Source organism: Dyadobacter sp. SRI_021 (genome assembly GCF_057586235.1).
The window spans coordinates 461,372-692,057 of the sequence record NZ_JBYCZM010000001.1; the positions used below are offsets into that span (position 1 = coordinate 461,372).

Below are 230,686 nucleotides of genomic sequence, written 5' to 3' on the forward strand. Positions count from 1 at the left end.
ACAAGGCAATTCCAACACCATGAATGCCTCAGGCTTCCCGAACGACGCGACGAAAAACGAAGCCATGCAACTCGCATTGACCCGCACCATCAGCAGCGGCAGGAGCAGCCAGCGGCTCGATTCGTATATGGCGCGAGTAAATTATGGTTTCAAAGACAAGTTTTTCCTTGACATTACTGCCCGCGCCGATGGTTCGAGCAAGTTTGGGGCCAATCATAAATACGGGGTATTTCCAGCAGTATCAGCCGCGTACCGGATCATCGAGGAGCCATTCATGAAGGATATCAGTTGGCTTTCGGATTTCAAACTGCGCGGTAGTTACGGTATCACAGGGAACGCAGGGGGGATCGATCCTTACCAATCGCTGTCCACTGTGGCTTCCGGCAACAGCTACATGATTAACCACACCTATGTTACAGGCATTGAACCCACAGGCATCGCCAACCCGGACCTGCGCTGGGAACGGTCCAAACAGGCCAACATCGGGATCGATATCAGCCTGCTGAACAACCGCATCAGCGTTATCGCCGATGTGTACCACAAGAAAACGGATGACTTGCTCTATGTAAAAACGCTTCCATTGAGCTCCGGTTATGGCGCTATTACCGGGAACTTCGCCGCACTGCAAAACAAAGGGCTCGAACTGGCTGTCAACGCGCGTATCCTGGACGGCAAACTGAAATGGGATGTTTCAGCCAATACGACAATCAACCGCAACAAGGTGCTGGGTCTCGATGGCGGCATTACCACCGAGCGCTTCATGACAACCTACACCATTCTCAAAGTGGGACAGCCGCTGGGTATGTTCAAAACCTATGTTTTCGATGGGGTTAATCAAACCGGCGAAACCATTTTACCGGGATACGATGGTCGCGTGGGTGGTCATAAAGTAAAAGACGTAACCGGCGACGGCCAGATCACGGCAGCAGACCAGGTTATCGTGGGCAATCCGAATCCGAAATTCATCTATGGTTTTTCCACCAATTTATCCTACGCCGGATTCGACTTTGCGGCATTTATCTCAGGCTCGCAGGGCAACGATATCTACAACGCCAGCCGCCTGTCGTTTGAAAATCCGCTGGGACAGCGCAACCTGTTGGCGGGAGTGGCCAATCGCTGGTCACCTACCAATCCCAGCAATCAGTATGTCAGCGGCTTCCAGGGAGGCCGACTGCCTATCAGTAACTACGTGGTGGAAAACGGCTCCTACCTCCGCTGCAAAAACATTACGCTGGGCTACACGGTGCCGCGGTTCAAGGGTGTACAAGGCATTCGCCTGTACGTGAGTGCAAATAATCTTTTCACAATTACCAAATACAGCGGCTATGATCCAGAAGTGAATACCTACGCAGGTTCGAACACGATCATCGGGGTCGACAACTTCGTGTACCCGCAGTCCAAATCGTTCCTGGGCGGTATCCAGGTTACATTCTGATTCATGCAAAATCCTCTTGCCGACTTCGAGTCCCATTTGATATGAAAAAGCTACTGAAAATAACGACATACCTCAGCGCTGCCGGCGTAGCGCTGCTCACTCCTTCCTGCCAGCTGGACGAAACAATTTACTCAGCCATTTACACGGAAGATTTCTATAAAACCGCTGCCGACGCCGAAAAAGGGCTCGTTTCCGTTTACGGCGCATTGGGCGGCCTGGGAGGCGGCCCAGCGCTGACACTGGTTGCGGATTTCAGTGACGATCAGACCTACCCGCGCGGGGTTGTAGGCCGCAACACGTTGACGCTATTCACCTATGATGTGAATTATACGACGCAGAAAAGTAATGCCCGGACCAACGAATCACCCCAGCAGATCTGGGCATCGTGCTACAATGGCATTGAAAAGGCCAACTGGGTAATTGCCAAAGTACCGGGCGCGAATATGGACGAAATCCGTAAGAAACAGATCCTCGGCGAGGCGTACTTCCTGAGAGCGTTTTACCATTGGCTCCTGAGTAAGAATTTCGGGGATGTTCCGGTTAAAATCACCCCGAGCTACACCGAAGAGGAAGCTTTAACCGCCAAAGGCCCGAAGGCTGACGTATACAAACAGATTTACGCCGATCTCGACCAGGCGTTGGCGGCAGGGTTGCCGTCGTACCCCAATGTCGATAAAGGTCGTGTTGCGAAGGAGGTCGTGAACGCATTGTACGCGAAAGCCGCACTTTATAATGAGGACTGGGCGAAGGCCTTGGAAAAGGCCAAAGAAGTGATCAACTCCGGCAAATATTCGCTGATGCCGGATGTTCGGGATGTTTACAAATATGACAAGGAAGATGCCGCACGCGTGGAAAATATGTGGGCGTACGAGGCCGATCCGGTCTCTCCCGGTCTCGGCCATCAATTGACAGGCCTCTGCGGCCCTCCGGGAAGTGCCGGGCCCGAGTTTGCCCGCACTTCCTTCGGTTCCATGTTCGCGTACCAGGCTTTTTTCAACTCGTTTGATCCCACGGATAAACGTCGCACGTTGCTGGATACGAACTATGTAAACAAAGCAGGCGCTATTGTACCGCAAAAAAGCATTACGCCCATTACTACCAAAGGTGTGCTGATCAAGAAATATCAGGATCCGGTTTCGACTGTCGGTCTGATCCCAAACATTCCGATCTTCCGGCTCCCCGACATGTACCTCATTGCCGCCGAAGCAGAGGCAAGACTGAACGGCGCTACGACGGTTGCGTATGACTTCATCAATCCGGTCAGGAAACGTGCAGGCCTGGCTGACTTGAAAACCGGCCTCACCAAAGACGCATTCATTGAAGCAGTCTTACAGGAACGCGCCTGGGAATTCTTCGCTGAGGGCGACCGCTGGTACGACCTCACGCGCACTGGCAAGTTCCTGACGGTGATTCCGAAAGCGGTGAACGATGTTTACCCGACCCGTAACGTCACTGCTAAAAACAAATATTTCCCTATTCCGCAGGACGAAATCAACGCCAATCCCAAGCTGGAACAAAATCCGGATTGGAAATAGCAAGGGTGCAAAAGGAGGCTCGTCCGGAGCCGAAATAGGCTGAACGAACATGATTGCTATAAACAGGTTATCCCTACGGAATTTGGGAGTTCTGAAAAGATCAGGCGATACCCTATAAGGCATTGCAATGTCCCGACGGGACGTCCTGTTTATAGCAAACAGTTATTCATCTGATTAAACGAGCCCCGGAGGGGCCTCCTTCGGATAGCAAAAGGAATGTAAACGATGATTCAAGTAATGCTTTTGTTCTCGCTATGCTGTACTTCTCCGAACCGGGAAGAGCGCATTCGTGAATACAAAATCACCGAAAACGACACGCTCAGCTACACCCTGAAATTAGCATTTGACGAAAAAGGACAACCACAATACTTTTTCAGAAACATCTTCACACCGGTTTGCTACACCAACGAATGCAAACCGGTGTATATCAACTTCTATTGGGATTTGCTGGGCAACTATCAGCGCTACGACCTGCCCGAAGGCAAAGTGCTCACGAAAGTCGATCATGACGAGTTCAAAGAGGAGGATTACCAGAAATTACAAGACATCCTCGCCCAGAATAACTCCATTTTCGCAGACCTCAAAATGGAAGACCTGATCACGAAAGGCACTGATAACCTGACGGACTCCGTCGATGCGAAAGCCGGCGCGACGCTGAAAACCATTAAAAACCAGGTGATCGACGGAGCGGTTTATACCTGCTACACCCTCTGGCATATTGCATACGGCAAGGCGGTACCCGAAATGAAGAAAATCATCGAAACCTATTCGAGCGACGCATTGCTGCACCGGTTTCTGAAAAGCCAAAACCATCATTATCAATATTGGGCGATGGCAAAGGTGATGGACGAAAACGGAGGAATTAAAAAGCCTTTCGAAAAGGACATTGAGGCGATCATTGCGGGAAAGAACGGCTTCATCGCCAAATATGCCTTGCAGCAGGTTGGAAATGATTTTTTCAAAACGGAACAGCGACAAGACTGGCTTTGGGATACCTACCGGAAAACCGGTTATACCATGCAGATAGCCATATTGAAAAAGCTCGGTACAGGTACAATAAGCATCTCCAACGCCCTGGCTTCAAACCTGCAATCCAGCCTGTCCAATGCCAATGAAGAACAAACTCTATTAATCCAAAAAATCCTGCAAAAACAATGAACATCCTCCCCAACCCAAGGCTTAAGCCTTGGGCTCCCGACGCCAGGGGCACAGACATCCTGGCCACAGACGCCCGGGGCACGATCGCCCGGGGCTCGATGGCTCGGGGCACGATCGCCCGGAACCTCGCCATCTGGGCCAGCGCCATTCTGGTCATAGCGCTCCTCGCCTTCCCTGCCATGGCTCAGAACCACCTCCTGATCGAGACAGAATCTTTCGAGGACAAGGGCGGCTGGGTGATCGACCAGCAATCTTTCGTGGTCATGAATTCGTCCTACATCATGGCGCATGGTATGGGCAGGCCTGTGAAGGATGCTACCACAACCGTCAAATTTCCGAAAACCGGCAAGTATCATTTATGGGTACGTACCAAAGACTGGGCGCCTTTTCCGAAAGGGCCGGGCAAATTTCAGGTGCTCGTCGATGGCAAATCCGTTGGTCAGACCTTCGGGGAAAGCGGCTCCGACACCTGGAAATGGTACGATGGCGGTGTGATCGACATTAAGAATGCGACCGCCAAACTAGCATTGAAAGACCTTACCGGGTTCAACGGCCGCTGCGACGCATTGCTTTTCACCGACGACCTGAAATTCAGCCCGCCGAATGAGCTGGAAGCGTTGACCACCTTCCGCAGGAAACTCCTGAACCTGACCGATAAACCCCAGGACGCTGGCCGGTATGACCTGGTGGTGGTAGGCGGCGGCATTGCGGGCACCTGCGCGGCCATTTCTGCGGCGCGAATGGGCCTTACCGTGGCATTAATCCAGGACCGTCCCGTGCTCGGCGGTAACAACAGCTCGGAAGTACGGGTGCATTTGATGGGTGATGTGGATAAAAACCATTATCCCAAACTCGGCCGCATCGTGCGTGAAATGGACAATGGCGACCCTGGCAACGGTAACCCGGACGCGAAAGAATATGGTGATGCCCGAAAAATCTCCATCGTGAAAGCCGAAAAGAACATTTCACTATTCCTGAACACCCACGTTTTTAAAGTAGAGAAAGAGAATGACATCATCACGGCGGTAGTCGGCCGTGACATTGCTACCAATCAGGAGCGCCGCTTTTCCGGCTCGTTCTTCTCGGATTGCACCGGCGATGGAACAGTTGGTTTCCTCGCGGGCGCGGAGTTCCGCATGGGCCGTGAGAGCAAAGCCGAAACCGGCGAATCGCTGGCGGCAGACAAGAGCGACGATTTTACATTGGGTACCTCTAACCTTTGGGCTTCCGTGGACCGCGACACCGTTTCGTCTTTCCCGGAAACGCCCTGGGCAATGCAATTTTCGGATGAATACCACATCGACGAGCCGAAGTCGGACTGGCAATGGGAAACCGGTTTCGGCAATTTCAACACCATTACCCAGGCCGAACAGATCCGCGACCATAACCTGCGCGCGATTTACGGCAACTGGTCGTATTTGAAGAAGAACAAAGCGGCCAAATACGGCAAGAAAGAACTCGCCTGGGTGGCTTACATTGGTGGTAAACGGGAATCGCGCCGCATTATCGGTGATTATGTTTTAAATCAAATGGATATTCAGAAAGGCAAGTTCTACCCCGACGGTTCCGTGACCGCCACCTGGACAATCGACCTGCATTTCCCCGATGCCAAGAACAGCAAGTATTTTGAAGGCCAGGAGTTTTTCGCGGGTACGAAGCACATCAAAGTGGCGCCCTACACGATTCCATACCGCTGCCTTTATTCTAAAAATATCCAAAACCTGTTCATGGCCGGCCGCAATATCAGCACCACTCACGTGGCGTTCGGGAGCACCCGCGTAATGCGCACGTGCGGGATGATGGGCGAGGTCGTGGGGTTTGCCTCGTACATCGCAAACAAATACAAAACCACCCCGCGCGGCGTGTACAAAGACCATTTGCCCGAGCTGACCAGTATCCTCAAAGGCGAAACACTTGCCCCACAACCCTGATTTTCATTGAATAAGCTTGTGACACATATTGCCGGAGTAATATCCACCCTCTTCTGCATGCTGCCGTTGGTAACAATGGCAGCAGCCGTCGAGAGGGATACGGCTATGATTTCAATCAGCGGAGAGGCACAGGGCACTACGTATCACATCCGCTATTTCGATGCTCAAAACCGTAATTTCAAGCATTCTATCGATTCCATACTCGTTGAATTCGACAAATGCCTGTCGCTCTATCGAACCGATTCGGAGTTGTCGGCATTCAATCGTACTTCGCGTCACACATTCCGGTCACAATGGTTTTACGATGTTTTAGCTAAATCAAAGGAAATCTATACAGCGACGGGCGGAGCTTTTGATCCTACCATCATGCCGCTTACGGAGGCTTATGGTTTTGGGAATAAAAAGAATGTGGATCCGGAAAATGTAAACGCGGATTCGCTGATACAATTTATTGGTTTTGAACAGATTGAATTCAATAATAAAGAAATTAAAACCCGTCCCGGCGTGAAATTGGATTTCAATGGAATCGCCCAGGGCTATTCCGTGGACATTGTCGGAGCGCTTCTGAAAAGCCGCGGCATTCATCGCTTTATGGTAGAAATCGGTGGCGAAGTCATTTGCTCGGGCACTAAAAACGGTGGTATCGCCTGGGTAACCGGCATTGAAAACCCATTGAAACCACAAGCACTGGCCGCCACGGTAGCACTCACCAACCGCGCCATGACCACCGCAGGCAATTACCATAACCACATTACCCGCAACGGCATTACCTATAACCATATCATAGACCCACGTACCGGCGGCCGGCGTACCGGCGACCGGCGTTCCGGCGGCCGGCGCACCGGGTCCATGGATCAGGCCCCGCTTCTGAGCGTGACCGTATTTGCCAAGGACGCCATCACCGCCGACGGCTACGATACTGCGTTCTTCGTAATGGGCCTCGAAGCGACCAAAACCTTTTTGAAAAACCGGAAAGATATCGACGTGTACATGCTTTACACCAATGAAGAAGGGCATTTAATGTCCTTCGCCACCGACGGTATCAAAGACCTTATCCAGGAAAAATGAAACGAATAACCTTTTTACTACCGATTTTACTCAGCGCTCTGACCGTTTTACAGACCCGCGCCCAGCGAACTGTTGTGAAGTCGCTAAGTAACAACGCAATCCGCATTCAATGGCGCCAGGTCGACAGTGCATTAAAAATCGAAGAAGTATCCTTGAAGCAAAACGACCGCTGGACGAAGACCATTCCGCCTTCCGGCGAGTACACATTGCTGTATTCCGAAACCAGGCCTTCGACCGAATCGGCCGAAACGTTCGAAAAAATCACCGGCGGCAAATTCCCCGAGGACGCTTACCACTACCAGCAGACCCAATGGAAGGAGAGCACAACCGGCGTGGCGCTCAATACGGCCGGGCAAGCCTTTCACTTCTACCCGCAAACAGGTGAAGCAAAAAATCAGGGATTGGAATTTAAATCTGAAACCGATGTAGCTACCGTCACTTCGCATTGGAAGATCGATCCCCGCTTCCCGACTGATATCCTGGTGACGATGACCCTGAATGCCAAGAAAAAGGGCTTTTTCTCGCTTGCTACACCTACATTGGCCGCATTGCCGGTAGAGCAAATGAGCTGGGTATCGGTACCGGGGTATTTCCAGGGGAATTTTATGCAAAAGAACTTTGCGCTGGCCTATGCTTACGGCCACGGTATCCCCAACCGCCCGGTGGTGTACCGCGAGCGGTGCGCCTCTACCCTGAGCCCGCTGATGAGCAGCAAGGATGGATTTACGCTGTCGGTCGTTCCCGAGCCCGGCCTCGCGCGTGACCCGTGGGCGAAAGACCAGATCACGCAGGTCGACTGGCATTTGGGCCTTTCGCACATGAACCGCAAGGCCCAGCTCTCGCCTACCCTGTATTATCCGGTACTGGGCGAAGAAAAATCGGAAATGGAAGCCGGACAGTCGGTTTCCTATTCTTTCCGTTACAGCCTCATCGCAGGCGACTGGTTCCAGGCGACCAAACATGCGGCTATCGACATTTACAAATTCCGCGAGACACTGGCACTGCGCCAGAGCAAGCAGGCATTGACCGACCGGATCGAAAAGATGCACCATTACCTCACCGACCCGAAGACCTCGCTCTGGAACATCGAAGAGTACAAAGGCAAGCAAATCGGGGCGCAGTCGTACCTCGGCGGTGTAGTGGGCTCGGATAAGGATGCGATGAAGAACTCGGATTACGGCGCCATGTGGATGCTCGCGAATGCCACCAAAGACCCCGAACTGACCCAAAAAGTGCTCCCGCCAGCCGAAAACTTCAAACTCGTACAGCAGCAAACCGACGAAGGGTTCTTCAAAGGAGCCGTCGAAGGCCAGTATTATTTAGCCAAAAAGAAGAAGTTCGTCGAAGAATGGGGCGAGGTGGTGGAACCTATTGCATTGACCTACTATGTGATGCTCGACATAGGTAATATGCTGCTCTTCGAACCGGATAATGCGGAACTGAAAGAGCGGCTGCGGATAGGAGCCGAAAAACTGTTGAGCTGGCAGCGCAAAGACGGCAGCTTTGCTGTGGCTTACGACCGTAAGACGGAGCAGGAGATTTTCAAGGATATTCAGGATGTGCGGCCTACATTCTACGGCCTCATTGTCGCGCACCGCATTCTTAAAGACGAGAAATACCTGAAAGCCGCTGAAAAAGGGGCCGAATGGTTCCTCAAAAACGCCGTGGAGACAGGCGCCTTCCTGGGAGTATGCGGAGACGCACGCTACGCACCCGACTTCGCTACCGGCCAATCGGCACAGGCGCTGCTGGATTTATTTGATTTAACCCAAAATAAAAAGTACCAGAATGCCGCCATCACCTGCGCGAAAATTTATACCTCGTCCATTTACACACACCCTATTGCAGATCACAAACTCAAAACCGTGAATGGCACTGCCCGCGAGGATTGGGAGATCAGCCAAACCGGCCTCAGCTTCGAGCATGGCGGCATTTTCGGTTCGGCTACACGGCATGGGCCTATCCAGCTGGCGAGCCATGCAGGGATGTTTATCCGCATTTATCAGCTGACCGGCGAGCAGCTTTTCGCGGATATGGCACGCGCGGCGGCCATTGGTCGCGATGCATTTGTGGACAGCAAAACCAGTGTCGCTTCTTATTACTGGAATGCGATGAACCGCGGAGCCGGGCCGTACCCGCACCACGCCTGGTGGCAGATCGGCTGGATCACCGACTACCTGCTTTCGGAAGCCGCATTGCGCTCCAATGGCAAGGTCAATTTCCCCCGGGGATTCGTGACGCCGAAAGTAGGCCCGCACCAGACTTACGGCTTTGCGCCAGGCGATGTTTTCGGCGACAAAGCTAACCTGATTATCAAAGAAGGTTTTGCGGTCGCGGACAGCCCGTCCATCGACCCTATTATCTCGAAATCCACCACCCAAAACACCTATTATGTGACGCTGCTGAATAACAGCCCGCAGCCCACCGCATTCAACCTGAAAATCGACAACAGCAAAATATCCGAAACCAACGCACCAGCTACCATGAAATGGGCCGAAACGAATCAGAAAGCGGCCATTACCAACATCAAACTGCCCGCATTCGGAAGTAGAACATTGGCTATAAGCTATAAGCCGTAGGCTTTAGGCTACAAACACCATAGAATCAAAAACACTAATCACCAAGCACATAGCTTAAAGCTTATAGCCTAAAGCTTACAGCATTTTATGAACAATACCACCGACACCATCGTCATTCTCGTATTCTCCGCATTCGTGATGGGCATTGGGATGTTATTTGCCCGAACGGGGCGCAACCTTAAATCGTTTTTCGCGGGTGGCGAGGCCGTGCCCTGGTTTATCGGCGGACTCTCGCTGTTCATGAGCTTTTTCTCGGCCGGTACGTTCGTCGCATGGGGCTCCATTGCCTATAAACACGGTTGGGTAGCCATCACCATTCAATGGACGATGTGCATAGGTGCACTCATCACCGCCGTTTACCTCGCCCCGCGCTGGAAACGCACCGGCGCATTGACGGCCGCCGAGTTCATCCGCGAGCGGCTTGGACTAACAGTACAGAAAACCTATATATTCATTTTTACGCTGGTTTCGGTATTTATCAAAGGTTCGGTCCTGTATCCGGTGGCTAAGTTGGTGAGTGCATCTTTGGACTTGCCGCTGGTCCCCTGTACAATTGGCCTCGGGCTTTTCATGATCGCCTACACGGCCGTTGGCGGTCTTTGGGCGGTGATGGTGACCGATATCCTGCAATTTGTCGTGCTGTCGGCCGCGGTGTTCATTCTGCTGCCGCTTTCCTTCGGCAAAGTCGGAGGTTGGGAAGGGTTTAGGAACAACATTCCCGATGATTTTTTCAATCTGCTGAATGGGGAATATACCCTCGGCTTCGTAGCTGCATTCGTGATTTACCACATTTGCTACATTGGCGGCAACTGGACGATGGTGCAGCGCTACACGAGTGTCGACAGCGAGAAGTCTGCCAAAAAGGTAGCGTTCCTTTTTGCGGGTTTGTACCTGATCAGCCCGGTGATATGGATGTTCCCGCCGATGATTTACAAGGCTATTAACCCTGCACTTACCGGTCTGGATACCGAAAACGCCTACCTCATGATCTGCAAGCTCGTGTTACCTCCCGGCTTGCTCGGACTGATGCTCACGGGCATGTATTTCTCCACCTCCGCCAGCGCCAACACGGCATTGAACGTGGTCTCGGCCGTTTTTACCAATGACATTTATAAAGGGATGGTCAACCCGGCGGCCTCCGATAAGCAACTGATCCGCGTTGCGCGAGGCTCGTCGTGGTTTTTCGGGTTGGGTATGATCGGCATTGCGTTGCTCGTGCCGGCAGCGGGAGGCATTGTGGAGGTGGTACTCAGCATCTCGGCCATTTCCGGCGGCCCATTACTCGCACCCCCGCTTTGGGCATTGTTTTCCAAGAGACTGAATGGCAAAACAACACTTTGGATTACCGGTATCGGGCTGTGTGTCAATCTGTTTTTCAAGACACTCGCCCCGCCTCTGCTCGGCTTCAAGCTCTCGCGCGGCATGGAAACGATCGTCGGTGTGGGCCTGCCGTTGCTGCTTTTGCTCGCTTATGAGCTCTGGGCTCGTTCCAGGAATGTCATTGCCGATGAATACAACATTTACATGCTTTCAAAAGACCAGCGCAAGCAAGTTGCTGAGAATGTAGATACGGAAGAAGCATTCGAAATCAAAAAGCAAAACCGTTTTGGCCTGCAGGTGATCGCCGGGGCACTGCTGTTTACCGCTGTGATGCTCTACATTCTGAGTGTTTTGACGACCGATGGGTCGCTGGTAACGGCCGGGGTGGCTACCGTGGTGTTGATTTCGGCGGCGATACCATTTTCCGCGGCGAGGAAGGTAGTGTTGGTGAAGGACGAGCCACGGGTTGCAGCGTAGGTAGGCATCAGCATTGTTGTTACATGCCTACGGCATTTTCGAACAGTCCGTTTGATCTGCCAATGTTACATTCCTGACGGGATTTTATGAAAGTAAATAACTGAATACAATCGTATTAACAGCAAAAACAAGTCCCGCCAGGGACGCAATATTGGTAGCAATATGGAATATATGAATAGGGTACAAATGCCGTCAGGCATGAAATCGCAAAGCGAAAGACAATCCTGATCGCAAGCAAAAATCAACCTCCCAAAAACAAAACCGCAACTGAACGACATCACATAATGAAACGCTTAACCCTATTAGCTTCCTCCATATTACTGTCATTAACCTGCTTGCAACTCGTTGCCCAGCCGGGTGCGGCCCAGCCGGGTGCGGCCCAGCCGGGTGCGGCCCAGCCGGGTTCGGCCTCTTATCACATCCGGCAGCCGAATGCGATTCCACTGCATGGCGAATGGTGGTTCCTACTCGATCCGGCGGGAGCGGGCATTGCCAGCCAGTGGTACAGGGAAGATTATGCGAAAGAGAACCGCCAGGACAAGGTTACCGTACCGCATTGTTTTTCAACAGACCCGCGTTACGAGTTTTATACCGGTACTGCCTGGTACCGCAAGACTTTCGCCTGGAAAAAAAGCACCGACAAGCGCGTGATCCTGCATTTCGATGCAGTTTTTTACAAAACCGATTTGTGGTTAAACGGCCAGAAGATCGGGCAACATGAGGGCGGGTACACCCCGTTCAGCTTCGATGTGACGGGGCAGTTGCGGGACGGCAACAACCTGCTGGTAGTAGCCGTGAATAACGATACCTGGAAAACAAATACGATTCCCGGCCTCAAAGACGGCGGCAATATCAACGACGGCTACCCTGCCTGGGTGAATTACGGCGGCATTATCCGGCCGGTTTACCTGACGATCGAACCGGAGGTTTACACTGAAAATGTCAAAATCGAGGCCGTGCCTGACCTTTCGAAGGGTACCGCGGTAGTGAAGGCGAAAATCAGGGTGCGGAATGCTTCGGCCAATGCTGCTACCCCGAAAATCGATATGGCTGTTACGCAGGATAAAAAGCCTTTGGCTTTGAAATGGAAAACCAATAACACAAGCATTCCTGCCGGACAAACAGCGACAGTCGAAGCAGAGGCGGCATTGACAGCAGTACAAGTGAAGCTTTGGGACCTGGACCAGCCTAATTTGTATGAACTGAAAACGATTGTCGGCACCGACACGCTGGCTTCGAATTTCGGGATCAGGAAAGTTGAAGTGAGCGGCGCGCAGATTCTATTGAACGGGAAACCAGTTAAAGCCGGTGGCGGCAACCGGGTAATCGATTATCCCGGCATGGGCTCGCTGGAACCGGATTGGCTGGTTGAGAAGGACTTCCGCTTGATGAAAGAAGCCGGGATGGAGTTTCAACGTCTCACGCATTACACGCCTTCCGAATACTTTTATGACCTCGCCGACCGCTATGGCATGCTCATTATCACCGAAGCCGGTAACTGGCAGCTCACACCCAGGCAAATGGACAATGATTCCATGCGCGTGAAGTTCCGCTCGCAGTTTCGCGAAATGGCCGAACGCGACTGGAACCACCCGAGCGTGATCGCATACAGTGTAGGGAATGAATACGGATCGACCACGGCCAGCGGCCAGCGTTGGACCAAAGATATGATCACCTACGCACGTGAGCTCGATCCTACCCGCTTGTACACGTTCGCGACCATGCTATTGAATACCCTACCCGAGAAACCGGAGGACGAAGCCAGCCAGTATGTCGATTTTGTTTCAACCAATACCTATGGCGGCCATGCCAAATCACTGGACCATATTCACAAGCTGTACCCTAACAAGCCTGTATTTATCAGCGAATGGGGCACGCGTTCCGACGGGAAGGGTGGTGAGGCCGGACAAGCACAACATTTGAGTGATGTGATGGCTGAAATACGCAAACGGCCGTTCGTGGTCGGTGCTTCATGGTGGACTTATAATGATTACCGCAGCAAACTATTCGGTACCAACGTGAATGGCTTCCGGCCATGGGGCATCGTCGGCCCGGACAGGTCACCGCGGCTGGCTTACCCGGTTCACCAAAAAGAGTTTTCGCCGGTTATTGTTGAAAAAACAGGCTTCAAAACCGGAGAGCAGGGTGTCCATCAGTTAACGCTCAAAATTACCTCCCGCGGCGACTTCCCGGCCCGGTCCCTTAAAGGCTACATTCTCAAAGCAGGCGATGCGAACATCGCATTACCCGACCTGAACCCGGGAGAGAGCAAGGATATGGTAATCCCGATCCTCGGGTTTGACAAACAAATCCACATCACGGTGGTCAAACCGACCGGTTTCATCACTACTCAAATTGACATCGACCTTAAATAACTACCTGCGGGGCCACGACAAGCCTTACCAACCACGACATTTAAAGACCTGACAAGATGATAATCGGAGAATCAACACACAAAAGAGAACCAAAAACCATTGCACTGGCAGCGGACCTTGTGATTACAGGAGGCGGATTGACCGGCACCTGCGCAGCCATTACCGCGGCGAGATCCGGGGTAAAAGTAATATTGGTACAAGACCGGCCGGTACTGGGCGGTAACTGTTCGAGCGAAGTCCGGCTATGGATCCTGGGCGCGACCTCGCATATGGGTAACAACAACCGCTGGGCACGCGAGGGCGGCGTGATCGATGAAATCATGCTTGAAAACGCCTACCGCAACCCCGACGGCAACCCGCTGATCTTCGATACCGTCTTACTGGAAAAGGTTACCCAAGAAACGAACATAACCCTGCTGCTGAACACGGCGGTTTACGATCTTGATAAAACACAAAATGGCGATAAGATCGAGACATTGCACGCGTTTTGCAGCCAGAACAGTACCAAATACACCCTGAGCGCGCCGCTGTTCTGTGACTCCTCGGGCGACGGGATCGTCGGGTTTCTGGCCGGTGCTGCATTCCGGATGGGCGCGGAGTCCATGGAGGAATTCGGGGAGAAATTTGCGCCGGACAAAGCTTATGGTGAGCTATTGGGGCATTCTATGTATTTCTACTCCAAAGATATGGGACGCCCCGTGAAATTTGTACCGCCTTCATTTGCTTTGCAGGATATTACGGAAATTCCGCGGTACAAAACGTTCAATCCCAAAGATTTCGGCTGCCGGTTGTGGTGGCTGGAATATGGCGGCAGAATGGACACCGTACACGACACCGAACAAATCAAATGGGAGCTTTGGAAAGTGGTCTACGGAGCCTGGAACTACATTAAAAACTCCGGCGAATTTCCGGAGGCCGAAAATATGACGCTCGAATGGGTGGGTACTATCCCCGGAAAACGTGAAAGCCGTCGTTTTGAAGGGGATTACCTGCTGAAACAGCAGGATGTTGTCGAACAAAAAGTCTTTCACGATACTGTGGCATTCGGCGGCTGGAGCCTCGACCTCCACCCGGCCGACGGCGTGTATTCCGATCAGGCTGGTTGCAACCAGTGGCACAGCAAGGGCGTTTACGGCATCCCCTATCGCTGCTTTTACAGCAAAAACATCGACAACCTGTTCATAGCAGGCCGCATTATCAGCGCTACGCACGTCGCGTTCGCGTCTACACGCGTGATGGCCACGAGCGCAACAGGCGGGCAGGCAGTTGCCGTTGCCGCCGCGGTCGCAAAAAAGTACAATTGCTCGCCACGGGAAGTCGGTGAGAAACATTTGACCGAACTGCAACTGGAGCTGTGGCGCTCGGGCCAGTACTTGCCGCAAACGGCGATTGTCGATCCCGAAAATCTGGTTAACAGCGCCAAAATCTGCGCCTCTACGACATTGGAATTGACAGCGCTCAGTGGCTCCGACCAATGGAAACCCATCGAGCATTCCGTGGCGCAAATGCTGCCCATCAAAGGCGATATGCCCTGGGTAACTGTTTGGGTGGAGGCAACCCGGGACACAGAACTGGTTGCAGAACTCCGCAAAAGCAGCAAGCCGTTCAATCATACGCCTGATGTGAATCTGGAAACCCGAAACTATCGTCTGATAGCCGGAAAACACGAACTGACGCTGGAATGGGGCAGCCATTTCCCCGAGGAATGTTATGCATTTGTATGCTTCCTGAAAAATGAGCACGTCAAAATCCAGTATAGCGAGCAACGCGTTACCGGACTGGTGACCGTTTTCAATGCGACCAATCCTGCTGTTTCCAATTACGGAAAACAGGAACCTACGGAAGATCTGGGCGTGGACACTTTCGAGTTCTGGTGTCCGCAGCGCCGCCCGGCCGGGTTGAACCTTGCATTTTCGTTAAACAAGCCCATTGCACTTTTTGAAACAGAAAACCTGAAAAACGGCTGGCACCGTCCGATTGCCGGGCCTAATGCCTGGATAGCGGCACCGGACGATCGCACTCCCGAGCTCCAACTGCAATGGAACGAAGATCAAAACATTTCCAAAATCGATTTCGTGTTCGATACCGATTTCGACCACCCGATGGAGAACGTGATTTACGTCCATCCGGAAACGGTAATGCCTTTTTGCGCACAGGATATCGAAGTACTGGACGATACAAACCAGGTAATCGGAACAATAACTGACAACCACCTGACTAAAAGAACTTTGGCGCTCACCAAACCGGTAACGACGCGTTCGTTGAAGATCAAGCTGCAAAACAGTCATGCGCATGTGCCGGTATCGCTTATAGAGGTACGTGTTTATTAACGCGGCTTCCGTTTTTATTCTTTGAAAACTAATAAATTGATCTTAAATTTGCCGTCCTGAAATAGCAAACGTTTGTTTGCTATTTTCTTGAAAGTTTACTCTATAATTATAGTATACTACATAGACTTTGAAGGAAGCCGCGGATTTTACACCCTCAACTGAAAGCAACGAGCAAAACTGGGAATCATTACAGGTTGCGTACATCGCAAGTGGTGATCCTGAGGAAGATCGGCGTTTAGCTGCGCTTGCGCGCGAGCAGGGAAAAGCGGTTTTTCTCCGCGATTTGCCGGAAGAATCCGACGAAATCTTCCAAATGGCGCCGGTTGCTGCCATAAATAACTCTTCGGGCAGCGCCGTTTCCAGAAATAATCCAAAAACACCGCTCACCTGGGAGACCATCCAGCAGAAGCTCTGGGCCGCTACGGTGCGTAAGCGAAGCCGCACTGAAATCGCGGTTAACATCTTCTCTGCGATTGCATTAATGGTGATCGGGCATCTGCTTTTCACCTTTTTCACCTACGACCGTCTGACACTCCTCTGGAACGAGCTCGAAGTGAGCGAAGGCTTTTTTTACTATATACTCGGCGGCTTTGTGGCCCAGATGATCGACGGCGCATTGGGCATGGCCTACGGCGTAACCGCTTCGACATTCCTGCTCACGGTGGGCGTGCCCCCTTCGGCCGTAAGCGCGAGCGTCCACACTTCGGAGATCTTTACCAGCGGCGTTTCGGGTTATATGCACCTGAAATTCGGGAATGTGAACAGCAAATTGTTCAAGAAGATCCTCTTTCCCGGCGTGCTGGGGGCCATCGTGGGCGCCTATGCGCTGTCGTCTCTTGAAAAGTACATTTACATCATTAAGCCATTGGTGGCAATTTATACGCTGATCCTGGGAATCCTTATTATTCAGAAAGCGTTAAAGAAACGAGTTGAAAAAAGGCCGATCAAGAAGATCGGCTGGCTGGCGATGGCAGGTGGAACGCTGGATTCCATTGGCGGTGGCGGCTGGGGGCCGATCGTAACTTCGACGCTCATTGCGCGCGGAAGGCATCCCAAGTATACCATCGGGTCCGTGAACCTCGCTGAATTTTTCGTATCGCTGGCAAGCTCCGTTACCTTCATCAGCATTATCGGATTTTCACACTGGCAAGTGGTGTTGGGCCTTATCCTTGGTGGTATGGTGTCCGCGCCCATCGCCGCCACACTATCCCGCCGCTTGCCGATCAAGACCATGATGATTATGGTAGGCACCATCGTCATCATCGTAAGCGTGAGGATTATTTATATGGTTTTGAGTACGTTGTAGGCCTTAGGCTATAAGCTTTAAGCCATAGGCAATAAGCTGAATTGAAATGAGCCATTTTAATTGATTTATAATATATTATACAAAGGGCTTAAAGCCTAAAGCTTATAGCCTAAAGCTTCATATGAAAAAACAAACCAAAGCGATACGCACCCAGACCAGTAAAACCAAATATCGCGAACATTCGACTCCCCTCTTCCTGACCAGCAGCTTCACATTCGAGAGCGCGGAACAAGGAAAAGCACTTTTTGAGGAAACCGAGGAAGGTAACATTTACAGCCGCTTCTCCAACCCGAGCGTACAGGAGTTTGTGGATAAGGTTTGCATGCTGGAAGGTCTGGAAGACGGAGTGGCAACCGCAACCGGTATGGCGGCGGTATTTGCGAGCATGGCGGCATTGCTGAAAAGCGGTGACCACATTCTGGCCTGTCGTGCATTGTTCGGCTCAGCGCATCAGATCATCACGCAGATATTGCCGAAATGGGGCATTACCCACACCTACCTGGATGCCGACGCGAGCGAGGCGGAATGGGAAGCAGCAGTGCAGCCCAATACCCGCATGATCTACCTCGAAACGCCTTCTAACCCCGGACTGGACCTGGTGGACCTCGCGATGATCGGCCGCATTACCAAGAAACACAACATTATTTTCAACGTAGATAACTGCTTTGCTTCACCCGCATTGCAAACCCCGGCCGATTTTGGTGCCGACCTGGTGTTGCATTCGGCCACCAAGTTCATGGATGGCCAGGGCCGCGTGCTGGGTGGTATCGTGGTAGGTAAAAAAGAATATATCAAGGAGTTGCGCTTTTTCTGCCGCCAGACAGGTCCGTCAATGTCGCCATTCAATGCCTGGGTATTAAGCAAAAGCCTTGAAACATTGAACCTTAGAATGGAGAAACATGCTTCCAACGCATTGGCACTGGCTACCGCATTGGAGAAGCACCCGGATGTAAAATCGGTGAAATACCCGTTCCTGGAATCACATCCGCAATACGAGCTGGCAAAACGGCAAATGAGCGCGGGCGGTTCAATCGTCACCATCGACCTCGAAGGCGGCTTCGAACGTGTAGCGGCATTTATGGATGCATTGGAGATCGCATCGCTGTCGTCCAACCTGGGCGACACGCGCACCATCGTTACCAATCCGAACACGACTACCCATGCCAAATTGAAACCAGAGGAGAAGGCAGCGCTGGGCATTACCGAAGGTTTAATCCGCATTTCAGTCGGCTTGGAAGATATTGAGGACCTGATTGAGGACTTCACCCACGCCGTGGAAGTGTCGGTGAAAAGTGATATATTGGAGTAGGATAAAAATTTCAATATGATGTCGATATGAAAGCGCTGACCATCAACTTACCGGAGTCTCTGGATTCAGAAGAATTTGAAATCAAAATGCTTCTGGCCGGTCAGCTTTACGAGCGCGGCAAGGTGAGTGCAGGACAAGCTGCCGATATTGTCGGTATCAGCAAAAGGGCTTTCATCGAGATCATGGGAAGGTTTGGATTCACCCTGTTCGGCGAATCCGTGGAAGATTTGAAAAGTGATGTAGCCAATGCGTGATGCGCTTGTTATTGCGGATTCCAGTTGCCTGATTTTGTTAGCCAAAATCGAAGAGCTGGGAATCCTTAAAAGCATTTACAAGCAGATTTTTATAACGAAATAAATTGCAGGAGAATTTGGCAACGATCTGCCCGAGTGGGTCGAAGTTAGAGAAGTCGAAAACAAAACCCTGCAATCGCTGTTTGAAGAGATACTGGATCTCGGAGAAGCATGTGCATTAACCCTTGCATTTGAGACGCGGGACTGCACGGTAATTCTTGACGATCTGAAAGCCCGGAAAACGGCAGCAAAAATGAATATTAGGGTAACCGGTACGATCGGGGTGATTGTGAAAGCCAAAACGGAAAACAAGATCCCATCGGCCAAAGCGGTTTTTGAAAAAATACTGGAAACTGATTTCCGGATCAGCGACCGCATATTAAAAGAGGCTATCCAATTAGCCGGAGAACAACCATGAACGAAACATTAGCATCTTTAAACTCCGCCATCGAGGGCAAAAGTGAGGTTGAATCGCTCGCGATTCTGGCGGATCTTTTTCCCGGGGAAGTCGTTTTTTCAACCAGCCTCGGATATGAGGATCAGGTGATTACCGACCTCATTTTAAAGAATAATATCAATATCGGCATCTTCACGCTCGATACGGGAAGGCTTTTCGCGGAGACTTATATGACTTTGCAAAAGACCAACAACCGCTACGACACGAAAATAAAGGTATACTACCCGCAAACTGACGCGGTGGAGAACCTGGTGAGCACGAAAGGACCGCTGAGCTTCTACGAATCGATCGAAAACAGGAAGGAATGCTGCTTCATCCGCAAGGTCGAGCCGCTGAACCGCGCATTGAAAGGTGCGAAAGTCTGGGTGACGGGTATCCGGGCAGAACAGTCGGGGAACCGTCATGATATGCCGAGGCTGGAATGGGACGAGGCACACCAGCTTTTCAAGTTCCACCCTATCCTGGACTGGACATTTGAAGAAGTAAAACAATATGTAAAATCAAACGGCATTCCCTATAACCCATTGCACGACAAGGGCTTCGTGAGCATCGGCTGCGCACCTTGCACCCGTGCGATCCAGGAAGGTGAGGATTTCCGCGCCGGCCGCTGGTGGTGGGAAGACGAGTCAAAAAAAGAATGCGGGCTGCATGCGAAGTAGCTTTAAGCAGTAGGCTATAAGCTGTAAGCCTTATACTTGCAGTTAAGCCGCCGACCAGAGCTTACAGCATATAGCTTACAGCCTAAGGCCTTTAACTTTTAAATCAATAACCAATAATATGTCAATTTCAGTGAACGAGGCCTCCGAGATCCAACGGGAGATTAGTGAACGCAGCGCTCCGGATTACCTGGATCAGCTGGAAGCAGAGGCCATTTACATTATGCGTGAAGTAGCCGGCCAGTTTGAGCGCCCTGCCCTGTTGTTTTCAGGAGGTAAGGATTCGATCACATTGGTTCATTTGGCGAAAAAGGCATTCGCACCCGGCAAAATCCCCTTCCCGCTGGTGCACGTCGATACCGGTCACAACTTCATCGAGGCGATCCAGTACCGCGACGAGCTGGCTGAAAAAATCAATGCGAAACTGATCGTTCGCTATGTCGAGGATACTATCAAGGCGAAAGGATTGAAGGAGCAAACCGGCAAGAATGCAAGCCGCAACTGGTTGCAGACTTTCACTTTGCTGGATACCATCGAAGAATTTGAATTTGACGCATGCATTGGGGGCGCACGCCGCGACGAAGAGAAAGCACGCGCAAAAGAGCGAATCTTCTCGTTCCGCGACGAGTTTGGTCAGTGGGACCCTAAACGCCAGCGCCCGGAGCTTTGGAATTTGTTCAACGGCCGTATTCAGAAAGGCGAAAACGTACGCGTGTTCCCGATCTCAAACTGGACCGAGCTCGATGTTTGGGCTTACCTGAAAAGAGAAAATATTGCATTGCCTTCGATCTACTTCGCACACGAGCGCGAGCTGATCCTCCGTGACGGCAAACTACTGAACAATACGCCGGTAATCGAACCCGATCCGGAAGACCAGATCGTAACCCGCCAGGTGCGTTTCCGTACCGTGGGCGACATGACTTGTACCGCGGCAGTAGAATCATCCGCAGCAACCCTGGACGAAGTAATCGCGGAAATCACCATTTCACGCATCAGCGAACGCGGCGAAACCCGGATTGACGACCAGCAGACTGAGGCGGCGATGGAAGACCGGAAGAAAGGCGGATATTTTTAAGGAGTTTAAAGTTCATGAGTTTATGAGTTCAATTAAGACAACTCATAAACTGAACTCATAAACTCTAAACTCATAGACTTAAATTATTACCAGTGGATTTACTAAGATTTATAACAGCAGGCTCTGTAGATGACGGCAAAAGCACATTGATCGGGCGCTTGCTTTACGATACAAAAAACATCCTGGCCGATCAGATGGAGGCTATCGAGCGCGCCAGCAAAACCCGTAATGCCGGTGAAATCGACCTTGCATTACTGACGGACGGCCTTCGTTCCGAACGCGAGCAGGGCATTACCATCGACGTGGCCTACAAATACTTTCAGACGCCCAACCGCAAATTTATCAGCATCGATGCACCGGGGCACATCCAGTATACCCGCAACATGGTGACCGGCGCATCCAATGCGGATTTGGCCATTATCCTGGTTGATGCACGTCATGGCGTGGTGGAACAAACCCGTCGTCACTCGCTGATCGCTTCCATGCTGGGTATCCCCCACGTGATTGTGGCGGTAAACAAAATGGACTTGGTAGGAAATTCCGAGGATGCATTCCTTCAAATTGCCAAAAGTTATAAAGAGCTGGCTGAGAAACTTTCCATTAAGGACCTGACCATCATTCCCGTAAGCGCTTTGAACGGCGATAATATCGTGGAGCGTTCGGAAAGCATGAGCTGGTACACCGGCGAAACATTGCTTTCGGTACTGGAAAATGTGAATGTACTGAAAGACCAAAACGTGGAAGACGGCCGTTTCGCGGTACAATATGTGATCCGTCCTCAGACTGAGGAGCTACACGATTACCGTGGTTATGCTGGTCGTGTGCAAAGCGGTACTTTCAAAAAGGGGGATGCCATTAAGGTATTGCCTTCTGAAAGAGAGTCTAAAATCGCTAAAATCGAATTCGGCGGAAACGAAATAGCGCAAGCCTCTGTTCTTGAATCTGTAACGATATTACTCGAAGACGATATCGATATCAGCCGCGGCGATACGATCGTAACCGTGGACAACTCACCGATCGTGAGCCAGGATATCGAAGCACTGGTGTGTTGGATGGACGATAAGAAGACGTTGAAACCAGGTAACAAATACATTTTGCAACACGGCACGGCACGTTCACGTTGTTCGATCCGTGACATCGAATACCAAATCGACATCAACTCTTATGAAAAACTGGATGAGGTGGAGGCCTTAAAACTGAATGACGTGGCAAGAATCGTCCTTCGAACAGCCCAGCCCATCGCATACGACCCCTATCAGAAGAACCGCGCAAACGGCGCAGCGATCCTGATCGACGAAACGTCCAATGTGACGGTTGGGGCTTGTATGATTGAGTAGCGTTGGCCCTTCGACTGCGCTCAGGGTGACATTTCGTTTGTCAGGCTGAGCGAAGTCGAAGCCGGGCTAGACGGCACTAGCGTCACCGCACTATTGAATAAAAATATACTATCCCGATAGACGATTAGAATATCATCATGAGCGATTTAATCATTTCTGACAGAGTATCCGCCGTTGCAAAGCGCGATATCATTGACCTGCAACAAAAGATCGGTGCATTCAACTCCGGTGAAACGCCGGAGGAGGCGTTCCGCAAATTCCGTCTGACACGCGGTGTGTATGGTCAGCGTCAGCCCGGCGTGCAGATGATCCGCATCAAATTGCCTTACGGCCGCATTACAGCTGATCAGCTGGTCCGTATTGCCGATACTTCCGACAAATATGCAACGGGAAACCTGCACGCGACCACGCGCCAGGACATTCAGCTGCACTTTGTAAAGCTTTCAGACTCGCCGCAATTGTGGGCCGACCTGGAAGATGCGGGCATCACGTTGAAAGAAGCTTGTGGTAATACTATCCGTAACGTTACGGCTTCGTCTGTCGCGGGTATCGATCCGGATGAACCGTTCGACGTAACGCCGATCACCCATTCGATTTTCTCCTACTTCCTCCGCAACCCGATCAATCAGGATATGGGCCGGAAGTTTAAAATCGCCGTTTCTTCTTCTGAAAAGGACAGCGCATTGGCATTCATCCACGATGTGGGCCTGATCGCGAAAATGGGCCAGAACGAAGCCGGTGAAACCGTTCGCGGTTTTAAAGTACTCATAGGCGGCGGCCTTGGAGCGCAGCCATTTTCCGCACAGACTGCATTTGAATTCCTGGAAGAAGAGAAAGTAATTCCATTCATCGAAGCATTGCTTCGCGTGTTCGACCGCTATGGCGAACGCGTACGTCGTCATAAGGCGCGTATGAAGTTCCTGCTCAATGATCTCGGCCTGGAAGGTATGATGGAGAAAGTGGAGGAAGAACGTAAAGCGGTTAAAAACAAGATATTCCAGATTCCGGAAGACCTTTTCGGTACCAACGAGTACGAGGCGATCAACCATGCTCCGCGTCCTTCGTTGTCCGAAGCGGAAATCCTGAAAATCGCTGCCGAAAGCATCGACACCGACAAGCTCGACATTTTCACCAAATGGCTGCGTACCAATACATTTGAACAAAAACAAAAAGGCTGGTATGCCGTGCAGCTGCGTGTTCTGCTGGGTGATATGAGCTCCGACACCGCCCGTAGTCTGGCCGATGTGGTGCGTAAATATGCAGCAGACGATATTCGCGTGACCGTGAACCAGGGCTATATCCTGCGCTTTGTGAAAGGCGAAGACCTCGTAGCTATTTACCACGAACTCGCGAAACTCGGCCTTGCTTCTCCCGGCTTCGACAGCACGATGGACATTACCACCTGTCCCGGAACCGATACTTGTAATCTCGCGATTTCGAGCAGCTATGGTATCACCCGTGTGCTGGAAGACGTCATGCGCGACGAATATCCTGAAATGATCTATAACCAGGATATTAAAATCAAGATCAGCGGCTGTATGAACGGCTGCGGCCAGCACAATGCGGCCAATATCGGTTTCCATGGCAGCTCGATCAAAAACGGCAAATTGGTATTGCCGGCATTGCAGGTATTGCTCGGTGGTGGTTTCTCCGGCGATGGTATCGGCCTGATCGGCGATAAGGTAATCAAAGTTCCTACCAAACGCGGACCGGAAGTGCTGCGTCTGCTTTTGAATGACTATGAAGCAAATGCAATGGATGGAGAATATTTCAACCAATACTATCTCCGCCAGACTAAAAACTACTTCTTCCAATTACTGAAACCGCTTGCAGACCTGACAACGGTACAAGACGACGACTACCGCGACTGGGATCACGACGAACTGTTCAAAACTGAAATCGGAGTCGGCGAATGTGCTTCCGTACTGGTTGACCTCGTGGCGACTACCATCATCGAAGGCCAGGAGAAGTTGAATCTTGCAAAAGAATCTTTCCAATCGGGTGTTTGGGCGGATGCGATTTACCACGCTTACAACGTGTTCATCACCGGCGCGAAAGGTTTGCTGATGTCGAAAGACGTGACTACCAACACGCAATACGGCATTGTCAACGATTTCGAAACACATTTCGGACAGGATTTCAAATATGACGTTCCTGCTGAGTTCGCAGTAGAAAATCAGACTGAAACGCCATTCAAATCACTGGTATTCAGCATCAATAAATTCGAACCAAGCGAAGCATTCGCAGAATATTTCATCAGCACCTCGGAGCGATTCCTGAACTTCGTTCGCGAGACCCGCGAGGCGCAATTAGTCGAAACCGGAGAGCCTGCATTGCAGGAGCTTTCGTTCGGAAAGGATAGTTAAATTGGCTGTCGGCTTTCGGCAATCGGCTGTCGGCTTTTTATTACTGATATTTTCAGAAATTAAAAAAAGCCGACAGCTGAAAGCCGAAAGCCGAAGTACTCTTCACCATGAAACTGACACTGATCGGTGCAGGCCCGGGGGATCCCGACCTGATCACCCTTAAAGGAATCAAGGCCCTGCAAAAAGCGCGGGTTGTGTTATATGATTCCCTTGCCCACCCCTCATTGCTGGATTACTGCCCGGAAGATTGCATCAAGATCCTCGTCGGCAAGCGCTTCGGCAAAACAAGCTGCGGCCAGGACGAGATCAACGACTTAATCGTTGAAAAGGCGCGTCAATATGGCGAAGTAGTGCGGCTGAAAGGCGGCGACTCCTTCATATTCGGCCGCGGGTATGAGGAAATCCTCTTTGCGGCTGAGCACGGTATTGAATCCGAAGTAATCCCTGGCATATCGAGTAGCTATGCGGCACCTGCATTAGCGGGCATTCCGCTTACTTCACGCGGCATGAGCGAGAGCTTTTGGGTCATTACCGGTACAACCAAAAATCACGCGCTTTCAAACGATGTACGGCTCGCTGCGCAGTCGACTGCTACGGTGGTCATTTTAATGGGTCTTCACAAATTGCAGGAGATCGTCTCCATTTACTCCGAACTGGGCAAATTCGACGAACCCGTTTCTATTATCCAAAACGGCACGCTGGAAAACCAGAAGGTAGTTACGGGCAAAATCGGTAATATCGTGCCGCTTGCGCAGGTTGCCGAAATGGCTTCTCCGGCGATCATCGTGATCGGGAAAGTAGCGGCATTACCGGATCTTTCTTATGGAAAAGTGCGGGAAATGATGCAGAATTCTCAATCGGTAGCCGATTAAAGCAGGCCCAGCAGCCAGTCGAGATTGAAGCTGTTTTCGTGCCCTCTGAATTCGACGAAATAGATAATCCCTGCCAGAATTACATAGCTGATAAACAGCCATTTCTTCTTCACTTCATACTGGTCGCGGTGGTGGAAATAGTCGTACACCATCGACGCGCTGAAACCGAAAATCATCAGTACAAAACAGAGCATACCGCAATCCTGGCGGTAATGCCTATACACATGCAGCGCGGGCGCGCCGAGCACAAGATACATCAGCCACATGCCGAAACCGGCACGGTACAGGTAGACGCTCAGTCTGCGATCATTCTTGATATCAAATAATCCTTCCAGCATAGCATTAGTTCTACTGTTTGAAACAGTGAATATAAACAAAACGAAAGTCTGATCCTAGGTTCAGCGAACAGTTGTTGCCCCGCAACCACCTAATTTACAATGCTTCTAAGCGTCCGACCGCTGCCGTTCAGCGGGTTATTTCAGGTAAAATACAATCAAAGTATTAACTTTGCAGCCTAATTACCGTTTTAGTACAAGATGTTCCTTCCATGAAAGCGTTCCCGACCCATTTGTTTCTGATGCTGCTCAATGCAGTTTCGAAGCTGTCCTGGGGAGCGCTCTACAAGCTTTCCGACATCGTTCGTTTCCTGATCTTCGACATTGGCCAGTACCGTAAAAAAGTGGTGTTGCAAAATATGCGCAACAGCTTTCCTGAGTTCAGTGAAACGAAAATTCACGAAATAGCTGCCAAATTTTACCGCAATTTCACAGACATTATCTTCGAAACCATTAAAATGAAGTCGGTTTCAAAGGAAGATCTGTTACAGCGCTTCGATCTGGAAACGCCTTTGCTGATGCATTATTTTGAAAAAAAGCAAAACGCTGTGGTGGTAGCAGGGCATTTGGGCAACTGGGAAATGCTCAATCTGTTCGCGTCGGCCAAATTGCCGCATCAAATTGTGGTCGTGTATCATGAGTTGCAGAACGATATTTTTGAAGACTGGTTCAAAAACGTGCGTACGCGCTTCGGTACTGAGATGGTGACAATGAAGGAGGCCATTTCCAAAGCATTTGAGCCGCGCGACAGGCCGTTTTTGTTTGTATTGATCAACGACCAGTCGGCCGTGCCGGAAAAGGCATTCTGGACCAGATTCCTGAACCAGGACACGGGTGTGTACCGCGGCGTGGAATTGATCGCCCGCCGGTTAAATGCACCGGTGCTTTATATGGGTATTCTCAAAAACGAGCTGCGCCGCGGTTTTTACAAAGCATATTTCCGCCCGATCACCGAAACGCCCAAGCAAGAACCTACCAACAGCATTTTGCAAAAGCAGATCGGCTTTCTGGAAGAAGATATCCGTCGCCAGCCCGACAACTGGCTCTGGACGCACAAACGCTGGAAGCACCCCCGCCCGGCGCATTTAAACCCGCTGCAACTTTTACAGGAGATCCCAAGTGAATAGACCGGTCAAATTCCTCATTCTGCGCTTTTCCTCTATCGGCGACATCGTACTCACGACGCCCGTAGTGCGCTGCCTGAAAAAGCAGATGCCGGAGGCCGAAATCCACTATTTTACTAAAAGCAAGTTCGAATTCCTGCTGCGTGACAACCCCTATATCGACAAAGTGTGGCTTCTTGAAAAAGGTAATGCAAAAGAATTACTGGCATTGCTGAAAAAAGAAAAGTTCGACTACATCATCGATCTCCACCGCAACGTCCGCACGCTTCGCATTAAATGGACACTCGGCGTACCTGCATTCAGTTTCGAGAAGCTGAATGTGCAAAAGTGGCTTATGACGCAGTTTAAGGTCAATTACCTGCCGTCAGTACACATTGTGGACCGGTGTTTGGATACCTTAAAAACATTTAACATCCAAAACGACGGCGAAGGACTCGATTATTTCATTCCCTATAAAGACCAGGTAGAACTCGAATGGCTGCCGGAAACGCACCGCAAGAGCTATGTCGCGTACGCGATCGGTGGCCAGCATTTCACGAAGAAAATGCCTGCGCCAAGAATGATCGAGCTTTGCAGCAAAATCAACCATCCCGTCATTCTGCTAGGCGGACCAGAGGACTTTGAAGCGGGCGAAGCGATCCGCATTGCACTAGGCGACGCGCAGATTTTCAATGCCTGCGGCGAGTACAATTTCAACCAGTCGGCTTCCTTAATCCAAAAGGCATTGATCGTCTTCACGCACGACACCGGACTGATGCACGTGGCAGCCGCATTCCGCAAGAAAGTGTATTCGATTTGGAGCAATACCATTCCCGAATTCGGGATGTATCCTTACCGCACGGCATTTGAGAAACTGGAAGTGAAAGGTCTCGGTTGCCGTCCCTGCTCGAAGATCGGTTATAGCAAATGTCCGAAAGGCCATTTCAAATGCATGAACGATATTTCGTTCGATTTCCCGATTCCCGAACTCCCGCAGCATAAATAGTGTTGCATTTCCGTCCGTTATTCATCCACACAAACATCCAAAATGGCAAAAAAAGTAAACATTGGTCTGGTGCAAATGAGCTGCACTTCGGACGTTGATGCTAACTTTCAGAAGGCTACCGAAAAAATCCGTGAAGCTGCGCAAAAAGGCGCGAATATTATCTGTTTGCAAGAGCTCTTCAAATCGCTCTATTTCTGCGACGTCGAAGACCATGGCAATTTCAGCCTGGCCGAAGCAATCCCCGGCCCGTCTACCGAATCGCTGGGGGCATTGGCGAAGGAATTGGGCGTGGTGATCATCGCCTCACTGTTCGAGAAACGCGCGCACGGTTTGTACCACAACACCACAGCCGTACTCGATGCCGACGGTGCTTACCTGGGCAAATACCGCAAAATGCATATTCCCGACGATCCGGGTTATTACGAGAAATTTTATTTCACACCGGGCGACGCCTCGCCGGGCGACGCTCCGGTAACCGAGCAGGATACCGACGGCTACCGGATATTCAATACCCAATTTGCCAAAATAGGTGTGCTCATTTGCTGGGACCAGTGGTACCCCGAAGCGGCCCGCATTACCAGCCTCATGGGCGCAGAGATTCTTTTCTACCCTACTGCTATCGGCTGGGATGTGAACGAAAAGGATCCGATTATCAATGAAGAACAATACGGAGCCTGGCAAACGGTACAGCGGGGGCATGCCGTCGCGAATGGTGTATATGTTGTATCCGTAAACCGCGTGGGCCGCGAAGCCGACCAGCAGTTCTGGGGCGGCTCGTTCATCGCTAACCCCCAGGGAAGGCTGCTCTACCTCGCGCCGCACGATGGTGAGGTGACGCACGTAGAAGAGCTAGACCTCGAAAAGCTCGATTTTTACCGTACAACCTGGCCCTTCCTCCGCGACCGTCGCGTGGACTCCTACCGTCCTATTTTGAAGCGGTTTATTGACCAGTCGTAATTCAAAAATATAATTATTTTAATATACACGAAAAGAGCGCCTTCTAACCCGGGGTGCTCTTTTTTGTTGCTTCACACGCTTGCAAATGCGCACGCGCGAAAAACACCTAGTAACCCAATGTTGCAATTTTACAAGAATTAAATTCTGCTAAACGTCTATATTTTAGACAATTACGGACACAAAATTGGCACATTAATCTACAAAACCGATAGGAAGCGCTAAAAATCAGATTAGTAAAATTTATTATCAAATTATTACAATAATAGTCTGTAATAATTTTAAATGACCAATTTTTATTGCAAAAAACTTCAATTTTTAAATCTAATCTCTTGCATTATTTGACATTGTCAGTATATTTGAAAAGTCATTAAACGAATGACAGAACTTCTAAACCGAAGATATATTCCGGCCGCACATGAATATATCTGACCGTGTTGAGAGGGGCTTGCTGAAAGCCGGACGTACCGGAACACGGTCACCGGGCGAGTTACGCTCCAACACAATATAATTTTTTTAATAAAGGATTTTTAACACCGTGGACAAACACAACTTGTCGACGTCAGGCTCTTCTATGGCCTTTCTGAAACTGTTCAACCTGTTTGTCCTCGATTAAAGAGGGTATTGCTTTCCGGAAAAGCAGTGTTGCAAGCTTATGGCTGTGTTGTTCTGTCCACGCGAAAGTGTGTGCGGCGCACGGAAGTGTGGACGCCACACAGCCATAACTTTTTTCTCCTCCTACTACTACACCTAACAATTTTAACCCCTGATTCCCATGCGTAAAGTTCTACTCTTATTTATATGGGTTTGTCTGTGTTCCCCGGTAGCTTTCGCACAAGTGCGCCAGCTCACCGGAAAGGTAACAGCGGCCGAAGATGGTCTCGGACTTGCAGGCGCGTCAATCATTTACAAAGGCACCAATGTGGGTACAAATGCCGATGCTGACGGTAATTTCAGTTTTTCAGTTCCGGGTGACGGCGTGCTCGTCATCTCATATGTAGGTTTCCTGATCAAAGAAATGCCGATCGGCAACCAAACCAAATTTGACATCAAGCTGGACGCCGATACGCGACAGCTGGCCGAGGTGGTAGTAACCGCATTCGGTATCGAGCGTGAAAAAAAGGCGTTGGGATATACAGTACAAGAAGTGAAAGGCAGCGCGTTAACTGAGTCCCGTTCAACAAACGTGGCGAATGCGCTTTCAGGTAAAATCGCAGGCGTTCGCGTGCAATCGAACGGCGGGCCGGGTAGCGGCTCTACGATCCAGATTCGTGGCTCTTCGTCCGTCTCAGGTAATAACCAACCCCTGATCGTCATCGACGGCGTGCCGATGGAGCAAACTGCTAGCAAAACCTGGGGCGGTGGTATTTCGGAGATCAACCCTGACAATATCAAGGAAATGTCCGTGCTCAAAGGACCCAATGCGGCTGCATTGTACGGTTCTCGTGCTGCCAACGGCGTTATCCTCATTACGACCAAAAACGGCCAGGGCACTAAAGGGCTTGGGGTAGACATTAACTCCAACATCAGCTTCGAACGCCCGTGGATCAAACCGAATTTCCAGAACACTTATGGAGGTGGTAATGGCTACCGCACCTGGTATACCGACGGTTGGAGCGGCAACATCACCGATCCGGCAGAAATTGCGCAATACCGCGCCGTTTACGACGCAAGATATCCGCTCGTGGGATCAGAAGGGACAGACGAAAGCTGGGGAGCTCCGATGGACGGGCGCCTGGTGAGACAGTGGTGGACTGGTGACGATGTTGCACCACTGACTCCTCAGCCCAACAACTGGGACGAGTACTGGAATACCGGTCGCACGGTGACGAACAGCATCGCGCTGAACGGCGGTAACGACAAAGGTTACTTCCGCCTCGGCCTGAGCCGCGTGGACCAGACGGGCATTATGTACTACAACGATTTCCACCGGAACAATTTCCGCATTAACTCGGGCTATAACCTGACCAAAAACCTGAGCATTACATTGTCGGGTGAGTACATCAAATCGGGTTCGGACAACAAGAGCTACGGCAGCGGACAGGAATTTATATGGTCGCACCGCCACGTGTCCTGGGAGCAGCTGCGGGATTATGAGAGCTATATCGGCGTGCACAACCAGCGCGGCAACGACACCGACCCGCCGAACTGGCAGCATACATTTTTTACTAATCCGTATTTCATGCAAAAGAAGCTTCCGCAAAGCAATGAGAAGGACCGCTTGCTGGGCAACATTGCATTGAACTACAAGATATTGCCTTCGCTGAGCCTGATGATTCGCAGCGGCACCGATTACTGGACCGACACGCGCATTAACGTATCCAACTTCCTGCGTGTACGTAATGGCGTACGCACGCCGGGACGCTACTCAGAGGAAGTACTCCGCAGCCAGGAAACCAACTCGGATTTCATGCTGACTTACAACAAGAATATCAATGCGGACTTCGGATTGAACGTGCAGTTCGGCGGCATTAAGCGTACCAATTATTACAAAAGGAACTATTTCTATGTAGGCGAGCTCGTGGTGGACGGCCTTTACAATGCAGGCAACTCGGTACCGAGCCAGAATACGATCGAATCGGAAATCCGCAAGTCGGAAACGCAGAGCTTGTTCGGAACGGCTAACCTTTCGTGGAAGGACGCATTGTTCCTCGACCTGACTGCCCGTAACGACTGGTCGAGCACCCTGCCTGCCAATGCCCGTTCGTATTTCTATCCTTCGGCTTCATTGAGTGCCGTACTAACGGAGTTGTTCGATGTAAAAAGCAATGTGTTCACGTTCGGGAAGGTACGGGCAAGCTATGCCCAGGTGGGTAATGATGCCACGCCTTATCAACTGGCGCAAACCTACCTCGCGAGCGGCTCATGGAATGGTGCAGTGCCAAAATTCTCAGAAAACACGCAGATCGCCAACAGCGGCCTGAAACCTGAGATCACCACCGGCCTTGAATTGGGTGCAGACTTGCGGTTTTTGAAAGGCAAAATCGGTTTGGACGTGACTTACTATAACCAGACTACGAAAGACCAGATTCTGGGCGTGGAAATTTCCAAAACGAGCGGCTATAACACCCGCATTCTGAACGCCGGTAAGATCACCAACAAAGGGGTGGAAATTTCAATCTCAGGAACGCCGGTAAAACTTCCGGGCGGATTCAGCTGGGACGTTTCGCTCAACTGGGCTCGCAACCGCAACAAAGTGGTGGAACTGGCCGAAGGTTTGACGACCTACACACTCGCAACACAGCGCGGTATGTCGTCGGAAGCACGCGTAGGCCAGCCTTACGGGACATTCTATGGTGTAGGTTTCCAGAAATACAATGGACAAATCATTTATGGCGCGAATGGTTTACCATTGACTGCGGCGGGACAAAAACTGGGCAACATCCAGCCCGACTGGATCGGCGGTATGCTGAACACGTTCAACTACAAAGGCTGGTCGCTGAGCGCCTTGGTAGACGTTCGCATGGGCGGCGACATTTATGACGAAGGCACAGGAACAGCCCGCTGGACAGGCCAGTATGCCGAAACCGCATTGGGCCGCGAAGAAGGTGTGATCGGCCAGGGTGTACGTGAGGTGACCGCTGCGGATGGTTCGAAATCCTACGTTCCAAACGACATTATCGTCACAGCCAATCAGCTCTACGGCTATTCCAACCCTCGTAACTACCACGAGTCGGCGATCTTCGATGCGAGCTATGTAAAACTACGCGAAGTATCGCTCGGCTACTCTTTCAGCCCTGCATTGTTGAAAAAGGTTAAAATCCAGTCGGCCAAGATCTCGCTTGTAGGCCGGAACGTATGGATGATCTTCAAAAATACCCCGCATATCGATCCGGAGATCGATGCCAAAGGGGGTAACCAGCAAGGATTCGGTTATGGCGAGCTTCCTAGCTCCCGCAGCATTGGCGCAAACCTCTCGCTGTCATTCTGATTCCCTCCAAACTATTTGAAGACCTAAAAGCATTACGAGATGAAAAGCATATTGACCCATAAAAACATCTGGATGACCGCCCTGGCAGGCGCTATGAGCATCACCAGCTGCACCAAGGATTTCGACAGCATGAACGTAAGCCCTAACAGCCCTACGGCTATCGGGCCACAATACCTGCTCCCTACCGGCATCGAAACATCTGTAGACCGCTACTGGGGCCACCGCGACCGCTTCGAGCGCATCAATATCGATGCGGCCGAATTGTACGTCCAGCATCTGACCCGTAATATTTACAGCAACGAGGGCGACGACTACACCGTTTCGCCCGCATTGCTGGCCAATAACTGGAAAGGGTTCTTCAACGACGGCCTGCTCAACTTCCAGCGGATCATTAACCAAACCAACGCCGAATCGGCCTCGCCTAACGCTAATTATGAGGGAGTTGCGCTGGTGATGCGCACCTGGGTATTCTCTCTCCTTACCGACATGTACGGATCGATTCCGTACACCGACGCCATCAAAGGCACTGCCAGCGAGGCGGTTTACACGCCGAAATACGATTCGATGGAAACCATTTACGCAGGCTTGCTGAATGACCTGAAAATGGCTAATGAAAAGCTGTCGGTAAGCGGCCCGGCTATCGCAGGCGATATTTTGTATGCAGGGGATATTTTGAAATGGAAAAAATTCGCCAACTCGCTCCGTCTGCGTCTGGCTAACCGTCAGGCTGCCAAGAAACCGGCGGAGTCGAAAGCGATTTTCGCGGAAATCCTCGGCGACGCAGCGAAATTCCCGATTTTCACCAGCAATGCAGATAATGCGGCATTAAAATGCACTGCTGTTCTCCCGAGCAACAATGAATGGAACCAGATCCTGATCCAGGGGGGACGTACCGACTGGAACATCAGCAAAACTCTGGCCGACAAGATGAATGCCCTGGGCGACACCCGCATTACGGTATATGCTAATCCAAACAAGGACGGGCTTTACCAGGGACATGCCAACGGTCTGCCCGACGCGATCGCCACCGGCTACCTTGCCACCAGCTCGACCATCGGAAAAGCATTCACCGACGCAGCTGCTCCCGAGGTAATCATGACCTACGCGGACCTGAACTTCATCCTCGCGGAAGCAGCCCTGGATGGCGACATTACGGGCGATGCGAAGAAGTATTTCGAGGAAGGCATTACCGCATCTTTCAGTCAATACGGCTTGACGCCTCCTGCGGGTTACATGACCAAGGCCGGACCGGTGAGCAAGGAAAAAGTGCTCGAACAAAAATGGATCTCCCTCTTCGGGCAAGGCGTCGAAGCATGGATCGAATGGCGCAGAACGGGCTTCCCGGTATTTCCCGCGCCGGACCCGCGGGCGGTGCTGAACAACGGCGGGATACTCCCTACCCGCTTCAACTATCCGGCATCCGAATATTCGCTCAATGCAACGTCGGTAGGTGACGGCGTGAAGCTTAACGGTGGTGCCGACGACATGAAAACCAAACTGTGGTGGGCTGAAAAATAACGGTTTATTCCCAATTCCAAGACTTTGAAAATAATGAAAAATATCAAATCGCTTTTCCCTTCCGCGCTGGTTCTGCTGGCAGTCACCTTTGGCTTTGTATCGTGCAAAGAAGAGGATCCCTTCCTCGACCGCGATGTAGCTCCGGTGCTCGTTGACATCGTGGGAGCTCCATTCGGCGCACCCACTGCCAGCGAACCGACCGTAACTTACTCTGCTACCGCCGAAAAGCTGACGCTCTCCGCAAGACTGCTGGAACTCGACAAGACCAACATTCTTGACCATACCAAAGGCATTGACTCGATTCCCGTGCCAAACCTGGCGATCAAAATCACCCTTCGCACCGGCGCAGTGCTGGGTGAGGTCACTTCCGACGCTCAGGGTTTGGTTAAACTCGAAAAAACCTGGGCCGACCTGGGTGTGACAGCACCAAAAGCCGGCAGTATTACCAAGATATCCTGGTCGGGCAGCCACAAGGGGATCGCATTTACAAGATTTTCACAAATACAGGCTAACTAATTGAAAAACAAGGAACATACGATTCGCAGTTAACCTCCTGATTTTGTAACTTGAATTAAGATTTTTACTCCTAATATTTATCGTCACGTACTTAAACATTTGAACAATGAACCAAAAAATTGACCGTCGGAACCTGTTAAAATCCGGTTTAATGGCATTGGGCGGCATCGCCGTAGCACCACATCTTACTGCCGGCGCATTCGAAAACACACCATTGTCACTGGATCCTGAAAACCGCATTTACCGCAGCCCTATGGTGAGAGAACACTTCTTGCCAAATGATTTCAAGGCGCCAAAGATCGTTGCCAAACTAAGTGCGAACGAAAACCCTTACGGACCACCAATGTCGGCCCAGAAAGCGGTAGCAGAATCCGTGAAAAACGGTAACCGTTACGCATGGAAAGAAATGTACGACCTGGTGGATAAAATCGCCAAGAAAGAGGGCGTTACTTCCGATTATATTATGATGGGCCCCGGCTCTTCCGACCTGCTCGAAAAGGTAGCCCTGGTGACTTTCATGAAAGGCGGCAATATCGTTTCGGCCGACCCTTGCTATATGTCACTCGTGAGCGTAGCGAAATCAGTAGGCGCTACCTGGAAACCCGTCCCATGTACAGCCGACTGGTCACACGACCTGAAAGCCATGGAAGCGGCGATCGACAAGGATACCAAACTCGTTTACATTTGCAATCCGAACAACCCGACCGGCGCTATCACCAAAGGCCAGGACCTGCTCGACTTCTGCTCGCGCGTGTCCGAAAAAGTACCGGTGTTCGTGGATGAAGCTTATATCGAGCTCGCGGTAGGTGCCGATACCCAAAGCATGGTTTCGCTGCTGGCTCAGAAGAAAAACGTGATCATCGCACGTACCTTCTCCAAAATCATGGGTATGGCGGGTATCCGCGTGGGTTACATTGCTGCACAGCCGGAGTTCCTCGAAAGCATCAACAAGATTACCCGCGGCGGAATGGGCATTTCCTACACGTCGATCTTCGCGGCATCTGCCAGCCTCGACGACAAGGATTTCCAGGGCAATACCCGTAAACTGAACCACGAGGCCAAAACATATCTCTACGAAAACCTCGACAAGATGGGTTACAAATACATCCCGTCGTATACCAATTTCGTGCTCTTCCCGATCTCGATCCCAGGCAAAGAGCTGCTCACCAAGATGACCGCCAAAGGCATCGCCGTCCGTTCCTTCGACGTCATGAACAAACCATGGTGCCGCGTAAGCATCGGTACGATGGACGAGATGAAAGCGTTTGTGGGGGCATTGGGGGCGCTGAGCTAACATCTTGCATTTATCCTTCGACTTCGCTCAGGATGACATTTTGCAATTCGCTCAGGATGACATTTTTGCAATTTGTCAGTCTGAGCGCAGTCGAAGGCAGTCCCTACCAGATTTTCACTCCCGTTACCATACCTTATTACAACGTCCCGCGAAGGCAATACCCTCTTTAATCTTCGATACTCCTATTACTTAAATATTCCTGACCATGAGTGACGCATTGCAAAAAACCATCACGCTATTGTTACTAATTGCCTTGGGACTGTTGCTCAAAAGCAAGTTCAAGAACAAAGATCAAACTAACGGCATCAAGGAGATCATCCTCTCCGTGGCGCTGCCCTCAACGATATTTATCTCATTAATGAAGATCGACATCGACTCGTCGATGTTCGTGATTCCGCTCGTCACACTGGTTTTTAACTTCCTGATGTTCTTTTCCGCGCCGCTCGCATTTGCTTTGTTTGGAATAGAAAAGAATAGCCCTACCGGCCGTACGCTGATGATGCTCATTCCTTCACTGGCGCCGGGCTTGTCGTGCTTCCCGTTCATTGCCGAGTTTCTGGGAGAAAAAAGCCTTGCGATCGCCGCATTGGCCGATGTGGGCAACAAGTTTTTCGTGCTCATCTCGCTATACATTCTCGCGATGAATATGTTTTTGAAAAACAGCGAAGATAAGGAGATGAAAATGGGCGGCAAGCTGAAAAGCCTCTTCGCAAGCATGTTCCAGGAACCCATCAACCTGCTGATCTTCATTGCCATCATCCTGTTGAGCCTCGGAATCAATTATAACTCGCTACCGCCGCTGGTAGTGGATATTTTTGATAAAACCAGCGCGATGATGACACCGCTCGTATTGCTTTTTATCGGTCTGGCCGTGCAACTAAAAGAGGGTAAGAAGCGTATCGTTGCAAGTATATTGTCCTTCCGCGCGGGCATTACGATGCTCATCAGCGCGGGAATGATCTACGTCCTGAACATTACCGACCAGAATATGGTATTACTGTCGATTGTAATCCCATTGAGTGCCGCCAGTTTCTGGCCGCTCGCCCACATTTCCGCGTTCAACCTGCGGGAGGACGCGAAAGGCATGGCCAAAGAGAAAAGAACATTTGATCTGGAACTGGCTGTGTTGTTACTTGCATTTTCTTTACCATTCTCAACGATATTAATTTTATCCATTTTGTCTTCCGGTTCATTCTTTGCACATACGTCCACGCTCATTACTTCCGGGCTGATCCTGATCTGCCTGGGTGCCGTACCGAATGTGCTTAGCAAGGTATTTGTCAAAATGTCGAAGGCATCTTCCTAATTTAAACACCGCATGAAATTTCTGACCACCAGTATTTTTTCACTCCTGTCACTCACCATCTTTGCCCAAACCGAAATAGCCGCCGTCAGCAGCATCCAGTCGCAGGCGACGATCCGGATTTCGAAAAGTACCAAGCGGTGCAAGTATTTCTCGGCGAATGCGCCGGTGACCATGGCGGATGGCAGCATCAAATCCATCGCGGAGGTACGCGTGGGCGAGCATGTGAAGACGTGTAAAGACGGCAAAACGACGATCACGCAGGTGAAGCAGATCGACGTTTTCAACCAGCCTACTTCGCCTTTGACCGCGGTGTACCTGCGGCCCGCGGAAGAAAATACGTCCGGATCGCCGATCGTACCCGCATTGCTGCTGGAAGCCACGCCACACCACTACGTGCAGACCAACCATGGAAGAAAACGGATGAAAAGGCTCTCGAAAAAGGATATTCTCTATCATTACGAGCCTTCCACCGGCATTGTGTCATCATGGAAAGTGGGCGCGGTACAGGAAAATGCGCGGCGCGTGAGCAAAGCATACAACCTGAAAACAGTGGAAGGAACTTACCTGGTCGACAATGTGATGGTCGCCAACAACTGATCTTATTATTTACTCGACAATCCGGTAAGGCCCCGTTCGCGGGGCTTTATTTTTTGGTCTGCTTCAAAACCTTTTACGACCTTTGCACTTCATTTTTGAGCAGAACCAATACATTTAAGATACTTTGGCAGCAAATACCGCTTCATCGACACCCCGCGAACTGGGTTTCACTTTTCCGGCCGAATGGGCCCCGCACCGCGCTACCTGGCTTACTTTCCCCCATAACGGGGCCTCCTGGCAGGGCGACAAGCTGGCCAAAATGCGGCCGCAATACCTGGCATTCATCAAAGCGATCAGCAAGGGAGAGAACGTCGGCATTATCGCCCACGACGAAGCATTGAAGCAGTTCATCATCAGCGAACTCACGAAAACGGGGGTCGATCTCACCAAAATCGAATTTATAGTAAAACCCACCAATGATGCCTGGTGCCGCGATCATGGCCCCTCTTTTGTCGTAAATCCTGAAACGGGCGAGAAAATGATCGTCGACTGGGGCCACAATGCCTGGGGCGGCAAATATCCGCCTTACGACGACGATAACCGCACTCCGCGCGCCGTGGCCGAATACCTGAACCTCCCGGTTGTAAATCCGGGGATCATTATGGAAGGCGGCTCGGTGGAATTCAATGGCGCCGGCAGCTTGCTGACCAGCAAATCATGCCTGCTGAACCCAAACCGCAACCCGCATTTGAACCAGGGGCAAATCGAACAGATATTATGTGATTACTACGGCATCGAGCAGGTTCTTTGGGTAGAAGACGGCATTGTAGGTGACGATACTGACGGCCACATCGACGATACCACGCGCTTTGTGAATGAAGACACCATTGTTGCCTGCGTAGAAACCGATCGCAACGACGAGAATTTCGCGGTGTTGAATACCAACTTACAAATGCTGAAAGAAATGCGACTGCTGAACGGGAAGCAGCCGAATATCATCGAACTGCCTATGCCGAAAGCCGTCATTATCGACGATTTCCGAACGCCCGGCTCCTACGCCAATTTCCTGATCTGCAATGCGGGTGTGATTGTACCGGTATTCAATAACCCGCACGACCAGATTGCGATTGATATTCTGGAAAAAGCATTCAATGGAAAGAAAATTATCCCGCTTTTAGCTACGGAGATCATCTGGGGACAAGGCAGTTTCCATTGCCTGAGCCAGCAGGAACCTCTGGTTTGATGTGCAATGCCGGAAAGTAGTCAAAATTACTTTCCGGCATATTCACTATTCCGGACTGGTTACGCCCTCCCGGTCATTGCTTGATGAATGGAATCGCATCACTTGCGAAACCAGTGTCAATTTTGTAGAAATCGCTGGTTACGAAAAGCTTGCCCTGATACAGTGTACCTTCAACATCTATCGGGTAACTTTTATCCTTTTGCAAAGAGAATTTCAGCAAATGCGTGCTGACTATTTTAACATCTGCCACAGAATCTTGCGAAACTAACTTCGTTCCCTGGCGCCATGGCGTATCAATACGAGTCATACGCACTTTAACTGTATTTACCGACTTTTTCTCTACGACCCATTCATAATTTCTTTCATCGCCCAGATTCGTAACGTATTGCAGGCGATAGGTTCCGACAAGGAATCGGGTCATGTCTTCGGGTGCGGGTTCCGTCTTACTGCAAGCCATCACGATGAGCAGCATTGGCAATATAAAAATTCCCTTCATAGCCGATTTACATTTATAGGTGTGAAAACATAGCTTATACTATTGTTTGTCAAATTCGTACCATGCTACATGGGTAGCGTCATCTCCCTGCAAAGCCGAACTCGTCATTGTCAGTTTCTTTGGAGCTGCCAGCAAAGTGACCTGTACTAACCGGCGGTTTTTATCGGTGTATGAAAAATGAAGCCTTTTTTCATCTTTAACCTCGATTTCCGTCGCCGTGTCGCGACTGGAAATCTCTAACCCATCCCCTCTCACAACGACTTTCTGCATATCGAAGTCCAGTACATTGGCCGAGCGCCGCGTAACTACCCAGGTATATTTGGAAACAAAGCCCAGTGGCGAAGCAATAGCATATTTATAAGTACCCGTAAAATTTCCTGTGGCATCTCCACGCACGGGATCGTGCTGGGAGCATCGGGTAAAAAACAACACAGTCAGGACGAGGATAACGTTTTTCATAGCAATAGGTCAGTTAAGGATGTAACTGATACTAATACGTAAGTCACTCAGAATAAATTATTCAGCCTCCGCCAAATTTTCCCAGTCGGTGCGTTCGTGCAGGAATACATTGTAATCCACGAAACCCCGGATGCCGTCTACCCAACCTTTTTCGCTGTGCTGCCAGAATAACACATGGGCATCGGCAGCAAGGTCGTTCAGGTGCGTGCGCGAGTAGCCTGCAAGCCAGAGCGGATAATCGTCGAAGTTTCCGGCGATGTATTTTTTGTAATAATGCTCATTGACGTAAATGATGGGCTTCACGCCATAATGCGCCTCGATAAGCGTAAGCCAGTTGCGTACGCCTTTAATGATAATATCGTCCGGCTTGCCGCCATTCACTTCCAGGTCCAGCACGGGCGGCAAATCCCCCGCTTCCATTCTCACCTGACCAATGAAATTATCGACTTGGCGATCGGACATGACCCGCGGGTTGTAAAAATGATATGCGCCGCGCTTCATCCCTACCCTTTTCGCTTCGGCCCAGTTTCGTTTAAACTGCCGGTCGAGGTGCGTGGCGCCCTCGGTCGCTTTGATGTACACGAAATCGATGCTGACATTTTCGGAACGGGCGTTCTTGAGCTTGTCCCAGTTGATTTTCGCATTATGGTGGGAAACGTCGATCCCATGGACCGCGTAACGCAGCGGCAGCTTAATCCCGAATTTACTGATGAACTCCCACTGGTTTTCGTCCGTCCGGTCGTTCCACCAGACCAGCCCGCCAATCACCACCACAATGGCCCCGATAATAGCCCAACCCTTCGCCGGGAGCGGTTTCAGGTATTTTACTTTATTGAACGAGGTGCGGGTCTTCTTCTTTGCCATACTGTGCAAAATTAAGAAAGATCGCTATTCCCGGCATATCGCCATTCATTTTCCATAATTACCACTCGTGTACTATGTAATGCATAGTACCTGACATAGCCCATATATTTGAATCAACAAAACGGAATTATTAGCCATCACTTAAAAGAACATAGCCATGAAACCTTCAATTAAATCCATCGCATTGACAATGGTAATCGCTGCCACCTTCGCATTCAATGCCTTCGCCGAAGATAAAGAAAGCAAAAAAGCAGCAACGTTCGGAACCGGTATTTTCGCTTCCAACAGCGGTAAGATCCACGTCAACGTCGACAAGTACACCGACAGCAGGGCAGTGGTATTGATCACCAACAAAAGCGGACAGATCATGTACCGCGAAACGATAGACCGCGACACCGATAAGTTCAGAAAGACCTTTAATGTGAATGAATTGCCAGCCGGCACTTACAGCATCGAGGTTTCCGCCAACGGTCAGAAAACCGAAAAGAGCTTCGAAGTGTCCGAGATCCGCACCGAACGCCAGGTTTCCATCAAGTAACCAGCCCTATCTGCAAACAAAATGGCCAGTTCCGACACCGGGCTGGCCATTTTGCATTTGTATTTCAATCGCGGGATCAGATCACCACGTTCACGATGCGCTTTGGCACGACGACTACCTTCTTCGCCGGCTTGCCCTCCATCCATTTTTGAACGGTTGCGTCCGCCAAAACTTCCTTCTCGATTTCAGCAGAAGGCGTATCCAGCGGGAAAGTCAGCGAAGCGCGAACTTTTCCATTGATCTGCACGGGATATTCGAATACCGATTCCTTCACATATTTCGCTTCAAATACGGGAAATGCGGCTTTGGAAACACCACCTGCTTCGTTACCCAATGCTGCCCACAATTCTTCTGAGATATGCGGCGCATAAGGCGAAAGCAGAATTACCAGTTGTTCCAAAACTTCCTTGCTCTGGCACTTCTGGCTGCCCAGTTCATTCACACACACCATGAATGCACTCACAGCCGTGTTGAATGAGAAGTTTTCGATATCCTCCCCGATCTTTTTAATCGTTTTATGTAAAATCTTCAACTCCTCAGGCTTCGCTGGAACGTCTTTCACCTGCCACTGGCCGGTTTCGGTGTAAAACAAGCGCCACAGCTTACGGATGAAGCGGTAAGTTCCGTCGATGCCGTTGGTATTCCACGGTTTCGCCTGATCCAATGGTCCCAGGAACATTTCGTACAAACGCAGGGTATCCGCCCCGTAACGCTCCACGATGTCGTCCGGGTTCACGACGTTGAATTTCGACTTCGACATTTTTTCCACTTCCACGCCGCAAATGTATTTGCCGTCTTCGAGGATGAATTCCGCATTTTCGCCCGCGATGTCCGGGCGCGTAACTTTAAATTTCTCCACATCCAGCACGTCGTTTTCGACGATATTCACATCCACATGCAATGCGGAAACCTCATATTGTGATTTCAAACCTGCACTCACGAATACCGGCCTGCTGTAATCTTCACCCTTAACCCGGTACACAAAATTGCTGCGTCCCTGGATCATCCCCTGGTTGATCAGCTTCTTGAACGGCTCTTCTTCCTGCACAAAGCCGCGGTCTTTCATGAATTTGTTCCAGAAACGGCTGTACAGCAAGTGGCCGGTCGCGTGCTCGGTTCCACCGATGTACAAATCCACATCTTTCCAATAGCTGATCGCTTCTTTCGATGCAAATTCGTTTTCGTTTTTCGGGTCCATGTAGCGGTACCAGTACCAGCTGCTGCCCGCCCAACCCGGCATAGTGCTCAGCTCGTAGCCATTGCCCGAGCCGTGTTCCCAGCCTTGCGCGCGGCCCAGCGGCGGCTCACCATTTTCCGTCGGCAGGTATTTGTCCACCTCCGGCAGGTTCAACGGCAGCTCGCTCAGGTCTAGCAAATAGGGTACCGGCTGGCCTTCGCTGTCATTTTTGTAATATACAGGAACCGGCTCGCCCCAGTAACGCTGGCGGCTGAACACGGCATCCCGGAGACGATAGTTGATCTTGCCTTTACCTAATCCTTTTTCTTCCAGCCAGCTGATCAGCTTGTCGGTCGCTTCCTTATAGCTCAACCCATTGATAATACCTGAATTGATGTATTTCCCTTCCTTCGTCGCGTCGGCCTGTATTTCGATGTCCTTTTGTGCATCGAGGATGGGGATAATGGGTAAATTGAAATGCTTCGCGAAGTTCCAGTCGCGCTGATCGCCGGATGGCACGGCCATTACCGCGCCGGTTCCGTAGCCTGCCAATACATAGTCGGCAATGTAAACCGGCACTTTCTCTCCATTCAACGGATTGAGCACATACGCACCCGTGAATGCGCCCGAAACAGTTTTCACGTCCGACATCCGGTCGCGCTCCGACTTCTTCTGCGTCATGACAATGTACGCGTCGATTTCCGCACGCTGCTCCGGTGTCGTGATCACATCCACCAACTCATGCTCCGGCGCGATTACCATGAAGGTAACGCCGTAAATCGTATCGACACGGGTCGTAAATACCTCAATATTAGCATCAACATCGTCCACTGCAAACTTCACCAACGCGCCGACCGACCGTCCGATCCAGTTGCGCTGCTGCTCTTTCAGTGACTCCGTCCAATCCACCGTATCCAACCCGTCGATCAAACGTTGTGCATATGCGGTGATCCGCATCATCCACTGGCGCATCAGTTTCTGGATCACGGGGAAGCCGCCGCGTTCCGAAACACCGTCTTTTACTTCGTCGTTCGACAATACCGATCCCAACCCCGGGCACCAGTTTACAGTGGCATCGGCGACATAGGTCAGGCGGTATTTCAATGTCATCTTATATTGTGCTTCTTCCGACCATGCATTCCACTCCTCGGCAGTGAATGCGGGGGTATCTTCGTCGCAAGGCGCGTTTACTTTGGCATTACCTTCCTGCGCAAACTTCGCGGTCAGTGTTTCGATAGGCTCAGCCTTGTCGGTATCGTTGTTGTACCAGCTATTGAACAGTTCGGAGAAAATCCACTGCGTCCATTTGTAATAGCCCGGATCGGAAGTCCGCACTTCGCGGTTCCAGTCATAGCTCAATCCCAGGTTCTTCAGCTGTTCGATGTAACGGGTAATGTTCTGCTCCGTCGTAATCGCCGGGTGCTGGCCGGTTTGGATCGCATATTGTTCGGCCGGTAAACCGAAGCTATCGAACCCCATCGGGTGCAGCACATTGAAGCCTTTCAGCCTTTTGTAGCGGGAATAGATGTCCGAGGCAATATACCCCAGCGGATGACCCACATGCAAGCCCGCTCCCGAAGGATAGGGAAACATGTCCAACACATAATACTTAGGCAGCTCCGACGTGTTCGACACGCTGAACGTACCGTTTTGCTGCCAGTAGTCCTGCCATTTTTTTTCTATTTCCCGATGACTGTACTCACTCATATCCTGTTAGTTGTTATGCTTTTCCCGGGTTCTCGGTGTGTATACCCGCCCAAAATGCTGATTATCAGAAGGTAAAGCTTTTGTTTGTTTTCTATTTTCTCAAATAAACCGCAAAAATAGCGTTTTTTGATCGGATTCAGGTGGTCCGGTATATTATTACGCCATCATCATGCGGACAGGCACGACGGTGGCGCAGGAGGGCCCTCCGGAGCTATGCAATCCGGCACAAGATTTTACCGTTATGCAGCAGTTATTCATCTTACCCCAATTTTCAAATGCTATGAGAAACGTGACGATTGCACTGTTTGCATTATTGATCAGCTACTCCGCCTCCGCTCAGTACGACCCCGGTTTCCGCTTCGGTATCAAGGCAGGTGCCAATTTATCGAACATCAATGGCAGCAATGACCTCACCCTCGCGCCGGGCGGCAATGCATTCAACTTTAAAGACAATTCGAACCGTTCGCTGGGGTTTGCCGGCGGGGTTTTCTTCCGTTTTGGAAAAACGTTCTACATACAACCTGAGTTACTGTTGTCCCAGAAAGGGGGTAAATTCAACGTTTATAAAGACGGCCTGACTAATTCGGAAGGAAAAGTCGATATACGGTTCAGCAACTTGGATGTTCCTGTGCTCTTCGGTTTCCGTGTCGCGAAATTTTTTCGGGTCAATGTAGGACCGATGGCCTCGTTGCGATTATCCAGCAACGGCAAGCTTGGGGATTCATTCGATGATTTCACCGGCGACAATTCGGATGTGACCTTCAAAAACCGGCTGGCTTATGGTTATCAGGCCGGCGTCGGTTTCGATTTCGGACGCATGAGCCTCGATGTACGTTACGAAGGCAACTTCACGGAGATTGTGAAAGTGAATTTCAACAATGCAACTACCGCTTCCCAGTTTGGCAAAAAGGGTAACCTTTTCCAGGCCACGCTCGGTTTCGCGATTTTTTAAAAGTGGGTAAAATCAGAGCCAAAACCTGAAACGGAATCTGTGTAAACGGTTCCGTTTTTTTTATTGCTCATGAAGGCCGAATGCGGGGCTATTTCTACTTTTGTGTTTCATTCGTTAAATTGCCTGTAAGCGAAATCGCACAAAATCAGGCCCATATATCGGTACAGTGGCTATTAATCAAGATAATGTAAGACTGGTTTTCGGACTCAAACTCAAACAGCTCCGGCTCGACAAAGGAATGTCGCTCAGCGAACTTTCCCAGAAATCGGGGTTGTCGATTTCCTATATCAATGAAATTGAAAAAGGGAAAAAGTATCCGAAATCCGACAAAATCCTTGCATTGGCGAGTGCCATTGAGGTCGATTACGACACGCTGGTTTCATTAAAACTGAGCAAAAGGCTGGAACCGATTTCTGACTTGCTCAGCTCGAATATCCTCACAGAGCTTCCCCTCGAACTGTTCGGTATCGACCCGGCCAACCTCCTCGAAATCCTTTCCGACGCGCCCACCAAGATCAGTGCGTTCGTAGGAACGCTCATCGAAATCGCCCGGAATTACAACATGTCGATCGAGAAGTTTTATTTCTCGGCATTACGGACGTACCAGGAAATGCACGACAATTATTTCGAAGATATCGAAGAGGAAGCCGAGCGCTTTCTGGCGGAGCAAAATGTGGAGGCATCACGCCTCCTGGACGAGCAGCAGCTCGAAAGCATTCTGAAAGACCAGTACGGCTATACGATCGAGCCTATTAACGAACGCAACAATCCCGAGTTTGCGACGGTCCGGTCGCTTACGATCCCCAATGCAGCCGGTACGCGTCTTTTGATCAATGCGCATTTATCCTCCGTGCAGCGGGCGTTTATCTATGGGCGGGAAATCGGGTATTTGTATTTAAACCTGAAAAACCGCCTGCATACGACCGCATTAGTCGAAGCGGAGTCGTTCGAGCAATTGCTCAACAACTTCAAGGCATCCTATTTTGCCAGTGCTATTATCATCAAAAGAAGTTTGCTGGTACCGGCCATTGCCGATTTTTTTGCACAAAAAACCTGGCAGCCCGAGAAGCTGATCCAGCTCATCCACGATTTTAATACCACGCCGGAATCGTTTTGTTACCGGCTCAGCAATATCCTGCCGCGGTATTTCGGCATTAACCAGATCTTCTTTTCGCGTTTCAATAACTTCGTCGGGCAGAACCTGTTCCATATGACGAAGGAAATGCACATTTCAAGAAAGCATTACCCGCATACCGTTCGCGACGAGCATTACTGCCGCCGCTGGGTGGCGCTCACCATCCTGAACGATCTGGGCGATATTATCCAGGCCAAGCAGCCGCCCCGCATTTTATGCAAAGCCCAGAAATCGACGTATATCGATACACAGGATCAATATCTCGTAGTGAGTTTCGCCCAACCGATGTCGCCCACTCCCAACCTGAACGTGAGCGTGTCGATGGGCATTTACCTCGACGAGCAAACACGGGAGAAACTGGCATTCCTGGACGACCCTTCCCTGGCGGCCAGGGACGTGAACCAAACCTGCGAGCGCTGTTCGCTGTTCGACTGCCGGGAGCGCATTGCGGCGCCGGTAATCCTGCAAAAACGGCACAAAAACGAGGAATTAAGGAAAGCACTGAAACGGATGATTAACTGATCATTTCCGGTTACTTAGTATATTTAAAACGTAAACCCGGGAAATTTGAACCTTGAATGGGGGTTTCCTGTCAAATAAATGTCTGATAAGTACCCTGTCGGTTGCTATTAAAAAAATCTTAGAAATAGGCAGGCCAAAACTTACAGTTCTCTTCTCAACTATCTTTGTTTATTATTTGAAGAAATTGCTATGCCCGGCACTTATGATTTTGAGGATCTCATTCTAAAACTATCGACTCCTTTTTATATCTGTCTGATCGGTCTTGAGATCTTTTTAACATACAATACACCACACGAGGAACTGGCCAGACGTCCGGCCTATTCTGTGAAAGATACATTGATGAACGCGGTGCTGATGCTGCTCAATGGCGGCATCGATTTGCTGTTCCGCGCGGCTTACGTAAGCGTACTGATCTGGTTTTACAATTTCTCCTTCTTTGAACCGATCGCTAATCCTTACTGGTACTGGCTTGCATTGTTCCTCGCCGAGGACCTGGCGTTCTATACGCTGCATTATGTCGATCATCACTGCCGGCTGTTCTGGGCCGTGCATGTGACGCACCATTCCTCGGAGCATTTCAACCTGACTACCGGCTTCCGGTCATCGGTATTCCAGCCGCTCTACCGGTTCATTTACTTCATTCCGCTTGCATTGGTAGGATTCAACCCGGCTGATATCATCGTGATGTATTCCATTACGCAGATTTACGGCATTATCGTCCACACCGAATACGTAGGTAAGCTCGGCTGGCTGGAATACATTTTCGTAACCCCTTCGCACCACCGCGTCCACCATGCAAGCAACATCCAGTACCTGGATAAAAACATGGGTATGTGCCTGATCATCTGGGACCGCCTTTTTGGCACCTTTCAGGAAGAACTGCCCAGTGAGCCCCCGCGCTACGGACTCACCAAATCCCTCGAACAACAGGGATTAGCCCAAACCGTATTCCACGAATGGAAGGCGATCGGAGAAGATTTCGCACAGCCGATCGACTTTAAAACGAAGTTGAAATATCTCTTCAAAGCACCGGGATGGTCTCCCGACGGCTCGCGCGAGACGAGTAAGGACTTACAGCGAAAACTGGCGAATGCAACTTCGGCCATCGGCTATCAGCCATCGGACGAAGTAACAAGCAAATTTGACAGCCGACAGCCGACAGCCGACAGCCGAAGTACTATTATTTAAACGCCTGCATCCCCGTAATCTCCGCACCAAGGATCAGCAAATGGATATCATGCGTCCCCTCGTACGTAATCACCGATTCCAGGTTCATCATGTGGCGCATAATGGGGTATTCGCCGGTAATGCCCATTGCGCCGAGGATCTGGCGGGCTTCACGGGCGGTATGCAATGCCATTTCTACATTATTTCTTTTCGCCATGGAGATCTGAACGGTGGTAGCTTCGCCTGCGTCCATTAATTTGCCCAGGCGCCACGCGAGTAGTTGTGCCTTCGTTATCTCAGTCAGCATTTCGGCCAGTTTCTTTTGCGTTAGCTGGAAAGCGCCGATCGGTTTATCAAACTGTATACGCTCCGCAGAATACTTGACAGCTGTTTCGTAGCAATCGATCGCCGCACCTACCGCTCCCCAGGCAATGCCATACCTCGCTTTATCGAGGCATTGCAATGGAGCTTTCAGCCCCTCTGCACGCGGAAGGATATGGGTGTCAGGAATAAATACATTGTCGAAGACCAGTTCGCCCGTCGCACTCGCACGCAACGACCATTTGTGATGGATTTCAGGTGTTGAAAAACCCTCCATTCCTCGTTCCACAATCACGCCCTGCACCCGCCCCGCTTCATTCCGGGCCCATACCACGCCTACGTGCGCAAAGGGTGCGTTGGAAATCCACATTTTGGAGCCGTTAAGCACATAACCACCCTCGGCTTTCGTCAAATGCGTCTTCATTCCACCAGGGTTGGAACCGTAGTCGGGCTCGGTGAGACCGAAACATCCCAGCCATTCGCCGGTCGCGAGCTTGGGCAGGTATTTACGTTTTTGCTCTTCCGAACCGAATGCAAAGATCGGCCACATCACGAGCGAGCTCTGCACCGAAACCGTCGACCGCATACCCGAATCGCCTCTTTCGATCTCCTGGCACATTAGCCCGTAACTGGTATAATCCAGCCCGCCCCCGCCATATTCCGCCGGAATCGTCGGTCCGAAAACGCCCAGCTCCCCGAACTTGGGTATCAAATGCAATGGAAACTCGGCCTTTTGCGCACAATCTTCGATAATGGGTTTGATTTCCCTGTCTGAAAAATCGCGCACCGCCTGCTGAATGAGGCGTTGCTCTTCGGTCAGAAGGTCGGAGATGTTGAAGAAGTCTGTTTGAGTCATTGTGGAATCAGGCGTACATCAGTTTGCCCTTAGCTTTGGGGATCTCCCGACCCAGTTCTTTTGCCGTCGAAATCCATTCGTCGATCACTTTTTGGGCGTTCGCTAATGCCTCGCTTTGCGTCGCGCCATCTGCCATACATCCCGGGAGTTCGGGGACTTCAACAATAAGGGATTGATCTTCCTCGCTCCAATACATGATCAATTCATATTTGCTATTCATAGCTGAATAATTTGTATTTAAGTACAATCACCCTCACCTGCTTAATCTGATAGGGTCTTGCCTTGCTACCGAGCGGCTGGATATTTACAATTTCGGAAATATTCTCCTTATAAAAAATTCTGTGACTGCCCCCGCCTATTTTCTCGATGAACCCGAGATTCAATAAAATCATACGTAATTCTTCAAAACTAAAATTGTTATCTGAAGAACCTGACAACAATTTCATCATCAATTTTTCAAATTTGTGCCAATGTGTTGACTGTTGGATTTCCGTATTTTCTTAAACCCCAAACACCTCCTTCACATAAACCAAATCCTCCTTATGTGCTTGAACCCCATCCATGGTCTTCGGAGAGGTTTTTTCGAGGCATTGTTCCAAAACCAAATGCGGCTTTACACCCAGGTTATCCAGCGCATGAGCCAGTCTGGGGTAATCAATATCCCCTTCGGTGAATGTTTCCTGCCAAATGCCTCCTTTCGATTGCCGCAAATGCAGCTCGGCAATGCGTTTGCCATACAATTTCACGATGTCAAACAACGCGACTTGCGAGTTGCCCGACCCGCGGTAAACCCAATGCACGTCCAGGCAGAGCGATACGTTTTTCGGGTCGGTAGCGAGCAGCATGTGATGAAACTCCCGCGCGGCGGCACGAAGCTCCACGTCATGCGTATGGTATGCAAGGGTCATATTCCGTTTTTTGAGCTCGGCACCGAGTTTATCGAGGTTTTGAGCCTGCCGGGTTAGTTGTTCGTCGGATTTGTTCTTGTCGCTTCCCCATTGAATAGGGCTGGGATTTGTCACAATGATTTTAGTATCCACCGGTTTGAGTGCGTCGGCAATGGAAAGCACGGATTTAATGGATTTGAGCCCTTCCTCCACCTCGTGTAATGCAGTATTGACGTAAACGGAGGGCATTGCCAGCCGGTGTTTTTTGAGTACAGGAAGTAGCTTCGACACCTCGCCGGCATTGTTGAACGCTGGCTCGTAGGCCTTCAAACCCGTGGAAGCAAACTCGGCCAGCGAGGCGTCCGGATCCTTGCCCCAATCTTTCCCGTCGCGGGCGTAGAAGGTTATCCAGGAATATTGATTGCAGGATAATGGAAATGGCGCGGCGCTTTGTTCGGCCCGGGCAACTTCCGAAAGTACTGCTACTCCGGCCGAAACAGCCAGGGTGTTCAGGAATTGGCGGCGGTTTTGCGACATGATTTGATCGGTTTGGATGGTGTTTGATGATCGTCATGCATTAAAGTAATGCCGCACGGTTTGCTACCCGGGTGTGCGGCCAGGCGTAGTCGGTTGTGGTCATGTATTGTCACGAATGGTCGGGGATGGTCATGTGTAGTCAGGAGTTGTCAAGGATTGTCAGGAATTGTGCGGGGTTGCGTGCTGTGAAAGTATCCGTACCTTTGTGGCATTAAAGGATAAATCCCTTTCCAAAATAATATGCAGCATACGCTCCAATTAACGCTGGCGCCCGAGGTCGCACTGGACGAAGACAATTTTCGTCGCTTTGTAATTCAAAAACTTCGCCTCCGCGAAAGCGACAACCCATTTATCCGCAAGACACGCCAATCGATCGATGCCCGCAGCCGGCAGGTGAAAATCAATGTGCAGGCCGAAGTTTACGTGGGCGAAACGCCGCCCGCATTGGCAGGTACGCGCATTGTATACCCGGATGTGAGCAAGCGCCCGCAGGCGTTGATCGTCGGTTGCGGACCGGCGGGCATGTTTGCCGCATTGCGGTTGATCGAACTGGGGGTTAAGCCGGTTTTGTTTGAAAGAGGTAAGGATGTACGCACCAGACGGCGTGATCTGGCGGCTATTAATAAGGACCACCACGTCAACCCCGAATCCAATTATTGCTTCGGAGAAGGCGGTGCCGGGACCTATTCGGACGGCAAATTGTACACACGTTCCAACAAGCGGGGCGATATTCGCAGGGTACTTGAAATATTCGTCGCACACAGCGCCAGCGAACAAATTCTGATCGATAGCCATCCCCATATTGGCACCAACAAACTGCCGGTAGTAGTTGCGGAAATGCGCGAGAGCATTCTCAAAGCCGGCGGTGAGATCCATTTTGATACCAAGGTCACAGACCTCATAGTTCGCGACGGCCGCATGACCGGCGTGGTCACCAATGACAAAGACGAGCACACCGGAATCGGCGTGATACTCGCAACAGGCCATTCTGCCAGAGATATTTATGAATTGCTTCATACCAAAAACATCCTGATCGAAAGCAAGTCCTTCGCGATGGGCGTTCGGATTGAACATCCGCAGAATACGATTGACAAGATACAATACCACTGTGAAATCGATCGCGGCCCTTACCTGCCCGCCGCTTCTTACAGCCTGGTCACCCAAACCCGCTATAAAGGCGTGCAACGGGGCGTTTTCTCTTTTTGCATGTGCCCGGGAGGCTTTATCGTGCCGGCAGCGACGGCCTCCGGCGAAGTGGTCGTCAACGGCATGTCGCCTTCACGGCGCGATTCGCCCTATGCCAATTCGGGCATGGTGGTAACCATCGAAGAGGCTGATCTGGCCCCCTACAAAGAATTCGGTCCGATGGCTGGTCTCCAATTGCAACGGGAACTGGAACAGGCCGCCTGCCGACTCGCAGGAGCTACCCAAACGGCACCCGCGCAACTCGCGGTGGATTTTATTAAAGGCCGCACCTCTGCCCATTTGCGGGATACGTCTTACCAGCCTGGTTTACAATCGGTTGACCTGTACGATGTGCTTCCGGGCCACATCGCATTCCCATTACGCGATGCATTGTCGGATTTTGGCCGCAAAATGCGGGGTTACCTCTCCAACGACGCCCAGTTGATCGGCGTCGAGAGCCGCACCTCCTCGCCCGTACGCATCCCTCGCGAGCGCGAGACCTGCGAGCATCCTGAAATAAAGGGTTTGTTCCCTTGCGGCGAAGGGGCTGGTTATGCAGGGGGCATTATGTCCGCTGCCATGGATGGAGAAAGATGTGCAGAGCAACTGGCGAAGTTGTATGCCGGAGCGCTGGCTTAGCGCATTTACAATCGGTATAAGTAATTGTTATATTTGTGTATATCGATTGTAAACATTTATCACACACTAGTTATGCCTGAAATTTTCCGGATGTTCGGGATGAAATTTTTCTTTTACAGTCTTGAACATTTACCCATTCACATCCACGTCAGAAATGCCGATGGCACGGCCAAGTTTGAAGTAAATCCGGTAAGATTGGTGGAAAGTCATGGAATCAAACCGAAAGACCTGATGCTCGCCGAGGCGTTGGTTGAACAGCATTCGGAGCTGATCATTAAAAAATGGCACGAATTTCATGGTGAATGATTTTAATACACAAAAAGCAGAAGCAATGAAGATCAACAAAGTTTGGTTTGACGAAACCAATATATACCTGGTGCTCGACAGTGGCCACACTATCGGTAATCCGCTGTCTTGGTTTAAACGGCTGGAAAACGCCACTGCGGAACAGCGGCTTCTATTTGAACTCGGCCCTTTAGGCGACAGCATTCACTGGGAAGAATTGGACGAAGATTTGAGTCTCGAGAGCTTTTTTGACTTCAAAAGAGAGCTCAACTACGCGAAGATTTAGGTTTCCTCCATTAACTTAGGCGTAATCTTCTGCCACCTAACGCTTCAACAACTCAGCCAACATGGCCGCATTGGAATCATTTTCCGCTTTTACCGAACAACTTGCACATAAACTGAAATCCCCGCTCCCCGGCGAGACGGCCCACCGGGTAATGCAGGCTTCTTCCCGGCTCCGCCTGACTTTCAAACCCAATCACCGCACGCGCCGGAGTGCCGTGCTGATCCTTTTTTATCCTTACCAGGACGAAATCTATTTCCCGTTGATCCTGCGCCCCGCTTACGACGGCGTCCATAGCGGGCAGGTTGCATTTCCGGGCGGGCGATACGAACTGAGCGATGAGAACCTGATCCGCACCGCTTTACGCGAGGCGCAGGAAGAAATCGGGCTGCGGCTGACGGATGTCAAAATCCTGGGGGCATTAACGGAGCTTTTCATCCCCGCGAGCAATTTCCACGTGCTGCCTGTCGTAGCTGCCATGCCCTTTCGCCCCGACTTCTACCCCGACCCGCGGGAGGTGGAAGATATTTTCGAGATCAAACTGATAGAGATTTCCGATATTAATATTATCGGATCAAGTGATATACAAGTGCGTGGAGAACAGGTACATGCGCCACATTACATGGTCCAGGGCTATAAAATATGGGGGGCCACGGCTATGATGATCAGCGAACTGCTGGCCGTGCTGAATGCACCAGACAACTGAGTTTTATCGCTTATTTTGCTATATTAGCAGTTAATTCAACCTGATCTTCCGGTAAACTTCACCCTGTTTCTTTCTTTTTGAATGAGCCAGTCCCCTATGAAGACCGGGAAGCGGATGGCTGATCAACTATTTCTGAATACTTAAAACCTGGTTCCTCCTGCATTTATGGACGAAAACGGAGCTGCGCCCGACGCAGAAGATAGCGGATTGCATGATAAACTGCCCATTTCGGGCTTATATGAAAACTGGTTTCTTGATTATGCCTCTTATGTAATTCTGGAACGTGCCGTTCCGGCGATTGAAGACGGTCTGAAACCCGTTCAGCGGCGCATTATGCATGCGCTCAACGAAATGGACGACGGCCGCTTCAACAAGGTGGCCAACGTGGTCGGCTCTTCCATGCAGTACCACCCGCATGGCGACGCGTCCATCTATGACGCGATCGTCAACATCGGCCAAAAAGAGCTGCTATTCGATACACAGGGTAACTGGGGCGATATCCGTACAGGCGACGGCGCTGCAGCGGCACGTTACATCGAGGTGCGGCTTTCTCGGTTTGGGAAAGATGTCGTTTTCAACGACGACACCACCGAATGGCAGCTCTCCTACGATGGCCGCAAGCGCGAACCGATCACATTGCCTGTCAAATTCCCGTTGCTGCTCACGCTGGGTGTGGAGGGGATTGCAGTAGGTTTGTCGACCAAAATACTTCCGCACAACTTCTGCGAGCTCATCGAGGCGTCGATCGGCATCCTGCAAGGTAAGGAAGTCACGATTTACCCGGATTTTCTCACGGGCGGCCTGGTGGACGTCTCCAACTACAACGACGGCCAGCGGGGCGGCAAAGTACGGGTACGTGCCAAAATCGAGGAAGAGGATAAAAAGATGCTCGTTATCCGCGATATTCCCTTTGGCACCACCACTACCTCCCTCATCGAATCAATCATTAAGGCCAACGATGCGGGTAAGATCAAGATCAAAAAGGTCGTAGATAATACCGCCGCGGATGTGGAAATTCAGGTGCATCTGGCACCCGGTGTTTCGCCCGACATTACCATGGACGCTTTGTACGCGTTCACGGAATGCGAGGTGTCCATTTCACCGAACGCGTGTATCATCATTGCTGAAAAACCGCATTTTGTCGGCGTAACCGACATTTTAAAATACAATACCCAGCAAACCGTCCACCTCTTACAACGGGAGCTGGAAATCAAGCGGCTGGCTTTGCTGGAAAAGATCCTGTACGGCTCGCTCGAAAAGATATTCATCGAAAACCGCATTTACCGCGACATCGAGGAATGCGAGACTTTCGAGGCCGTGATCCGCACGATCGACAAAGGCCTGGAACCCTACAAACCGCAATTTTACCGCGAAATCACCGACGACGACATTGTCGAACTGACCGAAATCCGTATTAAACGCATCTCGAAATACGACAGTTTCAAAGCCGACGAGCTGATGCGCAAATGGGAAGAAGACCTCGCGGAAACCGAGGATAACCTGGCGCACATCACACGTTTCGCTATCGAGTATTTCAGGGAACTGTTGAAAAAATATGGCAAAGGAAGAGGAAGAAGGACCGAAATCCGCGCATTCAACCAGATCGCCGCAAATATCGTGGCTGCCAATAACCAGAAGCTCTATGTTAACCGGGCGGAGGGTTTCATTGGTTATGGTTTGAAAAAAGATGAATACGTGATGGACTGCTCGGATATCGACGACATTATCGTATTTCGTGCCGACGGCCGCTGCGTGGTGACTAAGGTGCAGGATAAGGTGTTTGTTGGCAAAGACATTATCCACTGCGCCGTTTTCGTTAAAAACGATGAGCGGAAGGTCTACAACCTGGTATATGTCGATGGCAAAACCGGCGTTTCCTACGCGAAGCGCTTCCAGGTGACGGCGGTCACGCGCGACCGCGAGTACGACCTTACGCAAGGCACCCCCAAATCGAAGATTACTTATTTCACGGCGAACGACAATGGCGAGGCCGAGATCATTACGGTGAACCTTCAAGCCCAGAGCAAGGCCAAAGTCAAGCAGTTTGACTACAACTTTGCCGAACTCCTGATCAAAAACCGGAGCGCAATGGGGAATATCCTCACGAAATATCCGGTCCGGAAAATTACGTTGAAATCCGCCGGACGCTCTACGCTCGGTGGTGTGGATATGTGGTTCGACCCGATTATCGGCCGCCTCAACCGCGACGAGCGCGGCGAGTACCTGGGTAACTTCGGCCCGAGCGACAATATCGTGGTCATTTACAAAGACGGTAGCTACGAGCTCACCAACTTCGACCTGACCAATCATTACGAGCCTCACGAAGTATTGCTGGTCAAAAAATTCGATACCAAGCTCCCTATTACCGCCATTTATTTTGATGGCGGCCAGAAGCAGCATTTTATCAAAAGGTTCAACATCGAGACGTCTTCGCTCGACAAGAAATTCCTTTTCATCAGTGACGCTAAAAACAGCAAGCTGATCCTTGCCAGCACGGATATCCGCCCGAGGCTGGAAATCGTTTATCCTAAAACGGCACAGAAAGAACAGACTACCGAGGAATACCTCGTCGAAGATATGGTCGATATCCGCGGGTGGCGCGCACAGGGCAACCGCATCCCGAACGACAAGTTCAAGGACATCCGCTGGCTCGAACCGCTCCCGGTGCCTGTGGAAGAACCTGTCGGGGAAGTTACCGACGAACCCGTGACCGACGAAGCAGGTGAAGAAGTCGACGGAACTACTGCCGGATCGGAGGCCGACGACGACCGGGAGAATGCTTTAATCGAAAATTCTGTTAATCGGGAAGATGACGGAGATAGCGGGGAAGATGACGGCAGTGCTGGGGAAGCGGATAGCAGCGACCAGCCAAAAAACGAGTCAAAACCGAAAAAAGAAAGCAAAAAAGGCTCGGATCCCAGGAGTCAGCTAGGGTTATTTGAATAGGCCCGGCAACAAAAACGCCCGTCGATCGCGTATATCAGCTTTAAACGCCGATATACGCGATCCGGCAGAATTTCCAGGAACTGAAAATTCAACAGGCAACGTGTGCACAGGTGAAAAAATTGATCAAAATCATATTAGCCTTATTATTTGCCTGCATGGTTTTCATCTTGCTTTGTAATTTCTGGGTGGTTTACTGTACACGCCAGTATTCCTATTTTTCGATCGAAAGCCTGCCGCCTAACGACGTGGCACTGGTGCTTGGTACCAGTAAGAAGTCGGAAAAAGGTACCGAAAACCTGTTTTTCAAATACCGGATGGAGGCCACTGCACGGCTCTTCAAAGAGGGAAAGATCAAATACATCATCCTCAGCGGCAACAACGATTCGCAGTATTACAATGAACCGCTGGATATGCAGCGGGCGCTGCTAAACCTCGGCGTCCCCGAGAATGTGATGACGCTTGATTACGCAGGCTTCCGCACATTCGATTCGGTCGTTCGTTGCAAGAAGGTTTTCAATCAGGACAATTTCACGATCATTTCGCAGAACTTTCACAACGCCAGGGCATTATATATCGCTCATAACGAGGGACTTAATGCCATCTCATTCGCCGCACAGGACGTCCCCAATGGCTATTCGTTCCGGACCCTCGTGCGCGAGTATCTTGCCCGCCCGAAGGCCGTGCTCGACGTCCATATCCTGCGCCCGGCAGCGGACGTGACTTCCAATATTCAAATTGGTAAAAATGAGCATGACGAATGAAGCTGCGACGGAACATTACCGCCCTGCTTCTGCTTGTTAGCCTTATTGGTACAAAAGGCTTTTCGCAAACCAGTTATATCATCAAAGGCCGCATTACCGACGCCACCACGGGCGATCCCATTCCTTTTGCCAACATCGGCATCCGTGGGCAGCTCGGCGGCACCACTACCAATTTCGATGGTATTTATGAGCTCAGATTCAACCCGCCGGCCGACTCGGTCACTGTAACGTACGTCGGATACACGAGCCGGAGTAAGGTCATAGTCCCCAATCGGAGCGAACAGGTCATCGACGTCCAGCTTTCGCCCGGCACTACCCAGCTCCGTGAGGTGAAAATACTAGCGGGTGAAAACCCTGCCTATGCGATAATACGCAAGATTGTGGCCCACAAGAAAGCTAACAATGCCGACGAGCTCTCAGCTTATGAATATGAGGCGTATAACAAAATCCAGATCGACATTGACAATCTTTCGAACGGGTTCAGGGATCGGAAAGTGGTCAGGAAAATGACCCACGTGCTCGAAAAGTTCGATAAAGTAAAAGGCGAAAATGGCGAAACGATCATCCCGATATTCATTTCCGAGTCGGTTTCAGATGTTTTCTACCGGCGTGATCCCCAGAAAAAGAAGGAGGTCATCAACAAAACAAAAATGTCCGGCGTAGGCCTTACCGACGGCAGCGTGGTTTCGCAGTTGATCGGCTCTACATTCCAGCAATATAATTTTTACAACAACTGGCTGAATATCCTCCAAAAGGACTTCGTATCGCCCATTTCCGATAGCTGGAAACTCTACTACGAGTACTATCTGGCCGACAGTGTGTACAATGGTACCAGTTACGATTACCACATCGATTTCGAGCCAAGGCAGAAGCAGGATCTCGCATTTGCGGGAACAATGTGGGTCGACGGACAGACATTTGCATTGACACAAATTGACGTGAGCGTAGGCAAGCAGGCCAACCTTAACTACATTGACCGCATTAAAATCCAGCAATCGTATGAGTTGTCGGACGATGAAAAGACCTGGCTTCCGCGTAAAACGCGTGTATTGATCGACGTCGATGAACCTACCCCTCAGGCTGCGGGAATGCTTCTGAAATTCTATTCAGCCCAGTCCAAATACCAACTCAATGCACCGCGCGAACCCCGCTTTTACGACACCGCCATTGAGCTGGCAGAAGACTACCGCGACCATGACTCCACTTTCTGGGCCCAAAGCCGCCCCGAAGATCTCAGCCCTACAGAAAAACTGACTTTCGAACTAATCGACTCGCTGAAAGCCCTACCGGTAGTGAAAACCTATACCGAGTTGCTCAATATCTTTGTAAACGGCTACAAAAGGATCGATAAATGGAACATCGACCTGGGGCCTTACCTGTTTTTGTATGCCAACAATAAAGTAGAAGGGCACCGGTTCCGCCTCGGCTTCCGGACTGATCCGGGTTTCAGCAAAAAATGGATTTTCAGCGGTTATGGCGCATATGGCACCCGAGACCAGGAGTTCAAGTACGGCGGCGGGCTCGACTATATCATCAGCCGGAAACCCTGGACAATGGCTGGGATCTCCTATTCCAAAGACCTTGAAAGGCTGGGGCTTTCCCCCGAGGCCATCGGCCCCAGCACTATTTTCGGCGCATTGTCGCGGTTCGGGGCATTCCGGCGACCTTATTGGCAACAGGACGTTTCGGCCTATTTCAAAAGGGAGGTCGTGAAAGGCCTTACCGGCAGCGTGCAGGTCCGGCACCGTACCTTCGATCCGTTGTTTGACTTCACTTACCGCACCAAGCCGGCCGCGGGTGAGAATTCTCCTGTAAAGCGTGCATTCGACATTACGGAAGTCAATTTCGAGGCGCGGCTGGCACAAAAAGAGACATTCCTGTTGAACGACAACGAACGTATCAGCATGGGTAATGGCAACTCACCGGCATTCACGCTGCGCTATACGCATGGTTTCAAGCACTTGCTGGGCGGGGATTTCAACTACAACAAGTTTTCTTTCAACATCCGGCAGAGTTTTCGCGCGGGCGTGATCGGGCGCACCTATTATCATGTTACGCTCGGCTATATTCCTTCCACCCTGCCCTACCCGCTACTCTACACGCCGCTAGGCAACGAATCATTCTTTTATGTAGAGAATGCATTTAACCTGATGCGTTATTTCGAGTTTATCAGCGACCGTTATTTCGCATTGCGTATGGAGCACAATTTTGAAGGATTTATACTAAACCGCATTCCCGCGATCCGGCGGCTGAAACTGCGGATGCTGGCTACGGGAAGATTGTTCTATGGCAATATCAGCGAAGCCAACGAGAAGCTTACCACTACTACTAATGAATCGGGCAAACAGGTTCTTGCATTCAGCCAGCTGAATGCAAAGCCTTACATCGAACTCGGCTACGGAATCGATAACATTTTCCGCACGGGCCGCGTCGATTTTATTCACCGGCTCACCTATTTGGACAGCCCGAACGTGACACCTTTTGCGGTGAAGATTTCCTTCTGGTTTAAATTGTAGGGATTACTAAATGCTTTTGAGGTCTTTGGAAGCGTAGGTCAAATGCACTTCCTGTCCGATTTCAAGATCCGGTTTGTTCCGGTAAAAGGATAGCTGCTCCTTTCCCTTCACACAACGGATTTCCCAATGGTTGCCATGAAAACGCATGGCTTCTACCTTGCCTATCCAACGGCTTTTCTCCGGGTTACGCGTCGGCTTGATCTTTTCAGGCCGGATGTAGAACTGCTTTTTGTGCTTGTCCCCGGCCATCCAGTTAATATCACCCGTCAGCTCGGCTACATAGCTGTTTGCGGGGTTGTTGTACACCTCCTGCGGGGTGCCAATCTGGATAATCCGTCCGTCGCGCAGCACCGCAATCCTGTCCGACCACGCCAATGCGTCAGCGGCTTCGTGCGTGACGAATATGCAGCTCATTTTCTGTTGCTTGCGCAGGCGTTCGATCGCGTCTGCGAGCACGCGACGGTTATGGTTATCCAAATGCGCGAACGGTTCGTCGAGCAAAAGTACGTCCGGGAGTTCCGCAATCGCTTTGGCAATAGCCGTACGTTGTTTTTCGCCACCGGAAAGCAATTTGGCCTTGCGGTCTTTGACATTTTTCAATGCGGTCGTTTCCAAAAGCTCGGCCACTTTTTCGAGCCGGTAATCGGGCTCGTAAAAGCGCAACGAATAAGCGATATTCTCCTCGACCGTCTGGTTAGGAAACAACTCGAACTCCTGGTGAATGAGCCGTATCGCCTCGTGGCCGGGCATGAGCTCGCTCGCCACGGGTTTCAGTAATTGTCCTTTGAAAAAAACATCACCTTGCTCCGCATCCAGGAAGCGCCCCAGAATGCGCAGCAAGGTGCTTTTCCCCGACCCGCTTTCGCCCAGGATACCCAGCCATTCGCCCGGCGCAAGGTCAATATCAACGCCGGTAAGGACCGTGTCGGTGCCAAATGTCTTGGTGATCTGCTGCGCACGCAGAGTCGGTCGGGACTGTTTCATGCTCAGGCCCAGGTAATTTTTTCTTCGATGGTGCTATTACGGCGTACCGGCGTTTCGGGTGCGTTGTGGTAGCCGAGGTAATAGAGGCCGAGGCATTTCTGTCCTTCGGGCAGGCCAAGGTACTCGCCCAACTCTTTCAATACCGCGGGGCTGCTCCAATACGAGCCGATACCATAAGCCGTGGCTGTAAGCCACATATTTTGTACTGCGCAAGCCACCGCTGCGGTTTCTTCCCATTCGGGCAGGTCGTTCGGGTGGAGCTGCGCATTGATCGCGATCACGCAGGCCGATTTCAGGATCTTTTCGCCAGCAGCCTCGTAACGCGCCTGCGAGAAAGATTCCGCGGGCGTATTGTTGCGGTAACGCTCCATGAAAAAGCTGGCCAGATGCTGCAATTTTTCCTGTCCTCTGAACACGATGAAACGCCACGGCTCGGTACGCTTGTGGGTAGGCGCATAGTTGGCGTTTTCAAGAATATTCTCAATGATCTCCTGCGGAATCTCTTTCTGGATGTAGTTCGGTGGGAAAATAGCCCGGCGTGTGCGGATGATATGGTTAATGGTTTCTACTGTCTGTTCCATTACTGATTGTTTTACTACTCGGATTTGGTCAAGCAGCAAAACTAACGATTATACCCAAAATTTACCCAGAACTCGTGCTACTTTGCCGTTAAACCATTATTTTCAGCCTCCTCTTTGGCAAAACCCGTAATTTGGCCGGCCAAAATCAACACCAATCAAACCTGAAATCGCATGCTTGTTACTACTACCCCGAATATCGAAGGTAAAAGAATCACTAAGTATATCGGACTGGTGAATGGTGAAGCCATTATCGGGGCCAACTTCTTCAAAGACTTTCTTGCAGGCGTACGCGACGTTGTAGGCGGGCGCTCGGGCTCGTACGAGCAAGGGTTGCGCGAGGCCAAAAGCATTGCCATCCGTGAAATGATGGAGCAGGCCCAGCGACTGGGTGCCAATGCGGTGATCGGCGTAGATATTGACCTCGAAACGATTGGAAACAGCAGCTCGATGCTCATGGTGAGCGCCAACGGCACTGCGGTGTGCTATGAGTAATGGCTGAGGCCGCTTGCTATGCACCGCGCCCATAGCAAGCGGCAAGCGGTTCTTAGAATACGCCGCGAGCGATCTGTGACACGTTGTCGGATTTGCCCATCGTATAAAAATGCAACACAGGCACGCCGTAAGCCAGCAGCTCCTTGCATTGCTGAATGCCCCATTCGATACCTACCTGGCGCACTTCCTTGTCGTTGGCGCATTTTTCCACTTCTTTTACCAGATCCTGCGGGAATTCCAGGTGGAAAATGTCCGCCAGGACGGTCAGTTGTTTCCGGGTCGATAGTGGTTTCAAACCAGGAATGATGGGAACAGTAATTCCTTCGGCCCGGCAGCGTTCTACAAAACTGAAATACTTCTGGTTATCGAAGAACATTTGCGTTACGATATAATTAGCGCCCAGCTCGATCTTCTTTTTCAAGGCCGCGAAATCCGAATCGAACGATGCCGCATCGAAATGCTTTTCGGGGTAGCCGGCTACGCCAATGCAGAAGTCGGTAGGCGACATTTCAGTCTCCGCGTGGAGCAGGATTCCCTTGTTCATATTATCTACCTGTGTAACGAGCTCCGAAGCGTAGGTATGCCCACCAGGCTTCGGCCGGAAAACACCCGCCGACTTCTCGGGGTCGCCACGGAGCACCAGTACGTTATCGATGCCCAGGTAATGCAGGTCGATGAGCACATCTTCGGTCTCGTCTTTCGTGAAGCCTCCGCAAATCACATGGGGCACTGCATCTACCTTGAAGCGTTCCATCAGGCGGGCACAAATGCCGACGGTGCCAGGGCGTTTGCGGATCGGGATTCGCTCGATGCTGCCGTCCGGACCCACCCTGTCGATCAGCTCTTCTCGATGATACGTCACATCTACAAATGGAGGATTGAACTCCATTAAAGGTTCAATAGAATTCAGCAGCTCATTGATATTCTGACCTTTCAGCGGGGGAATGATTTCGATAGAAAATAGGGTCTTTCCCTCCGCGCGGCGAATGTACTCGGTAACTTTGGTCATCTGGAAATGATGTGGTGTGTTGTAAACGAGTACAAAGAAAGCAAAAAAAATGGCCTACCGCATTACAGTAGGCCATTCCACGTAAACCCTCCTCTATCAGTGTTCGTCAAAAATGTTAATTGGGTTGCTGACAGGGCGTCAGTCCCAAAGCAACAATTTGCTTGACTGAATACTAATAACTAAAATTCTGTGCCAAATTAGGAAAGAAAGCGTTTACGAACAATTTATATCAAACTTTTTTTATGCAAATGTAGATTAGTTACTACAATTTTCTCCAAATATCCTGTTTCAACCCGGTTTTAACACATTTTGCGGTTACATGCAGTGTTTACTATTTCAACACTTTTGGGAAACGATTCCCCAAAAGGTTACACATTTTGTAACTTCTACTGATTTGGCCTCGTCATTTCAATATGTTCGATCTCATCTTCGAGGTAGACCTCTCCTGACTGCCTGAAACCGAACGATTCATAGAACCTTTTGAGGTACAGCTGCGCGCCGATCCGGATCGGGACGTTGCCATACAACGCTTCCAGTTTTTGAATTGAAACATTGAGCAACTCCACACCGTACCCTGCCCCGCGTCCCTTCCGGGAGACGACGATCCGCCCGATCGCCGGATATTCGTACGACAGACCGGGTGGAACTATGCGCGAGAAGGCCATGAGCTCGCCGTCGCGGTAACCTGAAAGGTGATGGCTGCGCTGATCTTTGTTGTCCGCATCGAGATAACAGCAACGTTGTTCGAGTACGAAAACCTCGCTGCGTAGTCGTAGTATGCCGTAGAGCTCGGTTGTAGTCAGTTCGTCGAATGTTTGAAAGCGCCAGTCGAGTTGATAATCCATGAAAATTGGGGATGAAAGAATTTATTTTACCTGATATTGACCGTTTTTATAAATTTGCGGCACAATTGACAATACCAAGGTACCAACATTAAAATAACTAATAATACATTATAAGTATGGGAAGGGCTTTTGAATACAGAAAGGCGCGGATGTTCAAGCGGTGGGACAAGATGGCCAAGACTTTCACCCGGATTGGCAAGGAAATCGTTCTTGCGGTGAAAAACGGGACTGCCGATCCGGCCACCAATTCTAAACTCCGGGTGCTGCTGCAAAACGCCAAAGCGGTGAACATGCCCAAAGAAACAGTTGAAAGGGCAATTAAACGTGCCACCTCGAAGGATCAGGAGGATTACAAAGAAATGGTGTACGAAGGTTATGGCCCGCACGGGATTGCGATCCTCGTGGAAAGTACCACCGACAACCCCACCCGCACCGTTGCGAACGTAAGGAGCTACTTCAACAAACTGGGAGGCAGCCTTGGCACCATGGGCATGCTCGACTTCATCTTCGACCGCAAATGCATCTTCAAAATCAAGAACACCGGCAAGGATATCGAAGAGCTCGAATTTGAACTGATCGACGTAGGCGGAGAAGAGGTGTTCCTTGACGAAGAGACCAATCTGATCAACGTTTATGGAGAGTTCCCTGCTTTCGGTGCATTACAGCACTATTTCGAGGAAAATGGCTACGAAATCGTCGAAGCGGACTTCGAGCGCATTCCGAATGATACCAAGACATTGAGCGACGAGCAGGTTGCAGAAGTCGAGAAATTGATCGAGAAAATTGAAGAGGATGACGATGTAGTGCGCGTTTACCACAATATGGCTTAATGCAGCGCCACGATCCGGTGTTGCGTCTTCATAAATTCAAAAAAAGTCCCGGGCTCTTTGCCTAACAGCGAAGCGCCAACGGGCGACGAAGATGAGACTGCTATCACGGTCTCATTTTCTATTTTAACAGCCCCGAGGCTCACCGCGATAAAGAACCAGCCGGCAGTCGTTTCTAACAGCGATCCCAAAGCGCTGCCGGTAGGCGCCTCACCTTCACCGATCTTTTCGAGGATCAGCCGTTCCTGTCGCGCCTGCTCGTACTGGCGCGCGTGCATGTTGCGATCGAGCTGGCCCATCGAGCGCGAGGTTTCATATTTATCCCCCATCGAGCTTTTCCCCTGATCGTTCGCCGATTCCTGCGCCGCTTCCATCGCAGCCCACGCTACCTGCATGCGCTCATCGAGGAGTGATTTCACATGAGCGATCACCTTTGCTTTATCCATTTCCAAAAAGTAGTTGCGGCCGGCGAAAGTTGCCGGAAGATTGCAAATATAATGAGGTACCGGGCTATTTCCCCTGTTCATCGCTCCGGCTCCAGTTTTGAATCCGACAAAATTGCGCCCGGATTTTCGCATTGACCGCTTCCTTATTATCTTTGCCAAACTTTCTTGAATACAAACAATGACACAACTTTCGGTCCGGCACTTACTTGGAATCAAAAACCTGAACGAGAACGACATTCAAACTATCTTAGATACAGCGACTCAGTTCAAAGAAGTCATTAACCGGCCCATCAAGAAAGTCCCCTCCCTTCGCGACATTACCATTGCCAACGTTTTTTTCGAAAATTCCACCCGCACCAGGCTTTCTTTTGAGTTGGCGGAAAAAAGGCTTTCTGCCGATGTGGTCAATTTTTCGGCTTCCGGCAGTTCTGTTAAAAAAGGAGAAACATTGCTCGACACGGTCAATAATATCCTCGCCATGAAGGTGGATATGATCGTAATGCGTCACAGCAGTCCGGGCGCACCGCATTACCTCTCGACTCGCATCCCTGCGAACGTCGTGAACGCAGGCGACGGAACGCACGAGCACCCGACACAGGCATTGCTCGATGCGTTTTCAATGCGTGAAAAACTGGGTGACCTGGCCGGCAAAAAAATTGCGATCATCGGCGACATTACGCACTCGCGCGTAGCATTGTCAAACATATTCTGTCTGCAAAAGCTGGGCGCAGAAGTAATGGTATGCGGCCCTTCAACCTTGATACCTAAGCATTTGGGAGAGCTGGGCGTGAAGATCGGGCATAATGTAAAAGAGGCACTGCAGTGGTGCGACGTGGCCAACGTGCTGCGTATACAGCTGGAACGGCAGCAGATCAAATACTTCCCGTCGCTGCGTGAGTATTCGTTGTATTACGGCATTAATAAAGCCATGCTCGATGAACTGGGCAAGGAAATCGTGCTCATGCACCCCGGCCCTATTAATCGCGGCGTAGAACTTTCTTCCGATGCGGCGGATTCACAACATTCCATTATTCTGAACCAGGTAGAAAACGGGGTGGCTGTGAGAATGGCCGTACTTTACCTGCTGGCGCAGCAATAATCAGCACCTTACTTCTTTTCGTTTCCGTCCAAGAAGACCTTTGTCCCACACTTTCTGAATATAATCGGGCGAATAAGGGACTTTGCATTCGGTATTGCCCATATTGACTTTCACTTTCCCAATCCTTTTGCCCACTTCCATTGCTTTCTCCGCCAAGGGCGCGTAATACGAACCCACAGCGATCACGAAGCCATTCATAACGTACCGAACCTGGTTTAGTGCCGTGTGTATTTCTCGCTCCACGCGATCGAGCAGCTGGTCAATTTCTTGTTGATCGAGCTGATCGTCCGGTGTCAATGCCAGAATATATCCCCAGGTCGCCCATCCGGCATCCGCGGTGAGCTCACGGTCGGATTCGATCCATTTTCGGGCCATTTCAAATTTGTAGGGGCTTTCAGCGGCATTCCAGGCCACGGTGTACTCGCTGATCATATGCCATGAAGCACCTTTGATCCATTCGTCGAGCACCTCCGGGGTCATCAATGCAGGTTTCGACATCAGTCCTGCTAGGTACATCGCCTCGGAATTACCAGTCTTGAACAATTCAAGCGCCAGTTCGTGGTTATTTTTATGCCTTTTAAGGATGGGTTTCATGTCTCCTATCCGCACACCGTAGATGGGCTCTGCCGCGCCATGGTTCCGCATCGTTTTGAGTGTTTGCTCCGTGGCCAGCATGGCTAGCTCGTTCATGATTTCCTTCACCTGCTCCATTTCCCGGCGATTTGTTTTTCATTCAAAATATAATGTTTTTAAAGAAAAATTTACTTTTCATCCCATTCTAAAAATACATCCATCATGACTTACAACGAAGGCATGCTGCGCGACGGCGCGCTCGAAAACAGGACAATCATCGTCACCGGAGGCGGCACCGGGCTCGGAAAATCGATGGCAGCTTACTTCCTCCGCCTCGGCGCAAATGTGGTCATTTGCAGCAGGAAAGAAGACGTTCTCCAAAAAACAGCATCAGAACTTGGCCAGAGCATAGGCGGCAAGATTCTATACGTTGCATGCGATGTAAGAAAGACCGAGCAAATCGAAAATGTTATCTCGAAAGCCGTTGAAGCATTCGGGCAGGTAAATGGATTAGTTAATAACTCCGCAGGGAATTTCATTAGCCCCACGGAACGACTCTCCTACAAAGCCGTCGACACGGTCGTCGACATTGTACTGCGCGGCACCTACTACTTCACCCTGGCTTTGGGCAAGTACTGGATTCAAAACCATACCAAAGGCTCGGTCCTCAATATCGTAACCACCTACGCCACTACCGGCTCGGGCTGGGTAGTCCCCTCGGCCATGGCCAAGGCAGGCGTACTCACAATGACCAAGTCGCTCGCATTCGAATGGGGACGGCATGGCATACGCCTCAATGCGATCGCGCCCGGCCCGTTTCCGACAAAGGGAGCCTGGGACCGCCTGTTTCCGGAGGAACTCGCCACGAAATTCGCATTCGAAAACCGCATTCCCCTCGCGCGCACGGGCGAACACCAGGAACTGGCTAATCTCGCCGCCTATCTGATTTCGGATTTTTCAGCCTATATGACCGGCGAAGTCATCACACTCGACGGCGGCGAAGTACTCACCGGCGGCCAATTCAATTTCTTGAAAGAAATCACTGACAGTCAATGGGATGCCATTGAGGAACAGATCAAATCGGCCACCCGCGGCAGTAAGAGTCCGGAATAAAAATTTTATTACCGTTTTATTGGGTAATTTTGCCCGTTCATTCGTTATTTGACAAACGATGAATACACGTACATGAGAACAAATCTTCGCTTTTGTATCCATATAATGTCTGTTTTGGTGATGGCTGGTTGCGCATCATCGAATAAGCCTATGAAGCAGATTCCCGAGGCGCAGGTACGGCCGACGGAGCAACAGCAGGCACCGGCACCGGTGAACGAGGAACTCACCCTGGTGGCCATTCAAAGCAAATATTTGTTGAAAGACACGACGCAGGCGTCTGTTTTCCTGTATGTGGATGCTTTCAAAGGGAAAAATCCGATCAGCGTCGCAGATTTTGTAAAGCTGTATAATCTCAATTACGTCATTTATTCCGATTACGGAACACGCGAACGGCTTGGCTATGGCAATGTGAAACTCGATTCGACGAACGTTTCCCGCATGGGCGACAAGATCGTGATTTCCTATGAACTTAAAAGCCCCAACCGCGACTACGGCGTATTGCTTAGCGAAATCAGTCAGACCGGGACGCTGAAAAAGGTACTGAACGACCTCACGATCCGCTTCAAAAAGCTGGCCGTAAACCAGACATATGGCGTCTACCTGGGCAACTCCACTCAGCCACTGCAAAGGCACTATGTAAGTTCCAATGAACAGTTTACGATCAGGAAAGCAGGAGAAAGTGCCGATCAGCTGCACGTTTATTACTACAATCACGAGTTCGAGCCGGCGGGGTCACCGATGAATATCGCGCCGAAAACCGGCAACAAATCACTCGAAGTGGACAGTACCTTCACGATCCTTGCCAATCAGCCCTTGCAATTCGCGAAGGAAGGTCTTTACAATATTTTCGCAGACACCACCCAGTCGGAAGGCCTTGGTATCCTGGTGGTAAATGAGCGTTTTCCGAAGATTACCCGCCCTCAGTTGCTCCTTGGCCCATTACTTTATATGAGTACCAATAACGAGATCAACGAGATCAAGAAGGCGGAGGATTACAAAAAGGCTTTGGATAAATACTGGCTGACGCTCATGAATGGTAACGCACCGCTTGCTCAGCAATCGATCCGCTCGTTCTATGGGCGCGTCGAAGAAGCCAACCAGCTTTTCACCACCTACAAAGAAGGCTGGAAAACCGATAAAGGAATGATTTACATCATATTGGGCCCGCCGGACAAAGTGCAGCGCAGTAAAGACCGGGAGGTGTGGACGTACGATCACAGAGGCAATGCGCAAAACGTCAATTTTACATTTAACAGAAGAAACAATCAATTTGTGGATGATCATTATGAACTGGTTCGCTATGCCGAATACCAGCCGATTTGGTATCCAGTAGTAGAAGCATGGAGAAACGGAAGTATACGGTAAGAAAACCAGCCCCCAGACAGTCCCAGGCCGATATGGTTTTTGGTACGCAGTCGGTACTTGAAACCCTTCGCTCGGGCAAAGAAATCGAACGGTTATTTATTCAGCGCGAATTCGGGCTCGCGGAGATTGAAAAACTCGCCAAAGAACTAGGTGTTCCCTACCAGCGTGTGCCGGTTGAAAAATTGAACCGGGTAACCCGCAAAAACCACCAGGGTGTCATCGCATTTGTGTCACCCATTCAATACATGCCGTTGCACAATGTGCTTACGCAAGTGTATGAGGATGGCAAAACCCCGCTCCTGCTCCTGCTCGACCGCGTTACCGACGTCCGCAACTTTGGTGCGATCGCGCGTACAGCGGAATGTGCAGGTGTGCAGGCGATCATCGTTCCCACCAAAGGCGGTGCGCAAATCAATGCGGATGCGATGAAAACATCCTCCGGTGCATTGAACTTCCTGCCCATTTGCCGCGAGCCTAATCTCTACGAAACGCTGACTTACCTTCGCAACAGCGGTTTACAGATCATCGCTTGTACGGAAAAAACAGACAAATCGCTCTACGATATCGATTTCACCGTTCCTACGGTAATCATCATGGGCTCGGAGGAAGATGGTATTTCCAAAGAGTTCATCGACCTCGCCGATAGCGGTGCGAGAATCCCGCTTGCCGGACAGGTAGAGTCGCTGAACGTGTCCGTTGCGAGTTCTATCATTCTCTATGAAGCTGTGAGGCAACGGATAAAATAATATGGAAAAAAGGCAAGTCTCGCGACTTGCCTTTTTTAGTGCTCCTGCTTAAAACTCTTCATAATCCAGCCGCCACCGACCACATCATCGCCTTCATAAAAAACAGCGGCTTGTCCAGGGGCTATACCATTCACGCCATCGTGAAAGCGGGCCACTATTTGATCCGGGCCGGTCTGTTCGATGATTGCCGGCGTACCGTCATGTTTGTAGCGTACTTTGGTGACGGTTTCCAGCGGTTTTTCGATCGACGCGTATTTTTGCAAGTTTAATTTACTCACATTCATACCGTCGCGGAAAAGATCGGGCATGTCGCCGAGCACTACTTCGTTGGTGTCTTTTCTAATTTCAGTCACAAAAACGGGGCGACCTAACGCGATACCAAGCCCTTTGCGTTGACCGACGGTGTAGAATGGGTAACCTTCGTGTTTACCTACCACGGTACCATCCGCGTAGATGAAATTACCACCTGCCACTTCGGCTTCCAGCCCGGGAATGCGCCTTTTCAGGAAACCGCGGTAGTCGTTATCCGGAACGAAGCAGATTTCATAGCTTTCAGATTTATTCACCAGATCAATAAACCCTCTTTCGCGCGCCATCTCACGGATTTCAGTTTTATGCAAATAGCCTAACGGCAGCTTGGTACGGGCAAGGCTTTCCTGCGACACGCCCCAAAGCACATAGCTCTGATCTTTCCAGGCATCAATACCTTTGGACACATAATGGCGACCGTTGTTGAACTGCATATTGGCATAATGCCCGGTAGCAATGAACTCGCAATCGAGCCTGTCGGCGCGACGCAGCAATGCATCCCATTTGATGTGCGTATTGCAAAGCACGCACGGGTTGGGTGTACGGCCTTCGAGGTATTCACCTGTGAAATGGTCGATCACATAATCGCCAAACTCGGCGCGGATATCGAGAATATAATGCGGGAAACCCAGTTCCACTGCGATATTGCGCGCGTCGTTGATGGAATCCAGCGAACAACAGCCGGTTTCTTTCTTGGTACCGCCACTGCTGGCATAGTCCCAGGTTTTCATGGTCATACCAATGACCTCATAACCTTGTTCGTGGAGAAGGACAGCTGCGAGCGAGCTGTCGATGCCGCCGCTCATAGCGACAAGAATGCGTCCGTGTTTACTCATGGTAGTAACCTGGCGAAGGTTGAATGCCTTCCGATTTTAATAGTTTTGAAAAGGGAGCAACAGAACTATTCGGCCAATTGTTCCAAAATGCAAAGATAAGACATAAAACGGATCATCCCGATCTATTTGTTCTTTACAACGACTTTAAAGGATTCCTCGCCAACTTTCAGCATGTAAAGGTCGTCGGGCAGATGACTTACGTCTAACTTCTCCAATGGCAACACCGCCGATTCCATTACCACAAATCCGTGCCTGTTAATCAAGGCAAAATTCCTGTTGAGACCTTTCTGGTCGATATGCAAATATCCCCGGGCAGGATTAGGATAGACCTTCGTCAAGTTGGAAGCAGACTTAACCACGATTATTTTAGAATAATGAGAAGCACCGTCCCAATCGATCTGTTTCAGGCGGTAGTAGGCCGTTCCCTGGGTACCCATGTCCGTAAAAATGTAATCCTTGTTGCTCTTCGAATCTCCCGAGCCAGCTACGAAACCGATCTCCTCGAAAGCAATTGCATTGATGCTGCGTTCGATAGCAAAGCCCTTATTACCGGCTTCCCAGCTTGTACGCCACAGCAACTTGTTCCCCTCCGGCGAAACCATTCCAGTGAAAGAAATTAACTCCACCGGAAATACAACCAAACACCCTGGCGACGACAAAATCGCTTGCCTAGTATTACAGGCTGCCGCATTGTTTTGCAGGTTGGCCGCTCCGTTTTGACTCAGCCACATACAAACACTTTTTACGCCACAATTTTGCAGCGCACCAGAACCCGTGATAGCTATTCCTTTGGATAATTTTACATTTTCAAGTCCTTCCAAACTAGTCATCACCGACATATTCAGCAAATTGAGTGTACCCAGTTTCTTGACTTTCTCCAACCCCTTAAAATTTTCAACTGACGGAGTATTCAACTCAATTGTGCCGATGCTATCCAGCGAATCGAATCCGTCGAAGGAAGTATTGTATGCATACGGAGCAGGATAATTACCTTGCATGAAGATTTTGCCGATCACTTTGACGGACCCCAAACCCCTGAAATCGTGCAGGGGAGTCCTGATGTACAACGTATGTCCGATTGTATCGAGAGCCGTCAGACCTAGCAGGCTTTTGACCCCTCCGTCCGTCACTTGAAGGGTTTCGACCTTTTTTAATGCACTTAAACCGGTAAGATCTTGCAGTTGCGGGTTATTGCTCATGGCTATCCGCCCGATGTAGGTAATATGCGAAAGCCCGTTCAGATTTGTGACGTTCGTGCCATGCATGTCGATTCCGTTCAACTCGGTGCATCCCGGGTATTTGGCTGCCAGATTATCAACATCCGCCTGGCTGGTCAGGCTCACGCTAGGATACCCGCATGGCTGAGCAAATAGCCAACGAGCTGGCAAAAGCACTAATAGCACAAAGAGGAAACGTGTTTTCATCAGTTCAGGATTTAGGTGGCAACACTTTTACTCTAAGTTACAAACTTATCCTAAAACAAGAGCTATTTGTAACTTTCACGCAATCACCATCCTGATCACATTCTTAATATTCAATTCAATAATCTCCGTCATGGTCTCGCATTTGTGGTAATGGGCATCGGAATAATGCGCTGCAAGACTTTCGCGTAGCTGATGAATGTTATCAGCGGTTGATATTTTGTCCTTGATACACACGTCGCGCAGATCGCGAAGACGATAACGCTCTGCTTTGGCCTGGTACATGATCGACGACTGCTCTTCCTGCTGATATTGCACCACCGTTTTGTCGGTCAGGTGTTCCATAGCGAGTTGCACATAGGGCAGATTTTCTTTAAAAAACTGCGGCATATATACTTTCAGATTGCCTTCGTAAAACTGCTGGTCGAAGTCGATAGCGCGCAGGCGGAACTGGAAATCGTCGAAGTCCGGGGTAATCTGCATGACAAAGTTGTAGGAGCGCATATCGCCCAGCAGCGTGATTTTGCAGCGCTCATTGAACTTCACAAATTCCTTCGCGATCCGGATCGGGTTGTAGTCGGGATCGCGCATACGCGTACGGGCAAATTCGTCGCCTGGAATACCCGCAATATGCTCCTCGATCAGCGTCTCGCCGTCGACGATGTAGTTAACCTGGTTGGGGGAGAAGATTTCTTCCAGTTCCAGCCCGTAGATGCGGGAAGAATCGGCTTTTTTGACGTAGAAATAATCGTAAATATCATTCAGCCGGTTCACGATTTTAATGCGGAACGGGTTGGAGTTGCCAAACTTGCAATAATCGATGCGATCGATGTATTTGTGTTCTACAATGCGCAAGTTGCCCGAAGCTTTGAGCATTGCATACACCTTTTTCAGCCCGGCATGCAAGCGTTCTAGTTCGTGCGGCGGATACAGCGGGCTTTCCCAAAGCGTATCCTTCCCGTTTTTATCGATGACCGGAAACGATTCGTAGAAATTCAGCAGATCGTGGTAAGCCACCGGCAGCCGGGCGTCGCGCTGGTAAAAACGCAGGTATTTGCGCAGCTCGGAACTCACCGGATAAATCGGTTTTTTCTTTAATATTTTAACATCACCCATTTCCATACAAGGAAGTTACGCATATTTGACCGATTAAAACCATTGACCTGACCCAATGAGCTTATATGGATTGGTAATTTGCGGCGGTGAAAGCACGAGGATGGGGACGGACAAAAGTCTGCTGGTGTATTATAAAAAGCCTCAGCACGAACACGTTGCCGATTTGCTCGCATCCCTATGTGAGCGCGTGATCCTCTGCTGCAATACGGAACAATACAAAACATTCCGAACTTCCTACCCAAAACTGTCTGACCTTCCGAAATACGGTGGCGCCGGCCCCATGAGCGGATTGCTCACAGCATTTGAGACATTTCCGGGAAATGACTTCCTCGTGGCAGGCTGCGACTATCCTTACCTGACGACCGACGAGCTGGCCAATTTTCTGCATAATACTGATAAGGATTTGCCCGCCGCGGCCTTTTATAATGCAAGCGGATTTTACGAGCCGCTGCTCGGATGGTACTCGCGATCGGCTGGCAATGCATTGCGTGAGACTTTTGAAAACGGCTCGCGCTCGTTGCAGCATTTTCTAATAGCGGAAAATGCAGGGAAATACCGGCCATTGTCGGAAAAAACAATGCTAAGCGTAGACACGACGGCTGATTTCCAAGCCATAAAACGGGCACTCGAAGCGGAAAATGACTTTTAAAATGGAGACCAGTTCAATAACCAGCCATAAAATCGTCCGCATAAACGGACATACCGCCGAAGAGCTCGACGACCAGCTCGCCGTGGAAGAGCCGCTTGAAATACAGATTGCCTTTCAGTCGGAAGGGCGAAAAGAGCGCAAAAACATTTCGGTAACAATGCGGACACCAGGAAACGATCCTGAACTTGCGGCCGGATTTCTGTTCACGGAGGGCATTATCCATTCCAAAAGCCAGATCGACGGCATTGCGCATTCACCTTTCGACGAAAATCGGGTGGTAGTAACTTTCTCCGCCGGTTTCGAGCCAAAATTAGGTTCACTGGAACGTAACTTCTACACGACGTCCAGCTGCGGCGTTTGCGGCAAGGCGAGTATCGATGCGATCAAAACACGTTCGGCTTACGTGAATGCAAATGAAGGTTTGATTGTGAAAAAAGAGCTGCTATACCGGCTCGTGGAGCAGATCGTTCAGCATCAGAATACATTTGAAACCACCGGCGGGTTGCATGCTTCGGCGCTTTTCGATATTTCAGGGCAATTTTTGATGCTGCGCGAAGACGTAGGGAGACATAATGCACTGGATAAACTCATCGGCGCAGCATTACTGGCGGAGCAACTTGCACTCGACAAACACATTCTCCTTCTCAGCGGCCGGGCGAGTTTTGAACTTATTCAAAAAGCCGCCATGGCGGGAATTCAAATGGCGGCGGCGATAGGAGCCCCTTCGAGCCTGGCTGTGCAATTGGCAGAAGAAAGTGGCATTACGCTGGTAGGGTTTCTGAAAAAAGACAAATTCAACATTTACACCGGCCATCACCGGATCCAATGACTATGAAAATCCGCATTCACGGAAACTCCGTACGTTTCAGGCTTTCGAAAACGGAAGTTGCCAGACTTGAAAATGAAGGGTACCTCCAAGAAACGACCGACTTCGGCCCGGCGCAATTTAGTTATGCCGTGCAAAAATCGGCGATAAGCGAGCTGCAAGCGCGATTTGAAGATAACAAAATCACCCTGGAAGTGCCGGAGAAGCTCCTTACCGGCTGGGCTGCGAACAATACCGTCGGGTTTGAGGGGAATAAGCCGCTGGCCGATGGCAGTTCCTTACTCATGCTGATTGAAAAAGATTTCAAATGCCTGGACAACGTCAATGAAGACCAGTCCGACAACTACGACAATCCCAAAACTTGCTGAAAAATGTCCGAAAACCCACTTCCGATACCGGGCGCTGAAAACCCGGAAAAACTGACCGGTTTGAAACAAGGCCCGATCAAAAAAGTGGCCGCAGGCATTCCCGCGGTGGTTTCCGCATTGGAAATGACCATTAGCGAAGCCGGTTTTGAACGAGGGATGAAAGCGCTTTTCAATCTCAATCAGAAAGGCGGCTTCGATTGCCCCAGTTGCGCCTGGCCCGACCCCGACGACGAGCGCTCCGGCATTGCCGAATATTGCGAGAATGGCGCCAGGGCCGTAGCAGAAGAAGCTACCGCTAAAAAACTGACCGCGGAGTTCTTCTCGCAGCATTCCGTGCAGGAGTTGGGTAAACTTTCGGACTACGAGATAGGCGGCAAAGGCCGCATTGCCGAGCCGATGTTCCTGCCCCCAGGCGGCACGCATTACCAGCCCATCACCTGGAATGCTGCATTTGAAAAAATAGGAACCGAACTGAACCGCCTCGCCTCGCCCGACGAAGCGGTATTTTACACCTCCGGCCGTACCAGCAATGAAGCCGCATTCCTGTACCAGCTTTTTGTACGGGAGTACGGCACCAATAACCTGCCCGATTGCAGCAATATGTGCCACGAGAGCAGTGGCACGGCATTAGGCGAGTCGCTGGGCATCGGTAAAGGCTCCGTGACCCTGAACGACTTTTACCAGGCCGAGGTGATCATGATCCTCGGGCAGAACCCGGGTACCAATCACCCGCGGATGCTCACCGCATTGCAAAAAGCCAAGGCCAACGGCGCGAAGATCATCTCCATTAATCCGTTGCCCGAAACCGGCCTGATGGGTTTCAACAATCCGCAAACTGTGGTGGGTGTGCTGGGTTACAAACCGGGGCTGACCGATATTTTCCTTCAAGTGAAGATCAATGGCGACATGGCCTTGCTCAAAGCCATTGAAGTACTTTTGCTGGAAGCGGAACAAAAGGCCCCAGGCAGCGTTTTTGACCAGCATTTTATCCACGAAAACACACAGGGCTACGCCGATTTCCTGCAAGACTTGAAACAGTATGACGCTGCAGAACTCGCCGCGCAGGCGGGCGTACCTTATACACAGGTGCAGGAGGTTGCGCGCGTGCTCGCAGGAAAAAGCAAGATCATCGCCTGCTGGGCAATGGGGCTGACGCAGCATAAGAATGCAGTGGCGACTATTAAGGAAGTCGTGAATTTATTGTTGCTGAAAGGCAGCATCGGTAAACCCGGCGCAGGGACATGCCCAGTGCGCGGGCATAGTAATGTACAGGGTGACCGTACGATGGGCATTTTCGAGCGCCCTGGCGCCAAGCTGCTGGATGCGATCGAGCACAACTTCCATTTCGCTCCGCCTCGGAAACACGGTTATGATGTGGTGGAATGCATTAAGGCCATGCATGCCGGCGAAGCGAAAGTGTTTTTTGCGATGGGCGGCAATTTCCTCTCTGCCACGCCCGACACGCGTTTCACCGCAGAAGCCTTGCAGAAATGCAAACTGACTGTCCACGTATCTACCAAACTGAACCGTAGCCACCTCGTTCACGGTCAGGAAGCATTGATACTACCTTGTCTCGGCCGGAGCGACAAGGATATGCGTAACGGAGAGAACCGCTTTGTATCGTGCGAAAATTCGATGGGCGTGATCCAATCGTCGCGGGGCGTGCTTCAACCTGTTTCGGAACATCTCCTGAGTGAGCCGGAAATCGTGTGCAGGCTTGCGAAAGCCACACTGGGCGAGCGCAGCAAAGTAAGCTGGGATAAATATATAGAAGACTACGACCTCATCCGCACCGACATTGAGCGTACCATTCCGGGTTTTGCGGATTATAACGAACGGGTACGGCAACCCGGCGGCTTCTATTTGCCCAACTGCAACCGCGCCGGTGACTTCGACACCCCTAGCCGCAAAGCGCATTTCCACATTGCGGCGCCAGAAAAACAGCATTTGAAAGAAGGCGAGCTCATGATGATGACCATTCGCAGCCACGACCAGTTCAATACCACCGTGTACGGCCTGAACGACCGCTACCGGGGCATTTATAACGAGCGGCGTGTGATCCTGATGAATGCAAAGGATATGCGGGACCGCAACCTGAAAAACGGCGATCTGGTGGATTTGCACAACGATCATGGCGGCGTAGCGCGAGTAGCTCATAAATTTGTGGTCGTGGAATACCCGATTCCCGAGCAGTGCACAGCCACATACTTCCCCGAAACGAACGTACTGGTACCCATCACGAGCGTCGCGGAAAAGAGCAATACGCCTACGTCTAAAATGGTGGTTCTAACGGTTACACCGCACCAGGGTTTTTAGGATAACTTAATATTGACCTAACAGACACCCGCCCAAGTTGCCGTAATTTCGCCGCTGTTTGACCGAATGGGGGTAAAATGCGCGAAAAAGTGTCTTTTTAAAGAAGTTTAAATTGAATACAATGAAAAAAGGATTTTTAATGCTTGCAATCGGGCTGATGAGCCTGGTGTCGATGGATGGTATGTCTCAAAAGAAAAACAAGGTGATCGCACACCGCGGTGCCTGGAAAAATACCGGTGCTACTGAAAACTCGATCGGCGCATTGGAACACGCGATTAAGCTGGGCTGCTATGGCAGCGAGTTCGATGTGCATATGTCGGCTGACTCGGTTCTGTACGTGCTGCACGACCATTCCATTCAGGGAACCAATATCGAAACGACTAATTCGGCCGAGCTTTCGAAGATCAAACTGGCTAACGGCGAGTCGCTGCCGACTCTGGAGGCCTATCTGAAGGCGGGTGGCAAGCAGAAAAAGACGCGTTTGATCCTGGAAATCAAAACTTCCAAAATCAGCAAGGAACGCTCATTGGCATTAGCTGCGAAATGCGTGGAATTGGTAAAGAAAATGAAGGTGGAGAAAATCACCGACTACATTGCATTCGACTGGGATGTGTGCCTGAAGGTGAAGCAACTCGCCCCGAAAGCACACGTGGAATACCTGAACGGCGACAAAACGCCTGACGAAATCCAGGCTGCCGGCCTCGACGGGATCGACTACCATTTCAGCGTTTTGAAAAAACATGAGGATTACATTCCCGCCATGCGCCAGAAAAAACTTACTACCAACGTGTGGACAGTCAATAGCGAAGCAGATTTGAAGTACTTCCTCGAAAAAGATGCTGATTACATCACTACCAACGAGCCTGAGCTGTTGCTAAGCCTTTCGAAGTAATTTTTGAAATATATTAAAAGCGAAACTCCCGATCGGTAACCGGTCGGGAGTTTCGCTTTTTGTATTTATATATAATGCTTGAAATCCTGAATGCCTCAACGAATGCGCGCCATTTGCAACTGCCCGTTGGTTTCCTGCCATGCGCGGATCACTTGTGTAAGCTGCTTATATTCGATCAGGAAGCCGTCATGGCCATAAAGCGAATCGATCTCCTGAAATGCGGCGTCGGGAATATGCCGGGCCAGGAACTGCTGCTCCGAAAGCGGGAATAGTAAATCGGATTTGATACCCAGTACCAGCGTTTTCGCCTTCACGAGCCCGAGCGCATGTACGATCCCCCCGCGATTGCGGCCTACATTATGCGAGTCCATGATCTTGGATAGCGCCCAGTACGAGAATGCATTGAAACGTTTCACAAACTTGTCGCCCTGGTACTGCTGGTATGACGACGCCCTGAAATCATCTATCTGATCCGGATTATCGCGGGCTTGCGTAAAGTTGTAGGTATCATAATTGCGGTAAGAGAGCAATGCGATTGACCGGGCCGCACGCATACCCATAGCGCCGGCTTCCGGGCTATCTTCGGCATAGGTCGGATCCGCCTGGATCGCCATCCGCTGTGATTCGTTGAACGCGATACCCCACGGCGAATGCAATGCATTGGAAGCGATCAGGATCAGTTCTTCAAACAAATCCGGCTTTTCAACGGCCCATTCCAGTGCCTGCTGGCCGCCCAGCGAGCCCCCAATGCAGATCTTAATCTTGCTTATCGCCAGCTCCTGACGTAAAAGGTCAAGCGTTCCCACCACGTCCCGGACGGTAAGCGTGGGAAAACTATGGTAATAAGGCTGGTTTGTCCTCGGATTGATCGACAGCGGCCCCGTAGATCCGTAAGCTGACCCGATCACGTTCACACAAACAATGAAATGCTGGTCCGGATTGAAATATTTACCCTCTCCTACCAGTCCGTCCCACCAGTCGTGGGCATTGGAGCTGCCGGTGAGCGCGTGGCAAATCCAGACGATATTCGTGTCGTTGGCGTTTCGTTCTCCGTAAGTAGTGTATGCGAGTTCAAATCCTGGCAGTTCACCCCCCATTTCGAGGGCGTAGGGATAAGGGTACTTAAATGTCTTCTGGTCCGCTTGCATAAGAGCCACAGCACGTGGTTAAATTCAACACATGGTAAAATCGACATCCGAAATAATTCATTTCGGATGTAGCTGCGAGACTAAAGCCAATCGGCTTACGGAAATTTCTAACTGTAAGAGCACACGAATTGATTTTATATCTCCTAATAAACTTAGGTGGGAATTAGCACCTTTCTCCGTCGCGGTAGCAGGTTGCCAGAGGTTCATAGAGCCCATTCTCTCGCCTCTTCTTTATAAATCAACCGCCGCATAAGGGAAGCAATTGATTGATGGTGCAATATTAAGCCCGGATGCCTGAAAATACAAGCAAATACAAAAATTCTGTCCTTTCGCGAGGCCCGCTCGTGCCGCTGCGGCTTATCTTTGCCGGTCAACCATTTTTAGTAGAATGAGAATCTTTTTTCACAGTCTGCTGCTCGTTTTCGGCGCTGCACAGGCATTCGGACAATCTGTTTCACCCTCACCGGAAAACATCCGCAAACACATTTCGTACCTGGCCTCCGACAAAATGAAGGGCCGGGGCACAGGAAGTAAAGAGAATGAGAAAGCCGCGAAGTATGTGGCGAAACAATTCAAAAAATACCACCTTTTACCCAAAGGAACCGAAGGTTATTACCAGCCTTTTACAGCCAAAATCAGGCGCGTGGTGGTGCCCGACAGCATCCGCGAGGCAGGAAATGTGATTGGATTTCTCGACAACGGGGCTCCCTATACCATCGTCATAGGTGCTCATTTCGACCACCTCGGCCTGGGCCGCCAGGGAAGCTCCAAGGCCGAAAAGCCAGAAGGACAGATTCACAACGGAGCCGATGATAACGCATCGGGGGTGGCCGGACTGCTAGAACTGGCGCGGTATTTTTCGGGAAATGATAAAAAGGAACCCTATAACTTCCTTTTTATCGCATTCGGGGCAGAAGAACTGGGGCTTGTGGGCTCCCGTTTCTTTGTGAACAACCCGACATTGCCGTTGGCCGATATCAACTTCATGTCGAACATGGATATGATCGGTCGATACGACCCGAACCGGGGCGTCGGCATTGGCGGGTACGGCACCAGCGCCGAATGGCCTGCGATTTTCAAGGATGTGAAAAGCGATACAAAGTTTTTTACGGATAATGCGGGAAGCGGCGGCTCGGACCACGGTTCATTTTACGCCAAGCAAGTCCCGGTGTTGTTCTTCCATACCGGCGGCCACGACGATTATCACAAGCCGACCGATGATGCGGAAAAGATCGATGCCAATGCCGAAGCCGGTATTCTGGGTATTCAAATTAAACTCATTGAGAATGCGATGTTATTACCAAAACTTAAATTCACAGAAGTCAAGTAAGTTATTGTCCACCATTCGGGGGAGAACCCCTAAAATCAGTTTGTTTTGTACGGTTTTGTTGCTCCATCATTCACTTACGGCCAGGCACACATCTCTCCCGAAGAGTTGTACGGAACGCTATTCCGTGACGTGCAATGCAGCCACATTTTTTCCGATTCAAAAACTTTCGCCGATGCAATCCCGCTGGAAGACCCGGTACTGATCATAGAGCGGTACCACCAGGAAAAAGACCGCCCGGGCTTTGATATGGAAACATTCGTCCGGGGGTATTTCAGAATGCCGGCCCAAATTGCGTCGGGATTCGTTTCGGACAAGAATGACTCAGTTTCCGAACATGTTGATAAGCTCTGGTCGATACTTACGCGCCAGCCCGAAAACCAGGAACGGGGCGGGTCGCTCATCCCCCTGCCCCACCCTTACGTGGTGCCGGGGGGACGTTTCAGGGAAATATATTATTGGGACAGCTACTTTACGATGCTGGGGCTCAAAGAATCGGGACGCGTGGAGTTGATCCGGAATATGCTCAATAACTTCGCCTATCTGATCGACACGCTGGGTTTCATCCCCACCGCCAATCGGACCTATTACCTGAGCCGCTCCCAGCCCCCATTTTTTTCATTAATGGTGAAACTGTTTAGTGAAATGGAAGGCAAAAAGGTCTTGAAAAAGTACCTGCCACAGTTGCAAAAGGAGTACGACTACTGGATGGATGGCTGCTTGGAGCCTTGCGAGCCTTTCACAGCTCACCGGCGCCTCGTTTATCTCCCCGACGGCGTGCTACTGAACCGCTATTGGGACGACAAGGCCACTCCGCGCCCGGAATCGTACAGCGAAGACACAGAGCTGGCCCGGGAAGCGAACGAGAAGTACGGCACGCCCCCCGAAGAGCTCTACCGCCATATCCGGGCCGCCGCGGAATCGGGATGGGATTTCAGCAGCCGGTGGTTTGCCAACGAAACCGATTTTGCATCGATCCACACGACGGACATACTGCCCCTCGACCTGAACTGTCTGCTTTACCACCTCGAAAAAACCATCGCGGAAGCGTATTTGCTTTGTGACAACCGACGAATGCACTTGCTCTACGAGGAAAAGGCACGGCAGCGGAGCATCGCTATTCAGACCTATTTCTGGGATGAATCCAGGAATTACTACATGGATTATGATTTCCGGAAAAGGGATTTCTCTAAAGCTATCACCATTGCGGGCGCATTCCCCCTGTTTTTCAAGCTCGCGCCTAAGCCGCACTCCCATTATGTGCGTGCATACATAAGGCTCAATTTCCTCAAATCGGGCGGATTGCTGACTACTATGGTGCGAACAGGGCAGCAATGGGACGCCCCCAATGGCTGGGCCCCGCTGCAATGGATCGTCTACAAGGGATTGCGCAATTACAATTTTCACCGGACCGCCAACGAGCTCAGCGACGAATGGCTGGGACTGATCGAGAAGGAGTTCAGGCATTCGGGTAAGATGCTCGAAAAGTACAATGTATCGGACACCAACCTGATCGCCGGAGGAGGTGAATATGAAATTCAGGAAGGGTTTGGCTGGACCAACGCCGTCTATCTCCGAATGAAAAACCGTAAGTGATAGTCGTATTTTCGACGAAATACGCTTTGATTTCTTATCCGTTTCCAATAAATTATATTAAAAATTGGGAAGAAAATCTTCCCGTAGCGGATATTTTTAATACCTTGCTGTTATCAAGCCCATTTGACTTCATGAAACTTCCTATATACCAAATCGATGCTTTTACTGACAAGTTGTTTGGTGGAAACCCTGCCGCAGTAGTTCCTCTGGAGCAATGGCTGCCGGAAGAAACGATGCTCGCCATCGCCGCCGAAAACAACCTCGCCGAAACCGCGTTCTATGTCCCGACTGAAAATGGCTTCCATATCCGCTGGTTCACACCGACGGTGGAAGTGGATCTCTGCGGACACGCAACACTCGCCGCAGCATACGTCATTTTCAATGTCCAGAAATACGAAGGGCAATCCATCAGCTTTGATTCGCGAAGCGGCGTACTGACCGTCGATTGCAAGGAAGATTGGCTTACATTGAATTTCCCTGTGGACCAATACCACATTGCCGTACCGCCTCCGGGACTCGTTGAAAGCCTGAAAAACACGACGCTACTGGAAGTTTACAAAGGCAAAACTGACTACCTGGTTGTGCTCGAATCGGAAGCCGTGGTAAGAGATCTTGATTTTGACATTATCATCCTGTCGACCATCCCGGCACGCGGCGTCATCGTAACTGCCGCTGGCGACGAGGTGGACTTCGTCTCCCGGTTCTTCGCACCGCAATCGGGCATTGACGAGGATCCTGTAACCGGTTCCGCGCATACCACTTTGATTCCCTACTGGGCCGACAAGCTTTCCAAAACACAACTGAATGCGCGCCAGCTATCGCGCCGGGGCGGCTTTCTGAAATGTGAATTGCAGGGCGAACGCGTTTACATCGGCGGCCAGGCGAAGTTGTATCTCAAAGGTGAAATTCTGGTAGACTAGGCGTCCCCGACTAGGCGCCCCCGACTGGGCGTCCCCACTAGCTCCTTTTATTTCCCGCAAATTTCGTGCGTTGCCCGGCATACAAGCCAGTAACCACCAGCACCGTACCAACAACGGTGTATAGCGTCACTGGCTCGCCCATAAGCCACCAGGCGAAGAAAAACCCGAAAAGCGGGCAAAGGAATAACCAGAGCGAGGCTTTCACAGTATCGATCCGGAGCAGGTAAAACCAGCATATCAATCCCACGATTGAAACTGCAAGGCTAAGCCACAGTACCGAGCCCCAAAAGACGGGGTCCCACCGGGTAGCACCAAAATCGGCCATACCCAATGTGAATGGTGATAGGAAAACTCCACCGAGAAAAACCTGCCAGCCATTAATGAGTAAATTAGGCAACTCCCATTTTACAGTGGCGTAGTAAACGCTCGCAGCCGATACAGCCACCATGCTGATAAGCAGCAATGTGATGCCTCCGATGGTGGTGTAACTATCGGCCAGCAACGGGTAAGTTGCTACCGCCACGCCTCCCATTCCCAAAATTATCCCCGCCCATTCTTCCGCTTTCGGCTTTCTCTTCAACCACCACGACGATAACAGCACGATAATCAGCGGATTCGTAGACACGGCCAGACTGCCGATACCCGCTGCGGTATACTTCATCGCATACACGTACAGGCCCAGGTAAAGCGTTGTATTCAGGAACCCAAACAGTGCAAGTTGCTGCCATTCTTTTTTCGTGGGCAGCCGGTAGGCTTTATCTTTGATGAACACGTAGGAAAATGATAGCAGCAAGATACCAGCTATAAAGAACCGAACGTTTGCCAGTATCAAAGGAGCCGCCGATTGCACACCAAACTTCGTTGCCACGGAGGCCGACGACCAGAGAATGGAAAAGAGAAGACCGATACCGATGTTTTTCACACGCAGGAATAATAACGATCCAAAATTACAAGTTGTACTTCGGCTTCCGCCCCCACTTTTTATATTTTTGGGTATGATTAACAAAAAAAATGCGCTGCGGGCGGTGCTGATGGTCCTGCTTTGTGCCCCGGCGCTGCATGTTCACGCCCAGAACCAGTGGACTTACGACTTCAACAACGGCTTCCTGCCCATTGAAAATGGTGGCCCGGCATTAAAACCGCTGGGGCGTCCCGGGCAAATCATCAAAGAACAGATTCCCGGCTCCGATGACCTTTCAAGGTCTATTTATGTTTTTGAGAAAAACAGTGGCCTCCAATTCAACAGCGGGGAAGCGAAGGGATTTCTGAATAAATCATTCACGGTAGAGATCTATTTCAAACTCGATTCGCTCGATATCTGGAAACGCGTACTCGATTTCAAGAACCGCAAGAGCGACTATGGCACCTATATTTATCATGGCAAACTCAATTTTTTCAATTTTGCCATGAGTGAAAAGGCCGCGGTACGCGCGAAGCAGTGGGTACATTATGTGTACTCGCGCGACTATGAGACGAAAGTTATCCGAATGTATATCAATGGCATTCTTAAACTGGATTTCAAGGATCCGGGTACCGAAGGAGTGCTCGACGCCGACCAGGTACTGAATATCTTCCAGGACGACCTCATCGCCGGCAACGAATCCAGCTCAGGAACCGTGGCGCTGATCCGCATTTACGACCGGGTGATGACACCGGTATTTGTGCGCAGGAGTTACCAGTCGATCGCCAAAACATTTAAAGAGCCGGTCGCGAAAAAAGAGGAACCTAAAGAAGAACCCAAACCGACGCAAGAAAAGCCCGAACCCATCCGAAACAAGAATCTCGCAATGGTGACAGGGCGCGTTTACGACGGCGGCAATCTGAAACCCGTCAACGACGCGGAGGTACACGTGCGCAAATCGGCCAACGATTCCCTGGTGGCGCATACCAGAACCGTCGACGGCGTTTACAACGTGGAATTACCCCCGCACCAGACATACCGCATTACCGCACAGGCCGACGGTTTTCAGTCTAAAAGTGTGATCATCCGCACCAACAACCGATTCGAGGAAGTGAAGGCGCTGATGAATATGACCCCAGAGACGCACTCCACGCCACTTTCGACACTCTATTTCAGCCAGGGAACCGAGGTCCTGGAAGACAGCGCCCTCGCCGATCTCGACTCTATCGTAAACTATTTCCAAAAGCGGCAGGATTTGCGGCTGGTACTGAAAGGGCATACCGACAACACGGGAAGTTTCGAAAAGAACCTCGAACTCTCCAACAAGCGCGTGGAAACCGTGAAAGCCTATCTGATCGGCAAGGGTATTATCGCCAGCAGGATCGAGGGTTCGGGCTATGGGTCGGCGCAACCGAACCAGGTCAATCGGACCGAGGCAACGAAAAAATCAAACAGAAGGGTGGAAGTTTGGGCAGAGCCGGTAAAAAGATAAAGCCATCTCATGGAGATGGCTTTATACTGACTATTCCTAAACCCTTAACCTTTTCTTATCTTTTATATCTTTTATATCTTTTAGCTTCTCAGCTGTTTGTCCTTTTCTTGTTAACGTCGGGTTCCCCGATCGCTCCATTGTTTTTGTAAAGCAAGAAATACTATCAATAATACTCCAATTTTTCTTCTTTACAAAATTCAGAGAACTTAACCAATATACGCTATTAATTATTCTCCAGATCTGACGAAATCTTGCTGTTTCGCCCTTTTTATTCCTCTTCGGCACACCTTATTTCGCCGGATTGCTACCCTGAAATTCCATTGTTATGCAAAGATAACAGCATTTCAATTGGCTTCCTTGATTTATTCTATTTCACTTCCGCCTTATTGCACTACAAATGTCGGGATTAATTTTGAAATTACAAATTGAATAAAAACCGCCAATCAAAATATTCTTTGGAATTTTATCGCAATCTCGACACTTCAAAACCTATTTTATATTAACAATCAGCAATTAACTTTTATTAAATTTTGAAAAAACAACCAAAAACCAAATAAATACAATTCTTGAAATATTTATATTTTCTTTAAAAAGTACAATCATTGGTTATAATTGTTCATTGTCGATTGTATCCCCAAAGTGCAAAACGATGTAACCATATCGCCTGCTCTGTCCAAAATGATCGGTAGCTCCGCCATTTCCTCATTGGAAAAAGGTTTTAACACGTAATCTACTTGCCTACCACGCGGAAAATTATTTCCGATCCCGAAACGCAGTCTGGGGTATTCTGTGGTGCCCAATAATTCCTCAATATTCTTCAAACCGTTGTGCCCACCGTGACTGCCTTTAGGCTTGATCCGCAAAGTACCGAAGGGCAATTGCAGCTCATCCACAATGGTTAACGTATTTTCCGCAGCCACTTTGTACTGGTCCATATAATACCGGATCGACTTTCCACTTAAATTCATATAAGTAGTAGGCTTTATAAAATAAATATGCCTGCCCTTGTATTTCCATTCTGCCACGAAAGCCAGTTTTTCAAAAGAAAACTTAAAACCGTGCTGTGCGGCGAGGCGGTCGAGCACCATAAAACCGGCATTATGCCGGGTAAAAGCATACTCCGGACCAATATTCCCCAGCCCGGCAATCAGATATTTCATTGAATAAAAGTTTTAATTTCGTCTTAGAGCACTTTAATTTAGGCTAAAATTCAGGGAAATTTTATGATACCCCAAAAACGATTAGTACTTAGCAGCCCCCTTCTGGAAATAATGATCAGCCGGCTTTGTCAGCAACTGATTGAAAATCACCAGGATTTTTCGAACACGGTTGTCATGGGTTTGCAGCCCAGGGGAATACACTTTGCCGAACGCATTGTGAAGGAGCTCCGCGAAATCACCGGACAGAATATCCTCCTCGGACATTTGGATGCTACCTTCTATCGTGACGACTTCCGCCGCCGCGAGTCTCCACTCGTGCCGAATAAAACCAATGTACCGTTCCTGATCGAAGGTAAGAAAGTGATCCTGATCGACGACGTCCTCGCCAGCGGGCGTATGGTACGCGCGGCGCTCGATGCTATGACTGCATTCGGCCGCCCCAAAGTGGTGGAATTGCTGGTACTGATCGACCGCCGCTATAACCGCGAACTACCCATCGATCCCGATTACGTGGGAATGCAGGTAAGCACGGTGGAAACACAGCGGGTGCAGGTGGAATGGACAGAGCAGGGCTTTGACGCCGACCACATCTGGCTCGTCGACTAGCCCTGTGCTAAATAATGTGTTAAGGCTGATGACCGGGTCGGGAAGCTTCTTCCTTGGCCTCCATTTTACCAATATCGTCGGTCTTGTAAGTCAGCTTGTTAACGTAAAACACTTCGCGCCCCTGCACAATCGAAGAAGTACCAATCCGCTGCATGCCGTAAGCGAGGAAATATTGACCGTACCATGGTGAAAGATAGCCGTCTTCATTGTTCAGTACCTTTTCTTTCTCCGATTTGGGATTGATTTTAAATTTCTCCGTTTCTACCACCACTTTATTACGACTGATCACTTCGGTGTGGATTTCTCCTTCCTGCGGATAAGCCAGCACAAAATAGTCGTCGACGGGTGTTACCTGTACCATTTCCTGCAAATCGAAGCTTGTGAGGTCTTTAATCGTAATGGTATTGTCCCACATGAGCTTGCCGCTACGGTCGAACCCGCACACGATCGCGTGCGTGTACCGGTAGCCTTCGAGTGCACGCGCTACGTATGGGCGCGAAATCCCGCCGGAAATGATTGGACTCGTGGAGCGCTGATTGGGATAATACACTTCCGCTACCAGCACAATTTCCTTCTCCGTCTGAATCAGCTGATGTACCAGCAGCCGATAACGAAACCGGTTTTCCTTACCCAGGCTCTTCCGCTTGCCGATCTTTTCCAACACCCGGGCGCGCCGCTTGGGCTTCATGTAATTGAAGAAATTCTGCAATTCCGAAAACTCGATAAACTGTGGCTCTTCCGGCGTATCGTCGGAAACATGCGTCACGTAAAGGCCTTGCGAATATTGGGTACAACCTACAGAATAGTTGCCGATCAGGTAGGAATCATCCGCATTGAGCGGCACAATCTGCCCTGAAATGAAGCTGTAACGCGGGTCACTCAAACTGGTCCTTTTCAATAGCTTGCCATCGTAATTGTAAGTTTTTATTTCAAAAACACAATTTTTCTTACGGTAAGCATAGGTGATCACATTAATGTATCCGTCGATCTCGTTGATATCGACATTATTCAGCTCGGTATTCTTTTCAAAAAGGCCGGGTAGTACGCGGGTTGTGTGATCGAAAAACGAATGCACGATCACGATCGGCCGTGACCGGTAATAGCCCGACACCAATGCCTTGCTGCCGATCACCTTGAAATGCTGGACATCGACGCCCGAAAGCAGATTACCTTTATAGGTATCAATGGAACCGTCCTGGAAATTCAGTTGCAGGAACAGGAATTTGTCGGTATCAGGCTCAGCAAACAGCCAGTATCCGCTTTCTTCAGCTTTGTAAGCCATCACCGGAATGTACCGGAAATCGAGTTTATAGGAAGTCCGCCAGAGCGCTTTCAGGGTTGTGTCGTATTTTACAAACTCCCATTGCTCGTTGCGGTTTGAAAATTCATTCCCCCGTATTACAGACAAAATCCCCTTCTCACCCAGACTAAAAACCTCGAATTGCTCGGAAGAAGATGAACTGGTCGGGATTTCGAGGCGATCGGATTGCTGCAACTGTGCCAGCACCCCGCAAAGCGGCGCGAAGATCAATAGCAGCATTAATTTCAACCCGGAATAGTTTATAGAACGGTTATGCATAACTTCTTCCTTCAGGGGTGTGACACAGATCAATAATTAGCCTAATTTTGCATCCTGCAAGGCTCACATTGCTATTAATATTAGAAATAATTTCATTTAAATAAAAACTTGCGGGAATGTAATCCCCGATTTTTCATGACAATTGAAGCAATACTCAAGGAGGATATTCAAAAAGCCGTCCAAAAACATTTTCAGCTGGACAACCAGGAAATCATCCTGCAACCTACCAAGAAAGAATTTGAAGGATTTTACACATTTGTCACTTTTCCTTTGACCAAAGCGGCTCGCAAGGCACCAGCCGAGATCGGGCAGATCATTGGCGATGAGCTAATTATGTCGTCATCGCTTGTTGCAGGCTTTAATGTCGTGCAAGGTTTCCTCAACATCAGCCTGAAAGACAGCACCTGGCTGGATTTGTTCGGCAAGATTGCTTCCGACGAGACATTCGGTTCGCTGCCTTCTAACGGGAAGTCGGTGATGGTCGAATTTTCCTCCCCTAACACCAATAAACCGCTTCACCTGGGGCATTTGCGCAACAACTTCCTGGGCGATTCACTTTCGAAAATCCTGAAAGCGAGTGGCTATGACGTGGTAAAAACGTGCCTGGTCAACGACCGCGGTATCCACATTTGCAAATCCATGCTGGCCTATCGGGAACTGGGCAATGGCGAAACGCCCGAATCGAGCGGCATCAAGGGCGACCACCTGGCAGGCAAATATTACGTTCTGTTTGATATTGAGTACAAAAAGCAGATCAAAGCACTGGTAGAACAGGGCCTGAGCGAGGAAGAAGCTGCTAAAAAGGCCCCGTGGATCATGGAAGCGCAGCAATTGCTCCTGCTTTGGGAAAATAACGATCCTGAAACGGTAGCGCTCTGGCAAAAAATGAACAACTGGGTTTATGAAGGATTTGCAGAAACTTACCAAAAAATCGGTGTAAGCTTCGACAAAACCTATTATGAATCAAATACATACCTACTAGGAAAGGATATCATCGAAGAGGGTCTTCAAAAAGGTATATTCTTCAAAAAGCCGGATAATTCGGTCTGGATCGACCTGACCGAAGAAGGACTTGATGAAAAGCTGGTACTTCGCGGTGACGGAACATCCGTGTACATCACTCAGGACCTGGGCACGACCGAATTGAAAAACAGCGATTTCGGCAACGACCGCTATCTATGGGTAGTGGGTAATGAGCAGGATTACCATTTTAAAGTACTGTTCGCGATCCTGAAACGCCTTGGCCGCACCTACGCCGACGGCTGTTATCACATCAGCTATGGTATGGTGGATTTGCCTTCGGGTAAAATGAAGTCGCGCGAAGGTACTGTCGTCGATGCGGACGATCTTGTAGGCCAGATGGTGCAGACGGCATCCGACCGCACGCAGGAGCTGGGCAAAATCGATGATTTTAACAGCGAGGAAGCCAAACAGCTTTATAACCAGCTGGCATTGGGCGCATTGAAATACTTCCTGCTGAAAGTAGATCCTAAAAAGCGAATGCTCTTCAATCCCGAGGAATCCATTGACTTCCAGGGACATACAGGGCCATTCATTCAATACACCTACGCACGTATCCGTTCGATCATGCGCAAGGCCGAGCAGGCAGGCATTCCGGCAGAAATACCGGGCGACAGCTATGCCATGCACCAGGCCGAACGCGAGTTGGTGTTTGCACTGTCGCAATACCCTGTGAAGGTTCTGGCGGCTGCCAACGAGTTCGCACCGTCGCTCATTTCGCAGTACGCATTTGACCTTGCAAAGGTTTATAACCAGTTCTATGCGGAGGTTTCCATCTTCTCCGATCCGGATCCGGAAGCAGTGAAATTGCGCGTCGCATTATCCGGCGCCGTTGCGGAAACGATTCGCAAGGCTTTGGGGTTATTGGGCATAGATGTCCCCGAACGGATGTAAGCAACTTTTTTGAAAATCGGGCCGTATAGTGTTTTGGAGAGTTAACCCGATGATCCCTGCATGCAAATCACTTTCTAACTATATGTAATAACCATAACCAAAACCTATTATGAGCTTAATAAAGACACTTTTCATTATGATTACTTCATTGATTACCGGACTTTTCGTTGACAAATCCGAAATAGCGACCCGTCCGGAGAATGCTCCTGTTGCCAAACAAACGCTTTATGACTTCAAGGTAAAATCGCTGGTAGGCGGCAAAACCGTTGATTTGAGCAAATACAAAGGTAAAAAGGTCGTGATCCTGAATGTGGCTTCCAAATGCGGTTATACCAAGCAATATGCCGACTGGGAGAAATTCTACAAAGATCATGGCGACAAAGTGGTGGTACTCGGATTTCCCGCTAACAACTTCGGCGGCCAGGAACCAGGCACCAGCGAAGAAATCGCGACTTTCTGTTCTGCAACCTATGGCGTAACGTTTCCGATGTTCGAGAAGGTATCTGTATTGGGCGACGACCAGGCGCCGATCTACAAATGGCTAAGCAACAAAGACCTGAACGGCTGGAATGACAAAGTTCCTACCTGGAACTTCTGCAAATACGTAATCAATGAAAAAGGCGAACTGACGCACTTCTTCGCTTCGAAAGTATTGCCTACTGACGAAGAGTTTACGAAGGCGGTAGGAATTTAAGTATATTCACTGTCGGAGGCAGCCCTTGGTATTCCGAAGGCTCTTCCGACAGTTTTTTAATACATCAACTATACGCAACTATGAAAAACATCAGTACTATTGAAGAAGCACGTCGTTACCTCTCCAATGCCAAACAAATTCTTCGCGAAAAGGCAATCAAAGAAGATGAGTTGTATAAAGACAGAAAGTATGTAAAAATGGCCGGACATACCGCCTACATAGGTGTTCTGGAAGCATTGGATGTTGTTTTTGGAGATAAGAAAAAAGGGAGGAAGAGTGTCGACTGGTATAGGGAAGAATTATCCGCGGTAGACAAAAAGATGCTCGCATTATTCATAGAAGCCTACAATACGCTTCATCTTGCAATGAGCTATGATGGAAATCGTATTGTGTCGGTTTCCAACGGAGGCCTCGATGTCGCTGAAAAAATCTTAAACTGGGCTGAGCAAAAAACAGCAGCCTGAAATACCCGAATTAACAATACCCAACAATGAATCCCTGGATTGAAGCCGCACGTCCCCGCACATTACCTCTCGCATTGTCTTGTATTTTAATGGGCTGCTTTCTGGCTGCGGCTTCGGGGCAGTTCAGCTGGCCGGTGGCTGGTTTAAGCGTACTGACGACCATTCTCCTGCAAGTACTTTCCAACTTTGCCAATGACTATGGCGATGCGGTCAACGGCAAGGATACCGATCTGCGCGAAGGACCACGCCGGGCTGTGCATTCAGGACATATCACTGCTGCGAAAATGCTGCGGGCCATTATTCTTTTCTCGGTACTGGCATTGATTTCAGGCATTACCTTGCTTACGATCGCATTGAAAGATGCGCCAGCTAATACATTCTGGGTATTTCTCGGCATTGGTATTGCCTGCATTATCGCGGCCATTACCTACACTGCGGGTAAGCGGCCATACGGCTACGTAGGCCTGGGCGACCTTTCCGTACTGATCTTTTTCGGATGGGTGGGTGTGCTTGGCAGCAACTTTTTACACACCCACGTTTGGAACTGGGGTTTGCTCCTGCCAGCAACCAGTTGCGGCCTCTTTGCAGTAGGCGTATTGAATATCAACAACATCCGCGACATTGACTCCGACCGTGCAACCGGAAAGAACTCCATTCCCGTGCGAATCGGGCGCGAGAAAGCCATTGTCTATCACTGGTGCATTCTGCTCGTCGGTATGCTCTGCGTAACGGTTTATACGGCTCAGCACTTTTCCAGCTATACGAGCCTGATCTTTTTCCTCAGTTTCCCACTGTTTGTCAAAAACGGACTTGCTATTTCGCGGCTGACCAAAGCCAGCGAGCTTGATCCCTATCTGAAACAAATGGCGCTTTCTACCTTGCTTTTCGTGATCCTTTTTGGGATTGGTATTGTCCTTTAATGCCTATTTCACAAAGGGTTTGATTGCATTACCCAGCAAGCTGTAACCTTTTTCATTAGGATGCAGGCCGTCGGAAAATAGCGACTCATCGATCTTGCCATCGTCTTTCAGGAACACTTTTCCCGGGTTCACGAACAGCACATCGGCTTCACCTGTGATTTGCACCAGTTTATTATTTAATCCGGCCACACGTTGCTCCTGCTCGCGGCGCGGGTAAATTCCCATCATGACGATCTGTGCCAGCGGTTGCCGGTATTTAATCGCGTCAATAAGCTGTTTCCAACCCGCCACAATTTCCTCGTCGCTGTTCAAACCTAGATTATTCGTACCGATGTTGACAAAAATCTGTTTCGGCTTGAAACCGTCCAGTTCTCCGTGATAAATGCGCCACAGCACATTCTCGACGCGATCCCAGCCATAGCCGATATTCACGGAATTTTTCCCGAATGTGTTACTCCACGACGATTCACCAACTGCTCTCGGTCCTTTGGGCAAGCCGCCCCAGAAATGCGTGATGGAGTTGCCGATCACGACGACTGTCGGCGAGGTTTTCCGGTTGAGTTCGAGAATTTCCGAATGTCGTTTTTCCCAATCATAATTGTGCAACTCGCGCATCTGGGTTACCGGGCGGGTGGTTGAGAACTCGCCTGACGGCTCGTGAAAAATACTTCTTAAATGCTTTTCGTAGCCATCGGCATATTGCAGCATGCCCAGGTCCGTCTGGTGCGTGCCGTCCACCGTCGATTCGTAGGTTTGCCCGAAATCTTCTTTCGGGATCAGGTAAATGTTCTGAAAACCCTGCGTTTTTAATGTAGCGAACGCGTCTTTCAACACGCCGTTGATCTCTGCATAATAATGTTTACTTTGCGGGTTAATGTCCTCTTCGGCATATCCCGCATGTTCCGCAAGCGCTATCGGCACGTCGGGGCGCTTTTGGCGCAATGCCATTACGGTGTTGATTACCCGCTTCTTCACTTCTTCGGCCGTCAGTCCGAGCTTGGAATCGGGGCGAATGGTAAGGTTAGGGAGACAGTCGAGCACATAAATTTTCGCATCGATCTCGCCGATCAGATCCACCACTTCCTTTTCCAATCTCCCATTTCCCGAAAAACCCAGGTTGATGAGCGGCCGGTCCATTTTCCGGCTTAAGATCGATGTCCAGGCCATACCTGGCCGCGACGCACACGCCCCCTGTGCGATTGACGTACCATAAATAACGATCGGTTTATCAGGCCGCACGGCCAATGGAGTAAATTCCGTTCCCTGCGGCGTACCTATTTCCAACCATTTCACGCTGTTATAAAGCGGCAGGAACAGTCGGTATTCGCGTCCGTGCTTGTGGTAATTATCGTTCGGAGACAGGTTTTTAAAATCGTAGGTAATGGTGTCTCCAAACGCGTATTTACCTGCGCACCAGCGCCATTCCCCATCATTGCTTACCGCATATAAGTCCACGCCGCTCACGCCTGTTGCAGGCATATGCGGGAGCGCGTGCTTGCCGCCCACTGCGTAACGAATTTTTATATCGGAAGCATTGGCACGGAAACGGATCATCAGACCCGCGGATTGATTGGACAAGTTCCAAACCACGTCACGTACCTGCTTTTCGGCCCGCGCCGGCAGGCGGTCATACGGACTTTTCAATTCCTTCGTAGGCCAGGCCTGCCCTTCTACAACAGGAAAAGCAGCCGTTTGAGGATTCCACCAGACATACTGGCTACTTTGCGCTAAAACCTGAATGCTCAGCAACAGGCCTACGCACACATTTGAAATTGATCTGAAAAGCATAAAAAAGTAAAACGGACACCAATGTATCGCTACAAAAGTGCCCGTAAGGCTATTTCTCCCGTTTGGGAAAAGATTATTTCACAATCACGCCATCGGCAATAAATGTCAGTTCATCCTTCGGCTCAGTGATCTTCGCAATTTCCTCCTTGCTCTTGCCAGCATCCTGCGCATAATGCTTCAAATGCTCCACCGGAACCAGCGTCTTCCTGGCTTCTCCTTCGAAAACGACGGTTTTGCCTGCAATGTCTTTCGGTACGAAAAACGCATAGTCTCTGAAAACCACCCGCATGGTTTCGCCATTATCCAGGTTGACCTTCATCCAGCATCCCTTCGCCTGGCAAACGGATTCCACTGTACCCGTCACCTTGGCCTGTATTTCGTTTTTATCACCCATTTGCGCCGGAAGCGCCGTCGCCGCAATCGCCTCCTTATCATCAATTTGCTTGCCAAAGTTGCTTTGAGCTTTGGCGAAAGAGACGGTTAGTATAACCAGGAGTATTGAAAGATGTCTTTTCATGATTATAGTATTTAGAAGTGTGTTAAAAAATCTCTTGAATTTAAAATCGCTGTATTTTTAAACGAATTAAGTATCAGCAAATCTTCATCCCCCGTAATAATACATGTTGCATTGCTTAATGTGGCCAGTTCCAAAAACTTATTGTCTTTCGGGTCACGGCATATATTAATTCGCTCCTCGGGTTCCGGCCACATTTCGAGCTGGTCGTCCAAAAAATTCAAAACACGAACCCTCTTTTCGAAGGAAACATATCTATCGAATTTGCTTCTGAGAAAAACATCCGCTAACTCCCGCTGTATGGCGTGAGTTGTGATGACTTTCCCAATTTTCATCGCTTTAGTGAGCGCAAGGCTAGTAGTACTACCTTCAAGCAAAAATGCGCTGATAAGTGTGTTTGTGTCAAAAATGAATCTGCTAATCGCCATTCAAAAGACTTTCAAGTTTATCGTGTGTGAGTCCATTCTGCCGGGCTTCCTCCCGCACATCACCCAGAAGTTGAAAAAAATTTTCCAGTTCAGCCTGACGTATTTTCTCAAAAATCTGGTTTTCAAGATCCTTTTCAAGCCTTTCCCTGAATTGCCTGGGAGCATTGCGCCATGCGCGGGCTAACTCGTCATTTACTTCCAAAATAATCCGTTCCATATCGATAAGTGAATGATCAACATAAAGTTAACACCTCCCGCAATACAATCAAAACCACCCTACTCCAACACTTCAACCCATCCCTTACAATGGTTTCCCTGCGGGGTGTCGACGACGTAGAGGTACGTACCGTTGGCAATGCCCTTCCCCCAATTGTTTTTATAATCCGCTGACTTAAAGATGGATTTCCCCCATCGATTGAAGATTTCCAACGAGGATGAAGCGACGGGGACGATGAAAAAATCGTTCTTCCCGTCGCCGTTCGGGGTGATGACATTACTTAGTGTGAAGGCAGGCTCCGCGCTGATCTTTTTGGAGGCCGTAAGCGAGCAGCCTGCCGCATTGTAGGCCGTGAGCGTGACCGTATATTCGCCCGGAACTTCATAAACGTAGTTTTTCACTTCCGGGTCGGCCACCGGATTACCCGTACCCATATTCCATTCGTAGCGCTGCGCTTTGCCTGTTTTGTTGCTTAATGAGTAGGAAAATGGCTCATTACATGCCCCGCCCGATTGCACTATCTCAAAATCCGGCGTATAGGACTGGTCGATTTTCACCGTAATTTCACGAAGCGGGCGACAGCCGTCTTCATACAAACCTTCGATTACGTAAATTGTGGTCTGTGTCGGCTTCACAGTCACCAATTTCCCGATGGTTTCGTCCAGACCCGTTGTCGCATGCCATTTGTATTGCGGCGCACTACCTGAAACGGTCAGCGTTACGGTGGCGCCCTGGCATACTTCGGTGTCAGGCATATCTACGAAATCGGTCTTTTTCTCGACATCCAGTTTTACCTTTTCCGTTACTTTGCAGCCCAGATTGTTGCTGATTTCAACCGTGTATTCCGTCGTTTCTCTCACTGTAGCAACCGGCGTGGCACTATTCGCATTGTCCAGCCCCGTTGCGGGCGACCACTTATATTGGGTACCGCCGCTGGCGCTCAGTTTCACGATGCTGTTCTCGCAAACCGTGGTATCGCCCGTTACTTTTGTAGTTAATGTTTCAACAATAACCTTCTTCTCAGCCACGTCCATTCGCTTGCAACTCAACCGGTTGTAGGCCGTAAGTGTGACCGTGTATTCGCCCGGCTTGGTAAATGTATATTCCGATTGTCCTTCGTCCCTCGAAATCGTACTCCCGTTGACCTCCCATATGTAATCCACCCCGCCTTCACTGGTGTTCACGAATGTCAGTTCCAGGGGCGCGCAGCCGCGAAGTACGTCTTTGGTTTGGCCCTTATAGACGTCGAAATCCGCCTTCAATCGGTCGATATCAATCTTGAAAGCCGCGTTGTTGCAGTTATCGCTATTATTGGTTTCCGACCAGGCTTGGGGCGTTGTCGGGAAATGGCTGCCTCCGCAGGCGCAGGTCGCGTGGTAAATCATCCCATTTTTATCGAACCGGCTCGTTCCCCCATCCACGTGATCGCCTTGCAGGCGGGTGTCACGCGCGAGGCTCCCGAAAAATGTCGCGTAGAGCAGAGACTTTGCTCCCTGTTCCAGAATAGCGATGTAAAAGTTGTTTCCGTTGGTAGCGGACTGAATGGCGTCATCGGTAACTGGCAGGCCGGTAGTACTGCTGGCCGCGTTGTTATTGGTACCACTATTGACATTTCCTCCCCAGCCTGCCAGATAAATATTCCCGCATTCGCTTACCAGAAAGGCCGTAGGTGAAATATCCGGCGTACCACGGCCCGAACCGATAATGGTCGAGAACAAGGTTTGGGTTAAGGAGGCATTCAATGCGTGCACGAACTGGCCGCTTTTTGCATTATGATACACCCCCTGACTCACCGGATAATTGCCTGCCGTGAGTCCGTAGACATATACCCGATTGCTCGCGTCGAGATCCAGCAAGTAAGCCCCGTCCTCCTGGTCGGTCCCGAGGTAAGTCAGTGCCGATAGCTGGTCATTTGCAAAACGTGCCACGAAACCATCCTCCGTTCCTTTCAATGCCGATTGATAAACTCCCGCTTTGGTCTGCAAATTGCCGCTTTGGGATATTCCTGCGGCATATACTTCGCCATTGGCAGCGACTTTCAACGAATACGCTGCATCCCATTTATCGCCGCCCAGATAGGTTGACCACAGCAGTTGGTCCAGCCCCACTGAAAGTTTCAAAACCACACCGTCCTGGCCGCCCGCCAACTTGTTTTGCGCAGGATTTTTCAAGGGGAAATTCGTCGAATTAGTGGATGAAACCACATACACCTGGTCGTTTTTATCCACTCCTATTTCACCCCGGAAACTGTCTCCGTAGTTCCGGATCGTCACGTTATTGGTTACACTCACCCCATCATTACCACTCCCGCCAACGAATGTAGAACCCGTCAGATGGTTACCTGCAGTATTAAGTTTCGCTACAAAAAGGTCGCTGCCATTGGTCATCCCGATTCCCGAAATCGGCTCTATGCCCGTTCCGCCGCCAAAAGCGCGCTGAAATGCATTGTCTGTGGTTGGAAAATTTTTGGAAGACGTCGTCCCGAGAATCAGCAGCTCTTTCCGGCTGTTCACGATCAGGCTCGTGGGAACATCGCCATTGTTACCTCCGAGAAAAGTCGCATACAACAAGTCAGAACCATCGGGATTGAATTTCATGATCGAAACATCAACTAACCCACCAAATTTGACTTGAAAAGCCCCGGTTGACGCCGGAAAATTGGCCCCGAACACGGTACCACCGGAATAGAGGTTACCCTCATCATCATACGTCGCGGTATGGCCCCAATTATCGGCCACGGAACCCGAGTAAGTTGAAAAAATCAGTTCCGGGTCGATTGTGAGCGGCAATGATTTGTCGTAACCGGAAGGCAATTCAAAATGCGCGATATTCTCGCCCGAAATGCGGAATGCCGAAGGGACTTCAATCGCGCGTGCATTGCTGCCCGACTGAAACGAATACGGCTGTGCTTCCCTGATATCCCCCACCGAAGTCTTGATTACGATCTGCCCCGATTCATTTAAAGATACTTTCTCGGCACCTTTATACTGGAAACTGATCCGCGAAGCGTCCGCGCCGGGTTTAACCATGAATTCATATTTGAGCTTCGCCTGGCTGAGATAAATGCGGAGATCGATACCGGGGTAAATGTCCTCGTAAATTACCTCCTCAAAACCGTTCACGCCACTCGCCCAGGTGCTGGCGTCATTTCCCAGAAAGTAGTTGAAACGTCCTTTACCTACCTTCAATGGTTGATGTCGCAAAGTTGGAGACGCATTGAGAAACGTTACTTCCACGCCATGCGCGCGCAGGCCTGACGTACTCATGTCCTCTCGTGCGCCCGAGGCCTCTGTATGCCCCTTCGCATGCATGGCGGAGACTTTCGTGCCATCGTAAAGCACATAAAGCAGCGAATGCGACTTCAAAAACAGAAAACCGCCAGGGATAGCGGCGCGGAAGCGGACATCGCTGTCCCATTGCCCCTTGTTTTCGATGAAATAGGCCGACGCAGCCCGGGAATGGTCGGCTGTGCGGACAATAATCAGAAACGATATGAAGAGTAGCCGTAAAGTTTTCTGCATAGTCCGCGCGGCAAAGTTTTTCTATTTGAACGCAGAAACCGAGATGATATTTTTACAAAATTCGTATTCCTGCTGCACATTTGAACCCAGTAAAACCAACTGATTCTGTGTACTATCCATTACGTGATCGAGGTACCAATTGATGCCTTGCACATCCAGATTTGTTGTTGGCTCATCAAGAAAAACCACCGGCACATCCGATAAAAACGCCAGCCCCAATTTCACCCGTTGCTTCATCCCCGACGAAAAATGCCGGATAATTTTCCCGCTGGCATGCGGAAGCTGAATAAAATCCTCAAAATCCTTCGCCGAAACGCCATTTTTGAATGGTTTGAACTTACTATGAAACTCGATTTGCTCGCGCAACGTGAACTCCTCTATGAGTTCCAGGTACGGAGCGGCAATCACAATATGCTTATACCAATGGTCCGTTTCGATTTCCTTCCCGTTCCGGTCGGCGTAAGTGATTTTACCTTCGGAAACAGGTATCATACCCGTCAGCAGTTGCAGTAACGTCGATTTACCGCTGCCATTCGGCCCTACAAATACATACTTCTCTCCTGCTGCGAGTTCGAAGCTGGCATTTCTGACAATCCACTCTTTGATGAACTTCTTCCCTATTTTATCGACTGTAATCCGCACTGCTCTCTGTTAATGTAATCCTGATTATTGGCCGCTATAATAATCGGCAGCCGCCTTCGCGATCTGGGCGATCACCAGTTCGCGCGTATCTATTTTCGCAGTGGCGTCCGAAACGAACACTACCACGGCAATATCTCTTTTATTTTTTAACTTAATGATTCCCACATCATTCGTCGCAGCAGCCACTCCTTTATCATTGGTGCCAGAAGTACCTGTTTTATGTGCCACCACCGTACCTTCGGGCAACAACCCTTTGATCCTTTTCAAGCCCGTAGGACCTTCAACCAAAATTTTCCAAAGGAAATCGTGACTGGACTTAGAAAGCGTCTTTCCCTTATAAACAATGTCCAGCAATTGAAGATACGCCGAAGGGTGGGCAAAATTGGTGTATTGTACATGCCAGCCAGCCTTCATTTCTTTCTCCGTCGCCACAATCGCGATGTCTTTCACGCCCAGGGAATGAATGTAGTCATTCACTTTTTTAGTACCGCCCGCCAGTTCAAAAAGAATATCGCATGCATTGTTATCGCTTTCCGAAACCGAGTAGCTCAGCAATTCGCCAATCGTAATGTCAAAATCTTCCCTGGGGTGTTTATCGCGCATCGGACTGTGCGTCTTCTGATCAAGCTGTGCCTGGGTGACGTGTATTTTCTGATCCAGTTTCAATTTCCCTTTGTCCACCAGATCCAGAACGGCCATCGCCAGTGGAAATTTGAAGGTGCTTTGCATTGTAAACTTGTGATCCTGATTAATCAGCAAAGTTTCCTTTGTCTTCAAATCCATCACCCCCACGCCTACGATACCGTTTGCCTGTTTGCTGATGTTCTCAATTTCAGATTTGAGCTTCGCTTGTTGGGCAAATGCAATAATTGGGAATAGTACTATTAAAACTGAAATCCGGGCGAATCTGGTCATGGATGTTCTGAGGCTTGATAATCGTGGTCTAACTATGGCCGTTCCGCTCTGCTTTCCGGTCTTCTATGGTCAGTTTGACGAGTTCGATGCGGGTATCCTGGACGGAAACGATCTGGAAAGAATAAGGCGGGATGTCCACCACTTCATTCTCGTCGGGTAAGTCGCCGCAGAAATGGATCAGCATGCCGGCTATTGTATCGTAATCCCCTTCGGGAAGCTCCCAGCCGTATTTTTCATTCAAATAATCGAGCTCATGGCGCGCACTGAGCATGTACGTATGATCGTCGAGTTGCCGTTCCGTCCAATCTTCCGTGGTATCGTATTCATCTTGGATCTCCCCAAAAATCTGCTCCACTACGTCCTCAACACTCACCAAACCCGATGTTCCACCGAATTCATCCACTACCAATGCAATGCTGCGACGTTCTTCGAGAAAGCGCAGCATAAGGTCGCGTGCGGGCATAGCTTCCGGCACGATCAGGATGGGCGTGATAATACTGCTGATTTCTTTCGGCTTTTTAAACAACGACAATGCATGACAATAGCCCAGCACCTCATCGACTGATTCCCGATGCACAATGATTTTGGAATGGCCGCTTGTAAGAAATGCCGTGCGCAAATCCTCGATACTCGCATTCACATTCACCGCCGAAATCTCTGTTCTCGGGATCATACAATCTCGGATCCGCAAATCTTTGAAATCCAATGCATTGATAAACATCTTCTCTTCAATACTGTGATCGTCAAAATCGGGATCGTCGGCCGAGACAATGTCGTCGCGCAACGATGGCGAGAGAATATTTTCCTTTACAAACGGCTCGATCACCCAGTAAAGCGGCGTCATCAGCCATTCGCCGAAACGTACCGGGAATGCTTTCAAATCCAGCACCTTTGGAAAGCTCCGCCCAATTTTCACCCAGCTCGAATAGCTACCCATCCACAAAACCGCCAAAGTCCCGAACAATGCGATGATCAGCAGCCAGTTTTGCATGCCCGTATTCAGCTCAAACAAAGGAAATACCGTGACTACCCCCATAAAGCAGCCCAATGCTACGGACAGCAGGCGGATCATCCGGAGAATACGGCGCCAGTAGAGCGTCTGCTCCACCTGCTCGCTCTTCTCGTGACGGAACGAATACCGGTCTATCCACACATCCAGCAACACCGATCGCACGGCGCCGTAATAGCCCGCCAGCATGAAAAAAACGATCGTCGTAACCAGGAATATCAGGTTCATTTCTTGGCTTTTTTACCGGATTGGATATTAACCGCCGACCGCTGCCTACCAACCGCTGTCGGCCGACGGCCGACAGCCGATGTCTTATTCGGTGCTGCCCCGGGTTCACCTGCCTGTTTGGCAAGCGTAGCAGCTTTCAAACGGCTGAATTGGAATAGCAAGAAGCAAACAATGCACAACAGTAAAAGCCAGTAGCTTTCTAAAAGCCCGGCGCGGCGGAATTCGAGCACCCAAAGCACTAGAAAGCCGAATGCAAGGGCCAGGAAAATCGTCCGGATCAGTTTGGAATTCATTAATGAAGAATCTGCTTAAACATGCAGGGTCGCAGCCCTGTTTTCTCAATGATTTTCAAAGATACCACAGATTGCGCCAAAACGGTCATCGATGCATTAATCTTCGTTTCAATGCATAATAAACCATACATAACTCGGTCATTTCACCCTAAAATAGCTAACTTGCAGGGATTGCCGTACAATTCAGGGCCGACACTTGAATTGTAAAATTAATTCTTGAAAAAATATCCTTTATTACTATGAGCGAAACGACAAAACGCTTTGCACCCGGTGTTGTAACCGGCGATGGAGTTAGTGAAATTTTCCGCCACGCCAACGAAAACAACTACGCCCTTCCGGCCGTGAACGTGGTAGGAACCAATTCGGTGAATGCGGTCCTGGAAACAGCCAAAGCGGTTAACAGCCCTGTCATTGTACAGTTTTCAAATGGCGGAGCTATATTTTATGCGGGAAAAAGCCTTTCCAATGCCAACCAGCAGGCGGCTATTGCAGGCGGCATCTCGGGTGCGATGCACGTACACCAGATGGCGGCATTATACGAAGTGCCTGTAATCCTCCACACCGACCACTGCGCGAAGAAACTCCTTCCGTGGATCGACGGTTTGCTGGATGCCGGCGAGCGTTATTTCGATCAATACGGTAAGCCATTGTACAGCTCGCACATGCTCGACCTCTCGGAAGAGCCTTTGCATGAAAACATCGAGATCTGCGCTAAATATTTCGAGCGCATGGCGAAGCTGGGCATGACCCTGGAAATCGAACTTGGTGTGACCGGCGGCGAGGAAGACGGTGTGGATAACTCGGACGTTGACAGCTCGAAACTGTACACTCAGCCTGAGGAAGTGGCATTCGCTTACGAAGAACTTTCAAAAATCTCCCCTAATTTCACCATTGCAGCTGCATTCGGTAATGTTCACGGGGTATACAAGCCAGGTAATGTGAAATTGGAGCCGAAAATCCTCCGCAACTCACAAAACTATATCAAAGAGAAATTCGGAACCGGCGACCTGCCTGTTAACTTCGTATTCCACGGAGGCTCAGGCTCATCCCGCGAAGAAATCCGCGAAGCGATCGAGTACGGTGCAATTAAAATGAACATCGATACCGACATGCAGTGGGCAACCTGGGAAGGTGTTCTCAACTATTACAAATCGAAAGAAGGCTACCTGCAATCGCAACTCGGCAACCCCGAAGGCGCAGATTCGCCAAACAAAAAATACTACGACCCACGCGTATGGCTGCGCAAAGGCGAAGAGAGTATGATCTCCCGTCTGAAAGTGGCGTTTGAAGATTTGAATTGCATTAACCAGCTGGGGTAATTTGCTCAGCTGATATGTTAAGAGAAAAGCAACCTGTGAGGGTTGCTTTTTTTGTTCTTGCGAGATTTTTCTACCCCTCCACCATCATCCGCTTCCGATGCGCCACGCCCCAGTCGCGGAGCGTCTTGATCACAATCTCCAGTGAATGTCCGTATTCGGTGAGAGAATATTCAACCACCACGGGAATGGAGTCATAAACCGTCCGTTTCACAAGGTCGTTGCTTTCCAGCTCCCGCAGTTCCTTGGAAAGCATTTTGTCGGTAATGCCGGGCACTTCTTTCGCGATTTGCGAGAAGCGTTTGTTGCCGAACATGAGGGATATGATAATGGGCAACTTCCATTTGCCGCTGAGTACTTCCAATGCGTCGCGCACGGGCAGGATGCTTTTGGTGCATTCGTCCCAGGTGTGCGGCTTTGCTTGCTTCGTTTTTTCCATAGCTGATATTTTCACTATACTTTTGTATACTACTTACAAATGTATAGTAAATTTAATTAAGTTTGCATGCCTATTAATCAACGGCGTACCAAACTTAGATAAAAATGAGCGAGTTAATAAAAAAATTGAACTGGCGTTACGCCACCAAACGTATGAACGGTCAAACCGTTCCCCGGGAAAAACTGGACAATATCCTCGAAGCCATCAAACTAGCGCCTTCCTCGGTGGGTTTGCAACCCTACAAAGTGATTGTAGTGGAGGATAAGGCTTTGAAAGATAAAATTTTCAGCGAGGCGGCCCCACGGCAGTTGCAGATTCCCGATGCCTCGCATTTACTGGTATTCGCGGCGTGGGAAAGGATCACGGCCGAGCAGGTGGACGATTTCATCAAGCTCATCGCCACCACACGGAATGTGAGCCTGGAATCGCTGGCAGGCTACCATAGCAGTATTAACGGCGGTATTTTGAGCCGCAGCGAGGAAGTTAATTTCGACTGGGCAGCACGGCAGGCTTACATTGCTTTGGGGCACGGACTGGTAGCTGCCGCCACGGAAGAAGTGGATGCTACCCCGATGGAAGGTTTTGATTCTGCTAAGCTGGATGAGATCCTCGGTTTACGCGAGAAAGGACTTAGCAGCGTCGTGATCCTGACATTGGGCTACCGCGATGCAGAAAAAGACCCATATGTGAATGCCAAGAAAGTGCGCCGGGCGCATGAAGAACTTTTTATTTCCATCTGACATTTCTTTTAAACGGGAGGTGGAATAGTCAGGAGGTGGTCAGGAATGGTCAAGGGTAGTCTGGGATCGTCAAGGGTTGTCAGGAATGGTCATGCGTAGTCACGAATTGTTACAGGTAATAATGACAACACCTGACTAATAATGACAAGATCTGACAAGATCTGACCAAAAATGACTCTCCCCAAATCTCCCAGCACACAAACAACGAAACTATGAAAGTTGAAATATGGAGTGATGTAATGTGCCCGTTTTGCTATATCGGCAAAAGGCGCTTTGAGAGTGCGCTGGCGGAGTTTCCGCAGCGTGATCAGATTCAGGTGGAATGGAAGAGTTTCCAGTTGAACCCGCAGATGAAAACCGAACCGGGTCGTAGTATTAATGATTACCTGGCCGAAACCAAAGGCTGGACGCCGGAATATGCGCAGCAAATGAACGACTACGTCACGAATATGGCTGCCGAAGTAGGCCTGGAATACAATATGGATAAGGCCGTTCTGGCCAATTCGTTCGATGCGCACCGGTTTTTACAATTTGCCAAAACAAAGGGACTCGGCGACGCTGCGGAGGAACAACTGTTCAAAGCCTATTTTACAGATGGCAAGAATACCGCCGATCACACCACGCTGATCGACTTGGGCAATGCCATTGGCCTGGACTCGGCTGAATTGAAGGCCGTTCTCAACGGCACGCGTTTCAGCGAAGATGTACGTCGCGATATTTACGAGGCGCAGCAGGTAGGCGCACGTGGAGTGCCGTTTTTTGTGCTCGATCGCAAATATGCGGTTTCAGGGGCGCAACACACCGAAACTTTCCTGAATGCATTGCAGCAGTCGTTTGGCGAATGGGAAAAAGCCAATCCCAAACCACTGGTAAGCCTGGCCGACGGTGTTAACTGCACGGTCGACGGAGAATGCAACTAGGCTGAAATATTCTTAGTAAAAAGGGGTACGCCGATCATCCGGTGTGCCCTTTTTTATTTGAGAAGGCATCACTGGTACGGTTCTATAAGTAAAGTCGATAGCGCGGGTCTGGAATGTCGGGTAATTTGTGCTAATTGCGCTAATTTGTTGCACAAAATACCACACCTCCAACTACCGCTGTCAGCAACTTTACACCCGACTTTATGCGCTTTCTGGCATTATTGCTGCTCTTTCTAACCATGCAACAGTTCTCCCGGGCGGGTGGGATCAGGGGACGCATTACCACAAAAAACGGAGAGTCCCTCCCCTATGCCGGCATCGCGGTAAAGGGAACGAGCAACGGTACCATGGCCAATGAAGAGGGGGAATATGAGTTCAGCCTCGCGCCTGGTAACTACGAGATCATTTTTCAATACCTGGGTTTTAAGAGTGTTTCCAGAACCGTCACAATCGGTAGCGATTTTACCGAGTTAAATGTAACAATGGAAGAGCAGGCGCTGAGCCTGCAAGAAGCCACAGTAGGCAAGGGCAAAGAGGATCCCGCATACACGATCATGCGTCGCGCAATCGCGAAAGCCCGTTTTCACCAGTTGCAGGTACGGGGATACACGGCCAAAGTGTATTCAAGAAGCACCGGCGTAGCTACCAAAATTCCTTTTTTGCTGCAAAAAAGACTAAAAAAAGAGGGCGTCCAGCAAGGTAAGGCCATTCTGAACGAGAGCGTCGCGGAGATCAGGTACCGCCGTCCTAACAATTACAGCCAGCGCATTATTTCCACGCGCAACAGCCTCGATAACAGCATTCCATCACCGAATGAGTACATTCTGGCCAGCTTATACAGCCCTGAAATCGCAGGTACCATTTCGCCATTATCGCCCAAATCATTTGCCTATTACAAATTTGAATATGAAGGCTATTTCGAGGAGCGCGGCGAGATAGTGAATAAAATAAGGGTCATTCCAAAAGCTTATGGCGAAGGCGTTTTCAAAGGAAGCCTATTTATCCTCGAAGACCGCTGGGCGATCCACAGCTACGATTTGCAAACTACCACCAGCGGTTTGAACATTGCCGCAAAGCAGATTTTCAGCCCGGTACAAGGCGTATGGATCCCCGTCAATCAGCAGTTCCGGCTGAATGGTAGTTACCTCGGTTTTGCGGGGGAGTTCCGTTACCTGGTTTCCCTTACGTACGATAACCTTGACGTCGATCCAGGTTTACGCGAAGACATCGTCATTGCAGATCATAAAAAAGAAGACGCACCCAAAGTAAAAGGTGGCAAAGACCTCGAAAACCTGATCCAGGCACAGAAAGAGTTTTCTACCAAAAATTTCAGAAAACTCACCAAACAATACGAAAAACAGCAGAAAAAGGAACAAAAAGAAGAGCTCGGCAACGACCGGCTAGTACGGCAGGACTCCATCGTGATCGATTCGATGGCCAACAAACGCGATACCACCTACTGGCAAGCACTACGTCCTATTCCACTTACCCGATCAGAGGTTTCGAGTTATGTCAGTCAGGACAGCATCAAGGTCGTCAAGGACTCTATCCGGGTAAAAACCAAGCCTGATTCCACGCATTTCAAGCCTATTCACCTGCTTTTGGGTAATACTTATGCATTGGGTAACCGCAATACGTTTTATTTCAGAAGCCCTTTCCTGTCGGTCAGCTATAACTCGGTGGAGGGTAATGCGGTCAATTTCATCACCGAATGGCAGAAGCGCTGGGGGAAATCCTCATACCTGAGTATGCGCCCGCTTGTGCGCTACTCGTTTGGGCGTAAGCAGCTGTACGGGAACCTGGAAACCAACGTAGGCAGCAAAAACTGGAACCTGGCATTGGCAGGCGGCAAAATGGCGACGCAGATCAACAGCCGTGAGCCGATCCCGCCGCTGCCGAACAGCGTCGCGGCGCGCTTTTTCGATCGCAGCCTGATGAAGTTGTACCAAAAACAGTTCGGCCATATTCAATATACGCTCCGCAACATCGGCGACATTCTCAGCATCAATACAAGCCTGGACTTTGAGCGCCGTGTGGAGCTGCTCAACCAGGAAAGTGCGCGGCCCATTATCTTTTGGAGCCAGTTTGGTTTTACGCCCAACCGGCCAGTTAACCGCGAGCTGGCTAATACCGGTTTTAAAGATCACAATGCCTGGATTTTCGACATTACAGCCACATTGCGCCCGTGGAGAAGGTATCTGATCCGGAACGGCGAAAAACGCTATTTGAGAAGCCGTGGCCCCGCATTTAGTGCTAATTATAAAAGCGGACTGGGCTTTTGGGGAGATGTGGATTATTCACTCCTGCAAGGAACGATCCGCCAGAATATGAGCCTGGGACCGCGCAGTAACCTCGAATACCTGGTGAATGCGGGCGGTTTTTTAAGCACCAAAAAAATGTACTTTCCAGATTACCAGCACTTTATGGGGAATGAATTCTTCTTCCAGTATGTCTACCCACCCGATCAGTTCCGAATGCTGCCCTACTACCGTTACAGCACTGCAAAGTGGTTTTTCCAGACGCATTTGACGTGGTCGATGCAGCATTTCCTGCTCACACGCGTGCAGTCGTTACGCGTGACGGGCATTTCAGAGACGTTGCAGCTGCATTACCTGCGTGTGCCATCGATCCGGAATTACACTGAGGCCGTTTATGGAATTGATAACATTATGCGGATTGTCCGGTTGGAGGCCGTCGCGCAATTCCATGGCTCGCATTTTCAAGGCATGGGGTGGCGCGTCGGGGCCTCCTTTCGATTCGGACGGTAATTATTTCACTTTCGTAGCCTTGAAACGCGGCGCGGTTTTGTGGGCTGCCGGCCACACGTTATTGTCGGGATCAATATCGGCCATACGCTGGCTCGGATCGATTGCAATGGCTTGAATATCTGAAATGCTGCGGTCGATAGTGAACGAATATTCTGGATAAGTCCAGCCCCAATCCGCCAATTGCGTAGTTTTGGAATACAACTTCTCGTTCTTTTCGCCCCGCATGATTTCCAGTGGAATGTAAAAATTCTCCTGGGTACCGTCTTTGTAGCTTACCACCACATCCAACGGCATCGGCATTTGACCGATTCTTTCGAGCACTACGTCCGTCTTACCAGCATCAGCAACCACTTCCCGGATGTCGTAATCGATCGTTTTGGTGGTACCCACGAAATTCTCCCAGAACCAATCCAGTTCCAACCCCGATTCCTTTTCCATAATGCGTTTCAAATCGGTCGGGTTCGGGTGCTTGAACTTCCACTCATTGAAATACCGTTTCATTCCGCGCTCAAAGGTTTCCTTACCCATGATATAGTTGAGCTGGTTTAGGAATACGGCACCTTTATTGTAGCTCGCAATGCTGTACGCCTTATTGGTATTATAATGATCGGCGTGGGTCGTGAGCGGCTCTTCCGTTCCAGACTTCACCAGGCTGCGGTAGCTGGTGGTAGCACTGCGCTGCGCGTCGCCTTTGGCAGGGAAAAGCTCGTTCATCACGATATTCTGCGCGTAGGTCGTAAAACCTTCGTCCATCCACGGATATTTGGATTCGTTGGTGCCCAAAATCCCCTGGAACCAGCTGTGAATGGATTCGTGGACGGTAACGCTCGTCAGCGCGTGGAGGTTCAGGCGCCCGGTGATGAGGGTTGCCATCGGATATTCCATGCCTCCGTCGCCGCCCTGGATAATTGAATATTGCTTGTAAGGATAGCGCCCGAACCGCTCGTTCATGATCTTGAACGAACGCACAGCCAGCGGCTCCATTTGCTTCCACACATTAGCCAGTGTATCGGTTTGGTAGAAGAAATGCAGGTCCAGCTTATCATCGACTTTCACGACGTCGTGCTGGTAATCACGGTCGGCGGCCCACATAAAATCGTGTACTTCCGGTGCTATGAAATGCCAGGTAAGGCGGTCACCGGGTTTGTGGGTTACATTTTTGTTAGAATATCCGTGACCTATTTTATCAGGATTCTGCAAATAGCCCGTCCCTGCGATCGTGTAAGCCGCATCCATTGTGATTTTTACATCAAAATCACCCCAGATCCCATAAAATTCACGACCGATATAAGGATTGGCATGCCAGCCTTCATAATCGTATTCCGACATTTTCGGATACCATTGCGCCATCGAATAATCGATACCTTCATTGTTGTTGCGGCCTGTACGGCGGATCTGCAATGGTACCTGCGCTTCAAACTCCATGTCGAAAGTATGCTGTGATTTCGGCAGGATCTTCTCATTCAGCGTCACTTCGAGAATGGTACCTTCTACCTCATATTTCAGCGGTTTCCCATTCTGTTTCAGGGATAACACCTTTTCATAACCGATTTCAGAAGGCGACAATTTGGAAATGCGGTCCTTTACACGCGAGTCGGGGTCACTGATCGAGCGCGAGCGGACGTCCATCTGGCTGCCGGGCTGGAATGCGTTCAGGTATAAATGATAAAATACCTTTTGAAGAGTGTCGGGGGAGTTGTTGGTATAAACGAGCTTTTGGGTGCCCTTGTACTGGTGTTTGACAGCGTCAAAATCAATTTCCATCTGGTACTTCACGCGCTGCTGCCAACGGTCACTTTGTGCTGAGACCCGGAACGCCAGCGCGACCAGTAAGAGCACGGAAAAATTAAACTTCATTATAAGGTTAGTAATTTGATTAAACCGCAAATTAACGGAATTGTCTGGTTTATAGGGAGAAAATTATATATTTGAGAAAAACTCACTACTATGCAACGCTCCATCGAAATACCAAAAGCACTTATTTACGAGGAGTTTGACGGGCACCCAGTTTACCGTAAGGGATACCGCGATTATCTCGTGGGAACCAAAACGGTAGAAGAATTAATGGGTACCAGTAAATTACAGTGGTTTATCGTCACAGCCATATTGAGAAAAATTCTTGAATTGTTTCAACCTGGCGAATATCTCGTCGGAACTAATGAACCGGGCGTACATCTCAAACGCGGCACCAACCTTGCGAACGATATAGCCATTTATCGTAAAGGGCAACTTAAAATCGGATTAAACTCTATTAACTATGCCGAGATTCCCCCGGTAGTAGCCATTGAAGTAGACGTACGGGCTGATTGCTCCGATATTTTCTCAAATGAGTTCGAATATATGGAAGCAAAAAGCAAAAGACTGCTGGATTTTGGCGCTCAAAAGATTATCTGGATAGGCTCCGTCTCCAAAAAAGTTTCTATTATTTCGTCAGACCGTCGATGGGAAATCATTGATTGGGATTTGCCGTTCGAAGTTCTTGACGGAAAGTATGTCAATGTTTGGGACTTGATGTTGAAAAATGGTTTTGAAGCATAAACTGTGCATCATTCTCCACAAAAAACCTCATTTTAAAGCATTTGCAACGGTTTGCGGCATTTGGCGCGTAATTCCGCTTCTGGCATAGTGTTGGTAATTATTAGATCAGAAATCAATAATTAAGAACCTAAATATTTGTCACTCATGCTTAGATGGACCGTAATATTTCTGATCATCGCTATCGTGGCCGGGATCCTCGGATTCGGTGGTATAGCAGCAGGCGCAGCCGGAATTGCTAAAATTCTTTTCTTCGTATTCCTCGTTCTATTCGTGCTAAGCTTATTAAGCCGCGGTGTCGGGCGATCCTGACGACTTTCGGAGATACAATAAATGAAAAAAGCGGACATGTCCGCTTTTTTCGTATTCCTTATTCCCATTCGATGGTAGCCGGTGGCTTTGAAGAAATGTCGTAAACGACCCTGTTCACCCCTTTTACCTTGTTAATAATATCGTTGGAAACTTCTGCGAGAAAATCGTACGGCAAATGCGCCCAATCGGCAGTCATACCGTCGACAGAAGTTACCGCGCGCAGCGCTACCACGCGCTCGTAGGTGCGCTCGTCGCCCATTACGCCTACGCTCTGCACGGGAAGTAGCATTGCACCCGCCTGCCAAACGTCTTTATAAAGATCCCATTTACGTAAGCCACCGATAAAGATCGCATCCACTTCTTGCAGGATAGCCACTTTTTCAGGAGTGATTTCACCCAAAATACGAATTGCAAGGCCTGGTCCCGGGAACGGGTGGCGGCTTAGGATCTTCTCATCGATGCCCAGCGTACGTCCAACCGCCCTCACCTCGTCTTTGAACAGCGTATTCAGCGGCTCGACTACTTTCAGTTTCATGAAATCGGGCAAGCCACCCACGTTGTGGTGCGATTTGATGGTGGCAGAAGGGCCTTTTACCGAAACGGATTCGATCACGTCAGGGTAAATAGTTCCCTGCCCGAGCCATTTCACGTCTTCGATCAAATGCGCTTCCTGGTCGAAAATGTCGATGAACGACTTTCCGATCGCCTTGCGTTTCGCTTCGGGATCGCTCAGGCCGTCGAGCGATTGGTAAAAGTGTGATTTGGAATCTACACCTTTGATATTAAGGCCCATATCCTGGTAAGAATGCAGCACTTGTTCGAACTCATCCTTACGTAGCAGACCATTATCTACGAAAATGCAATAGAGGTTTTTACCGATCGCATGGTGTACCAGCGTAGCAGCGACCGTAGAATCCACGCCGCCGGACAATGCCATTACGACCTTGTCGTTGCCCAGTTTCTGGCGAAGTTGCTCGATAGTATGCTCCACGAACGATTCCGAAGTCCAGTCCTGCCTGCAACCGCAGATATTCACGACAAAGTTGTGTAGCAGCTTTTTACCCTCGGTAGTGTGCGTCACCTCGGGGTGAAACTGGATACCATATGTGAGTTCATCCTCGACTTTAAATGCGGCCACCTTCACTGATTCCGTCGAAGCGATCACGTGGAAGTTCTGCGGTGCGCGTACGATCGTGTCACCGTGCGACATCCACACCTGCGACGATTCCGACAGGCCTGCCAGCAGCGACGAATCAGAATCATCAATTTCCAGTCGTGCACGGCCATATTCCCGGTGTTGCGAAGGCTGAACTTCGCCACCCAGCTCCTGCGCGAGCAGTTGTGCGCCATAGCAAACACCCAAAAGAGGTAATGTCTTGCGGAATTTGTTGAGATCGACCCGGGGAGAACCCTCGTCCCTTACCGAACAGGGGCTACCTGAGAGAATTACACCTTTGACGTTGGGAGTGAGTTCGGGGAAGTTGTTGTATGGGTGGATTTCACAATAAACGTTCAGTTCGCGAACTCTGCGTGCAATTAACTGGGTGTACTGTGAGCCAAAATCTAAAATCAGAATTTGTTCGGTCATATATATGCTATCTAAAACGCAAAGGTAGGGAGATTGGGTGAAAAGCAAAAAACGAAGTTGAAACTTCGCCACTTTGGACGTTCAAATAGCTATTTAACCGTTTAAACTTTTTTCCCGCCAATATGCAACTTCGTTTTATCCCTTTGTATCTATAAGCCGAAAGATAGACACACACCACTTATACAACATACACGCCTTTTATGTAATCAAAGGTTCTATGTTATACCAAGTACCTATCTTTGCAGTGTACCTAATGGAACAACTCACTCCCCGGTACGCTGAACTTTTAACTATTAGCCATGAAAATCTTAATGAACCTAACTGCAGCACTGCTGCTGGGCAGTGGATTTGTGCACGCACAAGCTCCCCAGCCACTTACCGGAAAAGGAAAAATCACCGGTGCGGTGCTTGATGAAAAGTCACAACCGTTCCCGTTTGTGAACATTTTGCTGTTGCAAGCCAAAGACTCGGTGCTTGTAAAAGGACTTGCTGCCGACGAGCAGGGTAAATATGTATTCGACCAGGTAGCGGCAGGCAAATACCTTACGCTGATCTCGATGGTAGGTTACCAAAAAGCTTACAGCGAACCCTTTAATGTAAAAGATGCTCCCGTAAACCTCCCCACTGTCAGTCTGAAATCGGATATCAAATCACTGAGTGAAGTGACAGTCGTAGCGAAAAAGCCATTCATTGAGCAGGAAATTGACCGGACGGTAGTGAATGTGGAAAACAGTATTGTTTCTGCGGGTGCAACCGCGTTGGAAGTGCTCGAGCGAGCTCCCGGCGTGACGGTCGACCAGCAGAACGAGCAATTGAAACTGCGTGGCAAGGAAGGGGTAATTGTGCAGATCGACGGCAAACAGACTTTTTTATCCCAACAAGAACTCATTACCCTCCTGCGCAATACGCCGAGCGACAACATTGAGAAAATTGAATTGATCACGAACCCTTCGGCCAAATACGATGCGGCCGGAAACTCGGGGATCATCAATATCAAAATGAAGCGTAATAAGAACTACGGCACCAACGGGAACATCAACCTGGGTGGCGCGTGGGCGAAATACGGTCGTGCGAATGCAACCGCGACACTCAACCACCGGGCCGGAAAAATCAGCACATTTATCAGCGGCGGCGCTTTTTATAACAAGGGATTTAATAACAACGACATTTACCGTACCATTCCTTATGACGGCAAGGTAACGATCTTCGATCAGCACACCGAGCGCATCAACCGATCGGAATACTATAACGTACGTGCCGGCCTCGACTACTTTGCAACGGACAAAACCACTGTGGGCGTATTGGTTTCCGGCTTCTACAATGATTGGAGCAACCCCTTCGGGCAAACCAACACCCGGATCCTGAACGAAGACCTGACTCTTCAACGGACATTCCGAACCAACGTTTTCAATGGCGGCAAGATGAATAACATCAGTTCCAACCTGAACCTGAAACACCAATTCAACGATAAAGGCAAGGAACTCACATTCGATCTGGACTACGTGCATTACGGCGGCAAAAAGAAAAGCGACCTGGATACCCGCTATTTCAAGGCGGACGGTACGCCGGACGAAGCTGCTACCGAAATGGTGCGTAACGATATGCCCTCGGACATCAACATTGCCATGGCGAAACTGGATTACACGCAGACGATCGGCAAAGGAAAATTCGAAACCGGTTTGAAATCGAGCTATGTGACATCGGATAACGATATGGTGTTCGAAACGTTCATCGACAGCTGGCAATTTGACCCGAAACGCTCCAACCGTTTCAAATACACTGAAAACGTGAATGCAGCTTATGCGAACTACGCCGGCGCAATTTCGAAGAAGATCAAGTATCAGTTGGGAGTCCGGGCAGAACACACGCATTCGATCGGCAACTCGATCACGCTGAACCAGAAACGCGACAGAAACTATATCAATTTTTTCCCTAGCGTATTCTTATCGAACCAGTTGGACACCAATAACGTGATCAACCTGTCGTACAGCCGCCGGATCGACCGTCCGAACTATCAGTCGCTGAACCCATTCGAGTTTTACCTCGACCCGTACACATTCCAGCGCGGTAACCCGAACCTGCGGCCACAGTACACGCATTCATTCCAGTTGGTACACGTTTACAAGAATGCATTGAACACGACGCTGGCTTACAGCCGCATCAAGGATATGATCGCGGATGAACTGCCTCAGCAGATCGCTTCGGAGAATAAAACTTTCGTGACTTCGGATAACCTTGATAATCAGGACAACGTCAGCCTGACCGTCTCATTCCCGATTCCAGTCACTAAATGGTGGCAAGTGCAGGCGAACTTTACGGGTGTGTACAACCATTACAAGTCATATTACCTGGAACAGCAGCTGGAAATCAAGCAGACATCCTGGAATATGTATGCCAGCAACCAATTTACGATTGGCAAAGGATGGTCCGCCGAGCTCTCGGGATGGTATAATAGCAGACAGTTCTATGGCTTGTACGCAGCCCGTCCGATGGGGATGATCAATGCAGGTTTGCAAAAGAATATCCTGAACAAAAAAGGAACGATCCGTTTCAATGTGAACGACATCTTCTGGACCAACCGCTTCAACGGTACCGCGGTGTACAAGGATATCAATTTCAAGGTACGTTCCGAATGGCCTAGCCGCCAGTTCAGACTGACCTTCACTTACAACTTCGGTAATCAGAATGTGAAGGGTGCCCGCCAGCGCAACACCGGGTCGGATGATTTGCAGAAACGCGCAGGAGGCAATTAAAAGTGGAATTCCGGCCGAACGAGGCCAGTGTTCATAAATTAGTTAGGTTTGTTATGCAGAAAATCCATCCCGCGATGTGCGGGATGGATTTCTTTTTGCATATAAACCTAATAAGTGAAATGTTTATGCTTGCAGCGCCGCAACACCCGGAAGCACTTTACCTTCCATGTATTCGAGCAATGCACCGCCACCGGTTGAAACGTAGCTTACACGGTCGCCGTAGCCCGCATTGTTGATCGCAGACGCAGAATCGCCACCACCGATCAGTGAGAATGCGTCGTTGTCTTCGGTTACCGCCACTACCGCCTCAGCGATCGCGTTGGTTCCTTTCGCGAAATTCGGGAATTCGAATACGCCCATCGGGCCGTTCCAGAGCACGGTTTTTGATTTTTTAATGATATCAGAGAAAATCTCAGCAGTTTTCGGACCGATGTCGAGACCTTCCCATTCGTCAGGAATATTACCTGCCTCAACAACTTTGCGATCTGCGTCGTTGGAGAATTTGTCAGCAATTACTGTATCCACCGGCAATACCAGGTTGATACCTTTCGCTTTTGCTTTCTCGATCAGTTCAAGCGTCAGATCCTGCTTGTCGGCTTCGAGCAGCGACTTACCGATGTTTCCACCTTGTGCCTTGGAGAATGTGTAGGACATACCGCCGCCGATAATGAGGTTGTCTACCTTATCGAGAAGGCGCTCAATGATCAGGATTTTGTCGGAAATTTTCGCACCGCCCATGATCGCCGTGAAAGGTCTTTCCGAGTGTTCGAGCAGACGTTCCGCGTTGTCGAGCTCAGCTTGCATTACATATCCGCAAACTTTGTCCTTAAAAAACTTACCGATTACGGCTGTGGAAGCGTGCGCGCGGTGTGCGGTACCGAATGCGTCCATTACCCACACGTCACCGAGTTTCGAGAGTTTCTCAGCGAACTCTTCGTTACCTTTTTCTTCTTCTTTATAAAAACGCAGGTTTTCGAGCAACAGAACTTCTCCCGGTTGCAATGCAGCGGCCAGCTCAGTAGCGCTTGCCCCAATGCAATCGTCGGCAAACTTCACGGTCTTTCCGAGGATCAGCGACAATGGGTTTACAAGGTGTTTCAGGGAGTACTTTTCGACAGGACCGTCCTTGGGGCGACCAAGGTGTGACATTAAAATGACGGAACCGCCGTCATTAAGAATCTTGCTGATTGTAGGAATGGTCGCACGGATACGGGTATCGTCCGTGATCTCAAATTTTTCATTAAGCGGGACATTGAAATCCACGCGAACCAGGGCCTTTTTCCCTGAAAAATCATAAGAATCTAATGTTGTCATGGGCAGGTAAAATTGTTTTCCATAGAGAGCAAATGTAAATCAATTTCTTAATTATATACTACGCTTTTCAGAAAAGGCGCCGCTCATAATAACTATAATCCTATTTTTACCTTTCATCTTTCTATAAAAACAGTATTTAACCAAATTTTAATATAAACCATCCCGGACATGCCGGCACCGCTCTTTTCACCAGTCGAAACCTCCATTCACGCATTCAAAATTGAACATTCAGTCATTCCCCATTCCACGGCGGCTCATTCAATCATTCAGTCATTCGGTCATTCGGTCATTCGGTCATTCAGTCATTCGGTCATTTCTTTTAATTTCGGTAACTTTATTTCTTCATCAACTAAAAAAGTAACCATTTTGTCCGCCGAGTTGACCGATCCGTTCGCCCAGGAACAAGTGTTCCCCACGGATTTACCGCCCAAATACTATCTCGAATATTTCAATTACGTGCTCGCCTTCGTTCGCAAGCGATATGAGCACATCCTGCACGAGAGCGAGCTGGAATTCCTGGACAATTACGAGTCGCTTTCCGAAGATGCGCAATGCCTGTTCATCCGTTTCAGCAACCGCAGTAAATCGTTTTTCCGTACCAATAGCCTCTCTTACGCCGAAATCGAGGATATGCCCGCGGTGCTCACCGAACTGCTCGAACGCGATTTCATCGAAACGCTTTGCGAAGCGCACGAAAGCCGGTTCGGAGAGGTCATCGACCTTTTCACCAAACCCGAGTTGCTCGAAGTCACCAAGCTGCTTGAACCGGACGTAATGCCTTCCAAAAGCATCAAAAAGCCTGATCTGGTGCGCTGGCTGCTGCATGAGTACGATTTTGCGGTGCTTTGCGAGGTGATCGGAGAATTGGAGCCGGTGGTAAAAGTGTCATTCGAGGCGGAGGTAATGCTGATGAAGTTCCTCTTTTTCGGTAACCGCTATGCCGACATGACGGAGTTTGTCGTTCGCGACCTCGGGCACGTGCGGTTTCAGTCGTTCGACGAGCAGTACCTTTCCATTCAGTTTGATACGCGCAAGGATGCGGATGATACATTGATGGTGTCGTTGATGAAAGAAACCTTCGACATTATCAAACAGGATTTACCTCCCGAGGAAATCTATGACTGGTTTATGAACTGGCAGGCTGCAAGCGGCACAGGGCTCAGTCCTAAGGCTTTACCCTCATTCAATTCATTCATATTAAAGGTAAGTGCCTGGTTGGAACGTAAGAAAATGCTTTCCCAGGCCCTAACCATTTACCAGCTTACCAACGACGCCCCAGCCCGCGAGCGGCGCGTGCGATTGCTTTATAACCTGGGCGAGATCGACGAAGCACTGGCATTATGTGAAGAGATTTCCGAAAGCCCGCAGAATGCCGACGAGCGCTTTTTCAGCCTCGATTTTTATGAAAAGATCAAAAACAAAAAAGCCCGGACCGTCAAAAGGACGACCCAGGCTTTGAAGGCTGCCGAAGCGATTGAAGTACCGATTTCCTATCGTTTCCGCGTGGAATTCGGGGCAATCACTTACTACCAGTCGCAGGGTTATAATGCATTTTTCAGCGAAAACGAACCGTGGCGTGCATTGTTCGGGCTGCTGTTCTGGGATATTATTTATGACACCAATGTGCAGACGATCCATAATCCGCTGCAACGCATTCCGTCGGACTTCTTTCTGCCCGACTTCTATTTCAAGCGGTCGGAACAATTGAAGGAACGGCTCGCCGCTGCCCATTCGCGCGAGATCATCGACGAGCTCGTTACGCAAACATTTACAGACAAATACGGCATTACCAACGTGCTCGTGCCGTGGTATGACGGCGCATTGGAAAAGGTACTAACATTAACGTCCCTTCTGAGCCCCGAAAAGATCCACAAGATCATGCTCGAAATGGCGCTGAACCTCCGTGAAAACACCCGCGGCTTCCCCGATCTGCTCGTTTGGAACGACGACGATTATGCATTCATCGAAATCAAATCGCCCACCGACCACCTGTCGTCGCGGCAGCTGCATTGGCAGCATTTCTTTGCCGAACATGGTGTACAGAGCCGGATCGTCCGGGTGAACTGGATCAAGGAGGATATTAGTCTAATGTAAACTCGGCTGTTACCGGCAGGTGGTCCGATGCATATTTCTCGTCGATCACCTTGGTGTTGGCACTTTTGAGTTTGCTGCCCTGCTTGTGCATGATGAAATCGATGGTCTTTTTCGGTACTTCCACAGGAATAGTAGGCTTGCAATCCGTGCACGAACGGGTGAAGTATTTATCGAAATAGGCGATTACCGGGCTTCCAGGTGTTGCATTGAAATCGCCGCCGAGGATCATCGGCAACTGCGAGTCTCCGAAATGCTTCACAATGGTTTCGGCTTGCAACAGGCGGTTGGGCTCTTTCAATCCCAAATGCGTACTGGCGAAAATCAGCTTGCGGTTATCCGGCAGCTTCACCGTCACCGCAGCGATCGTGCGATCTTCTTCTTTCAATTCAGGGCGGATCGGCAATGCGAACTTCGCCGAATCCACAATCGGAAATTTGGTCAGAACCGCCACGCCGTAGTCGCCGCCCTGGTGATCGATTGCTTTGGAAAAATAGAATTTCATGCCCGTCAGCGCGGCCAGCTGCTGGGCCTGGTTCTTGCCTTTGCCGGAACGCTCGGTATTCACGTCCACCTCCTGCAATGCCACGAAATCAGGCTTTTCGGCATTGATAACCTTTGCAATTGCCTCTACATCAATTTTATCCCCGGCCGATGGCGGGTTACAATGGTGGATATTGTAGGTCATCACTTTGAAGCGCTGCTTCTTGGCGGGCTGGTCGGGTAACGTACCGGCTAGTACGTTGACGGACAGGAGCATGAACAGGGGGAAGACATACTTTTTCATCGGTGGTACGAAGATTAAGGTTAATAATGCGCCAAAAATAGTGGTTGAAAACCAGAAATAATCCCGCCTGCTAACCCGTTTGGGTTTATCGTCCCATCAAATCTCGACCCGAAGGGCATTTTTCACTATCATTACACATTCATTAACAATCCTCGCTTCATGAAGCTAAGAAAACTCCTATTCGCCGCGGCCGCGCTCACGGGCCTCGGCGTCGCGCATGCGCAAACCAGGCCGGAGGATGTGAAAAGTTTCACGCTCGCCAACGGCATGAAATTCCTCGTCCTGGAAGACCATTCGATCCCCACTGCGAACATGTACCTTTTCTGGAAGGTCGGCTCGCGAAATGAGGTGCACGGCATTACCGGCCTCTCCCACTTCTTCGAACACATGATGTTTAACGGTTCCAAAAACTATGGTCCGAAGCAGTTCGACCGTGTGATGGAAGCCAACGGCGGTTCCAACAATGCGTATACGACCGAAAATGTGACCGTATACACCGACTGGTTCCAGAAAGATGCATTGGAAACGATCTTCAAACTCGAATCCGACCGCATTGGCCATCTCACCATCGACCCTAAAATGGTGGAAAGCGAGCGCGGCGTAGTGCTTTCCGAACGCAGTACCGGGCTGGAAAACAGCAATTACCGGCTCATAGGTGAGCAGGTACAGTCCGTCGCATTCCAGGAACACCCGTATATGTTCCCGGTAATCGGCTTTGAGTCCGACATCAAAAGCTGGACGCAATCCGATTTGGAAAACTATTTCAAAACTTATTACTCGCCTAACAATGCGACCGTGGTGGTGGTAGGAGATATTCAATTTGATGAAGTAAAAAAACTGGCCGATCAGTACATGGCTCCGCTTCCTGCCCGCGGCCTGCCTCCGAAGATCCGTACCGTAGAGCCGCCGCAGAATGGCGAGCGCCGTGTTACGACCTACAAGGACATTACTACGCCAAACCTGCTCCTGGCCTACCACGTTCCCGAAACTGCCCATGCCGACTATTACGCGCTGGACCTGTTCAGCAGCCTGCTCAGCTCGGGTAACTCTTCGCGGTTGGTCAAATCACTGGTCATGGACACCACCATCGCTTCCAGCGTTTCGACCGGGCTCGATAATGGCTTTGATCCGACATTGTTTGCCGTTTTTGCAGTAGCCGGCGACAATGTTTCAGCGGCAAACCTCGAAAAAGCCATTGAAAAACAAATCGACATGATCATACAGAATGGCGTAACCGACGCGGAATTGCAGAAAGTGAAGAACCAGAAGCTGATGGAGTTCTACCACACGCTCGAAACTATCAATGGAAAAGCCAACAGTCTCGGGACTTACGAGGTGTTTTTTGGTGATTATAAAAAGATGTTCGAAGCTCCCGAAAACTATAAGAAGGTCACCGTGGACGATATCAAACGCGTCGCAGCGCAGTATTTCACGGAGCGCAACCGCACCGTAGGGTACCTGCTTCCTGAAAAATCGAAATAACAGCCATTCAAATTCAAACTGGAATGAAAAATATCCTGATTCTGGCACTCGCCCTGTGCGCATTCGCAGCCAAGGCGCAGAACAATTTCAAAGTACCTCCTTACGAGACATTCAAACTTAAAAACGGGCTGACGGTGTACCTGATGGAGCAGCATGAAGTACCGCTGATCAACGTTTCGGCCGTGTTCGATGCCGGTGCGATCAACGATGGCGAACGTTACGGCCTTGCAAGTCTGACGGCCGATGCATTGCTGTTCGGGACGCAAAAATACACCAAAGCGCAGATCGAAGAAATGACCGATTACGTCGGTGCAAGCCTTTCCACTTATGCTTCGAAGGATAATGCAGGCCTCGCGGCTTCATTTGCGGTGAAAGACCAGGACAAGCTTTTTGAACTGATCCAGCAAGTGCTCATCCACCCGGTTTTCGATGCCACCGAATTTGACAAACACAAACAGCGGACGCTGCTCGAACTCGCCCAGGCGAAGGAAAGCCCGCGCTCCGTGATTGGTAACTATTACAATGCATTCCTGTTCGGCCAATTCCCTTATGCCACGCCGACAACGGGCAGCAAATCCACTGTTGAGAAAATCAATGTCGAGGCGGTGAAAGCATTTTACCAAAGCAACTACACCACAGGCAAGGGAGCTATTGCAGTGGTGGGTGACTTCAAAATTGCGGATATGAAAAAGAAGGTAACCGCGTTGTTCGGTGACTGGAAAACGGCTCCCGCCAGAATGGTGAAACGCGTGGCGCCCAATCTGGAATTCGACAAGGCCCGTGTGCTCCTCGTCAACAAGGACGACGCCCGTGAGACCACATTCATGATCGGCGGCAAGGGTATCGACTATAATTCACCGGACTACGTGCCTGTGGTTGTGATCAACACCATTCTCGGCGGCAGGTTTACTTCCTGGTTGAATGACGCACTGCGCGTCAATTCGGGCCTCACCTACGGCGCCGGCAGCCGTTTTACCCGCTATAAATATGCAGGCACATTCGGGATCAGCACATTTACCAAAAACTCCACGACCATTCCGGCGATCGACATGGCGCTGAGCGTGCTCGACAGCCTTCACAAACATGGCATTAATGAGGAAATCCTCGCGTCCGCGAAGGCGTACGTGAAGGGCGATTTCCCGCCGGATTACGAATCGGCCGGGGCATTGGCGAGGCTGCTTACGGATATGTATACTTATAATTTTGATGAAGGTTTTATCGATACATTCCAGGCAAAAGTGGATGGATTGACTGTCGCGAAGGCGAAAGATATTATTGCGACCTATTTCCCTAGAGACAAGTTACAATTCGTGCTCGTGGGTAAGGCTTCGGAGATTAAGGAGCAGGTCAAAAAGTACGGCGAACTGAGTGAAAAACAGATCAAGGCCGACGGGTTTTAGTATATCAATCACAGACGCTGCTTTAAAGAATACCTATCTAAAACAATCAACGAAATGACAATGAAAAAACTAATCGGTCTAGGCTGCCTGGCGGCTGCATTGCTGGGCGGAAGCGACCTTTTTGCACAGGGCAAGCCGGTATACACCGCGCCGATCGGCTTGCAGGCATATACTTTCCGTGGCAGTTGGGGCAAAGGCATTGAAGCTACGCTGGATACCATCAAATCCCTCGGCGTTACTGAAATGGAAGGTGGCCCGATCGCCGGCATGACCACCGAGGAGCTCCGCAAGCAGCTCGATAAACGCGGTATTGCCATGCGTTCCATCGGTGCCGACTATAAAAAGCTCAGCGAAAGCACCGCACAAACCATTAAAGACGCCAAAATCCTCGGCGCCAAATATGTAATGGTCGCCTGGATTCCTCACGAAAAAGGCAACTTCAACCTCGAAACTGCGAAAAAAGCAGTCGCTGATTTCAACAAAGCCGGTAAGGAGCTCAAAGAAGCAGGCATTTCGCTCACTTACCATAACCACGGCTACGAGTTTGTCCCTTACGAGGATGGTACGTTGTTTGATTACATTGTCAAAAACACGAATCCGGAATACGTCAACTTCGAAATGGACGTCCTTTGGACCGCATTCCCGGGACAAGATCCGGCGAAGCTGCTTTTGAAATACCCGACAAGATGGAAGCTCATGCACCTCAAAGACCTTAAAAAAGGGGTGAAAGGCGATCTCTCAGGCGGTACACCTACTACCAACGACGTGGCGCTGGGCACCGGCCAAATCGACATCCCGGCGACATTGAAGGCTGCCAAGAAGGTGGGAATCAAGCATTACTTTATCGAGGACGAGAGTCCTTCCTATCTGAAACAGATTCCGCAAACTATTGCCTATATCAAGAGTATTAAGGAATAGGTGCAACAACACCTTACCAAACCTGACAACACCTGACTATTCATGACTTCTTTGTCATTTATGGTCAGGTGTTGTCATTTGTTGTCAGTTATTGTTAGCCGTGATCGCGGTTACCACCCGGGATTCTGCTTCAACGTCGGAGTGCGCTGCAGCTCGTCCTGCATGATCGGGAAGAGATAATGCCTTGGCGTTACGAACACGCGGCTTTCTACGAAATAACGCTGCATCCGGTATTTTTTACCATCTACTTCAATTTTCCCGTTCGGATCTTCCACCGGCTTCATACCATTTATCATCCGCTGTGTTTTCGGATAAGGCCAGTAGGATTGCGAGCGCTGCTCGTTGGTTGCGCCAGCGCTTTGCCACCCCTGCTCGCGCGCGAGCTCTTTTTGGGAACTTGCCTCCAGGTATAGCCTGGACGACCAGATACGGTTGTTTTCGTAAAACAGCTCCACCCGCCTTTCGCGTTTGATATACTCGTCCATCAATGCCTTGCTGGTTTGTGCTTCTGGCGGGATGGGGGCCATGAATGAACGCTTTCTCACATCGTTCAGCATTTGGTAAATCTCCGCATTTGGGCCGGCTGATTCATTCACTGCTTCTGCATAAATATAAATGAACTCCGGCAAGCGCCACACCGGCGGGCCGCTGATCGCGAAACTCTTGTCGCGGTTCCACGATTCGCGCAGGATTTTGCGGAGGAAATAACCGGTAGTAGAAGAGTTGGAAGCCCCGATCTTGTCCGGACCGGTAGCTGTATTGATCACTTTCCCCTTGAATGTGGAACCGTGGTATACGATATCACGGTAAAAACGCGGGTCTCTTTTCACACTTTCATAGGGATTGCCGTCGTCGTAGCCATCGGTTTTAGCGCGGGTACCGTACACCGGATAGCCAAATCCATTCGGTGCGATGTATTCATATTCATCCACCTGCTCCTGCACTGGCATTTGGCGGGAGCTTCCGCCCCAGCTCGGCGGGTAAATATCACCCTGCCAGTTATTGTCCTTATCGCGGGTGACGAAGAAAACGGCCTCGTTCTGAAATGCCTGCATATCGTGATACAAGTCCCAGAGCCGCGCAGGCACTTTCGAATTATTGTTGTTGTTTCCGGCGTCGTCGCGGAAATCGGATGCATCGTGGCCCTGGTAAAGGCTGTAACGCTGGCGGCCATCCACCTTGAAATCAATGACCGCCTTTGCTGCCTCCTTCGCCTTCACCCAGCGATCGACATTATAAGTGTATTCCGAAGCAAACTGACGCGTGTCGTTCGGGAAAGTCCCCCCATTCCACATCGGTGTGGCAGCCATCCAGGAAATCATCGCTTTCAATCCCAGGCAAGCTCCTTTATCCACCCGGCCAAAGTCCGCCCCGCCCCAGCTCCCTGGGACACGTGCAAATGCGGAGTCACAATCCTGTTTGATCTTCTCTGCAATAGCATGGAAAGACTCCTGCTTGAAATCCATCGGATCGCTGGGCTGGATGGTGTGCGTCACATACACCACCTCCCCGTACATACGCGCGGCCAGGTAATGGAAGTAGGCGCGCATGAAGTAGGTTTCGCCGATGCGTTTATCGAGGTCACCGGCTTGCAACGGATTATCGGGCGTATTGTATTTCCTTACACCTTCCAGGATCACATTGGCCTTGCGGATGCGGGCATACAGATCCCACCAATATTGCCCGCGACTGCTCCGGTCGGGCATGGCATTGGGGTTCCAGTCTCCGGTATTGAACTTGTTGGTCAGGCTTCCTTCCGCCGTCGAGCCCTCGGCCTCATCGGTCACAGGAGCTGATGAAAAGTGCGAGAAAAACACCAGCGGACTGTTGGAACCTTTGGCATTGTCGTACAGGTCGGTTACCAACTGGTTCATTTTATTATATCGGGTAAAAACCTGCTCGGCATCTACCTGATCGTCCGGTTTGCGGTCTAGGAAATCCTGCTGGCAGCCCGATAATACTACAAGACCGAATGTTATGCTCGTCAATATTTTTGTGGTATTCATAAAAATCAGGTTAAATCAGAATGAAATGTCGACGCCAAAATTCACCACCTTCTGGATAGGGTACCAGTCGCCCGATCCCTCGCGGGTTTCGGGATCCATATCCACATCTTTGAGTCCGTCCCAGGTAAGGAGGTTCATGCCCTGCACATAAATGCGGAAGTTATCGATCCCGATCTTCTTGATCGTCGTTTTGGGCAGATTGTAGCCTACTTCTACCGTTTTCAGACGGATGTATTTCGAATCATACAAAAACAAGCTGCTATTGTTATTCTTGTTGTTGCTATGATCGCCGAAATGCAATGCCGGATACGTTGCGGTGGCAGCAGTTTCAGGTGTCCAGCGTTTCAGGTGCATCGGTTTCACCTTGCCGTATTTGTCCTGGGCAAAAAGCGGGAAATCGTAAACTGCCGCGCCGGATAGCTGCACTGATGCCCGAGACGCACCCTGGAACAATGCGCTGAAATCGAAGTTTTTGAAACGACCTCCCACCGGCAAACCGAACATCAGCTCCGGGTTACGCGGGTTACCCACGGCGGTACGGTCGCCCAGGTCGTCGATCTTGCCGTCGTTGTTCAGATCCTTGTACACGACATCCCCCGGCCGCAGCGTACCGAATGACTGGAAGCCGCTGCCGTTGTTCATCGCATTCAGCTGATTGGCCTCTTCCTGGTTCGCCACGAAGCGATCGAAAAGGTAGTCAAAATGCTCGTCGATACGCTTGCCGGTGTTAGCCCTTCCGGGCGAAGCATAAGGAATCTCATTCATGAAAATGATCTTGTTGCGGGCAAAAGTCATATTCGGACGAACGAAATACGTGAAATCCTTGCCAATGCTGCCGGTCCAGCCTATCTCGAAATCGAAACCTTTGTTGTTCACGATTCCCGAGTTCAGGAACGGGGCATCTTTGCCGACGATGTCAGGGAAGCCGAGCTTGTTGCCACCGCCCATGTTGGTAATGATGTCATAGCGGTGTTCGCGGAAGATATCGAGCGTCAATGTAAGGCGTTTCAGGAATGTCGCGTCGATACCGATGTTGGTTTTGCGGGCCTTTTCCCAGGTCAGGTTCGGATTGGCCAGGTCACCCTCCGACAGGAAGCCGCCGGCACCCGAGCCGAAATTATCCGTACCAAAATTGTAATCGCCATCGCGCCGTCCGAAATATTGCAGATAAATGAAACGCTTGTCGTCAGGAATCTTGTCGCTTCCTACCAATCCAAACGAGCCGCGGATTTTCAGATTGTTAAGCCAGTTTTGGGTATTGGTCATGAAACGCTCTTTCGTGAGAACCCAGCCGGCTGCTACCGATGGGAAAAAGCCGTACCGCTTCCCCTTCGCGAAATTTTCAGAGCCATTATAAGCCGCATTCACTTCCAGCAAATAACGGTCATCATAGCCGTAGGTAGCGCGGGCCGTAACGCCCTGATAGCTGAACGGCACCTGGTTGTTGATAACCCGCTTCGACCGGTTGAAAAGCACCATGCCTGTCACATCATGCAATCCAAAATTCCGCATATAGTCGAGCTTGGCCTGGAAATAGGCTCGGCTTTCATTGTTATTGTTGCTATACCCGTTCCCGATCGTTTGGTCGATATTGTATTTGTTCCCCGACTTGTACGCACCCGTGTAATGCCCCGGTGTACGATAAATGTCGCTTCCCACAGTAGGAACAAATGTGGCATAACCCGGATATTCGCGGTAACCTTCCGAATAGGTACCCACTTTGCGATCGATCCAGCCGCCGTCGTTGGCGTCGTAAGAGAACATTCCCTCAATGGCCAGACCTTTTGTAATAAAATTCAGCTTATGTCCCAGCGAGAATGAACCATTGAGATACGTATTCTTCTCATTCAAAAAACCGGTACGGCTGAGCTCTCCGAGAATGTTGAAGCGGTAAATTTGGTCGCCATACAGCATTCCTAGTGGGTTATTAGCCTGGAACACCTTGTTGGCGGGGTCGTCGTTCGGTTCCACGATGATCGGCAGGTACGAAGGCTGGGTATTGGCCAGCTCCACAATGCGGGCGGCGGTTGTGCCCGGCGCGTTACGGTCGGTAATGCGGGCACCGAGGTCCAGTTTAGCGTAAAAATTGTCCGTAATGTCGATATCGATGTTCGAGCGGAAATTGTAACGCTTGAACACGGCCTGCGTGCTATTCGCCGCCAGATCGGTGTGTCGGTAGTTACCATCCTGCTGGAAGTAGTTGGCCAGGACGAAATACCTGGCCCTCAACGATCCACCGCTAATAGACAAACTGTAATCATGCTGCACACCCGGCTTGAACGCATAATCGAAGTAATTCCAATTATAGCCCAGGCCATCGGAGTTATCCCCTTTTGCCTTGCGGAAATCGGCAATAGCCTGATCCGAGAACAGGTTCAGCGTTGCCGGGTCGGCATCAGGATTATCATTTCTTCTCGCTTCATTGTAAAGCATGGCATAGTCCGCCGAACCGAGGTAGGTCGGGAATTTCACCGGTTTGTTGATACCGACCGACGCTTTGAAGTTCACAGTCGCCTTATCCTGCACTTTTCCGCGTCGGGTTGTGATCAGGATTACACCATTCGCCCCACGCACACCATAAGGCGCTGTGGCCGAAGCATCTTTCAGGATTGTAAACGTCTCGATCTCCGAAGGTGCGAGGTAATCCATGCTCCGTTCGAGGCCGTCGATGATCACGATCGGCGCTTTATTTCCGTAAGTAGCGGTACCTCGGATGAAAATATCGCTGCGGTCTACGCCCGGCTCGCCACCACTGAACTGGTTCGCGAACAATCCGGGTAGCCTTCCCGCCAATGCGTTGGTAATGCTGGCAGTCGGGCTTTGCTTCAAATCTTCGGTAGTAATGGTCGCGATCGAGCCAGTGATGGTCGCTTTACGTTGAGAGCCGTACCCTACGATCACAATTTCTTCCAGTCCGTTCAGATCTTCTTCCAGCTGGATGCTCACCGTTGTTTGCGAGCCAACTGTCTGTTCTTTTTTGAGATACCCAATAAAAGAAACCACCAGCACATCGCCCGCTTCGGCTTCCACCGTGAACTTCCCGCTCGCATCCGCCGACGTTCCTTTATCGGTTCCTTTTACAATCACCGTCGCACCCGGCAGCGGATTCCCCTTCGCATCGGCGACGGTTCCGGTAATTTCCCGGATAACCACCTCGGGCACTGCCGGCACATTAATGTTCCGCACGGGGCCGGCCCCGTCGTGCTCCTCCTTTTTGTAGATCGCGATTTGCTTACCTATTACCTTATACGTCAGGTCTGTTCCTTTGAGCGCGGCATTCAGGATAGCCGGCACGGTTTCATTTTTCAGGTCCAGATTAATATTGATTTCCTGTCTTCCCGAAAAAAGATCATCCCTGTAAAATATGCGATAACTGGTTTGTTCCTGAATTTGCCTGAACAGTGTGCCCAGATTTCCGTTCCGGATTTTGACATCCATCCTGCTTTTCTGAGAATACCCCGTTGCATGCACGCTCATCATCCCGATCCATAACAGCATAACTGTCAGTTTCATGATTCTCAGCAGTTTTGATGGGTGCAATTTTCCCAAAGGGCAATACCCTTTCTGGTCAAATTTTTTCATAAATTTGATTTGACTTTTGTTAATACAATGGTTTAAGGATCACTTGCTTGCCGGCAAGTGTGAAGATTCGGGAAACGTTGCCGCGTTTCCCGTTTTTATGGTTTGATAGCGCTTTCCTCCAATACGTACCTCCTTTCGTTAGGTTGTTGTTTGTAATTAAGCCCGGTGGTCAGCGCGAGCACTTTCAATACGTCGCGGACGTCGTCTTGCAGAATCAGGTCTCCTCCGAATTTGACACCCGCGAGTTTCGGTTGTTTTAGTTCAATATCTACCCGGTAATACCTTGATAGCTTTTTAATAATTTCAGACAACGGCGCGACATTCAGGGCCAGATAGCCATCCTTCCAGGAAATATATTGCTGGACGTTCACCTGATGCGTTTGCAGCACCGCCTGATCCTGATCGAAGACGGCCCGCGTCCCCGGTGAGATCTTTGTCTTTTTCGACCCGAAGAGTGTCTGCCGCTGCGTCGTGAGCTCTACGCTGCCCTTGGTGAGCACAGTGGCCGTGTAAGGATCGTCGTCATAAGCACTTACGTCGAATTCCGTGCCCAGCACTTTTACCTCCATATCTTTGGTATGTACATAAAAAGGCGCGTTTTCCTCGTGGGTGACTGAGAAATACGCCTGCCCTTCGAGGTACACCTCGCGCAGTCTTTTATCGAAATGCGACGGATAAACCAGCTTTGAGCCGGAGTTCAGCCAAATACGCGTCCCGTCGGCAAGCGTCAGCACCGACCGCTTGCCATAAGGCACGACTAATGTATTAAACTGCTGATCCCCGGCCACCTGCTGATCTATTGTCGATGAAGAGTCAACCTGAATGAGCGCACCGTTGTCTTTGTATTCCAGGCTCGAATTATCTTTCCGTAAGCTAATCACCCGTTTATCGCCGAGGATCAGTTGGGTTTCGTCCGGTTCGTTCACGCCGCGGGCGGCAACCTCCTGCATGGTACGGGCGGAATCTTTGTAAAACACGAGATAACCCACGCCCGCCAACAACAGCAAAGTCACCGAAGCCGCCGCGGCAATCCAGAATGTGTTGAATGATCTTTGTTTCCTCTGCGAGATAGTTTCGCCTACCTGGTTCCAGAGTGCATCCTTTTCATCAGGTGAAAAGGTTTCGTTACGGAGGGTTTTGAACAGCAGCTTCGCCCGCTCGCCGGCCACTCTTTCCTCTTCGGTCAGGTGCTCGGGACCTGGTATCGGCTCCTGCTTGTTGCGTTTTCTTTTCATGGAAGTGCGCTTGTTTAAACTACAAGAGCGCAGCATGCCACTGATATAGACTTCTGAGAGGATTTATTTTAACAAAAAATGGAAAATATTTTCTTAACAGCACATTATCAACAAGATAACCCCGAATTCAAGTTTACCGCGCAGTTGTTTGAGGGCGCGGTATACGAAAGTGCGGCAGGTAGGGACGGAAATCTGCATGATCGCAGCGATTTCATCATAATCGAGATCCTGATGGAAACGCAGGTACAATATCTCCCGTTGGCGGTCGGGAAGCAGGTTGATCTCGGCGGCAAGGTGTTGCAAGGTTTCCCGCTCCTTTTCACTGACAACCAGCTCTTCTTCAATACTGAAACTGAATGTATTGATCGCCAGTGAATCTTCGGTATCCCAACGATCAAATCGCAGCATCGACGATTTCCGGTGTGCGAGGTGCAACTTCCTGCGGAGTGATTTGAGCAGGTAGAATTTTACATTGGCATCCCGGGCCAGATTTTTCCGGTAACCATGCAAATCAATGAAAAGGTCGTGAATACAATCTTTTACCAGTTCCCGGTCTGTGCTGTACCGCATACCGAACGCGTACAGCACGCTGGCATACTGGTCATAAAGGTCGCTAAACGCATCGGGATCGCCGGAAATGAAGCGTAGCCAGGTATCATGATCCGGGTCTGAATGTGTCATAGCGCAAAGTTCAATGCATATTTCCTTAAAAACGTTTCTCTGAAACGTTTTTCCCAAACAGGGTTCTCCAAACGGGGATTAAATTTAATGAGTATCTATGAAAGTTATTAAATATCTCCTGTTTCTTCTCCCTATTTTTATACCAATACATTTGGTGCCACCGGCATGCTTGCCAAGTGCGCAGATACTTTTTACTTTGCATCAAAAAAGCAATCAACATGGAACCAGCACTATTGAATGAAGTCCCGTCGCTCGATTTGGCCGATTTTACATCGGGAGATGCCCAGCGGAAGAAGCAGTTTGTCGAAGACCTCGGCGCGGCATTTACCAACATCGGTTTTGTAGCCATTAAAAATCACGGGTTAAGCGATACGCTGCGCAATGATCTTTACGAAAGTGTAAAGCAATTCTTTTCGCAGCCGGACGACATCAAGAAAAAGTATGAGTTCCCCGAGTTGTTCGGCCAGCGCGGTTATATCGGCAAAGGCAAAGAAACGGCAAAAGGTTTCAAAGTAGCCGATTTGAAGGAATTTTACCACGTAGGCCAGCCCGAACCCATCGGACAAATGCCGTCCAATATCTTTCCCGAGGAATTTCCCGATTTCAAAAAATATACCCTCGAAGTTTACCGTACTTTCGAAAATACCGGCAAAATGCTGCTGCGCGCCATTGCCATTTACCTCGGCCTACCGGAAGATTATTTTGAGGACAAGGTCAAAAACGGCGACAGCCTGCTCCGCGCATTACATTACTTCCCTATTCCTAATCCCGAGTTGGTACCGGAAGGTGCTGTAAGGGCCGCAGCACACGGAGATATCAACCTCATTACCTTGCTGATGGGCGCCAGCGCGGAAGGCCTCGAAGTGCTCCGCCGTGACGGTGAGTGGATCCCTATTACCGCATTACCCGATCAGATCGTTGTGAATGTAGGCGACATGCTCGACCGGCTCACGAACCACAAGCTCAAATCGACCATTCACCGCGTAGTGAACCCGCCGCGGGAGAAAATGGGCACTTCCAGGTATTCGATTCCGTTTTTCATGCACCCGCGCGCCGATATGGACCTGACCAGCCTTGAAAGCTGTATTACCGTCGAACAACCGAAGTTGTACACCGACATGACTGCCGGGGAGTTTCTTGATGAACGTTTGCGGGAGCTCGGTTTGAAAAAATAAAGTACCCTCAGCTTGTCTTACCCACCTATCCGTCGATTTCGTTACATCATTTACCTGATGGACATCCTCCTGCTGTCGCTCACGGCATTCGGGGGACCGCAGGTACACCTGATGATGATGATCGAGCGGCTGGTACATAAGCGAAGGTATGTAACAGAAGAAGAACTACTTGAATTACAGGCGCTTTGCTCGATATTGCCAGGCCCTAGCTCCACGCAGACGGTCACGGCGATAGGCCTGAAAATAGGCGGGCAACCGCTAGCCTACCTGACGCTGCTCGTATGGTCGCTACCGGCGATGCTCCTCATGACGCTGGCAGCAATAGGCATTCATTACCTCGAACGGAATGCGATTTCACTGGACTTTACGCGCTTTGTGGGTCCCATGGCAGTCGCGTTCCTGATGTATGGCGCCTCTTCCATTGCCCGAAAAGTGATCCACAATACACAAGGCTGGACACTGCTGGTAATCTCGACGATCCTCGCTTATACGTACCCATCTCCATATATGACGCCCGTGCTGATCGTCTGCGGAGGTGTAGCGGCTTCACTCAATTTCAAGAAGCACGAGAAAATGGAAAAGGCCGAGATCCGCATCAAATGGCGGCCTATTATCTTCTGGATTTCCGTGCTGATTACCGCGGCCATTATCGGTAAAATCACGAATTCACTGCCGGTCAGGCTTTTTGAAAACTTCTACCGGAACGGAAGCCTGGTTTTCGGCGGCGGGCAGGTACTAATTCCCATTTTGTATAACGAATTTGTGGAGTTCAAGCACTACCTGACCGAGCAGGAATTCCTCGCCGGGATGGCGCTCACCCAGGTGGTACCCGGGCCTGTATTCTCCATCGCCACGTTTGTCGGAAGCGTGTCGCTGCAATCCAACGGCTGGTTCGGCCAGATTGTCGGAGGAATTGTGGCTACGGCCGGGATCTTTCTGCCGGGCACTTTCTTTATCTTTTTCGCCTACCCTTTCTGGGACCAGCTGAAACGTTACCGCGGCATCCGCGCTTCCCTTGAAGGCATCCACGCCGCCAGCTGCGGTCTCACCATCGCCGCGGCAATTTCGCTTTTTCAACCGATGATGACTAGCATTCAGCCAATGGCAACCGTTATCGCCACGTTGATTGTCGTCGCATTTGGCAAGGTGCCCTCATACTTGATCATTCTGGCGGGATTGTTGCTGGGGCTGGTGTTTTGATGGGCATTTTAGCCAGAGAACGGGAAAGATTATGTATATTTACTTAGACTTCATTCAATAACTTAATACGGTAGTATATGCTTTTGGAACTCAATGATAATGTAATCAAAAGTACCGGGCTCTCCGAGCAGGAGTTGAGGATCGAACTGGCGGTGCGGCTGTATGAAGATGGTAAAATTACTGTCGGTCAAGGCGGAACCATGACCGGACTGGGTAGCATTCGCTTTCAGCAGGAACTCGGAAAACGTAAAATTGCCTGGCACTACGATATAGAGGACTTCGAAGCAGATCTGGAGACATTAAGAAAGTTTTCGAGTGATCGTAATAAGTGATACCTCCGTTATTAGCGGACTTGTGCAATCAGGGCATTTATATGTCCTTCAAAATCTTTATGAGAGGATCATAATTCCGAAACGGGTATATCTGGAATTGCAGGATTTAGATGTTGCATTCCGAGGTAAACTTGCATTGGATTGGATCGAGATCAGAGAAGTTTCAAGTACTTCACTTTTGAATGAATTAACCGAACTTCTTGACCCAGGGGAGGCAGAAGCAATTGTACTCGCGACAGAACTGCGTGCGGATTTGCTTTTGATCGACGAAATAAAGGGGCGGACCGTGGCTACGCAAATGGGCCTATCTGTAATCGGAACGTTGGGCGCCCTGGCAGAAGCGAAGAAGAAAAATTATATCGCCGCCGTAAAACCGGTGATTGACATACTAATAAATCAATGCGGTTTTTGGATCAAACCAAGCCTTGTCCAAAGAGTTTTAAAATCAGTAAATGAATAAGTAATACCGGCATAAGCATTCCCAAACCCAATGACCAGACACCACCTAGCCCTAGTTACACTCCTTTTCATAACAGCATTTACCAGTACAAAAGCCCAAATCAGCTCTCCACCGGGCTTTTTACAGAAAAACAACACGAACGCGTCCCGGCAATGGGTTGATTCCGTTTTTGCGACGCTGACACCCGATGAGCGTATTGCGCAGCTGATCATGGTTGCGGCTGTGTCCGATACCAAACGGGCACTCATCGATCCAAAAACCAGCAATCCAGCCGCAGTGGAGAAGCTGATCCGTGAAAATAAGGTCGGTGGAATCGTATTTTTTCAAGGTGGACCGGTGCCTCAGGCACAGCTGACCAACTACTATCAGTCGATTTCCAAAGTGCCATTGCTCGTGGCGATGGACGCCGAGTTTGGGCTGGCGATGCGGATTGACAGTACTGTTCGTTATCCTTATCAAATGACTTTGGGGGCCATCCAAGGTAATAATGACCTGATTTACCAAATGGGCGCACAACTTGCGAAACAAGCGCGGCGACTGGGCATGCATATTAACTTCGCACCGGTGGCCGACGTGAATAATAATCCCAATAACCCGGTGATCAGCTTCCGGTCTTTTGGTGAGAACAAATACAAAGTCGCTGAAAAAGCTGTTGCCTACATGCGTGGAATGCAGGATAATGGTCTTTTAACCAGCGCAAAGCACTTCCCTGGTCACGGCGACACCGGCACCGACTCGCATTACGATCTGCCATTGATTTCACATTCTGTCCAACGCATTGATTCACTGGAACTTTACCCCTTCCGCGCGCTGATCGATAATGGATTGAGCGGTATGATGATTGCGCATTTGAGCATTCCGGCGCTGGATAAAACACCGAACCTGCCTTCTACCCTTTCCAAACCGATTGTAAGCAAGCTGCTTCGCGACCAACTGGGATTTGAAGGGCTGATCTACTCCGACGCCATGAATATGAAAGGCGTTACCAAATTCTTTCCTGACGGCAGGGCCGATGCCATGGGTCTCGAAGCGGGCATGGACTTGCTGGAATTCACCGAAGATGTAAACAAATCCATCACCGAAATCAAAAAGAGCATTGCCGAAGGCAAAATCACTCAGGCGGAGATCGACTACCGCTGCCGGAAAGTGCTGGAAGCAAAAGCATGGGCAGGGCTGAACCATTATAAGCCGGTTGATCTTAATAACCTCTACGAAGACCTGAATCCCAAGGCAGCCGAGCTCACCAATCGACTGCTTACTGAAAAAGCCCTTACGGTACTTAAAAACGACAATAGCATTCTGCCGCTGCGCGAGCTGGATACGCTGAAAATCGCTTCCATTTCGGTGGGAGCTGATACGGTCACTACTTTCCAGAATACGCTGGGACTTTACACCACGGTCGATCATTATTATATTCCTGCCAAAGCTACGGCAGAGCAAATAGACGCCCTGCGGTCTAAACTGAATGTTTACAATCTCTTGCTGGTAGGCGTGCATTTGGGCAGCATTTCTCCACGCACGAGTTATGGCCTTACCGAGCCGATGAGCACGGTTTTGCAGGAACTGATCGCTACCAAAAAGGCCGTGGTTTCTGTTTTCGGCAATCCCTATGCCTTGAATAAAATGCCTAAAACCGACGACGCGAAGGCCCTGATCATGGCGTACCAGCTTACACCGTATACCCAGGATTTATCGGCACAACTCATCTTCGGGGCTATTCCGGCATTGGGCAAGCTGCCAGTGACGGTGAATGCCCAATACGCTTACAATGCGGGAATAGAAACCCCGGCGCTGGGTAGATTGAAATACACCATTCCCGAAGAACTTGGGCTGGATTCGAAAGTGATTACGGTTAAAATAGACTCTATTGCTAATGCCGCGGTAACGCAAAAGGCCACGCCCGGCTGCGTCGTGCAACTGGCCAAGGATGGGAAAGTGTTCTTCCGCAAAGCTTACGGCAAACATACCTATGAAGGCAATCATCCGGTAAAACTGACGGATTTGTATGACCTGGCTTCGGTAACCAAAATCACGGCATCCACCCTCGCATTGATGAGTCTTTGGGATGCGAAAAAGTTTGACCTGGACGCGACGATGAAGGATTACCTGCCCGATTTCGAGGGCTCCAACAAAGCCGACCTGCAATGGCGCCGAGTGCTCACGCATAGCGCACGCTTGAAAGCATTTATTGTGCTGTGGAAAGAAGCCCAAAAAGCGGACGGCAGTTGGAAAAAGAAGACATTCAGTACCAAGCAGTCCAAGCGTTACCCTACTTCGGTGGTGGGCGACAGTTTGTTTATTTTCAAGAATTACGACAAAACGATTTTCAAATCTATCCGCAACTCGCCTTTAAATGAAAAGGAAGGTTACGTTTACAGCGACCTTTCATTTATACTTTATCCTCAAATCGTAAAACGATTGAGCGGTGAGGATTTTGAAGATTATATCAAAAACCACTACTATCACAAGCTCGGCGCCAATACACTCACTTTCAACCCGAAACGCTTTTACAAACTGGACGACATTGTGCCTACCGAGCGCGACACGTTCTTCCGCATGACACAGCTGCACGGCCAGGTACACGACGAGGCAGCGGCCATGCTGGGCGGACTTAGCGGCCATGCCGGGCTTTTCGGCACTTCCAATGATGTGATGAAAGTGTGGCAAATGTATTTGCAGGACGGTTATTATGGCGGCCAGCAGTTGCTCAGCAAAGATGCATTGATTGAGTTTACGCGTTACCAATATCCTGAGGAAGGGAGCCGCCGCGGTATCGGATTCGACAAGCCTACATTCAAATACACAGGAAATGCACCGAAGTATGCAAGCCCGTCGAGCTTCGGACATACGGGTTACACGGGCATTATGACCTGGGCTGATCCGGCCTGGGGACTGAATTACGTTTTCTTGTCGAACCGGGTGTACCCGACGCGCGAGAATAACAAAATCTCGACGCTGAACATCCGAACATCGATCATGGATGTGGTTTACGAACAGCTTTTAAAAAAGTAACCGCGGTTACCGCACCGAACCCTGAACTTGCTACCTTTGTAACTCTCACGAATAAGATTACCATCATGTACTATCGGTTTGACAAAGAAAAAGCGTCCCGACGGCCTGGAATCACGCCGTTGAAGGAGGCTATCGATCAAATGCTCGATAGGTACAAGCTGCGTAGCCGTTTCGACCAATCCTATGTGGTCGCGCATTGGGACAAGATCATGGGTTCGGCCATTGCCACCCGTACCCAAAAAGTGTATATCAAAGACAACATCCTTTTCCTGCAAATCGAATCCGCTCCGCTTCGCAACGAACTTTTCCGCGCGAAAGGCAAGATCATCGAGCTGATTAACCGGGAAATGGGCAGTGCGCTCGTGGAGGATGTGATCTTTGTCTGATTCCTTCCCACGCAAAAATTTGTAATTTCAATCCGCAATAACCATATGAAGGGTATGACTACGCTGACGATTAAAACCGAGAAAGAGGAAGTAATTGAGGCTGTGAAAGCACTTTTGCGGGGATTTAAAGTGGCATTCGAAGAAAGGGAGGAAAAACCATACGATCCGGAATTCGTGGCCATGATCAAGGAAAGCGAGCAACAAATCAAGGAAGGCAAAACCGTTAAATACGAACCCGGTACTAATCTATGGGATCTGGTAAATTCAAAATAACATTTACCGAACAAGCGATCACACATTTGTCATTTTGGCATAAATTCGGCAACAATATCATCATCAAGAAAATAGAACAGCTTATCGAAGCCATCGCTGATACACCAACGGAAGGAATCGGAAAACCTGAACTTTTGAAATATGAACTGGCTGAAAAGTATTTCAGAAGGATCAGCCATGAACATCGTATTGTGTACGAGATCGTTGACCAAACCATATATATTCTTTCTCTGAAAGGCCTACAAGTCCCTATCTTTGCCTTCCAAATAAAAGCAATCGGAGGCATTGCGTGTTAATCTGAATGAATCCAATCCTATTTCCTGCATTTCTGAAACCTGGCGACCGCGTTGGGGTTTTGGCTCCGGCCAGTATTGTGAAGTATGAAGATGTTATGCCTGGTATCGGTCTGCTTAACGGGCAGTGGGGGCTTGAAGTAGTGGAAGGAAAAACGCTGAGGACGGCATTCAATCAGTTTTCGGCTTCCGACGGAGACCGGCTGGCGGATATGCAGCAAATGCTCGACGATCCTTCCATTAAAGCCATTATTGCCGCCCGCGGCGGCTACGGCTGTTCCCGGATCGTGGACAAGCTCAATTTTGACAAATTCCTCCAAAACCCGAAATGGATCGTCGGTTTCAGCGACCTGACGGCCTTTCTTTCGAGAACTTTCCAGCTGGGTTATGCGAGCATTCATGCGCCGATGGCCAAAACGATTACGTGTGCGGGCGCAGAAGTGGCAGCGGAATCCCTGAGACAGATGCTTTTCGGAGAAATGCCTGCATATGAGGTAGCCCCACATGCATTAAATCGTACCGGTAATGCCGTCGCGCAAGTAGTGGGAGGCAATCTTTGCCTGCTGGCGCATATGATCGGGTCAGAAACGGAGATCGATACCGAAGGTAAAATCCTTTTTATCGAGGATATCAATGAATATCTGTACAACCACGACCGGATGATGATTCAGCTCAAACGCTCAGGCAAGCTGGATAAGCTGGCCGGGCTTGTTGTGGGACAGTTTACCGATATGAAGGACAACAATAGCCCTACGTTTGGCAAGGACGCATATGAAATTATAGTAGAGCATGTGGCTGAGTTCGATTATCCGGTCTGCTACGATTTCCCGGTGGGCCATGTCGGCGACAACCGTGCCATGGGTGTCGGCATGCAGGCGGCATTCAACGTATCGGAGCAGGCCGTAGAGCTCCGCTTTCTTTTAAATTCCACAGCTGTTTAGTTTAGAGATATGACAAATTTCAAGGACAAGGTTGTCTGGATTACCGGGGCATCGTCGGGTATCGGCGAGGCGTTGACGATGGCCTTTGCCAAAGAAGGGGCGAAACTCGTGCTTACTGCTCGCCGCCGTGAGGAGTTGGAAAGAGTAAAGCAACAAACCGCATTACCCGACGCAGATGTGCTGGTACTCCCTTTGGATGTTACCCAATTCGAGCAGGCCAAACCTGCCGCAGAACAGGTAATTGCCCGTTTCGGACAGATCGACGTGATGGTGCATAATGCAGGTGTTAGCCAACGCTCCTACATCAACGATACCGACCTGGAAGTTTATCAAAGCCTGATGAATGTCAATTTTTTCAGCACGGTAGCACTTACCAAAGCCGTGTTACCGCATATGATCGCCCGGCAGTCGGGGCATTTCATTGTGATGAGCAGTGTTGCCGGGAAAATTGGCACCATCATGCGCTCGGGCTACAATGCAGCCAAACATGCATTGCAAGGCTTCTACGATTCGCTGCGCGCCGAAGGTTATCAGCACAATATCAAGGTTACGACCATTTGTCCAGGCTACATCCGCACGAATATCTCTTTGAATGCATTGAATGCATCGGGCGATAAATTCGGCAAAATGGACAGCAACCAGGCCAAAGGCATTCCGGCGGATGTTTGCGCCGAGAAGATCCTCGACGCTGTCAAAAAAGATAAAAAGGAAATCTATATTGGCGGAGTTAAAGAGGTAGCTGCTATTTATCTCAAAAGGTTCTTCCCGAACCTGCTGTTTGATCAGGTCAGGAAGAACATTCCGGAATAACCTATTTGGCTTTCGCTTTTTCGAGGTAGTCGGTGGCCAGGCGGGCAATGGAACGCACGCCCAGTACGAGACTACCTTCATCTACATTAAAATCGGGCGTGTGGTGCGGTGCCGCTTCCGCAACACTTTTACCCTTTGGCATACCTCCTAAAAAGAAGAAGAAGCCTGGTACTTTTTGTTGGTAAAAAGCGAAATCTTCAGCCCCGGTTTTGACCGGGATCACATTTACATTCTCCTTCCCGGCTACATTCTCCAGCGTCCCGATCATTTTGGCGGTCAACGCCTCGTCATTGTGTGTAACAGGGTACATTACATCAATATCGACCGTAGCCGTGGCTCCTGCACTTTCGGCGATGTTGGTTGAAATATCATTCAGGCGCTTATGCACGTACGAATGCATGTTTTCGTCGAAAGTCCGGATGGTACCGATCATTTTAACCGATTCAGGGATGATATTCTGCCGCACGCCGCCATGGATTGCGCCAATAGTCACGACCGCGGGTGCGTGGGTGAGGTCCAGGTTACGGCTGACGATCGTCTGTAATGCAGTCACTATCTGCGAAGAGGTTACAATCGGATCGACTCCCGACCACGGGTAAGCGCCGTGCGTTTGTTTTCCTTTTACGTCAATACTAAAAAAATCCACGGCAGCCATCGTCGCGCCAGGGCGGTAAGAAATCTTTCCCACTTCGATCTGCGAGTCGATATGCAGGCCAAAAATCGCATCGACTTTCGGATTTTCGAGCACTCCTTCTTTCACCATCAGTTCCGCACCTCCCTCCTCGCCTTCCGGCGCCCCTTCTTCGGCCGGCTGGAATATAAACTTAACGGTACCGGGAAGGTCGTTTTTCATCGATGCCAGCACCTCAGCCACGCCCATGAGTATCGCAATATGCGTGTCATGCCCACATGCGTGCATGACGCCCGTAGTCTGCCCTTTGTATTCCGTCGTTACTTTCGATTTAAAAGGAACGTCCGCCCGTTCAGCCACCGGCAGACCATCCATATCAGCCCTCAGCGCCACCACAGGCCCCGGCTTGCCGCCTTTCAGGATTCCTACCACGCCGGTATGCGCAACGCCGGTTGTCACCTCGATGCCTAGTTGCTTCAGGTGGTTGGCGACCTTCTCGGCCGTCTTGAACTCTCGGTTGCCCAGCTCCGGATTTTGGTGAAAATCACGCCGCCACGCCACTAGTTTCTTTTCCAATGCGGGTGCTTTCAGGTCGATCGATTTGGCTAATGGTGACTGCGCAGATGCCGGTTGTCCGGCGATAACAGCGATCAGCACCACAGCAGACATCCTGCTGAATTTGTTAAAAATTTTGTCTGTAAAAGGAGTTGTCATAGGAAGATGTTAAAGAATCAGGTTTTTCAAGATCGGAAAGAAATTCTTTCGTTCCAAAACAAAAAAGGCCTTACCCGTAATGGATAAGGCCTTGAACTTGCAAATGTTTACCAATTAATGCTCGTCTTCGAGGAAACCTGTGCGGCGGTAGCCGGCATATATCCACTGCGTTGTAGGATCTTTTTCAAAAGTAAACTTCACGTAAATGGAATCTGTTTTGTTTCCACCCGTCGAAGTTGCGGCACCTTTGAGAATTTTACCTTCGATGATCGAAATGGCGGACTTTCCGGCTTCCATATTTGGCAGCTTATCCGCCTTGTCAAAAGTCATCGCGGGCAAATTTACCTTGGCAACAACGGCCACAGGGTCTGCATCAGGCGTGAGCAACTCGTGATCGTTGATGATCAGGTCGGTTTCGTTGTTGGCCGCAGTGTTCGAAGTGGTAATAAGGAAGCGTCCGCCATCTCCTATATCCTCTCCGTTGGCAAAAACGCCTATGTACCATTCACCACACATCGCCTGTAATTTGGTCCCTTCGATGGTTGGCTCGCTGCCCAGATCACAGGACAACAGGCCGAACACCAATAATATCAGAGAATACTTTATATATTTCATAAACCACAATTTTAAAGTTTTACAAAAGTACGAAGCGCTGTACCGTAGCCCGGGTTGATCACAACCCAGCTGTAAGACACCCCTTCCTTGATGGATGCATTGATACATTCGAATGCATTACCGGAAGTGAGTTGGTAAGGAACACCTATTTTGCCTTTATCAAAGTAATAGAACAAAACAGCGTCTCCCGGTGCCGGTACTGCAACACCGCCAACATTATCGGCCTTGTACAGGTTGCCACTTACCTTCGTCACTTTTGAAATACCGTTCGCACCACCATTTCTCTGATAGCTCCCCGTAATGTCGGCCGTCGCCGCAGCAGAGATCACTCCTATGTAACGATACTCTGTCGACGAGTATCCATCCTTGTTCACGGCATCGTAAGTGAGCACATAAACACCTGGTGTTTTTGTATCCACTGTTCCGGATACCTTCACCTGAATCTCCGTATCTCCTTCCTTAGCAGTTGCGCCGGGGTCTGTAAAAGTGCCTCCCACCGCTACCTGATTCCATTGCTCACCTTTCAATGTGATAACGGGGTAATAGGTAATTTTCGAGATACCTTCTGTCACCTTATCCTCTTCGCACGAAAATGTGGCAAACAGGGTCAGGGCTATCATTATCAGTTTTATTCCTCTTTTCATAGTTTCTGTTATCAATGACCTGTGTTTACTTCATCCACCAAACTTTGGCCGTAATAGGCACGGCAGCAGGTGCATTAATGTTACCATCGCGCGAAGCGGAAGTGTAAGGGAGTCGTTTAGGCAACTCGTTTCCGATTACAGATTCCTCAGACACCGTCCATTGACCCGGCACGTAATTATTTGCCGTTGAACGTACAGGCGATTTCTCAGGATAACCGGTACGCGCCTGGTCCAGATAAGACTCGTATCCCTGACGGAACATCGCTACCCATTTCTGGTAGATGATCGCTTTCAGCTTTGCCTCCATAGTTCCGGTTGATGGGTATTCGTAAACACCACCTTTGGCAATCTTCTTGGCGTCAAATGCAACGTTGAATTTCGCGTAAGCCGCAGGAACAGCTTTTTCGTAAAACTCCTTCGCTTTCGCGTCATTGCCAATGCGCAGGTATGCTTCCGATAACAGGAAGTATACTTCGTCGATACTGAAAAAATAGAATGGGTCAGTAGCTGTCATTCTTGCTACGCTAGGGGTCGCGGGTGCGATGACAGTGTTATTGAAATCGCCTTGTTCCAGACCGCTCTGCCCGGTGGGACCCGGTGTAAAGTAAGCAGCGAGACGCGCATCGTCGTTGTTGGCCTGCAAATAGGTCATCAATGTGCGGCTAAGGCGCAGGTTGGTTCCCGTGTTCAGCTGACGGACGTTGGTCTCATACAATGGATTGCTGCGGTTGGGTTCGTCCACAAATTTGGTCAATGCTGCATGGTCTTCCAGGAAAGGCGTCTTCGCATCCAGCATGGACTTGATAGCTGTAATCGCCTGAGCCGAGTTAGAGCTTGCAGTTTGGCGCAGGTACAATTTCAGTTTCAACGTGTTCACAAAGCGTTTCCAATGATCGATTTGATTGTCGGCGCTCATGCCGCCGAAAATCAGGTCGGAAGCTACCGCCGTGGATTTTCCGTTGTTGAAGTCGAGCGCGAGAGCGGCGTCGAGTCTTTTCAGCAACTCCGCGTATACCGCAGGGCCGTCGTCGTATTTGGGTGCCTTAATGGTTTCCACCTGTAGAGCTTCCGTCAAAGGAATCTTGTCAAAAAAGTCGGCCAACATCTGGTAACCGAAGGATTGAACGGCTACTGCCTGCAATACCATATTGTTATTACCTGCAGCGGTGGCTTTGATTTTAACATCTTCGAGGTCATTCAACCCTCCCGCGTAAAACTCCGTCCACATGTTGTTGTAGTCCGACGGGTTAAGATCGTAAGAGTCGATATTGCGGTACTGGGAACTTGCATTGGACTGTGTCCAGTGCTGCGACCAAAGCCCTCCGATAATGGCCATATCACTTCCGACAGAAGCCACGATTGACGCCTGTGCAGCCGGCAACACAAACTCCGGCGCCACATTGGTCGGGTTGTTCGGGTCTTCGTTTACATCGAGCCAATCGTTGCAGGAGCCTAGTGAAAGTGCTGCAACCAGCAAAACACTATTTTTTATAATACCTTTCATTTGAAGCCTAATTAGAATGATAGATTTAACTGAACACCATACGTTGCAGTAGAAGGGCCTGCCGCGAATTCACCATAGAGGTTTTTCAGGCTGGTTCCAAACGTATTGGCTTCCGGGTCAACGACGTGATTGGCCTTAGGTGTCCACAGCACCAGGTTACGGCCAAATACACCCACAGATGCACCTCTTACCGGCAGCTTTGCCAACGCCTTCTTAGGCACTGAATAGGTGAGTGACACGTTTCTCAGTTTGAAGAACGTTTTCGGCAGCACGTGGTTATATTCGTTCGCCGAGGTTGATCCGCCGTAGTAAGTGAACACATCCGCACGGGATACCGGAGTGGTATTAGGTGCATAGCTGTCCTCGCCCACTTTTACAACGGAACCTGGTACAACAAACGGTTCACGGTCGTTATACTGTGTCATATATGCATTTCCGTTGAAGTAATTCAAACGGGCGGTGTAAGAGTAGAACACGCCACCATTACGGTAGTCACCATTCGCGCTGAATTTGAAGCCTTTGTAATCCAGGTAAGTAGATACCCCCAAAGTATAATTCGGATTGATTGAGCCTCTGTATGTTTCTTCGGAACTTACAAGCGGCAATCCGTTTGTCGGGTTCACAATGACGTTTCCGTTTGGATCACGCTGCACATCCGGCGAGTAAATAGCACCCAGCGGCTTGCCTACTACGGCGCGCAGTTTTACATTGTAGCTGCTATTCAGCAGGATATTTCCTGAACCGCCTTCCAGACCGAGTGACTCCACCTCATTCCAGATCTTATTGTAGTTCACTGTTACCCCCCATTCGAGTTTCTCTGTACGAACGGGGATCAGGTTCAATGCCAATTCAACCCCTTTGTTTCGTACGCTACCCAGGTTCACAGTTTGCGTAGTAGCACCTGTTGCAGGTTCGAGAGCAAGGCTGATGATCTGGTTTTTGGTCAGTTTGTTATAGTAACTCAGGTCTAGTCCCACACGTCTTCCGAAGAAACCCAGTTCAAGACCTCCCTCGTATTCGGTCGAAATCTCCGGCTTCAGATTCTGGTTTCCAAGGTTGTTGGAAACTTCATATGCATTCAGACCACCGAATGGGAAGTTGATATTACCAAACCCACCCGCGCGAACAGAGCCCGGCACGTATACGGAATAAACCTGATAAGGGTCTGCGTCGTTACCCGCCGATGCCGCCGCGAAACGCACTTTCACGAAAGGAATCTCCGCCGGCAATTTGAATACATCCGATAACACGGCGCTGATGCTCGCGCTTGGATAGAAGTAGGAGTTTTTACCTTTTGGCAGTGTACTGGTCCAGTCGTTACGTGCACCCACTGTGAGGTACAACCAGTTGTCGAAGCCGAATACAGCCTGACCATAGATACCCACAAGACGCCGTTTGCTCGTGGTAGCGAACGTGGTAGGTGTTATGGAGCTGTTCGAAAGGCTATAAAACCCTGGAAGGTCGAGGTTGGTAACTTTTGCAAAGTTGGTTTGCGCAGTTCTTTCGTTGAGGTTGTGCCCCAAAAATGCCTGTACATCGAAACGCGATCCGAAATTGTGTTTGAAATTAAAGATCAGGTCGCTATTGAACTGACGGTTCTGACGCGCAAGTTGCGACACACCACCGAAAACATCGTTCGCTGTGCTGTTAGGGGCACTATCCGAGATTTTACCGACGTTACCCCAGTCTTTCTGGAATGCATCGGAATAGTCACCACCCACCCGGTATTTCACATCGAGGTTTTTCAGCAGTTGGTAGCCAAATTCGATGTTACCGAAAATCCGGTCCTCGTCGTAATTGTTTCCCTGGTTGTACAATGTCCAGTAAGGGTTCTGTGCGTATGGCGTAAAATAATTATCCAACGTCATGAACTTGTAGTAGGGACTATTAGGATCCAGCAATGCTTTTGAATCCACGATCGAGTGGTCACGAGGGATCTGAATGATCTCCTGCCATACTACTTTACCGCCACCTGCATCGTCGCCCTGGCCGGTCGCAACCACTTTCTGGTTTTTGTGAACGTAGTTAATGTTGGAGTTCACGGAGAATTTATCCAGCTTCAGACCTCCGTTCAGACTCAACGTGTTACGTTTGTAAGAGTCGGCATTGGTAGGAACGACCCCGTCGGCTGTCGCATTGGAATAAGCCACACGATAATTGGCAGTTTCGGTGCCGCCCGATACCGCAATGCTATTGTTCCATTCGTAACCTTTGTCGAAGAAATCTTTCAGGTTGTCTTCCTGCGCCGAGAAAGGTTTCAGCATTTGGGAGTTATCTACCACATTGCCCCAGAGGCGTGTTTTGCCATCAAGTTTAGGCCCCCACGACCCGTTTTCAATGCGGTCGAACAAGCCGCTCCATCCCTGGCCATATGTATTTTGCAGGTGAGGAACGCGCAATACCTGTGATCTCGCAAACGAGGACGAAATGTCAACCTGCGTTTTGCCGGACTTACCTCTTTTGGTGGTGATCAGGATCGCACCGTTAGCCGCGCGGCTACCGTACAACGCGGATGCCGAAATACCTTTCAGTACCGTAACGCTTTCAATCTCGTTAGGGTTGATATCGTTCATCTGGTTACCAAAGTCCATCGAACGGTTGAAATCATCATTGCCATTTTGCGCGTTGGTTGACGAAGTGTTACCGCGGTTGTTCATCGGCACACCGTCGATCACGAACAGCGGCTGGTTATTACCGGTCACAGAGTTGAAACCGCGGATGTTCAGGACGGTCGACGCTCCCGGTGCTCCCGATGCGGTGTTCACAGACAGACCCGGCACACGCGCGTTGAGCGCATCGAGCGGGCTGGTGTTGCGAGCTTCTGTGATGGATGTATTGGCAATGGTAGCGGTACTGTAACCGAGCGACTTACGTTCGCGCGAAATACCGAGTGCAGTTACGACCACCTCGCCGAGTTGCTGGGCATCCGCCACGAGCGTTACGTTAATCGTCGATTTTGAACCGACCACAATGCTCTGGCTAAGATAACCGACAAATGAGAACACAAGCGTTCCGGAAGAGGGGGCTGTAATGGTGTACTTACCGTCGATATCGGAAGTGATACCTCTGGTTGTACCTTTCAGGGTGATGTTTACACCGGGGAGCACGCTTCCGTCGTCGGCGGTCACAACTCCCGATACTTGTTTATCCTGGGCGAACGCCTGCCAGCCAGGAGTCAATAAGCACCCTAAGAATAGAAACAGTAGAGTCTTTCTCATACTAAGGATTTAAAGTTTGTTTAAATAGGATATTAATTGCGTCAAGGTTACAAAACTAATTCTTGTTTCAATCAATTACAATGCCCTCCAAATCAATGCCCAGAATATAATTTGGTACAAACCGGCTTTCATTGTCAGTTTGTTAGCAGGAATAACAAAAACACCTCGATAAACGTATTTGTTAGAACTTCATGCTTTCCGCATATTCGCAATCAAAATTGCAACGCCTTCTCCCTTTTCTTAGATGATTTTCAAACAATTCAAATATTTGCTAAAAGTAGCGTACTGTGGAGGGTGTAGTTTCTGGGCCGCAAATGGCCCATTTCTGGGGCTCAAAAATTTATATTAAGCTACAAACAATATTAAAAAAATGCAAATATTTATCAAAAAACCGTCGATGGCGGGACATTGCTAATCCTTACGCTTTTTCAGAATCACTTTATTTAGATTCATTCTTCAATTTTATTACGTATACAGTCACCGTAATTAAAGCATCCACATTTTCACCATTGGGGATCTTTTCCCCAATAAATGTAAATTCCTCAAAAAAAGACATCTATTGTTAACAATTAGTTAAAATCAAGCCAGTTTTTGAAAATTTCACATATTTGAAAAAATTGCAAAAAATCACGACTTCTGCATAGAAAATTCTCCATATCCCGCAGTCAAGCCAAAGTAAATTTTGAAAATTCGCAATGAAAAGGTTGTACTGGTTAAACTAATAGTTATTTTTGCAACAGTATGTTTACATAACAAACCTAACTTTAAACTTAATTTATGAGGAAGACTTTATGCTCCTTAATGGGTTGCTTGCTGCTATTTCTGACGCAGCTTCACGCCCAGGATCTCGCCGTGACCGGCAAGGTCACCGCCGACGATGGCTCGACACTTCCGGGTGTTAACATTTCTTTGAAAGGTACTACTCGCGGTACCACCACCGACACCCAGGGCCAGTACACAATTTCCACCTCAGCCGGTGCTACGCTTGTTTTCAGTTTTATCGGTTTTCAAACACAGGAAGTGATCGTTGGAAACCAGTCCGTCATCAACGTCACACTTAAAAGTGATGTCAGCCAGCTTCAGGAAGTTGTGGTAACGGCCCTCGGACAAGAGCGTAAGAGAAATGAGCTTGTCTACGCGGCCCAGCAGATCAACAACGAGCAGATCGTACAGGCCCGTAACCCGAACGTCATGAATGCGCTCGCAGGTAAAATCGCCGGTCTTGATATCAAAACGAATAACAACATGGGTGGTTCGACGAGCGCGATCATCCGTGGTTACAAATCCATTACCGGTAACAACCAGGCGCTGTGGGTAATCGACGGTGTACCTGTTACCAATGCCAACAACAACTCCTCCGACCAGCAGACAGGTCGCGCCGGTACCGACTACGGTAATGCTGCTTCCGATATCAACCCGGACAACATCGCGTCTGTGAACGTATTGAAAGGTGCTGCGGCTACCGCACTTTACGGTTCGCGTGCTTCCAACGGGGTAATCCTCGTTACCACCAAGCAAGGTCGTAAAAACAGCTTCGATGTAACTGTGAACAGCGGTGTTACATGGGGCAAGATCGACAAAAGCACTTATGTGAAGTACCAGAAGGAATATGGTGCAGGTTATGGCGGCGACGGAGCGAAAGACCAGTTCTACCGCGGCAACCTCGGCTCAGGTGAGGGCGACATTGCCGTATTCGATGCCGATGCTTCTTTCGGAGCAAAATTTGATCCTAACAGACTGGTGTACCAATGGGATGCGATCGACCCAAGCTCCCCTACCTATGGCAAAATGACTCCATGGGTAGCTGCTAAAAACGGGCCGGATGCATTCTTCGAAACAGCCGTGACATCCAACCAGAGCGTAAGCATCCTGGGTGGTGGCGAAAACACGACATTTAAAGTAGGCTACACGCGCAGCGACGAAAAAGGTGTGCTTCCCAACAGTAAACTGGGGAAAAACCTTTTCAACTTCTCGGCTTCATTTGACCTGACCAAGAAACTGACGATCTCTGCCAATGCCAACTACTCTCAAGTGAAAGGTGTGGGACGTTACGGAACAGGTTATGACGGCAAAAACCCTAACCAGCAGTTCAGACAGTGGTTCCAGACTAACGTTGACCTGCTCGAACAAAAAGCGGCCTATTTCAGAAACAGACAAGATGTAACCTGGAACTGGGGAGATCCAACGGCTCCATTCGAGGATAACGGTCCGATTTACTCGGAAAACCCGTACTTCTCACGTTACGAAAACTTCTCGAATGACTCTCGCGATAACTTCTTCGGTTACGCAGCAGCAGTTTACAAAATCGCTCCATGGGTCGACCTGACTACCCGTTTTGCCTACAACGGAACTCAGGATATGCAGGAAGAGCGCATCGCATTCGGCAGCTCCGACCCTGCACAGTACAAGCGCTATAACAGAGGTTTCAACGAGACCAACCTGGATGTAATTTTCAACTTCCGTAAAGCCATTACGAAGGATATTAACTTCTCCGGTTTGGCAGGTGGAAGCATGCGCCGTTCAACTGAAAACTCGATCCGCGCGCAAACAAACGGCGGTATGGTTGTTCCAGGCCTGTTCTCGCTTTCGAACTCAGCTAACCCGATCGAAGCGCCTACCGAAACATACAGAAGAATCGGTGTGGATGGTCTTTACGCGCAGGCTTCATTTGGCTACAAAGACCTCGTAAACCTTGATCTTACCGCAAGACAGGACAAATCGACGACTTTGGTCAAAGGTCAGAACACGTACTTCTATCCTGCCATTGGTGCCAACTTCAACATTTCCAACCTCGAAGGATTGAAAAGACTCAGCTGGCTGACCATGGCGAAACTGAGCGCCAACTACGCAGAAGTAGGTAACGACGCGCCATGGGGTAGTACCATCGACGTGTATGACAAACCAACCGGACTGGGTAGTATTCCCTATTTCACACTAAGAAATACCAAAAACAATCGCGAGCTGAAACCAGAGAGAACGAAAAACTATGAATTCGGTCTTGAAAGTGCATTCCTGAATGACCGCGTAGGTTTCAACTTTACCTACTATCGTTCATCGACCCTCGATCAGATCCTTCCTGTGTCAATCACTGCGGCAACCGGTTACGCATTCCGTTATGTAAACTCCGGTGAAGTACAGAACAAGGGTATAGAAATCTCTGCATACGTAACGCCGATCAAAGTTCAGGACTTCTCATGGACCCTGAATGTGAACTTTGCAAGAAACCGTAACAAGGTGATCAGCCTTTACGGAGAAGGTGCTACCAGAGTAACCAACGTACAGATCGCGAGTCTTCAGGGAGGTGTTTCGATCAATGCTGCGGAAGGCCAGCCATTTGGCGTGATCCGTGGAACCAACTTCGTATACCACGAAGGAACCGGCCAGAAAGTGGTTAAAACCAACGGTATCTATGCCGCAACCGCCAGCTCTTCAGAAATCATTGGTAACCCCAACCCGGACTGGATCGGTGGCGTAAGCAACACACTGAAATATAAAACATTGTCACTGAGCTTCCTGCTTGATATCCGTCATGGCGGAGATGTGTGGTCGTTGGATCAATGGTATGGCGAAGGAACCGGTCTTTACCCGATCACGGCAGGTCTGAACGAATTGGGTAATCCTAAAAGATCCCCTGTTTCGCAAGGTGGTGGCGTATTGTTCCCGGGTGTGCAAGCCGACGGAACGCCTAACACTATTCGTGCCGCGAACGTAGACGGAAACGGTGCTACCGCATACGGTTACCCTGGCAACCCGCCAAGAGCGATGTACATCTACGATGCGAGCTACATCAAACTGCGAGAAGTCGCACTTACTTACGCACTTCCGCAGGCGATCGTAAGCAAACTGCGTGCATTCAAAGAGATCGACATCTCGTTGATCGGACGTAACCTTTGGATCATTCACAAGAACATGGAGTTCCAGGATCCCGAAGAAGGTCTGGGCTCAGGTTTGCTGAATGGCGCGGGCGGTTACCAAAGCGGTGCTTACCCGGCTGTAAGAAACTATGGTTTCAATGTTAAATTCCGTTTCTAAGCGATATGAAAAAATTAATCATTCTTTTCCTCCCGTTCCTGATGTTGACGGCATGTGTCGACAGCCTGGACGACTATAATGTGGACACCAAGCGTCCGTCTACGGCACCGCCCGTTACCTTCTTCTCGAATGCATTGAAAGGCCTGGCCGATACACTCACCAGCCCGAACGTCAATGTAAATAACTACCGCCTGTACGTTCAACACTGGACAACGACCACTTACCTGGACGAGCCACGTTACAACGTTACGGCACGTATCATCCCGGAATCATTCTGGCGTGGATTGTACAAAGGCGTTATCTCCGATTTGAATGAATCGAGAAGACTCATCAACGCGGACGCCCTTCTGGCACAGGCTACCAAGGACGTGCAGCTTGCACAGATCGAAATTGTAGAAATCATGACCTGGGCTGCATTAGTGAACACTTTCGGTAACATCCCTTATTCCGAGGCGATGAACCCGGAAAACCCGCTGCCTAAGTACGATGATGCGAAGACAATATACGACGCACTCCTGGTTCGACTGGATGCAGCCCTGCCAAAACTGGAGTCAAAAGGAACACCCTTCAGCGGCGGCGACCTGCTTTACAAAGGGAATATCCCGCAATGGGTGAAATTCGGTAACTCACTGAAACTGAAATTGGCGATGATCATCGCTGACAGCGACCCTGACAAAGCGAAAAAAATGGTAACCGAAGCGGCGCCGAAAGTATTTACCAGCAATGCTGACAAGGCGGCCTTCCCTTATATTTCGACACCGCCGAACTATAACCCGATCGCCCAGAACATGAACTCGCTTTACACGAGCCGTCAGGATTTCATACCTTCGGCAACCATCGTGACCCCAATGAACGAGTTGAATGATCCAAGAAGGCCTTTCTTCTTCACAACCATCAACGATAAATACGTAGGTGGACAATACGGTTTTTTGAATACCTATTCTGCCTTCTCACACGTGAGTGACAAGATCATCGATCCTGCCTTTGAAGGTCTGTTGCTAGACTACTCGGAAGTGGAGTTCCTGCTTGCGGAAGCTGTTGAAAGAGGTTTCATTACCGGTTCAGCTGCGGACCACTATAACAAGGCTGTTACAGCGTCGATTACCTACTGGGGCGGTACTGCGGCGGAAGCTGCGGCATACCTGGCACAACCCAAAGTTGCCTACGCCACAGCTGCTCCGACCTGGAAAGAAAAAATCGGCTTCCAGAAATGGATTGCCCTTTATAACAGAGGCTGGGAATCGTGGGTTGAGTGGAGAAGACTTGATTACCCTAAACTATCCCCTCCGTCAGGCGGAAACGTACCGGCTGGTCTGGCAATCCCAGTACGTATGATATACCCAATCGTAGAGCAAACCCTCAACGGTGCGAACCGCGAAGCAGCGGCAAGCGCGATCGGTGGCGACCTCGCTTCGACCAAATTGTGGTGGGATAAATTCTGATATCCAAACCAAGGATATGCAGAGAGGCGGGCTTCGGTCCGCCTCTCTTTTTTTTGTGATAATCACAATCCGTTCGAAGATAGTATACCGATTAAAAACCCAACCCCGCCGGACGCTGGATGCATTCCCGAAATGCGCTTTTGATCATTGTAAATTCAGAGTCATAAGGTTTTTCGAAAGCCCTTCCACCTACAAACCTGACTTTGATGAAATCACTGCTACTCATGATCGGAGCCGGTATACTCGTGCTCTTTCTCACCACAGCCCATGCGCAAACGCGCGAACTGACCGGCAAGGTTACAGCCGAAGACGGATCAGCGCTACCCGGTGTCAATATCTCGTTGAAGAATACGACAAAAGGCACTATCACGGATGACAAAGGCCAATACGTTATCGCGGCCGAACCAGGCTCTATCCTCGTATTCAGTTTTATCGGTTTCAAAAGCAAGGAAGCGCCAGTCGGAAACCAGACAAGGCTGGACATTATCCTGACCAACGATGAAACACAACTTCAGGAAATAGTCGTCACCTCACTCGGCATTGCCCGCGAAAAGAAAGCGCTAGGTTATGCCGTACAGGAAATCAAGGCCGACAAACTCACGCTCGCCCGTGACCCGAATATTAGCAATGCACTCGCCGGTAAAATTGCGGGTGTGCAGGTGCTGGGCCAGTCGGCGGCTAAATTTGGCACACCCAGCATTCGAATCCGGGGGATCAACTCACTGACCGGCAGCGACCCGCTTTACGTGGTAGATGGAACGCCGACAGATATCAGCATGGTAAACATGGATGATGTGGAGTCGCTAACTGTTTTGAAAGGTCCCTCTGCCACAGCACTATATGGCAATCGCGCGTCCGCAGGCGTGGTGGTAGTCACTACTAAAAGAGGAAAGTCAGGTGAAACTTCTTTGACCCTCAATCATAGTATGACCGTCGATCAGGTATCGCTACTACCCAAATATCAGAATGAATACGGCGGTGGTTACTCCCAGGAATGGGAAACGTTCAAATTTGATCCTAAAATACATCCGGCCGCTTGGGCTTCGTACGAGGGCCAGCGTATTCTGGATTATTCGGCAGATGAAAGCTGGGGACCGAAACTGGATGGGTCCATGCACCGTTCGGCATTCTCATGGCAACCGGGAGAAGGTTTTGGAAAAGAAACGCCCTACGTCGCGCACCCGAACAATGTCCGTGATTTCTTCGAAAAGCCTTTGAGCTACAATTCAAATATCGCGTTTTCCAAAGCAGGTGACGGCTACTCTTCCCGTATTTCCTACACACATATTGTCAATAACGGCATCGTCCCGAACAGCCGGCAGATCCGCGACTACATCAGCGCAAAAACGGCCGTCACCTTTGCCAAAAGGCTTACGGCAGAACTGAATGTAAGTTACACGGGGACTAAAACAGACAATACGCCCGCCGACCGCTATGGCAGCTCGGGTGGTACCGGCCCGGGAACGAACCTTTTCAATACCAGTAATTCCACATTGAACGGCTACAACCAGACCACCGGCTCATTTAACCAATGGTTTCAGCGACAGTTGGATATCAAGGACCTGAAAAACTACAAAAACCCCGATGGTACTTTCCGAAGCTGGAACATTGGAAGCCCTACGGATGCACGGCCAAAATATTGGGATAGCCCCTACACACAGGTATACGAGAACACCAACGTCAACCGTCAGCAGCGCATTTTCGGTGACGCAGGGCTCATTTATCAGGTTACCGACTATTTGAAAATCACCGGCAAATTCCGCCGCGATTACGGGACCTACTTCATGGACGGGCGTGTCGCGTCCGGAACTTTAAACGCCGGGGGATTGGGCGCATATGCTTACCTGAGCGGAGCAATCCTCGAAAACAATTATGAGAGCATTGCGAGCTTCAACAAGGAAATCCACAAGATATCGATACTTGTGAATGCCGGTGGTAACATACGCTACAACCGCACCGAAGGGACACTCCAAGGTACCGCCGGGGGGCTTACTACACCTGGCTACTACAATATAGCCGCATCAAAAGATAGGCCGGTAACGGCAAACTACTTGTTCGAAAGAAAGACAAACAGCTTGTTCGCTAACGCTAGTCTCGGATATGGAGATTTTCTGTTTATCGAAGGTTCGATACGAAACGATTGGTCCTCTACACTCCCACCATCCAACAACTCCTACCTGTACCCGTCCGTCTCCACAAGTCTGGTATTTTCTGAATTTATTCCAAACAATGGGATATTATCATTCGGCAAACTGAGAGCCGGCTATGCACAAGTTGGCACAGACCTTGGAGCTTACCAAACGGCCCTGAGTTATAGTGTAGGCGTCCCGTATGGCACTAGCCCCGTAATGACACTCCCCAACACGCTGCCTAATTCAGTTCTGAAACCTGGTATGTCATCCTCCTATGAAGGCGGAATCGATCTTCAATTTTTCGGAAACCGTATCGGGTTCGAATTCACGGCGTACAAGAACAACAACAGTAACCAGATCATACCATTAGCGGTAGCATCTACAAGCGGTTACAACAACGCCGTCGTCAATGCGGGCTTAATTACTACCAAAGGGCTTGAACTCCACCTCTCAGCCCAGCCGGTTAAGACCGAGGCATTCACCTGGGAGCTGGACATCAATGCCGACCGCAACCAGTCCAAGGTGGTCGAGCTGACAGAACAAAGTAACAATTACCGTATTGATGGCCCGCAATGGCGAGCACTTACGCTTAATGCACGCGTGAAAGAGGATTGGGGAATGTTAGAAGGCGTGGGTATTAAAAAGGATGCAAATGGCAGGAAGATTGTCTACGCTCCTACCCCTGAAAATATCAAAGCGGGAAAAGCGGGTTTGTATATAAAAGAGAATAATGTCAATCTCGGCAATGTACTACCCAAGTTCAAAGGCGGAATGATCAATGCATTTCAATACAAAGGCTTGACATTGCAGGCCAGCACGGATTTCGTCGTAGGCGGAAAGTTCTTCTCCGTAACCCGAATGTTCAATGCAGGATCGGGCCTGGCAGCGGAAACTGCCGGCAATAATGAGTTAGGTAACCCAAAACGCGATGATCCCGATAAAGGTGGTGGCGTGCTGCTGGATGCAGTTACAGAAGATGGCCAACCAAACACGTACCGCGTAGACACTCAAAACCTGTACGAAAACTGGCTTTTTGCGCTCAACGAGCAATGGATTTACGACAAAACCTACGTAAAACTCCGGGAGGTATCGCTGGGCTACAAAATCCCAAAAAGATATTTGGGTAAATATCTTAAGTCCGCAAGTGTATCGCTGATCGGACGCAACTTACTGCTCATTTACAGCGCCATCGGCGGCGGGATCGACATTTCAGAAACTGAAACGCTTTGGTATGAAGGCGGACAATTACCTCCTGTAAGATCCATAGGCGCGACGCTTAAAGTCGGTTTTTAGATACACATCCACCTCAATTCGCATCATCATGAAAAAATACTGGCAATCAGCTGTCCTGGCACTCCTCCTGCTTACAATAGCACCGGGATGCAGCGACTTTGGAGATATCAATGTTAACCCTAACAATCCGTCCACGCCGAGCACAGCGGGCCTGCTCACAGGCGCGCTGCGCAATGTGGGCACTATCAATGCACAAGTTGGCCCGGGCGGGGCGAACATCGTCCCCGCGATGTATGTGCAGCAATTCGGAGATGTGATTTACATTGAGGATTCGAAATACAAGACGATCAATTTCAATTACAATGGCTGGTACGCCGGTCCACTGATTAACCTGCAACATATCATCGAGCTTAATACCGATGAAAAAACCAGGGTTAATGCATCCACATTTGGCTCCAATGCCAATCAAATCGCGATTGCACGAATCCTTAAAGCCTACTTTTTCCAATGGATCACCGACCGGTGGGGCGATATTCCTTATTCAGAGGCATTAAAAGGCGATGCGGATTTCACACCAGCATTCGATAAACAGGAAGCCATCTACACAGACCTGTTCAAGGAATGGAAAGAGGCCGCCGCGCAATTCGACGAAGGTAAAGCAGTTCAGGGTGATATTCCTTTGGGCGGGAATACCTCCAAGTGGAAGAAGTTCGCCAATTCACTCCGCCTTATCGCCGCATTGCGACTTTCGAAGGTCAAGCCGGATTTAGGTAAAAAGGAGTTTCAGGCAGCATTGGACGACGGAGTTATTAGCTCCGCGGCCGACAATGTTCAATACAAATTTCTCGCAGAATCGACCAATGAAAATCCTATTTACACCAACTATGTGGTGAGTAATAGAAAGGACTATGCGCTCAGTGACGTGCTTGTCAACTATTTAAAGAAAACAGCAGACCCCAGGCTTCCCTATCTGGCTGCCAAAAACATCTCTGGTGAATACGTCGGTGTCCCCTATGCTATCGGAGGGGCGAAGGCACAAGATTTGTCATTAATTGGCCCCGCGCTTTCACAGCAAAATTCGGCGGTAAACATCATTACTTACGCACAAATGCTTTTCGCGCAAGCCGAGGCTGCTGCATTGGGCTGGACCAACGGGAACGCGAAAGCACTCTATGAATCAGCCGTTGAGGCTTCGTTACAGCAATGGATGGGCACTAACTACACTGAAAGTGCTTTTAAAACCTACCTCGCGCAGCCTGACGTGGCGTATTCAGCCAACATGGCTATCGAACGCATCAGCACGCAGCGGTGGATCGCGCTCTTTTTTCAAGGCACCGAGGCTTGGTCGGAGTGGCGGCGAACAGGGTTTCCCGTACTGAAACCAGCCGCAAGCACCCTTAATGGCGGTACCGAAATCCCTCGTCGGCTTGCTTATCCTGTAACTGAAAACACGCTCAATCACGATAATTACCAGGCCGTTATAAGCAGCCAGGGCAAAGACGACCACTACACAAGAGTATGGTGGGACAAACCTTGACCAAGATAAATTACAAGTTTCCCAATAGTACATTTTCAGCCACGTGCTTCACGTGGCTGAACTTTTTTAGCAAAAAATCCACACAAAGTCTTCAAAACAGTGCCATTGTAGCATTGCGTCATTTGATTTTCTTTAACTTTGAGGGTTATCCAACTCTTGAAAAAATGGAATTTCTAAAAAGCGACCGCCTGAATCATCTGAAATACGAGATCCGCGGTGCTACCTACCAAAAAGCGTTAGAGCTTGAAAGTCAGGGCTACAAAATCCATAACCTGAACATCGGTAACCCCGCACCGTTCGGTTTCGATTCGCCCGACGAGATCGTCCACGACATTATCATGAACATCCGCAATGCGCAAGGCTATTCGGATTCTCGTGGCTTGTTCGCGGCGCGTAAGGCGATCATGCATTATACGCAGACAATTGGTATTCAAGATGTTGAAATCAACGACATTTTCATCGGAAATGGTGTCAGCGAACTGATCCTGCTTTCGATGCAGGCATTACTCAATCCTGGCGACGAAATATTGGTCCCTTCTCCGGATTATCCATTGTGGACGGCCGCGATCTCGCTCAGCGGTGGCACACCGGTACATTATATATGTGATGAAGAAGCCGATTGGAACCCGGATCTGGACGATTTGGAAAAGAAAATCACTTCACGTACCAAAGGTATTGTGATCATCAACCCCAACAATCCGACGGGTGCTGTTTATGACAAGGAAGTGCTCGCACGCATTGCACGGATTGCGGAAGAGCACGGTCTGATCGTTTTCTCCGATGAGATTTACGATAAGATCCTTTACGACGGAGCGGTGCACCATCCGATGGGCTCGTTTGTAAACGATACGCTTTGTGTGTCTTACGGCGGTTTGTCGAAAAACTACCGCTCGGCTGGCTTCCGCGGTGGGTGGATGATCCTCAGCGGCGCTAAGCAAAAAGCCAAATCTTACGCGGAAGGCCTGCTACTCCTCGCAAGCATGCGCCTGTGCGCGAATGTACCCACGCAATACGCGATCCAGACGGCATTGGGCGGTTACCAGAGTATCAAGGAACACGTGGTACCGACGGGCCGGTTGTACAAGCAAATGAATCTCGTCTATGACAGACTGACTTCTATACCGGGTATTACTTGCGTGAAACCCAAAGGTTCATTGTACGTTTTCCCTAAAATCGACCTGAAAAAATTCGGTTTTAAGACGGACGACCAGTTCGTGTACGAGCTGCTTTCCGACCAGAAAGTGCTGGTAGTGGCTGGTACGGGTTTCAATTATCACCTCGATCCGCATTTCCGCATTGTATTCCTGCCGACCATCGACGAGCTGAACCAGGCAATGGACAAGCTGGAATTTTTCCTGACCAACCGCCGCGTAATGTCGACGCGTACCGTTGAAGACATTATCGCATAAGTAATTATTAACCCGAACCTCCACTGATAGTATATATCGCCCGATGACCTTATCCGACAGAACTATTCAGGAGGCCAAACGCCAACGGTTATTCCTCCTCCTTTGCGGTATCTTTCTCACCAACGCGCTTATTGCGGAAATCATCGGCGGTAAAATATTTTCAGTGGAGACACTTTTAGGCATTGCCCCGGCTCAGTTGCCGATCGGCGGTCAGAAGCTGGATTTCAACATGACGGCGGGGGTGATCAGCTGGCCAATCGTCTTCATCACGTCTGATATTATCAACGAGTATTTCGGTCGAAAAGGCGTCAAAAGAATCTCTTATGTCACCTCCGCGCTGATCGTCTACACGTTCCTGATTATTTACGTGGCGACCAAGGTGCCGCCAGCTCAGTTCTGGCTAGACCTCAACAACACCGACAGCCACGGCAACACATTCAATATCAACGACGCATTCTCTAAAATTTTCAACCAGGGCCTGGGCATCATGATCGGCTCGATCACAGCCTTTTTATTGGGGCAGTTGCTTGATATACTCATATTCTCCTGGCTTCGCCGCAAGACCGGCGGCCGTTTCATCTGGCTACGCGCCACCGGCTCTACCATGTTCTCACAGCTAATCGACAGCTTCGTCGTGATCGGGATTGCGTTTTATGTTTTTGGGAACTGGGATTTGAAACTCGTCTTTTCCGTAGGCACCATCAACTACCTTTACAAAGGCATGGTGGCAATCCTATTGACGCCGCTTTTGTACATAGCGCATTATTTTATTGACAATTATCTCGGCAAGGAGTATGCGGAAGAACTTTCGCATCACGCCGCGCACGAGTAACGGCTTAAAGCGGTACCTGTCTCCTCATATTGTCCAGCATTACGGCAGTTGCGATACCGACATTCAATGACTCGGCCTCTCCGAAGCGCGGTATCATGATCTTGTTGGTCACGAATCGCTCGACCTGCTCACTAATCCCATTGGATTCATTGCCCATGACAATGATTCCTCCGTTGGCGGGATATTCAAAATCATACAGCGAACTTCCTCCGAGAAATGCGCCGATCACCTGCTGTCTTACATCTTTCACCTTTTCAAAATACTGGGTCAGATCGGTGTAATAGAGCTTTACGCGTGTAAACGATCCTTTGGCTGCGGCAATCACTTTGGGATTGTAAACATCGGTCGTATCGCGCGAGCAGACGACCTTGGTAATGCCGTACCAGTCGGCGACGCGGATTATGGTGCCCAGGTTGCCCGGATCGCGCACGTCGTCGAGCACGAGCATATATTCTCCCCGCGCGAGAGACAAGAACGCATTTTCCTTCGTTTTAGCCACAGCAAGGCACGAATCGTTGGTTTGAAACGATCCCAGCCCTTCCAGTTCCTGCGCAGTAACCGTTTCGAGGATTACGTTATGGCGGGTTAAAATACTTGAGTATTTTTGCTGAAATTCCTGTGTTACCAGTACAAACTCGATCTCAAAGTCGGAATCCAGTAATTCCAGTACACTTTTGGCACCTTCTATCACAAAGGCCTCGTGGAGCTGCCGGTACTTTTTGATTTTAAGCGAGTTAATATACTTGATACGATTTTTTGACAACATTGAATATTAATTGTAGGACGATATACGGCTGGTTGATTTTCCTGATTCTAACGGGACTGTTTTCCTGCGCACCCAAACCCACTTCCAAAGGTTACTTGCTTGGCAACTCCTCCATCAAGGGCAATCGCGTGATCGGCGATTCGGAACTGGATGCATTGATCCCGCAAAAACCAAACCGAAGGTTGCTCGGCTTTCCTATATTTCCTTACGTTGGCCTTTACCGGTTTGGCGAGTTGTTTTACAACCGCGAGGAAAAGCAGCGCAGGGTGATCGAGGTAACGCAAAATTACCAGAAAGAATCCCAGGAACACGCAGATTCCCCTCGAAAGCTTGAAAGAATCAACACCAGATATGCCAAAAAACTCGAAAAAGCACAAATACGAGCTACACAGGGCAACTTCTGGATGCGGGTACTGGGTGAAGCGCCGGTGTATTATAGCCAGGCTGACGTGGCACTGAATGCCGAAAAAATGCAGAAATATCTGTATAACAACGGCTTTTTCGATGCAAAAGTGACCTTTGACCCCGATACAATTTTTAAGAGAATCCGGGTCAATTACCTCGTGACCGAAAACCGGGCGACGATGATTCGCAATATTCATTATCAGATTAGCGATGAGCTGGCCGACAGCCTGATCAGGGCCGACTTGAAGAATGCCGCATTGCTACCCCACAAGCGCTATGACGGCGACGCGTTCGAAGAAGAACGTATACGCATCGAGACGCTGCTTCGAAACGAAGGTTATATGGGCTTTTCGCGGCAAAACGTGAGTTATATCGTCAACGATACGATCACTAACCGGCCGACTGATAGCCTTTTCAAATCGGTGGATGTGCGGGTGAGAGTGGATATGCCTGCACCCGCCAACAAGCGTTACTCGGTCAGTTCGGTCAATTTTGAGGTACTCCCCCCTTCCGGTGTGCCGGATTCGATTTTCAGGAAGGATACCAGCATGTTTGAGGGGATCAAATATGTGTTTTCAGACAAAAAATTCTCGCGGAAAGCGCTCGATACCAAAATGCAGGTGCGCCCGCACACCTGGTACAGCCAAAAACGGGAACGCGATACCCAACAACAATTGTCGCTGACCGACCAATTCCGGTTTGTCAACTACAATTATACGCTCGATTCGACCGGACGGGGCATTAACAGCTATTTCAAAGCGATCCCGCTCGATAAATACCAGATTTCTACTGACCTCGGTCTTAATGTAATTCAGTTACAAGGAACACCCGGGCCCTTTGCGAACCTGTCTTACAAAATCCGGAATGTTTTCAATGGCATGGAAAACTTTGAAGCCAACATCCGGGGAGGCATTGAACTCGTGCCGAACTTTGTCGGAAACCAGGAGATCTATAAGAGCGAAGAAGTTGCAGTTAGTACCTCGCTTACATTCCCGCGGCTGCTTACCCCACAGAATTTATTTAAAAGGCAAACTGCGAACAACAACCCGCGGACCCAGCTATCATTAGGTTACAACTATGTAAACCGGCCAGAATATACCCGTACAAATGTTAAGATTAACACCAACTATTCCTGGCAGCCTACCCGGACGACACTCATAAATGTCTCTCTCGTAGACCTCAACATCATTAACAACACTTATCTCCGCGACGACTTCCGCATTCTTCTGGACACGCTGCAGCTCCGAGGTAACAACCTTATTTACAGTTTCAAATCTGCATTCGTATCTGATTTAAATGCCAATTTTGTCTACAACACGAACACGCTCATGGGACCGCAAAAGAAGGCCCATTACTTTCGGATTGCAGTAGAATCGGGGGGCACGACGCTGAACTTCCTGCCCCGGCAGCGCGATGTGATCAAAAACGTATTTGGCGACAGTCTTCAATTTTATAAATACATCCGTTGGAATGCCGACTATCGTCGTTACTGGCCCGCCGGAAGAAAATCTGCATTTGTTGCCCGGGTGAATACGGGCGCTATTTACAGCTATGGCGATTATAAAGTCCCCCCATATGAGAAATATTTCTTCGCGGGCGGTTCCAACAGCGTCCGCGCGTGGTTGCCGAGGAGGCTCGGGCCAGGTTCAGCCAAGCCGGTTACATATAATAACTTGTCGATCGAATCCCCTGGCGAGTTCCTGTTGGAAGGCAACCTCGAATGGCGGGGATTTCTGGCCAAATTCCTGGGTGATATCAATTATGCATTGTTCATAGACGCTGGGAACGTATGGAGGCTGGGCAGCAATGCCACCAGCGACGATCAGAAGTTCAAAGCCGATAAACTTCTGCGTGAGATCGCAGTGGGGACCGGGTTCGGGATCCGCTATGACCTATCATTTTTCATTCTCCGCTTCGATTTCGGGGTGAAAGTCTATGATCCGTCGCAGGACCGCGGAGAACGCTTCGTGCTGGATGACCTGAAATTTAAACGCCTTTTCAGGCGCACAGAGGCCAATTCACTGAATATCAATCTCGGCGTAGGCTACCCGTTCTGATCAAGCTCTGGCCATTGCGGACGTATGACAGTTTGTCAGTTTTCTTCCAAATTTTCCTATATTTGTGGTTTGAGCGTTTAAGAATTTCCTTCTCATGGAGCATAGAATTGCAGATTCACTAAAAATATTGACAGAGGCGGACAAGGAAGCCTGTGAAACAGTGCGGGTTTCGGAAAACGAACCGCTTTCAGGAAAGAAAAGACTATTTATTGAAAGCTACGGCTGCCAGATGAACTTCTCGGACAGTGAAATCGTGGCTTCGGTCATGCGTGACGCAGGTTTCGCAACAACTTCGGATGTAAATGATGCGGACCTGATTTTTCTCAACACCTGCGCCATCCGCGACAATGCAGAACAAAAGGTGCGGAATCGCCTGAAACAGCTCAATTTTATCAAGAAGAATAAGCCCGGCATGCTGATCGGCGTATTAGGCTGTATGGCCGAACGCCTTAAAACCAAATTCCTGGAAGAGGAAAAAATGGTCGATATCGTAACCGGGCCGGATGCATACCGCGATTTACCCCGACTGGTGGATGAAGCAGAAACCGGCCAAAAAGGCGTCAATGTATTCCTTTCGAGAGAAGAGACTTACGCTGACATATCGCCTATACGACTGAATTCCAATGGTGTAACCGCATTCATTTCGATCATGCGCGGCTGCGACAATATGTGCAGCTTCTGCGTCGTGCCTTTCACACGCGGACGCGAGCGCAGCCGTGACCCGTACTCGATCGTGAAGGAGGCAGAAGGCCTGTTCCGCGACGGCTACCGCGAGGTAACGCTGCTCGGACAGAATGTCGACAGCTACAAATGGAAACCCGAGGTGAATACTGAAGGTGAAATTTCCGGTGAAATGGTCGTCAACTTCGCAAACCTGCTCGAAATGGTAGCCAAGGTAAGCCCTGAACTCCGCATCCGTTTCAGCACATCGCATCCGAAAGACATTACCGATGAGGTGTTGTATACCATGAAAAAGTATGACAACATCTGCAAATACATTCACCTGCCTGCGCAGAGCGGGAATACGCGCGTGCTGGAACTGATGAACCGCACCTATACCCGCGAATGGTACATGGAGCGCATTGACGCTATCCGCCACATTCTCGGTGATGATTGCGGGATTTCGCACGATATGATCGCAGGTTTCTGCACCGAAACCGAAGAAGAGCACCAGGATTCACTTTCACTACTGACTTACGCCAACTTCGACTTCGGCTATATGTTTGCCTATTCGGAACGACCGGGAACATTGGCGGCGAAAAAATTCAAGGACGATATCCCCGAGGATGTCAAGAAAAGAAGGCTTTCAGAAATCATCGAAGTGCAGCGCGCTATCTCATTGGAACGCAACCAGCGGCTGGTAGGTACCGTACAGCGCGTGCTGATCGAAGGTCCTTCTAAAAAATCGGAGAACGACCTCAGCGGTCGGAACGACCAGAATAAAATGGTGGTATTCCCTCGCGAAAACTTTGAAAAGGGCCAATATGTCAACGTGCTGATCACCGAATGCACCGCCGCCACCCTTCTGGGACGTGTGTTGCAGCCCGAGCCCGTATTGGGATAATGGCCCGACTTATTCTTTGAGACCGTTTTGACCTTTAACTAAGGCTTCCGGCTGCCGGAAGCCGTCAGATACTTCATGGATTCATCGGAAATACAAGCAATAAAGAACCGCTTTGGGATCATCGGCAACTCGTCGGGGCTGAACCACGCGATCAATGTGGCCGTGCAGGTCGCAGCGACGGACCTCACGGTTTTGATCACCGGTGAAAGCGGCAGCGGAAAAGAATCATTTTCCAAAATCATCCATAGCCTCAGCGCACGCAAGCATGGGCCGTTTATCGCCATCAACTGCGGCGCAATCCCCGAAGGAACGATCGATTCAGAACTGTTCGGGCATGAAAAAGGCGCATTTACCGGCGCATTGGATGCCAGAAAAGGATATTTTGAAACGACCAACAGCGGGACGATTTTCCTTGATGAAGTAGGCGAAATGCCGCTTGGCACACAGGCAAGACTACTTCGTGTCTTGGAAAACGGAGAATACATCCGCGTAGGCTCGTCCAAAGTTTTGAAGACAAATGTCCGTGTAGTTGCGGCCACCAATGTCAATTTGCTCGATGCAGTCAACAATGGGAAATTCCGGGAAGATTTATATTACCGTTTGAACACGGTCCCCATTTACGTACCGCCTTTACGTGACCGGGGCGAGGATATTCTGTTGCTTTTCAGGAAGTTTACCAATGACTTCTCCGAGCGATACCGTACCAAACCTGTAAGACTCGATAACCAAGCACGTGACCTTCTGCTTCAATATACCTTCCCCGGGAACATCCGCCAGTTGAAAAACATCGCGGAGCAGATTACGATTCTGGAGACCGATAAAGAGCTGCCGATCAGCATTGAAACACTTAACCACTATCTGAACCCCGTGCAGCCGTCGAGCCGCAAGGCACTGGTTCCGCTGCGTTCCGGCGATGGTGATGGCACATCGTTTTCGGAAAGAGAACTTCTATACAAAGTACTTTTCGATATGCGGCGTGACATGACGGAACTGAAAAAGCTCGTCAGAAATGTGCTTGAAAATGAAAAATATGGCGGTGAAATCCTGAAAGACCATCAGGAGCTGTTCAGTTCCCTGAACAATACCGACCCCATTATCACCACGCCCACCATCGAACCGGCCCGCCTGCTATCGCCGCCGCCTTCACGCACGGTGGACCTCGACCGCTACTCCGACGAGCGCGACGAGATCGAGGACGTGATGCACGTCACCGCCGAGGAAGAATCGCTCTCTCTGGAAGACAAGGAGAAAGAAATGATCATCAAGGCGCTTCGCAAAAACAATAACAAGCGAAAATACGCAGCTAACGCATTGGGCATTTCCGAGCGTACGTTATACAGGAAGATCAAACAATACGACATTGAAGAATAAAGTTAAGATATGGGCTCTGGTCTTTATGATTTGCCCGGTTTTCATGTCTGGATGTGGGGTGTATTCATTTACAGGGACCAATCTTTCTCCCGACATCAAGACATTCAGCGTGTTGAACTTCACCATGGGGACCGCCGGTGGACCTAGCGATTTGCCACAGCGACTGACGGAAGATTTGAAAGAATATTTCCAGAGAAACACCAGCCTCATAAGCCAACCTGGCGGCGGCGACCTGGTACTGGAAGGTTCCATTACCGGCTATGACGTGACTCCCGCGGCACCGACAGCAAATGACCAGGCAGGCCTGAACCGGCTAAACGTGACTGTGCAAGTGCGTTATACCAACGCGAAGGACGAGACCAAGAACTTTGATCAGTCGTTTACGTATTATGCAGATTTTCCTCAGGATCAGACACTTAATCAAAACGAAGCGCGATTACTGCCGACCATTCGTGAAAACCTTGTGCAGCAGATCTTTAATAAATCGGCAGCCGACTGGTAGGAAAAGCCTTGCCGCAACTTTCAATTTCAACAACTCAATTTTTTCAATACAACCCGGAATATGGCGCTCATCGATAAGGAAACATTTGATCAACTGGTGAAAAACCCAGGCTTGATTACGGCAGATGTGATCCCGCAGCTGGAAGCCACGATCAAGGCATTTCCGTATTGCCAGATCCCCTACTCGATGCTCGCCAAGGCATCGAGCCTCGCCGGTACCGAAAAGCTGGAAGAAACCCGCCCCCGCGCCGCCGCCTACGCACTCAGCCGCGTGGCCTTGCAGCAACTCGTGGAGAGCGACAATGAGCGCTATGACGCTACTGTGGACGTTGACGACATTCTTGAACCCCAGGTAACGCCCGAACCACTCGATAGCGACGACATTTTAATTAGTACTGTTGAGCAGCAGGCTTCTGCCGAATTGCAGCGCACCGAAGAGCAGCGCCGCCAGCAGCAGATCATCCAGGGTTTCATGAAAAAGAATCCGCGCATTACCCGCCAGGACAACAATCTGGAACCTATCAATATAGATCTCAGCAGCCGGTTAGCCGGTGGAACAGAAGGAAGCATTGAAACCGAAGCGTTTGCCAACATCCTCATCCGGCAGGGCAAAATTGAAAGGGCAATAGATGTCTATCAAAAATTGATTTTGAAAAAACCGGAAAAAAGGAATTACTTTGCGAAAAAATTGAGTGAATTATACGCCCGGTCTTAGTGAGTTCAAAGTCATTAGGTCAGGAAGTCATTAGGTCAGGTAGTAGTTCATTGATTGCACATTCACACACATTCAGTCATTCAAAATTCAGTCATTCAAAATTCTTTAAAACATGTATTTGGGTTTAATTATTCTGGTTGCCATTGTTGCAGTATTGTTGATTTTGGTCGTTTTGGTCCAAAATTCAAAAGGTGGAGGGCTTTCAAGCGAATTTAGCGGCGCAGGAACTACCCAAATGTTTGGTGTTAAAAAAACTACCGATCTACTCGAACAAATCACGTGGGGTCTGGCAAGCGCGGTGATCATCATTTCACTGGCTTCTTATATTATGGTGGGCGGTTCTAACGCCGGCGCCGGTATCAACAGTGTGAACGTGGAAAGAGCTCAGAATGCAGTAGTACCAGGCGGTAAAATCGCTCCGGCACCCGCTGCAACGGAAGGCGCCGCACCCGCGGCAGGCGAGGCTGTTCCTGCCGGCACTAAAACACCAGCTGCTACACCTGCCGACACTGCTAAGAAATAAGCGGGCATGGCCTGAAAAGAAAATCCTGCGACGAACATCGCAGGATTTTTTTTGCTCCCTTGTTTAAAGGCACATTTAAGCAACATTAATCTCCCGCAGCATCAGCCGCTCCGCCACTGGCAACAGCGTTTCCTGCAAAGGATAGTCGTATTTGGATTCCACTACGTACGTCGCCGGGTTCGGCATCTCCCGATTCCTTTTCGTAAGGTCGACCTTAATCTGAGAGACCGTGTTTCCGATGCCAATGCGGACGGTGTCGACGTAGACAGTTTTCAGGTAACGCTCCTTCAATGCATTGTACAATGCGAGCTGATACTGAAAAATACTCACCAGCGGCTGAAACGTATGCAAAAACAGCAGGTAACCTTCCTGCAAGTGCAGTGGCACAATGCCTACGGGCGAAACTTTCACATTCTCTTCGACTTCTGAAAAGCGTTCCGAGCCCTCTTCAATGGATTTGGAAAAACGCGGAATGGCGAAATCGAGGATATAATTCAGGTCGGACATGAATGAATCGTCCTGGTGCGTCTCCTCGTACTGCAACTGCCAGGTCTTGACGTCGATACCTGTCAGATTTTTGGGTAAACTGGTCCTGATCCTGCTTTTATTATTCTGGATGCTGACACAAGTGTCAAGGTGCAGCTTCAATTCTGGCAGACAAGGATGCAACCGGTTGTGTGTGAACTGGTCCCGAACGTGCTGGAAGTACGCCATCAGCACATATTTCTTGTATTCAAAATCAAAAATTCCTTCGGTAAGCCAGTTTTTATCAAGTTCTGACATAGGGTTTTTCAATTTGGTGTCGATAAAATTTAGTGAATTCCCTCGCTGAAAGCAAGATTTCAGCATTTCTGACACACAAATGACATTATAGTACTATAACGCCACCCAGGAGTACAAATTTGTCACACTACCCGGAAAAAATGTCAGAGCAGGGACACCTGGCATAGATTGTGCTATCCGGGATGGAGTCTAATCATTACTGACAATTAAAATAAACGTTTAATATTTATGTCAACTTTAGCAGAAATACAAGTGAATGTACAACCGCTAGCTGACCGCGTTCTGATCGAACCTGCCCCAGCCGAAGAAAAAACAGCATTTGGTATCATTATCCCTGATACTGCAAAAGAAAAGCCGCAGCGTGGTACCGTACTGGCAGTAGGCCCCGGTAAAAAAGACGAGCCGCTTACAGTAAAAGTTGGAGATACCGTTTTGTACGGTAAGTATTCAGGCACTGAATTGGCATATGAAGGAAAAGACGTCCTGATTATGCGCGAGTCGGATATCTACGCCATCGTAGGTTAATCTAAAACACTCAGATTCAATAGTTTCTCTTAAAGTTCAAATTATTAACAATTATGTCTAAGAAAATATTTTTTGACACAGAAGCACGCGATAAAGTAAAGCGCGGTGTGGACACCCTGGCTGACGCCGTTAAGGTTACATTGGGCCCACGTGGCCGTAACGTGGTGATCGACAAGAAGTTCGGTTCTCCAAGCATCACAAAGGATGGTGTTACTGTTGCCAAAGAAATCGACCTGAAAGATCCTATCGAAAACATGGGAGCTCAGCTGGTGAAAGAAGTAGCATCGAAAACTGCTGATTCAGCGGGTGATGGTACTACTACTGCTACCGTATTGGCACAGGCGATCTACTCGATCGGTGTGAAAAACGTAGCTGCTGGCGCTAACCCAATGGATTTGAAACGTGGTATCGACAAAGCCGTTGCTACTATCGTGAAAGATCTGGAAGGCCAAAAGAAAAACATCTCTACTTCCAAAGAAATCGCTCAGGTTGCAACTATCTCTGCCAACCATGACGAGGAGATCGGTAACATGATCGCCGAAGCGATGGAAAAAGTAGGTAAAGAAGGCGTTATCACCGTTGAAGAGGCTCGCGGAACTGAAACAGAAGTTAAAACTGTGGAAGGTATGCAGTTCGACCGTGGTTACCTGTCTCCATACTTCGTAACCAACACCGAGAAAATGGAAGCTGAACTGGAACGTCCGTTCATCCTGATCTCTGAGAAGAAAGTTTCTTCTATGAAAGAACTTCTTCCTGTGTTGGAAGCAGTTGCACAAACCGGCCGTCCTTTGCTAATCCTTGCAGAAGACGTTGATGGAGAAGCACTGGCTACATTGGTAGTAAACAAAATCCGTGGTGCATTGAAAGTAGCAGCTGTTAAAGCTCCTGGTTTCGGTGACCGTCGTAAGGCAATGCTGGAAGATATCGCTATCATTACCGGCGGTACCGTTATCAGCGAAGAGCGTGGTTTCAAACTGGAAAACGCTACTTTGGATTACCTCGGTACTTGCGAAAAAGCGATTATCGACAAAGACAACACCACTTTGGTTAACGGAAGCGGCGCATCTGAAGACATCCAGGCACGTGTTAACCAAATCAAAGCGCAGATCGAAAACACTACATCTGACTACGATCGCGAAAAACTTCAGGAGCGTCTCGCCAAATTGTCTGGCGGCGTAGCTATCCTTTACATCGGTGCTGCTACCGAGGTTGAAATGAAAGAGAAAAAAGACCGCGTTGATGACGCCCTTCACGCAACACGCGCTGCGGTGGAAGAAGGTATCGTTGCAGGTGGTGGTGTAGCGTTCATCCGCGCAACTGCTTCTCTTGACAATCTGAAAGGTTCAAACGAAGATGAAACAACCGGTATTAACATCATCCGCACGGCGCTTGAAGCTCCATTGCGTACGATCGTTTCTAACGCGGGTGGCGAGCCTTCAGTTGTGATCAACAAAGTGAAAGATGGTTCAGGTGCTTTCGGTTACAACGCGAAAGACAACACCTACCAGGATCTTTTGGAAGCTGGTATCATCGATCCTAAGAAAGTATCTCGTCTGGCACTCGAAAACGCAGCATCTATCGCTGGTCTGTTGTTGACAACAGAATGCGTTATCGCCGACGAACCAGAAGAAGCTCCTGCAGCAGGTGGCCACAGCCACGGCGGCGGAATGGGCGGCATGATGTAATCGACCTCCGTTTCTTCGGAACATATAAAAACCGGCTGTCAGGTAACTGGCAGCCGGTTTTTTGTGGTATTGAAATGATTTATGCCAAATGCTGGACCATTAACCCGTCCTGCATGACCAATCTCCTATCCGCCATTTCGGCCAGCTCTTCGTTGTGCGTCACAATGACAAAAGTCTGCCCCGTTTCGTCCCGCAGTTTGAAAAACAACTGATGCAAATCCAATGCATTATGCGAATCGAGGTTACCGCTTGGCTCGTCCGCTAGCACAATGGCCGGCCGGTTCAACAATGCACGGGCGACGGCCACGCGCTGCTGTTCACCTCCGGAGAGCTGGGAAGGCAAATGGTCCATCCGTCCGCCAAGGCCCAGCAGTTCCAGCAACTCTTTCGCGCGGGCCTGAATGTCCTTTTCATTGACATTACCATTGATATAACCCGGCATACAAACGTTTTCCAAAGCCGTGAATTCCGCAAGCAGGTTATGGAATTGGAAAATGAAACCGATCTTCTCGTTGCGGAAGCGCGCGAGCTCTTTATCCTTCTGTGTAAACACGTTAATACCTTCAATAAACACTTCGCCATGTTCCGGCCGGTCGAGCGTTCCGAGGATGTGAAGGAAGGTGCTTTTGCCTGCACCCGACGGCCCGACAATGGCTACTACCTCTCCTTTTTTCACTTCCAGATCAATGCCTTTTAAAACCTGCAATGAACCGTAAGTACGTCTGATCCCGCTCGCCCGAAGTAGCTCCATATTGAAAAGATAATTGCGCCGAAAACTCGCCCGTTTTGATTAATTCCTTAATTTGCCGTGAAAATACCAATTTACTTTTATACTCATGAATATTCACGAATATCAAGGCAAAAGCGTTCTTAAAAAATACGGTGTGCGTATTCAGGAAGGCCTCGTAGCCGACACTCCGGATAAGGCGGTAGAAGTTGCACGTGAGCTCAGCCAGCAGACAGGCACCAAGTGGTATGTTGTAAAATCCCAGATCCACGCAGGTGGCCGTGGCAAAGGCCGTATCGTCGGCAGCGAGCAGCGCGGTGTGGCGTTGGCTAAGTCGGTTGAAGATGTCAGGACCATCTCCAACAACATCCTGGGTAAAGTATTGGTAACGCACCAAACCGGTGCAGAAGGCAAGCGAGTAAACAAAGTCCTGATTGCAGAAGACGTATACTACCCAGGCCCTACCGAGCCGAAAGAATATTACCTGTCGATCCTGTTGGATCGCGGCAGAAACTGCAACGTGATCATGGCCAGCACCGAAGGCGGTATGGACATCGAAGAAGTGGCAGAACACACCCCTGAGAAAATCATCAAAGAATGGATCGATCCTAAGGTTGGATTGCAGCCGTTCCAGGCACGTAAAGTGGCATTTGCCCTGGGTCTGGAAGGTGATGCATTCAAAGAAATGGTGAAATTCATTTCCGCATTATACAAAGCTTACGTGGAAAGCGACTCGTCGATGTTCGAAATCAACCCGGTTTTGAAAACATCCGATAACAAAATCCTCGCCGTAGATGCCAAGGTGGATCTGGACGACAATGCATTGTACCGTCACCCTGAACTGGCCGAAATGCGCGACACCAACGAAGAAGATCCTTTGGAAGTAGAAGCCGGTGCCAACAACCTGAACTACGTGAAACTGGACGGAAACGTAGGCTGTATGGTAAACGGAGCCGGTCTTGCAATGGCCACCATGGACTTGATTAAACTTTCGGGCGGTGAGCCTGCCAACTTCCTCGACGTAGGCGGCGGCGCAAACGCACGTACCGTAGAAGCAGGTTTCCGTATCATCCTCAAAGACCCGAACGTAAAAGCGATCCTGATCAACATCTTCGGCGGTATCGTTCGCTGCGACCGTGTTGCTGCGGGTGTGGTTGAGGCTTACAAAGCCATCGGCGAAATCCCTGTGCCTATCATCGTTCGTCTGCAAGGAACCAACGCAGAAGAAGGCGCACGCATCATCAACGAATCCGGTCTGAAAGTATATTCAGCGATCGAATTCAAAGAAGCTGCTGCTAAGGTTTCTGAGGTGTTGGCTGAGCTGGGCGTTTAAGAAACTGCCTCAGGGCTGACGTAATATTAAAACGTTAATGTCACCCTGAGCGCCATCGATGGGTAAATGCGTGATGCAAATACCCTTCGGCTGCGCTCAGGGTGACATTCGTTTTATCTGCCTGGTCAACTATGGAAATATGCGGGTACGTTCCGTACAAACCTTTCCATGCTTATCTACAAATCTACAAATCTTACGGTGCGCTGCACCTTTACGTCTACGCTTTAATATACCACGCCCAATCTTGCAAATATTGCGGCATTCTGGCCTTTGCTAATTAAATTGAAAGGCGCAGCACCGCAAGATTTGTAATGCGGGGTATGTTCCGACAAACCTTTCCATGCTTATCTACAAACCTACAAATCTTACGGTGCGCTGCACCTTTACGTTTACGCTTTAATATACCACGTCCAATCTTGCAAATATTGCGACGCACTCCGCCCTTTGCTAATTAAATCGAAAGGTGTAGCACAGCGTAGTATTTGTAGCTGACCGAATGAGGTATATGGAAGCGCCAAGGTGCAGAGCACCGTAAGATTTGTAGAACTAACAATCGTTAATTAATCGCCCCAAGGTGCAGAGCACCGCAAGATTTGTAATACAGAGCACGGGCAGAGTTGTCAACGTCGAAAGAAAAACAATATCTGACAATACCTGACCGCCTGGCAATATCTGACGCCTCCCCTACCCGATAAGGAAATACAAAACCATTGTCACCGCAAAACTCGCAACGCCCTGCAAGCCTGTCAGAATCGTATGCGTACGGTAGGTATCCTTAGCCGAAATGCCGGTAAACTGCGATACGACCCAGAACCAGGCATCGTTTGTATGCGAAACGACCATCGCGCCGCTGCCGACGGCCATTACGACCAATGTTATTTGAACGGGCGCTACAAAACCGAGCGATGCCAGTAATGGCGCCAGGATGCTCGTGGTAAGTACCATGGCTGAGGTCGTCGAGCCCTGGGCAGTTTTGAAAAAAACGGCGATCAGAAAGGCGATCACCAACAGGTACCCTCCCGACATTTCATTGTGCAACAGCCATTCGCTCACCATATCCTTCAAAGAAGTTTCCTTCAAAATCGCACCGAATGCACCTCCCGCGCCCACAAGCACGAGCGTGGTGCCGCAATGCTCGATACCACTTTTGAAGCAAGCCATCATGCGTTGTGAGGCATTTTCGGGAAACAGCGAATAGCTGAAAAATATCGCCAGCAGGAACGAAACCAGCGGGCTGCCGAGAAAGCTCAGCCAGCGCGTAAATTCTTCCGGGAAATGCAGGATTTTGGCAAACGAGGCCAGGGTAATGAGTAATATCGGCAGCACAATGGGCGTAAATGCCTTCCACGCGGGAGGTAGCAGCTGCTCCTGGATCATTTGCGGCTCTTCCACGGCTGCGTCTTCAATCAGTTTTACATTTTTAGCGTATTTCCCGGCAAACCAGGTGGATAAGAACAGACTGGGAATGGACACAGTGAGTCCAATGATAATGACTAGTCCGATAGAATCCGGAATGCCGAGATTACCGGCGGCGGACAATGGACCGGGCGTTGGCGGGACTAATGTATGCGTCGCAAAAAGCCCGCCGGAGAGTGATAATGCAATAGTTGCAAGCGGCTTACCGGTTCTCTTCGCGACGATCTGATTAAGTTTATGCAAAATAATAAACCCCGAGTCGCAAAAAACCGGTATGCCTACGATCCCGCCAATCACCGACATCGCAAATGCGGGCCGCTTTTCTCCGAACAATTTCAAAATCACATCCGCCACTTTAATGGCCGCACCGGATTTGTCGAGAATGGCGCCTATCACGCAGCCGAGGATCACCATCAATCCTATTTTGGACATTAGTTCTCCAAAGCCTTTACCAATCGTCTCAGCCAGTTTATCAATTGGCAAGCCTGCGAAAACACCGACGCCCAGCGCCGCCAGCAGCAACCCAACGAGTGGATGCATTTTCAATACCGTGGAACTCAGAACAATAAACGCAATGGCAGCCAGTACGATGACGAATATCATGCTTACAGAAGTTTAAGCACCGCTTCGTCGCCCATTACCGCATTGGCCGGGCGTGGATGGCTGGCGTCGAAAACGGCCAGGTCTTTCTGTTCGAGTACTTTGGCCGGTTCCTCGTCAATTTGGCCGTCTTTATTCGTCACAGCTTTCAAATCGAGTTTCAGATGTTTGGCCATGAACGCATACATTGCTTTTCGCTTGGATGGACCATAGTCGTGTTTTTCATTGGCCAAATGCACGGCTTCGAGGTTATCTTTTTTGTTATAAAGCGAATAGATTTTTTGCATGAAGGGATATTCTACTTCCGGCGTATTCTTCGTCCAATCGCCGCCATCAGAGATCATGATCATCGGGCGTGGGGCTGCTAATGCGGCTATTTCTACATTATTGGTTTGATATTCACCCTTTTTGTGGATAGGCAGACCACTTTCGCACACGCAGCCACCGAAGAAATAGGCGGAAACCATCACCACAGGTACTGACACCTTCACACGGTTATCCAATGCCGTGAGCAGGAACGTCTGTGTTCCCCCACCCGATTCACCCGTGCACGCCACGCGATTCGGATCCACGCCGGGAAGGGATAGCAGGAAATCCAGCGAGCGGATGCTGTTGATCGTCTGCAATTTCAGTGCTTTGGCCATTTTGTGCTCACATTGTCTGGCATCACCCTGCCCAATCATGTCCCACACGAACACGATCGCGCCCATACGTGCGAGCGTGGCGCAGCGCTTCTGCGTTTGCTCGCGGAAGCGCCCATGCGGGTTCTCCCCATGCCCGTGCGGCGCGAGGATGGCAGCGTAGGATTTCTGCTGCTTCAATGGTCTGTATAAATTTCCCGTTACGTAGATGCCGGGCATACTTTCGAATGCGACATTTTCGATGGTATAGCCATCCATTTGCTTTTTGGAATGAATGATGGGTTTCGAGCCCGGCTTTTCCGGCAATGTCTGCAAATCCATGCCGTTGCGGATCTGCTGGCGGATTTGCGCGGCGCGGGCTTCCCATTCTACCCGGGAAGTCGGGACATGTTTTTCGAGGAATTCCTTCCCTTGTTCTTCGGTAAAATAGGCGCCCTGGCAGAGTTCGGTTTGTTCCGCCTGCACGGCCGATGTGAAACCGAGAATGCTGAAAAGAATGGTATATGCGATTTTCATAGGAATGCAGTTTGGTCAGAAAAGCATGTCATGCGAAGAGAATACTGTTACAATACGCCCATAATTGGCCCGGAGGGCCATCCTGTTTCTGGCAAAATACGATGTTGAAGATGTTCGCACCCCCAGCGGGGTATCCTATATTGTTTCACAGGAGGCCCCTCCGGAACCAAAATGTGGTTTGTAGTATTCGTGATTCCTATAAACTGGAAGCCTCTCCGGGCAGCGCTTTCGTCGCTATACGTTCGTTTCCCGCAAACCTTCCGGAATAGCCACTTTCACATACTCCTTCAATATCACCGCTTCCAAATCTTTCACAAGCCCCTTATATTCCCCGTCGATCTGGAAATGTGCTGCTTTCTGCACGCATTCGATCTTCGCCTTTTCTACGGAAATGACTTTCATGATCTCAGGGTTGAAGTCGGTGCTGCCGGCGAGGATTTTAGCGGTTTCAATGAAATCCAGCTTTTTAGCAATCACCAGCTCGAAAAAACCGTCGCACATATCCCCTATCGGATTGATACTCACACCTGTGCCGTACTTCTTAGCATTGGCAATGATTACGATCAAAGCTTCGGTTTCAAGGACTTCATCGCCGGTTGTAATTCTTACATCGAAGTTTTCGTGCTCGCTCAGCGTGCGCAGCATTTCCCGGGCGTAGCCGAGTTTGCCTCGAGTGTCGCTGTCCTCATAGTTTTTAACCAGCAATGCATTTAACCCGATATCTGCCAGATGCAGACTGATTTCGCCATTAATTGATACAGCATCTATCGTAGAAACTGTACCTCCGAATGCCACTTCCAACGCCTGATCAATGGAGCCGGATAGGCCGAAATCCACGGAAAGGCCATTAGCAGAACCGGCCGGGATAATGCATAGAATCGCATCGGTACCGTGTAGTGCCTGAGCGACCATGGAAATAGTACCGTCGCCGCCTGCTACCAGCACACGCTCCGGCCTGATATTTTCAACCATTTCACGGATGGTCTGCTGATCGTCGTCGCCGGTGGTGGTGTAAATGCGCAAATCATAGCCCTCGGCTTCCGATTTTTCAATAACCCTTTCAAAAATTACGTCCTTGTTCACGTCCCCGGAAATGGGATTTACTACCAGCAAAACTTTCGGTTGTGAAGACATATTCGATAAATTAGGGACCTGATGTCGTGGAGGATAAAGATAGTTATGAAACGTTGTGACTTAAAATTATACCGTGGCTATGCCAACAAAAAGGAACTCGTTGTGTTTGGTCATGTGGTAAAAAAATACCCTTCCGGTGACCGGAAATATACCCGACGTGGCTTTCGCTACGCCAAAACCATCATCGAGCTCTTCTCCATTAAAACTATTCCGTTTTTGAAGATTATCCTGCATTTGGGAGAAAAGACCTTTGAAACGACCGCCGAAGCCGACGGCTATTTCCGCTTCCAGGTGCCGCTTGATGCCGAAATGCCGGGCGGCTGGCATACCTACCGTGTAACGCTGGACGACGAAATGAATGGCAAAAAGTACCACGCCGAGAGCTCGGAGGAGTTTTTCATGCCTTACAAAAGCTCTTACGGCATCATTTCTGACATCGATGACACATTCCTGATCTCGCATAGTCGCCGTTCCTTCAAGAAGTTATTTGTTTTACTATCCAAAAACGTGCAGGCGCGCAAGCCCTTCGACGACGTGGTGAAGCATTACCAGCTGCTTTCGTTCGCGAGCCGCACGCACCCGCATAAGGATAGCAACATCTTCTTTTATGTGTCGAGCAGTGAGTGGAATTTGTATGACATGATTGTCCGGTTCGCGGAGCTCAATGGGCTGCCCAAAGCTGTTTTAAAACTAAAAAAAATCAAATCGGGCCTGGACGACTTTGTGATGACGGGCAGCGGATCCCATGAGCACAAGTTGCGGAAAATCCACAATATCATCAATTTTTACCCCGAATTGCAGTTCATATTACTGGGCGACGATTCCCAGAAAGACCCGGAGATTTACGAAGAAATTTGCCGCACGTTCCCGCAAAGCATCCGCGCGGTGTACATGCGCCAGACGCGCCGGCGGGCTAAGCCCGACGCCACGGCATTGCTGAAAAACATCCAGGACTTAGGTATCGATACCTGCTACTTCGCACACAGCAACAAGGCGATTATGCATTCCCTCGATCACGGCATCGTTTTCCAGTCGCCCGCCGAACCGGAAGTGAAGGAAATTGTGGAAAAAGCCGTTTCCTGACATTTCAGGGCTTCAGATTATCTGCCGGTTGTTTTTGGCGTTTTTCAGCACTTTCGTAACTTGACCTCTCCCTTTTTTGGAATAAACATGAAAAAAATCCTGATCGTTGAGGATGACCGCAGGATCGCGCAGAATATTTTCCGCGGACTGGCCGCCGAGAATTTCGAGGCGGAGATTGCTTATGACGGCATTACGGGCAAGCAAATGGCCCTAGAAAAGAAGTTTGACCTGGTGTTGCTGGACGTAAATCTGCCAGGTATGAAGGGCTACGACGTTTGTCAGCAGATCAGGATCTACAAACCGTCGCTGCCCATTATCATGCTGACGGCTTTCGGGGAAATCGAGGATAAGGTGGAAGGTCTGAACAGCGGCGCGGACGATTACATTGTGAAACCATTCGACTTCAGGGAGTTACTCGCCAGGGTGAATGCGGCATTACGCGTGTCCGACCTTTTGAATCCCGAAACTTCCGACAAAATTCTGCGCATCGCCGACCTGGAAATGAACCTCGGCACCAAGCAGGTGAAGCGGGGAGGCAACATCATCGACCTCACAGCCAAGGAATTTGCATTGCTGGAATATTTCCTGCTGCACCGCGGGCGCGTAGTCTCCAAAATGGACCTGGCGGAACACGTATGGCACCTCAATTTCGACCCCGGCACTAATGTCGTGGAGGTATACATCAATTATTTGCGAAAAAAAGTCGACAAGGACTTTCCTACCAAGCTCATCCACACCCGACCGGGCATGGGTTACATTATGAAAGAAGAATAACCTCCCATGAAGATTAAAGACCGCATCGCCCTCCAATTCACGCTCCTGGTAGCGGGGGTGCTGCTGTTGTTTTCCATTGCCATTTACAGTGTCTCGGAACATTACCGCCAGGAAGAATTTTACGATCGCCTGCGCAGCCGCGCACGTACGACCTGCCGTCTGCTCGTGAAGGTGAAAGGGATTGATAAGGACCTGCTCAAAGCCATCGACCAGAACACGCTTTCGGAAATGCTGGACGAAAAAGTGCTGATTTTCGATCCCAGAAACGAGCTGATCTATTCCAGCGTCGACGACAAGCTACTTACTTACCACACATCGCTGCTGAATGAAGTGCGCGAGAAACAGTACATGGAGTTTCACCAGGGCGAGAACGAGGTGATCGGGCTGCTCTACCAGGAAGGCGATGAACCGCTGGTAGTACTAGCGTCGGCTTACGATACTTTCGGGCATAGCAAGCTGCAAAATCTGAGAAGCACACTGGGCTGGGGGTTGCTGGCGGGAATCGCGGTGACGATCGGACTGGGAATTTATTTTGCGGGCAATGCATTGAAACCCATTAGTCGGATCAATGCACAGGTATCGCTCATTACGGCCCAGAATTTGTCCCAAAAGCTCGACGAGGGGAACCGAAAGGATGAAATCGCTCAGCTTGCGATTAACTTTAATACAGTACTTTACCGGCTCAACAAGGCATTTGAGCAACAAAAAAGCTTCGTATCCCACGCCTCTCATGAGCTCCGGACGCCGTTAGCGGCTTTGAAATCCGAAATCCAGCTCGGACAGCGGTTCAACAAGGATAATCCTGAAATTGAAGAGGTCTTTGCGAACCTGTTTTCGGATACAGAGCGACTGATCAGCATTACCAACAACCTGCTTTTCCTCGCGCGCTCGTACGAGAATATGGGCAACATGAAAATGACGCATATCCATATCGAGGATCTCGCGTTTCTGGCCAAAGAGGAGTTGCTCTCTTCCCACCCCGATTACAATGTGGTAATCGACTACGAGACCATTCCCGAGAATGAAAATCAAACCGTGATCGAAGGCAATGAGGAATTGCTCAAAAGAGTGCTCACTAACCTGCTCGACAATGCCTGCAAGTACTCGTCCGACCATAGCGCGCAGATACTGATCTCCTCCGACGATAAATCATGCATTGTAAAAGTCCGCGACCGAGGCATAGGGATCAGTGAAGAGGACCTTCCGCATATTTTCAATCCGTTTTTCAGGTCGTCCAATGCGACTGAACTTCCCGGATTCGGGATCGGGCTTTCCATTTGCCAGCGGATCGTGGAGTTGCACCATGGCACCATTTCCGTAACCAGCGAAATCGGCAACGGCAGCGAATTTCAGGTCCAGCTGCACCACATCTGACGCGCCGGTCATTCTAATTTTTTTCTAAGGTTATTTTAAGGCTGGTGTAATACCGGTGTCGGAATATCGCACATTCTAACACGGAAATTATGCGAACCTACCTCACCGGGCTCTTAGTACTCTTGACAACCGCCTTACACGCACAAGATACGCTGCGGCTCTCGATCCGGCAGGCCGACAGCCTGTTTTTGCAAAACAATCTTGAAATCCTGGCCGAAAAGTACCAGATCGACATTGCGAAGTCGATCGAAATCCAGGATAAGCTTTGGAACAACCCCACTTTCGGCGTCGAAATCAGTGCCTATAATCCTTCGCGCGGCGCGCTCGACGTGGGCAGGAACGGCCAGAAAGCATTCACGATCCAGCAGCTTATCACACGCGCGGGCAAGCGCAACAAGCAGGTGGCGCTGGACATGGAGTCGACCCGTAAAACCGAATTTCAGTTCTACAACCTCATCCGCACATTGAAATTCGAGCTGCGGCAAATCTTCTTCGAATCGTATTACCTCGAACGGACGATCGCACTGTACGACAATCAGATCGGAACGCTTACCACGACCGTCAATGCATTCGACAAAGAATATAACCGCAAGAATATCTCACTTAAAGAAGTGGTACGCCTCAAAGCGCTGCTCTTCGAGTTGACCAATGAGCGGGCCAATATCCTTTTTGAATTGCAGGAAAACCAGCGCGATCTCCGCACTTTGCTGAGTACCGACCGGCCGGTCAAATCGCTCGTAGACAGCACCGAAATCCAGCGCTATCACCTCGATCGCTACAATGTGGCTGCATTGAAAGAAAAGGCATTGCAAAGCCGTGCGGATTTAAAAGTGGCGCAATCGGAGACGAAGCAGGCAGAATTGAATTACACATTACAAAAAGCTTTGGCCAAACCGGATGTGCAGGTAGGCGCCGTATACGACCAGGCCAGCAATTACCAGAACAACTACTTCGGCGTGAATGCGTCCATTGCGTTGCCCTTCTTTAACCGAAACCAGGGTAATATCCGCGCAGCAAAAAGCAGCATCAGCTACTATAAAACCGCTGAAAATGCCAAACAGAATGCGGTAAGCAACGAGGTCGATGCCGCCGTTCAAAAAGTGGGTATTGCCGACAAGGCTTTCCAAAGTGTCGAAGGCCAGTTCACCGACCAGTTCCAGCTCCTGAGCAACGGTATCTACGACAACTTTCAGAAAAGGAACATCTCCCTGCTGGAATTCATCGACTTCATCGAGACCTACAACGAGAGCATCAAGGAATATAACCGCCTCCAAGCCGACCGCATCAAGGTCTACGAGGAGCTGAACTACGTCGTTGGCGAAGAGCTATTCAACTAACCATTCAAACTGAACATAACTTATTCACGGCATTGCCATTAATGCATTTCCCAATGAAAAATTCACTGTATGTTGTCGTGCTGGCCGCTGTGGGCGTATGGCTGACCTCCTGCGAAAAAAAGAAGACCGAAAACGACGAATCGAAGGCATTTATGCTGTCAGATACGATGATGAGCCGCATTAAAATCGACACGGTACGCACCGAGCCGGTCCGTAACGAGCTCACGCTGGTGGGTAAAGTAGTCCCTGACGAAAATCAGGTCATTAAAGTGTATCCGCTGGTAGGTGGCAATGTGGATGAAGTAGATGTGGAGCTCGGCGATAATGTCCGCAAAGGCCAGAAACTGGCCACGATCCGTTCCGGTGAAGTGGCCGATTTCGAGCGGCAAATGATCCAGGCACAATCGGATTTGCTCATCGCACAGAAAAACCTGTCCTCGACCGAGGATTTGTTCGAAAGCAAATTGGTACCCGAACGGGATGTGATCTCTGCGCGTCAGATCGTGGATAAAGCACAGGCAGAGCTGAACCGTATGAAAGAGGTTTTCTCGATCTATGGTTTAGGTAAATCCACCAACTATACGGTAAAATCGCCGATCAATGGCTTCATTATCGACAAAAACGTGAACCGCGGCATGCAGCTCCGCTCGGATAACTCCGAAAGCCTGTTCACAGTCGGCCAGATCGCCGATGTGTGGGTCATGGCCAATGTGAATGAGAGCGACATCCCGCGTGTGAAGCTGGGTATGCCTGCGGAAGTGCGCACGATCAGCTTTTCGGACGAGGTATTCAAAGGGAAGGTCGATAAGATCTACAATGTCCTGGACCCTGATACCAAGGCCATGAAAATCCGCATACAGTTGCAGAATGTAGGTTTCAAACTCAAACCGGAAATGCACGCGACCGTCACGCTCAACTTCGAGGAAGGCGAGCAAATGCAGGCGATCCCATCGCAAGCGGTCATTTTCGACCGCAGCAAGAACTGGGTAATGGTCTACCACAGCCGCACCAAAATCGAAACGCGCCCTGTGGACGTCTACCGTTCCCTCGCGAACACGACGTACGTACGCGATGGTTTGAAGCCCGGCGAAGCGATTATTTCGAAAAATCAATTGCTGGTTTATGACGCGTTGAATGATTGAATTTTGAATGATTGAATGACTGAATGACCGAATAATTGATTTAATGACCGAATGAATGAATGGCTGAATAGGGACATGTGCTTGCCTGAGGACATCTTTCATTCTTAGATTTTATTCGCTCAATCATTCAGCTATCGCTAGTATCCTTGATCATTCACTTATTCAATCATTCAGTCATTCACACATTCAATCATTCAGTCATTCAATCATTCAGTCATTCAGTCATTCAATCATTGACTCATGAACAAATTCATCCGAGGCATCGTGGGCTTTTCGCTCAAGAACCGGTTCTTCATATTCTTCATGACAGGCCTGCTCATCATTTCGGGCATTGTCAGCTACCAGAACACCCCTTTGGAAGCGTTCCCGGACGTGACCAACACGCAGATCATCATCGTCACGCAATGGAACGGGCGCAGTGCCGAGGAAATAGAGCGTTTCGTAACGGTACCGATCGAAGTTGCGATGAATTCCGTACAGCAAAAAACCAATGTGCGGAGCACGACCATGTTCGGTTTGAGCATTGTCAAAATCATTTTCGACGATGGCGTCGAGGATTTTTTTGCACGACAGCAGGTTAACAACCAGCTTCGCACCGTGTCGCTGCCCGATGGCGTGGAGCCCGACGTGCAGCCGCCTTACGGCCCAACCGGCGAGATTTTCAGGTTCACATTACAAAGCAAGGACCGCGACAGCCGCGAACTGCTTACCCTCCACAAATGGGTGATCGACCGCCAGCTCCGCAGCGTGCCCGGCGTGGCCGACGTGGTGGCATTCGGCGGCCGTGACAAGATTTACGAGGTGCAGGTAAATCCTACCAAGCTCGTAAAATACAACATTACTCCGCTGGAGGTGTACCAGGCTGTTACGAAAAGCAATATCAATGTCGGCGGGGACGTGATTGAGAAGAATGGGCAGGCATACGTAGTACGCGGAATCGGGCTGCTGAACTCCATTCCCGACATTCAGAATATCATTGTAGAATATGTGAAGGATAACCCAGTCCTGGTGAAGGATGTGGCCGATGTGAAGGAATCGGACATGCCTCGCGTGGGTCAGGTGGGACTCGATGGCAATGACGACGTTGTGGAAGGGATTGTGGTTCAAAGAAAAGGCGAAAACCCGAGCGAAGTACTGGCGCGGGTGAAGGAAAAAATTGAAGAATTGAATACCAAAATCCTTCCTCCCGACGTCAAAATGGTCACATTCTACGACCGCGACAACCTCATTGAGTTCTGTGCGCACACCGTGAAGCATAACCTCGTGGAAGGGATCGTGCTCGTGACCGTGATCGTGTTCATTTTTATGGCCGACTGGCGCACGACCGTCATTGTGTCGATTATCATTCCGCTTGCTTTGCTATTCGCATTTATGTGTTTGAAATTGAAGGGCATGTCGGCTAACCTGCTTTCCATGGGTGCGATCGACTTCGGGATCATCATCGACGGCGCCGTGGTCATGGTAGAGGGAATATTCGTGGCCCTTGATCACCTGGCGCACAGGAACGGCATGGACCGGTTCAACAAGCTATCGAAACTCGGGCTTATCAAACGCACCGGCGGCGAGCTGGGGAAAGCCATTTTCTTCTCCAAGCTCATCATTATCACCGCATTGATACCCATTTTCAGTTTTCAGAAAGTGGAAGGCAAAATGTTTACGCCACTGGCCTACACACTTGGTTTTGCATTGCTGGGGGCATTGCTTTACACGCTTACGCTGGTGCCGGTGCTATGCTCAATTTTGCTGAAAAAGAATGTGCGTGAAAAGAGCAATCCGGTCGTCCGCTTTTTCGACAACACAGTGACCAGGGGCTTTGAATGGTGCTATGCGCGCAAAAAACTGAGCGTTATCTTCGCATTTGCATTCCTCGGCGTCACACTCTTCTCCGCCAAATTCCTCGGTACCGAATTCCTGCCAACGCTCAACGAAGGCGCTTTGTGGGTGGAAGCCAAAATGCCGATGAGCAGCTCCCTGGCCGAAACCACCAAAATGGTGACCACCCTTCGGGCCAAACTGAACGAATTCCCGGAAGTGAATGGGGTATTATCCCAAACCGGCCGCTCCAATGACGGTACCGATCCGTCGGGTTTCTATTATGTGCAAATGCAGGTGAATTTGAAACCGAAAGAAGAATGGAAACGTAAGATCAGCCAGGACGACCTGATCGAGGAAATGGACGCTAAGTTGAAACAGTTCCAGGGCATTAACTACAACTATTCGCAACCGATTATCGACAACGTGGCCGAAGCAGTGGCAGGGATGAATGCCAGTAATGCGGTGAAAATTTACGGCGACGACCTCGAAACCTTGAACAACAAAGCTAACCAGGTACTGGAAGCGATCAAGAACGTGCCGGGGATCAAAGACGTGGGTATTCTGCGGAATATCGGCCAACCGGAGATCAGCGTGATCCTGCACGACCACAAAATGGCGCAGTACGGCGTAAGCATTGCCGACGCGCAAGCCGTGATCGAAATGGCGATTGGGGGTAAAACGGCGTCTATTCTGTACGAAGGTGAGCGGAAATTCGACATTCGTCTGCGCTATGAGCAGCAATACCGCCGCACGGTCGACGATATTCAGCAGCTGATGGTACCTACGCTCACAGGAGGTAAAATTCCTTTGAAAGAGATCTCAACGATCCGCACCGTTACCGGTCCCGCATTCGTGTATCGTGACAACAATAAGCGCTTTATCGGCGTAAAATTCTCCGTCCGGGAGCGCGACCTCGGCAGTACCATCGCCGAAGCGCAATCGAAGGTGAAGCCTCTGCTTTCTAGTTTGCCGAAGGGTTACTCCGTAAGCTGGTCGGGTGAGTTCGAAAACCAGGTACGGGCTACGGCGCGGTTAGGGCAAGTGGTACCGATCAGCCTGGTAGGGATATTCATTTTGCTGTTCATCATGTTCAGCAATGCCAAAGATGCCGGGCTGGTGCTGATCAACGTGCCCTTCGCACTGATAGGTGGTATCCTCGCTCTGCACGTCACGCATATGAACTTCGGTATCTCCGCGGGGGTAGGTTTTATAGCCCTTTTCGGCCTCTGCGTTCAGAACGGGGTGATATTGATTTCCGTATTCAACAAAAACCTTGCTGCACGAATGACGCTGGACGAGGCGATCAGGGAAGGGGTAAAATCGCGCATCAGGCCGGTGATCATGACGGCGTTGATGGCGGCCATTGGTTTGCTACCCGCGGCAGTTTCCACAGGCATTGGTTCCGAAACCCAGAAACCGTTGGCAATCGTGGTAATCGGCGGATTGATCACCGCCACCGTGCTCACGCTATTAGTTTTCCCGATCATTTACGGCTTCTTCAACCGGAAAATCAAGGTTTCAAAATATACATGATCTTTCAGCCTGAGTAGACCGGGCCGCCGGACGGTCGAAGTGCATAACGATCGTTGGAACGACCACGTTCGAACACGCTATTTGCAGGCCTCTGGCCGGTCTCGACCATCCGACCGGCCAGAGGCCTGCTCATATTTTCCCACTACCCTGGTTCAGATTGGAGAAATCATAGCCGATGTGGAACACATAGCGGAGTGAAATCCCGAAGTTCCAGCCGGAACCATCGCCTTCAATCCGCGCACGCTCCGTTTCCACGCCGTTCACTTTGTATATCAGGTCGGTAGTGAGAGAATTACCCATCCCCCATTGTTTACGGGCAAAAAGCGACATATCGATCGATTTCGCTACCTTGATCACATACTCGGCCGACGCTTCCACAAGGCCTGTCATGGATTTGGCAATGCGTGTGTCACTCGACATGAACAGGGTGTCCACTCCCTGCCGGCGTCCCTTTTCGCGGTAGCCCGAGAATTCCATGTAATCTTTTGATTTACCCGAATTAGGTACCAGCCCCGCGCCTGCGCTGATCCAGAATGCCGATTTACGAACACAAGGTCTCCCCCAAAGCAGCCGCATTTTTCCGCGTACAATCAGGCTGTTTTTATCGTTTTCCATCTGATATTTCAGGGGATTATCTCCGTAGATCATCAACACATTATGAATAGCCGAGCGATCGTATTCCAGCTCTACATTCCATTGTTCTTTGAAAACCCACCCAGCGGTCACACCCCAAGCCGAAACCGTCGGTGACTCGGTACCTATCAATTCGTCAAAATCGTTGTCGATCGTGTTTTTATCGTTCCGTACAAAACCACTCACGCCCACATACCAGCGGTCATGGACCTTCACATCGCCAAATTTCTTGAGAAACGATTCGGTATTATAGGGCTTGGCACCAATAGGCCTCGTGTAGCTTTTGCGATAGTAATCCGCATCCTGGGCCCGGGTCTGGAGAAATGCGGCAAAGAAGAGGATCGTAAAAATGGATTTCATAGAAGTGCTCCTTTTTTCTCTCCTTACGCGCGCTCAGGCCCGATCGTTGCATGAAAATGCTCCACTAATGAAGCTGAAAGCAATTACTTGCCAGTCTGGAAACTGATGGTAAAAGTAGTGCCCACGCCCAGCTGTGACTGCACTTCGATGCGTCCGTGGTGTGCATGGATAATGCTCATAGTCGTGGATAACCCGATGCCCATTCCATTATTTTTTCCGGTAAAATAGGGTTCGAATATCTTGTCCATATGCTCCTCGCTAATCCCCGAGCCATTGTCGACAAATATTACCTGAATGTGGTCTCCATGGTTTCTCGTTGCGATCCGGAGTATGCCCCGGTCCTCTTCCATGGCCTCGATAGCATTGGTAATGAGGTTCAGGAAAGCCATTTGCAGCGAAACCCGGTCGAGCGGTAATGCGAGCTCTTCATCAGCAAACTCGTTGACGATCTGAATCCTCTTGAGCTGTACGCGGTCGAGCGCGGCACTGATGGCCTGGCTCAACACCGAATGTACCGAACTTTCTACCAGTTCGATATCCTCCGAAGAGGACGGCTGCAGCAACTGGGTAATGAGGTCATTAATGCGCGTGCAGTTTCGCTTGATAATCTGTGTGTAGAATTTGTGATCCTCGTCGGCGAGCTCCATTTCCAGCTGCTCGGCCGAAAGGTTCACGTTCGTGAGCGGGTTACGTACCTCATGTGCGAGCATGCGCACGAGCCTGCCGGTCACAGCCATTTTTTCAGAAAACAGTCTTTCCTTTTCCGACTGCTTCCGGGCGGTCATATCGTGCAACCGGCCCTGGATATAGGGATGGTCGTCATCCACTTCCACCGATGCGGAAAACAGACAGTACTTCTTATCGGCGTCTTTGCTCAGTAAGCGCACTTCATGGTCATGAATAGGCTGGTCGGCAATGTCTTTCCAGCGCGCTGCGAACAGGGGATCATCTACCAGTTCAGTAATTTTCTTCTCCCTCAACTGCTCGCCCGAATAGCCGGTGAGAATGCTCGCAGCTTCATTGAAATCAATGATATTACCTTCAAGATCGCTGATAAACAAGAAATCATTTGATTCTTCGAACACCCGGCGATAGCGCCGTTCGCTATGGCGCAGCGCTTTCAAAACCGAAGTACGTTCCAATGCATACCGGATACTTCGTTCCAGTTTCTCGGCATCCAGTTCGCTCTTGATCAGGTAGTCTGCCGCTCCAAGGCGTAATGCTTCGACGGCAATCTTCGTATCACCTTTACCCGTGAGCAGGATAATCGGCTCCTCGCATTCAAAATTGCAGGCGAGCTCGATCAGGTCGATACCCGTATTTTCTCCGAGGAGGTAATCGAACAGGTAAAGGTCGAATTTGTTATTTCTGATCTGGATTTCCGCCTCTTTGAACGTCGCACACCAGGTGATATCGAATTTCCAGTTGACCAGATCCTGAAAATATTCACGGGTCAGGAAATAATCATCCTCGTCGTCATCCACCAACAATACCCTGATCAGTTTGCTATTCATCCCTAGTTCCTGTTCCGCTGTCAGATGTCGAATTGTTTCATTTTGTTATAAAGCGTCTTCCGGTCGATATTCAGTAAACGCGCCGCCTTGCTTTTATTGAAATTGACGTCCCGCAGCACCTGCATGATCATGTCGTATTCCGCCTCATTGGCTACGGTTTTAAGGCTTGGCTTGGCGTCATCGCCGTCCACATTATCGGACAGCAGTGATGCCGCCACCGAACTTGCCGCCGGGGCAGGCTCGTCATCCAGGTCTTTCAGGCGTTTGTAATTCACAATCTCGAACGGCAACGCCTTTTCCTCGATCAGTTCGCCATCCGAAAGCAGGGTCGCACGCTTGATCACATTTTTGAGCTCACGCAGGTTCCCTGGCCACGAGTAGTTCAGGAAATCATTTTTAACTTCTTCCGAAAACCCCTTGACATTCTTACCGAGCTCCACATTGGTTGTTTCGAGGAATGCACTGGCAAAAAGCATCAGATCATCTTTACGGTTCCGCAGTGCGGGAACTTCGATCGTGAATTCATTGAACCGGTAGTAAAGGTCTTCCCGGAACTTGCCGTTACGCGCCGAATCGAGCAGCCGCTCGTTACTCGCCACGATAATACGGACGTCCAGATCGATCTCTTTTGAACCACCAATGCGGCGCATTTTACGCTCCTGCACCACACGCAGCAGTGCTACCTGTATTTCATAGGACAGGTTGGATACCTCATCCAGGAACAGCGTACCGCCGTTCGCGAGCTCGAAATGACCAATTTTGGTCTGTAATGCACCTGTAAACGAGCCTTTTTCGTGCCCAAACAACTCGCTGCCGGCCAGCTCCTTTGAAATGGCCCCGCAGTCCATCGCCACAAACGGCATGTCCTTACGTTTCGACCGGTTATGGATTTCCTGGGCAATAGCTTCCTTTCCGGAGCCGCTTTCGCCATAGATAATCACGCTGAAATTCGTTGGAGCCACCAGATCCACCTGGCGAAAAAGGTTATCCGAAATATCGCTGTTGCCCATCACATAGCCCGCTCTTGTCCGTGGCTGACTCTTGCGCGCGGGTTTCGCTGACTCGCCATTGCCGTCGGACGACGCCGGGGCTACATATTGCTGCTCCTCGTTTTGGGAAGCCTCCGCGTCGGCAATGGCCTTCTTTACTGTAACCAAAATTTCGTCGGGGAACAGTGGCTTGGTGATGTAGTCGTATGCGCCCAGCTTCATCACATTCACCGCCACTTTAATATCCGAATAACCGGTAATGATCAGGACGGGCACATTGGGCCTTTTGGACTTAATGGTCGTCAGCAATTCGGTCCCGGTAATATCTCCGAGTCTGAAATCGGTCATGACGAGGTCGGGCGAAATGGATTCTATCAATGCGAGCCCGTCTTTGCCATTCTGGGCTGTTTCTACTATAAAATCATTTTTTGACAAAAAACGCTTCAAAAGGAAGCAAATATCCGCTTCATCATCAACAACAACTATTTTTTTCATGCCGGGTATCAGGGCTTAACTTGTTTGCTTTAAATAGTAACTCTCAACCTCGCGGTAGGTATATTTAATTGCTCGCGGTACTTGGCCACCGTTCTTCTGGCAACGGAATAGCCTTTTTCGGCAAGCATATCTGTAATTTGTTGGTCATTATATGGGTGGCGCTTATCCTCCTCACTCACAATCTCCCGGATAGCCTCCTGGATCTCCCGGTTCGAAACCTCCGTACCATCCTCATTTGTAACACCTTCTGTGAAAAGGTCTTTCAGCAGCACAATCCCGAACGGCGTCTGCACATATTTGTTGGTCGTGACGCGGGACACGGTAGAAATATCCATGTCGATGATCTCGGCCACGTCTTTGAGGATCATCGGCCGGAGCTTCTTGATATCGCCAGTTTGGAAATAATCGTATTGCAACTTCACGATCGCTTTCAGTGTATTCAGCATCGTATTCTCCCGCTGCTTGATGGCATCAATGAACCATTTCGCCGAGTTCATCTTGTTTTTGAGGAACTGGTTGGTAGCCTTATCCTGCTTCTGCTCCGCCATTTGGGTAAAAACCTTGTTCAGTTTCAACGCAGGGCTATTTCCCCAGGTTAGCTGTACTTCAATCTCCCCATCCTCGGTGTACCAGAGCATGAAATCAGGCTTGATGCTTTCATTCACAATGGAATCGTTGCGTAATCCCGACGCCGGCTTCGGATTGAGCGTGGTAATCAGCTGAATAGCCTTTTTCAGGGACTCTTCGTCCAGCCCGGTGATCCGCATGATTTTGTCATAATTCCGTGAACCTAGCTCATCGAAAGCATCCGTAACAATCTTGCAAGCCCATTTCCAGGTCTCGTTCTGGTTCTCCATGCGGTTGAGCTGGATAAGCAGACATTCCCGCAAATCGCTGGCCGCTATCCCGGGTGGGTCGAGCTGTTGGATGATTTTCAGCATTGTGTTCACTTCGTCGGTATCGATAAACATGCTGTTCGCAAATGAAATATCGTCCGCAATCACATCGCTTTCCCTCCTCAGAAAACCGTCCTCATCGAGCGAATCGAGGATGAAGTCGGCGATTAATTGCTGGCGTTCATCCAGTTGCAGAAAGTGTACCTGCTGTTTGAGGTCGTCCCTGAACGAGATGGCCTCCACCATCGGGCGGGTATATAATTCGTTGTCAGCCGACTGGTTGTTTGCATACGTTTTATAGTCCGGAATGTCGTCGTCGCGAAACTCGTCCCAGTCGTAATAATCTTGGACGGAATTATCTTCATTACCCGACGAATTATCCGATTCGTCGAATTCTTCCGGCGCATCTTCCGACGTACTCTCTTCCTTCCCCTCTTCCAGTATAGGGTTTTCTTCCAGTTCTTCCTTAATTCTTTGTTCAAGCTCCATTGTAGTCAGGTGCAGTAAATTCAGCATCTGAATTTGCAAGGGAGAGTATTTTAAAGTCTGTCTCTGCGTCTGCGTCTGTCTTTGCATATAGCAACTAAGGGTAAAATTTACATTCTCTTGATGCTTTAAATTTACGACTCTTTATCCAATCTTGCCTCAACAGAGAAGTGCGTTACCGAAGATTGCGTAGTTATTTCCACATACTGAGTATTATAATTCAGAATGTAGAGCTAATCCCCATTCAAAAACGCCTCCGCGGCCACTCCAGCCAGCTTTTGAAGTCTCGCAATAGTAAGGCAGAATATCTGGTGCACATCCGGCAGTACCTGCTCACCATCTGCTTCATCTGGCTGAAAATCAAAAGATATCGTATCTTCAAATGGGTTCCGGTTTTCGTTTCCCCGATATTACACTGCCGTCGGTACGAGGCCTAACATACGAAAACCACAAAATACAGAATGCAAAACCCTTGCCCACTTCTATAAACGACGAGACCCTCCGCCGGGGAGGGTCTCCTATCTGGTGCGGCCCGGTCATGCCGGCTGCAAAGGTTTTTCGTCGGTCGCACTCTTGACCCAGTACAAGCCTTTGAGCAACAATTCACGTCCTTGCTCCACGCCATGCTTCATAATCACTTTTTCGATCAGCAGCGGCGCGAGCAGATTGAACGGCATAGGAAGCCGCCTTAATGCGGTTCTTCCCAACAAGGCGCCTAATCCCACTTCCACGCCCCGGCCTGCAATGCCGTCGGGGCCGGCTGCCATCAGGTCCTTGAAATAGTCGACCGTCTGGGAAGCGGTTCCCTTTTTCTTTTGCGACTTTGTCAGATCACCCTTTGGTTCCATAGCTATTCCGGTCAAATGTTTCCTACCTGTTCACGGGCGACGTCTGCATATGCCTCCCCTTCCTTTTTCAACTGGTCGGCGGCATCGGCAGCTTTCGCCTTACTTTTTTCCAATGCCGCTATCAGATCGCCCGCCAGCTCATTGGTTTTCTTTTTCAATTTTTTGATTGTTTTCTTACTATCCTCCGGTGCCAGCAATAAGCCGATAACGGCACCGGCCACTGCTGCTGTTACTATCCCAAAAATGATTTTGTTCGTTGACATAACACACTTGTTTTAATGTGGATCATTTCGTTTCACCCAGAACCGCCGCAAATCCTGTACCAATCAGAATGACCCGTGCGGTCCGTAGATGGCAGGATTATTGCTTTTACTACCCGAAAATACCTCCGCTACCAATGGCTGAAATTTTTACTTCTCACACAGCGCTATGAAAATTGTTATTATTGAAGATGAACGGGATCTGGGAGTGTTGATGCGCAATTTTCTAGTCAGGCAATTGAATATTAAAACCCCCGACGGCAACGTCAGGGTGGTGGCTTCATTGATGGAAGGCATTGATTGTATCCGGGACATGCGTCCCGATTGGATATTCATAGACAACAACTTACCCGACGGAAAGGGTATACAGGCAATCCGGCAAATACGGGACGTACACCCGGGCAAACGTGCAAAAGTGGTGATGATGAGCGCCATGACGAACCTAAAAGAAGAAGCATTTAGGAACGGCGCGGACTTTTTCCTCGATAAACCCATAAGCTTTGTAGAAGTCAAGAATATCTTCACAAAACCTGCAAACGAAATCTGAGCTTTACGGCGCCTGGCATCACAACAAATCGTGGAAATACTTGCCTCAATTGGGGACTTACCCTGGTTGTCCGTAGAAAATATTGCTCAAAGCGGCCCTTTTGCACTGTTCAATCGCAGTTAACTTCTAAAACAGCACAGGACATTTTGTTCCTGACCTACCTTTACGGCCCGGCATTTTCACCTTCTGACTGCGGTAGCGCACATGCTTCTTCCTCTCGGTATCTATTTTCTTTTTCTCGTAGGGAACGAGCTTAAAATCATATTCGGGGATGAAATAATCTTCCTTATACTCCGCCACAGGCAAAGGCATATAGTGGCGTCCCGGGAAACTTAGTACGTCGTATTCATAGTCGTACAGATAGATGGTCACGAAACCGTCACGACTATATTTGATGCCGATATCGGAAAAGGGACTGTTTTCATCCGAAGAAGCAACGAGCCGCATTATTTCCTTCTGCTTACCTTTCATGAGCACCGACATATTGTACTGGAAAACGCGGTGCAGCGAGTCGATCTGAATGGCGATACCGAGATAGTACTTCGCATCTTTGAGCCGCTCCTGGCCCGCATACATTACGGCTGTATTGTTCAGTGCACTCTTGTCCTGGTAAGTCTGGTAGCTCAGTTTCGCGTCGTCGTATCGTTCCATATACCGGTACACATTCCCCTGGTTCACATTATAGAACTTTCGGCCAGGTGCGGCCGCCATAGCAAGTTTGAAGTCTTCGAATGCGCCATCGTACCGGGCGTTCGCTTCGTTTACCTGGTGTTTCTGAGAATGCCGGTTACCAATGTAGGCCTGCACAATCCCGTGATTGTTGTGCAGGAACGGTAACTCCGGCTTTTCGCGGACAAGGCTATCGAATAAGGCCATCGATTTATCAAGCTGATCGTTTTCCAGCAGCACGATCCCCCAGCCGTTTTGTGCATTCACATTCGACCGGTTTAGTGAAATGGCCTTTTTAAATACCTGATAACCTTTTTTGTACATATCAAAATGCAGCAGCAAGTTGCCATAGTTGCTCCACATCAGGTCGTAACCCTGCTCATACTGCAGTGCTTTCGCCAGATACTGGCCTGCGTCAGAAAACCGTTTCTGGTCGATCATGATGCTGCTTAATCCTGCCAGGGCCTCGTAACGTATTGGATCGAGCTTAATCGCCTTCTGAAAGTCCTCCTGCGCCTCAGCGCTCTTTTTCAGGTAGTATTCCGAAAAGGCTTTTGTAACAAAAAGGTCTGCGAAGAACTTGTTGTCCTCATTCAATGCCTTTTCCCCTTTCTTGAAGTCCTTTAATGCGAGATCATACTTCTTTTGCCCGTAATGGGCCACCGCGCGGCCCAGGTAAGCAGGCAAATAGGTCGAGTCCTTCTTGATCGCCCTGTCGAAAAGACTGAATGCGGTCTGATATTCATGCTTGCTAAGATGGGTATTCGCGATGCCGGACAGTAAAGAAGGCGTCTCGCGTTTCAAAGTCGATGCAAGTTTGTAGTACCGCTGTGCTTCGCTGGTCTGTTGCAGACCGTAGCACGCATGCGCCATTCCGAGATAGGCATCGCCGCGAAATGTGCGGTCGTCGGTTTCGAGGTACTTTTCAAAAACGGCCTTCGCCATGCCGAACTGATTGAGTGAAAGCAGCGCGTTCGCGTAGCGTATCTGCGCTTTCGGGTGTGTACGCGCTACTTTCTCGAAATCCTTCACCGCCCGTTTCTCGTTGCCCGTGCGCATGAGGATATCGCCCCGTTGCAGGCGGTAAGCCATTTCGTCCTTCTGGCGAATCGCCGCCGTGAGCTCATCTACCGCCTCTTCCATCCGGCCGCCGTACTTATGCACCATGCCCAGGTTGAAATTCCATTTACCGCCTGTGCTTTTCGCGGAATTATCGGTGGCGTACCTTGCCGCCTCGTTGTATCGTTTCTGCTTACCGAGCGCGACGAGAGTATTCACAGTAGCCGCGGTGCCGCCGGGAGCGTCGAAGAAATCTTTACGCGCCGCATCGTATTTACCCGATAGCATCGCAAAAAGGCCGCGGTTATAATGCAGATGCGGATCGAGCTCGGCCAAATCCAGCGCTTCCATAATGTGTAATGCTTTTTGGTAATTGCCGGAAAGCGCAAGGATCACCGCCTCGTTGTTCATGCGCTGCACGGAATCGGAGGGTTGAAAGGCTTGCTTGTGGTAGGCAGCATAAGCGGCCTGCAAATTGCGCACACCGCGTTGGTATTCCTCGCCGCGCAATAACGCAGGATTATTTTCTTCGAATGACTTGTTAAAAATAGGCAGAAGTTCTTTGACAAGTCCTTGGCACTCACTAAAATCCTGCGCTGAGACCTGCCGCGGCGCTAACACCGTCAACATCAGCAACATACCTGTCATTACAAGTAGGTGGATTTTCTGTACCATAGGGGTGCTTAATGGTTCAAAAGCCCCTAACCTACAAGTAATCAGGGAAAATTACAATTATTGCTTAGACCGTTTGATAAATTTCGGTTAAAATATAATTTTTTAAATAAATAACATCATTTTAAGTAAACTACTGGTGATTAAAGTTGCACGGAAGCCAGAGCGTCGATAAACACCTTTTTATCGTTAACCAAAACCGTCAGAGCACGTTCCGAAAGGTTTTCAATGAAGACCGCCTGTTTCGAGACAGATACTTTCAGCAAAATACCCCTGAAACCGATCCGGAACGAATATTCTTTCCATTGCTCTGGAATGTAGGGTTTGAACGACAGCAGGCCGTCAGTCACCCGTTGTCCGGCAAAGCCTTTTACTATGCTCATCCACGTGCCGGCCATCGAAGTAATATGCAGACCGTCCTCGGTGTCGTTGTTATAGTCATCCAAATCCAGACGGGCGGTACGCAAGTACATCTCATACGCCTTTTCGCGCAAGCCTAACCCCGCCGCGAGGATCGAATGGACGCACGGCGATAATGACGATTCATGGACGGTCATCGGCTCATAGAACTCGAAGTTGCGGCGAATGGTGGCGGCATCGAATTCATGTTCGAAGAAATAAAGGCCCTGCAAAACATCAGCCTGCTTGATAAAACATGACCGTAGGATCCTGTCCCACGACCACCGCTGGTTAATGGGGCGCTGGTCGGCAATGTCGGCGACGGTCAGCAGTTCCTTATCCAGGAAACCCTGCTGCTGCAAATACACCTGCCTGTTTTCATCAAACGGATAATGCATATTGTCGACGATGTGCTTCCAGTCCGCAAGTTCCGTGTTAAGTTGCAAGTTGGTTTTGAAAATCAGCTCATTCAGCTTGCGGGAATCTTCTTTCCATAGCTTATCGATGACTTCCAGCGTGTAGCGCAGCGTCCAGCAAGCGATGTAGTTGGTATACCAGTTGTTATTGACATTGTTTTCATACTCGTTCGGCCCGGTTACGCCCAGCATCACATACTGTCCCTTATCCTCCGACCAGTTGATCCGCTGCTTCCAGAACCTCGAAATCCCGATCAGCACTTCCAGGCCCCATTCTTTGACATAGCTTTCATCCCCTGTGTAGCGGGTATAGTCGTAAATGGCATACGCAATGGCGCCGTTCCGGTGAATTTCCTCAAACGTGATCTCCCATTCGTTATGGCATTCCTCCCCGTTCATCGTCACCATCGGATAAAGCGCGGCGCCGTCGGTGAAACCCAACTTTCCGGCATTCTCGATCGCTTTTTCCAAATGCTTGTAACGGTAAATGAGCAGGTTACGCGCCACTTTTTCGTCCGCCGTAGAAAGGTAGAACGGAATACAATAGGCCTCGGTGTCCCAGTAAGTACTACCGCCATATTTCTCCCCGGTAAAGCCTTTGGGCCCGATGTTCAGACGCTCGTCCTCACCGGTATAAGTTTGTCCCAAATGGAAAATATTGAACCGGATACCCTGCTGGGCGGCCACATCGCCGGCAATGGTGATGTCGTTCTTCTCCCATTTGCCCGCCCACACCTGCACTTGCTCCGCGTACATGCGATCGAATCCCTTTTCGGCAATGCGGGCAACGTAGGCTTTCGCTTTCGGTACGAGTTCATCGTGCGGGTAGTTGGCCGATGAGAGGTTTACGGCATATTTATAAACAGTAACCTCCTGTCCTTCCCGCACTTCTAGCTGCACGGTACCCGCCACATATTTTTCCCTTGAAGCGAGTTGAACGGTACCGGTTACAGGCATACCATTCCGTTTTACATCAAACTTCATCCCAGTCGCGACGCGGAACTGCTCCACCTGGTAAGGATTGCTTTTCGTTTCGAGCACGAGATAACCTTCCTGCCCGTACGCCTCATGCGCGATGCCGTTCCAGAACGATTCATCATAGTTGGAATCCCGGTTGCGGATGTGGCCGTCGAGGAATGGAGTAATACTAAAATAATCGGTAAAATTGAGCGGCACCATGCTGTAACTAATGGCGCCGGCCTCGTCGTCGGCCATGCTGCAAAAGCGTTTGGAATGAATGCGCAGCTTCCTTCCGCCCGACAGCGTCACCGTCGCGGTACGTTCCAGCACACCTTCTTTCATATTGAGCACACGACGGAATTCGTCGATTTTGCAGGTATTCAAATCGAGCAATTCTGTACCGACGCGAATCTCGATGCCCGTCCAGTTGCAGGCATTGAGTACTTTGGCAAAATAGTTGGGATAACCGTTCTTCCACCAGCCTACCCTGGTTTTATCGGGAAAATAAACGCCCGCGACGTAGTTTCCGAGCAGTGTTTTGCCTGAATACCCTTCTTCTAAATTACCCCGCTGACCCATCCGGCCATTGCCGAGGCTCATAAGGCTTTCCGTAATTTCGTTGTGTTCGGGGTGAAAACCTTCTTCTACAATGCACCATTCATCGTGCGTGATGTAATTCTTCATATGTTTTCCAATTGAGGCAAACCAAAATTTTCAAAACCGGCGATCACGATATCGGCTTCGGTCAGTACCGATGCTTCCCCCACGCCCACAGCGAGCATACCGGCCGCTTTCGCGGATTCGATACCCGCAACGGCGTCCTCGAACACCGCACAATACGCGGGTGACACATTCAGATCGGCCGCACCCATCAAAAACACCTGCGGATCCGGCTTGCCTTTGGTGATACGGTTGCCATCGACGATCGTATCGAAATAATGCAGCATATCAATCCTTTCGAGAATGACCTTTGCATTCTTGCTGGCCGAGCCGAGGCCGCTGGGGATACCATTCCGTTTCAACTCTTCCAGAAAATGGCGCACGCCGGGTAACGCATCGTCTGGCGTCATTTGCATGCAAAGTTCCAGGTAACGCGCATTTTTGGCAGTGGCTCTGCGAAGCTTCTCTTCGTCGGACAATGTAACTCCGCCGATCGACAGCACGATTTCGAGTGATTCCATGCGGCTGATGCCTTTCAGGCGTTCGTTTTCTTCACGCGTAAGGTCGAAACCGAGGTCCTGCGCCATTTCGCGCCAGGCGATGTAATGGAATTGGGCGGTGTCAACGATTACCCCGTCGAGATCAAAAAGGCAAGCTTGTATTGAGGGCATATCATTTCAAATTTAATATCTTGCAAAATAGTAAAAATTAGCAATTTGCTGCGTCAGGGCCGAAATACGGGCTATCCGGTGTCACCACGCCGCGCTGCAAGCTTTCCCAGAACATTTAGAACCCCCAAAAAAATGCCCGCCGTCAACAAGGACAAATTCATTATATACCAGCTACTTACACGCCTCTTTGGCAATCAGAACACAACCAACAAGGTCTACGGGACGATCGAGGAGAACGGGTGCGGGAAGTTTAATGACATCGACGACACTGCGCTGGCCGCATTGAAGGATTTCGGTGTGACCCATCTCTGGTACACCGGCGTGCTCGAACATGCCACGCTCACCGATTATTCGGAATACGGCATTAATCCCGATCATCCGCTGATCGTGAAAGGCATTGCCGGCTCTCCTTATGCAGTGAAGGATTACTATGATGTGGATCCCGACCTCGCCGTGGATGTGCCCAAGCGGATGCAGGAGTTCGAAAACCTTATTATCCGCACGCACGCGCACGGGCTGAAAGCGATTATTGATTTCATCCCCAACCACGTTGCGCGCCAGTACCATTCGGATGTGCGGCCTGAGGGTGTGAAGGATTTCGGTGAGGACGACGACAATACAGTCACTTTTAGTCCTTCCAATAACTTTTATTATATTCCAAACCACGATTTCGTCGTACCGGAAGGCCACCAGCCGCCGCTGCCGGTAACGACTCCCTACCACGAACGGCCCGCCAAAGCGACGGGCAACGATGTTTTCCAGGCCCAACCCAGCCAGTTCGACTGGTACGAGACCGTCAAGCTAAACTACGGCGTCGATTACCTCAACGGCCGGTCGCTCCATTTTGACCCTATTCCTTCCACCTGGCTTAAAATGCGCGACATTCTTATTTTCTGGACGCGCAAAGGCGTGGACGGTTTCCGGTGCGATATGGCCGAAATGGTGCCTGTCGAGTTTTGGGGCTGGGTGATTCCGGAAGTGAAAAAGGAAAACCCCTCGGTCATTTTCATTGCCGAGATCTATAATCCATTCGAATACCGCAATTACATTTATACAGGTCGGTTCGATTACCTATATGACAAAGTTGGGCTGTACAATTCGCTGCGGCGGATGATCGAGGGGCATGGAAGCGCTTCGGATATTACACGCATCTGGCAGCACGAATCGGGCGATTTCAGTGAGCATATGCTTCGCTTCCTCGAAAACCACGACGAACAGCGCATTGCATCCCGGTATTTTGCGGGAAACCCATGGACCGCATTGCCCGCGATGGTGCTGAGCGCCACGCTCCACACAGGCCCGCTGATGCTCTATTTCGGACAGGAACTCGGCGTGGACCCTACCCAGCAGGAAGGTTTCCAGGGCGAGGACGGCCGCACGACTATTTTCGACTACTGGGGTGTACCCGAAGTCCAGCAATGGGTCAATGGCGGCCAGTTCAACGAAGAGCTCCTTACCACCGAGCAAAAGACGTTGCGTCGGTTTTACAGTAACCTCAATGCATTTGTGCTTAAAAACGAGGCGGTATATGCAGGCGGATTCTATGATTTGCAATATGTAAATATCAACGGACAGTCGTTCAACTACGACGGGAATATCATTTTCAGCTATCTGCGGCATACCGACGATCAAAAAATGTTGTTCGTATACAATTTTCACGAGTCTCTTACCGTAGAAACGCTGATCAAAGTGCCGCAGGATGTATGGACGAACGTGCTGAAACTGGGCAATACCGGCGATTATAAATTGAAGCCCGTGTTCCCGGTTGAAGTGCCTCTGGTACAGCTGCGCACAGCCGACATTACTTCTACGGGAGTGCACATCGAACTTCCCCCGATTTCGGCATTTGCGTTCGAGATCGTGCCGAAGTAACCCCATTGCAAGCCCTTCTGCCGTTGCAAAAGGGGCTTTTGATCATTAATTTTACATTATCCACGAATTTGTGGCTATTCTATCGTGGCAAGTTTTTTGTCTTTAACGTACCCTGGTTTTAAAGAAATTCAAGTATGATCCGATTTGTAGTGCTTTCCATTTTGTTGCTGGGTTCTGTTGCCTCTTTCGGGCAGGCCAGCCTGCAAAAGACTTTTGTGCAGAAAATGGAGCTGCCCGCCAGTCCGGATATCGGCACGCAGGTCCTGCGCATGAGCGAGTCGTTCCTGGGCACGCCTTATGTCGCCGGCAGCCTGGAAGGCAACCCTACCGAACGGCTGGTATGCAAGTTCGACGGGCTGGATTGTACGACATTGGTAGAGAGCGTGATCGCGCTGGCCGTTGCCAAAACCGAAAATGCGACTTTTGACGAATATAAAAATGAGCTGACACGCCTCCGGTACCGCGACGGCGTAATCGACGGATATCCTTCGCGGCTGCATTACATCCTCGACTGGCTGTATGAAAACCAGAAACGCGGCCGCCTCGAAGACATTACTTCCAAGGTGGGCGGGGTACCTTTCAACAAGGAAATCAATTTCATGACTACCCATGCCAATTTGTACCCGTCGCTAGCTGCCAGTGAAGTGTACGAAAAACTGAAAGAACAGGAGGCGGTGATCAACTCCAGAGAGCACAGCTACATTCCCAAAAGCGCGATCCAAAAAGCCGAACCCATGCTGCACGATGGCGACATTGTTGCATTCACGTCGTCGGTGGAAGGACTGGATGTGAACCATATGGGCATTATTTCGAAAGTGGGCAGCCGCGCTTACCTGATCCACGCGTCGCTCACGGGCAAAAAGGTGATCATGACGAATGTTCCGCTGGCCGAATACGTGGCATCCGTCCCGAAACATACGGGTATGATCGTGGCCCGTCTCAACGATATCTGAACCGTGAATGGATTTAACCGAACTGATTAACTACCGGAATTCACCCTGGCTGTTGCTTTTGCTGGCGGGCACCATTGGATTGGTCATCAGCATTATCATCATCAGTCTGATTAAAATAACCGCATCCAGGAAAGAGTGGACCGTGGTGCACGCAATCCGTGAAAATCTCACCAGCGTGCTGCATTTCTTCGTACCGATCGTACTCATTACGGCGGCGGCCAAAACCTATTCCTACTCCAACCCGCAATACGACTGGGTTTTCGCATTGAGCAAAACCGCGCTCATTGGCATCACGACCTGGCTCATGGCCCGGATTGTGATCATCGTCGAAAAAATCCTGATCGCCAAGCTCGATTTCAATACGCCCGACAACAACCAGGCGCGGCGGCTTTTTACCAAGATCAAGTTCATCAAACGCATTGTGGTGATCATGGTCGTAACCATCGGCGTTTCGATATTACTCCTCAGCTTCGACAGTGTGCGGCAATATGGCGTCGGGATCCTTACGTCGGCCGGTATTGCGTCGGTAATCATCGGTTTCGCGGCGCAAAAGTCGCTGGCAAACCTGATGGCGGGTATTCAGATCGCATTCACACAGCCAATCAAAATCGATGACGTGGTGATCGTGGAAGGCGAATGGGGCCGCATCGAGGAGATCAATCTGACCTACGTGGTGGTCAATATCTGGGATTTAAGGCGCATTGTACTGCCCATTACCTATTTCATCGAAACGCCCTTCCAGAACTGGACGCGTAATGAAAGTGCACTGACCGGTGCAGCATTTTTTTACCTCAATTACCACACCCCCGTTGACAAGCTTCGGACGAAATTGAAAGAAATCCTGGAAGCTACCCCGCTTTGGGATGGTCGCGCGTGGGCATTGCAGGTGACGGACACGCAGGGACAACTGATGGTGGTGCGGGCGCTGATGTCGGCACGTAATTCCAGCGAGACCTTCGATTTACGCTGCCTGGTACGCGAAAAATTGATAGAATATATCGTACAGGAACATCCCGAGGCATTACCCGCAACCCGCGTGGAAGAGACTACGCAGACGAAATTCAAAGTCTCCGAAACGGGCATATAAAAATTGGCCTCCGGAAGATCCGAAGGCCAGTCTTTTCTTACTACTCACCTAACTCAATTTAACTCAATACAGTTTTTCTTCGATATTTTGATCCGTTCGTTTCCGCATCGTAACAGGCACCGCTTCGGGATTCAAAAAGGGAAATCACAGCCTGCAAGAAACGGGGAATACCAACGAGTGAAAGCTATTGAAATGCCTGATGGCACGCATAAATCAGAACGTGCGATTTACATTACAAAAGAGCTTTTCCGTTGTTAAAGAGGCATTAACGCTGAATTAAAAACGAATTAAAAAGGCGGGAATTTCAAAATGAAGGTCGTGCCGGTGCCTAGTGCAGACTCCACTTCGATGGTCGCGCCCTGCATGTTGATAATGCGCTTGGTGAGTGCAAGACCAATGCCATAGCCTGCTTTACTGATCGTGGATTGACTGCGATAGAAGGTATCGAAAATATAAGGTAGCTCTTCCCGGGCGATGCCGATGCCCATATCACGGAAATAGACGATTATCAGCCGGTTTTTGATTTCTAAAAAAACATTGCAGGTCTTGTCCGGCGAGTACTTGCAGGCATTGTCCATCAGATTCAGGAACGCCGTCCTCAGCAGACTCTCATCCCCGAAACGCTTCAATTGCTCCTCGTCGTCGGGGATTTTATCATAATGAATATGCACCTGATAGCCCGGGTTTTTCTGCTGTACCGAGCCTTTTGCCTGCCATAGTACCTCGTCGATCCTGATCTTCGAAAATGTTACCCTAAATGCATTCTCCTCGGTCCGTGCGAGTTCGAGGAGGCGGCTTACGAGCTCGTTCATTTCCTTCGCTTCGGACCAGATACCTTTCAACGCATCCTGGTAATCGGCCGGCGAGCGCTCTTTCATCAAACTCAGCTCGGCCTCGCTCATGATGAGCGCCAGGGGCGTACGCAGCTCATGCGAAGCGTGTGAGACAAAGTTTTTCTGGGCGACGAAAGCGATTTCGAGCCGGGTAAGCATCTGGTTGAACGTTTCGGCCAGCAATGCCAGCTCGTCCTTCTCCCGCCCTACCCGCACTTTTTCATGCAGATTTCCTGCTGAAATATTATTCACCTGATCGATAATGTCGGCCACGGGCTTGATGGCATCATTGGAAAATTGCCAGCCGGCAACGCCGACGAGCACCATCGACAACAGCCAGCCTACCAGCAGGATTTCGCGGAGGCGGTTGAGCTGGTTCATGCCCAGGTAATCGTTCGCGATCACCGCCACGACCCACGGCTTCCGGTGGTCCTGCAAAATGTGCCGGATGATGATTACCTCCTTCTTCTGATGCTTCGTATGGATTTCCTTCCCGGCGCGCGCCTCGGTAAGCATCGGCTTGGAAAGCCTGAAATGCTCCTTCCCGCTGACAAATATGACCGAATCGGAGCCATCGTAAATCGTGATTTCTTCGTCGAGCAGGATGGTTTTGTTCTCCTTCTCGATCTTTTCGATGTCCGCTTTGCTGATACCGTGGCTGGCCTCCACGAGCTGGGCGATCGTCTGGCCGCGCTCGTTCAGGAAGGAGTAGAACTGTGTTTCGCGGTATTGGTCGTAGAAAAAGTAAATAGCAACACAAAACAGCGCCATAATGGAGCCTACCAGCAAGGTAAACAGCAGCGTCAGGCGCGATTTGATGTTCATTCTTCCTTGAAAATGTAACCCATGCCGACTACCGTGTGAATCAGCTTGGTAGGATAGTCTTTATCAACCTTTTTGCGCAGGAAATTGATGTATACATCGATCACATTCGTACCTGTATCGAACCGGATGTCCCACACCTGCTCGGCGATGTCCACACGCGAGACCACGCGCCCACGGTTACGCATGAGGTATTCGAGCAATGCAAACTCTTTGGCGGTGAGATCGATCCGGTTGCCGCCGCGCCTGGCCACCTTTTCGTCGAGATTCAGTTCGAGGTCTGCGAGGGTAAGTACCTGACTGGATTGCTCACGGGCGCTGTTGCGTTGCGAAAGCACCTTGATCCGCGCAATCAATTCGCGGAACTCGAAAGGTTTCACCAAATAATCGTCGCCACCGGCTTCGAAACCATCGAGTTTGTCATCGATCGTGCCTAATGCGGTCAGAAACAGGATCGGGGTCGTGAGGCCGTCGGCGCGGAGCTGCTTGGCGAGGTCGTAGCCGTTGAGCAGCGGCAGGTTTACATCCAGAATGATCACATCGAACCGGTAGTTGGAAGCCATTTTCTTACCGACTTGTCCGTCATAAGCCAGTTCCACTTCCCACGACTGCTCTTCCAGGCCCCTTTTCAAAAAGCCTGCGAGTTTCGGTTCGTCTTCAACGATTAGTATTTTCATAGAATGATCAAGCGGTTTAAAGTGCCAAATGTTGCACAGATTTTTGCTTAAAAAAAGGCTGCCCGAAATATCGGACAGCCTTTTTGTCTATATCCACACCATTGGAACGTTGGCATTTCTCGACATCCCACGTTCCATTATAATGCAAAATATAAAATTTAAATTATAAACAATAGGTAGTTGCCTATTTTTGCAAAATTTCATGTAAGTATCAGTAATAGTCTGCGGAATTGTCATAATCCGAACGGTCGCCATATGCGCCGTAATCATCATCTTCTTCCAGACGCATGGCCTTTGCTGCTTTTTTAATGAGTCCGATCTGGCCCGCGTGGTAAACGTCGTGCTGGATTACGCCGTGGATTAATGTATAGTAAGAGTAATCACGGCCCGGCACAAATTCTTCCAGGAAGCTGTCGTCTTCGATCTTTTCGAGTTCCGACACCAGTTCTTCTTGTGAAAGGCTCAATTCCATCTGGATTGCCTCCCATTCAAACTCGTCGACCACCGGAAATTTCTTCCAGTCCTTATCCTGCGTTTTAATATCGAACTCCGCATCGCCCTGCAACTTCCGGACCGCAAAAATGCGCCAGGTGGTCATGTGATACACGATTTCGGCGATAGAATGCGTATTGGCGCTCAGACGCGCCTCCGCGATTTTCGGGGTAACGTCGCGCAACGCTTCTACTACCGACGGTCCATACCACGCCTCTTCGCTTTCGTAGGTGTCGTTAAGTACATCTATAATTCTTAAAATCTCTTCTTTTGCTTCCATATGATTAGATTAAACAGCTGCAAATTTACGGGGATTCGGATGAAGATTGTCCAATTGTGTTTTCAATATTAAAGAGACATTTTACCGGCTTCCATACTCTCCTGATCGTCTGCGGGAAACGGCAGCGTTCCAACCAATCGCGGCGCGATACCGTCACCAAGTAGTTGATGAGTTTAGAGTATATGAGTTTAAAGTATGCTGTTCGGCAGCACCATCGAACTGAGATTCATGGACTCACAAACTTTAAACTCATGAACTCATAGGCTCATAAACTTTAAGCATTTCAATTTTCGTTTATTTAACAAATTTTAAAATACAACTCAAATGTTCAAGAAAGCCTCTTTCCTTTTACTGATCGTCGGCCTTGGATTGATGTCGTGTTCGAAAGATCCGATCAGCGATCTTTCCAATGAGGAGTCGTTGGTATACATAACAAATCACGATAAATCCGCCAATTTCACGCAGTATAAGACATTCAGCATTGTAGACTCGGTGCTGATCGTCGAAAATGACCGCGCCGGCACTTCCCTGGACGACATCGACCGCGCCATGCTCCAGCGCCTGATTACCAATATGGAAGCAATGGGTTACAGACACGTGGGTCGCAAGGAAAATCCGGATTTAGGTATCAACGTGTCGTGGATCACCAATACCTACTTAAATGTTTATCAACCGCTTTCCTCCTATTATGGCGGTTACTGGGGCGGATTTGGTTATGGCTACCCTAGCTATTACAATTACTACGAAACCCGTGAGAGTTCCTGGCTGATATCGATGCTCGATTTCAAAAACCCGAAGACGACGGCATCCGGGAAAACTTTCAACGCGGTCTGGGAAGCCCAGATCCGCGGCGCAGCCATCGGCGATCAGAAACTCGTAGACAAAATGGCGGATTCCATTTTCGGCCAATCCGGTTATCTTAAAATCAAGTAACAAATGAAACGCATCATCATTATTGCCCTTTTTCTTGGGAATATCCTGCCCGCATTGGCACAGGAAAAACCCAAGTTATATACCATTGCCTCCCCGTTTGAACGTTACACCCATTACCTGGCTACCGCCCGCTTCATGGGTGCCGTACCAATGGGTTCTTTCAAGGATAATTATATTGATAAAACCTCATTCCAAAATTTCTCGCTCTCCATTGAGTGGGTCCTAAGAAACTCCCCGCTTTCCGTGGGAGGTGAAATCGGTTCTACTTATTTCGAAAAACGCGTACCCCGGGCGCTGTACGAAGGTTCGGAAGGCACCATTTCAGCAGTACAGACGCGCACCGTTTCGCAATATCCTGTCGAGCTGTTCGCTAACTACCACTTCCTGCCCCGCAATTCGCAGGTGCAGCCTTATGTGCAGATCAGCGCCGGTGCCAGCATTCTCGACTATACCGTTTATTATGGCACATTATCGTCGCAGGACCAGAAAGTACGCTTTAAATACGGCATTGGGGCCGGTTCCAAATTTTTATTTAAAAAAGACGGGACGCTGGGCCTTGATGTGCGTGTCAAGTATGATGGCACGGCCTATAAATATGACTACATCGACAAAGGCATATCATCCGTGAACGGCTCGATAGGCCTATTCTATCGTTGGTGGTAAACAACGTATCGTGACACATAAAAAGAAGGTTTTGACCAAAACATCGCTTCTCTGGCTTAGTGGCATTCTCGCATTCCTGATCGGTTCCGGGCTCTGGGCCTGGAACCGTTTTGGCCCCAGCGCCCACAAATCCTACGCCCAGATTACAGAAAGTTTCCCCATGGCGCGGACGCTCGACTCAGCGTCTAACGCCTGTGACCTCACCATACGCCGGTACCGTCAGATCGGCCGCGAAATGCAGTTCGAACTCGCAGCCAATGCCGGCGGACTTTCGCCTTATGACGTAAAAATCACCCAAAACGGTCATACACAAACCTTCCAGGCCGTGCCGCATCGGTACGGCACCTGGCTCACGATCCCCGATGTGCAGGTCAAAGGTGGCGAAGCGCAAATCCACGTTACGAGCCTCGGCCAGCAGGGTTGCCAGACAACCGCTGCATTCAACTTCGAAGGTGCTGTGGCCAATGAGGTGATCGACGCCAAAGAATGGATCCGGCAGGGAAGCAAGGACAACTGGCTCGACGTGCGACCAATCCGGAGGGACGACAAGCTCTACCTGCGTGATTTTGCCAACTACAACGACAGCCGAACCAAAGTGGTCATGATCGACGGCATTGTGGTGCAAGGGCTGGAAAATGGCATTCAGGTAAAACCGGGTTATTTGTACTCCGTAACGGCCCGGTGGATAGACGCCCCCTACAACGACTGGTGGAATGCTGCCAAAAACCGCAGCGTCCGCCAGCAGAACATCTACATCGCTGGCAAGCCCGACGGGGCAGCAACCCAGGCATTAACGCGCATCAGCATTCCCGACTGGTTTTCCCCCTCACGCACCATTAATGTCGATTTCGATACCAAGTTCCCTGAATTTGAACCTATCAAAGGTAAGCTGGTGATGCAATACCGGCTAAACAATTATGTTCCTTCCGATAATTACTACAAACGCGGAATCGGCTATTTGTCCAACACTGAAAAAGAATACCCTGCGGAAAAGCTGCATTATACGGCTACTCCCAATTATTTCGGGGATAAAGACGAAAAGTGGTTTGGAAGTCTTTCCAAAGAACAGGTGGAAGCATTGGCAGGCGTACCAGGATTCGGAGTGTATGCTTACGATTTTGAGTTTTGGAACCAGCATTATTCCAAAGAAGTCATTCAACGACTGATATGGTTTTCGAAAGTGGTCAAAAAGAACCACCCGAATATGCATTTGATGGATTACTGGGGCGGTGGGGCTTATACCAATCCGCATATTAATACCGTCGGGGGAGCAAATCCGAAAGATTTTATCAAAGAATATAGCGACCCAAAATCCAATAATCCAAACTTCGACCCGTTGCCGAATGGCGACAGCTTCCGGGACGTATTCAATACCGTGCCGATAGATGTGTATCCCAAACCGATGTTCGCGATCGATAATGCCGGTAATTCGCCCAACAACTTCGTATTGCTCTCAGCAATCCATTCGCTGCGCATCAACAAGCTCCTGCCCTATCAGAAAGACAACAAGTTCATTTTCTACGGCTGGAACCGGTATATGCCGTTGTACAAAGACCCCATCGTTCCCTGGAATTACCAACTCACCGATCCGAAGGGTGAGCTCATCATGAACCAGCTCGAAATGATGCCCGCCAGCCAGGCATTGAGTTTCTCGCTGTTCTCATTAATCCTTTTCGATGGTTATTACCTTTGGCACGACGGCGCGCCCAGCGCGAAAAACCCAAATGCCTATAAATTATCGAAAGACATGTGGGGCTGGGGCTATGAATGGTACGCGGCCGACGGCAAAACGCCTGAAAGCGAAGTGGGCCGTAACACCTCTGGCGGAACGGCCGCCCCTTACTGGGACTTCCCAACGGAATATTACGCTTTGGGCAACTGGATGGCCAAGCAAGTCGAGGATGTGATTGTAGGCGGCCAAAACCAGGACCTGGCATTTCAACTGAACGGGCAGTGGGTCCAACCCAAAAAAGAGCAGGCGTTGCTGGCGATTGATGGCAAGCAGCCATTTGTTACATCTATTGTAAAAGGAAACCAGATAGTCGTATTAGCAGTCGATTCCTTTCAACAGCCTTCGGCACAACGGAAAATGAAGGTTCGTCTGCCCGACGGCGTGGAAACGGAAATCGAGTTGTACGGCAACTGGCCGTCGCTGTACCGCGGAACGTTGAGGAAATAGTTTTGAGATACCTCGTAATAGCAGAAAGCTCGCCGATGAAGCGAGCTTTCTGCTATTTATGCAAAAAACGTATGCTAAGCCACTCTCACGTAGCTTCCAAGCCATTTCAAATGCGTTCCGTACTTGTGCATGATCTCCTGCACTTGCGGGTCGTCCATATGCCCGAGGAATTCAACGAGGAACCATGCCCGGAACGATGCCTCGCCACGCAACGGCCGGCTTTCGATTTTGGTCAGGTTAATGCCGCGGTCGTTGAAATCTTTCAGGAATTCGTACAAAACGCCCGGGCGGTTGGTATTCGGCAGATTGGCGATGATCGTCGTTTTGTCATCGGCACTTCTCATATTCGTAAAATCCTTCGCCAGGATGAGAAAGCGCGTCTGGTTCTGATCGCTGTCTTCGATATTGTCGAACAGAATAGGTACCCCAAACAGCCTCGCTGAAATCGACGAGCATATCGCCGCTGCATCCGGTTCTTCGGACGCCAGTTTGGCCGCTTTGGAAGTGGAGTCTACTGCAATCAGTTCGATGCCCATTCCTTCGAGGTATTCACCGATAAACTTCCCGCATTGCCGGAATGCAATGTCTTTCGAATAAATTCTTTTGATCGATTTCAGGTTGTCGGACTGCGATGCGAAAGTAAAATGTACTTTCAAGAGCATTTCAGCCACGATGGACAAGTTCTTTTCGCGCAGGAAGTCGGCAGTTTCGACTACGATGCCTTCCTGGTTGTTCTCGATAGGCACCACACCGAACTTCGCCCGCCCCGTTTCCACACTTTCAAATACAGAATGGATCGTGGGTAGCACGAGGTACTCGCTCATTGCGCCGAAACGACCTTCGGCCGCCTGATGCGTGAAACTTCCTTCCGGCCCCAGATAGGACACCCGCTCGGGCAGTTCGAGGTTGCGGGAAACCGCAAATATTTCGAAAAAAATGGCGTCGATCGCCTGCCTGGTGAGTAAGCCGTTGTTATGTTTCGCCAGCCGGTCGAGGATTTGTTTCTCTCTTTCCGGACGGTAGATAATCGACTGGGAAGACCGTTTCAGCTCACCTACCTTCTTCACAAGCTCCATGCGCTCGTTCAAAATGCTTAGCAGCTGATCGTCCAGCCCATCGATCCTGTTTCTTAAATCCTGTAATTCCACAAAAACACTTTAAATAGGTTGATCAAACCGGGAGGTGCGTATACACTTCTGAATAAAGACCTTCCCGCTCCGATATTACTTGACGACGCCAAAGATAATGCACGGCATGCAATGCGCAGTAGACCTAGCCCGCGAGTGCAAGTTCTTCGACATTCTTCTCTACTTTGAGATTATCGATAATAAACCGCTGTCTTTCAGGTGTATTCTTACCCATAAAATAACTTAGCAGCTTTTGAATGGATGTCTCTTTTTGCAGGATCACCGGTTCTACCCGCATATCCTCGCCAATGAATTTGCCGAATTCCTCCGGAGAAATCTCTCCTAACCCTTTAAAGCGGGTAATTTCCGGCTTACTGCCTAGTTTATCGATTGCCGCCTGTTTTTCTTCTTCGCTATAACAGTAAATGGTCTCTTTCTTGTTGCGAACCCGGAACAAAGGTGTTTCCAGCACAAACAGGTGCCCGTTCCGAACAAGGTCCGGGAAGAATTGCAGAAAGAAGGTCATCAGCAGTAAACGGATGTGCATACCGTCCACGTCGGCGTCGGTAGCAATGATAATGCGGTTGAAACGCAGGTTTTCCACACCATTCTCCACATCCAAGGCATGTTGGAGCAGGTTAAACTCCTCATTTTCGTAAACAATCTTCTTCGTAAGCCCGAACGAGTTCAATGGCTTACCCCGTAAGCTGAATACCGCCTGGGTTTGAATATCCCGCGATTTGGTGATCGAACCGCTTGCAGAGTCTCCTTCCGTAATGAAAAGTGTCGTTTCGTAACGCTGCTCGCTTTTCAAGTCGGTCAGGTGCAGACGGCAGTCCCGGAGTTTTTTATTATGCAAATTGGCTTTTTTCGCACGGTCGTTGGCAAGCTTTTTGATGCCCGCCAATTCTTTCCGCTCCCGCTCCGATTGCTCAATGCGCTTTTTCAATGCGTCGCGCGATTCGGGGTTCATATGCAGGAAATTATCGAGTCTTTCTTTCACGAAATCATTCACAAACGTCCGCACCGTGGTGCTATTCGGGTCGGGTGTGATGGTATTGGAACCCAATTTCGTTTTGGTTTGCGACTCAAAAACCGGCTCCTGAACACGGATTGCAATGGCGCCGATAATAGAAGAACGAATGTCTTCCGGCGCGTAATCTTTCCCGAAATGCTCGCGCACTGCTTTAACAACTGCTTCCCTGAATGCAGCGAGATGGGTGCCTCCTTGTGTCGTATACTGACCATTCACAAAAGAGTAGTATTCTTCACCATATTGGTTGCCATGAGTCATAGCCAGTTCAATGTCGTCACCCTTCAAATGAATGATCGGATAACGCAGCGATTCCGGGTCGGATTTACTTTTCAGAAGGTCGAGCAGACCGTTCTGCGAGAAGTATTTCTGCCCGTTGAAATTGATCGTCAACCCCGCATTCAGATAGCAGTAGTTCCAGATCATATTATCCAGGTATTGCGGGATGTACCGGAAGTTTTTGAAAATAGTATTGTCCGGCTCAAACGCCACGTAAGTTCCGTTGCGCTGGCTGGTCGTTCCTTCTTCCGATTCGTTCAGCAGCGTCCCCTGATGAAACTCCGCAGATTTGGTTTTGCCGTCGCGGTACGATTGTACCTTGAAATGGTTCGAAAGGGCATTCACCGCCTTGGTACCTACGCCATTCAAACCGACCGACTTCTGAAACGCACCCGAATCGTACTTCCCGCCGGTATTGATCTTCGAAACGCAGTCCACGACTTTGCCCAAAGGAATACCGCGGCCGTAATCGCGCACTTCCACGCGGTGCTCGGATATCTTAATCTCGATCGTTTTACCATTACCCATCATGTGTTCGTCGATCGAGTTATCCACAACTTCTTTCACGAGCACATAAATTCCATCGTCCACCGACGAGCCGTCGCCGAGCTTTCCGATGTACATCCCGGGCCTGAGGCGGATATGTTCTTTCCAGTCAAGCGACCGGATACTGCTCTCGTCGTACTGAACATTTGTACTTTCCATATTTATAACTATTCTTTTAGGAGTATTATCGCTTTTGGAGGCGGTATTTTAATAATTTGAATCTTTTGTCGTTACCCTGTTATAACTTTGCGGGGCTTCCCGACGGGGGCCCCCGATTAATAGAAATTCTTTAAAAATAGGAAAAATCTAATTTACTTTGCCATGATATACACTACCACAACATTGCGTGTACTCGAATCCCAAATTCAAAAATACTAGTCTTATACATAGTTTTAATGAATTTTCAGACTTTCAATAGTACAATAATTCTTCTTATGAACAGATCCAGTTTGGCTAAAAGTTATAAATCTGTACTTCCCTATTTCCTGAGTTTCATCATTTCGTTACCCGCTTTTTCACAGGTTACTGCTCCGACAGCCCCTTCCGGGACTGCCCCGACGTCCACCGGCGCCCAGGGTACACCGCAGTCGGGTCCGAGAGGTAATAGCGGCACCACGGGCGGTAACACACAATCGGGTGCGGGCAATCCGCAAGGCGCTACCCAGCAGGGCGGAGCCCAGCAGGGAGGCAACCCGCAATCAGGGAATCCGCAGCAGGGAAACGACGGTCAGGGCGGTGACAAAGGGAAAAATGCTGCTAATCAGAACGGTCAGAATGCCGAAGGCGGTGACCAGAGCAAGATTAATACCAGCACCAGCACCAAGTTGACTCCCGAAGAACAAGCGAAAGAAGCATTTCGTCAGAAAATCTACGGATATTCAATTTTTGCAGACAAAAACCTGGGGTTAATACCTGATTTACAGATCGTTACACCAACCACCTACGTCGTTGGCCCCGGTGACGAATTGAAGATTTATCTGTATAACTACGCAGAAAGCACTTACGAAACGGTTGTCAACAAGGATGGCTTCATCAGTATTCCCCGCGTAGGAAACGTGATGGTTGCAGGCCGTACGATCGAAGAAATTAAGAAAATCCTGATCGACAAATTTGCCAAATTCGTACCGGGAATGATCGGTACGGGTGGTGAAGGGGCCCGGACAAAACTGATGGTTACACTTGGAGAAGTTCGTTCTGTAAAAGTTTTTGTAACGGGGGAAGTGATTAATCCAGGGACTTACACAGTGTCCTCCCTGTCGTCTGCATTCAATGCATTGTACCAGGCCGGCGGACCTAATGAAATTGGATCTTTCCGTGAAGTGCGTGTTGTTCGCCAGGGCAAGGTTGTATCTAAACTGGACATCTACGACTATCTTGTAAACGGTAAAATCGACGGCGATATCCGCGTACAGGAAAACGACAACGTGGTGGTAGGCTACTACCTGAAACGCGCCGAAATCGCTGGCATGGTGAAACGTCCGGGAATTTATGAGCTGACGCCGGAAGAGAAACTGAGTGATGTGCTCCGTTACGCGGGCGGTTTCAGCGACAAGGCCTACCGTGCCAGACTAAAAATTCAACGCATTACTTCCAAAGAACGTAAGATCCTGGATGTGCCGGAAGAGCAATACGACAGCTTCGAAATGGCAACCGGCGACTCGATCAACGTAGAAACTGTCCTGGACCGCTTCGAGAATATTGTCACTGTGGAAGGTGCGGTAATGCGCCCGGGCGAATACTCGCTCGACAACAGCCCTACCCTGAAAAAGCTGATTGAGAATGCACAGGGAATGCGTGAAGACGCATTTGTGGGCCGCCTGAACGTGCTGCGTACCCGCGAGGATCTGACCATTCAGACCATCCCCATCAACTTTACCGATGTATTGAACGGCGTAACACCTGATCTCGTACTGACGCGCCTCGACCAGATCATCGTCCCATCGAGATTCGAAATGGCAGAAACGGCATTTGTGAGCGTTGAAGGAGAAGTAAACAATACTAAAATCGGCGAGAACGAGGGTAAATTCCCATACACGACCGATATGACGCTTGAAGACGTGCTGGTTCAGGCTGGCGGTCTGAAAGAATCAGCCTATACTTCGGAGATTGAGGTTGTCAGAAGAAAAAGAAATTCGGTAGCCGGGGCAGCAAATGCGCAGATCTCAGAGGTCTATAAGTTCAATGTAAACCGCGACCTGTCATTGAATTCCAAAGCGACGAACTTCGTATTGTTCCCATTCGACCAGGTGATCGTTCGTAAGTCGCCCAATTATGTAGAGCAGCAAACGGTTTTCGTGGAGGGCGAAGTGTTGGTAACAGGTCCTTATACGATCGTCAATAAGAACGACAAGATCAGCGACATTATCAAAAGAGCGGGTGGCCTAACCGAGCTTGCTTATCCGGAAGGGGCAACACTCTTGCGTCGTACAATCGTGAAAAACCTCGACGAAGCGGTGGACTACACAGAAGTTCAGCAAACGGAGAAGCAAATCAAACAAGGAACCCTTACCGGTGACCTGCCGAACGTAAAAGAAGAGAAAATCGGCATTGTGCTGAAAAACATTCTGAAAAACCCGGGTTCATTCGAAGACCTCGTGGTGCAGGAAGGTGATATCATCCGCATTCCAAAGCGTCTGGAAACCGTTCAGGTGACAGGCTCGGTACTTTACCCTACAACCGTGAAATATGGCAAGGGGATGAACTTCTCGGATTACATTTCACAATCGGGAGGTTTCACGGTGCAATCGCTCAGAAAGAGCTCTTATATCAAATATCCTAACGGTAATATCGATCGTACGAGAAGATTCCTGTTCTTCAATGTATATCCGAAAGTACAGCCGGGATCAGAGATCTTCGTTCCGACAAGAAATGCGCCGGCTCTGAATACACAGCAAAGCATTCAAACAGCTACAACCTTGTTGAGCTCAATTATGGGATTGATTGTAACAGTATTGGCATTCCGTTCACTTAAATAACTATGGCGACAACGACCACACAACAAATCCCGGACGACGAGTTATCTCCCAAGGAAGTCGTCGAGAAAATATTGGTAGTCAAAAATGCATTGATCCGTAACTGGCAATGGCTTTTGCTCCTGCCAGCCGTAGGTTTCGGTATCGGATATGCCATGGATACCTACCAGAACAAGCCGCCTACCTATGAAGCGACCGTCGTGTTCAACCTCGGTGCTGCGGGCGCAAGCTCAGGCTTCGGCGATGTAGCAGGCCTGCTCGGTATCGGCGCGCAGCCGGACGCGAATATCTTTACCGGAGAGAACTTCTTCTATTTTGTAAAGTCCCGCCCGGTATTGGAACGGAACTTGCTGAAAGAAGTTGAAATCAATGGGAAGAAGCAACTTCTTGCCAACTTCTATATTGACTCAAGCGGTATCAAGACCTCCGACTGGGCAGATTATCCCGACTTACAGAAATTCCATTTTACGACCAACGACGTCAAGAAAATGGACCTCAATTCCCGTATCAACCTCAATACCATCGTGAAGCGTGCAGCTGAGGCGACGGAGATTGCATCCCTCGACCGAAAGTCGTCGTTCACGCAGCTCTCCACCAAAATGGAGAACGAACGCCTCGCGGGTTTGTGGGTAACCACCCTTCTGGAAACGGTAGAAGAAATGTACACCGAAAACCAAACGCAGAAAACACGTAAAACACTCCGTCTCCTCAACCAGCGCGCCGATTCACTCGCCAGGGTGTTGGGAATTGCGGAACATAAGCTGGCCAAACAGCTCGATTACAGCGCCCAGATTATGATGCCGGAAGTAAAAGTATCAGCCAACAGTATGGAAAGGAAATCCTCATTCCTGCAACAGCTGTATTACGAAGCCATGGCCAATGCCGAAAAAATGCGCATTTCCCTCGTAAAAGAAGCCCCTTTGTTCACAGAAATCGAAGGTATCAAGGTGCCTCTGGATGTAAAATATGAAGATAAGCGTAATGCCAAAATCGGGGCATTGGCGGGTTTGATGATCGCACTGATCTTTGTTTATTTCAGAACAGTGTTTTCTACACCTACCACTACAATCGTGCGTAAGGAGGCGGTAACGGCGTAACCATGGCAACTCAACACTCTATTACAATCAAAGCCGGCGGGTCTGAAAAGGATTATTGGAAAGACCTTTGGCTCAATAAGCAACTACTCTGGATCCTTTCAAAAAGAGATCTTTCCGTTAGATATAAACAGACACTCCTTGGCGTCGCGTGGAGCGTATTGCGCCCCCTCATGACCATGACTGTCATGGTCTTTGTTTACAGTTATGTGGCCAAAATAAAAGCGGATCCCGGTATTCCGTACCCACTCATGGTACTTGGAGGGCTTACAATCTGGACTTTCTTTGCCAACACTTTCACCCAGATCAGCAACAGTATCCTGATCAACCACAACCTGGTGTCTAAGGTATACTTCCCACGGTTGCTCATGCCGCTGAGCTCGGTTGCCGTTGGTTTTGTGGATTTCCTCATCACTTTCGGTATTTATTTACTGGTGACGGCGTTCTTCCAAACGCCCATTAGCTGGCAGATCATATTTCTTCCTTGCTTCATTTTGCTTACATTTATTACATCGATGGGCTTCGGCCTGTTTTTTGCTGTGCTGAATGTACGTTTCCGGGACATCGGACAGTTGATTCCCTTTATGGTACAGGTGGGCATGTATGTATGTCCAGTGGCTTATCCCAGTAGCCTCGTTAAGGGCACCTGGTATGAGAAATACTATAACCTGAACCCCCTCGTAGGGATTATCGACGGTTTCCGCTGGTGCCTTTTGGGAAGCAAATCCTATTTCAACCCGCAGAGTTTGTATTCAACGGTTATTACATCATCGATCATTTTGGTTATTTCGCTGATCTATTTCCGTAAAAAAGAGAATACTTTCGTAGACCATATCTGAAATAACTACTCTTGGGCATGCCTGTAATTGTAGCTGAAAATATCAGCAAAAAATATATCATCGACCATCAGCGTAAAAATGGGTCATCCGGCCTGCGTGACATTGTTTCCGATACGGTTGACAAATGGTTCCGCAAGCAGGAAAAGAACGGTTTCGCCGAGAAAGAGGAGTTCTGGGCGTTGCAGGATGTGAATTTTAGTATTGATAAAGGAGACCGAATTGGTATTGTAGGCCATAATGGTGCCGGTAAATCGACGCTCCTGAAAATCATGAGCCGCATTACCGAGCCTACCACCGGCCAGATTAAAATCGACGGCCGCATCGCCAGCTTGCTGGAAGTAGGTACGGGCTTTCACCCCGAATTGACAGGCCGTGAGAATATTTTCCTCAACGGCGCTATTCTTGGCATGTCGAAGGCTGAAATCCGTGAGTCATTTGACGCGATCGTAGATTTTGCAGGGGTTGAAAAATTCCTGGATACGCCTGTTAAGAGATATTCGTCGGGGATGTACGTCCGCCTGGGTTTTGCAATTGCAGCGCACCTTAACCCGGAAATTCTTATTGTAGATGAGGTACTCGCCGTGGGCGATACCGAGTTTCAGAAGAAATGCCTGGGTAAAATGCGGGATGTTTCGGAAAGCGGCCGCACGCTGCTATTTGTAAGCCATAACCTTACCGCCATTCAGGCACTTTGTAACAAGTCATTCTATTTTGAAAAAGGCCGGCTGATAGACCAGGGCGACACAACGCACATTGTAACCAACTATCTCAGCAAGGTTTCACATAAATCGCTGGAAAAGCACTGGGACAATATCGACTCCGCTCCCGGGAACGACCAGGTACGCGTGAAGAGTTTCAAACTTTTCCCGGAATATCAGGACGATCTGAACCACATCGACGTCCGTACGCCGATCAACTTTCAGTTCGAGTTCTGGAACCTGGTAGAAGGTGCTTCGCTGAACCTGAGCATGCACCTGTACACATTCACCGGCGAGTGTATTTTCAATGTAGGCACGCAAGCGGAGACCTTCTCCAAAGGTCTTGTGAGCGGGACTTGTGAAATTCCCGGCAACTTCCTGAATGACGGCTCGTATGTGGTTTCGATGATGATCGTGAAAGACACGAGCACCGTGCTTTATAATATGGAGGAAGCCCTTGTTTTTGATATTGAGGATTACCGTGAAAATGTGACCTGGTATGGCAAATGGCCCGGATACATTCGCCCTCAACTCAATTTTTCCATTCGCCAATCTGAACACGTAGTGAATGATTAACGTCACCAAAACCTTTCTACCTGACCAGGAAGAATATCTGCAATATGTCCGTGGAATCTGGGAGCGTGGTTATCTGACCAACAACGGTCCTCTTTTACAAAAGCTCGAAGGACAACTTAAAGAATATCTGAAAGTCGATCATCTTTACTTCTGCAGTAATGGAACGATCGTTCTGCAAATAGCTATCAAAGCGCTGGAACTGAAAGGCGAGATCATTACGACGCCGTTCTCCTACGTGGCGACGTCCAATGCGATCTTGTGGGAAAACTGCACGCCGGTTTTCGTGGACATCGATCCAGCCACCTTCAATATCAATCCGGAATTGATCGAAGCGGCCATTACGCCGGCCACATCGGCGATCCTCGCTACGCATGTGTATGGCAACCCTTGCGATATCGAGGCAATCGAGGCCATTGCTCAAAAACATAACCTCAAAGTCATTTACGACGCCGCGCATGCATTTGGCGTTACCTATAAAGGAAAATCACTGCTTTCATACGGTGACCTGAGCACTTGCAGCTTTCATGCCACGAAAGTGTTCCATACCATTGAAGGCGGAGCGTTGGTTTCCAATCACCCGGAACTCGACCGCAAACTGCATTTGTTGCGTGCCTTTGGCCACCAGGGAGACGAGCATTATGAATTTGTCGGGATTAATGGAAAAAATTCGGAATTCCATGCAGCAATGGGGCTCGTAAACCTCCCGCAAGTACCCGCAATTATACAGGCGCGCAAGGAAGTTTTTGCCGCTTACGACAACCTGCTCAACTGGGATATTTTGTTTAAACCCACATTGAGTGCTGATATTGAATACAACTATGCTTATTACCCTGTGGTGTTTCCCTCGGAGACGGTCATGTTCAAGGTAATGGATGCATTGAGAGTGGAAGAAATTATTCCGAGGAGATATTTTTACCCGTCGCTTAACACCCTTTCTTTCATGCCAAGGCAAATTGCCTGCCCTGTTTCCGAGGATATCGCGGCAAGAGTGTTAAGTTTGCCATTATATGTTGGGCTTCCTTACGAAGATATCGAGAGGATTTCCCGCATTATCAACGGTCATTTATCACCATAATCGCATGGTCATTTTTTATTGGCTAACTTTTTTCCTGTTTTTATACGGTATCAGCTTTGTTGCAAAAAAAATTGCTCAACCTTCACTCACAGAGCTGATTATTACCTTCTTCATCCTTTTTGTCGGTAGCATTATCCCTACCGGCTTTGTTTTGTCGGCGCTGAACCTCACCGCTAATGTCTTGGCGTGGATCGGCGGTACCTACGTGGTGCTTGCATTACAATATCTACTCTGGACAAGGCTCGTACCGCAGCAAATGCCGTATTCCATTCGCGGACTGATCGCCAACCGCCTGGGCACATTCCGGCTTTGGACCCGGGAACTTTCCGCGTACCTGAAAGTGATTTTCGGTGCGCTGTTCCTGACACTGGCGGTGATCGGAATTACCAACCTGATACTCGTGCTCTTTACCGCGCCGAACGAATGGGACAGTATGACCGGGCACCTCAACCGCGCAATCCGTTACATTCAGCGAGGCACAATGGAGCATTTCGGTGGAGCCAACTGGAATATGGATACCTATCCGAAGAGCCTTACTACGATTCATATTTACACATACCTGATCAGCGGGAATATTGAGAATGCCTTCAAACTCATTCACCAAATGGCATATTATGTCACGCTGGTGTCTGTTTTTGGTATTGCTCAAAGGATTGGAAGGAACTTGTCAGCGAGTTTCTTTTGCGCACTGGCATACAGCTTGTTCCTCGACTTCCTGATGCAGGCCGTTACAACGGAAACTGACATTGTACTAACGGCTTACTTGAGTTGCCTGCTGTATTTCCTGTTTACCTATTACACCAGCCGCGACAATCGCTATCTCTATCTCGCAGGAATTACCTTTGCGATCGTCACAGGTCATAAGGCGACATTCGCATTACTCATGCCGTCGGTGTTCGTAATCATGATCTACACCGTTTTCCTTGCGCCAAGTTTTAAGGTATTCTTCGAAAGGACGTTAAGGCTCGGACTGGCGATCGCTTTTTTCGCATTGATTTATACCATACCGACGGGCTATATCCGCAATATCCAGGTTTTCGGGCACCCCATCGGCCCTCCAACGGCACGTTACCACCAATCCTACGAGCGCGCGGGCGGCGCGGCCAACCTGTTTGAGCAAGGAAGCCGCAATGTGATCCGGTATATTTACGATTTCTGCAACCTCGACGGCATCCGGAATGCGCAATGGGGTTACGATCTGAATACCGCCATCCGGAAACCGCTGGTGCTATTGGAGAATAAATTGAAAATGCGCCTCGACGAAGAGAAAGACTTCACCATCGTTCCATTCTCTTTCCAGCGTGGGTTTTACTATTACAATGCGAACCCGTACTGGGGTGTGCTGGGATTTGCGTTAATCCTGCCGCTGATGTTCCTCGTATTGATACGGGTTTTCAGGTCGCGGGTGCATTTTTTCCTGGTGATCGCATTCTGCCTTAACCTGGCGACGATCTCCTATTCGGCGGCTTATGATCCGTTCAAAGGCCGGTATTTTATGGAAGCCGGGCTTTTCGGCGTGCTTTTCCTGTTGCTGCTCTTCTCCCACCATCGCTTGTCAATCATCAAACCGCGCAGGAATGTCTGGAAAGGCTACATTATGCTCGTTGTAGGGCTTGCCTGCATATCCGGCGTTATGGCTGTTTACCTCAATATCCGATGCCTTCCGCTGCCAGCATATGGAATGGAGTCGGCATTAACCATGGACCGTATTCCTTACCAGACGTTTGCAAGACCTGATATCACCCAAGCTTACGTCCGTTTCGACTCCATCGTGCCTGAAAATGCCACTGTGGCACTCGCAACTGTAAACAGCGATTTTGAATACCCGCTTTACGGCAAGAACCTCACGCGGAGGCTGATTTCTATCAACCCGTTTGAAGAAGGCCTTCGCCCGATCCCTAAAGACGCCGATTACCTGTTCTATGCCCGGAAGGTGGTGAACGATACCAGCAAGATCCGCGCATTACCGACTGACATCCGCCTGGGCTCCGACACCACTTTGTATCGCCGGATGTTCCTGAGCGAGCGCGGGGAAGATTATTATCTGAGAAAACTCAAATAGCCCAAGCCATGACTATTGCTATCATGCAGCCGTATATTTTTCCATATATCGGCTATTTTCAGCTGATCAATGCCGTGGACAAGTTCATTATTTACGACGATGTGAACTTCATCAACAAGGGCTGGATCAACCGGAACAACCTGCTCGTTGGGGGAAAGGCGCACCTTTTTACCATTCCGCTGAAAGATGCGAGCCAGAATAAACTGATCCGGGAAGTGGAACTTGCCCGACATGAACAGTGGCAGAAAAAATTATTGAAAACCATTCAGCAGTCATATCAGAAGGCTCCCTGTTATCAAAAGGTTTTTGAACTGATAGAAGAAATCGTAAATTTAGAAGTTGATTCAATCAACGAGCTATGTATATACGCTTTGCAAAAAACCTGCGCGTACATGGGCATAGGCACGGAGATTGTTCCCTCTTCAACGATATATAATAATAAACACCTGAAAGGACAGGACCGGATTCTGGATATCTGTAAGCAGGAGCAAGCAAACCACTACATCAATCCGATTGGCGGGGTGGAATTGTACGATAAAGGGAAATTTGAAAACGAGGGAATAAGACTGGACTTCATAAAAAGTATATCTAGCCCGTACCCCCAATTTAAAAATGCTTTCGTACCTTGGTTGTCTGTTATAGACATTCTGATGTTTAACGGTCTCGACGATATCAGGAAACAATTAGAGGCATACGAACTGATTTAGTAATGGCGAAGGTTATCGTTTTTGGAGTACTCGACACAGCAGAATTAGCGCACTATTATTTGACCCATGACTCTGATCATGAGGTTGTTGCATTCACCGTCAATCGCCAATACATCGAGCACGATAATTTTCACGGCCTGCCTGTGGTGGCGTTCGAGGAGGTGGAAACCATTTTCCCCCCTTCGGAATATAAATTCTTTGCGCCGATGACCGGGCGTAATATGAACCGCAACCGCGAGGCGATTTACAACCACGCCAAAGCGAAGGGTTATCAGTTTATCTCCTATATCAGTTCCCGTGCGACGCTCTTCGGTAATGAGATCGGCGAGAACTGCTTTATTCTGGAAGACAATACTATCCAGCCGTTCACGACTATTGGCAACAACGTCGTGTTGTGGAGCGGAAACCATATCGGCCACCATGGCCAGATCAAAGACCACGTTTTCTTTACTTCGCATGTGGTACTTTCGGGGCATTGTGTGGTAGAATCGTACTCTTTCTTCGGGGTGAATGCCACCATTCGCGACTACACGACGATCGCGCAAGGTACACTGGTAGGAATGGCGTCGGCCATCATGAAAGAAACCGAAGAATGGGGTGTCTATGTAGGAAACCCTGCGAAAAAAGTACCCGGAAAGTTGAGCTACGAAGCTTATTGAGTCGATCCGGTTACGAGATTTTGAGCTAGCTAATATCGGTAATGGAGCAGAAGAAAATACTTTTTGTAAGTCACGATGCTAACAGGGCAGGGAGTCAGTTGCTGCTACTGCAGTTATTGCGGCTATTGAAAGAACGGGGCGTTCCGATGCACCTGCTGCTCTGTAACGGAGGGGAACTGGAAGCGGAATTCGAGGAAGTAGTGGGCGTTACGCGTCTTTTTCAAACCAAAAAGATTACCACTCCCCCATTTACCGGCAAATTGCTGCGCAAAACCAACCTGCTGAAATTCTACGAAGAGCACTCACAGCATAAAGGAAACGAAAGGGTCCTGGCGGAACTCGAACAACAGAATATCGGCCTCATTTTCATCAATTCCATTGCCAATGCGGAAGTTTATTACGACTTCCTGAAATCCTTTCACGATTTGCCTCTTGTGCTTTTTGTACACGAGCTGGCCATGTCTGTCAAGATTTATACGCAGGAAGAGCAACTCTCTTTCCTGCTCAAAAAGACGGATCACCTGATCGCCGTTTCGAACGCCGTCGCTGACCACTATATCCGTAAATACGATTTCCCCGCTGCACACGTCAGCACTTTTACGCTGATCGACCACGAGCATATCGATCAACGGCTGGCCGACGTTCAGCACGACATTCTTGAAAAAACCTATAAAATCCCCAAAGACGCGATTGTAATCGGTGGTTGCGGAAATGCCGAATGGCGCAAGGGGAATGATATATTTAACTGGATCGCCAGCCGGGTTATCCGGAAGACACAGCCATTGCCGGTTTACTTCGTGTGGGTGGGCGCAGGCCCGCAGCATGAGATCTACCAGCTGATCGAAAACGATATCCGGCTTATGGGATTAGGCGACAAAATCATTCTCATTCCGCCAACGCCGCGTGCATTGGACTATATCAACCGATTCGACGTGCTGCTCCTCAGCTCCCGCGAGGACCCTTATCCACTGGTGGTTATGGAAGCTGCATTGCAGGAAATTCCGGTGGTATGTTTTGAAGGCGCAGGCGGCGCGCCGGAACTCATCGAGGGCGATGCGGGGTTTGTAGTACCGTATATGGACATTTCGGCGGCCTCGGATGCGATCATCCAGCTGATCCTCGACCCATCATTGCGGAACACCCTGGGCCAGAATGCACGTAAAAAAGTATTGGAAAGGCATAACACAGACAAAAGCGTAGCCAGCGTCGAAGCCATTATTCAGAAGTATTTACCTTTGCAGGTTTCGGAACAGCACAATCAATGACCATTGCCTTTACCATTTGCTCCATCAATTACCTCGCGCAAGCCCGGACATTAGGAGATTCGCTCAAAGCCACCAACCCGGATATCCGGTTTTTCATTGGCCTGGTCGATACGCTTCACGGAGTTGCATTTGAAGATTCATACGCACCCTCCTACCCGATGATCGAGATCGACAAGATCGAAATCAGCGATTTTCAGGAAATGTGCGCTCGCTACAATATCACCGAGCTGAACACAGCGGTAAAACCCTTCTATTTTACCTATTTTTTCAAACATTACCCCGAGGCGAAAAATGTCATTTATTTCGACCCGGATATCATTGTTTTTCAGCCGCTAACCGAACTTAAAAACTCGCTGGCAAAGCACAATGCCGTGCTCACGCCGCATATCAATACGCCGGTCGACGACCAGTTGACCCCCAACGAGCTGCATCACCTCAATACCGGTGTTTATAACCTTGGTTTTGTGGCGTTCAGCCGTTCGGATGAAAACAACCGGTTCATCGCATGGTGGGAAGAAAAACTGCGCTATGAATGTCTGATCGATCTTTGCAACGGGCTTTTCGTGGATCAGAACTGGATGAATTTCCTGCCGGTTTTTGTCCCCAATACACATATTGAAAGAAGTCCGGGTTACAATGCGGCTTACTGGAACTTGCACGAGCGGAAATTCTCGCAGCGCGAGGGCCATTGGTATGTGAATGAAGAAAGTCCCCTGATCTTCTTCCATTATAGCGGCTACGATCCTGCCAGGCCGGATATCCTGTCGAAATACCAGGACCGTTTCGAGCTGAGTGCCCGCACCGACCTGACTGCACTTTTCGCATTGTACAAAAACAGCCTGATCGACAACGGGAACGCTTATTACCGTAAATTCCCTTGCGCATACATTAAGCCCGCGCCTGCTCGCCGGTACCTGCGCGTGAGGAAATATTTGAAAATGCCTTTCAACTACCTGATCGGCAAGCTGCAAACGATCTGATGAAAGAGCTGGTTACCGTTATCGTTCCTATTCTCGAACCTCAGATCAATCCAACGGAGGAGAAATTGCTCCATCACGCGCTGGAAATCCTTGCCGACTATCCGATCATTTTCGTCGCCGGCGAAGGTGCCGATCTTTCGGTTGTACGCGAACATGCGGAGAATATCGATGTCGTGCATTTCCCCAAACGCTTTTTCGAATCGCGGCAGCATCTGGGGCAGCTTTTGCTGATGCCGGATTTTTACGATCGTTTCAACTGGTGCGACTTTTTATTGATTCATGAGCTAAATAGCTGGGTGATCAAAGACGAGCTGCATTACTGGTGTAAGCAAGGTTACGATTACCTCAAAGCCGGCCCTGTATTGACAGATGCCCATGCTGCACCCGGCTTTTTGAAGCGCATCACCGGGCTATCGGAGGAGGAAAAACGATTATTCGGGATGGGTTATGCGGACAACGGACTTTACCTTTGCCGCATTGAGCGGATGACGGCCGCTTTGAAAGGCAAACGAAGTGTGGCTCATCAATACCGCCACAATCCAAACCTCCCTAATGCCGACTCGGTGTTCTGGGAGCTTGAAGCGAACAGGTTTTTGCCGCATTTGAGAAAGCCTACCGACATAGTACGCAGCCATTTTGCGCAATTTGGTGTCCAATATCAAAATACCACTTTGCCTTTTGCCTTGACAGGTATTTCGAGGGACAACATCCACGAAATGCCCTACTTTAAAACTTTGCCTGAAACGGAATAATCGTTCATGAATATTATATACACAGTTTGTAACCGAACCAACCTGCCGCATGCACTGGCTCTGGCGGATTCTGTGTTACAACACCAGCCTGAAAGTACGCTTTACATCGGATTGGTTGATTCCCTCAGTATTGAAAAGCTTCCGGAGCATGTAAAGCTGCTTCCGGTTTCGGAGCTCGCCATTCCTGATTTTAACAGGATGGCCGCTGAATATTACGATTTCGAGCTTCTACCCGCTACTCGTCCCTGGTTTGCTTTATGTTTATTAAAAAAACATCCAGAATGCACACAATTGACATTCCTGAGTCCCACAATATGGCTCAAAAACGCATTCCACAGCTTGCTCGAAGCGGGGCCTGAAATATTTTTGACACCCAACATTTCAGCACCATTAAAAAAATCGGCCATTCTGGACGACAAACGCATTCTTAATGCCGGGATGTACCATTCGGGGAGCTGGACCTTGCAGCCTTCCAACAAAACAACGGCAGCACTGGAATGGTGGGCGCACCGGACAATCGACCGCGCGTATTTTGACCTTTGCAACGGCATGAATACGGATCAGCTGTGGCTGAATTACATTCCGGTGTGGGTTCCTGCAACAAAAACAATCCATAACGCAGGTTGGCATTACGGATTGAATGCGGTTTTGAATAAAAACCTTGTCAGTCAAAACGGCACGTACGAAGTCGATGGCCAACCATTGGTTTCGCTTGATTTCGCCGGGCTTGGGTATTTCGATCCGATCTGGTCGGATCATGCCCCGCTTGTGACCGAGAACAAGGCGTTTCAGACATTGTTCATGCAGTATCAACGCATTGTCATCCAAAAGAAACAGGAACTGAAAATTAGTGGCGAACCGACGTTTGGAAAGTATGCCAATATCCTTCCTAACCGGCTCATGCGAAAAGGCATTGCGGCCAAATTGAAGGAATTAACCAACTATATCGATCAGTTTTAACCAGCGAAACAGGATTCCATGCATTTTTTAGAACAAACCACACAGGACCTGCGGAACTTCGTATCAGCACTACAACCAGCCCAAACTTCCGGCAATGCGCAACGATACCCGAAACTGACGGTCATTACCCCTTCCTACAACCAGGCCTCCTTCCTCGAAAGGACGATCCTGAGCGTACTCAACCAGGGCTACCCGAATCTCGAATACATTATCGTCGACGGCGGCTCGAATGACGGGAGCGTCGAGGTGATTAAAAAATATGAAAAATACCTGTCATGGTGGGTTTCCGAGAAGGATCGCGGGCAGGTACATGCCATCAACAAGGCGCTGGAGCGGGCAACAGGCGAATATATCAGCTTCCAAAACTCCGACGATGTATATTTTCCCGGCACGTTCAGTCGTTTTGGAGAAGCAGCATTGAAATATCCGGTCGATATCCTTTATGGCGACCTGTACATGATCACTACCGACGACGAAGTGACCGAAATACTCAAAACGACTTCTTACAACTTCGATTGTCAGATCCTGGAAGGGATGCAAATCCATAACCAGTCGCTTTTCTTCAGGCGTTCGCTTGTGGAAAAGTACGGGATGTTCGACGAGTCGTTCCGTTTTGCATTCGATTACGACTTTATTACCCGGTACACTTCGCATAAATCGACGACTACGAAAAAGATCGACGGCCTCGGGGGCGCGCTGCGGGTACACGCAGAAGCGAAGTCATCGACCATCGCCACGACGATCGGCCGGGAGGAGCATGCGAGGGTACAAAAATTGTACATTTCAACGAACACCGTACTCAACAAAATCAAGTATCTTTGGTGCCGTGTCCGTAAAATCGCCTATTTCATTCTGCGGTTCGATATTCAGTACATCAGATTCCGGCTTTCCAGATGAATTGGAGCTTATTTAATGTAGTCAATAATTTTAACTATCTCCGGTATTCCGTGGGCATCGCGATGATGTTCAACGGATTTCCGCTGATATTTTTTATACGCGACACACTTGGTATAGGCCCCGCGAGCAGCGTTTTTACAGCTATTTTTTTCTCGCTGGCGCTATTATTGATGGTGCCGCCCACGCTTTTCAAGCGACTTTACAAACCGAATATCATCCTGATCAACCTCGGGCTCGGTTTTCTGCTACTGACGCTCTGGTATTTCATGTTCATGAACCATCAGGGGAAATCCATTGCTGACATCGGTAACTTCGTGTTCACATTCGGATTTATCGCATTGCTGATGCACGTCCCCAACGATGTGAAAGACACGCTGATACAAGTTCTTTTCCTGTTTTCCTTTTTTACCAACATTACCCTCGTTTACTCGCTCATCACCGATCCCAACTGGACGCCGGGTATGCGGGCTGCCGTCAATTTTGCCAACGAAGGTGCCCAACCCGGAGGTAACCCGCACATCACGGCCCGTAACGGGGTTATTACCTTACTTTCCGCCCTGGTTTTGCTGGGGAACACCAAACACCTGTTAACCAGACTATTCCTGTTTTTTTCAGTACTATTTGGAATGGGTGTGGTGGTATTGTCGCTCGCGAAATCCAGCTATCTCGGCTTGGGAATTGCTTTTGGAGCCTATTTTTTGTTTCATTTCAAATTTTCGAACATTACCACCGGCATCGCCAATGCATTCAAGTTCAGGAATATGGTGTTTATCATACTCATATTGGTGGCGATCAACTATTTCCTTTCGCGCTACGGTAACATCCTGAACCTGTTACTAGGTTATTGGGACATTTTCCAGGACCGGATCATGAACGTGATCTTTACGTCGACCGGGGTGAGGCTTTCGGAAGAAGCTGATGTCGATTACTCCGCTATGGGACGTGTAAGCGGTTTTGGCGAGTTTTTAGAAACCCTGTATTCGTGGGATATCTTTCTTGGCAGAGGTTATAAGAATGACTACCTCGACGTTCCTCTGCTGGAATCGTGGGTAAATCACGGGATTTTTGGTTTTGTCTTTTTCGCAAGCTTTAACTTCTTCCTGTTCCTTTACGTGATCCGTGAAGTGCGCCGCCATACCAACCCTCTAACGACGTTTCTGGCCTATTTTTTCCTGTCG

At 49.6% G+C, this 230,686-nt stretch carries 185 protein-coding genes, 1 pseudogene and 1 riboswitch (2 of these 187 cut by a window edge); of the genes and pseudogenes, 122 read left to right on the top strand and 64 right to left on the bottom strand.

Annotated elements, in window-relative coordinates; translation table 11 throughout:
- The 18 genes and pseudogenes from AC2YIT_RS01800 to cobA form a co-directional block, all read left to right on the top strand.
- Positions 1-1,435, top strand: partial view of a SusC/RagA family TonB-linked outer membrane protein gene (locus tag AC2YIT_RS01800; RefSeq protein WP_487278054.1) — the 3' end only. Its footprint begins 1,589 nt before the window's first position; the window shows 1,435 of its 3,024 coding nt (coding positions 1,590-3,024); its start codon lies off the left edge, out of view; it ends in the stop codon at positions 1,433-1,435.
- A 41-nt stretch (positions 1,436-1,476) separates the two neighbouring features.
- Positions 1,477-2,970 carry a RagB/SusD family nutrient uptake outer membrane protein gene (locus AC2YIT_RS01805; protein WP_487278055.1) on the top strand — a complete coding sequence of 498 codons (1,494 nt, stop codon included), beginning with the start codon at positions 1,477-1,479 and terminating at the stop codon, positions 2,968-2,970.
- 225 nt (positions 2,971-3,195) lie between these two features.
- Positions 3,196-4,128: a hypothetical protein gene (locus AC2YIT_RS01810; protein WP_430843026.1), complete on the top strand. Its 933-nt coding sequence runs from the start codon at positions 3,196-3,198 to the stop codon at positions 4,126-4,128.
- A 179-nt stretch (positions 4,129-4,307) separates the two neighbouring features.
- The gene (locus AC2YIT_RS01815; protein ID WP_487278483.1) at positions 4,308-6,059 is read left to right on the top strand and encodes an FAD-dependent oxidoreductase; all 1,752 of its coding nucleotides are present in this window, start codon (positions 4,308-4,310) and stop codon (positions 6,057-6,059) included.
- A 6-nt stretch (positions 6,060-6,065) separates the two neighbouring features.
- Positions 6,066-7,127: an FAD:protein FMN transferase gene (locus AC2YIT_RS01820; RefSeq protein ID WP_487278056.1), complete on the top strand. Its 1,062-nt coding sequence runs from the start codon at positions 6,066-6,068 to the stop codon at positions 7,125-7,127.
- Positions 7,124-9,706 carry a glycerophosphoryl diester phosphodiesterase gene (locus tag AC2YIT_RS01825; protein ID WP_487278057.1) on the top strand — a complete coding sequence of 861 codons (2,583 nt, stop codon included), beginning with the start codon at positions 7,124-7,126 and terminating at the stop codon, positions 9,704-9,706. Before AC2YIT_RS01820 ends, AC2YIT_RS01825 begins: the two co-directional genes overlap by 4 nt.
- 87 nt (positions 9,707-9,793) lie before the next feature.
- A complete protein-coding gene (locus tag AC2YIT_RS01830) occupies positions 9,794-11,503 on the top strand; it encodes a sodium:solute symporter family protein (protein ID WP_430843020.1) in 1,710 nt (569 codons plus the stop codon).
- Between the two features lie 284 nt (positions 11,504-11,787).
- Positions 11,788-13,878, top strand: a complete 2,091-nt coding sequence (locus AC2YIT_RS01835; protein WP_487278058.1) for a glycoside hydrolase family 2 protein — start codon at positions 11,788-11,790, stop codon at positions 13,876-13,878.
- A gap of 56 nt (positions 13,879-13,934) precedes the next feature.
- Positions 13,935-16,208 (top strand): FAD-dependent oxidoreductase, encoded by a 2,274-nt coding sequence (locus tag AC2YIT_RS01840; RefSeq protein WP_430843016.1) that lies wholly within the window; start codon positions 13,935-13,937, stop codon positions 16,206-16,208.
- Between the two features lie 127 nt (positions 16,209-16,335).
- Positions 16,336-17,514 (top strand): sulfite exporter TauE/SafE family protein, encoded by a 1,179-nt coding sequence (locus tag AC2YIT_RS01845; RefSeq protein WP_487278059.1) that lies wholly within the window; start codon positions 16,336-16,338, stop codon positions 17,512-17,514.
- 121 nt (positions 17,515-17,635) lie between these two features.
- Positions 17,636-18,823: a trans-sulfuration enzyme family protein gene (locus AC2YIT_RS01850; protein WP_487278060.1), complete on the top strand. Its 1,188-nt coding sequence runs from the start codon at positions 17,636-17,638 to the stop codon at positions 18,821-18,823.
- Between the two features lie 26 nt (positions 18,824-18,849).
- Positions 18,850-19,077, top strand: a complete 228-nt coding sequence (locus tag AC2YIT_RS01855; RefSeq protein ID WP_430843010.1) for a UPF0175 family protein — start codon at positions 18,850-18,852, stop codon at positions 19,075-19,077.
- A pseudogene (locus AC2YIT_RS01860) lies at positions 19,070-19,534 on the top strand (PIN domain-containing protein). The gene AC2YIT_RS01855 and the pseudogene AC2YIT_RS01860 overlap by 8 nt, the downstream one beginning before the upstream one ends.
- A complete protein-coding gene (locus tag AC2YIT_RS01865; protein WP_487278061.1) occupies positions 19,531-20,232 on the top strand; it encodes a phosphoadenylyl-sulfate reductase in 702 nt (233 codons plus the stop codon). The pseudogene AC2YIT_RS01860 and the gene AC2YIT_RS01865 overlap by 4 nt, the downstream one beginning before the upstream one ends.
- A gap of 118 nt (positions 20,233-20,350) precedes the next feature.
- The gene (cysD, locus tag AC2YIT_RS01870) at positions 20,351-21,304 is read left to right on the top strand and encodes a sulfate adenylyltransferase subunit CysD (RefSeq protein WP_430843004.1); all 954 of its coding nucleotides are present in this window, start codon (positions 20,351-20,353) and stop codon (positions 21,302-21,304) included.
- Positions 21,305-21,396: 92 nt separating this feature from the next.
- A complete protein-coding gene (locus AC2YIT_RS01875; protein WP_430843002.1) occupies positions 21,397-22,641 on the top strand; it encodes a sulfate adenylyltransferase subunit 1 in 1,245 nt (414 codons plus the stop codon).
- Positions 22,642-22,778: 137 nt separating this feature from the next.
- Positions 22,779-25,007, top strand: a complete 2,229-nt coding sequence (locus AC2YIT_RS01880) for a nitrite reductase (RefSeq protein ID WP_487278062.1) — start codon at positions 22,779-22,781, stop codon at positions 25,005-25,007.
- Between the two features lie 107 nt (positions 25,008-25,114).
- On the top strand, positions 25,115-25,879 hold the full coding sequence (gene cobA, locus AC2YIT_RS01885; RefSeq protein WP_487278063.1) for a uroporphyrinogen-III C-methyltransferase: 765 nt from the start codon (positions 25,115-25,117) through the stop codon (positions 25,877-25,879).
- On the opposite strand, the gene AC2YIT_RS01890 is transcribed toward cobA, so the two are convergent.
- The gene (locus AC2YIT_RS01890; RefSeq protein ID WP_430842996.1) at positions 25,876-26,217 is read right to left on the bottom strand and encodes a hypothetical protein; all 342 of its coding nucleotides are present in this window, start codon (positions 26,215-26,217) and stop codon (positions 25,876-25,878) included. The two genes, cobA and AC2YIT_RS01890, sit on opposite strands and share 4 nt — an antisense overlap.
- Positions 26,218-26,426: 209 nt before the next feature.
- Between AC2YIT_RS01890 and AC2YIT_RS01895 the strand changes: the two genes are divergently transcribed.
- The 10 genes from AC2YIT_RS01895 to AC2YIT_RS01940 all read left to right on the top strand — a co-directional run bounded on the left by AC2YIT_RS01895 (position 26,427) and on the right by AC2YIT_RS01940 (position 39,622).
- On the top strand, positions 26,427-27,341 hold the full coding sequence (locus AC2YIT_RS01895) for a lysophospholipid acyltransferase family protein (RefSeq protein WP_430842994.1): 915 nt from the start codon (positions 26,427-26,429) through the stop codon (positions 27,339-27,341).
- Complete coding sequence (locus tag AC2YIT_RS01900) at positions 27,334-28,323, top strand: glycosyltransferase family 9 protein (RefSeq protein WP_487278064.1); 990 nt, start codon at positions 27,334-27,336, stop codon at positions 28,321-28,323. The genes AC2YIT_RS01895 and AC2YIT_RS01900 overlap by 8 nt, the downstream gene beginning before the upstream one ends.
- 42 nt (positions 28,324-28,365) lie before the next feature.
- The gene (locus AC2YIT_RS01905; RefSeq protein WP_430842990.1) at positions 28,366-29,280 is read left to right on the top strand and encodes a carbon-nitrogen hydrolase; all 915 of its coding nucleotides are present in this window, start codon (positions 28,366-28,368) and stop codon (positions 29,278-29,280) included.
- A 772-nt stretch (positions 29,281-30,052) separates the two neighbouring features.
- Positions 30,053-33,208, top strand: coding sequence for a SusC/RagA family TonB-linked outer membrane protein (locus tag AC2YIT_RS01910; protein WP_487278065.1), 3,156 nt, complete (start codon positions 30,053-30,055; stop codon positions 33,206-33,208).
- A gap of 39 nt (positions 33,209-33,247) precedes the next feature.
- Positions 33,248-34,726: a SusD/RagB family nutrient-binding outer membrane lipoprotein gene (locus tag AC2YIT_RS01915; RefSeq protein ID WP_487278066.1), complete on the top strand. Its 1,479-nt coding sequence runs from the start codon at positions 33,248-33,250 to the stop codon at positions 34,724-34,726.
- 33 nt (positions 34,727-34,759) lie between these two features.
- Positions 34,760-35,242 (top strand): hypothetical protein, encoded by a 483-nt coding sequence (locus tag AC2YIT_RS01920; RefSeq protein WP_487278067.1) that lies wholly within the window; start codon positions 34,760-34,762, stop codon positions 35,240-35,242.
- A gap of 106 nt (positions 35,243-35,348) precedes the next feature.
- Complete coding sequence (locus AC2YIT_RS01925) at positions 35,349-36,536, top strand: pyridoxal phosphate-dependent aminotransferase (protein WP_430842982.1); 1,188 nt, start codon at positions 35,349-35,351, stop codon at positions 36,534-36,536.
- 205 nt (positions 36,537-36,741) lie between these two features.
- Positions 36,742-37,842, top strand: coding sequence for an AEC family transporter (locus AC2YIT_RS01930; RefSeq protein ID WP_487278068.1), 1,101 nt, complete (start codon positions 36,742-36,744; stop codon positions 37,840-37,842).
- 12 nt (positions 37,843-37,854) lie between these two features.
- On the top strand, positions 37,855-38,439 hold the full coding sequence (locus tag AC2YIT_RS01935) for a Hint domain-containing protein (RefSeq protein WP_487278069.1): 585 nt from the start codon (positions 37,855-37,857) through the stop codon (positions 38,437-38,439).
- 124 nt (positions 38,440-38,563) lie between these two features.
- On the top strand, positions 38,564-39,622 hold the full coding sequence (locus AC2YIT_RS01940) for an agmatine deiminase family protein (protein WP_487278070.1): 1,059 nt from the start codon (positions 38,564-38,566) through the stop codon (positions 39,620-39,622).
- 73 nt (positions 39,623-39,695) lie between these two features.
- Here AC2YIT_RS01940 and AC2YIT_RS01945 read toward each other — a convergent pair whose 3' ends face one another.
- Genes AC2YIT_RS01945 through AC2YIT_RS01955 form a run of 3 tightly spaced genes read right to left on the bottom strand, consistent with a single transcriptional unit; the run spans position 39,696 to position 41,441 of the window.
- Complete coding sequence (locus AC2YIT_RS01945) at positions 39,696-40,118, bottom strand: hypothetical protein (RefSeq protein ID WP_487278071.1); 423 nt, start codon at positions 40,116-40,118, stop codon at positions 39,696-39,698.
- A 39-nt stretch (positions 40,119-40,157) separates the two neighbouring features.
- The gene (locus tag AC2YIT_RS01950) at positions 40,158-40,577 is read right to left on the bottom strand and encodes a hypothetical protein (protein ID WP_487278072.1); all 420 of its coding nucleotides are present in this window, start codon (positions 40,575-40,577) and stop codon (positions 40,158-40,160) included.
- Between the two features lie 57 nt (positions 40,578-40,634).
- Complete coding sequence (locus AC2YIT_RS01955; protein ID WP_487278073.1) at positions 40,635-41,441, bottom strand: glycoside hydrolase family 25 protein; 807 nt, start codon at positions 41,439-41,441, stop codon at positions 40,635-40,637.
- A 157-nt stretch (positions 41,442-41,598) separates the two neighbouring features.
- Here AC2YIT_RS01955 and AC2YIT_RS01960 point away from each other — a divergent pair, with 157 nt between their 5' ends.
- A complete protein-coding gene (locus AC2YIT_RS01960) occupies positions 41,599-41,979 on the top strand; it encodes a carboxypeptidase-like regulatory domain-containing protein (protein WP_430842968.1) in 381 nt (126 codons plus the stop codon).
- Positions 41,980-42,055: 76 nt separating this feature from the next.
- Here AC2YIT_RS01960 and leuS read toward each other — a convergent pair whose 3' ends face one another.
- Positions 42,056-44,863, bottom strand: coding sequence for a leucine--tRNA ligase (gene leuS / locus AC2YIT_RS01965; RefSeq protein WP_487278074.1), 2,808 nt, complete (start codon positions 44,861-44,863; stop codon positions 42,056-42,058).
- Between the two features lie 280 nt (positions 44,864-45,143).
- On the opposite strand from leuS, the gene AC2YIT_RS01970 reads away from it, so the two are divergent.
- The 3 genes from AC2YIT_RS01970 to AC2YIT_RS01980 all read left to right on the top strand — a co-directional run bounded on the left by AC2YIT_RS01970 (position 45,144) and on the right by AC2YIT_RS01980 (position 48,660).
- On the top strand, positions 45,144-45,815 hold the full coding sequence (locus tag AC2YIT_RS01970) for a porin family protein (RefSeq protein WP_487278075.1): 672 nt from the start codon (positions 45,144-45,146) through the stop codon (positions 45,813-45,815).
- Between the two features lie 166 nt (positions 45,816-45,981).
- On the top strand, positions 45,982-47,472 hold the full coding sequence (locus AC2YIT_RS01975; protein ID WP_430842962.1) for a helix-turn-helix domain-containing protein: 1,491 nt from the start codon (positions 45,982-45,984) through the stop codon (positions 47,470-47,472).
- Positions 47,473-47,661: 189 nt separating this feature from the next.
- Entirely contained in the window at positions 47,662-48,660 is a 999-nt protein-coding gene (locus AC2YIT_RS01980) for a sterol desaturase family protein (protein ID WP_430842960.1), read from the top strand.
- Here AC2YIT_RS01980 and AC2YIT_RS01985 read toward each other — a convergent pair.
- The 3 genes from AC2YIT_RS01985 to AC2YIT_RS01995 all read right to left on the bottom strand — a co-directional run bounded on the left by AC2YIT_RS01985 (position 48,653) and on the right by AC2YIT_RS01995 (position 51,240).
- Positions 48,653-49,816, bottom strand: coding sequence for an acyl-CoA dehydrogenase family protein (locus AC2YIT_RS01985; protein ID WP_487278076.1), 1,164 nt, complete (start codon positions 49,814-49,816; stop codon positions 48,653-48,655). The two genes, AC2YIT_RS01980 and AC2YIT_RS01985, sit on opposite strands and share 8 nt — an antisense overlap.
- A gap of 7 nt (positions 49,817-49,823) precedes the next feature.
- A complete protein-coding gene (locus AC2YIT_RS01990; protein ID WP_487278077.1) occupies positions 49,824-50,036 on the bottom strand; it encodes a type II toxin-antitoxin system HicB family antitoxin in 213 nt (70 codons plus the stop codon).
- A gap of 280 nt (positions 50,037-50,316) precedes the next feature.
- Entirely contained in the window at positions 50,317-51,240 is a 924-nt protein-coding gene (locus tag AC2YIT_RS01995; RefSeq protein WP_487278078.1) for a sugar phosphate isomerase/epimerase family protein, read from the bottom strand.
- A 240-nt stretch (positions 51,241-51,480) separates the two neighbouring features.
- Here AC2YIT_RS01995 and AC2YIT_RS02000 point away from each other — a divergent pair, with 240 nt between their 5' ends.
- From AC2YIT_RS02000 to AC2YIT_RS02030, 7 genes are all read left to right on the top strand, one after another.
- Positions 51,481-53,064 carry an NAD(P)/FAD-dependent oxidoreductase gene (locus AC2YIT_RS02000; RefSeq protein ID WP_487278079.1) on the top strand — a complete coding sequence of 528 codons (1,584 nt, stop codon included), beginning with the start codon at positions 51,481-51,483 and terminating at the stop codon, positions 53,062-53,064.
- Between the two features lie 72 nt (positions 53,065-53,136).
- Positions 53,137-53,370, top strand: coding sequence for a DUF4160 domain-containing protein (locus tag AC2YIT_RS02005; RefSeq protein WP_430842951.1), 234 nt, complete (start codon positions 53,137-53,139; stop codon positions 53,368-53,370).
- The gene (locus AC2YIT_RS02010) at positions 53,360-53,635 is read left to right on the top strand and encodes a DUF2442 domain-containing protein (protein ID WP_430842949.1); all 276 of its coding nucleotides are present in this window, start codon (positions 53,360-53,362) and stop codon (positions 53,633-53,635) included. The genes AC2YIT_RS02005 and AC2YIT_RS02010 overlap by 11 nt, the downstream gene beginning before the upstream one ends.
- 61 nt (positions 53,636-53,696) lie before the next feature.
- Positions 53,697-54,338, top strand: coding sequence for an NUDIX hydrolase (locus AC2YIT_RS02015; protein WP_487278080.1), 642 nt, complete (start codon positions 53,697-53,699; stop codon positions 54,336-54,338).
- A 165-nt stretch (positions 54,339-54,503) separates the two neighbouring features.
- Positions 54,504-57,284: a DNA gyrase/topoisomerase IV subunit A gene (locus AC2YIT_RS02020; protein ID WP_487278081.1), complete on the top strand. Its 2,781-nt coding sequence runs from the start codon at positions 54,504-54,506 to the stop codon at positions 57,282-57,284.
- A 155-nt stretch (positions 57,285-57,439) separates the two neighbouring features.
- A complete protein-coding gene (locus AC2YIT_RS02025; RefSeq protein ID WP_487278082.1) occupies positions 57,440-58,045 on the top strand; it encodes a SanA/YdcF family protein in 606 nt (201 codons plus the stop codon).
- The gene (locus tag AC2YIT_RS02030) at positions 58,042-60,561 is read left to right on the top strand and encodes a DUF5686 and carboxypeptidase-like regulatory domain-containing protein (RefSeq protein WP_487278083.1); all 2,520 of its coding nucleotides are present in this window, start codon (positions 58,042-58,044) and stop codon (positions 60,559-60,561) included. Before AC2YIT_RS02025 ends, AC2YIT_RS02030 begins: the two co-directional genes overlap by 4 nt.
- 6 nt (positions 60,562-60,567) lie before the next feature.
- On the opposite strand, the gene AC2YIT_RS02035 is transcribed toward AC2YIT_RS02030, so the two are convergent.
- Positions 60,568-61,545: an ABC transporter ATP-binding protein gene (locus tag AC2YIT_RS02035; protein ID WP_487278084.1), complete on the bottom strand. Its 978-nt coding sequence runs from the start codon at positions 61,543-61,545 to the stop codon at positions 60,568-60,570.
- Between the two features lie 2 nt (positions 61,546-61,547).
- Complete coding sequence (locus tag AC2YIT_RS02040) at positions 61,548-62,126, bottom strand: nitroreductase family protein (protein WP_430842937.1); 579 nt, start codon at positions 62,124-62,126, stop codon at positions 61,548-61,550.
- Between the two features lie 171 nt (positions 62,127-62,297).
- Between AC2YIT_RS02040 and AC2YIT_RS02045 the strand changes: the two genes are divergently transcribed.
- Positions 62,298-62,618, top strand: a complete 321-nt coding sequence (locus AC2YIT_RS02045; protein WP_430842935.1) for a heavy metal-binding domain-containing protein — start codon at positions 62,298-62,300, stop codon at positions 62,616-62,618.
- Between the two features lie 52 nt (positions 62,619-62,670).
- Here AC2YIT_RS02045 and metF read toward each other — a convergent pair whose 3' ends face one another.
- Positions 62,671-63,627 (bottom strand): methylenetetrahydrofolate reductase [NAD(P)H], encoded by a 957-nt coding sequence (metF, locus tag AC2YIT_RS02050; protein ID WP_487278085.1) that lies wholly within the window; start codon positions 63,625-63,627, stop codon positions 62,671-62,673.
- A 386-nt stretch (positions 63,628-64,013) separates the two neighbouring features.
- Positions 64,014-64,472 (bottom strand): GNAT family N-acetyltransferase, encoded by a 459-nt coding sequence (locus AC2YIT_RS02055; protein WP_487278086.1) that lies wholly within the window; start codon positions 64,470-64,472, stop codon positions 64,014-64,016.
- A 116-nt stretch (positions 64,473-64,588) separates the two neighbouring features.
- Here AC2YIT_RS02055 and AC2YIT_RS02060 point away from each other — a divergent pair, with 116 nt between their 5' ends.
- Positions 64,589-65,302 (top strand): YebC/PmpR family DNA-binding transcriptional regulator, encoded by a 714-nt coding sequence (locus AC2YIT_RS02060; protein ID WP_430842929.1) that lies wholly within the window; start codon positions 64,589-64,591, stop codon positions 65,300-65,302.
- On the opposite strand, the gene AC2YIT_RS02065 is transcribed toward AC2YIT_RS02060, so the two are convergent.
- Entirely contained in the window at positions 65,299-65,745 is a 447-nt protein-coding gene (locus tag AC2YIT_RS02065) for a transcription elongation factor (RefSeq protein ID WP_487278087.1), read from the bottom strand. The two genes, AC2YIT_RS02060 and AC2YIT_RS02065, sit on opposite strands and share 4 nt — an antisense overlap.
- 178 nt (positions 65,746-65,923) lie before the next feature.
- On the opposite strand from AC2YIT_RS02065, the gene AC2YIT_RS02070 reads away from it, so the two are divergent.
- A complete protein-coding gene (locus tag AC2YIT_RS02070) occupies positions 65,924-66,844 on the top strand; it encodes an aspartate carbamoyltransferase catalytic subunit (RefSeq protein WP_487278088.1) in 921 nt (306 codons plus the stop codon).
- Here AC2YIT_RS02070 and AC2YIT_RS02075 read toward each other — a convergent pair whose 3' ends face one another.
- Complete coding sequence (locus tag AC2YIT_RS02075) at positions 66,845-67,555, bottom strand: DNA alkylation repair protein (protein WP_430842925.1); 711 nt, start codon at positions 67,553-67,555, stop codon at positions 66,845-66,847.
- 84 nt (positions 67,556-67,639) lie between these two features.
- Here AC2YIT_RS02075 and AC2YIT_RS02080 point away from each other — a divergent pair, with 84 nt between their 5' ends.
- The 3 genes from AC2YIT_RS02080 to rlmB all read left to right on the top strand — a co-directional run bounded on the left by AC2YIT_RS02080 (position 67,640) and on the right by rlmB (position 70,641).
- The gene (locus AC2YIT_RS02080; protein WP_487278089.1) at positions 67,640-68,530 is read left to right on the top strand and encodes an SDR family oxidoreductase; all 891 of its coding nucleotides are present in this window, start codon (positions 67,640-67,642) and stop codon (positions 68,528-68,530) included.
- Positions 68,531-68,680: 150 nt separating this feature from the next.
- Positions 68,681-69,895, top strand: a complete 1,215-nt coding sequence (locus AC2YIT_RS02085) for a GWxTD domain-containing protein (protein ID WP_487278090.1) — start codon at positions 68,681-68,683, stop codon at positions 69,893-69,895.
- Positions 69,871-70,641: a 23S rRNA (guanosine(2251)-2'-O)-methyltransferase RlmB gene (rlmB, locus tag AC2YIT_RS02090; RefSeq protein ID WP_487278091.1), complete on the top strand. Its 771-nt coding sequence runs from the start codon at positions 69,871-69,873 to the stop codon at positions 70,639-70,641. The genes AC2YIT_RS02085 and rlmB overlap by 25 nt, the downstream gene beginning before the upstream one ends.
- A gap of 35 nt (positions 70,642-70,676) precedes the next feature.
- On the opposite strand, the gene mnmA is transcribed toward rlmB, so the two are convergent.
- The 3 genes from mnmA to AC2YIT_RS02105 form a co-directional block, all read right to left on the bottom strand.
- A complete protein-coding gene (gene mnmA / locus AC2YIT_RS02095) occupies positions 70,677-71,786 on the bottom strand; it encodes a tRNA 2-thiouridine(34) synthase MnmA (RefSeq protein WP_487278092.1) in 1,110 nt (369 codons plus the stop codon).
- Between the two features lie 122 nt (positions 71,787-71,908).
- Positions 71,909-73,210, bottom strand: a complete 1,302-nt coding sequence (locus AC2YIT_RS02100; RefSeq protein WP_430842913.1) for a T9SS type A sorting domain-containing protein — start codon at positions 73,208-73,210, stop codon at positions 71,909-71,911.
- A gap of 75 nt (positions 73,211-73,285) precedes the next feature.
- Positions 73,286-74,329: a hypothetical protein gene (locus AC2YIT_RS02105; RefSeq protein WP_430842911.1), complete on the bottom strand. Its 1,044-nt coding sequence runs from the start codon at positions 74,327-74,329 to the stop codon at positions 73,286-73,288.
- 49 nt (positions 74,330-74,378) lie between these two features.
- On the opposite strand from AC2YIT_RS02105, the gene mobA reads away from it, so the two are divergent.
- The 5 genes from mobA to AC2YIT_RS02130 all read left to right on the top strand — a co-directional run bounded on the left by mobA (position 74,379) and on the right by AC2YIT_RS02130 (position 79,374).
- Positions 74,379-74,972, top strand: coding sequence for a molybdenum cofactor guanylyltransferase (gene mobA / locus AC2YIT_RS02110; protein ID WP_430842909.1), 594 nt, complete (start codon positions 74,379-74,381; stop codon positions 74,970-74,972).
- A gap of 1 nt (position 74,973) precedes the next feature.
- Positions 74,974-75,801 (top strand): formate dehydrogenase accessory sulfurtransferase FdhD, encoded by an 828-nt coding sequence (gene fdhD / locus AC2YIT_RS02115; protein WP_430842907.1) that lies wholly within the window; start codon positions 74,974-74,976, stop codon positions 75,799-75,801.
- A gap of 2 nt (positions 75,802-75,803) precedes the next feature.
- The gene (locus AC2YIT_RS02120) at positions 75,804-76,166 is read left to right on the top strand and encodes a DUF7009 family protein (protein WP_430842905.1); all 363 of its coding nucleotides are present in this window, start codon (positions 75,804-75,806) and stop codon (positions 76,164-76,166) included.
- 3 nt (positions 76,167-76,169) lie between these two features.
- Positions 76,170-78,482 carry an FdhF/YdeP family oxidoreductase gene (locus tag AC2YIT_RS02125; RefSeq protein ID WP_430842903.1) on the top strand — a complete coding sequence of 771 codons (2,313 nt, stop codon included), beginning with the start codon at positions 76,170-76,172 and terminating at the stop codon, positions 78,480-78,482.
- Between the two features lie 121 nt (positions 78,483-78,603).
- Positions 78,604-79,374, top strand: coding sequence for a glycerophosphodiester phosphodiesterase (locus AC2YIT_RS02130; RefSeq protein ID WP_430842901.1), 771 nt, complete (start codon positions 78,604-78,606; stop codon positions 79,372-79,374).
- 95 nt (positions 79,375-79,469) lie between these two features.
- On the opposite strand, the gene AC2YIT_RS02135 is transcribed toward AC2YIT_RS02130, so the two are convergent.
- Positions 79,470-80,522, bottom strand: a complete 1,053-nt coding sequence (locus tag AC2YIT_RS02135) for a homoserine O-acetyltransferase family protein (protein WP_430843799.1) — start codon at positions 80,520-80,522, stop codon at positions 79,470-79,472.
- 131 nt (positions 80,523-80,653) lie between these two features.
- Positions 80,654-80,762: riboswitch (SAM riboswitch) on the bottom strand.
- Between the two features lie 148 nt (positions 80,763-80,910).
- Between AC2YIT_RS02135 and AC2YIT_RS02140 the strand changes: the two genes are divergently transcribed.
- The 3 genes from AC2YIT_RS02140 to AC2YIT_RS02150 all read left to right on the top strand — a co-directional run bounded on the left by AC2YIT_RS02140 (position 80,911) and on the right by AC2YIT_RS02150 (position 84,365).
- On the top strand, positions 80,911-81,852 hold the full coding sequence (locus AC2YIT_RS02140) for a M20/M25/M40 family metallo-hydrolase (RefSeq protein WP_487278093.1): 942 nt from the start codon (positions 80,911-80,913) through the stop codon (positions 81,850-81,852).
- Positions 81,853-81,897: 45 nt separating this feature from the next.
- A complete protein-coding gene (treA, locus tag AC2YIT_RS02145; protein WP_487278094.1) occupies positions 81,898-83,445 on the top strand; it encodes an alpha,alpha-trehalase TreA in 1,548 nt (515 codons plus the stop codon).
- Positions 83,446-83,576: 131 nt separating this feature from the next.
- Positions 83,577-84,365, top strand: coding sequence for a PhzF family phenazine biosynthesis protein (locus AC2YIT_RS02150; protein WP_487278095.1), 789 nt, complete (start codon positions 83,577-83,579; stop codon positions 84,363-84,365).
- Between the two features lie 37 nt (positions 84,366-84,402).
- Here the strand turns inward: AC2YIT_RS02150 and AC2YIT_RS02155 are convergent, their stop codons facing one another.
- Complete coding sequence (locus tag AC2YIT_RS02155; protein ID WP_430842893.1) at positions 84,403-85,287, bottom strand: DMT family transporter; 885 nt, start codon at positions 85,285-85,287, stop codon at positions 84,403-84,405.
- 73 nt (positions 85,288-85,360) lie between these two features.
- Between AC2YIT_RS02155 and AC2YIT_RS02160 the strand changes: the two genes are divergently transcribed.
- Entirely contained in the window at positions 85,361-86,758 is a 1,398-nt protein-coding gene (locus tag AC2YIT_RS02160; protein ID WP_430842891.1) for an OmpA family protein, read from the top strand.
- A 599-nt stretch (positions 86,759-87,357) separates the two neighbouring features.
- Here the strand turns inward: AC2YIT_RS02160 and pth are convergent.
- On the bottom strand, positions 87,358-87,918 hold the full coding sequence (pth, locus tag AC2YIT_RS02165) for an aminoacyl-tRNA hydrolase (RefSeq protein WP_487278096.1): 561 nt from the start codon (positions 87,916-87,918) through the stop codon (positions 87,358-87,360).
- A gap of 63 nt (positions 87,919-87,981) precedes the next feature.
- Here pth and pyrR point away from each other — a divergent pair, with 63 nt between their 5' ends.
- Complete coding sequence (gene pyrR, locus AC2YIT_RS02170) at positions 87,982-88,524, top strand: bifunctional pyr operon transcriptional regulator/uracil phosphoribosyltransferase PyrR (RefSeq protein ID WP_229211073.1); 543 nt, start codon at positions 87,982-87,984, stop codon at positions 88,522-88,524.
- A gap of 19 nt (positions 88,525-88,543) precedes the next feature.
- Here pyrR and AC2YIT_RS02175 read toward each other — a convergent pair whose 3' ends face one another.
- Positions 88,544-90,064: a hypothetical protein gene (locus AC2YIT_RS02175; RefSeq protein WP_487278484.1), complete on the bottom strand. Its 1,521-nt coding sequence runs from the start codon at positions 90,062-90,064 to the stop codon at positions 88,544-88,546.
- Positions 90,065-90,238: 174 nt separating this feature from the next.
- On the opposite strand from AC2YIT_RS02175, the gene argS reads away from it, so the two are divergent.
- The 4 genes from argS to AC2YIT_RS02195 all read left to right on the top strand — a co-directional run bounded on the left by argS (position 90,239) and on the right by AC2YIT_RS02195 (position 94,095).
- Entirely contained in the window at positions 90,239-92,017 is a 1,779-nt protein-coding gene (gene argS / locus AC2YIT_RS02180; RefSeq protein ID WP_487278097.1) for an arginine--tRNA ligase, read from the top strand.
- A 109-nt stretch (positions 92,018-92,126) separates the two neighbouring features.
- Positions 92,127-92,711: a glutathione peroxidase gene (locus AC2YIT_RS02185; protein WP_430842885.1), complete on the top strand. Its 585-nt coding sequence runs from the start codon at positions 92,127-92,129 to the stop codon at positions 92,709-92,711.
- 80 nt (positions 92,712-92,791) lie between these two features.
- Positions 92,792-93,175, top strand: coding sequence for a DUF5618 family protein (locus AC2YIT_RS02190; protein ID WP_487278098.1), 384 nt, complete (start codon positions 92,792-92,794; stop codon positions 93,173-93,175).
- 26 nt (positions 93,176-93,201) lie between these two features.
- Complete coding sequence (locus AC2YIT_RS02195; protein WP_487278099.1) at positions 93,202-94,095, top strand: 1,4-dihydroxy-2-naphthoate polyprenyltransferase; 894 nt, start codon at positions 93,202-93,204, stop codon at positions 94,093-94,095.
- Positions 94,096-94,098: 3 nt separating this feature from the next.
- Here AC2YIT_RS02195 and AC2YIT_RS02200 read toward each other — a convergent pair whose 3' ends face one another.
- The 9 genes from AC2YIT_RS02200 to AC2YIT_RS02240 all read right to left on the bottom strand — a co-directional run bounded on the left by AC2YIT_RS02200 (position 94,099) and on the right by AC2YIT_RS02240 (position 103,650).
- A complete protein-coding gene (locus tag AC2YIT_RS02200) occupies positions 94,099-95,883 on the bottom strand; it encodes an SGNH/GDSL hydrolase family protein (protein WP_487278100.1) in 1,785 nt (594 codons plus the stop codon).
- Between the two features lie 73 nt (positions 95,884-95,956).
- Positions 95,957-96,400, bottom strand: coding sequence for a DUF4920 domain-containing protein (locus AC2YIT_RS02205; RefSeq protein ID WP_487278101.1), 444 nt, complete (start codon positions 96,398-96,400; stop codon positions 95,957-95,959).
- 11 nt (positions 96,401-96,411) lie between these two features.
- Positions 96,412-96,825, bottom strand: coding sequence for a putative toxin-antitoxin system toxin component, PIN family (locus AC2YIT_RS02210; RefSeq protein ID WP_487278102.1), 414 nt, complete (start codon positions 96,823-96,825; stop codon positions 96,412-96,414).
- Positions 96,815-97,042: a hypothetical protein gene (locus tag AC2YIT_RS02215; RefSeq protein WP_487278103.1), complete on the bottom strand. Its 228-nt coding sequence runs from the start codon at positions 97,040-97,042 to the stop codon at positions 96,815-96,817. Before AC2YIT_RS02215 ends, AC2YIT_RS02210 begins: the two co-directional genes overlap by 11 nt.
- Positions 97,043-97,101: 59 nt before the next feature.
- Positions 97,102-100,563 (bottom strand): DUF7948 domain-containing protein, encoded by a 3,462-nt coding sequence (locus AC2YIT_RS02220; RefSeq protein ID WP_487278104.1) that lies wholly within the window; start codon positions 100,561-100,563, stop codon positions 97,102-97,104.
- 21 nt (positions 100,564-100,584) lie between these two features.
- A complete protein-coding gene (locus tag AC2YIT_RS02225) occupies positions 100,585-101,205 on the bottom strand; it encodes an ABC transporter ATP-binding protein (RefSeq protein WP_487278105.1) in 621 nt (206 codons plus the stop codon).
- A 24-nt stretch (positions 101,206-101,229) separates the two neighbouring features.
- Positions 101,230-102,120, bottom strand: a complete 891-nt coding sequence (gene bla / locus AC2YIT_RS02230; RefSeq protein WP_487278106.1) for a class A beta-lactamase, subclass A2 — start codon at positions 102,118-102,120, stop codon at positions 101,230-101,232.
- A gap of 28 nt (positions 102,121-102,148) precedes the next feature.
- Positions 102,149-103,357 carry a hemolysin family protein gene (locus AC2YIT_RS02235; protein WP_430842869.1) on the bottom strand — a complete coding sequence of 403 codons (1,209 nt, stop codon included), beginning with the start codon at positions 103,355-103,357 and terminating at the stop codon, positions 102,149-102,151.
- On the bottom strand, positions 103,354-103,650 hold the full coding sequence (locus tag AC2YIT_RS02240) for a hypothetical protein (RefSeq protein WP_430842867.1): 297 nt from the start codon (positions 103,648-103,650) through the stop codon (positions 103,354-103,356). Before AC2YIT_RS02240 ends, AC2YIT_RS02235 begins: the two co-directional genes overlap by 4 nt.
- Positions 103,651-103,889: 239 nt before the next feature.
- On the opposite strand from AC2YIT_RS02240, the gene fbaA reads away from it, so the two are divergent.
- Entirely contained in the window at positions 103,890-104,969 is a 1,080-nt protein-coding gene (gene fbaA, locus AC2YIT_RS02245) for a class II fructose-bisphosphate aldolase (protein WP_430842865.1), read from the top strand.
- 70 nt (positions 104,970-105,039) lie between these two features.
- Here fbaA and AC2YIT_RS02250 read toward each other — a convergent pair whose 3' ends face one another.
- Complete coding sequence (locus tag AC2YIT_RS02250) at positions 105,040-105,405, bottom strand: winged helix-turn-helix transcriptional regulator (protein ID WP_430842863.1); 366 nt, start codon at positions 105,403-105,405, stop codon at positions 105,040-105,042.
- A gap of 104 nt (positions 105,406-105,509) precedes the next feature.
- Between AC2YIT_RS02250 and AC2YIT_RS02255 the strand changes: the two genes are divergently transcribed.
- From AC2YIT_RS02255 to AC2YIT_RS02265, 3 genes are all read left to right on the top strand, one after another.
- The gene (locus AC2YIT_RS02255) at positions 105,510-106,145 is read left to right on the top strand and encodes an NAD(P)H-dependent oxidoreductase (RefSeq protein ID WP_430842861.1); all 636 of its coding nucleotides are present in this window, start codon (positions 105,510-105,512) and stop codon (positions 106,143-106,145) included.
- 212 nt (positions 106,146-106,357) lie between these two features.
- Entirely contained in the window at positions 106,358-107,065 is a 708-nt protein-coding gene (locus AC2YIT_RS02260; protein ID WP_430842859.1) for a DsbA family oxidoreductase, read from the top strand.
- A gap of 239 nt (positions 107,066-107,304) precedes the next feature.
- A complete protein-coding gene (locus tag AC2YIT_RS02265) occupies positions 107,305-109,833 on the top strand; it encodes a DUF5686 and carboxypeptidase regulatory-like domain-containing protein (RefSeq protein ID WP_487278107.1) in 2,529 nt (842 codons plus the stop codon).
- Here AC2YIT_RS02265 and AC2YIT_RS02270 read toward each other — a convergent pair whose 3' ends face one another.
- Positions 109,834-111,690: a M1 family metallopeptidase gene (locus AC2YIT_RS02270; RefSeq protein ID WP_487278108.1), complete on the bottom strand. Its 1,857-nt coding sequence runs from the start codon at positions 111,688-111,690 to the stop codon at positions 109,834-109,836.
- A 90-nt stretch (positions 111,691-111,780) separates the two neighbouring features.
- Here AC2YIT_RS02270 and AC2YIT_RS02275 point away from each other — a divergent pair, with 90 nt between their 5' ends.
- Positions 111,781-112,371: a Uma2 family endonuclease gene (locus tag AC2YIT_RS02275; protein WP_487278109.1), complete on the top strand. Its 591-nt coding sequence runs from the start codon at positions 111,781-111,783 to the stop codon at positions 112,369-112,371.
- A 144-nt stretch (positions 112,372-112,515) separates the two neighbouring features.
- Complete coding sequence (locus AC2YIT_RS02280; protein ID WP_019940565.1) at positions 112,516-112,680, top strand: DUF1328 family protein; 165 nt, start codon at positions 112,516-112,518, stop codon at positions 112,678-112,680.
- A 58-nt stretch (positions 112,681-112,738) separates the two neighbouring features.
- Here the strand turns inward: AC2YIT_RS02280 and guaA are convergent, their stop codons facing one another.
- Positions 112,739-114,268, bottom strand: coding sequence for a glutamine-hydrolyzing GMP synthase (gene guaA / locus AC2YIT_RS02285; RefSeq protein WP_487278110.1), 1,530 nt, complete (start codon positions 114,266-114,268; stop codon positions 112,739-112,741).
- 311 nt (positions 114,269-114,579) lie between these two features.
- Between guaA and AC2YIT_RS02290 the strand changes: the two genes are divergently transcribed.
- On the top strand, positions 114,580-117,021 hold the full coding sequence (locus tag AC2YIT_RS02290) for a TonB-dependent receptor (RefSeq protein ID WP_487278111.1): 2,442 nt from the start codon (positions 114,580-114,582) through the stop codon (positions 117,019-117,021).
- A gap of 123 nt (positions 117,022-117,144) precedes the next feature.
- Here AC2YIT_RS02290 and AC2YIT_RS02295 read toward each other — a convergent pair whose 3' ends face one another.
- Positions 117,145-118,335 (bottom strand): phosphoglycerate kinase, encoded by a 1,191-nt coding sequence (locus AC2YIT_RS02295; RefSeq protein ID WP_430842847.1) that lies wholly within the window; start codon positions 118,333-118,335, stop codon positions 117,145-117,147.
- 366 nt (positions 118,336-118,701) lie between these two features.
- Here AC2YIT_RS02295 and AC2YIT_RS02300 point away from each other — a divergent pair, with 366 nt between their 5' ends.
- A complete protein-coding gene (locus AC2YIT_RS02300) occupies positions 118,702-120,429 on the top strand; it encodes a VRR-NUC domain-containing protein (protein WP_487278112.1) in 1,728 nt (575 codons plus the stop codon).
- Here AC2YIT_RS02300 and AC2YIT_RS02305 read toward each other — a convergent pair.
- Positions 120,416-121,213, bottom strand: a complete 798-nt coding sequence (locus tag AC2YIT_RS02305) for an endonuclease/exonuclease/phosphatase family protein (RefSeq protein WP_487278113.1) — start codon at positions 121,211-121,213, stop codon at positions 120,416-120,418. The two genes, AC2YIT_RS02300 and AC2YIT_RS02305, sit on opposite strands and share 14 nt — an antisense overlap.
- Positions 121,214-121,372: 159 nt before the next feature.
- Here AC2YIT_RS02305 and AC2YIT_RS02310 point away from each other — a divergent pair, with 159 nt between their 5' ends.
- Genes AC2YIT_RS02310 through AC2YIT_RS02320 form a run of 3 tightly spaced genes read left to right on the top strand, consistent with a single transcriptional unit; the run spans position 121,373 to position 125,013 of the window.
- Positions 121,373-122,695: a M16 family metallopeptidase gene (locus tag AC2YIT_RS02310; protein WP_487278114.1), complete on the top strand. Its 1,323-nt coding sequence runs from the start codon at positions 121,373-121,375 to the stop codon at positions 122,693-122,695.
- Between the two features lie 23 nt (positions 122,696-122,718).
- On the top strand, positions 122,719-124,095 hold the full coding sequence (locus AC2YIT_RS02315) for a M16 family metallopeptidase (RefSeq protein ID WP_487278115.1): 1,377 nt from the start codon (positions 122,719-122,721) through the stop codon (positions 124,093-124,095).
- A gap of 60 nt (positions 124,096-124,155) precedes the next feature.
- A complete protein-coding gene (locus AC2YIT_RS02320; protein WP_309987079.1) occupies positions 124,156-125,013 on the top strand; it encodes a sugar phosphate isomerase/epimerase family protein in 858 nt (285 codons plus the stop codon).
- Positions 125,014-125,123: 110 nt separating this feature from the next.
- Here the strand turns inward: AC2YIT_RS02320 and AC2YIT_RS02325 are convergent, their stop codons facing one another.
- The 4 genes from AC2YIT_RS02325 to AC2YIT_RS02340 form a co-directional block, all read right to left on the bottom strand.
- The gene (locus AC2YIT_RS02325) at positions 125,124-127,019 is read right to left on the bottom strand and encodes a RagB/SusD family nutrient uptake outer membrane protein (protein ID WP_487278116.1); all 1,896 of its coding nucleotides are present in this window, start codon (positions 127,017-127,019) and stop codon (positions 125,124-125,126) included.
- A gap of 15 nt (positions 127,020-127,034) precedes the next feature.
- Positions 127,035-130,532: a TonB-dependent receptor gene (locus AC2YIT_RS02330; RefSeq protein ID WP_487278117.1), complete on the bottom strand. Its 3,498-nt coding sequence runs from the start codon at positions 130,530-130,532 to the stop codon at positions 127,035-127,037.
- A gap of 164 nt (positions 130,533-130,696) precedes the next feature.
- Entirely contained in the window at positions 130,697-131,836 is a 1,140-nt protein-coding gene (locus tag AC2YIT_RS02335) for a FecR family protein (RefSeq protein WP_430842832.1), read from the bottom strand.
- Between the two features lie 93 nt (positions 131,837-131,929).
- On the bottom strand, positions 131,930-132,517 hold the full coding sequence (locus AC2YIT_RS02340; protein ID WP_430842830.1) for an RNA polymerase sigma factor: 588 nt from the start codon (positions 132,515-132,517) through the stop codon (positions 131,930-131,932).
- Positions 132,518-132,735: 218 nt separating this feature from the next.
- On the opposite strand from AC2YIT_RS02340, the gene AC2YIT_RS02345 reads away from it, so the two are divergent.
- The 10 genes from AC2YIT_RS02345 to AC2YIT_RS02390 all read left to right on the top strand — a co-directional run bounded on the left by AC2YIT_RS02345 (position 132,736) and on the right by AC2YIT_RS02390 (position 141,399).
- The gene (locus AC2YIT_RS02345) at positions 132,736-133,692 is read left to right on the top strand and encodes an isopenicillin N synthase family dioxygenase (RefSeq protein ID WP_487278118.1); all 957 of its coding nucleotides are present in this window, start codon (positions 132,736-132,738) and stop codon (positions 133,690-133,692) included.
- Between the two features lie 57 nt (positions 133,693-133,749).
- Positions 133,750-134,892: a chromate efflux transporter gene (gene chrA / locus AC2YIT_RS02350; RefSeq protein WP_487278119.1), complete on the top strand. Its 1,143-nt coding sequence runs from the start codon at positions 133,750-133,752 to the stop codon at positions 134,890-134,892.
- A 77-nt stretch (positions 134,893-134,969) separates the two neighbouring features.
- Positions 134,970-135,224, top strand: a complete 255-nt coding sequence (locus AC2YIT_RS02355; protein ID WP_487278120.1) for a UPF0175 family protein — start codon at positions 134,970-134,972, stop codon at positions 135,222-135,224.
- 22 nt (positions 135,225-135,246) lie between these two features.
- Positions 135,247-135,684 carry a PIN domain-containing protein gene (locus tag AC2YIT_RS02360; RefSeq protein ID WP_487278485.1) on the top strand — a complete coding sequence of 146 codons (438 nt, stop codon included), beginning with the start codon at positions 135,247-135,249 and terminating at the stop codon, positions 135,682-135,684.
- Positions 135,685-135,714: 30 nt separating this feature from the next.
- On the top strand, positions 135,715-138,696 hold the full coding sequence (locus tag AC2YIT_RS02365; RefSeq protein ID WP_487278121.1) for a serine hydrolase domain-containing protein: 2,982 nt from the start codon (positions 135,715-135,717) through the stop codon (positions 138,694-138,696).
- Positions 138,697-138,761: 65 nt separating this feature from the next.
- Positions 138,762-139,082, top strand: coding sequence for a DciA family protein (locus tag AC2YIT_RS02370; protein ID WP_430842820.1), 321 nt, complete (start codon positions 138,762-138,764; stop codon positions 139,080-139,082).
- 54 nt (positions 139,083-139,136) lie between these two features.
- Positions 139,137-139,355, top strand: coding sequence for a DUF2683 family protein (locus AC2YIT_RS02375; RefSeq protein WP_430842818.1), 219 nt, complete (start codon positions 139,137-139,139; stop codon positions 139,353-139,355).
- A complete protein-coding gene (locus tag AC2YIT_RS02380; RefSeq protein ID WP_487278122.1) occupies positions 139,331-139,651 on the top strand; it encodes a Txe/YoeB family addiction module toxin in 321 nt (106 codons plus the stop codon). The genes AC2YIT_RS02375 and AC2YIT_RS02380 overlap by 25 nt, the downstream gene beginning before the upstream one ends.
- Before the next feature lie 5 nt (positions 139,652-139,656).
- On the top strand, positions 139,657-140,589 hold the full coding sequence (locus AC2YIT_RS02385) for a S66 peptidase family protein (RefSeq protein ID WP_487278123.1): 933 nt from the start codon (positions 139,657-139,659) through the stop codon (positions 140,587-140,589).
- 9 nt (positions 140,590-140,598) lie between these two features.
- Positions 140,599-141,399 carry an SDR family oxidoreductase gene (locus AC2YIT_RS02390; protein WP_487278124.1) on the top strand — a complete coding sequence of 267 codons (801 nt, stop codon included), beginning with the start codon at positions 140,599-140,601 and terminating at the stop codon, positions 141,397-141,399.
- 1 nt (position 141,400) lies between these two features.
- On the opposite strand, the gene AC2YIT_RS02395 is transcribed toward AC2YIT_RS02390, so the two are convergent.
- The 5 genes from AC2YIT_RS02395 to AC2YIT_RS02415 form a co-directional block, all read right to left on the bottom strand.
- The gene (locus AC2YIT_RS02395) at positions 141,401-142,744 is read right to left on the bottom strand and encodes an amidohydrolase (RefSeq protein WP_487278125.1); all 1,344 of its coding nucleotides are present in this window, start codon (positions 142,742-142,744) and stop codon (positions 141,401-141,403) included.
- A 114-nt stretch (positions 142,745-142,858) separates the two neighbouring features.
- Complete coding sequence (locus AC2YIT_RS02400; protein ID WP_430842808.1) at positions 142,859-143,359, bottom strand: lipid-binding protein; 501 nt, start codon at positions 143,357-143,359, stop codon at positions 142,859-142,861.
- Between the two features lie 11 nt (positions 143,360-143,370).
- Positions 143,371-143,979: a DUF5011 domain-containing protein gene (locus AC2YIT_RS02405; RefSeq protein WP_430842806.1), complete on the bottom strand. Its 609-nt coding sequence runs from the start codon at positions 143,977-143,979 to the stop codon at positions 143,371-143,373.
- Between the two features lie 49 nt (positions 143,980-144,028).
- Positions 144,029-145,507 (bottom strand): SusD/RagB family nutrient-binding outer membrane lipoprotein, encoded by a 1,479-nt coding sequence (locus tag AC2YIT_RS02410; RefSeq protein ID WP_487278126.1) that lies wholly within the window; start codon positions 145,505-145,507, stop codon positions 144,029-144,031.
- Between the two features lie 11 nt (positions 145,508-145,518).
- Entirely contained in the window at positions 145,519-148,725 is a 3,207-nt protein-coding gene (locus AC2YIT_RS02415; protein WP_487278127.1) for a SusC/RagA family TonB-linked outer membrane protein, read from the bottom strand.
- Between the two features lie 777 nt (positions 148,726-149,502).
- On the opposite strand from AC2YIT_RS02415, the gene AC2YIT_RS02420 reads away from it, so the two are divergent.
- From AC2YIT_RS02420 to AC2YIT_RS02445, 6 genes are all read left to right on the top strand, one after another.
- Positions 149,503-152,757: a SusC/RagA family TonB-linked outer membrane protein gene (locus tag AC2YIT_RS02420; RefSeq protein WP_487278128.1), complete on the top strand. Its 3,255-nt coding sequence runs from the start codon at positions 149,503-149,505 to the stop codon at positions 152,755-152,757.
- Between the two features lie 5 nt (positions 152,758-152,762).
- Entirely contained in the window at positions 152,763-154,199 is a 1,437-nt protein-coding gene (locus AC2YIT_RS02425; RefSeq protein ID WP_487278129.1) for a SusD/RagB family nutrient-binding outer membrane lipoprotein, read from the top strand.
- Positions 154,200-154,405: 206 nt separating this feature from the next.
- Complete coding sequence (locus tag AC2YIT_RS02430) at positions 154,406-157,624, top strand: SusC/RagA family TonB-linked outer membrane protein (RefSeq protein ID WP_487278130.1); 3,219 nt, start codon at positions 154,406-154,408, stop codon at positions 157,622-157,624.
- A 28-nt stretch (positions 157,625-157,652) separates the two neighbouring features.
- The gene (locus tag AC2YIT_RS02435) at positions 157,653-159,101 is read left to right on the top strand and encodes a SusD/RagB family nutrient-binding outer membrane lipoprotein (protein ID WP_487278131.1); all 1,449 of its coding nucleotides are present in this window, start codon (positions 157,653-157,655) and stop codon (positions 159,099-159,101) included.
- A gap of 164 nt (positions 159,102-159,265) precedes the next feature.
- Complete coding sequence (locus tag AC2YIT_RS02440; protein WP_430842792.1) at positions 159,266-160,510, top strand: pyridoxal phosphate-dependent aminotransferase; 1,245 nt, start codon at positions 159,266-159,268, stop codon at positions 160,508-160,510.
- Between the two features lie 43 nt (positions 160,511-160,553).
- Positions 160,554-161,342, top strand: a complete 789-nt coding sequence (locus AC2YIT_RS02445; protein ID WP_487278132.1) for a queuosine precursor transporter — start codon at positions 160,554-160,556, stop codon at positions 161,340-161,342.
- 4 nt (positions 161,343-161,346) lie between these two features.
- Here AC2YIT_RS02445 and AC2YIT_RS02450 read toward each other — a convergent pair whose 3' ends face one another.
- Positions 161,347-162,108, bottom strand: a complete 762-nt coding sequence (locus tag AC2YIT_RS02450; RefSeq protein ID WP_487278133.1) for a TrmH family RNA methyltransferase — start codon at positions 162,106-162,108, stop codon at positions 161,347-161,349.
- A gap of 32 nt (positions 162,109-162,140) precedes the next feature.
- On the opposite strand from AC2YIT_RS02450, the gene tamL reads away from it, so the two are divergent.
- From tamL to secG, 6 genes are all read left to right on the top strand, one after another.
- A complete protein-coding gene (gene tamL / locus AC2YIT_RS02455) occupies positions 162,141-164,570 on the top strand; it encodes a translocation and assembly module lipoprotein TamL (RefSeq protein WP_487278134.1) in 2,430 nt (809 codons plus the stop codon).
- A gap of 94 nt (positions 164,571-164,664) precedes the next feature.
- Positions 164,665-166,134, top strand: coding sequence for a tRNA (N6-isopentenyl adenosine(37)-C2)-methylthiotransferase MiaB (gene miaB / locus AC2YIT_RS02460; RefSeq protein ID WP_487278135.1), 1,470 nt, complete (start codon positions 164,665-164,667; stop codon positions 166,132-166,134).
- A 75-nt stretch (positions 166,135-166,209) separates the two neighbouring features.
- Positions 166,210-167,505 (top strand): sigma-54 interaction domain-containing protein, encoded by a 1,296-nt coding sequence (locus AC2YIT_RS02465; RefSeq protein WP_487278136.1) that lies wholly within the window; start codon positions 166,210-166,212, stop codon positions 167,503-167,505.
- The gene (locus tag AC2YIT_RS02470; protein WP_430842780.1) at positions 167,495-168,007 is read left to right on the top strand and encodes an LptE family protein; all 513 of its coding nucleotides are present in this window, start codon (positions 167,495-167,497) and stop codon (positions 168,005-168,007) included. Before AC2YIT_RS02465 ends, AC2YIT_RS02470 begins: the two co-directional genes overlap by 11 nt.
- A 60-nt stretch (positions 168,008-168,067) precedes the next feature.
- Positions 168,068-168,721, top strand: a complete 654-nt coding sequence (locus AC2YIT_RS02475) for a hypothetical protein (protein ID WP_430842778.1) — start codon at positions 168,068-168,070, stop codon at positions 168,719-168,721.
- Between the two features lie 112 nt (positions 168,722-168,833).
- Positions 168,834-169,244 (top strand): preprotein translocase subunit SecG, encoded by a 411-nt coding sequence (secG, locus tag AC2YIT_RS02480; protein ID WP_487278137.1) that lies wholly within the window; start codon positions 168,834-168,836, stop codon positions 169,242-169,244.
- A 75-nt stretch (positions 169,245-169,319) separates the two neighbouring features.
- Here secG and AC2YIT_RS02485 read toward each other — a convergent pair whose 3' ends face one another.
- The gene (locus AC2YIT_RS02485) at positions 169,320-170,027 is read right to left on the bottom strand and encodes a hypothetical protein (RefSeq protein ID WP_430842774.1); all 708 of its coding nucleotides are present in this window, start codon (positions 170,025-170,027) and stop codon (positions 169,320-169,322) included.
- Between the two features lie 228 nt (positions 170,028-170,255).
- Between AC2YIT_RS02485 and AC2YIT_RS02490 the strand changes: the two genes are divergently transcribed.
- Both AC2YIT_RS02490 and groL read left to right on the top strand, forming a co-directional pair.
- On the top strand, positions 170,256-170,552 hold the full coding sequence (locus tag AC2YIT_RS02490; protein ID WP_015812198.1) for a co-chaperone GroES: 297 nt from the start codon (positions 170,256-170,258) through the stop codon (positions 170,550-170,552).
- 53 nt (positions 170,553-170,605) lie between these two features.
- Positions 170,606-172,237, top strand: a complete 1,632-nt coding sequence (groL, locus tag AC2YIT_RS02495) for a chaperonin GroEL (RefSeq protein ID WP_430842771.1) — start codon at positions 170,606-170,608, stop codon at positions 172,235-172,237.
- A gap of 79 nt (positions 172,238-172,316) precedes the next feature.
- Here the strand turns inward: groL and AC2YIT_RS02500 are convergent, their stop codons facing one another.
- Entirely contained in the window at positions 172,317-172,988 is a 672-nt protein-coding gene (locus AC2YIT_RS02500; protein WP_430842769.1) for an ABC transporter ATP-binding protein, read from the bottom strand.
- An 85-nt stretch (positions 172,989-173,073) separates the two neighbouring features.
- On the opposite strand from AC2YIT_RS02500, the gene sucC reads away from it, so the two are divergent.
- Positions 173,074-174,297: an ADP-forming succinate--CoA ligase subunit beta gene (sucC, locus tag AC2YIT_RS02505; RefSeq protein ID WP_430842767.1), complete on the top strand. Its 1,224-nt coding sequence runs from the start codon at positions 173,074-173,076 to the stop codon at positions 174,295-174,297.
- Positions 174,298-174,981: 684 nt separating this feature from the next.
- Here sucC and AC2YIT_RS02510 read toward each other — a convergent pair.
- The 3 genes from AC2YIT_RS02510 to AC2YIT_RS02520 all read right to left on the bottom strand — a co-directional run bounded on the left by AC2YIT_RS02510 (position 174,982) and on the right by AC2YIT_RS02520 (position 178,604).
- Complete coding sequence (locus tag AC2YIT_RS02510; RefSeq protein ID WP_487278138.1) at positions 174,982-176,316, bottom strand: GntP family permease; 1,335 nt, start codon at positions 176,314-176,316, stop codon at positions 174,982-174,984.
- Between the two features lie 2 nt (positions 176,317-176,318).
- The gene (locus tag AC2YIT_RS02515) at positions 176,319-177,470 is read right to left on the bottom strand and encodes an alpha/beta hydrolase family protein (RefSeq protein ID WP_487278139.1); all 1,152 of its coding nucleotides are present in this window, start codon (positions 177,468-177,470) and stop codon (positions 176,319-176,321) included.
- Between the two features lie 234 nt (positions 177,471-177,704).
- Complete coding sequence (locus AC2YIT_RS02520) at positions 177,705-178,604, bottom strand: diacylglycerol/lipid kinase family protein (protein WP_487278140.1); 900 nt, start codon at positions 178,602-178,604, stop codon at positions 177,705-177,707.
- A gap of 45 nt (positions 178,605-178,649) precedes the next feature.
- Between AC2YIT_RS02520 and AC2YIT_RS02525 the strand changes: the two genes are divergently transcribed.
- From AC2YIT_RS02525 to AC2YIT_RS02550, 6 genes are all read left to right on the top strand, one after another.
- Positions 178,650-179,687, top strand: coding sequence for an App1 family protein phosphatidate phosphatase (locus tag AC2YIT_RS02525; protein WP_430842759.1), 1,038 nt, complete (start codon positions 178,650-178,652; stop codon positions 179,685-179,687).
- Positions 179,688-179,774: 87 nt separating this feature from the next.
- Entirely contained in the window at positions 179,775-180,461 is a 687-nt protein-coding gene (locus AC2YIT_RS02530) for a response regulator transcription factor (RefSeq protein WP_430842757.1), read from the top strand.
- A gap of 6 nt (positions 180,462-180,467) precedes the next feature.
- A complete protein-coding gene (locus AC2YIT_RS02535; protein WP_487278141.1) occupies positions 180,468-181,835 on the top strand; it encodes a HAMP domain-containing sensor histidine kinase in 1,368 nt (455 codons plus the stop codon).
- Positions 181,836-181,924: 89 nt separating this feature from the next.
- The gene (locus tag AC2YIT_RS02540; RefSeq protein ID WP_487278142.1) at positions 181,925-183,172 is read left to right on the top strand and encodes a TolC family protein; all 1,248 of its coding nucleotides are present in this window, start codon (positions 181,925-181,927) and stop codon (positions 183,170-183,172) included.
- Between the two features lie 53 nt (positions 183,173-183,225).
- The gene (locus AC2YIT_RS02545; RefSeq protein ID WP_487278143.1) at positions 183,226-184,314 is read left to right on the top strand and encodes an efflux RND transporter periplasmic adaptor subunit; all 1,089 of its coding nucleotides are present in this window, start codon (positions 183,226-183,228) and stop codon (positions 184,312-184,314) included.
- A gap of 240 nt (positions 184,315-184,554) precedes the next feature.
- Entirely contained in the window at positions 184,555-187,662 is a 3,108-nt protein-coding gene (locus tag AC2YIT_RS02550) for an efflux RND transporter permease subunit (RefSeq protein ID WP_430842749.1), read from the top strand.
- 129 nt (positions 187,663-187,791) lie between these two features.
- On the opposite strand, the gene AC2YIT_RS02555 is transcribed toward AC2YIT_RS02550, so the two are convergent.
- The 6 genes from AC2YIT_RS02555 to AC2YIT_RS02580 form a co-directional block, all read right to left on the bottom strand.
- On the bottom strand, positions 187,792-188,655 hold the full coding sequence (locus AC2YIT_RS02555; RefSeq protein WP_430842747.1) for a hypothetical protein: 864 nt from the start codon (positions 188,653-188,655) through the stop codon (positions 187,792-187,794).
- Between the two features lie 83 nt (positions 188,656-188,738).
- Positions 188,739-190,169, bottom strand: coding sequence for a two-component system sensor histidine kinase NtrB (locus AC2YIT_RS02560; protein WP_487278144.1), 1,431 nt, complete (start codon positions 190,167-190,169; stop codon positions 188,739-188,741).
- 20 nt (positions 190,170-190,189) lie between these two features.
- Complete coding sequence (locus AC2YIT_RS02565) at positions 190,190-191,653, bottom strand: sigma-54-dependent transcriptional regulator (protein WP_430842742.1); 1,464 nt, start codon at positions 191,651-191,653, stop codon at positions 190,190-190,192.
- A gap of 29 nt (positions 191,654-191,682) precedes the next feature.
- The gene (gene rpoN, locus AC2YIT_RS02570) at positions 191,683-193,125 is read right to left on the bottom strand and encodes an RNA polymerase factor sigma-54 (RefSeq protein ID WP_430842740.1); all 1,443 of its coding nucleotides are present in this window, start codon (positions 193,123-193,125) and stop codon (positions 191,683-191,685) included.
- Between the two features lie 446 nt (positions 193,126-193,571).
- Entirely contained in the window at positions 193,572-193,883 is a 312-nt protein-coding gene (locus tag AC2YIT_RS02575; protein WP_430842738.1) for a hypothetical protein, read from the bottom strand.
- An 11-nt stretch (positions 193,884-193,894) separates the two neighbouring features.
- Entirely contained in the window at positions 193,895-194,146 is a 252-nt protein-coding gene (locus tag AC2YIT_RS02580; RefSeq protein ID WP_430842736.1) for a YtxH domain-containing protein, read from the bottom strand.
- Positions 194,147-194,312: 166 nt separating this feature from the next.
- On the opposite strand from AC2YIT_RS02580, the gene AC2YIT_RS02585 reads away from it, so the two are divergent.
- Positions 194,313-194,690 carry a response regulator gene (locus tag AC2YIT_RS02585; RefSeq protein ID WP_430842734.1) on the top strand — a complete coding sequence of 126 codons (378 nt, stop codon included), beginning with the start codon at positions 194,313-194,315 and terminating at the stop codon, positions 194,688-194,690.
- Between the two features lie 126 nt (positions 194,691-194,816).
- Here AC2YIT_RS02585 and AC2YIT_RS02590 read toward each other — a convergent pair whose 3' ends face one another.
- From AC2YIT_RS02590 to pgmB, 3 genes are all read right to left on the bottom strand, one after another.
- Positions 194,817-197,093 (bottom strand): tetratricopeptide repeat protein, encoded by a 2,277-nt coding sequence (locus tag AC2YIT_RS02590; RefSeq protein WP_487278145.1) that lies wholly within the window; start codon positions 197,091-197,093, stop codon positions 194,817-194,819.
- Between the two features lie 140 nt (positions 197,094-197,233).
- Positions 197,234-199,549 (bottom strand): glycoside hydrolase family 65 protein, encoded by a 2,316-nt coding sequence (locus AC2YIT_RS02595; protein WP_430842730.1) that lies wholly within the window; start codon positions 199,547-199,549, stop codon positions 197,234-197,236.
- Positions 199,546-200,196, bottom strand: a complete 651-nt coding sequence (pgmB, locus tag AC2YIT_RS02600) for a beta-phosphoglucomutase (protein WP_430842728.1) — start codon at positions 200,194-200,196, stop codon at positions 199,546-199,548. Before pgmB ends, AC2YIT_RS02595 begins: the two co-directional genes overlap by 4 nt.
- A 132-nt stretch (positions 200,197-200,328) precedes the next feature.
- Between pgmB and AC2YIT_RS02605 the strand changes: the two genes are divergently transcribed.
- The 3 genes from AC2YIT_RS02605 (at position 200,329) to AC2YIT_RS02615 (ending at position 204,108) form a co-directional block, all read left to right on the top strand.
- Positions 200,329-202,068, top strand: coding sequence for an alpha-amylase family glycosyl hydrolase (locus AC2YIT_RS02605; RefSeq protein WP_487278146.1), 1,740 nt, complete (start codon positions 200,329-200,331; stop codon positions 202,066-202,068).
- Positions 202,069-202,202: 134 nt separating this feature from the next.
- A complete protein-coding gene (locus AC2YIT_RS02610) occupies positions 202,203-203,021 on the top strand; it encodes an N-acetylmuramoyl-L-alanine amidase-like domain-containing protein (RefSeq protein ID WP_430842724.1) in 819 nt (272 codons plus the stop codon).
- A gap of 7 nt (positions 203,022-203,028) precedes the next feature.
- Positions 203,029-204,108 carry a mechanosensitive ion channel family protein gene (locus tag AC2YIT_RS02615; protein ID WP_430842722.1) on the top strand — a complete coding sequence of 360 codons (1,080 nt, stop codon included), beginning with the start codon at positions 203,029-203,031 and terminating at the stop codon, positions 204,106-204,108.
- A gap of 287 nt (positions 204,109-204,395) precedes the next feature.
- Here AC2YIT_RS02615 and AC2YIT_RS02620 read toward each other — a convergent pair whose 3' ends face one another.
- The 3 genes from AC2YIT_RS02620 to AC2YIT_RS02630 all read right to left on the bottom strand — a co-directional run bounded on the left by AC2YIT_RS02620 (position 204,396) and on the right by AC2YIT_RS02630 (position 207,212).
- Complete coding sequence (locus tag AC2YIT_RS02620; RefSeq protein ID WP_430842720.1) at positions 204,396-205,766, bottom strand: HAMP domain-containing sensor histidine kinase; 1,371 nt, start codon at positions 205,764-205,766, stop codon at positions 204,396-204,398.
- Positions 205,763-206,440, bottom strand: a complete 678-nt coding sequence (locus tag AC2YIT_RS02625; protein WP_090156860.1) for a response regulator — start codon at positions 206,438-206,440, stop codon at positions 205,763-205,765. The genes AC2YIT_RS02620 and AC2YIT_RS02625 overlap by 4 nt, the downstream gene beginning before the upstream one ends.
- Before the next feature lie 211 nt (positions 206,441-206,651).
- Positions 206,652-207,212 (bottom strand): DinB family protein, encoded by a 561-nt coding sequence (locus AC2YIT_RS02630; RefSeq protein ID WP_430842718.1) that lies wholly within the window; start codon positions 207,210-207,212, stop codon positions 206,652-206,654.
- A 324-nt stretch (positions 207,213-207,536) separates the two neighbouring features.
- On the opposite strand from AC2YIT_RS02630, the gene AC2YIT_RS02635 reads away from it, so the two are divergent.
- From AC2YIT_RS02635 to AC2YIT_RS02645, 3 genes are read left to right on the top strand one after another with little or no spacing between them, the layout of a single operon-like run.
- On the top strand, positions 207,537-208,145 hold the full coding sequence (locus tag AC2YIT_RS02635) for a DUF4136 domain-containing protein (RefSeq protein ID WP_430842716.1): 609 nt from the start codon (positions 207,537-207,539) through the stop codon (positions 208,143-208,145).
- A 3-nt stretch (positions 208,146-208,148) separates the two neighbouring features.
- Positions 208,149-208,808: a hypothetical protein gene (locus AC2YIT_RS02640; protein ID WP_430842715.1), complete on the top strand. Its 660-nt coding sequence runs from the start codon at positions 208,149-208,151 to the stop codon at positions 208,806-208,808.
- Positions 208,809-208,818: 10 nt separating this feature from the next.
- On the top strand, positions 208,819-210,987 hold the full coding sequence (locus AC2YIT_RS02645; RefSeq protein WP_430842713.1) for a hypothetical protein: 2,169 nt from the start codon (positions 208,819-208,821) through the stop codon (positions 210,985-210,987).
- Positions 210,988-211,061: 74 nt separating this feature from the next.
- Here AC2YIT_RS02645 and pheA read toward each other — a convergent pair whose 3' ends face one another.
- A complete protein-coding gene (gene pheA, locus AC2YIT_RS02650) occupies positions 211,062-212,135 on the bottom strand; it encodes a prephenate dehydratase (RefSeq protein ID WP_106597153.1) in 1,074 nt (357 codons plus the stop codon).
- A gap of 124 nt (positions 212,136-212,259) precedes the next feature.
- A complete protein-coding gene (locus tag AC2YIT_RS02655; RefSeq protein ID WP_487278147.1) occupies positions 212,260-214,131 on the bottom strand; it encodes a DNA topoisomerase IV subunit B in 1,872 nt (623 codons plus the stop codon).
- A gap of 275 nt (positions 214,132-214,406) precedes the next feature.
- On the opposite strand from AC2YIT_RS02655, the gene AC2YIT_RS02660 reads away from it, so the two are divergent.
- The 14 genes in view from AC2YIT_RS02660 to AC2YIT_RS02725 are tightly spaced (at most 41 nt apart) and all read left to right on the top strand, a layout consistent with a single transcriptional unit that may run on beyond the window.
- Positions 214,407-216,947, top strand: coding sequence for an SLBB domain-containing protein (locus AC2YIT_RS02660; protein WP_487278148.1), 2,541 nt, complete (start codon positions 214,407-214,409; stop codon positions 216,945-216,947).
- 2 nt (positions 216,948-216,949) lie between these two features.
- Positions 216,950-218,041, top strand: a complete 1,092-nt coding sequence (locus AC2YIT_RS02665) for a GumC domain-containing protein (RefSeq protein ID WP_430842706.1) — start codon at positions 216,950-216,952, stop codon at positions 218,039-218,041.
- Positions 218,042-218,043: 2 nt separating this feature from the next.
- Positions 218,044-218,877, top strand: a complete 834-nt coding sequence (locus AC2YIT_RS02670; RefSeq protein WP_106597149.1) for an ABC transporter permease — start codon at positions 218,044-218,046, stop codon at positions 218,875-218,877.
- 17 nt (positions 218,878-218,894) lie between these two features.
- Positions 218,895-220,151, top strand: a complete 1,257-nt coding sequence (locus AC2YIT_RS02675; RefSeq protein WP_430842704.1) for an ABC transporter ATP-binding protein — start codon at positions 218,895-218,897, stop codon at positions 220,149-220,151.
- The gene (locus tag AC2YIT_RS02680) at positions 220,144-221,226 is read left to right on the top strand and encodes a DegT/DnrJ/EryC1/StrS family aminotransferase (protein WP_487278149.1); all 1,083 of its coding nucleotides are present in this window, start codon (positions 220,144-220,146) and stop codon (positions 221,224-221,226) included. Before AC2YIT_RS02675 ends, AC2YIT_RS02680 begins: the two co-directional genes overlap by 8 nt.
- Positions 221,227-221,230: 4 nt before the next feature.
- On the top strand, positions 221,231-223,288 hold the full coding sequence (locus AC2YIT_RS02685) for an ArnT family glycosyltransferase (RefSeq protein WP_430842700.1): 2,058 nt from the start codon (positions 221,231-221,233) through the stop codon (positions 223,286-223,288).
- An 8-nt stretch (positions 223,289-223,296) separates the two neighbouring features.
- Positions 223,297-223,995 (top strand): WbqC family protein, encoded by a 699-nt coding sequence (locus AC2YIT_RS02690; RefSeq protein ID WP_430842698.1) that lies wholly within the window; start codon positions 223,297-223,299, stop codon positions 223,993-223,995.
- A gap of 2 nt (positions 223,996-223,997) precedes the next feature.
- Positions 223,998-224,654 carry an acetyltransferase gene (locus AC2YIT_RS02695; protein WP_430842696.1) on the top strand — a complete coding sequence of 219 codons (657 nt, stop codon included), beginning with the start codon at positions 223,998-224,000 and terminating at the stop codon, positions 224,652-224,654.
- A 41-nt stretch (positions 224,655-224,695) separates the two neighbouring features.
- Positions 224,696-225,919, top strand: a complete 1,224-nt coding sequence (locus AC2YIT_RS02700; RefSeq protein WP_430842694.1) for a glycosyltransferase family 4 protein — start codon at positions 224,696-224,698, stop codon at positions 225,917-225,919.
- On the top strand, positions 225,916-226,899 hold the full coding sequence (locus tag AC2YIT_RS02705) for a glycosyl transferase (RefSeq protein ID WP_430842692.1): 984 nt from the start codon (positions 225,916-225,918) through the stop codon (positions 226,897-226,899). Before AC2YIT_RS02700 ends, AC2YIT_RS02705 begins: the two co-directional genes overlap by 4 nt.
- Positions 226,899-227,651, top strand: coding sequence for a DUF5672 family protein (locus tag AC2YIT_RS02710; protein WP_430842690.1), 753 nt, complete (start codon positions 226,899-226,901; stop codon positions 227,649-227,651). Before AC2YIT_RS02705 ends, AC2YIT_RS02710 begins: the two co-directional genes overlap by 1 nt.
- 6 nt (positions 227,652-227,657) lie before the next feature.
- The gene (locus AC2YIT_RS02715; RefSeq protein ID WP_487278150.1) at positions 227,658-228,611 is read left to right on the top strand and encodes a hypothetical protein; all 954 of its coding nucleotides are present in this window, start codon (positions 227,658-227,660) and stop codon (positions 228,609-228,611) included.
- A gap of 18 nt (positions 228,612-228,629) precedes the next feature.
- Positions 228,630-229,508: a glycosyltransferase family 2 protein gene (locus tag AC2YIT_RS02720; protein ID WP_487278151.1), complete on the top strand. Its 879-nt coding sequence runs from the start codon at positions 228,630-228,632 to the stop codon at positions 229,506-229,508.
- Positions 229,505-230,686, top strand: partial view of a hypothetical protein gene (locus AC2YIT_RS02725; RefSeq protein WP_430842684.1) — the 5' portion only. Its footprint extends 165 nt past the window's final position; the window shows 1,182 of its 1,347 coding nt (coding positions 1-1,182); it begins with the start codon at positions 229,505-229,507; the stop codon falls past the right edge of the window. Before AC2YIT_RS02720 ends, AC2YIT_RS02725 begins: the two co-directional genes overlap by 4 nt.

Excerpts from the sequence above, each read along its gene's own strand:
- AC2YIT_RS01995 (WP_487278078.1), bottom strand. The coding sequence starts at position 51,240 with ATGTCGCAAAACCGCCGCCAATTCCTGAACACCCTGGCTGTTTCGGCC.
- AC2YIT_RS02430 (WP_487278130.1), top strand. The coding sequence starts at position 154,406 with ATGAAATCACTGCTACTCATGATCGGAGCCGGTATACTCGTGCTCTTT.
- AC2YIT_RS02150 (WP_487278095.1), top strand. The coding sequence starts at position 83,577 with ATGAAACTTCCTATATACCAAATCGATGCTTTTACTGACAAGTTGTTT.
- AC2YIT_RS02235 (WP_430842869.1), bottom strand. The coding sequence starts at position 103,357 with ATGAACCTGATATTCCTGGTTACGACGATCGTTTTTTTCATGCTGGCG.
- AC2YIT_RS02405 (WP_430842806.1), bottom strand. The coding sequence starts at position 143,979 with ATGATAGCCCTGACCCTGTTTGCCACATTTTCGTGCGAAGAGGATAAG.
- AC2YIT_RS02345 (WP_487278118.1), top strand. The coding sequence starts at position 132,736 with ATGGAACCAGCACTATTGAATGAAGTCCCGTCGCTCGATTTGGCCGAT.
- AC2YIT_RS02035 (WP_487278084.1), bottom strand. The coding sequence starts at position 61,545 with ATGAAACAGTCCCGACCGACTCTGCGTGCGCAGCAGATCACCAAGACA.
- AC2YIT_RS02670 (WP_106597149.1), top strand. The coding sequence starts at position 218,044 with ATGGCAACTCAACACTCTATTACAATCAAAGCCGGCGGGTCTGAAAAG.
- AC2YIT_RS02410 (WP_487278126.1), bottom strand. The coding sequence starts at position 145,507 with ATGAAAGGTATTATAAAAAATAGTGTTTTGCTGGTTGCAGCACTTTCA.
- AC2YIT_RS01915 (WP_487278066.1), top strand. The coding sequence starts at position 33,248 with ATGAAAAGCATATTGACCCATAAAAACATCTGGATGACCGCCCTGGCA.
- AC2YIT_RS02535 (WP_487278141.1), top strand. The coding sequence starts at position 180,468 with ATGAAGATTAAAGACCGCATCGCCCTCCAATTCACGCTCCTGGTAGCG.
- AC2YIT_RS02255 (WP_430842861.1), top strand. The coding sequence starts at position 105,510 with ATGAGCGAGTTAATAAAAAAATTGAACTGGCGTTACGCCACCAAACGT.
- AC2YIT_RS01970 (WP_487278075.1), top strand. The coding sequence starts at position 45,144 with ATGAGAAACGTGACGATTGCACTGTTTGCATTATTGATCAGCTACTCC.
- AC2YIT_RS02585 (WP_430842734.1), top strand. The coding sequence starts at position 194,313 with ATGAAAATTGTTATTATTGAAGATGAACGGGATCTGGGAGTGTTGATG.
- AC2YIT_RS01895 (WP_430842994.1), top strand. The coding sequence starts at position 26,427 with ATGAAAGCGTTCCCGACCCATTTGTTTCTGATGCTGCTCAATGCAGTT.
- AC2YIT_RS02125 (WP_430842903.1), top strand. The coding sequence starts at position 76,170 with ATGTCCGAAAACCCACTTCCGATACCGGGCGCTGAAAACCCGGAAAAA.
- AC2YIT_RS01955 (WP_487278073.1), bottom strand. The coding sequence starts at position 41,441 with ATGGCAAAGAAGAAGACCCGCACCTCGTTCAATAAAGTAAAATACCTG.
- AC2YIT_RS02380 (WP_487278122.1), top strand. The coding sequence starts at position 139,331 with ATGGGATCTGGTAAATTCAAAATAACATTTACCGAACAAGCGATCACA.
- AC2YIT_RS02490 (WP_015812198.1), top strand. The coding sequence starts at position 170,256 with ATGTCAACTTTAGCAGAAATACAAGTGAATGTACAACCGCTAGCTGAC.
- pyrR (WP_229211073.1), top strand. The coding sequence starts at position 87,982 with ATGATACCCCAAAAACGATTAGTACTTAGCAGCCCCCTTCTGGAAATA.
- AC2YIT_RS02030 (WP_487278083.1), top strand. The coding sequence starts at position 58,042 with ATGAAGCTGCGACGGAACATTACCGCCCTGCTTCTGCTTGTTAGCCTT.
- AC2YIT_RS02075 (WP_430842925.1), bottom strand. The coding sequence starts at position 67,555 with ATGGAGCAGGTGAAGGAAATCATGAACGAGCTAGCCATGCTGGCCACG.
- AC2YIT_RS02010 (WP_430842949.1), top strand. The coding sequence starts at position 53,360 with ATGGTGAATGATTTTAATACACAAAAAGCAGAAGCAATGAAGATCAAC.
- AC2YIT_RS02520 (WP_487278140.1), bottom strand. The coding sequence starts at position 178,604 with ATGTCTTCACAACCGAAAGTTTTGCTGGTAGTAAATCCCATTTCCGGG.
- AC2YIT_RS02365 (WP_487278121.1), top strand. The coding sequence starts at position 135,715 with ATGACCAGACACCACCTAGCCCTAGTTACACTCCTTTTCATAACAGCA.
- AC2YIT_RS01850 (WP_487278060.1), top strand. The coding sequence starts at position 17,636 with ATGAAAAAACAAACCAAAGCGATACGCACCCAGACCAGTAAAACCAAA.
- metF (WP_487278085.1), bottom strand. The coding sequence starts at position 63,627 with ATGACCAAAGTTACCGAGTACATTCGCCGCGCGGAGGGAAAGACCCTA.
- AC2YIT_RS01855 (WP_430843010.1), top strand. The coding sequence starts at position 18,850 with ATGAAAGCGCTGACCATCAACTTACCGGAGTCTCTGGATTCAGAAGAA.
- AC2YIT_RS01815 (WP_487278483.1), top strand. The coding sequence starts at position 4,308 with ATGGCTCAGAACCACCTCCTGATCGAGACAGAATCTTTCGAGGACAAG.
- AC2YIT_RS02295 (WP_430842847.1), bottom strand. The coding sequence starts at position 118,335 with ATGACAACATTAGATTCTTATGATTTTTCAGGGAAAAAGGCCCTGGTT.
- AC2YIT_RS02485 (WP_430842774.1), bottom strand. The coding sequence starts at position 170,027 with ATGTCAGAACTTGATAAAAACTGGCTTACCGAAGGAATTTTTGATTTT.
- AC2YIT_RS02200 (WP_487278100.1), bottom strand. The coding sequence starts at position 95,883 with ATGCTTTTCAGATCAATTTCAAATGTGTGCGTAGGCCTGTTGCTGAGC.
- sucC (WP_430842767.1), top strand. The coding sequence starts at position 173,074 with ATGAATATTCACGAATATCAAGGCAAAAGCGTTCTTAAAAAATACGGT.
- AC2YIT_RS02005 (WP_430842951.1), top strand. The coding sequence starts at position 53,137 with ATGCCTGAAATTTTCCGGATGTTCGGGATGAAATTTTTCTTTTACAGT.
- AC2YIT_RS02440 (WP_430842792.1), top strand. The coding sequence starts at position 159,266 with ATGGAATTTCTAAAAAGCGACCGCCTGAATCATCTGAAATACGAGATC.
- AC2YIT_RS02070 (WP_487278088.1), top strand. The coding sequence starts at position 65,924 with ATGACACAACTTTCGGTCCGGCACTTACTTGGAATCAAAAACCTGAAC.
- AC2YIT_RS02710 (WP_430842690.1), top strand. The coding sequence starts at position 226,899 with ATGAAAGAGCTGGTTACCGTTATCGTTCCTATTCTCGAACCTCAGATC.
- groL (WP_430842771.1), top strand. The coding sequence starts at position 170,606 with ATGTCTAAGAAAATATTTTTTGACACAGAAGCACGCGATAAAGTAAAG.
- AC2YIT_RS02045 (WP_430842935.1), top strand. The coding sequence starts at position 62,298 with ATGCTTGTTACTACTACCCCGAATATCGAAGGTAAAAGAATCACTAAG.
- AC2YIT_RS02220 (WP_487278104.1), bottom strand. The coding sequence starts at position 100,563 with ATGCAGAAAACTTTACGGCTACTCTTCATATCGTTTCTGATTATTGTC.
- AC2YIT_RS02685 (WP_430842700.1), top strand. The coding sequence starts at position 221,231 with ATGGTCATTTTTTATTGGCTAACTTTTTTCCTGTTTTTATACGGTATC.
- AC2YIT_RS02195 (WP_487278099.1), top strand. The coding sequence starts at position 93,202 with ATGAATCCCTGGATTGAAGCCGCACGTCCCCGCACATTACCTCTCGCA.
- AC2YIT_RS02610 (WP_430842724.1), top strand. The coding sequence starts at position 202,203 with ATGATCCGATTTGTAGTGCTTTCCATTTTGTTGCTGGGTTCTGTTGCC.
- chrA (WP_487278119.1), top strand. The coding sequence starts at position 133,750 with ATGGACATCCTCCTGCTGTCGCTCACGGCATTCGGGGGACCGCAGGTA.
- AC2YIT_RS02615 (WP_430842722.1), top strand. The coding sequence starts at position 203,029 with ATGGATTTAACCGAACTGATTAACTACCGGAATTCACCCTGGCTGTTG.
- AC2YIT_RS02020 (WP_487278081.1), top strand. The coding sequence starts at position 54,504 with ATGGACGAAAACGGAGCTGCGCCCGACGCAGAAGATAGCGGATTGCAT.
- leuS (WP_487278074.1), bottom strand. The coding sequence starts at position 44,863 with ATGAGTGAGTACAGTCATCGGGAAATAGAAAAAAAATGGCAGGACTAC.
- AC2YIT_RS02305 (WP_487278113.1), bottom strand. The coding sequence starts at position 121,213 with ATGAAAAAGTATGTCTTCCCCCTGTTCATGCTCCTGTCCGTCAACGTA.
- AC2YIT_RS01835 (WP_487278058.1), top strand. The coding sequence starts at position 11,788 with ATGAAACGCTTAACCCTATTAGCTTCCTCCATATTACTGTCATTAACC.
- AC2YIT_RS02270 (WP_487278108.1), bottom strand. The coding sequence starts at position 111,690 with ATGAAGTTTAATTTTTCCGTGCTCTTACTGGTCGCGCTGGCGTTCCGG.
- AC2YIT_RS02335 (WP_430842832.1), bottom strand. The coding sequence starts at position 131,836 with ATGAAAAGAAAACGCAACAAGCAGGAGCCGATACCAGGTCCCGAGCAC.
- AC2YIT_RS01830 (WP_430843020.1), top strand. The coding sequence starts at position 9,794 with ATGAACAATACCACCGACACCATCGTCATTCTCGTATTCTCCGCATTC.
- argS (WP_487278097.1), top strand. The coding sequence starts at position 90,239 with ATGACAATTGAAGCAATACTCAAGGAGGATATTCAAAAAGCCGTCCAA.
- AC2YIT_RS02330 (WP_487278117.1), bottom strand. The coding sequence starts at position 130,532 with ATGAAACTGACAGTTATGCTGTTATGGATCGGGATGATGAGCGTGCAT.
- AC2YIT_RS02120 (WP_430842905.1), top strand. The coding sequence starts at position 75,804 with ATGAAAATCCGCATTCACGGAAACTCCGTACGTTTCAGGCTTTCGAAA.
- AC2YIT_RS01945 (WP_487278071.1), bottom strand. The coding sequence starts at position 40,118 with ATGAAGGGAATTTTTATATTGCCAATGCTGCTCATCGTGATGGCTTGC.
- guaA (WP_487278110.1), bottom strand. The coding sequence starts at position 114,268 with ATGACCGAACAAATTCTGATTTTAGATTTTGGCTCACAGTACACCCAG.
- AC2YIT_RS01950 (WP_487278072.1), bottom strand. The coding sequence starts at position 40,577 with ATGAAAAACGTTATCCTCGTCCTGACTGTGTTGTTTTTTACCCGATGC.
- AC2YIT_RS02185 (WP_430842885.1), top strand. The coding sequence starts at position 92,127 with ATGAGCTTAATAAAGACACTTTTCATTATGATTACTTCATTGATTACC.
- AC2YIT_RS01905 (WP_430842990.1), top strand. The coding sequence starts at position 28,366 with ATGGCAAAAAAAGTAAACATTGGTCTGGTGCAAATGAGCTGCACTTCG.
- AC2YIT_RS02385 (WP_487278123.1), top strand. The coding sequence starts at position 139,657 with ATGAATCCAATCCTATTTCCTGCATTTCTGAAACCTGGCGACCGCGTT.
- AC2YIT_RS01980 (WP_430842960.1), top strand. The coding sequence starts at position 47,662 with ATGCCCGGCACTTATGATTTTGAGGATCTCATTCTAAAACTATCGACT.
- AC2YIT_RS02580 (WP_430842736.1), bottom strand. The coding sequence starts at position 194,146 with ATGTCAACGAACAAAATCATTTTTGGGATAGTAACAGCAGCAGTGGCC.
- cobA (WP_487278063.1), top strand. The coding sequence starts at position 25,115 with ATGAAACTGACACTGATCGGTGCAGGCCCGGGGGATCCCGACCTGATC.
- AC2YIT_RS01810 (WP_430843026.1), top strand. The coding sequence starts at position 3,196 with ATGATTCAAGTAATGCTTTTGTTCTCGCTATGCTGTACTTCTCCGAAC.
- AC2YIT_RS02590 (WP_487278145.1), bottom strand. The coding sequence starts at position 197,093 with ATGGTACAGAAAATCCACCTACTTGTAATGACAGGTATGTTGCTGATG.
- AC2YIT_RS02625 (WP_090156860.1), bottom strand. The coding sequence starts at position 206,440 with ATGAAAATACTAATCGTTGAAGACGAACCGAAACTCGCAGGCTTTTTG.
- AC2YIT_RS01920 (WP_487278067.1), top strand. The coding sequence starts at position 34,760 with ATGAAAAATATCAAATCGCTTTTCCCTTCCGCGCTGGTTCTGCTGGCA.
- AC2YIT_RS02515 (WP_487278139.1), bottom strand. The coding sequence starts at position 177,470 with ATGAAAATCGCATATACCATTCTTTTCAGCATTCTCGGTTTCACATCG.
- cysD (WP_430843004.1), top strand. The coding sequence starts at position 20,351 with ATGTCAATTTCAGTGAACGAGGCCTCCGAGATCCAACGGGAGATTAGT.
- AC2YIT_RS02100 (WP_430842913.1), bottom strand. The coding sequence starts at position 73,210 with ATGAAAACACGTTTCCTCTTTGTGCTATTAGTGCTTTTGCCAGCTCGT.
- AC2YIT_RS02040 (WP_430842937.1), bottom strand. The coding sequence starts at position 62,126 with ATGGAACAGACAGTAGAAACCATTAACCATATCATCCGCACACGCCGG.
- AC2YIT_RS02545 (WP_487278143.1), top strand. The coding sequence starts at position 183,226 with ATGAAAAATTCACTGTATGTTGTCGTGCTGGCCGCTGTGGGCGTATGG.
- AC2YIT_RS02540 (WP_487278142.1), top strand. The coding sequence starts at position 181,925 with ATGCGAACCTACCTCACCGGGCTCTTAGTACTCTTGACAACCGCCTTA.
- AC2YIT_RS02260 (WP_430842859.1), top strand. The coding sequence starts at position 106,358 with ATGAAAGTTGAAATATGGAGTGATGTAATGTGCCCGTTTTGCTATATC.
- AC2YIT_RS02465 (WP_487278136.1), top strand. The coding sequence starts at position 166,210 with ATGGATTCATCGGAAATACAAGCAATAAAGAACCGCTTTGGGATCATC.
- AC2YIT_RS02190 (WP_487278098.1), top strand. The coding sequence starts at position 92,792 with ATGAAAAACATCAGTACTATTGAAGAAGCACGTCGTTACCTCTCCAAT.
- bla (WP_487278106.1), bottom strand. The coding sequence starts at position 102,120 with ATGACCAGATTCGCCCGGATTTCAGTTTTAATAGTACTATTCCCAATT.
- AC2YIT_RS02130 (WP_430842901.1), top strand. The coding sequence starts at position 78,604 with ATGAAAAAAGGATTTTTAATGCTTGCAATCGGGCTGATGAGCCTGGTG.
- AC2YIT_RS02445 (WP_487278132.1), top strand. The coding sequence starts at position 160,554 with ATGACCTTATCCGACAGAACTATTCAGGAGGCCAAACGCCAACGGTTA.
- AC2YIT_RS02420 (WP_487278128.1), top strand. The coding sequence starts at position 149,503 with ATGAGGAAGACTTTATGCTCCTTAATGGGTTGCTTGCTGCTATTTCTG.
- AC2YIT_RS02205 (WP_487278101.1), bottom strand. The coding sequence starts at position 96,400 with ATGAAAAGACATCTTTCAATACTCCTGGTTATACTAACCGTCTCTTTC.
- AC2YIT_RS02510 (WP_487278138.1), bottom strand. The coding sequence starts at position 176,316 with ATGATATTCGTCATCGTACTGGCTGCCATTGCGTTTATTGTTCTGAGT.
- AC2YIT_RS02390 (WP_487278124.1), top strand. The coding sequence starts at position 140,599 with ATGACAAATTTCAAGGACAAGGTTGTCTGGATTACCGGGGCATCGTCG.
- AC2YIT_RS02720 (WP_487278151.1), top strand. The coding sequence starts at position 228,630 with ATGCATTTTTTAGAACAAACCACACAGGACCTGCGGAACTTCGTATCA.
- AC2YIT_RS02240 (WP_430842867.1), bottom strand. The coding sequence starts at position 103,650 with ATGAATTCCAAACTGATCCGGACGATTTTCCTGGCCCTTGCATTCGGC.
- AC2YIT_RS02160 (WP_430842891.1), top strand. The coding sequence starts at position 85,361 with ATGATTAACAAAAAAAATGCGCTGCGGGCGGTGCTGATGGTCCTGCTT.
- AC2YIT_RS01985 (WP_487278076.1), bottom strand. The coding sequence starts at position 49,816 with ATGACTCAAACAGACTTCTTCAACATCTCCGACCTTCTGACCGAAGAG.
- AC2YIT_RS02450 (WP_487278133.1), bottom strand. The coding sequence starts at position 162,108 with ATGTTGTCAAAAAATCGTATCAAGTATATTAACTCGCTTAAAATCAAA.
- AC2YIT_RS02375 (WP_430842818.1), top strand. The coding sequence starts at position 139,137 with ATGACTACGCTGACGATTAAAACCGAGAAAGAGGAAGTAATTGAGGCT.
- AC2YIT_RS02085 (WP_487278090.1), top strand. The coding sequence starts at position 68,681 with ATGAAGCAGATTCCCGAGGCGCAGGTACGGCCGACGGAGCAACAGCAG.
- AC2YIT_RS02370 (WP_430842820.1), top strand. The coding sequence starts at position 138,762 with ATGTACTATCGGTTTGACAAAGAAAAAGCGTCCCGACGGCCTGGAATC.
- AC2YIT_RS01805 (WP_487278055.1), top strand. The coding sequence starts at position 1,477 with ATGAAAAAGCTACTGAAAATAACGACATACCTCAGCGCTGCCGGCGTA.
- AC2YIT_RS02605 (WP_487278146.1), top strand. The coding sequence starts at position 200,329 with ATGCCCGCCGTCAACAAGGACAAATTCATTATATACCAGCTACTTACA.
- AC2YIT_RS02555 (WP_430842747.1), bottom strand. The coding sequence starts at position 188,655 with ATGAAATCCATTTTTACGATCCTCTTCTTTGCCGCATTTCTCCAGACC.
- AC2YIT_RS02055 (WP_487278086.1), bottom strand. The coding sequence starts at position 64,472 with ATGGATTATCAACTCGACTGGCGCTTTCAAACATTCGACGAACTGACT.
- AC2YIT_RS02065 (WP_487278087.1), bottom strand. The coding sequence starts at position 65,745 with ATGGATAAAGCAAAGGTGATCGCTCATGTGAAATCACTCCTCGATGAG.
- AC2YIT_RS02135 (WP_430843799.1), bottom strand. The coding sequence starts at position 80,522 with ATGCAAGCGGACCAGAAGACATTTAAGTACCCTTATCCCTACGCCCTC.
- AC2YIT_RS02310 (WP_487278114.1), top strand. The coding sequence starts at position 121,373 with ATGAAGCTAAGAAAACTCCTATTCGCCGCGGCCGCGCTCACGGGCCTC.
- AC2YIT_RS02355 (WP_487278120.1), top strand. The coding sequence starts at position 134,970 with ATGCTTTTGGAACTCAATGATAATGTAATCAAAAGTACCGGGCTCTCC.
- AC2YIT_RS02565 (WP_430842742.1), bottom strand. The coding sequence starts at position 191,653 with ATGAAAAAAATAGTTGTTGTTGATGATGAAGCGGATATTTGCTTCCTT.
- AC2YIT_RS02680 (WP_487278149.1), top strand. The coding sequence starts at position 220,144 with ATGATTAACGTCACCAAAACCTTTCTACCTGACCAGGAAGAATATCTG.
- AC2YIT_RS02250 (WP_430842863.1), bottom strand. The coding sequence starts at position 105,405 with ATGGAAAAAACGAAGCAAGCAAAGCCGCACACCTGGGACGAATGCACC.
- secG (WP_487278137.1), top strand. The coding sequence starts at position 168,834 with ATGTATTTGGGTTTAATTATTCTGGTTGCCATTGTTGCAGTATTGTTG.
- AC2YIT_RS02575 (WP_430842738.1), bottom strand. The coding sequence starts at position 193,883 with ATGGAACCAAAGGGTGATCTGACAAAGTCGCAAAAGAAAAAGGGAACC.
- AC2YIT_RS02435 (WP_487278131.1), top strand. The coding sequence starts at position 157,653 with ATGAAAAAATACTGGCAATCAGCTGTCCTGGCACTCCTCCTGCTTACA.
- AC2YIT_RS02140 (WP_487278093.1), top strand. The coding sequence starts at position 80,911 with ATGAGAATCTTTTTTCACAGTCTGCTGCTCGTTTTCGGCGCTGCACAG.
- AC2YIT_RS02690 (WP_430842698.1), top strand. The coding sequence starts at position 223,297 with ATGACTATTGCTATCATGCAGCCGTATATTTTTCCATATATCGGCTAT.
- AC2YIT_RS01880 (WP_487278062.1), top strand. The coding sequence starts at position 22,779 with ATGAGCGATTTAATCATTTCTGACAGAGTATCCGCCGTTGCAAAGCGC.
- AC2YIT_RS02315 (WP_487278115.1), top strand. The coding sequence starts at position 122,719 with ATGAAAAATATCCTGATTCTGGCACTCGCCCTGTGCGCATTCGCAGCC.
- AC2YIT_RS01930 (WP_487278068.1), top strand. The coding sequence starts at position 36,742 with ATGAGTGACGCATTGCAAAAAACCATCACGCTATTGTTACTAATTGCC.
- AC2YIT_RS02705 (WP_430842692.1), top strand. The coding sequence starts at position 225,916 with ATGACCATTGCCTTTACCATTTGCTCCATCAATTACCTCGCGCAAGCC.
- AC2YIT_RS01925 (WP_430842982.1), top strand. The coding sequence starts at position 35,349 with ATGAACCAAAAAATTGACCGTCGGAACCTGTTAAAATCCGGTTTAATG.
- AC2YIT_RS02695 (WP_430842696.1), top strand. The coding sequence starts at position 223,998 with ATGGCGAAGGTTATCGTTTTTGGAGTACTCGACACAGCAGAATTAGCG.
- AC2YIT_RS02500 (WP_430842769.1), bottom strand. The coding sequence starts at position 172,988 with ATGGAGCTACTTCGGGCGAGCGGGATCAGACGTACTTACGGTTCATTG.
- AC2YIT_RS02715 (WP_487278150.1), top strand. The coding sequence starts at position 227,658 with ATGAATATTATATACACAGTTTGTAACCGAACCAACCTGCCGCATGCA.
- pgmB (WP_430842728.1), bottom strand. The coding sequence starts at position 200,196 with ATGCCCTCAATACAAGCTTGCCTTTTTGATCTCGACGGGGTAATCGTT.
- AC2YIT_RS02675 (WP_430842704.1), top strand. The coding sequence starts at position 218,895 with ATGCCTGTAATTGTAGCTGAAAATATCAGCAAAAAATATATCATCGAC.
- AC2YIT_RS01990 (WP_487278077.1), bottom strand. The coding sequence starts at position 50,036 with ATGAATAGCAAATATGAATTGATCATGTATTGGAGCGAGGAAGATCAA.
- AC2YIT_RS01840 (WP_430843016.1), top strand. The coding sequence starts at position 13,935 with ATGATAATCGGAGAATCAACACACAAAAGAGAACCAAAAACCATTGCA.
- fdhD (WP_430842907.1), top strand. The coding sequence starts at position 74,974 with ATGGAGACCAGTTCAATAACCAGCCATAAAATCGTCCGCATAAACGGA.
- AC2YIT_RS02595 (WP_430842730.1), bottom strand. The coding sequence starts at position 199,549 with ATGAAGAATTACATCACGCACGATGAATGGTGCATTGTAGAAGAAGGT.
- AC2YIT_RS02395 (WP_487278125.1), bottom strand. The coding sequence starts at position 142,744 with ATGACAACTCCTTTTACAGACAAAATTTTTAACAAATTCAGCAGGATG.
- AC2YIT_RS02290 (WP_487278111.1), top strand. The coding sequence starts at position 114,580 with ATGAACCTAACTGCAGCACTGCTGCTGGGCAGTGGATTTGTGCACGCA.
- AC2YIT_RS02475 (WP_430842778.1), top strand. The coding sequence starts at position 168,068 with ATGGCGCTCATCGATAAGGAAACATTTGATCAACTGGTGAAAAACCCA.
- AC2YIT_RS02215 (WP_487278103.1), bottom strand. The coding sequence starts at position 97,042 with ATGGAACGGATTATTTTGGAAGTAAATGACGAGTTAGCCCGCGCATGG.
- AC2YIT_RS02275 (WP_487278109.1), top strand. The coding sequence starts at position 111,781 with ATGCAACGCTCCATCGAAATACCAAAAGCACTTATTTACGAGGAGTTT.
- AC2YIT_RS01890 (WP_430842996.1), bottom strand. The coding sequence starts at position 26,217 with ATGCTGGAAGGATTATTTGATATCAAGAATGATCGCAGACTGAGCGTC.
- AC2YIT_RS02280 (WP_019940565.1), top strand. The coding sequence starts at position 112,516 with ATGCTTAGATGGACCGTAATATTTCTGATCATCGCTATCGTGGCCGGG.
- miaB (WP_487278135.1), top strand. The coding sequence starts at position 164,665 with ATGGAGCATAGAATTGCAGATTCACTAAAAATATTGACAGAGGCGGAC.
- AC2YIT_RS01825 (WP_487278057.1), top strand. The coding sequence starts at position 7,124 with ATGAAACGAATAACCTTTTTACTACCGATTTTACTCAGCGCTCTGACC.
- rpoN (WP_430842740.1), bottom strand. The coding sequence starts at position 193,125 with ATGCAAAGACAGACGCAGACGCAGAGACAGACTTTAAAATACTCTCCC.
- AC2YIT_RS02425 (WP_487278129.1), top strand. The coding sequence starts at position 152,763 with ATGAAAAAATTAATCATTCTTTTCCTCCCGTTCCTGATGTTGACGGCA.
- AC2YIT_RS02340 (WP_430842830.1), bottom strand. The coding sequence starts at position 132,517 with ATGACACATTCAGACCCGGATCATGATACCTGGCTACGCTTCATTTCC.
- AC2YIT_RS02060 (WP_430842929.1), top strand. The coding sequence starts at position 64,589 with ATGGGAAGGGCTTTTGAATACAGAAAGGCGCGGATGTTCAAGCGGTGG.
- AC2YIT_RS02655 (WP_487278147.1), bottom strand. The coding sequence starts at position 214,131 with ATGGAAAGTACAAATGTTCAGTACGACGAGAGCAGTATCCGGTCGCTT.
- AC2YIT_RS02025 (WP_487278082.1), top strand. The coding sequence starts at position 57,440 with ATGGTTTTCATCTTGCTTTGTAATTTCTGGGTGGTTTACTGTACACGC.
- fbaA (WP_430842865.1), top strand. The coding sequence starts at position 103,890 with ATGAGCGAAACGACAAAACGCTTTGCACCCGGTGTTGTAACCGGCGAT.
- AC2YIT_RS02400 (WP_430842808.1), bottom strand. The coding sequence starts at position 143,359 with ATGAAATATATAAAGTATTCTCTGATATTATTGGTGTTCGGCCTGTTG.
- AC2YIT_RS02105 (WP_430842911.1), bottom strand. The coding sequence starts at position 74,329 with ATGGAAATGGGTGATGTTAAAATATTAAAGAAAAAACCGATTTATCCG.
- AC2YIT_RS02635 (WP_430842716.1), top strand. The coding sequence starts at position 207,537 with ATGTTCAAGAAAGCCTCTTTCCTTTTACTGATCGTCGGCCTTGGATTG.
- AC2YIT_RS01910 (WP_487278065.1), top strand. The coding sequence starts at position 30,053 with ATGCGTAAAGTTCTACTCTTATTTATATGGGTTTGTCTGTGTTCCCCG.
- AC2YIT_RS02550 (WP_430842749.1), top strand. The coding sequence starts at position 184,555 with ATGAACAAATTCATCCGAGGCATCGTGGGCTTTTCGCTCAAGAACCGG.
- AC2YIT_RS01865 (WP_487278061.1), top strand. The coding sequence starts at position 19,531 with ATGAACGAAACATTAGCATCTTTAAACTCCGCCATCGAGGGCAAAAGT.
- mobA (WP_430842909.1), top strand. The coding sequence starts at position 74,379 with ATGAGCTTATATGGATTGGTAATTTGCGGCGGTGAAAGCACGAGGATG.
- AC2YIT_RS02560 (WP_487278144.1), bottom strand. The coding sequence starts at position 190,169 with ATGAATAGCAAACTGATCAGGGTATTGTTGGTGGATGACGACGAGGAT.
- pth (WP_487278096.1), bottom strand. The coding sequence starts at position 87,918 with ATGAAATATCTGATTGCCGGGCTGGGGAATATTGGTCCGGAGTATGCT.
- AC2YIT_RS01960 (WP_430842968.1), top strand. The coding sequence starts at position 41,599 with ATGAAACCTTCAATTAAATCCATCGCATTGACAATGGTAATCGCTGCC.
- AC2YIT_RS02415 (WP_487278127.1), bottom strand. The coding sequence starts at position 148,725 with ATGAGAAAGACTCTACTGTTTCTATTCTTAGGGTGCTTATTGACTCCT.
- AC2YIT_RS02175 (WP_487278484.1), bottom strand. The coding sequence starts at position 90,064 with ATGCTGCTATTGATCTTCGCGCCGCTTTGCGGGGTGCTGGCACAGTTG.
- AC2YIT_RS01935 (WP_487278069.1), top strand. The coding sequence starts at position 37,855 with ATGAAATTTCTGACCACCAGTATTTTTTCACTCCTGTCACTCACCATC.
- AC2YIT_RS02660 (WP_487278148.1), top strand. The coding sequence starts at position 214,407 with ATGAACAGATCCAGTTTGGCTAAAAGTTATAAATCTGTACTTCCCTAT.
- rlmB (WP_487278091.1), top strand. The coding sequence starts at position 69,871 with ATGGAGAAACGGAAGTATACGGTAAGAAAACCAGCCCCCAGACAGTCC.
- AC2YIT_RS02620 (WP_430842720.1), bottom strand. The coding sequence starts at position 205,766 with ATGAACATCAAATCGCGCCTGACGCTGCTGTTTACCTTGCTGGTAGGC.
- AC2YIT_RS02265 (WP_487278107.1), top strand. The coding sequence starts at position 107,305 with ATGCAACAGTTCTCCCGGGCGGGTGGGATCAGGGGACGCATTACCACA.
- AC2YIT_RS02665 (WP_430842706.1), top strand. The coding sequence starts at position 216,950 with ATGGCGACAACGACCACACAACAAATCCCGGACGACGAGTTATCTCCC.
- AC2YIT_RS02700 (WP_430842694.1), top strand. The coding sequence starts at position 224,696 with ATGGAGCAGAAGAAAATACTTTTTGTAAGTCACGATGCTAACAGGGCA.
- AC2YIT_RS02015 (WP_487278080.1), top strand. The coding sequence starts at position 53,697 with ATGGCCGCATTGGAATCATTTTCCGCTTTTACCGAACAACTTGCACAT.
- AC2YIT_RS02320 (WP_309987079.1), top strand. The coding sequence starts at position 124,156 with ATGAAAAAACTAATCGGTCTAGGCTGCCTGGCGGCTGCATTGCTGGGC.
- AC2YIT_RS02525 (WP_430842759.1), top strand. The coding sequence starts at position 178,650 with ATGAAACGTTGTGACTTAAAATTATACCGTGGCTATGCCAACAAAAAG.
- AC2YIT_RS02080 (WP_487278089.1), top strand. The coding sequence starts at position 67,640 with ATGACTTACAACGAAGGCATGCTGCGCGACGGCGCGCTCGAAAACAGG.
- AC2YIT_RS02530 (WP_430842757.1), top strand. The coding sequence starts at position 179,775 with ATGAAAAAAATCCTGATCGTTGAGGATGACCGCAGGATCGCGCAGAAT.
- AC2YIT_RS02325 (WP_487278116.1), bottom strand. The coding sequence starts at position 127,019 with ATGAATACCACAAAAATATTGACGAGCATAACATTCGGTCTTGTAGTA.
- AC2YIT_RS02630 (WP_430842718.1), bottom strand. The coding sequence starts at position 207,212 with ATGGAAGCAAAAGAAGAGATTTTAAGAATTATAGATGTACTTAACGAC.
- AC2YIT_RS02000 (WP_487278079.1), top strand. The coding sequence starts at position 51,481 with ATGCAGCATACGCTCCAATTAACGCTGGCGCCCGAGGTCGCACTGGAC.
- mnmA (WP_487278092.1), bottom strand. The coding sequence starts at position 71,786 with ATGAGTAAACACGGACGCATTCTTGTCGCTATGAGCGGCGGCATCGAC.
- AC2YIT_RS02210 (WP_487278102.1), bottom strand. The coding sequence starts at position 96,825 with ATGGCGATTAGCAGATTCATTTTTGACACAAACACACTTATCAGCGCA.
- AC2YIT_RS02640 (WP_430842715.1), top strand. The coding sequence starts at position 208,149 with ATGAAACGCATCATCATTATTGCCCTTTTTCTTGGGAATATCCTGCCC.